Here is a 230,686-nt window from a genome sequence, read left to right on the forward strand (position 1 = left end):
AATGCCACCGGCTCCATCGCCAACACCCTGGCCGGCATCGCCATCACCGCCGATGCCGCCACGCCCGACCAGGGAACCTGGCGCTACTCCACCGATGGCGGAAAAAGCTGGACCACCCTGCCGTCCGACCTGTCCCCCACCAACGCCCTGGTGCTGCCGCAGAGCGCCCAGCTCCAGTTCGTCCCGGCCCCCAACTATAACGGCCAGCCCGGCGGCCTGACCGCCACCCTGATCGACAGTTCAACCGACGTCCCGGTCTACACCGACGCCACCGGCACGCCGGTGACCGGCGCCCAGATCGCCACCGCCACCACCGCCCGGAGCGGCGTCGACGTCTCCCACCCCGGCGGCACCACCGCCCTCAGCGTCAATTCCGTACCGCTGACCACCATCGTCGCACCCGTCAACGATGCACCGACGATGACCGGCGCGCCGACCATGCCGTCCGAGCCGGAAGATACGACGTCGGCCGCACCGGGCAGCACGGTCGCTTCGCTGCTGGGGCCCGTTTTCGCCGATACGGCCGACCAGCAGAAATCGGCCGGCAACGCCACGGGCTCGACCGCCAATACGCTGGCCGGCATGGCCATCACCGGCGACGCCGCCGATCCGGCGACCCAGGGCGCCTGGCGCTATTCCACCGACGGCGGCCAGACCTGGACCGCCCTGCCCGCCAACCTCTCCTCCACCAACGCCCTGGTTCTGTCGGGCAACGCACAGCTCGACTTCGTGCCGGTGGCGAACTTCAACGGCCAGCCCGGCGGCCTGACAACCCAGGTCATCGACAGCAGCAATGCGGCACAGGGCGCGGCACCGCTCTATACCGATCCCACCACCGGCAACCCGGTCTATGGCGCCGACCTCGCCAACGCCACGAACCCGATCGCGCAGACGGGTGTCGATGTCAGCCATGCCGGCGGCACATCCTCCATCAGCGCGACCACCGAGCCCCTGACCATCCAGGTCACCCCGGTCAACGACGCCCCCATCGCGTCCGGCTCCGCCACCCTGGCCGCCGGCACCGAGGACGCCACCGGCCCGGCGCGCACGGTCGGCAGCCTGTTCGGCGGCAATTTCTCCGACACCGCCGACCAGCAGAAATCGGCCGGCAATGCCACCGGCTCCATCGCCAACACCCTGGCCGGCATCGCCATCACCGCCGATGCCGCCACGCCCGACCAGGGAACCTGGCGCTACTCCACCGATGGCGGAAAAAGCTGGCAGCCCATTGATCCAGCAACGCTTTCACCGAATTCGGCCATCATATTGCCTGACAACGCCCAACTGAGCTTCCAGCCGGCGTCCAATTTCAATGGCAGCCCCGGAAAACTGACGGTAGCATTGATCGAAACCGGCTCGACGCTGATCAATGGAACGGACGCTTCGAGGGCAGATGTCAGCGCCCTGATGAACGATCCCACCAGCGCGGTTTCCAATGGAACCGTCACCTTGGGCACGACGGTCATCAACACCCGACCGCAGGGTTCCTCGAACCTGTCGAGCGCGACCGGTAGCGATGGGCTGAGCAGCGCGTCGATGGTGGTGTCATCGGTGGACGACGCGTTCAACACCGCCTTCGACCGTGGCATCGCAGCCGCACATCAAACCTGGATACGCGGCTCGGTCACGAATAGCTTCATCACCGTCGACCAGGCATCCAACATACCCGTGCCCATGGGCGCGTTCATGACCGAAAACGGGACCGAAGCCCAACTCCAGCTCACCGCGTCCCAGGCGGATGGCAGTCCGTTGCCTGACTGGCTGTCCTTCAACGCCCAGAGCCGTCTCTTCAACGGAACGGCTCCGGACAATGCCTTCGGTTCGCTCGACCTCAAGGTCGTTGGCCGCGATGCCTTCGGACATGAGGCCCAGGTCGATATTCATATCGTCATCGGTCATCAGCACCAGCTTATGGACATGATCGACCTGCAAGCGACCCCGCGTACCATCCAGCAGGCGTTCGACGTCATCCAGAATGATATCAACAGGCTGTTCCTCGATTCGCACATCACCCCCATCGACCGTCAGCCCGCCGGGCATGGAAAACCGTCGCTCCGCAGCCAGTTGCGGCATCTGGGCGCCAAGGCGCACCAGCGTGATGCCCGTGCACTGCTCGATAGGCGGGCACTCCACAATGCGGAACCGTGAGACACGAACAGAACATACGCTCAGGCGGCCCTTCGGGGCCGCCTTCCAGCCTATCCGACGCCGGTCTCGGCACGCCTCGGACCGACGCCTGGGAACAGGTCCTCAGCCCAAATGCAGTTTCCGACGCATCGCTTCCGCCACCGCGATCGTGTCGTCCAGCGGCGTCACCGGCCACGCCTCCATCCGCCCTGCGAAGCGGCGGATGCGCCCGGCAGCAGCCAGTTCGCGCAGGAACAGCCCAATCCGCCGCGAACGTCCCGGCAGATCCACCACCATCACAGGCGCCCTGCCCGCCACGGCCTCGGACACCATGGAGACACTGTCCTGCGTCACCACGACGGCGTCGGCACAGGCCAGCAATCCCAGATAGGGATTGTCACCCTGCATGTCCCACACCCACCCGCCCAGAGGCGATAGCGCCTCACGGACGATCCGGCACACATCGTCCCCCGTCCGCCGCGACGGCGTCACCGCCACCCCGACCCCATCCGCGCGCATCATGTCCGCCAGTTGCCTCGCCAGACGCGCCGCCACAGCCTCGTCCAGCCGGAACCGGCCGTTCGACCCGCCCAGCAGCACGGCCACCAGCGGGCGCGGCAAATGCGCCAGACGCGGCTGCCATTCCGCCCGCGCCGCCGCCAGTCGCTCGGGCGAGATGCCATGCAGCGCGGTACGCGACAGCAACACATTGGGGCCGCTGATTTCATCATGCCGATTGGCGACTACCAGATCGAAGCGATCCAGCCGCATGCGCGGATTCTGAATCTGCACCACCCGCCGCGCGCGGTCCCGCAACGCAGCGCCCACCGCTCCTCCGGTTCCACCGACGCTGAAGACCAGCCCCGCCGCCCCGGCATCGAGCGGCTCAATGGCACGCAACGGCGCCGGCCACCACGCGGCGGGCACCCGGCCCCACAGCCCCCGCGCCCGCACCGGGCAGAAGAACGGGTCCAGCCCCGCACGTGCCGCCAGCCCGAAAGCCTGCGACCGCATCCCAGCCAGATCTTCCGCTACGACCGCCACCGCGCGATCTCCATGAGGTAGAACAGATGGGGTATCACGCATGCTCATCGCGCCATCTGCCGTCCATCCCCGCCGACCGTCAATGCCACCGCCCGGCTGCCGAACATTCGCTTTCTTCCCCCAGGCCGCCACACACGGTATCCCTTCATACGATGACCAACGTTGCCCCCCCTGCCGACACGCCCAGTCCTGACGCCCCCTCTTTCGCGCAGTTGGGTCTGCAGCCGCATATCCTGGCCAATGTCGCCCGCGCCGGCTACGCCATCCCCTCGCCGATCCAGGTCCTGGCGATCCCGCCGATCCTGGCCGGAAAGGACGTAGAGGCCCTGTCCCGCACCGGCAGCGGCAAGACCGCCGCCTTCGCCCTGCCGCTGGTCCAGAGGCTGCTCGCTGCCCCCTGCCCCGCGACGGCCGACCAAAAGGCACCGCAGGAAGGGGTACCGGGCGTGGTGCGAACGCTGATCCTCTCGCCCACGCGCGAACTGGCCAGCCAGACTGCGAATGCCATCCGCATCTGCGCCCATGGCTGCCAGTTGATGATCGGGCTGGCAATCGGCGGCGTGCCCAAGGACCGTCAGACCCGTGCCCTGCGCGGAGGTGCCGACATTCTGGTCGCCACCCCCGGCCGCCTGCTGGATCACCTGGCCGACGGCACGATCGCCCTGGACGAAACCACCTGCCTGGTCCTGGACGAGGCGGACAGGATGCTGGAACTGGGCTTCGTCGAGGATATCCAGGCCATCGCCGAGCGCCTGCCGATCCGGCACCAGACCCTGCTGTTTTCCGCCACCATGCCGCCCGCCGTCACCACCCTGGCCCGCCGGCTGCTGCACCGGCCGCTGCACGTCGCCCCGCCGGAGGCCACATCCCCGCCACCCCGCATCCGCCAGCAGGTCGCCTTCGTCGCGGCCGCACGCAAGAACGCCACCCTGATCGCGCTGCTGAAGCGCGACACGCCGGACAGGGTCATGGTATTCACCCGCACCAGACAGGCCAGCGACAGCGTGGCCCGCGCGCTGGAATCCGCCGGCCTGTCGGCGGCGGCCCTGCATGGCGACCACAGCCAGGCCCGGCGCGACCGCACGCTCGCCACCTTCCGGCGCGGCACGCTGCGGGTGCTGGTCGCGACAGACGTGATGGCGCGCGGCATCGATATCGAAGATGTGACGCTGGTGGTGAATTTCGACATTCCCGAGCAACCCGAGACCTATATCCACCGGATCGGCCGCACGGCCCGCGCCGGCCGGCGCGGCACCGCCCTGTCGCTGTGTGCGCCGGAGGAACGGCAGTTGCTGCGCGAAATCGAACGGCAGACCAGCGCCAGGATTACGGCTATCGATCCCTCCTGAGCGCCCCACGGCATTGCAGGTCCGACGCGACGCTATAAAATCGCTTTCATGACCTGTCCGACCGCTCCCATGGTGCATGACGATGGCCCGTCCGGCACTCTTACGCCGGAGGCGCGATGCGTGTCGGCGCCGCGCGGAGGCTGATGGGATGAGCTGCGGCACAGGCTCCCGTCCGGGCTCTTCGCCCCGCGTGCGCGCGCGCCCGAAATTTCTCGAGACCCTGCCGCCGCCACCCCAGGCCCTGCCCACTTTCGCGCAGGAAATCGCCCCACCCGACCTGTCGCCATGGCTGACCGATCATTGCGGCATTCCCGGCGTGGTGCATCACGAGGCCACCCGCCCCGGCCCCCATGTCGTGCTGACGGCGCTGGTCCACGGCAACGAGTTCGCGGGCGCCATCGTGCTGGACCGGCTGCTGCGCGAGCAGGTCCGGCCGGCATGCGGCCGCCTGTCCCTGGTCTTCGCGAACCTGGAAGCCTTCGCCCGCTTCACGCCCGACAACCCGGTCGCCTCGCGCTTCGTCGAGGAGGACATGAACCGGGTCTGGAACCGGCAGATCCTCTCCAGCCCGCGCCATTCGGTGGAACTGGACCGCGCACGCGCGATCCTGCCGGTGATCGAAACCGCCGATATCCTGATGGACCTGCATTCGATGCTCTGGCCCGGCGCACCGCTGATCCTGGCCGGCGCAACCGAAAGCGGCCGCCGCCTGTCGACAATGATCGGCGACCCGCCCCTGGTGGTCTCGGACCATGGCCACCAGGCCGGCCCGCGCCTGATCGACTATGAACGTTTTTCCGACCCCGCCAGCCCGTACGCCGCCTGCCTGCTGGAAGCCGGCGCCCACTGGGCGACCCACACGGTCGAGACGACGGACAGCGCGGTGCGCGCGCTGCTGCGGCATTGCGGATTGCTGATCGCCGAGGCCGAACCGCCGGCCACCCCCAGCCACCAACTCGTCGTGACCGACATCGTGACGGCCCAGACACCTTGCTTCCGCTTCGTCAGGCCCTTCCAGGGGGGCGAGGTGATTCGTCGTCGGGGCACCCTGCTGGCCCAGGACGGCCCGGACGAGATCCGTACTCCCTACCCCGACTGCATGCTGGTCATGCCCAACCTGCGCCCCGGCCGCGGCCAAACCGCCGTCCGGCTGGCCCGCACGCTTCCCTCACGCTCCCCATGATGGACAGACCGCCACCAATTGTCCCGTCCCTGGCGGTGCGTCTGGGCTGCAGCCACATACCATCACAAGCAAGGGGCCGTGATGTCGGACCGAGGACCGGTATTGCAAATGTATCATTTGCCACAAGGACCCGCCGAACCTGTATAGCGGCCGCATGACGCAGGCGACGCAGGACTATGCTTAACGGGATCCCAAGGCTTTTTTTGCCGGCGGCGGGGGTGGGCACAATTGTCCTCGGCGCTGCCCTGCTGGGAATTTTTTCCCGCCCTTTCCAATCCTTTGCAGAAAGCTGGCCGGCCAACGCCATTCTTCTCGGGCTTCTGATCGTGTATCCATCCCTGAGCCGCGCCAGCGTCTGGGTGGCAGCATTCACGGCCTTCCTGCTGGCAGGTTATGTGACGGGCGACGACACGCTGACGAATGTCTGGTTGACTGCCGCCAACATGGCCGGCGTCGGGACGGGATATGTCCTCTACCAATGCGTGGATGCCGAGCAACGGCGCATGGACCACCCGCTGGCCATTCTCTATCTGCTGGCGATCTGCGGCGGAGCGGCAATGGCGGCGGCGCTGGTCGGGTCAGGACTGTCGACGCTGTTTTTTGGCCGGTCGATATGGATCCGTTTCTGGGTCTGGTTCACATCCGAACTCAACCGCTATGTCATCCTCCTGCCGGTCTGCTTCGCCCTGCAGGATTGGGCGAAGGACCGACGGGCAGCGGCATGGTGGCGCTGGCCGTCGGCGCGGACCTGGCGCAAGCTGCCGCCGCTGGCCAGCCTGGGAGTATCCGTCATCCTGTCCATCCTGGTCGGGGGACCAGGGGCCATCGCCTTTCCGGTGCCGGCGCTGCTGTGGTGCGCCCTGACCTATTCGATCCTGCCGATGAGCCTGATGATCCTGTTGCTCAACCAGACGATGATCGGACTCATGATGAGCGGCCTGATCGTCATCCCATCGGCCTATAATTATATAGACAGCACAATGTCCTTCCGCCTGGGGCTGACGCTGCTGGTCCTGGGCCCGTTGACGGTGACGACGATCATGGCGCGGCAGCGATCCCTGATCGCTCAACTGAATCACGCATTGTCCCGGGACAGCCTGACCAATACCCTGGCGCGTCGAGCCTATCTGGATCAGACCGAAATCCTGCTACGCCGTTCGATGCCCGGACCGTTCGCCGGTGTTGCCCTCCTGATGCTTGATCTGGACCGGTTCAAGCAGATCAATGACCGATGCGGTCATTTTGCCGGGGATATGGCGCTGGTCGCGGCGGCGAAAGCCATTACAGGTACGTTGCGGGAGACGGACCTGATAGGTCGTTTGGGGGGTGAGGAGTTCGCCATAACCCTGTTCGACATCACGCCGCATGAAGCAGGGTTGCTGGCCGAACGCCTGCGGCTGGCGGTCGAGGAGTCGGAAATTGTCACGGACGAGGGAACCATCCTGCGGGCCACGATCAGCATCGGGCTGGTGCACGGATATGACCTGAAGGGGCAGGCACTGCGGCGGCTGTTGGCTGCGGCGGATGCCGCTCTATACATGGCGAAAGCCCAAGGCCGTAACCGCGTCGTCCGCTTCGATGCCACCATGGAAGGGGCCGGAGATGGGGCGGAGGCAACCGCCCGGCCCGGTCGGCTCTGATGGCGCGGAGCACATCGCGCCATCGGATGCCCGGTCCCGGGTCGCAAGACGGCAACGCGCGCCGGATTGTCACCAGCGCGCGTTTACGGCCACAAGCTCAGCGATAGATCGGGAAGCGGGCACAGAGTGCCTTCACCTTCTCATGCACCGCCTGCTCGGTCGCGGGGCATCCCTCCTCGCCCTTCTCGGCCACGGCGGTCAGAACCTCGTCGATCATCACGCCGATCGCGCGGAACTCCTCGACACCGAATCCGCGTGCGGTGGCGGCCGGGCTGCCGAGACGAATGCCAGACGTCACCGCCGGCTTCTCCGGGTCGAACGGCACCGCGTTCTTGTTCGCCGTGATCCCGGCGCGCTCCAGGGCGCGCTCGGCGGCGCGGCCGGTCACCTTCTTGGGACGCAGATCGACCAGCAGCAGATGGCTGTCGGTCCCACCGGTCACGATGTCGAAGCCGCGCGCCAGCAGCGTCTCGGCCAGCACGTTGGCATTCGCCGCCACCGCTTCCTGATAGGTGCGGAACTCCGGCTGCAGGGCCTCGCCGAACGCCACCGCCTTGGCCGCGATGACATGCATCAGCGGTCCGCCCTGCAGGCCGGGGAACACCGCCGAATTGATCTTCTTCGCCAGGTCGGCATCGTTGGTCAGGATCAGCCCGCCGCGCGGACCGCGCAGTGTCTTGTGCGTGGTGCTGGTCACGACATGGGCGTGCGGCACCGGCGACGGATACAGCCCGGCAGCCACCAGCCCCGCGAAATGGGCCATGTCGACCATCAGGAAGGCGCCGACCTCGTCCGCGATGGCACGGAAGCGCGCGAAATCGATCACACGCGGATAGGCCGACCCCCCCGCCACGATCAGCTTCGGCCGCTCGGCGCGGGCCAGGCGCTCCATTTCCTCATAATCCAGCAGGCCATCCTCCTGCCGGACGCCGTACTGCACGGCATTGAACCACTTGCCGGAATAGTTCGGCGCCGCCCCGTGCGTCAGATGGCCACCGGCCGCCAGGCTCATGCCCAGGATGGTGTCGCCGGGGCTGACCAGCGCCATGAAGGCGGCCTGGTTGGCATTGGCGCCGGAATGCGGCTGCACATTGGCGAATCCGGCCCCGAACAGCGTCTTCACCCGCTCGATCGCCAGGGACTCGACCTTGTCCACCTCGGCACAGCCGCCATAATAGCGGCGGCCCGGATAACCCTCGGCATATTTGTTGGTCAGGACGCTGCCCTGGGCGTCCAGCACAGCCTGCGAGACCATGTTCTCGCTGGCGATCAGCTCGATCCCGTCACGCTGCCGCTCCAGCTCACCCGTGATCATTCCGGCCACTGCCGGGTCGCGTTCGGAAAGGGGGGCACGGAAATAGGACTGCAACCCGCTCTGGCTCATCTGGTCCGGCATCGTTATAATCTCCAAAACTTTCATGCAACGCGTCAGCCCGTCCCCCAGAAGAGTTCCAGTGGCCCCTGTCCGCACGTCCTTGATCCGCGCGTCATTGCAATTTTGCGCATTCTAGCGTCTCCACGCCGGAGAGGCCACACGCCGAATAGCCGATATCCGCCTGCCGGTCGCGCCGCGACCCGGTTTGTTCCCGTCCGACATTCCCTTATCAGGAGACGCCCTGCATGGCGCAGCCGCCCGTCACCCGTTCCAGCTCGAGCCTGCTACGCCGCAAACGAATCGAAATCCCGTCCGATACGCAGGGCCTGCGGCGGGTCCTCGGCCCGGCCAGCCTGATCGCGCTGGGAATCGGCTGCACCATCGGTGCCGGCCTGTTCTCGCTCACCGGCATCGCCGCGTCGGAGAATGCGGGCCCCGCCGTGGTGCTGTCCTATATCGTCGCCGCCATCGCCTGCGGCTTCGCCGGGCTGTGCTACAGCGAACTGGCCAGCATGATCCCCATCGCCGGCAGCGCCTACAGCTATGCCTACATGGCGCTGGGCGAGGTCGTGGCCTGGATCATCGGCTGGGACCTGGTGCTGGAATATGCCGTCGGTGCCGCCGCCGTGTCGGTCAGTTGGTCACGCTACGTCGCGTCGTTGTTGGGCAGTTGGGGGATTTCGCTCCCCCCCAGGCTGCTCGCCTCCCCCTTCGAGACGGTCGCACTGCCCGACGGCAGCCATGTGGCGGGGCTGATGAACCTGCCGGCGGCCTTCATCATCTGCGTCGTCTCGGCGCTGCTGATCCGGGGCGTGTCCGAATCGGCGCGGGTCAATGCCGCCATGGTGGTGGTGAAGCTGGCGATCATCATCGCCGTCGTCGCCTTCGGCGTCCCCTATATCAAGACCGCGAACTACATCCCCTTCATTCCGGACAATACCGGCACGTTCGGCCATTTCGGCTTCTCGGGCATCATGCGCGCGGCCGGCACCATCTTCTTCGCCTATGTCGGCTTCGACGCCGTGTCCACCGCGGCGCAGGAAGCCCGCAATCCGGGGCGCGACATGCCGATCGGCATCCTGGGCAGCCTGCTGGTCTGCACCGTCGCCTATGTCCTGTTCTCGCTCGTGCTGACGGGCCTGGTGAACTACAAGGACATGCTGGGTGACGCCGCGCCGGTCGCCACCGCGATCGACCAGACCCCTTTCGCCTGGCTGAAGCTGGCGGTGAAGTTCGGCATCATCTGCGGCTTCACCTCGGTCCTGCTGGTCCTGCTGCTGGGACAGAGCCGCGTCTTCTATGCCATGTCGCGTGACGGGCTGCTGCCGCGCCTGTTCGCCTCCATCCACCCCACATGGCGCACGCCGTGGTATTCCAACCTGCTGTTCATGGTCCTGACCGGCGCGCTGGCTGCGTTCCTGCCCATCGACCAGCTCGCCCACATGACCTCGATCGGCACCCTGCTGGCCTTCGTCATCGTCTGTATCGGCGTCATGTTCCTGCGCCACAGCGCCCCGGACATGGAGCGCCGCTTCCGTGTGCCCGGCGGCCCGACCATCCCCATCCTCGGCATCGTCTGCTGTATGGCGGTCATGCTGTCGCTGGACGGGCTGACCTGGGTCCGGCTGGCGGTCTGGCTGGTCATCGGCATGGTGATCTATTTCGGCTATAGCCGGCGCAACAGCCACCTGGCCCAGGATAGCTGACCGGCGGCGGGGCGGGGGCATATCGGCTTCCACCCCGCGCGTCTGGCCACGCTGGTGAAGGCGTTCCATAATGTGCCGGTCATTTCCGGAGACCGCATCATGACGCTCGGCCAGTTTCCCACCACCCGCCTGCGCCGCAACCGCCAGGACCCGTTTACCCGCCGCCTGGTCGCCGAGACGAAACTGACGGTCGACAATCTGATCTGGCCGATCTTCGTCATGGAAGGCACCGACAGCCAGACCGACGTGGCATCGATGCCCGGCGTGCGCCGCGTGACGCTGGACCGGCTGGCCGCCCATGTCGAACCGGCGGCGAAGCTGGACATTCCGGCCCTCGCCCTGTTCCCCATCACCCCCACCAGCCAGCGCGACGAAAAAGGGTCCGAGGCCATCAATCCGGACAATCTGATGTGCCGCGCCGCCCGCCTGCTGAAGCGCGAATTCCCCGAGATGGGCCTGATCGGCGACGTGGCGCTGGACCCCTATACCGACCACGGCCATGACGGGCTGATCCGCGACGGCTACGTCATCAACGACGAATCCGTCGATGTGCTGTCGCGGCAGGCGGTCAACCAGGCGGCGGCGGGCATCGACATCATCGCCCCCTCCGACATGATGGACGGCCGCATCGGCGCCATCCGGCGCGACCTGGACGCCCAGGGGCTGGTCGGCACGCGGATCATGTCCTACGCCGCCAAATATGCCAGCGCCTTCTACGGCCCGTTCCGCGACGCCCTGGGCTCGGGCGGCCTGCTGAAAGGCGACAAGAAGACCTACCAGATGGACCCGGCCAACAGCGACGAGGCCCTGCGCGAAGTGGCGCTGGACCTGGCCGAAGGCGCGGACATGGTGATGGTCAAGCCGGGCATGCCCTATCTGGACGTCATCCGCCGCGTCCACGACCGCTTCGCCGTGCCCACCTTCGCCTATCAGGTGTCGGGCGAATACGCGATGCTGACCGCCGCCATGGAAAATGGCTGGCTGGACCCGGAACGCACGATGCTGGAAAGCCTGCTGGCCTTCCGCCGCGCGGGCGCCAGCGGCGTGCTGACCTATTTCGCGGTCGAGGCCGCCCGCCGCCTGCGCGACGGCTGATCCGCCGGGGCCGCCAGCAGGCCCCGTCATGCCCACGTCACAAATCGTCATCCTCATGGCGGTTTGTGATGCAAGCCGGTTCCTTTGCCGTTACCATCGGTCCGGACCGCTGCCTCGCGACGCTTCAGGTTATGTACGGGGCGCGTTGTCATCCCCGGCCCGTATGGGGCGCTGAAGCCAGTCGAGGAGGCGTATGACCTATACATCGCCGCGTCGTCCGCAGCTTTTCTACACGACCGCTCCCATGCCATGCCCCTATGTTTCCGGTCGCATGGAACGCAAGGTCGTGACCGATATCGGCGGCCCGGACGCCGAACGGCTGCACAACCGCCTGTCCCGCGCCGGGTTCCGGCGCAGCCACACCATCGCCTATGCCCCGGTCTGCCCGTCGTGCAATGCCTGCGTACCCATCCGGGTCCCGGTCGCCACGTTCAGCCCCGACCGGACGCAACGCCGCACCCTGCGCCGCAACGCGACGATCGAAGGGTTCGAAGTCCCGGCCCATGCTACGACCGAGCAGTTCGTGCTGTTCCAGCGCTACCAGTTCGCCCGCCATGCGGAAGGCGACATGGCGGCGATGAATTTCTACGATTACCGCGCGATGATCGAGGACACGCCCGTCGATACGGCGATGGTCGAATTCCGCACCCCGGAAGACCAGCTCGTCTGCGTCAGCCTGATCGACCGGCTGGATGACGGGCTGTCGGCGGTCTACAGTTTCTACGACCCCGGCATGGAAGAGCATTCACTGGGATCATACGCCATCATGCACCTGATCACGCATGCCGGGCGCCTGGGCCTGCCCTATCTCTATCTGGGCTACTGGATTCGCGACAGCGCCAAGATGGCCTATAAATCCCGCTTCCGCCCGGCGGAAATCCTGCATCACGGCAGTTGGACGGCGCTCGACCCCGCCAACCTGCCCGCCAATGGCGGCAGCACGACCCGCTTCCCGATCGGCCTGCCGGAATAGCGGGACGCCTCCCCCCCCCGACCCTATGACTTCGGACGGGGCTTACGCGTCGCCCAGGCGGGCGCCGCGCGCCCGACATCGGCCCGCTTGCCCAGATAATCGCGGAAATCGGCAAAGGCCCGCACCCGTGCCGGATCGGGCCACGCCACGCCATCGGTCGATGACAGGATGCACGCATCCTGCAGCCCGCCATCCTTGTATTTCTGCAGCGCCACGCCCAGGCCGCGCGCCATTTCCGGCAATTGCGCCACCGGGAAGACCAGCATGCGGTGATTCTGGCCCAGCACCACCACATGGTCGCCCTCGACCGGCAGGCAGATGCGCGCGCTCTCGTCGTCCTTCAGGTTCAACACCTGCCGCCCGGTGCGCTTTTCCGCCACCATGTCCTCGTCGCGGACCACAAGGCCGCGCCCGGCGCTGGACGCCAGCAGATGCCGCCCGCCCTCGCGCACCGGGAACACCGCGATCACGTCCTCGTCGTTCGACAGATCGGCCAGCAGGCGGATCGGCTGGCCGTCGCCCCGCCCACGCGGCAGGTCGGCGGCCCGCACCGTAAAGGCCCGGCCATCGGTGGCGAAGAAGCACAACCGGTCGGTGGACTGGCACTCCACCGCCAGGCGGAACTTGTCCCCCTCCTTGAATTTCTGCGCTGCCGGATCGACTGCATGGCCCTTGACGGTCTTGACCCATCCGTTGGCCGACATGATCAGGGTCAGCGGCTCGCGCTCCACGGCTTCGACCACCGACACGTCGATGGCGCGCGGCGGGGCCGCCAGCTCGGTGCGCCGCACGCCCAGCTTGCCACTGCCGAACGCCTTGCGGATCTCCTTGATTTCCCCGGCAATCGTCTTCCAGCGCAGGGTCTCGCTCTCCAGCAGGGCATTCAGGCCCGCACGCTCGGCAGTCAGGTCGGCATGTTCCTTGCGGATCTCGATCTCTTCCAGCCGGCGCAGGCTGCGCAGCCGCATGTTCAGGATCGAATCCGCCTGCAATTCGGTCAGCGAAAACGTCGCCATCAGCCCGGCCTTCGCGTCATCCTCCTCGCGGATGATGCGAATTACCTCGTCGAGGTTCAGATAGACCGCCAGGAACCCGTCCAGGATCTCCAGCCGGCGATCCACCGCCTGCAACCGGTGGCGGCTGCGCCGCTGCAACACTTCGTGCCGATGGTCCAGCCACGCCTGCAGCACCTCGCGCAGATCGCGCACGCCCGGTACCCGGTCGGCCCCCAGCACGTTCATGTTCAGGCCGAACCGGCTTTCCAGCGGCGTGGCGCGGAACAGCGTCTCCATCAGCACTTCGGGTTCGACGCCGCGCGATTTCGGCTCCAGCACCAGGCGGATGTCGGTAGTGCTCTCGTCGCGGATATCGCCCAGAAGCGGTAGTTTCTTCTGTTCCATCAGGTCGGCGATCAGCTCGATCAGGCGCGATTTCTGCACCTGGTACGGAATTTCCGTCACCACGATCTGCCAGGTGCCGAACCGCCCCTGCTCCACCGCCCAGCGGGCACGGATGCGGATGCTGCCGCGCCCGGTCTCATAGGCCTGCAACAGCGTCGCCCGATCCTCGACGATGACACCGCCGGTCGGGAAATCGGGGCCCGGCATCAATTCCATCAGGTCGGCCACGCTGGAATCGGGCTTGCGGACCAGCAGCATCGCCGCGTCGCAGATCTCGCCGACATTATGGGGCGGAATATTGGTGGCCATGCCCACCGCGATTCCCGCCGCGCCATTGGCCAGCAGGTTCGGAAAGGCCGCCGGCATGACGACCGGTTCCTCTTCCTCACCATCATAGGTCGGGCGGAAATCGACCGAATCCTCGTCGATTCCCTGCAGCAGCGCGCGGGCGACCTCGGTCATCCGGGCCTCGGTGTACCGCATGGCCGCCGCGTTATCGCCGTCGATCGAGCCGAAATTCCCCTGCCCTTCGACCAGCGGGTAGCGCACGGCAAAATCCTGCGCCAGCCGCACCAGCGCCTCATAGACCGAGGCATCGCCATGCGGATGGTATTTACCGATCACGTCGCCGACGACGCGGGCGCATTTCTTGAACCCGGCGGTCGGGTCCAGCCGCAATTGCCGCATCGCGTAGATCATCCGCCGATGCACCGGCTTCAGCCCGTCGCGCACGTCGGGCAGCGACCGCGACATGATGGTGGACATCGCATAGGCCAGGTAGCGCTCGCTCAACGCTTCCGCGAGGGGGGTTTCCTCGATATGGCCACTGGTTTCCACTGACATGCGCACTCCTCCTGTCCGGAGGAACAGATAGAGAAAACGCAGGATTTGTCCATCGCGCGGATGGACGGCAAATGGACGCTCAGCCCGGCGTCGCCATCGCCCCGATCATGTCCGCCAGCCGCAGCCGCGCGGCAGGCAGCGGCCGGTGATGCTGGCCGAAGGCATCGCGCGCCAGGAAATGCCCCGTCAGCCGCAGCCCATCCTGCCAGTCGGTGCTGGTGCCGGGATCGGCCTCGTCCAGAAACAGAGGCGGCAGGCGCAGCAGCCGTGGCCGCCACGTCCCGGCGCCCGCGTCGCTGACGGCCCGCCCGGTGCGGGGCGACACCCAGGCCAGCCCCTCCGTCGCCCCCGTCACCGCGCAGGCCGACAGATCGAGCCCATAGCCCAGATCGCCCAGCAGGCAGGCCTCCCACCGCAGCAGCGCGGCCATGCCGTTCCACCCCGCCATCTCGGCATCCAGGCTGATCAGGGCGAAGAAACGGGTCAGCAGATGGAAGATGCGCGGATGCGGCTCGCGCTCCGGCAGGCTGCCATCGGCCACCGCGCAGACCGAGGCCAGCATGGCCAGCGCCAGCGGGTCGGACATCACCCGGGCCGCCGACCCATGCACCAGTTCGCCGGAGAGATTGCCCAACTGCTCGGGCAGACGGCCGCGCCACACGGCCCGGACCAGATTGCCGGGCTGCCACAAGGCCCGCCCGGCGCGCGCGGCACCGCCGCGCGACAGACCGTGGAACAGTCCATGCTCCTCGGTCAGCAGATGAACGATGGCGCTGCTCTCGCCATAAGGGGCGGCAGACAGCACAAGGGCGGGCGCCTCCCATTCCATCAGGAAGGCCCCGCCCCGTTCATGCCGTCAGCCGGGCGCCGATCAGGCGCCGGCGGCCTTCGCGACTTCGGCCGCGAAGTCGTTCTCTTCCTTCTCGATGCCCTCGCCGAGTTGGAAGCGCTCGAAGCCGTTCAGCTTCGCCCCGGCCTTCTCGACGACCTTGCGCACGCGGCTTTCGCCGTCATGCACCCACACCTGCTCCAGAAGAACGACTTCCTCATAGAACTTGCGGATACGGCCATCGACCATCTTCTCGATGATCGCCTCGGGCTTGCCCGACGCACGCGCCTGCTCGACCAGCACCGCACGCTCGCGCTCCAGCGACGCCGGATCGACACTGTCGATATCCAGCGCGGCCGGACGGGTCGCGGCCACATGCATGCCGATCTGACGGCCCAGAATCTCCAGCGCCTCGCTCTCCGACGGCGCCTCGATGGCGGCCAGGACGCCGATCTTGCCCAGGCCCGGACGAACGGCCGAGTGGATGTAGCTGGCCACGACGCCCGACGGCACGCTCAGCACGCGGGCGCGGCGGATCGACATGTTCTCGCCGATGGTCGCGATCAGGTGCGTCAGTTCCTCGGCAACCGTGCGGCCGCTCTCGAGCACGACTTCCTTGATCTTCTCCAGATCCTCGCCAGCCGTCAGCGCGGCCTTGGCCACGGCCTCGGCAAAGCCCTGGAAGCTCTCGTTGCGGGCAACGAAATCGGTCTCGGCATTCACTTCGACGATGGCGGCACGGTTCGGGGCCGAGGCCACGGCAACCAGGCCCTCGGCCGTAACGCGGCCGGACTTCTTCGCCGCGGCGGCCAGACCCTTCTTGCGCAGCCAGTCGATGGCCGCTTCGATCTCGCCAGCGGCCTCGTTCAGGGCCTTCTTGCAATCCATCATGCCGGCGCCGGTCTTCTCACGAAGTTCCTTCACCAGGGCCGCGGTAATCTCCGCCATATCCGTCTCTCCTCAAGGCAGGGGCGCGTCCTGCCTTCCGGCCGGACGCGCCCGCGCTTTCATCATCATCAAGACCCCGTCCCGTGAATGGGCCAGGGTCCCTTCAACCGGTCCGCCGGGATCAGACCGCCGGGGCGGTCTCGGCTTCCGCTGCCGCCACTTCGGCGGCGGTGTCGATCGGCAGTTCCTCGGCGGCGCCGAAATCCTCGCCCGACGCGCCCAGTTCGGCGGAAATGCCGTCCAGCACCGCGCCCGACACCAGCTCGCAATACAGCGCGATGGCGCGGATGGCGTCGTCATTGCCCGGGATCGGGAAGGTCACGCCGCGCGGGTCGGAATTGCTGTCCAGGATCGCCACGACCGGAATGCCCAGCTTGTTGGCTTCCTCGACCGCCAGCTTTTCCTTGTTCGTGTCGATCACGAACAGGATGTCCGGCAGGCCGCCCATTTCCTTGATGCCACCCAGCGAACGCTCCAGCTTCTCGCGGTTGCGGGTGATGTCCAGGATTTCCTTCTTCGTCAGGCCGTGCGTGTCGCCGGCCAGCATGTCGTCGATCTGGCGCAGGCGCTTGATCGAACCGGTGATGGTCTTCCAGTTCGTCAGCATGCCGCCCAGCCAGCGATGGTTGACGTAATACTGGCCCGAGCGCTTCGCGGCTTCGGCGATCTGGTCGGCGGCGGCGCGCTTGGTGCCGACGAACAGGACGCGGCCGCCACCGGCGACGGTGTCACGGATCGCCTTCAGGGCGCGGTCCAGCATCGGAACCGTCTGCTGCAGGTCGATGATATGGACCTGGTTGCGCACGCCGAACAGGAACGGCGCCATGCGCGGGTTCCAGCGACGGGTATGGTGTCCGAAATGGACGCCGGCTTCCAGCAGTTGGCGCATGGTGAAATCGGGCATAGCCATGGCGGCTGAATCCTTGATCTTCTGGTTGTTCCTCCGCGAGGCCCCGGTCCCACGGGGGGACACCAGAGGAATTGCCTCGCGTGCGAATTGCCGGTGTTGCCACCGACGGCCGTCCTATGGCCATTTTTGCCGCGGAATGCAAGCCGCGCGTGGCGGAGAGCCGCCGTCAGGCCGCCAGCAGCGGCCTTTTGAAACCCTTAGCCCTGCTCCACGCGCGCGACCCCCGCCACCGCCCGGATCGCCTGGGCCATGCGCGGCGTCACGCGATAGGCGCCCCGCAACGTCACCTCGACATCCCGCGTCTCGGCCACCGACGGCAGCAGCACCACCTTGCCGCGCCCGCCCCTGCTGTCGGACAGGATGTCATGGATCGGCGGTACCGCCTCCTCGCGGTCGAACCAGATGCGCAATTCCGCCGCCGCATCGGCCGCCGCCTGTTCCAGCGAGACCACATCGCTGGCGGTGATTCGCAGCGCCTCGCCATCCAGCCGCAGATCCGCCGTCACCAGGATGGCGCTGCCGGCGGTCAGGATCTCGCGCGTGCGCGACAGAACCTCGGAAAACAGCGTGACCTCGCATCCGCCGCTGGAATCGGACAGGCGGACCCACGCCATCTTGCTGCCGGTGCGCGTCGGCCGCTCCTTGCGGTCGACCACGCACCCCGCGATCTTCACGCGGGCCAGCCCGGCCTGGGCAGCCGCCTCCAGCCCCGTGGCCCGCACCGCCCCCAGCCGGCGCAGCAACGGCCCGTAGGAATCCAGCGGATGCGCCGTCAGATGAAAGCCGATGGCCTCCGCCTCCATCCCCAGCCGCTCGAATTCCGGCCAGTCGGTCACATCGGGCAGGCGCAGCGGCTCGGGCGCCGCCGCAGCCCCCCCGCCGCCGAACAGGCCGATCTGCCCGCTGGCCGCTTCCTCCGCCTGCGCGTTCGCGCGGCGCAGCACGGTTTCCGCCGCCGCCGCGACCAGATGCCGGTTAGGGGTGATGGTATCGAAGGCCCCGGCCTTGGCCAGGTTTTCGATCTGCATCTTGTTCAACTGCCGCGGATCGACCCGCGCCGCCATGTCGGCCAGATCGGCGAACGGGCGCCCGCCACGCGACGCCACCAGCGCCTCCATCGCCGAAAACCCGACCTTCTTCACCGCCGCCAGGGCATAGCGAATGCCCAGCCGCCCATCGGCCAGGCGCTCGACGGTAAAATCCGGGCCCGAGGCGTTGATGTCGGGCGGCAGTACCGGAATGCCCAGCCGCTCGGCCTCCTGGCGCAGGGCCGCCAGCTTGTCGGTCTTTTCCCGCGCCAGCGACATGCAGGCCGCCAGGAAGGGCACCGGATGGTTCGCCTTCATCCACGCCGTCTGGTACGACACCAGGGCATAGGCGGCGGCATGGGATTTGTTGAATCCGTAATCCGCGAACTTGGCCATCAGGTCGAAGACCTCGACCGCCTTGTCATGGTCGATGCCGCGCCCCACCGCGCCCTCGGTGAAGATCTCGCGCTGCGTGTCCATCTCGGCGCGGATCTTCTTGCCCATCGCGCGGCGCAGCAGGTCGGCGCCGCCCAGGCTGTAGCCCGCCATCTTCTGGGCGATCTGCATCACCTGTTCCTGGTAGACCATGATGCCGTAGGTCTCTTCCAGGATCGAGCGGATCTCCTCGTGCGGCGGCTCCCACGCCTCTCCGTGCTTGCGGCGGCAATAGTCCGGGATATTGGCCATCGGCCCCGGCCGATACAGCGCCACCGCCGCGATCAGATCCTCCAGCCGCGTCGGGCGCATCTGCTTCAGGACGTCGCGCATGCCGGCACCTTCGAACTGGAATACGCCGCCGGTATCGCCGCGTGCCAGCATCTCGTAGGTCAGCGCATCGTCCAGCGGCAGGGCGGACAGTTCCACCGTCTCCCCCAGCCCCTTGAGGAACTGCACGGCGCGCTGAAGAATCGTCAGCGTGGTCAGGCCCAGGAAGTCGAACTTCACCAGCCCCGCCTGCTCGACGAACTTCATGTTGTACTGCGTCACCAGCATGTCGCTCTTCGGATCGCGATAGAGCGGCACCAGTTCGACAAGCTGGCGGTCGCCGATCACCACGCCGGCGGCATGGGTGCTGGCATGACGATACAGGCCCTCAAGTTGCTGGCCGATCTCCAGCAGTCGACGGATCGCCTCGTCGTCGTCGCGCATTTCCTGCAACCGGGGCTCGCCCTCGATCGCCTGTTTCAGGGTCACGGGCTTGGCCGGATTGTTCGGAATCAGCTCCGCAACCTTGTTGACCATGCCGAACGGCAGGCCCAGCACGCGACCCACATCGCGCACCGCCGCCCGCGCCTGCAATTTTCCGAAGGTGATGATCTGCGCCACCCGGTCGGGACCATATTCCCCCCGCACGTAACGGATCACCTCGTCCCGCCGATCCTGGCAGAAATCGATATCGAAATCGGGCATCGACACGCGTTCCGGGTTCAGGAACCGCTCGAACAGCAGGTTGAAGGGAATCGGATCGATATCCGTGATCGTCAGTGCCCAGGCGGCCAGCGACCCCGCGCCCGATCCACGCCCCGGCCCCACCGGAATGTCATGCGCCTTCGCCCACTGGATGAAGTCGGCAACGATCATGAAATAGCCGGGGAATCCCATCTTCGCGATGATGTCGAGTTCGAAGGTCAGCCGGTCGCGATAAACCTGCCTGGTCTCGTCATCCAGACTCATGCGCGCCAGACGGTTTTCCAGCCCTTCCGCCGCCATCGCCCGCAGCGTCTCCTCCTCGGTCGATCCGGGCTGTACCTTGGGACAGATCGGCAGCAGCGGCTTGCGCGTTTCCACCCGCACCGCACAGCGCCGGGCGATGGCCAGCGTATTGTCGCAGGCTTCCGGCAGGTCGGCGAACAGTTCGCGCATCATCTCGGGCGGCTTGAACCAATGTTCCGGCGTCACCCGCCAGCGGTCGCGCTCGGCCATCGTGCGCCCCTGTGCGATGCACAGCAGCGCATCATGCGCCTCGTACATCCCCGGATTGGGGAAAAAACACTCGTTGGTCGCCACCAGCGGCAGGCCCAGCCGGTCGGCCAGCGCGATCATGCCCGGCTCCACCGCCTGCTCGACCGGCAATCCATGGCGATGCAACTCCACCGCCAGCCGATCGCCGAACGCCTCGCGCAGCGTCTCCAGCAACCGGGCCGCCTCGTCCTGCTGCCCATCGGCCAGCAGGCGGAACAGCGGCCCCCGGGTGCCCCCGGTCAGCAGGATCAACCCTTCGGCACGCGCGCACAGCGTGTCCAGCTTCACGGTCGGCTCGGCCGTATCGCCCTGCAGAAACCCCTGCGAGGACAGATATTGCAGGTTCATCAGCCCGACATCGTCCTGCGCCAGCAGCACCACCGGCTCCGCCGGCAGGCCCGGCTTGTCCCCGCGCGGCGGCAGGCCGATCTGGCAGCCGATGATCGGCTGCACGCCCTTCCCCGAGCAATATTGCGAGAACTCAAGCGCCCCGAACAGATTGCCCGTATCGGTGATCGCCACCGCCGGCATCCGCATCTCCTGCGCCAGCCCGGCGATATCCGGCACCCGGATCGCCCCCTGGCTGAGCGAATAGGCGGAATGAACACGAAGATGGACGAAATCGGCGTAGGACATGCCCGGAATTCTATCACAGGGTCCTTCGTTCTTTTTTGAAAAAAAGAACCAAAAAACGTCTGATCCGTTCAGCAGCTTTGCGCCTGCACGTTACGGTGACCTGAACGAATCAAACGTCTTTTTGCTTCTTTTTCTTCAGAAAAAGAAGCTTTTCCCACCTACAGGCTCACCAGTTGCCCGTCGCGCAAAGTGACAACGCGATCCATCCGCGCCGCCAGTTCCTCGTTATGCGTGGCAATCAACGCCGCCACCCCCTGCCCCCGGACCATGTGCAGCAATTCATCGAACACGGCCTCGGACGTCTTCACGTCCAGATTCCCCGTCGGCTCATCGGCCAGCAGGATTCCCGGCTGATTGGCCAGGGCCCGGGCAATCGCCACACGCTGCTTTTCCCCCCCCGACAGGCGCCCGGGCAGATGGTCCAGCCGATGCGCCAGCCCGAACGAGCCGAGCAGCGCATCCGCGCGTGCCCGCGCATCGGCCCGGCTCACGCCCGCGATCAGTTGCGGCAGCACCACATTCTCACGCGCCGTGAATTCCGGCAGCAGATGATGCGCCTGATAGACAAAGCCGATCATCCGGCGGCGGATCGCCGTCCGTTCCAGGTCCCCCAGCCGCCCGGCATCCTGCCCACCGACGATGACCTCGCCCGCATCGGGCGATTCCAGCAGCCCCGCCAGATGCAGCAGCGTCGATTTGCCCGTGCCGGATGGCGCAACCAGCGCCACGATCTCGCCCGCCCGCAGGCTCAGATCCACACCCCGCAGCACGTCCAGCCGTTCGTCGCCACTGCGAAAGGTACGGCGCACATCGCGCAGCACCAGCGGCATATCGGATACATCATTCATGGCGCAGGGCCTCCACCGGATCGGTCCGCGCCGCCCGCCAGGACGGATAGAGCGTCGCCAGCAGCGACAGCACCAGCGCCATGCCGATCACCTCGAACACCTGCGGCCAGACCAGCTTCGCCGGCAGGCGCTCCAGATAGTAGATTTCCGGATTGAACAGGTTAGTCCCGGTCAGCGATTGCAGGAACTGGCGGATACGCTCGATATTCAGGCAGAACACGATCCCGATCACCGTGCCGATCGCCGTCCCCGTCACGCCGACCGAGGCCCCGCACATCAGGAAGATGCGCATGATCGCCCCGCGCGTGGCGCCGATGGTGCGCAGTACCGCAATGTCCCCGGTCTTGTCCTTCACCATCATGATCAGCGACGAGATCACGTTGAACGCCGCCACCAGCACGATCAGCGTCAGGATCAGGAACAGCACATTCTGTTCCACCTGCACGGCGCCGAAGAACGCATTGTTGCTCTGCGTCCAATCCAGCACCCGCACGCGCGGATCGGCAACCACCGCCTGCTCGATCGCCTGACGTACGGGCCGCACATTCGTCGGGTCCCGCGTCATCACCTGGATCTGCGTCACCTGCGCGGGCATCTCGAAATAGACCTGCGCCGCCGCCAGCGGCAGGAACACATAGCCGGCATTATAATCGTTCATGCCGGCATCGAAGATGCCCACTACATGATAGGCGCGGATGCGCGGCATGGTGCCGAACGGCGTCGCCGCCCCGTTGGGCGAGATCAGCGTGATCTTCGACCCTACCGACAGGCCCGCCCGCTCCGCCAGCGTCACGCCGATGATGATCGCGTCATTGCCGACGAACTTGTCCAGCGACCCGGCCACCAGCGAATCGCTGACCTCATGCAGGTCCCGCAACCCCTGCATGGTCATGCCCCGCACCATGCCGCCTGCATTGTACGAGCCCGAGTTGAGCAGCGCCTGCCCCTCGATCAGCGGCGTCGCGTTCACCACGCCGGGTACCTGGCGCACGGTCGCCGCCAGATCGTCGTAATCACTGATGGTCCGGCTCACCCCGAACAGGCTCAGATCACCGTTCAGGCCCAGGATACGCCCCATCAGGTCGGCCTTGAACCCGTTCATCACCGACATGACGATGATCAGCGTGGCCACGCCCAGCGCGATGCCGACCAGCGAGAAGATGGCGATGACCGATACGAACCGCTCGCCCTTGCGGGCGCGCAGGTACCGGCCAGCAACCGCCCGTTCGAACGGACCGAACATGGGTCAGCCCCCGAGGATACGCGTCAGGGCTTCGTCCACCGGCAGCTCGGCGCGCGTGCCGTCGGCGCGGCGCTTCAGTTCCACCACGCCGTCCTTGGCGCCGCGCGGGCCGACGATGACCTGCCAGGGATGGCCCATCAGGTCGGCATCGGCAAACTTCACGCCCGCGCGCTCGCCCCGGTCGTCGTAGAGGAAATTCTCCGGCGAGGCCGCATAGATCTTCTCGCAGATCGCATCGCAGGTCGCGTCGCCCGATTTCAGGTTCAGGATCGCGGCGCGGAACGGCGCCACGCTGTCGGGCCAGATGATGCCGTTCTCGTCATGGCTGGCCTCGATGATCGCGGCCACCAGGCGCGAGACGCCGATCCCGTACGACCCCATTTCCGGATAGAGCGGCGCCCCGTCCGGCCCGCTGACGGTGATCCCCATCGATTCGGTATATTTGCGGCCGAAATGGAAGATATGACCGACCTCGATGCCCCGCCCCTCGCGCCGGCGCTCGTCGGGCACGCCCGCCCAGGCAGCCTCGTCATGCTTCTCGTCCGTCGCGGCATAGAACGAGGTCATGCGGGTGAAGAACGCGTCCAGCGACTCCCGATCGTCGATATCCACCGGCTCCGACAGCCAGTCCTGCGCCTCGAACGCACTGTCGAAGAAGACACCGCTTTCGCCGGTCGGCGCCAGGATCAGAAATTCATGGCTCAGCTCGCCGCCGATCGGCCCGGTATCGGCCACCATCGGAATCGCCTTGACGCCCAGCCGTTGGAAGGTGCGCAGATAAGCCAGCATCATCCGCCGGTAGGAATCGACCGCCGAGGCATAATCGACGTCGAAACTGTAGGCATCCTTCATCAGGAACTCGCGTCCGCGCATCACGCCGAAGCGGGGCCGCACCTCGTCGCGGAACTTCCACTGGATATGGTACAGCGCCTGCGGCAGTTCGCGGTACGATTTGACCACCTGCCCGAACAGGTCGGTGATCATCTCCTCGTTGGTCGGCCCGTACAGCAGCTCGCGCTCATGCCGGTCCTGGATACGCAGCATTTCCGGTCCGTAGGCGTCGTAGCGGCCCGACCGCTTCCACAATTCGGCGGACTGGACGGTCGGCATCAGCAGTTCCTGTGCCCCGATCGCATCCTGCTCCTCGCGCACGATGCGTGAAATGTTCTGCAGCACGCGCCAACCCGCCGGCAACCAGGCATAGATCCCCGCCGCCGTCTGGCGGATCAACCCGGCCCGCAACATCAGCCGGTGGGAAATGACCTGCGCCTCGGCAGGATTCTCCTTGAGAGTGGGCAGGAAGCCGCGCGACAGACGCATACCGTTATCAACCTCGAAAGACCGGCGCAGCGCCGGATGGTTCGTAATTCAGGACAAGACGAATACGCCAGAATCCGCGCCGCCGCCATGTCCGGCAGCACGGCCCGCGTCAGGATGGACAACACCCAACTGTGAAGGGCCGGAGCCGCCCCAATCCGTGACATGCCGGGTCAGGGCTCATAAAGTGCGGCCACCCAATCCGGAGAGACGCCGGGTTTAGGGAAAAAACGTCCGGGGCCGGCAGGAAGGACGACGCACCTTTCTGCCGCAACCCTCCCCCGGTCTCCCCTCCTGGGGGCGCCTCTTCCGAAGAGGCCTAGACCCGCAGCAGATGGACATCGACCAGCGGCCGCTTCTGCAGTTTCCGCCCCAGCGCACGACGCAGCGCCGTCTTCGCCGCCTCGCGGAACGTATTGTCGTCCCGGCGCAGTTCGTCGGGGATCTCATCCAGCGCATTGCCGAATTCTTCGGTCAGGCGGGAGGTCTCGGGGTCTTCGGGGTCCAGCAGTCCGGGCGCGCTCACCTTCGGATCGCCGATCAGATAGCCCTCGTCATCCACCGCGAAGCTACCCATCACGATGCCGTTGAACAGCATGCGCCGGCGCGCCGCGAGCACACCGCCATTCATCGGCAGCAGCCGTCCCCCATCCAGCACCAGCCGGCCGGTCGGGGCGGTATCCACCACCTCGACCGCGCCCGGCGCCAGGTTCAGGATATCGCCATCCTCCAGCAGGATCGGCAGCACGCCCTTTTCGCGCGCGATGGCGGCATTGGCCGTCAGGTGGCGCCATTCGCCATGCACCGGCACCGCAAAGCGCGGCCGCACCAGGTCGAACAGCCGCCGCACATCGCCGCCCGTGGCATGGCCGGACACATGCACCAGATGGTCACGATCGGTCAGCACCCGCACGCCACGCCGGGTCAGATTGTCCTGCACCTGCATGACCGCCTGCTCGTTGCCCGGGATCATGCGGCTGCTGTAGATGACCGTATCCCCCTCGCCCAGCGAAATGTTGGGGTGGCTGTCGCTGGCAATGCGCGACAGGGCCGAACGCGGCTCGCCCTGGCTGCCGGTGATGATCATCACCACCTCGTCGTCGGGCAGCGAATTGGCTTCCTGCTCGGACAAAAAGGGCGGCACATCGGCCAGATAGCCGCATTCCCGCGCCGACACGTCCAGATTGCGCAGCGAACGGCCGACGATCACCACCGACCGGCCGGCCGCCTGCGCCGCCTTGGCGATGGTCTCGATGCGGGCCACGTTGCTGGCAAAGCAGGTCACGGCAATGCGCCCGCTCAGCGAACCGATCAGGTCGGTCATGCTCCGCCGCACGTCGAATTCCGACGCCGACGGCCCCTGGGTCATCACATTGGTGCTGTCGCAGACCATGGCCAGCACACCCTCGTCGCCCAGGGCTTCGAACGCCGCGACATCGGTGGGCGGCCCCACCATCGGCTGCGGGTCGAACTTCCAGTCGCCGGTATGCACGATAATGCCGTGGGGCGTGCGCAGCACCACCGCCTGCGCCTCGGGCACCGAATGCGTTACCGGGATGAAGCGCAGGTCGAACGGCCCGACATTGAAGGCGCCGCCGGGCGCGATGACATGGATCTTCACCTGCTGGGTCAGATGCGCCTCGCCCAGCTTGCGACGCAGCACCGAGGCCGCGAAAGGCGTGGCATAGATCGGGCAGCCCAGGCGCGGCCACAGATGGGCGACCGCGCCCAGATGGTCTTCATGCGCATGGGTGATGACCAGCCCTGCCAGATCGGCCTTGCGCTCGACGATGAAGACCGGGTCCGGCATCAGGATCTCGGCTTCCGGCGTGTCGTTGCCGGAAAACCCGATACCGCAATCAATGGCCAGCCAGGTGGACCCCAACCGGTAGAGATTCAGATTCATGCCGATCTCGCCCGTTCCGCCCAGGGGCAGAAAGGCCAGACCATCATTGGTGTCGCTCATAACCTATCCTTTTGTACCAACACGAATCATGACGGGAAAACAGTCCCTTCATGGGAATATGCATATCGGGATGGTCCGCATGGCCTGCGATGGGCCTGCCGACATCTCTCCCTTTGCGGACAGCAATCCTGTCCATCTGACTCCAACGCCCCACCTGGGGGCAATCCCGCCGCATCCGGCCGCGCGGTCCCGTGGGATCGGAGCCGGGAACAAGCCTCCCGCTCGACGATCATCGGACCCGTGCGACCCTAAAACCCAGACCGGCTGTCAGGTTCCCGTGCCGCCCGACGCCCCGGCGGCGTCGCGGTCCAGCAGCAGGATCTCGCCGGTCGAAATCCGTTTCAGCCCGTCGGCGCAGTGCAGCAGGAGCATCCCCTGCTCGTCCAAGCCGACGAACGAACCTTCTACCTGCCCGCTTTCGCCGCGCACCACAAGTCTGGTGCCCGGCGGATGGGCGCGTTCCAGCCATGCCGCACGCAGCGAAGCGAAGCCCTCGGCGCGCCACACCGCCTGCCAGCGGTCCAGCTCGGCGCAGATCGCACGGGCCACGATCTCGGGGTCCGGAGCCGTTCCATAGGCGGCGACGCAGGCCAGGCTCCGTCCGGTAATCGACGGCACGGCCCGCAGATTGGCCCCGAACCCGATGACCAGCCAGCGTCCCGTGGCATCGCTCCCACGCTCGATCAGGATGCCGGCGGTCTTGCAGCCCGCCAGCAGCAGGTCGTTGGGCCATTTCAGCCGCAACTGCGCCGGATCGTGAATCCACGGCAGGATCGCCCCGTAAAAGGCCAGACTGGCCACGAACGGCCACAGCCCCACCGCGCCATCCGCCTCCGCGGGGCGCAGCAGGACCGAGAATGCCAGATTGCCACCCGGGTCCTGCCAGTCGCGGCCCCGGCTGCCCCGGCCACGGGTCTGGCGACGGGCCATGACCGCCAGTCCCGCCTCCACCCCCTCGCCCGCCCGCGCGATACAATGATCGGAGGTCGAGCCCAGCTCGTCATGGACCTCGAGGCGCCAGGCGGTCGCCCCCGGCGCCAACGCCACCGTCACCTGAACAGGGCCTGTGCCGCAGCCTGGGCCGCGGTCGAAACCGGACCCAGCACGACCAGGAACCCGGCCGTCGCAACTCCCATCCCGATCGAGACGAAGGACAGCGACAGCGGCCGCCGGTCGAGAGGCGCCGCCGCCCCATCGAAGAACATCACCTTGATGATACGCACATAATAATAGGCACCGATCACGCTGCTGATGACACCAACCGCCGCCAGCCCGAACAGATGAGCATTGATCGCGGCATAGAACACCATCAGCTTGCCGAAGAACCCGGCCAGCGGCGGCGCTCCCGCCATGCTGAACATGAAGATCGCCATCGCGGTGGCCAGCCCCGGATCGGTACGGCCCAGCCCGGCCAGGTCGGCGATCCCGGTCACCGCGCGCCCCTTGCGGCGCATGGCGATGATCACGGCAAAAGCCCCGACATTCATCAGCAGATAGGTGGTCAGATAGACCAGCGTGCCGCGCATGCCCTCTACGGTCCCCGCCGACAGGCCCATCAGCGCATAGCCCATATGGCCGATCGAGGAATAGGCCATCAGCCGCTTGATATCGGTCTGCGGAATGGCGGCCAGCGACCCGAACAGCATCGAGACGATCGCAATGGCCTCGACCAGGATCTGCCATTGCGGCGCGACGTGGCCGAACGGCCCCGCCATCACCCGCAGCAGCAGCGCGAAGGCCGCGATCTTCGGCGCACCGGCCATGAAGGCCGTCACTGGGGTCGGCGCGCCCTGGTACACATCAGGCGTCCACATATGGAACGGCACCGCCGACAGCTTGAAGGTCAGCCCCGCCAGCATGAACACGATGCCGATCATCAGCCCCATCGGCACGGCGGAGGTGGCGCTGAGCGCCGTCTGGATGGCGCCATATTCCATTGTGCCGGCAAAGCCATAGACCAGCGCCGAACCATAGAGCAGCAGGCCCGAGGCCAGCGACCCGAGCACGAAATATTTCAGCCCCGCCTCGGCCCCCCGCACATCGTCCCGCGCAAAGGCGCAGAGGATGTAGATGGCCAGCGACGACAGTTCCAGCCCGATGAACAGCGTCATCAGATTACCCGACGACGCCATCATCATGGTACCCAGCGTCGAGAACAGCAGCAGGACCGGGAATTCGAACCGCTCCACCTTCAGGTCCCGCGCGTAGCCCACGGTCAGCATCGTCGCCAGCGCCCCGCCTGCCAGGCTGAGCAGCTTCATGAAGCGGGCAAAGCTGTCATTGATGAAGATATGGTTGTAGCCGGTCCCGTCCGGCGACATCACGACCAGGAACGCGGTCAGGACGAAGGCGCCGATCGTCAGCATGGAGCAGGCGAGGAACGGCTGCCCCTTCTTCTGCACCACCCCGAAGACGAGGATCGCGAGGCCGCACAGTGCCAGGACGATTTCCGGCAGAGCAAGTGTCCAGTTCATCGGTTCAAACCCGTTCCCGGAGATCAACGGAAGACCAGCAGGGTGGAGACGAGCACCACCAGGCCGATCAGCATCGTGAAGGCATAGATCGCGATCGAACCGGTCTGGGTCCGCACCGCCTGGGCGGCGGTACCCGCCGTCATCCGGGCCAGACCGTGGGGAATCCCCTCGATCACCTCTTCGTCCACGCCTTTCCACAGCAGGTTGGCAAGCGCCCGATACGGCCGGACGAACAGATGGTCATACAGCTCGTCGAAATACCATTTGTTCAGCAGGAACAGGTAGATCGGCCGCAGGCTGGTCGCCAGCGACACCGGAATGGCAGGGCTGGCCACGTAACACAGATAAGCGACCAGAATACCCAGCACACCCGCAAAGGTCGGCACCAGCGCGATCAGTTCCGGCGTCTGTTCCAGCGTCGCGATGATGGTATTGCCCGGCGCATTCACGATCGCCCCGTTCCAGAAGGCGGCCTGGCCCGCGCCGACATAGTACGGCGCCAGCAGCAGCCCGGCCAGCACCGCGCCCATCCCCAGCAGGACCAGCGGCAGCGTCATCCAGGCCGGGCTTTCATGCGCGCCCTCATGCAGGTGCGCATCGCGCGGCGCGCCGTGGAAGACCAGGAAGATCAGGCGCCAGCTATAGAGCGCGGTGATGAAGGCGGTAACGCAGCCCAGCGTCCAGCCATAGAAGCCGAGGCTGCTATGGGCCATCCACGTCGCTTCGAGGATCGCGTCCTTCGACCAGTAGCCGGCGAAGGGGAAGATGCCGGCCAGGGCCAGGCTGCCCACCCACATCGCGCCGTACGTCAGCGGGATCTTCTTCCACAGTCCGCCCATGCGGAACATGTTCTGCTCGTCATGCACGGCATGGATCACCGAGCCCGCGCCCAGGAACAGCAGCGCCTTGAAGAAGGCATGCGTCGTCAGATGGAACATCGACGCCTGATAGGCCCCGGCCCCGACGGCCATGAACATGTAGCCAAGCTGCGAACAGGTCGAATAGGCGATCGTGCGCTTGATATCCGGCTGCACCAGCCCGACCGTGGCGGCAAAGAAGCAGGTCGTCGCCCCGATGAAGAGGATGAAGCCCTTGGTGTCGGGCGCGAATTCCACCAGCGGCGACATACGCGCCATCAGGAACACGCCGGCGGTCACCATGGTCGCGGCATGGATCAGGGCCGAAACCGGCGTCGGGCCTTCCATCGCATCCGGCAGCCAGGTGTGCAGGAAAAGCTGCGCCGACTTGCCCATCGCACCGATGAACAGCAGCAGGCAGATCGTCTCGTAGATCCGGTGCGTGCCGAACAGCGTATAGGTGTCGTCGCCATGCGCCGGTACCAGCGCGAAGATATTGTCATAGGTGACCGAGCCGAACTCGACGAACAGCAGCGCGATACCGACCATGAAGAACAGGTCGGCCACACGATTGACCACAAAGGCCTTGATCGCGGCGGCACAGGCGCTCGGGCGGTCGTACCAGTAGCCGATCAGCAGATAGCTCGCGAGGCCCACGCCCTCCCACCCGAAGAAGAGCTGGATCAGGTCGTTCGACGTCACCAGCATCAGCATGGCGAAGGTGAAGAGCGAGAGATACGAGAAGAACCGATAGGTCGGGGTCGTCTCATGCCCCATGTAACCGATGCTGTAGATATGCACGAGGGCCGAAACCGCGGTCACCATGGCGACCATCGACAGCGACAGCGTATCCAGCCGCAGCGTCCAGGCGGCATGGAAGCTGCCGGCGCGGATCCAGTCCGCCAGTTGCACCACGACCGGCATGCCGCCGGCATGCATCGCGGTGAGCAGCGCCCCGCTGCCGCACAGGGCCGCGATCACCATGACGGACGTGGTCAGCGCCTTGGCCGGCCCGTCGCCCATCATCCGCCCGAACAGGCCCGCCACCATGCAGGCGAACAGGGGTCCGAGGACCGCGATCTCGAAAAGGGTAGATGCCGTTTGCATGGCCCGCTCAGCCCTTCATCATGGTGATGTCTTCGACCTCGATCGAACCGCGATTGCGGAAATAGACCGTCACGATCGCCAGCCCGATGGCGGATTCAGCCGCCGCGATGGTCAGGACGAACAGGGTAAAGACCTGCCCGGACAGATCGCCGAGCGCGGAAGAAAACGCGACGAAATTCAAATTCGCCGACAGCAGGATCAGTTCGATCGACATCAGGATGATGATGACGTTCTTGCGGTTCAGGAAAATGCCGAACACACCCAGAACCAGCAGGATGGCACTGACCGTCAGATAGGGTCCGATGCCGATGCTTCCCAATCCGCCGGTCATTGCGCCAGCCCTCCATGATTCTCGGTGCCGTGCCCGCCCCGCCGGGTCTCATCGACCGGTCTGCCCTGGGGCACGGGCTCTTCCGTCACCCCGTACGACCCCGGAACCGACGCGATGTAGTAGGAATGTTCCGGCCGGCGGAAACCGCCATTGGCCGCCACGCCCTGCCCCAGGGGCACGGTCATCATGGCCAGCGTATCCGCCGCCGTGCGTTCGTGCTGCCGGTCGATATTCTGCCGCCGCCCCATCGGCCGTTCGCGCAGCGTCAGCACGATGGCGCCGATCATCGCAACCAGCAGCACCAGGCCGCACGCCTCGAACAGGAAGACGTAATGCGTGTACAGCACGTCACCCAGCGCCGCGGTATTGGTCCGCCCCGGCGCCGCCACCACATGCGGCACGGACCCGATATCCTCCGCCACCTGCCAGTGGCTGAAGGCCAGCGCCAGTTCGGCCAGCAGCACCAGCCCCACCGCCGCCCCGAAGGGCGCGTAACGCTGCAATCCTTCCCGCATCTGCGCGAAGCGGACATCGAGCATCATCACGACGAACAGGAACAGCACCGCAACGGCGCCGACATAGACGATGACCAGGATCATCGCGAGGAATTCGGCCCCCGCGACCAGGAACAGGCCCGCGGCGTTGAAAAAGGCCAGGATCAGGAACAGCACGGAGTGAACGGGATTGCGCGCGCTGACCACCATTCCGGCCGACAGGACCAGTACCGTCGCGAACACGTAGAAGACGATTTGGGTCATCATCGGTGACCTTCCTGCCGCATGGCTCTTTTCTCCCGCTGCCGCACTGTCCCGGCCTCTCCCTCAACGATAGGGCGCATCGAGTTCCAGCCGCCGTGCCAGGACACTTTCCCAGCGGTCGCCGTTGGCGAGCAGCTTGTCCTTGTTGTACATGAGTTCCTCGCGCGTCTCGGTCGCGAACTCGTAGTTCGGCCCCTCGACGATCGCATCGACCGGGCAGGCTTCCTCGCACAGGCCGCAATAGATGCACTTCGTCATGTCGATGTCGTAGCGCGTGGTGCGCCGCGACCCGTCGTCGCGCGGTTCGGATTCGATCGTGATCGCCTCGGCCGGGCAGGTCGCCTCGCACAGCTTGCAGGCAATGCAGCGTTCCTCGCCGTTCGGATAGCGGCGCAGCGCATGTTCGCCACGGAAGCGCGGCGAGAGCGGCCCCTTTTCGTATGGATAGTTGATCGTCACCTTGGGTTTGAAGAAGGCCCGCAGCGTCGCTCCCATGCCGGCCACCAGTTCGGCCAGCAGGAAGGAACGGACCGTCCGGTCAAGATACCCCATCAGCTCGCTCCTCCCTGGGGCAGCAGCCCGGTGGCCAGCAGGAAGCCCGCCGTCAGCACCATCCACACCAGCGAGAGCGGGAGGAACACTTTCCATCCCAGCCGCATCAACTGGTCGTATCGGTAGCGCGGGAATGTCGCGCGCACCCAGATGAAGACGAACAGGCAGAACAGGATTTTGGCGATCAGCCACAGCGGCCCCGGTATCCAGGTAAAGGGCGCGATCCCGATCGGCGGCAGCCAGCCACCGAGGAACAGGATGCTGACCATCCCCGACATCAGGAACATGTTGGCATATTCGCCAAGGAAGAAGAGGCCGAAGGCCAGCGCCGAATATTCGACGAAAAAGCCGGCCACCAGTTCACTCTCGCCCTCGGGCAGGTCGAACGGCGCGCGGTTGGTTTCCGCCAGCGCCGAGATGAAGAAGATGATGAACATCGGAAACATCGGCAGGCAGAACCAGACATGGCGCTGCGCCAGCACGATATCGTTCAGGTTCAGGCTGCCCACCGCCAGCAGCACCGACACGATCACCAGGCCGATCGACACCTCATACGACACCATCTGCGCCGCCGCGCGGAGGCCGCCGAGGAAGGCATATTTCGAATTCGACGCCCACCCCGCGATCAGCACGCCGTAGACACCCAGCGAGGAGATGGCGAGCAGGTAGAGAACCCCGACATTGATATTGGCCACCGCCCAGCCGTCATTGGTGGGAATGACCGCCCAGGCGGTCATGGCCAGCGAAAAGGTTAGGAACGGCGCGAACAGGAACAGGAACCGGTTGGCCCCGGACGGAATCACGGTTTCCTTGGTGATCATCTTGATCGCGTCGGCGAAGGCCTGCAGCACGCCGAATGGGCCGTTGACGTTCGGCCCCTTGCGCAGTTGCATCGCCGCCATGACCTTGCGTTCGGCCAGCGTCAGGTAGGCCACGCCCAGCAGAAGCGGCACCAGAACGGCCAGCGCCTCGAGAACCGTCAGGATCACCTGGCCGATCAGTGTGTGCAGAAAGAAATGCGCCACGTCGCCTTACTCCGCCGCCACGGTCCGGGGATGGACATAGATCCGCGAACACTCACCCATCGTCGGGCTGGCCCGGCAGATCGGGTCCGTCTGATAATAATCGTCGAAGACCGGGCGAAACGGCGCCGACGACACCGCACCGCCACCCGTCGGCCCCGGCAGCGCCGACGCGTCCACCGCATCCAGCCCGCCAATCACCCGGAAGACCGGATTGACCGTCGCCAGCCGCTCCCGCAGCATCTCCACCGTGTCATAGGGCAGCGTGTGGCCCACGACCTCGGAAAACGCGCGCAGGATGCGCCAGTCCTCGCGCGCCTCGCCAGGCGGCATGACCGCCCGGAACGACCGCTGGACCCGCCCCTCGGTATTCACATAGGTGCCGGACTTCTCGGCATAGGTCGCACCGGGCAGGATCACATCCGCCCGCGCCGCCGCCGCATCGCCATGATGGCCCTGATAGATGACGAACGTGTCCGGCCCGATCTGCGCGGTATGGAACTCGTCCGCCCCCAGCAGCCACAGCACGTCGACGCCGCCGCTCATCATTCCGGCGGCGCTGCGCCCGCCCTTGCCCGGCACCAGCCCCATATCCAGCCCGGCGACGCGGCTGGCCGCGCGATGCAGGACATTGAAGCCGTTCCACCCAGCCCCGATCGCCCCCGTCTCGGCCGCCAGCGCCCAGGCCGAAGCCAGGATCGCCCGCGCATCCGGCCGCGTCAGCGCGCCATGCCCGACGATGATCATCGGCTTCTTCGCCGCCTTCAACACCTCGGCGAAAGGATGCATGCCATCCCGCAGGGCTGCCAGCACCTCAGGCCCCTCGCCCAGCAATTCCGCCTTGTAGGTCGGGTCCGCCGTCGGCGCGCCGATCAGCCCGATCGGGAACCCACCCCGGCCCGCCGCAAGGAAACGCTTGCGGATACGCGCATTCAGCACCGGCGCCTCCTGGCGCGGGATCGACCCCACGATCAGCAGCGCATCGGCATCCTCGATCCCGGCAATGGTGGTGCCGAACGTGTAATAGGCCCGGTGCGACAAATCGTAATCCGCGCCATCCTGGCGGCAGTCGATATTGGGCGAACCCAGCGCCGTCATCAGGTCCTTCAGCGCCAGCATGCTCTCGGCATCGCACAGATCGCCGGCAATGGCGCCGATCCGATCCCCCGGCACGCCGTCCAGCCGGCGACCGATGGCCACGAACGCGTCCTGCCACGAAACCGCCTGCAACTTGCCGTGGACCCGCACCCAGGGCCGGTCCAGCCGGCGATGCTTCAGCCCATCGACCGAGAACCGCCCCTTGTCCGCCAGCCATTCCTCGTTCACCGCGTCATTGACGCGGGGCACGGCCCGCAACACGGCGCTGCCGCGCACATGCAGGCTGATATTGGTGCCCACCGCATCGCTGACATCGATCGAGTCCGTCCGCTTCAGCTCCCACGGCCGGGCGGTGAAGGCATAGGGCTTGGAGGTCAGGGCTCCCACCGGGCAGATGTCGATCAGATTGCCCGACAGTTCGGAGGTCAGCGCCTTCTCGACGTAATTGGTGACTTCCATGTTCTCGCCGCGCGAGACCGCGCCCAGCTCGGGCACGCCCGCGATCTCGGTCGCGAAACGGATGCAGCGCGTGCACTGGATGCAGCGCGTCATCACGGTCTTGACCAGCGGGCCGAGATATTTGTCCTTCACCGCGCGCTTGGCTTCCTGATAGCGCGAGTGATCGGCGCCATAGCCGAACGCCTGGTCCTGCAGATCGCATTCGCCACCCTGATCGCAGATCGGGCAATCCAGCGGATGGTTGATCAGCAGGAATTCCATCACCGCCCGCCGCGCCTTGCGCACGATCTCGGTGTCGGTCAGGATTTCCATCCCTTCCGCCACCGGAAAGCCGCAGGACGCCACCGGCTTGGGCGCCCGCACCACCTGCACCAGGCACATGCGGCAATTGCCCGCGACCGACAGACGTTCATGGAAACAGAAGCGCGGAATTTCCTTGCCGGCCGCCTCGCACGCCTGCAGCGCGCTGGACCCGTTGGGAACGTCGACCACGATCCCGTCGACGGTTACCTTCACCATCGCCCTTACTCCGCCGCCACAGGAATACCGAGCGGCACCTGCGTGATCCGCCCACCGCCATGGGCCGCCTTGTAGGCCATGATCCGCTCTTCCATCACCGGGCGGAAATGCCGGATCAGCCCCTGGATCGGCCACGCGGCCGCGTCACCCAGGGCGCAGATCGTGTGCCCCTCGACCTGGCGCGTCACCTGTTCGAGCATGTCGATTTCCTCGATCTCCGCCCGCCCCTCGACCATCCGGTTCATCACCCGCATCATCCAGCCGGTGCCTTCGCGGCACGGCGTGCACTGGCCGCAGCTCTCATGCTTGAAGAATTGCGAAAACCGGGCGATCGCCTTGATGATGTCGGTGGATTTGTCCATCACGATCATGCAGGCGGTGCCCAGGCCCGACCGCTCGGCGCGCAGGCTGTCGTAATCCATCAGCACCGTCTCGCAGACCGACGCCGGCAGTACCGGCACCGAACACCCGCCGGGGATCACCGCCAGCAGATTGTCCCAGCCGCCGCGCACCCCGCCGCCATGCTTCTCGATGATCTCCTTCAGCGGCACGCCCAGCTCTTCCTCGAACACGCAGGGCGTGTTCACATGGCCCGAAATGGCCATCAGCTTGGTGCCCGCATTGTTCGGCCGCCCCAGCGCCGAGAACCACGACGCCCCGCGCCGCAGGATGGTGGACGACACCGCAATGCTCTCGACATTGTTGACCGTCGTCGGGCAGCCATACAGGCCCATCGCCGCCGGAAAGGGCGGCTTCATGCGCGGCTGCCCCTTCTTGCCTTCCAGGCTTTCCAGCAGCGCGGTCTCCTCGCCGCAGATATAGGCGCCGGCACCGCGATGAATGTAGAAATCGAAATCCCAGCCCGACCCGGCGGCATTCCTGCCGATCAGCCCGGCCGCATAGGCCTCGTCGATCGCGATCTGCAGATGGCGCGCCTCATTGAAGAACTCGCCGCGGATATAGATATAAGCCGCATGCGCCCCCATCGCGAACGACGCGATCAGTGCGCTCTCGATCAGCTTGTGCGGCTCATGCCGCAGGATCTCGCGATCCTTGCAGGTCCCCGGCTCGGACTCGTCGCCATTGATGACCAGGTAATGTGGGCGTCCGTCCGAATTCTTCGGCATGAACGACCATTTGACACCCGTCGGAAAGCCCGCCCCGCCCCGGCCACGCAGGCCGGAGCCCTTCATCTCGTTGACGATGGCGTCCCGGCCACGCGCCAGGATCTCGGCGGTGCCATCCCAGTCGCCGCGCTGGCGCGCGCCAGCCAGTCGCCAGTCATCCTGACCGTACAGGTTGGTGAAGATCCGGTCCTTATCCTGCAACATGCCGTCTCTCCCCCTCAGCCCTGCTTCGCCGGACTGTCCGTCAGCGTCCTGCGCCCACCTTCCGGTGCCGAATTCATCCGGTCGATCGTCGGCCCGGGCGTCGGGCGCTCGCCACGACGCAACGCCTCGATCAGCTCGATCGTGCGCGGCCCGTCCAGATCCTCGTAGAAATCATCATCAACCTGCAGGATCGGCGCGTTGGCGCAGGCGCCCAGGCACTCCACCTCGGTCAGGGTAAACAGCCCGTCGGCGCTCGACTGGCCGAACCCCGAAATCCCGGTCGCCTTCTTGCAGGCCGCGACCACATCGTCAGAGCCACGCAGCCAGCACGAAGTCGTGGTGCAGACCTGAAGATGATACCGCCCGATCGGCCTGGTATTGAACATCAGGTAGAAGGTCGCCACCTCATAGACACGGATCGGCGCAACCTCCAGCCGGCGCGCGATCTCGTCCATCGCCACGCGCGGCACCCAGGCGCTGCCCGTCTGCCGGCTCATCTGCTTCTGTACGACATACAGAAGCGGGAGCGTGCCGCTGGCCTTACGCTCGGGCGGATATTTGGCCAGGATCGCCGCAATCTGCTCTTCGCTCTCGGCATCGAAAGCAAAGCTGGCGGGTTGTTCGATCTGATCGATGGGGGAATGAGCGGACATCTCTGTCACCTGTCTATCTCGCCGAACACCAGGTCCAGCGACCCGATGATCGCGACCGCGTCGGCCAGCATGTGGCGGCGCGACATCTCGTCGATCGCCTGCAGATGGGCAAAGCCCGTGGGCCGGATCTTGCACCGGTAGGGCCGGTTGCTGCCGTCCGCGACCAGATAGACCCCGAATTCGCCCTTGGGGCTTTCGACCGCAGTATAGGTCGCGCCCGGCGGCACGTGGTACCCTTCGGTGAACAGCTTGAAATGATGGATCAAAGCTTCCATCGACCGCTTCATCTCCCGGCGCGGCGGCGGGGTGATCTTGTGGTCCTGGATCTTGACCGGCCCCGGCCTGATCTGCGCCAGGCACTGTTCGACGATCTTCACGCTCTCGCGCATCTCCGCCACGCGCACCAGATAGCGGTCGTAACAGTCGCCCTGGCGCGTGACGGGGATGTTGAACGTCACCTTGTCGTAATTGTCATACGGCTGCGCACGGCGCAGATCCCACGGCACGCCCGATGCGCGCAGGCAGGGGCCGCTGAACCCCCAGGCCAGCGCCTGCTCGGTGGTGAACACGCCGATCCCGACCGTCCGCTGCTTCCAGATCCGGTTGTTGGTCAGCAGCGTTTCCAGATCGTCGATCCAGCGCGGGAACTGCCGCGCCCATTCCGCGATCCGCTCTTCCAGCCCCGCCGGCAGGTCGCGTGCCACGCCGCCCGGACGGAAATAATTGGCATGGAAGCGCGCACCCGACGCCGCCTCGTAGAACTCGATCAGCTTCTCGCGCTCTTCATACCCCCACAGCGCCGGGGTCAGCGCGCCGCAATCGAGCCCGAACGAGGTCAGGTTCAGGATATGGTTCAGGATGCGCGTCATTTCGGCGAACATCACGCGAATCCATTTCGCGCGGTCGGGGATCTCGATCCCCAGCAGCTTCTCCGTCGCCAGCGCGAAAGCCTGCTCCTCGCACATCGGCGAGACGTAATCGAGCCGGTCGAAATACGGCAGCGCCTTGGGATAGGTCTTGTATTCGATCAGCTTCTCGGTGCCGCGATGCAGCAGGCCGATATGCGGAATGGCGCGGGCGACGACTTCGCCTTCCATCTCCAGCACCAGCCGCAGCACACCATGGGCCGACGGATGCTGCGGGCCGAAATTCAGGGCGTGGGAATCGATCTCCACGGTCCGGATTTCCGCCTTGGCGGCCGCGTCAGCCGACAGCAGCTCTTCCGGAATATCCTCGTGAAGGACAATGTCGCTCATCGTCCGCTCTCCCTCACCTTGCGCGCCCTCGCCATATGCCTGGATGGTCCCGTCATCGCGGCAACTTCAGTCCCTGGCGGGATTCATGCGCCTTCTCGTCGCCCGGCAGGGTCAGGATGCCCTCCCACGGCGATTCGAAATCGAAATTGCGGAAATCCTGCGTCAGCTTCACCGGCTCGTAGACCACCTGACGGCGATCCTCGTCGTACCGCATCTCGACATAGCCGGTCAGCGGGAAGTCCTTGCGCAGCGGATGCCCCTCGAACCCGTAATCGGTCAGGATGCGGCGCAGATCCGGCTGGCCCGAGAACAGGACCCCGAACAAATCGTAGCACTCGCGCTCCCACCACGTGGCACAGGGCCACAAATGATGCACCGACGGCACCGGATTCGTCTCATCCGTGGTCACGATGACGCGAATCCGGTGGTTACGCGTCACCGACAGCAGGTTGTAGACAACCTCGAATCGCTCCGCCCGCGCCGGATAATCGACACCGCACAGATCCATCATCTGTTCGCAGGCATAGCGCGGATCGTCGCGCAGCAACCCCATCAATGCCAGCAACCGGTCGCGGCTGGTCCGCACGACCAGTTCGCCATCCTCGATCGCGGCGGAATGGATGCCCGGCACGCTCGTCGACAGCGCGAAGGCCAGGGACCCCAGCGCGCCACGTGACTGGGCCTGCTGGGTCGTCAGTTCGGTGCCCGGTTCAGCCACGGAGAATCGTCCCTGTCCTGCGGATTTTCTTCTGCAATTGCAGGATACCGTAGATCAGCGCCTCGGCCGTCGGCGGGCAGCCGGGAACGTACACGTCCACCGGCACGATCCGGTCGCATCCGCGCACCACGGAATAGGAATAATGGTAATAGCCGCCGCCATTGGCGCAGGACCCCATCGAGATCACCCAGCGCGGTTCGGCCATCTGGTCATAGACGCGGCGCAGGGCCGGTGCCATCTTGTTGGTCAGGGTCCCGGCCACGATCATCACGTCCGACTGGCGCGGCGACCCGCGCGGAATGATGCCCATCCGGTCCAGGTCATAGCGCGGCATGTAGGCGTGGATCATTTCCACCGCACAGCAGGCCAGCCCGAAGGACATCGGCCACAGGCTGCCGGTGCGGCCCCAATTGACCAGCTTGTCGAGGTTGGCGACGACGAACCCCTTCTCGGTGATCTCGCCGGTAATCCCCTTGATGACGGCATCCTGCTCCGGCCCCGGGGGCAGCATGTCCCGGTTCCAGGCGATCGCGCCCTGTCCGTCACCTGTCGCATCAGCGATACTCATGCCTCGTCTCCTCCCCTTGCGCGATCCCAGCGCCGCTCAATCCCAGTCCAGGGCGCCCTTGCACCATTCATAGATGAACCCCACCGTCAGAATGCCCAGGAACCCCATCATCGACAGAAAGCCGAACAGGCCGATCCGCGACAGGCTGACCGCCCAGGGGAAAAGAAAGGCGACTTCGAGGTCGAAGATGATGAACAGGATCGCCACCAGATAGAACCGGACATCGAAACGATGCCGCGCATCGTCGAACGCCTCGAACCCGCATTCATAGGCCGAGACCTTCTCGGCATAGGGCTTCTGATGACCGAAGAGCAGGGAGCTTCCCAGCATCGCGCCGGCGATCACCACCGCCAGAACACCGAAAACCAGAACTGGAAAATAATCCGCAAGAACGGAATTCATGGCGCATCTCCCTGACTGATGGCCCGCTTGCCGCGGGCGTCATGACGAACAGGGCGTCGTCATGGTCAGGAGGTTAGACCCATCGTCCGGATGCGACCAGACCGCGACGCGCCATCGGGGGATGAACATTCCCGTGATGATGAATATGCTACGCGGATATGCGCGTTAGGGACGACCTGTCTTTTCCCGGGCTAAAATATTGGAAGCCGGGCCAGCCCCGATTATTGGGAAGATGCACCTTTAACAGGTGCCATGCGGTCGATCATTACTAATGATGAAACGACCATGGCGCGAGTGACGGGGCTCGAACCCGCGACCTCCGGCGTGACAGGCCGGCGCTCTAACCAACTGAGCTACACCCGCGAAGGCGTGAGGCGGTGTTTAACCATGCAGCCGGGACGCGTCAACCAGACGATTGTCATTTTGTCCGGTATCCCGACGAAGCAGGACAGTCATCCGGCACCGGGCCGGCATCATGGTGGGCGATGACGGGATCGAACCGCCGACCCTCTCGGTGTAAACGAGACGCTCTACCGCTGAGCTAATCGCCCCAAGACAAGGCTGGCCCGCCAGGGCCAGCCGGGGAACAGGCGGACAAGCCCCCCGCTCCGATCATATCAGCGCGTGATCAGCTCACGGCTTCCTTCAGGTTCTTGCCCGGCTTGAAGCGAACCGAGGTCGAAGCCGGAATGTCGATTTCCTCGCCGGTGCGGGGATTGCGGCCCTTGGCTGCCTTGCGGGTCGCCGTCACGAAGGTCCCGAAGCCCACCAGACGGACTTCCTGCTTCTTCGACAGGGCCTTCTCGATCGCGCTGAACACGGCGTCGACCACTTCGCCGGCCTTCGCCTTGGGCAGATCGGCATCATCGGCCACAGCGGCGACGAGTTCCTGCTTGTTAAGTGGCTTCTCCATTTTACGCCTTTCTTTCTCTGTGCACGCGCCGGAACCGAGCTCCCGCCAACGCCGCATTGGCCCGCACTATGCAGCCGTTTTTTGCCGCGTCAACCGAGCACACCGCCCGGATCAGCCGAAAATCCGGCCAAACCGGGGGGTTGGTGCCATTTTGACACAATCAATGCGGTGTCAATGCGGCAGGGACGCAGCAGCCATTCCCGTTGCAGGGGCCGGGCTGGCCACCGCATCTTCCGACTCCTGGCTCCATTCGATCGGCTCGGGGCGCCGGGCCAGGGCCTGGCCGATGACGTCGTCGACATGGGAGACGGGAATGACGCGCAGCCCCTTCTTCACCGTGTCGGGAATATCGACCAGGTCCTTCTCGTTGTCCTTGGGGATGAAGACCGTCTTGATGCCCGCCCGGTGGGCGGCCAGCAGCTTCTCCTTCAGCCCGCCGATGGCCAGCACGCGGCCGCGCAGCGTGATCTCACCCGTCATCGCCACGTCGCGCCGCACCGGAATGCCGGTCAGCACGCTGACCAGCGACGTCGCCATCGCAATGCCGGCCGACGGCCCGTCCTTCGGAGTCGCCCCCTCGGGCACATGCACATGCAGGTCCCGCTTCTCGAACAGGGTCGGCTTGATGCCGAAGGTCACGGCCCGGCTACGGACATAGGACAGGGCCGCCGCAACGCTCTCCTGCATCACGTCGCCCAGCTTGCCCGTCTGCTTGATCGCCCCCTTGCCCGGCACCATCACGCTCTCGATGGTCAGGATCTCGCCCCCGACCTCGGTCCAGGCCAGGCCGGTCACGACGCCGACCATGTCCTCGGCCTCGGTCTCGCCGTAGCGGAACCGCTTCACGCCCGCGTATTTTTCCAGGTTCTTGCGGGTGATCGCCACCTTCTTGGCCTTGCCGGTCACGATCTCGCGCACCGCCTTGCGGGCCAGGGTCGCGATCTCGCGCTCCAGGTTCCGCACGCCGGCCTCACGCGTGTAGCTCCGCACCAGCTCGCGCAGCGCATCATCGCTCACCGACCATTCGTCCGCCTTCAGGCTGTGGGCCTCGCCCTGCTTGCCCAGCAGGTGACGCTTGGCGATCTCGACCTTCTCGTCCTCGGTGTAGCCGGACAGGCGGATGATCTCCATGCGGTCCAGCAGCGGCTGGGGCATGTTCAGGCTGTTGGCGGTGGTGACGAACATCACATCCGACAGGTCGTAATCGACCTCGAGATAATGGTCCGCGAAGGTCCCGTTCTGCTCCGGGTCCAGCACCTCCAGCAGCGCCGAAGACGGATCACCGCGCCAGTCGGCCCCCAGCTTGTCGATCTCGTCCAGCAGGAAGAGCGGGTTGGAGGCCTTCGCCTTCTTCATCCCCTGGATGATCTTGCCGGGCATCGAGCCGATATAGGTCCGCCGATGGCCGCGAATCTCGGCCTCGTCACGCACGCCACCCAGCGACATGCGCACATAATGGCGCCCCGTCGCCTTGGCGATCGACCGCGCGAGCGAGGTCTTGCCCACGCCAGGCGGCCCCACCAGGCACAGAATCGGCCCCTTGACCTTCTGCGCCCGGCTCTGGACCGCCAGATATTCCAGGATACGCTCCTTGACCTTCTCCAACCCGTAATGGTCCGTATCGAGCACCTTCTCGGCCTCGGTCAGGTCGCGGCGCACCTTGGACCGCTTCTTCCACGGCAGGCTCAGGATCCAGTCCAGATAGTTGCGCACCACCGTCGACTCGGCCGACATCGGGCTCATGGCGCGCAGCTTCTTCAGCTCCCCCATCGCCTTGTCGCGGGCTTCCTTGGGCAGGCGGGCCTTGGCGATCTTTTCCTCAAGCTCGGCGGTCTCGTCCCGACCTTCCTCGCCCTCACCCAGTTCCTTCTGGATCGCCTTCAACTGCTCGTTCAGATAGTACTCGCGCTGCGTCTTCTCCATCTGCCGCTTGACGCGGTTGCGGATGCGCTTTTCCACCTGCAGGACGCCGATCTCGGCCTCCATATGCGCGAACACACGCTCCAGCCGGGCATTGACGCCCGGGATCTCCAGGATCTCCTGCTTTTCGGCGATCTTCAGGTTCAGATGGCTGGCGATCGTGTCCGCCAGCTTCGACAGATCCTCGATCTGGTTCAGCGAAACCAGGACCTCGGGCGCGATCTTCTTGTTCAGCTTGATATATTGCTCGAACTGCGAGACCACGGTGCGCCCCAGCGCCTCGCCCTCGTTATCGGCCGCGGGCTCCTCGGTCACCGGCGTGATCTCGGCCTCGAAATGCCCGTCGATATCGTGCAGCGCGGTAATCCGCGCCCGGCGCACCCCCTCGACCAGCACCTTCACCGTGCCGTCGGGCAGCTTGAGCAACTGCAGGATCGTCGAAACCGTGCCGTAGCGATAGATATCGTCCGCCGCCGGATCGTCCTGCGACGCGTTCTTCTGCGCGACCAGCAGGATCTGCTTGTCATGCTTGGTCACCGCCTCCAGCGCCCGGACCGATTTCTCGCGCCCGACGAACAGCGGCACGATCATGTGCGGAAAGACGACGATATCGCGCAGCGGCAGCACCGCCATCGTCTCGGAATCGGCAATCCCCACCCCTTCCACATCGGAGTCGGCGGCGGTCAGGGGCAGATCCTGGTTCTCGTCCGCGGCGGAGGGGCCGCTCTCGGGACGATCAGAATCGGGTCGGATGGATTTGGGCATATCGTGTGACCTCCTGAAGGACGATCGCGGGCGGGCGCCCATTCGCGGCACGCCCCGCCCAGTGTGTCGCTGACGCGATCACGGACAACATCATGTCGTCATTCGGGGCCGCCACGGCAAGCCCCCGGACGATGGAGACGCGTCGCCCGCACGGGGCCACCGCCCCCGATGCGGGACGGCAGTCCCGGAGAAAAGGCCAGGGCGAACAGTCGGTCAGGCCGACTGTTCAGCGGGCTTTTCCTTGCCATAGACATAGACCGGGCTGGTCTTGTTCTCGGCGACCTCCTTGTTGATCACCACTTCCTCCACATTCTCCAGCCCGGGCAGGTCGAACATGGTGGATAGCAGGATACTCTCCATGATCGCGCGCAGGCCGCGCGCGCCGGTGCGCCGGGCGATCGCCCGCAACGCCACCTGCTTCAGCGCATCCTCGGTGAAGGTCAGCTTGACCCCTTCCATCTGGAACAGGCGGGCATACTGCTTCACCAGCGCGTTCTTCGGCTTGGTCAGGATCTCGATCAGCGCCGCCTCGTCCAGATCCTCCAGCGTCGCCACCACCGGCAGACGGCCGATGAACTCCGGGATCAGGCCGAATTTCAGCAGATCCTCAGGCTCGACATCGCGCAGGATCGCACCCGTGCGCCGCTCGTCGGGCGACTGGACATCCGCGCCGAAGCCGATGCCCGAGCCCTTGCCGCGCGCACCGATGATCTTGTCCAGCCCGGCAAAGGCACCACCGCAGATGAACAGCATGTTGGTGGTGTCCACCTGCAGGAATTCCTGCTGCGGATGCTTGCGCCCGCCCTGCGGCGGGACGGAAGCCACCGTCCCTTCCATGATCTTCAGCAGCGCCTGCTGCACGCCCTCGCCGCTGACGTCGCGCGTGATCGACGGATTGTCGGACTTGCGCGAGATCTTGTCGATTTCGTCGATATAGACGATGCCCCGCTGCGCCCGCTCGACATTATAGTCGGCAGCCTGGAGCAGCTTGAGGATGATGTTCTCGACATCCTCGCCGACATAGCCCGCCTCGGTCAGCGTGGTCGCATCGGCCATGGTGAAGGGCACGTCGAGAATCCGCGCCAGCGTCTGCGCCAGCAGCGTCTTGCCCGATCCGGTCGGCCCGACCAGCAGGATGTTCGACTTCGCGATCTCGACGTCGTTGTTCTTCTGGCTGTGGGCCAGGCGCTTGTAATGGTTATGGACCGCGACCGACAGCACCTTCTTCGCGTGGAACTGCCCGATCACGTAATCGTCCAGAACCTTGCAGATCTCCTTGGGAGTCGGCACGCCATCGCGCGACTTCACCAGATGCGTCTTGTGCTCCTCACGGATGATATCCATGCAGAGTTCGACGCATTCGTCACAGATGAAGACAGTCGGACCAGCGATCAGCTTCCGGACCTCATGCTGCGACTTGCCGCAGAACGAGCAATACAAGGTGTTCTTGGAATCGCTGGACTTGTTATTCATAACCGCTCCTACCCCCGGAATGCCAGGCCGCGTGCCGCCCGAACCGGGGTCGAAAATCTTGACTCAGGACAGGCCTTCCATCAAGCCCGCCCAAGCCGGCGGGTTGCGCCGAACAGAAAAAAGCGCCCCCACCCCTCATGCCCCCGATCTGAAGCCCGAAGATTTCAGGTCAAAAACATTAAATAAATCAATATATCGCCGTCCGGTCTCAGCTTTTGGCCGCAACCGTCGTCGCATGATTGCGCACCACCTCGTCCACGATGCCAAAGGCCAGGGCCTCGTCAGCCGACATGTAGCTGTCGCGCTCCAGCTTGCGTTCGATCTCCTCGAGCGTCTGGCCGGTATGGGTTTCGTAGATCTCGTTCAGCCGCTGGCGGATCGTCAGGATCTCCCGCGCCTGGATCTCGATGTCGCTGGCCTGCCCCTGTGCCCCGCCCGAAGGCTGATGCACCATGACCCGCGCGTTCGGCAGGGCGAAGCGCCGCCCTTTCTCGCCACCCGCCAGCAGCAGCGACCCCATCGAGGCCGCCTGGCCGATGCACACCGTGCTCACCGGGCTGCGGATGTACTGCATGGTGTCATAGATGGCCAGGCCGGCCGACACCACGCCACCCGGGCTGTTGATGTAGAACGAGATCTCCTTGGTCGGATTCACGCTCTCCAGATACAGGAGCTGCGCCGACACCAGGGCAGCCACCTGATCGTAGACCGGTCCGGTCAGGAAGATGATCCGTTCCTGCAACAGGCGGGAATAGATATCGAAAGCCCGCTCCCCGCGCGAGGTCTGCTCGACCACCATGGGTACTAGGGCGTTGCTGAAGATCTCCACGGGATCCCGATCCCTCATAGTCTCATTCCCGTTCCTGAAAACGCGAAGACCCGACTCACCATCCCCGGCGGCGCCTGAGCGTCCATCGGGGAAGGTGGCCGGGTCGTTCCCCGGTTACCTCACACAAGATAGAGATAAACCGGGCGGATACCACCCCACCGCCATCATTTCGCGGCGATAGCGGCGATAAAAGCGATGGGGTACCGATGGCGGGATGCCGGACCGATCAGAGATCGGCGGGCGGAATCTCGGCCAGTTCCTCGGGCGTCACGTCCTTGTCGGTCACGGTGGCCAGCTCGATCACATAATCGACGACCTTGTTTTCAAAGATCGGGCCACGCAGGCTTTCGGCCGCCTGCGGGTTCTTGCGGAAGAAGTCGAACACCGCCTGTTCCTGGCCCTGATAGCGCATGGCCTCGGCCCGGATCGCCTGCAGCATCTCGTCCTGCGAGACCGTGATGGCGTTCGCACGACCGATCTCGGCCAGCAGCAGGCCCAGCTTCACCCGGCGCTCGGCGATCTTGCGATAGTCGGCCCGCAGGGTTTCCTCGTCCTTGCCCTCGTCTTCCTCGTCGAGCTGCCCTTCCTTGCGGTCGGCCTCGACGCGCTGCCAGATCTGGCCGAACTCGGCATCGACCATGCCCTGCGGCGCCTCGAAATCGGTCTTCCCGGCCAGGGCATCCAGCAGTTCGCGCTTGATGCGCAGGCGCGACAGCTGCTCGTATTCCTGCTCGACCTGCTTCGTGATCAGCTCGCGGACCTTCTCCAGCCCCTCGAAGCCCATCTTCTTGGCCAGCTCGTCGTCGATCTCGACATCGACCGGGCGCTTCAGCCCCTTGGCCTTGATGTCGAAGGTCGCTTCCTTGCCCGCCAGGTTCTCAGCCGAATAATCGGCCGGGAAGGTGACGGTGATCACCTTCTCCTCGCCCGGCGACATGCCCTCGATCTGCTCGGCGAAACCGGGGATGAAGCCCGCGCCGCCGATCTCGACATTCACGTCGTCGGCGGTGCCGCCTTCGAACGGCACGCCGTCCAGCTTGCCCACGAAATCGACGACCACGATATCGCCCTGCGCGGCCGGACGGATCTCTTCGACCGTCTCGAAATTGCGCTGGCGGCTCGCAATGTCCTTCAGGGCCTTGTCGACCGTCTCGGCATCCGCCGTCGCCTTCAGGCGCGTCAGCGTCAGGTCCGACAGGTCGGGCTGCGCGATCTCGGGCAGCACTTCCATCTCGACCTTGAATTCCAGGTCCGTCTTCCCGTCCGGCTCGGCGCCGGAAACCAGATCGACTCGCGGCTGCAGCGCCGGGCGCAGGTTGCGTTCCTCCAGCAGCGCACGGGTGGCGTCGCTGACGGCCTGCTCCAGCACTTCACCCTGCACGGCGGCGCCATAGCGCTGCTTGATCAGGCTCATGGGCACCTTGCCGGGACGGAAACCCGGCAGATTCATGGACTGCCCCACTTCCTTCAGGCGGGCAGTCCGCTTGCTCTCCAGTTCGCCGGCGGGCACCGTGACGGTGAAGCCGCGCTTCAGGCCGTCGGAAAGCGTTTCAGTAACCTGCATCTGCCAGGCCATCCTCTCGGTCAGAACTTCCAAAGAACGCACGAGTCCACCCGGGACGGCGACATCCGCACGCAAAAAGCAGCCGGCGCGGGCGGCAGCCGCACGCGCGCCACCCCCGCACCGAATTCAATCAGTGCCTCGTACCCCGCTGATCCGAAAAATTCCCGCAAGAACCTCTCGGGCAGGACACAGGCCGGGCTGGTGCGGGCGGAGGGACTTGAACCCCCACGACTTGCGCCACCAGAACCTAAATCTGGCGTGTCTGCCAATTCCACCACGCCCGCATCGGCACCCGGCCTCCAAGCGCGCGGCTTTAGCGCACGGCGCCTGATCCGGCAAGCCGACAATGGCGCGTGTCCGCGCTCCGGAGCGCCCGCGCGCCCAAAGCTGCGGCCTCGGCCCGTGCCGCGCCCAGATGCCGGTCGAATTGTTCGGCCACCGGCCAGGGTCCCGCCCGCATTCCGGCCTCGCCGTGGATCCACACGCCGGCGCAAGCCGCATGCCACGGCTCCATCCCCGCCGCCAGCAGGGCGGCAATGATCCCAGTCAGCGTATCGCCCGAACCGGCGGTGGCCAGCGCCGGCGTGGCATGGGCGTTGATGGCCGCCCGCCCGTCGGGCGACGCGATCACGGTATCCGGCCCCTTCAGCACCACCACGGCCCCGATCCGGCGCGCGGCGGCCCGGGCCGCATCCAGCCGCCCGGCCACGGGCACGCCGAAGACCCGGGCGAACTCCCCCTCATGCGGCGTGATGACGCCCACCCCGGCCAGACGCTCCGGCTGCCCGGCGGCCCAGGCGAACGCGCCGGCATCGGCCAGCACCGTCCGCCCCGCCCCCGGCAGTGCGGGCAGCACCCGGCCCACCTCCTCTTCCGTCAATCCCGGCCCGCACACCCACACCGTCCGGCGCCGATCCTCCAGCAGGCTGGACAGATCGCCGCCATCCACCACCAGCCCAGGCTCGGCCATTCTGTAAAGGCCCGCCGCCGAACCGGCCGCCAGCCGTACCAGCCCCGCCCCCGCCGCGCGCGCCGCCCCGGCGGCCAGCCGCGCCGCGCCCGGCATCGTGCCGCCCCCGCAGATGCTGACCACGCCGCGCGCATATTTGTGACTGTCCACCGCCTGGTCCGGCACCTGCCACAATCCCGGCTCGTTGCGCCACGTGCGAACCGGCACCGCATCCCACACCGTCTCGGGCATGCCGATATCGGCCACGACAAGCCGCCCCAGCTTCTCGCGCCCCGGCAGCAGCAGATGGCCGGGCTTGGCCCGCACGAAGGTCACGGTCATTTCCGCCGAAGGCGCATAGCCAAGGACCAGCCCGGTCGCGCCGTCGATGCCGCTGGGCATATCCACCGCCACCACCCGCCGGGCCGCCGCCAGCACCGATGCCAGTTCCGGGTCGATCGCCCGGCTCAGCCCCGCACCGAACACCGCATCGATCACCAGATCGGCCCGCGCAACCTCTTCCGCCGTAAAAGCCACGCGCGGCCCACACCACTCGGCTGCCGCACGCGCCGCATCGCCACCCGCCCGAGGCGGCGCCAGGCGCGCCACGGCAACCGGCCAGCCGGCCTGCGCCAGGCGCCGCGCCGCGACATAGCCATCCCCGCCATTATTCCCCGGCCCGCACAGCACCAGTACCCGGCATGGCGCGACATGGCGCATCACGGCACGCGCCACCGCCCGGCCGGCATGCTCCATCAGGTCGCGCACCGGCACCGTCCGGCTGCCCGCCTTGTCGATCAGGGCCATCTCGGCCGGGTCCGGCAACAGCAGCGCGTTCGACGCCTGAAGCTGGGGCTGGTCCATCGGACAATCTCCTCCGGTCAAGGGCGGCCTCTCGCGGGCGCGGCCCGCGCACCGCCGTCTTGCGCGCCGGGGCGGAATTGGCGATCAAGCATACCATCGACGTCCGCGTCCCGTCACGCGGGCCATCCTTTACCCCTGGCCGGGAGCTGACATGACCTCCTCGATCCTCTGGAGCCTCGTGCTCGCGATCCACCTGCTCGGCATGACCGCCTGGGTCGGCGGCATGGTCTACGCCGTGTTCGTCCTGCGCCCCAGCCTGGGACTGCTGGATGCCACCCAGCGCGCGTCGGTCCACCTGCAGACCCTCACCCGCTTCTTCCGCCTCGTCTGGCACACGATGCCCACCGTCCTGGTCACCGGCTGGCTGATGATCCTGCACGAAGGCGGCTTCGCGGCCATTCCCTGGCAGGTGAACGCGATGCAACTCCTGGGCCTGGCCATGGCGGCCGTCTTCGCCCGCATCTATTTCGGCCCGTTCCAGAAGGCCCGCCGCGCCATCCGCCCGCAGCCCGCGCTGTTCGACACTATCCGCTCGCTGGTGACGATCAATATCGGCCTGGGCATCCTCACCATTCTATCCGCCGCCATGGCCCGCGGCCTGTAGGCCGGCGCGGCAGCGCCGCTTCTGGCGATCCGATCCGACGCGCGCTTCCTGCGCGTCGGGGCTCACTTCCATCAGGGCCGCTCTCGCTCAGGATCGACGCCGCCGCACCAGCCTATTTCTCAGGCACTCCTACAAGACAGGCAACGGCGCCGCGCCCATGGTGGTGATGCGCCCTGCGTTGAGGATCGCGGCCGAGTTGATCAGCGACAGGTGCGAGAACGCCTGCGGGAAATTCCCCACCTGCCGCCCTGTGGTGGCGTCATATTCCTCCGCCAGCAGCCCCAGATCGCTGCACAGCGCCAGCAGCCGGTTGAACAGGGCATGGGCTTCTTCCATCCGCCCCTGGGCAACATAAGCATTCACCAGCCAGAACGAGCAGGCAATGAACGCCCCCTCGTCCCCGGCCACCCCCTCGATCACCAGATCAGGCAGATAGCGGCGGACGAATCCATGCTCGTCCAGCAATTCGCGCTCGATCGCCGCAATGGTGCCACTCACGCGCGGATCATCGGCAGGCAGAAAGCCCACGACCGGGATCAGCAGCAATCCCGCATCCAGTCCCGTGCCGCCGAAATACTGGACGAAGCAGTTCTTGTCCGCGTTGAACCCCTCACGGCACACCGTGTCATGGATGTCCTGCCGCAGGGCCTTCCACTCCTCCAGCGGCGCCTCCAGCCCGTATTTCTCGACATCGCGAATCGCCCGGTCGAATGCCAGCCAGCACGAGATCTTGGACACCGTGAACTGGCGCCGTCCTCCCCGAACCTCCCACATGCCCTCGTCCGGCTCCTTCCAGATCGTCGCCAGATGCTCAAGCAGCCCCACCTGCAGCCGCCAACCGTCGGTAATCGCGCACAGGCGCGTCTGGCGGGCCACATGCAGCGCCGCAATGGCCTCGCCATACACGTCGAGCTGAAGCTGACCGGCCGCCGCATTGCCCACCCGCACCGGCTTCGACGCCTCATAGCCCGGCAGCCAACCGGCCTCCCATTCGTTCAGCAGCCGCTCGCCGGCGATCCCGTACATGATCTGCACCTGGTCGGGGCTGCCGGCGACGGCCGCCTGCAGCCAGTCACGCCAGGCCATCGCCTCATCGTAATAACCACCGGCCATGATCGCGATCAGCGTCAGCGAGGCATCACGCAGCCAGCAATAGCGATAATCCCAGTTGCGCCCGCCTCCCAGTTCCTCGGGCAGCGAGGTGGTCGGCGCCGCGACGATTCCCCCCGTGGGCTGGTAGATCAGCGCCTTGAGCGTCAGCAGCGAACGCCGCACCATGGCCGCATGCTCCCCCTGATAGGTGCAGCGCCCGATCCAGTCCGACCAGAACTGCTCCGTCCGGTGCAACGCCGCCAGCGCGTCGATCGGCTGGGACAGCGCGCCGTGCGAATCCATATAGGTCAGCACGAAGGGCACCTGATCGCCCTCGGACACGATGAAGCGCGATACGGTATGGCGATCTTCGCCATGCAGCGCGACCGGGCAGCGCAGCACGCAGCGCGACGGCCCGGCGATGGCGCTGATGCCCATATTGTCCGGCAGGCGCGTGACCCACGGCACCGACAGCCCGTAATCGAAGCGCATCACCAGCCAGTTGAGGATCGGGACGGCCCCGCGCCGCCCCTCGACGATCCGGATCAGGGTCGGCTCGGCAGCGCCGATGGCCATGAAATCGAGGATCGCGACCACACCGGTATGGGTCTCGAACACCGTTTCCAGCACCATGCCATGGTTGCGATACGACCGCGTCACCGTAATCGGCGCACCGCCCCGCTCCTCGTCCGGCGCCAACTGCCAATGTCCGTTCTCGCCGTCGCCCAGCAAGGCGGCAAAACAGGCCGGACTGTCGAAGCGCGGCCAACAGAGCCAGTCGATCGACCCGTTCCGCCCCACCAGGGCGCAGCTGCGCCCGTCGCCGATCAGGCCATAATCCTCGATTTTCAACGGCGTGACTTTGACCACGGTTCCTCCAGAGACAAGACGCCAGAGACATGACACCCAACACAACACGGCGCCGGAAAGCGGCCCCGCCCTCCCCGATGCTCCGCGCTTGATTTTCGTCCCATTTCTCGATACGGACAGTCACGCGGAATCGGAGGATTCGCCTTCATTTTCGCAAGGCCCTGCTTCGTCGCAGGAAAACAGGCCGAAAAAAGCCTGCCGAACCACATCGTGGCGGAATGGACGGGACCACACCACTGACACGTTCGAGAGAATTTTGAGCCCCAAGACGAATGCCTCCGCTTCGGCCGAACATGACGCCGAAGTCCATCCCGTCTCCATTGTTCCGCCTGACACGGACGCCGGTTCCCCCGGTGAGGAGCCGTCTGCTTTCGATGCCGTGGATCTCCCGGCCGGGCAGGCCGACGCGGCGCCGCAGCCCCTCTTTTCCGACCTTGGCCTGTCCGAGCCGATCCAGCGCGCCATCGACGAAGCCGGCTACCGCCATCCCACGCCGATCCAGGCCCAGGCCATCCCGTATGTGCTGATGGGCCGCGACGTGCTGGGCGTGGCGCAGACCGGCACCGGCAAGACCGCCTCCTTCACGCTGCCGATGCTCGAGATCCTCTCGGGTTCCCGGGCGCGGGCCCGCATGCCCCGCTCGCTGATCCTGGAACCGACGCGCGAACTGGCGCTGCAGGTGGCCGAGAATTTCGTCAAATACGGCAAATACCTCAAGCTGAACCACGCGCTGCTGATCGGCGGCGAAAGCATGGCCGAACAGAAGGACGTGCTGAACCGCGGCGTCGACGTGCTGATCGCGACGCCGGGCCGGCTGATCGACCTGTTCGAGCGCGGCGGCCTGCTGCTGACGCAGACCCGCCTGCTGGTGATCGACGAGGCCGACCGCATGCTCGACATGGGGTTCATCCCCGATATCGAGAAAATCGTCGGCATGCTGTCCCCCCTGCGGCAGACGCTGTTCTTCTCGGCCACCATGGCGCCGGAAATCCGGCGCCTGGCGGACATGTTCCTGCAGAACCCCAAGGAAATCACCGTCAGCCGTCCGTCCTCGGTCGCCACGACCATCGAGGCCGGCCTGGTCGTGGTCGACGAGGACGACAAGCGGCGCGTCCTGCGCCAGATGCTGCGGGACGACGCGGTGCAGAACGCCATCGTCTTCTGCAACCGCAAGCGCGATGTCGACGTGCTGTGCAAATCGCTGGTCAAGCACGGTTTCTCGGCCGGCGCGCTGCATGGCGACCTGCCGCAATCGGTCCGCTTCTCGACCCTCGAGCGCTTCAAGGCCGGCGATCTCAGGATTCTGGTCTGCTCCGACGTCGCGGCACGCGGCATCGATATCGGCGGCCTGTCGCATGTCTTCAATTTCGACCTGCCCTTCCATGCCGAGGATTACGTGCATCGGATCGGCCGCACCGGCCGCGCCGGCCGCACCGGCCACGCTTACAGCCTGGCCTCCCCGCATGACCGGGGCCTGGCCGAAGCGATCGAAACACTGGTCGGCCACCCGATTCCCCGCCTGGCGGTCGAAGGCGTGACCCAGCTCGAATGGTCCGAGGAAGAACGTCCCCGTGGGGGCAAGGGTCGCGGACGCGGCCGGGAGAAGGACGACCGTCGCGGCGGCAAGCCCGCCCGTCCGGCCGCCCCCGCTGCCGCCACGCCGGTCGAGCCTCCCCCCGCGCGCGAAGCCACGGCCGCGCCGCCGCCGCCCGCGCGCAAGCCCCCCCCGCATCGCCACCCGCGGGAGCGCGAGCAGGAAGACACCGCGCTGGCGAACGGCAACGCTGTTCTGGGCTTCGGCGCGGAAATCCCCGCCTTCATGCTGCTGCCGCGCCGCCAGTTCACCATCACGCCCTCGGCCGACGACGAGAGCACGCATACGGCCGACGAACTGGCCTGACAGCCTGGCCGGGCATGCGCGTCGATGACGATCCGACATGCGTGCCCGGCCGCTCCCGCCCGCCAGCCCACAATCAGGCTCCAGGCCCTCGGCGTCCTGGCGGGCGCACGCCGGTCGGGACCGCGTGGATAGAACACCGATGAACACCGAAATCGATATCAGCGCGCTCGGCGTGGACGGGGATGGCATTGCCCGCATGCCGGACGGCGAGCGCCTGTTCGTCCCCGGCGCCCTGGCCGGCGAGCACGTCAGCGTCCAGCCGGTCGATGCCCGCTCGGCCCATCTCCTGTCCGTGCTGCGCCCCAGCCCTGACCGGGTTGCACCGCCCTGCCCCCTGTTCGGCCAATGCGGCGGCTGTGCCATCCAGCATTTGTCCCTCCCCGCCGCCCTGGACTGGAAGACCGAAACGGTCGTCCATGCCCTGGAGCGCGCTGGCTTTGCCGACCCAATCGTCACCGCACGGTTCCAGAGCCCGCCCGCCTCGCGCCGGCGCGTCGATCTGGCGATCCGCCGCCGTCCAGATGGCGTGGCGATCGGCCTGCACGCAAGGCGTGGCGATGTGGTCGACCTGACGACCTGTCCGGTTCTCGCCCCCGCATTGTTCGCCCTGCTGCCCGCGCTGCGTGAGGTCACGCGCTCGCTGGGCGCGCTGCGGCAGAACGGCGATGTGCTGATCAACCAGCTCGATTCGGGACCGGACCTGCTGCTGGCAACCGACGGACCGCTGGAGCCGAGCGACCGCGCCAAGCTGGCGGAATTCGCGCGCAGCCAGCGCATTCCCCGCATCGCCTGGCGCCGCGCCGGCACCACCGACACGCCGGAAACCGCCGCCCAGACCGGCCCGGTGCGCCACCTCTTCTCGGGCATCGCCGTCGCCCCGCCGCCCGGCGCCTTCCTCCAGCCCAGCAGCGCGGGCGAAGCCGCGATCATCGCGGCCGTCCTGGCCGCACTGCCGCGCAAGCTGAACCGCCGCGACGCGATCATCGAACTCTATGCGGGCTGCGGCACCCTCTCCTTCGCACTCAGCGAGAAGGCCCGGGTCCTGGCCTTCGAAGGCCACCCCGACGCCGTCGCGTCCCTGCGCCGCGCCACCAGCGGCACCCGTGTCGTGGCCGAGCAACGCGACCTGAACCGCCAGCCGGTCATGGCCCGCCAGATCGCCGAGGCCGGCGCCATCGTCCTCGACCCGCCCTACATGGGCGCCGGCGCCCAGATGGCGCAGATCGTCGAAGGCCGGCCGCAGCGGGTCGTCTATGTCAGTTGCAACCCGCAGGCCCTGAGCCGCGACGCCGCCGGGCTGAAGGCTGCAGGATACACGCTGGACGGCGTGACGATCATCGACCAGTTCCTGTGGTCGACCGAGGTCGAGGCCGTCTGTGTCTTCAGCACCCCACCTGCGCCGCGCCGCCGGATGCGCTAAATCCGCGCCCTGATAATCCGAAGAAGCCGCTAAAAAAACCGCCCCAACCGACGAATTTCCGAGGTGCTCGGAAATGCCGAACCCGTCGGGGGCGGAACGAACCCAGTCAGGGGGATGACCGATTCCAGAAGCATGTATCCATGCACACGCTGGAACGCGTCCCCACCCGCGCGGCGGCACAATAGGCCGTCAACAGAACGATACCGAAGAACAATACCGATAGCCGGCATTGTCGTCAGGACGAAATCCAGGGCGAGGGCGGGTCCCGTTCAAACGAGATCGTTTGAACGGGTGAAGAAATCCCATACGGCCGGCCTGGCGGCGAGGTTTCGGCCGCTCCTGTCCCCGGCCGGCCACCCCGTCACCAGATCTTCACGCGGTCTTCCGGCTTCAGATACAGCCTCTCTCCCGCCACGACACCCCATGCGTCGTACCATGCATCGATATTATGCATCGGCATGTTGACGCGCGCGACCGGCGGCGAATGCGGATCGACCACGATCTGCTGGCGCAGGGCGTCGTCGCGCACCTTCTCGCGCCACACCTGCGCCCAGCCCAGGAACACGCGCTGGTCGCCCGTCAGCCCGTCGATCACCGGGGCCGGCTTGCCGTGCAGCGAGGCATGATAAGCGTCCAGCGCCAGCGTCAGCCCGCCCAGATCGGCGATGTTCTCGCCCATCGTCAGCTTCCCGTTCACATGCACGCCCGGCAGAACGACGAATGCGTTGAACTGCGCCCCCAGCCGGTCGGCAAGTTTCTGGAACCGCGCCGCGTCCGCCTTGGTCCACCAGTCGCGCAGCCGCCCATGCTCGTCGAACTTGCGCCCTTCATCGTCGAAGGAATGGGTCATCTCATGCCCGATCACGCCGCCGATCGCGCCGTAATTGATCGCCGGGTCCGCCGTGGGGTTGAAGAAGGGCGGCTGAAGGATCGCGGCAGGAAACACGACCTCGTCGAATACGGGCATATTGTAGGCATTCACGGTCTGCGGCGTCATGTCCCACTCGTCGCGATCGACCGGCTTGCCCAGATGCCCCAGCCAGTACCGCCATTCGAAGGCGACGGCGCGCGTGGCATTGCCATACACGTCGCCCTTGCGGATCGTCAGCGCGCCATAATCGCGCCACTTGGTGGGATAGCCGATCTGGATGGTGAAACTCTCCAGCTTGCGCAACGCGGCGGCACGGGTCGCCGGCTCCATCCAGCTATTATGCTGGAGACGGACATGAAAGGCGGCCTTCAACGCATCCGTCAGATGCCCCATCTCCACCTTGCTGTCCGGCGGGAAATAGCGCGCAACATAAACCCGGCCGATCGCCCATCCCATCGCGGAACTCGTCGCACCCACCGCGCGCTTCCAGCGCACGGGCAGTTGCGGTTGGCCGGACAGCGTCTTGCCGTTGAACGCGAACCAGGCATCGACGAATGCCTTCGACATGTTGGGCGCCGCATTGTCCGCCAGATGGAAGGCCAGCCACGCGCGCAGCGTCGCGATATCCGTCGCGCCGAGGATCTTCGCCTCCCCCGCGATCGCACCGGGTTCGCCAGCGATCACGACACGCTGCGCGAGACCCGTCGCCGGAATGCCCGCCGCCTGCAACCAGCGCGTCCAGTCGAAGCCGGGCATGTCCTTCCCAAGCTGCTCGACGGTGCGGGGATTGTAGCTCTTTTCCGGATCGCGCATCTCGTCGCGCGCCCAGTGGACCTTCGCGATGGCCGTTTCCAGTGCGACGATGTCGGACGCCGCCTGCTTCGCGTCCGGCCACCCGATCAGGCCGAGCATCGTCTCGACATAGGTCCGATACGCGGTCTTCTTCGCGGCAAAGGATGGTTTGGCGTAATAATCCCGATCCGGCATTCCCAGCCCCGCCTGGTCCAGGTCGAGCGCATATCGCGTAGGGTCCTTCGCATCGGGCTGGATCATGAGCGAGAATGGCGAGGCCTGAAACGTTTCCTGCGCCGCCCCGGCAAGCGCGGCGAAGGACGCGGCATCATGGACGGCACGGATCGCGGCCAGGTCGGCCGCCAGCGGCGCCACACCCGATGCCTCGACGGCCGCCTCGTCCATGAACGCGGCATAGAACGTGCCGAGCTTGCCTTCGATCGTCGTCGGGTTCTCCTGCGCCTGCGACGCCACGTCGTTCAGGATCGCCTGCACCCGCGTACGCGACAGTTCGGCAAGTTCGTTGAACGGCCCCCAGCTCGTCCGATCCGGCGGAATGGCCAGATGGTCGACATAAGTGCCGTTGGCATAGCCAAAGAAATCATTGCCCGGCTTCACCGAGAGGTTGCGTCCGGACAGGTCGAATCCCCAGGCCCCCTGGGGCGCGACCGGCGCGTCCGGCGTCGCGGGAACCGCCACGGTGGCGGCCGCCGCACCGCCGACGGCCAGCATCCCGGCCAGGCAGGCCGTGCCCAGCAGCAGCGCGATCCCGCCACGATGCTGTGCGAGGCTACATTTTTTCGTAAGGATCAAATCGATTTCCTCCTGGCGCGCCGCGACGCGCCGAATTGTATGGAATGGTCGTTCCGACGCGGGACGCGTATGCCCGCGCTCAGAAATTCGCCTGGACCGTCAGCATGAACGAGCGCCCGATGATGCCGTCGAAATAGCGCGAGGTCGAACCGGTATAGGGATATTGCGGCTTCGCATCGAACACATTGTTGATATTCAGGTTCGTCACATAATGCTTGAGAAACGTATAGCCGATGGTCGTGTTGAACGTGAAATATTGCTTGAAATCGTTGATGGAGTAGGTGTTCGGGGCGACGTTCAGCTTGTAGCGGCTCTTGCCGTAATAGATCATCTGCCATTGCAGCATGAGCGGACCGCGGAAATAATTGATATTGGTCGTGAAGCTGTCCCGCGGGTTGGCAGTGTCGCCGACCTGCGCATAGGTCTGGCTCAGCAGCGTCTGGTTGTTGAAGACGTAATGCATGTAATTGACGGTCATCTCGACCGCGCCGGATTTCGGACCCAGCCCGATATCGTCCAGCGTCAGGAAGTAATCCAGCTTGGACTGCACGCCGCGCACGTGCTGGTTCGCGATATTGTAATATCCCTCGTGGAAATTCGTGATCTGTCCGGACGAATCCCGCGTGAAGGCCGAGCAGTAGGCATTCGGAAAGTTCGGTGAATCGTAGCACGCGTCCATGATCTGGGTGATATCGAGCGACTGGATCTCGTTGTGCAGATTGATGTCGATGAAATCGGAATTGATGGTCAACCCGCGCACCCAGCGCGGCCGCAGGGTGACGCCGCCGGTAAAGCTGTCCGCCGTTTCGTTTTGCAGATGGCGGTTGCCGCCCGAACTGCCGAGTACGGTATAATTGTTGATGTTCGAAGAAAAGTTGCTCGGCACGCCCGCCCTGGCGCAATTCGCGTGCCGGACACCCGGATTCGGCCCGGACGTGATGAACTGGGGCGAGCACGGATCGTTCCCGCTGCCGTAGACCGAGCCATCGGGCGCGAACAGTTCCGTAATCGACGGCGCGCGGAGCGACCGGGTATAATTGCCGTGGAACACCACATCGCGCGTCGGCGCATAGGTCCCCCCGGCGGTCCAGGTCCAGAAGCCTCCGGTTATGGAATTGTTGACATAACGCGCCGCCGCATCGCCCGAGAATTCATAGACGCCGGGGACATGCATCTTCGGCGAAACCAGCGGAACCTCCAGTTCCGCGAAGGCTTCATGCGTATGATAGCTGCCCGCAACAGGCGAGACCGGAATAAACGCGCCATATTGCTGATAGGTGCCGTCCGGCATGGGCTCCCCGCGGAAGAAGGCTCCCGGATTGAAGCTCGTAGCCTCGCGCCGGTGCTCGTAGCCCAGGTCCCAGCGCACGTCGCCCGCCGGCAGCTTGACGACGGTGCTCTTCACTTCGGCCACGATGTCGAACTGGCTGTTGGTCTGCGAGGTCTTGCTCATGGCGGTAACATAATCGATCGCCGCCTGGCTCGCGGTGCCCACGCCGAAAGGGTTGAGCGCCGCGCAGGTCGCACTCTCGGTGGGCAGAGGCGAACTGACATAGCCCGGCGCGCAGCCGATCGACCCGTCAGGCAGCCCCACGGCATTCAGCGCGTTGACGAAGTTCTGCGCCACGATCATGGGCTGATAGGTCTGCGACATCGAGCGTCCATAGGTGCCGGTAATGTCCCAGTCGAAATGACGGCCGGCGAATTCGAAATCCCCGTTCAGACCACCGACGAACCGAAATGTCTGCGTGTTCGTGGTAAAGGCGCCGGTCCCATAATCGGTATTGGCACGCGCCAGATAGAACTGGTCGGTCGGCACTCCCTGGGCGGCAAGGTTCGAGACGATGGTGGCGCGTTCCGCTTGCGTCAGGAACGGATTACCGGTGCTCAGCACCAGGTTGCCGCTCTGCGTCCCGTCGGCGGCGCCCGTCATCGCGCTGGCGAACAGGGCGGTATTGTAGTTCGGCTGGGCAGACGTGTTGAAGGCGCTCGCATCCTGGTACCAGCCTTCGAACTTCGCCTTCAGATGGTCGGTGATGTCGTAATGGGCCAGCGTGGTCAGGTTCAGCCGCGTCTGGCCGACGATCAGGTTATTGTAGTTGCCGATATTGAAGCCATTCCCGCCTGAGCCCGAAATCTGGTCGCCATTGACCGAATTGTAGGTCAGCGGCACCAGCGCGGTGCCCGTAGGGTTGAAGATCAGCGTCTGTCCCGCGGCATTCGTCACACCCCCCAGATTCTGGCCCGAGAGCGTGGGATAGGTATCGGAGGTGACGGGAATGCCCGAATTGGTGAACTCCAGATAGCGCTGCCCGTGTTGCAGCACATATTTGTACGGGCTGCTCGGATCGTTGCTCTGTCCGAAATAATTGCTGTCTCCGCCGCCAAATTGCGGCCGCGCCGCGCGGGTCAGCGGAAGCTGGTCGTTATATTCCACATCGAAGACGACGCCGCCCCGATCATGGTCGAAATGCCGGCCGGCCAGAAACGCGATCTTGGCCGACCCGTCATCGAGCTTCTGGGAAAAGCCGCCCTGCGCGGTAAACTCCACGCCCTGGAAATCATTTTTTAGGATGAAGTTCTGCACGCCGGCGATCGCGTCCGACCCATAGGCGGGCGCGCCACCGACGCTCACCGTCTCGACTTTCTTGATCAGCGACGAGGGAATGATGGACAGATCGACCGGCGACCCCGCAACCGCGCCGAAGATCGAGGAAGACGCGTCGGAGACGAAGCGCATGCCGTTCACCAGCGTCAGCGTGCGTTGCGAGCCGAGGTTGAACATGTTGGCGAAGAACTGGCCGGCACCGTATGAGCCCTGGGCCCCCATGTTGGAATTGTCCGGTGCGCCATAGGCCGGGTTTTCGCGCAACAGCGCGGTACCGACATTGGTATAGCCGCGCCGCGCCAGTTGCTCGGCATCCAGCGTCGTGGTCGGCATGATGTCGGTCAGCGCGGAATGGGCGAGGCGCGATCCCGTAACGACGATGGCTTCCACGTTAGACGCCGCGTCCGTCCGATCCGGAGCGGCGGGGACGGCGGCATTCGTGGCCTTGATGGCGCCCCCATGCGGCGTGGAGGAAGGCGCGGGCGGCAAGGTCGTGACGATCTTCAGCCCGCCGGAAGGCGTCGCGACCACGGCCAGCGCGGTCCCGCGCAAGGCAAGGCCGACCGCCGCCATCCCGGTCATCTGGCCGCCGATCGCAACCACCTGCCTGCCCGCCACCTGATCGGGAGAAAATGCGATGGGGGTCCCGGTCTGGGCCGATATGCGCAACAGGGTTCGTGCCAGCGGCGCCGGCGGCAGGGCGAAGGCGAAGGATTTCGCCTGACTGACGGAGGCATCGGCGGCTCGGCCTGACGAGACTCCCGCAAGGCACGAGCCCGCGAGCAGAAAAAAGGTGGATATACCGAGTAGCCGCTGTTTTCTCTTCATCTCTTCCTCATCGTTACGGACCGTTACGGTATGGTCGTTACAAAGGATGAGGATCGAGCCGGCCAAAGTGATACCGACGGAGAAACTTTTTTTACACGATGATCGTCACGATATGGAATTGATCGCCACGACCCCGAAAGGCAGATGCCGGATGGAGACCGGAAAGGTCTCTTCAAGCTGCGTGAGCGAACGGCCGGTATCGTTCAGCGAAAATACGCCGCTCGCCCGGATGCGCGCCGCGCGCGGCGTGATGTAAAGCGACCCTCGCCAATAGGGCGCCAACCCCGCGATCACATCGCCAAGCGTCCCGTTTTCCACGATCAGCATGCCATTGCGCCAGGAGGTCGCAAGTCCCCAGTCTATGGCCCGTTCGTCCGGCCCACCCGGCTCCAGATCCATGGCATGGCCGGCCGCCAGGGTCAGGCGCGGCCCACGCGCGGGCAGAATGGCCAGCATGTCGTCATGGGCGGTCACGATGGTCCGGCCATCATCGCGACGGACCATGAAATCGCCGGCCGACGCACGGACCAGGCCCGCGCGGGTGGCAACCTGGATAAACGGCGATGCCGCGTCGGGACGGCTTTCCACAAGAACCATTCCATGCAGGAGCGTGAATGCGTTCCGCGCACCGCCGGTGGCGAACGCGATGGCGCTGCACGGCGCAAGCGTCGCGGTGGATCGTGCACCAAGGGCCAGTTGCTGCGTCTCGCCATGGCGGGTGCGGATATCGGCGCGCAGATCGCCCGACAGCAATGCCGGTCCGGCCAGCAGCCCCGCGACGCATGTCGCGCCGGCGGCAGCTCCCAGCCCTCGGCGCAGCAGTGCGCGGCGTTTCACCCGACGTAGATAGATGTCGCCCAGAGACTGGCCACCCAGCGCCGCGCTCAGCCGCGCAAGCTGCATGTCCACGGGGTTGGACCGCCCGTTTTCGCCCTGCGGCGCATCCGTGGACCGTGTTGGATCGGAAGCCATGATGCTTTCTATTACGAACAGGAATTCAGGAACTCAAGGCCGATCCAGCACACCCGCGCAGGCACGCTCGGCGGTGTCGATATATTTCCGCACCATGCTGACCGATACGTTGAGCCGTTCGGCGATATCCTGGTGGCGCAGATGGTCGATCCGGTAGAAGAAGAACGCCGCACGTGCCTTGGGCGACACGCCGTGCAGCGCATGGTCCATGCGTTGGAGCAATTGCAGGAACGCGTTATGTTCCTCGGGGCTCGGCGCCGTCTCCGCCGAAACGGCCCGTAGCGCATCCAGATAGCTTGCCTCCAGCACGCTGCGCCTTCTCAGTTCGGCGATCAGGCGCCGTGCCACGACCAGCAGAAAGGCGCGCGGTTCCCGCAGGTTCTCCGCCTGCCGGGACGCGGCAAGACGGACAAACACCTCGGAGGCGATTTCCTCCCCCTTGCTGCGGGAGCCGAGTTGACGTGCCATGCGGCTGACCAACCAGCCGAAATGAGACTGGAACAATCCCGTTAATGGGTCGGGAAACCGCGAATGCGTCAAGGGCTGTTTGGTCATCTCATACCCACTCGCCCGAAGACCGGCACACGTCCGGCTTCGTGAGTCGATTTTGATGATCCGTTCCGGATCGTCGATGACCCTGTTCCATGCGATCCTGTAAACATCGACGATATCGTCGTAGCTGCCCCCGAGGGTTGCGTAGAGCTTGTTCCGGCGCAGAAAGCCCCAAAAACTCCCCATCCGATAGGGAATTCCAAACAGAGTCGCTCTCTTCCCGGATTGGTATTGCGATCACGAGGCAATGGCCGGCGCCACAATCACCAAACCCGTTCGTTCGAATTCTGAATTACGTACATAAAACGTATAATAATCAAACCTGTCCGATATATTGACGATTCTCAAGGGGTTTCTTATTCACGTATCATTGATATCGCTTATGCATCTCATTAACAGATTGTCATATACCGCGTTTCCCATTGAACATCATGCACCGACCTCTACTGAAAATCATAACGGGAGTGCAATAGGGAACCGAATCTGCTGATGGCGACCAACGGGCCAAAACACGGCCGGCCAGGTCGCCCCCACACGTCACCCATGCCGCCAGATGCGATCAATCCGTGGAAGCGGGCGGAATAAACGCCCATCCAGCCCCCCGGAACGGCGCGAACGGGGCGTATGCGCCACTCGACCTGGCCAGCCGGCCGCACGCGGGCACGATGCTGACGGTCATGGCGGTGACGATGCGGACCTGCGGGCATCTGGCAGGCCGGTTGAAGTCCGGGCAGATCTGACGATCGGGGGCCCGCTCCCCCGATCGCCGCGATCCCCTCCGCAGGATTTTACGGCGCGAGAAGCCTCCGCACCGCCGGCTCGACCGCGATCATCAGCCCGGCAGGCGGCAGGGCCGCGCCGGCGGACGTGCCGGACACATCGGCGGAACCATTGATGGCGGCGTCTTCCTGATCGAAAATCGCCTTCTCCGGCGCAGAGAGTGTCCGCCTGCCATCCAGCGCCTTCAATCCCGCCCGGGCGATGACCGCGAGGTGACTGGACGTCACCAGGGCCTCGGACAGGCCACGCACATGCGCCACCGGGGCGAAGGCCGCATCATTGTCGCACCAGACCGCAAGCTGCCGCCGAAGGGCCGGCACCACACTGTGGTCTCCCGCCACATAGCGCGCCACCAGTATCGAAAACCGCTGCGCCTGTGCCGGATCGGGCGACGCGACTTCCCCGATTTCATCCAGCCTGTGGCCGTGGCGCCCCACATAGCGATTCATGTTGTAGTTGCGCAGCGGAACCGTGGCACTCGCCAGCACCATCACCGGATCGACCGTACCGGGCGAAAGCCGTGCCGCCATGCGCCACCTGTTCGCCTCGCCCTGCAATCCCGTGATCTGGAGTTCGGAATTCACCACGGCAAGGCGCCGATACATGTCGTCGACATCCCGCACGGCGGCTGGCGACCAGAACCGTTCGGCGATTGCGGCCGCACGCGGCCAGATCCGCGCATCGAGCATCTCGTCGGTTACAAGTTCCGCCCATAACGGCGCCTCGCCGCCAAGCACGTAGGATTTCTGCTGCTCGGTCAGGGGCGGCGGCGCGGGTTCCTTCAGGAAGGCGGCAACCAGGTCCGGCCGCGCGCCCTTCTGCAACATCCTGTCGGCCTGGGCACGGGTAATGCCGTTCGCGGCCGGATCGTACGGGTCGACCAGATAATGCTGGCCGGCCGGCTGGAGCAGATCGAGGTAATACCCGGCGGACACGATGACGGGATGACGGCCTTCGGTGGCGGAGGCAATGAATTTCGAACTGCGCCAGACATCGACCACCACGTCGGACGGAATGGCCGCCTCGCTGACCTCATCCCACCCGACCATGATCTTTCCCTGACCGGCCAGGATCTTCTGCACCTGCGCGGTAAAGGCCGCCTGCAACGCCTGCGGCGTCGCATAGCCATGGTCCTTCATCCAGGCCGCGATCTTCGGATTCTTCATCCATTCGCCGGGATCGACCTCGTCACCGCCGGAATGGAAATAGGCATCGGGAAACAGCCGGCCCATTTCGCCGTAGAGCCGGCGCACAAGGCGCAGCGTCGCCGGCAGGGTCGGGTCGAGCGCGGCCGTATTCTTGTTCTTCGGCTCCGGATCGACCGGACTTTGCGCCGCCAGTTCGGGATGGGCCAGCAGCAGGGCCAGCGCATGGCCCGGCACGTCGAATTCGGGCACGACCCGGATACCCCGATCCGCCGCATAAGCCACCAGGTCCCGGATCTGGCGCTGGGTGTAGTACTGGCCGTGCGATCCCTTCGCGGTCAGTTCGGGCAACACGCGGCTCTCCACCCGAAAGCCGGTTCCATCGCTGAGATGCAGGTGCAGGACGTTGAGTTTCAGCATCTCCATCGCGTCGATCTGGCGCTTGATGGTCTCGACCGTCACGAAATGGCGCGACGTGTCGATCATGATCCCGCGCCAGGCGAAACGGGGATGATCGGCGATGGTCGCAAAATCGATCTTCGGCCCGTTTTCATCCCGCCCGATCAGTTGCGCGAGCGTCGCCAGGCCATGGACCACCCCATCGGGGCCGTCAGCCGTCAGCGTGACGCCGCCGGGGCCGACCTCCAGCCGGTAATCCTCCTTCGCCCGCGTCGTCAGCCAGCCCGCATCCTGTCCCGCCTCGATCCTCAGCGGAACCGGCGCCGAAGCCGGGTCGGCGGGCCGATCGGCCACGGGCATCACCCGTCCGGCCAGCGCATCGGCACGGCCCAGGAAGCGCCCCGCCGCCGCTCGCAGCATCGCGGAAGGCGGACGGCTCCACGACACGACGAAGCCGCCGGACAGCGGAAGCGCCCCGCCGGGGAAGGCAACCGAAGACGGAATCGGCATCAGCGCGGGCGCGGGAGCAGGCGCCACGGGCCCTGCCGCCGTCGGCAGCTCTCCCGGTTGCGTCGCGCAGGCCGAAAGCGCCATCGTCGCGGCAAGCAGCGAAGACCCGGCAAGAGCCGCGCGCGCGGTCGAAAACATCATGCTCATTTTCTCCTGGAACAATCCCCGGACGTCGGGGCAACGCGGCCTGCACTGTCCAGCACACGGCGTATCGCCCTGACCGTCGCGGCATCGGTCGGCACCGGATTGTCGCCGAAACCGGCATGCCGCGCACCCTGCCCCCGTGGCGGATCACCACTGCGACAGGAGCCGTGAATCTCTTTGACCCCGGTGGCCGCGACAAGTGCCGCGGCCGAAAGCGGCGAGACGCCGCCACCGGCCATGACGGAAATGCGTCCACCGGCCCGATCGGCCAGACGGCGCAGCCTCTCGCGCCCCTCCCATGCGGTGGTCCCCCCACCCGAGGTCAGGATGCGTTCGAACCCCAGCCCCACCGCGACTTCCAGCGCCGCGTCCGGATCGACCGCCTGGTCGAAGGCGCGATGCAGCGTGGCACGGGACAGGCCGCAGGCGCGGGCATGGTCCAGCAGCCGGCGCAGCATGGCCTCGTCAAGCCGCCCATCCGCCAGGCAAGCGCCCAATACGATACCGGACAGGCCGGCCCGCGCCACGGCGGCAATATCGCCGCGCATGACCTCTTCCTCGGCCGAAGAAAATACGAAATCCCCCGGACGGGGCCGGATCATCGCAAGGACAGGGCACGACACACGGGCGGCGATCGCCATCAGCCCCGCCGAAGGCGTCAGTCCGCCCAGCGCCAGCGCGGCACAAAGCTCGACCCGGTCGGCACCGCCCGCCACGGCGGCCTCCAGGCCCTCGGCCCCATCGACGCAGACTTCCAGCAGGATGGGGCGCGCGTGCATCACGGCCCCGCCGATCGCGCCGGCTGAATCGCGACGAGTTCCGGGTCATGCCGCATCTGCCATTCGATCGCATCGCGCTGGGCCAGGCCCGAAGCCGCCGCCGCATCGAGCAGGACAAGGCAGTCCGGGTGGAATTGCAGGGCGGACCCCGGCACCGCCGCGCTGACCGGCCCCTCGATCGCACGCGCCGCGATCGCGGCCTTGCGCGCACCGGTCACGACCATCAGCGTCCTGCGGGCCTCCAGGATCGTGCCCGTTCCCATCGTGATGGCCCGCGTCGGCACACGCGACGGGTCGCCGCCGAACATCCCGGCATTCTGCGCCAGGGTCGCCTGCGCCAGGGTGACGACACGGGTACGGCTGGCAAGCGCCGACAATGGCTCATTGAAACCGATATGACCGTTTTCGCCCAGGCCGAGGAGTTGCAGATCGATCCCGCCGGCCTGCGCGATGCGCGCCTCGTATCCGGCGGCTTCCGCATCGGCATCAGGCGCGGCGCCATCGGGAACATGGGTCCGCTCCGGAGCAAGGTCGACATGCGCGAACAGGTGCGCGTGCATATAGTGGCGATAGGATTGGGCATGGCCGCCCGGCAGGCCGACATATTCGTCGAGATTGAAGGTGGTGACGGCACCGAAATCGACACCATCCGCACGGGCCGTCCCGACCAGCCGGCGGTAGATCGCTTCCATGGTCCGCCCCGTCGCCAGCCCCAGGACGGACTCCGGCCTGCCGCGCACCTGATCGGCCAGCAGCCGCGCCGCCAGTACGGCAACATGGGCAGGATCGGGGCAGATGATGATCTTCACGGCGCTTCGCTCCTTCCCGTGGCCAGGGCCGGCCGTCGCGTCCCCGCGCGCAGCGCGACGATCCATCCGCCGATGAAGACATAGGATGGAACGGCCAGCGCCATGAAGGAAGGCGTGGTGCCCAGCACCGGGACAAGATGCACGAAAACCTGCGGCAGCACCGCCCCGCCGGAATAGGCCATGACCAGGAACGACGTCGTCCGTCCCCCCTCCGGGCCACCCTCCGCAAGCACGATGGGAAAAAGCGCCGGCAGGATCATCGCATTGGCAAACCCCAGCAGCGCCACGCAGAAGACCGGCACCACGCCCGGAGCCACCATCGCCAGCAGGCACAGCAGAATCCCGCCGACACAGGACAGCAGCATATAGCGTTCCTGGTCGACGACACGCGGCACGAGGACCATGCCGGCCAGATAGCCGGCCATCATCGCGGCAAGGGTCAGTGCCGTCAGATATTTCGTCACGTCCAGCGACAGGCCGAAGGAACGGCCATAGAGCCCGATGGCGTCCCCGGCCATGACCTCCACCCCGACATACAGGAACATGGCAAGGGCCCCGGTCATCAGCCATCCCGGCTGGGCCGCCACCTCACGATCGCGGGCGCGCGGCGCGGCACGCTCCATGGCGATATCGGGCAGCCTGGCGCGCGCGGTAAAGACCGCCAGCAGCAGCAGCAAGCCAGCCATTGCCGAATAGGGGGCATGCACGGCGTGGGTAAAGGCCGCCAGCGTCGCCTCGCGGGCGGGGCCGGGCGGCGTGCGCGCGATATCGGCCGCCACACCCCCGACATTCGGCATGACGATGACCGCGAACAGCGCGGGTGCCACGATCCCGGCGAATTTGTTGGCGACCCCCATGATGGCGATGCGCTGGGCGGCACGATCATGCCCCCCCAGCAGGCTGACATACGGATTGATCGTAATCTGCAGCAGCGACAGCCCGGCCCCGATCACCGTCAGGCCGCCCAGCGCACCGGCATACCATCGCGCGTTGACGCATTCCCCGAACAGCGCGGTCCCCGCCGCCATCACCACCAGCGCGATGGACAGGCCCCGCCGCAGACCGACCCGCCGCGTCAGCGCAGTCGCCGGCAGCGGAAAGACGAAATAGGCCAGATAGAAGCAGACGGGCACCAGGAACGCCGAGATATCGTCCAGATTGAAGGCCACCTGGACGAACGTGATCAGCGGGCCGTTCAGCCAGGTCACAAAGCCGATGCTGAAGAACAGGGTGGCCATGATCAGGATGGGGCGCCAGCCATAGGCCCCGGCGGGGCTGCGCGCCGCAAGGCCGGCCAGCCACGACCGTCCATTGAATCCCCCGGCCGGTGAAGGCACCGGCCGGGGCGAACGATCGGGCCCGTCCTGCACCATCAGAACCCGGTGGACAGCGAAACCACGGCGGCAAACACGCCGCCGACATAATAGACCGGCCCGCCGCCCGTGGCGATGTGGCCGGTCGAGGTGGCGTGCGGAAGGGCGTTCGCGGTGTAGCTGGAGCCGGAGACATAGTGATTGTCGCCGAGATTGGTCAGGTTGAGCTGGATCTGCGGATGCTTCATCGGTCCCAGCGCCTTCATCCGATAACCCAGCGCCAGGTTCGACGTGATGTAGGACGGCATTTTCTCGTCATTCATGAAGGTCGTGTACTGGGTATCGACATAGCGCAGGTCGAAATTGCCGAAGAAGGTGCCGTCATCGTAATTCAGGCCGATGGCACCGGTGAATTTCGGCGCCGCCACCGCGACCTTGCCGGCCGTCGGCAGCGCACCCATCCCGGTGTTGAAATCATTGTCGAAGGTCGAATGCAGGAATTGGCCCGAGACATACGGGCTGAAATGATGCCAGCGCGCCAGCCCCAGTTCCGCCTGGATGCCGCGCGAGGTCTGGCCGCCGATATTGATCGGGGATGCGACCATCTGGTTGGTGCCGGGAATATAGCCCGTCGAGGTCACCTGATGGTTGGTCATGTTGATGTTGAACAGCGACATCGAGAAATTATAGAGACCGCCCTGATGACGATAACCGATTTCCTCGCTGATCGAATATTCGGGCTTGAGGCTCTGCGGCTGCATCACCGCGTGTGACGAATTCGGGTCGAAGATCTGCGAATAGGCCTCGACCGAGGCCGGAGCCCGGAATGCCGTCGTCCCGTTGATGAAGATCTGGTCGTGGGGCGTAATTTTGTAACTTGCCGAGAATTGCGGCAACGGTTCGAAGTAATTGCCCTGCATCTTGTACGGGTCCGCCCCGGGGATCAGGTTCGTTCCCTGGCGCGAGACCATGGCGACGCGAAAGCCCGCGCTGAGGGTCAGCCTGTCGTTCAGCAGGCGCTGCGTATCGGCGACGAACAGCGTGTTGACCTGCTGCATGAAATTCAGGTCGTACCCGGACAGGATATGCCCGTTCACGCGGATCGGCGTGCCCGACCAGCCGCTGCCATCGGCATTGACCGGCAGGAAATCCGACAGTTCCTCATGGGTGGTATAGGCATACCACCAGCCGAAGGAGAATGTGTTGCTCTTGCTGATCCGCCAGTCGGCCGACATGTTCAGCCCGCCCGTCTTCTGGTTCCACGGATCGCGGCCTACGGTCAGGATGCTGCCATTGACGACGGTTCCGCCCGAAAGCTGGCCATATTGCTGCGTTCCGTAATACCCGCCGACCGCCGGAATGTTCTCGCCGCCCAGGGACGGACCGAACTGATGGACGTAGTAAGGCGTCACATGCAGCTTCAGCCGGTCCGTCAGCGTGAAGTTCATCGGCACCACGATAAGCTGCTGGTTCAGGTTCTGGTTCGCCAGCTTGTAATACCCCGCGTCGCCCGGAGTGAAATTCGGATCGTAGGAGAATCCGACGCCATATTGTTTCCATTGCGCCATGGTGGGCGCCCGCCACGAGGTCGCTTCCTGACGGTTGTAGGAGAATATGGCGGAGATATTGTTGCCGTCCCCCCACTCCTTCACGAATTTGGTGTCGAGATGATAGCGCATGAAGCCACCGGGACCGCGCGCGCCATTATCGTAGCCGGTATGGGAGAAGGACAGGAACCCGCGCACGCCGGAATTGCCGATGTCACCCGTATCGAACCGCAGGAATTCCTTGTTGAAACTGTAGGAACCGCCGGCAAGATCGGCAAATCCGCCCATATGGTGCGACGGGTTGATCGCCGTCGCCGTGATCTGTCCGCCCACGGCGTTGTAGAACGGCGCGTTCAGGTCCGGCGCCCCCTGGGAAATCGTGACGGAACCAAGATTCTCGGTATCGACCAGCGTTGCCGTATAGGGCGCGTAATTGATCGGGTCCGCCAGCGGCGCGCCTTCGAACAGATAGCCGAACTGGGTTTCGTTCAGGCCACGAACCTGGAGATGGTCCCCGGTGGTGCCGAACGGGTCCTGGCTGCTCACCGTCACGCCGGGAAGATCGGCGATCAGGGACGTGATGTTGGATGACGGCGACTGTTTGGCGATGAAATCGCGCGTGATGCCGCTCTGCGAACGCGGCGCGGATTGCGGCGGCATCAGCCCGCCGCCCGGCGTGCGATTGGTAATGCCCGTCGCCGCCACGGCATGGTTGGTGACCGAGACCTCCTCCGACGATCGGGTGAACTGCCCGAGGACGGACGAACTGAGGTCATCGCCGCCGGATGACCCGTTCCGGACCGCCGGCGCGCTCGCCATGGCCTTCTGGCCATGGCCGGTAGCCGTCTTTTTTGTCTGCGCATGCGCGGCTGCCGCGGCAAGACCGGTCAGCGCAACGCAGGAAAGGGAAAGCTGGCGGAACGAGATGCGCATGGTGACAACTCCACGACCCGACTGACGGTGAACAGTCTCTGTCATTGCTCTTCAGAAACAAGCTCGCAAACGGGTTTTTAATGCGCAATAGGAATTTAATCCGGCTACTTAATTCCAACTTAAAACAAAGTGTTTTCGCTCTCCATGCGCAAAACTGTTGCCAGAATGACACGATCTCACCGGTTCCACAGGCTTTCAGACACCGTCCGGGCCGAAAATGAAGTAGCGGGCCGCAAGGCTCGCGGCGCCGCAGGCAAAGCTGTCGGGCTCGAAATCCCGGAAATCGATCATGCTCCGCGAGGCCGGGCGCCGCAGGATGTGGGATTCGGTCTCGCGGAGCAGGGCATGGCCATAGATCCCGTCGCGCAGGTTCGGGTCCAGCATCACCACGACATGGCTCGGATCGATCAATTGGATCAGATGGGCGGTGGCAAGTCCCATCGAGGCACCGGCATGATGCAGGATCGACAGCGCCTCGGGGTGCGCGCCGGCCGCCAGCCGGGCCAGTTCGGCGATGTCGCCGGGCAGCCCCGCCCGGCGGGCGGCATTGCCGATTGCCAGAAGCGAGGCCACGGTTTCCAGGCAGCCGCGGTTGCCGCAGCGGCATGGCAGGGCATGGGCCATGTCCGTCACGATCGGCGCGTGCGACATTTCTCCCGCCCCGCCGGCATAACCGCGCAGAAGCCGCCCATTGACGATGTTCGCGCAGCCGATGCCGTTGCTGATGAAGATCACGCTGAAATCCGGGCTGCCGCGCAGGGCCCCGAACAGTTGCTCGCCCAGGATCAGGGCATTCGCATCGTTCTCGATCCAGGTCGGCAGGCCGGTCCGCTTCGACAGCACCCCGCCGATATCGACATCCCGCCACCCCAGGGCGGCACAGGCCAGGCAGGTCTGGCGATCGTTGGCCACAAAGCCCGGAAGGGCCATGCCGACGCCCGAAACCTTGGCCGAACGAGGCCCCCTCCGCAGGTACGTGATCGCCTCGCACAACGACGACACGCATGTTTCCAGATCGGCATGACGCGGCAGCTCCATACGGTCGTGCACGGTCCCATGCAGGTCGGTCAGCACCACGATCGCCGGATCGTCCTGCAGGGAAATGCCGATGAACCACGCCGCTTCCGCCCGCACGGCAAGCGGCACCGAAGGCCGCCCGCTGCCGTGGACCGGCGCCTGCTCGCACAGGATTTCCTGCTTCAGCAGATCGCGCACCAGGCTGGACACGGCCGCCTTGCTCATGCCCAGGCGCAGCGCGAGTTCGCTCCGGCTTTCCGGTCCATTGCGGCTGAGACTGCTCAGAATCAGATAATGTCCCGTGGAAAGCATGATGAAGGCCCTTGGAGAAATCGCCGGTCAATATTTCATATCATGAACTATATTGACGGAATAAGGAAATGTCTGTTTACAAAAAGGGCCGATAAATAGGGTCGGGGTAGACGGGCCTGCCTGTCGTCCGGGCGGGCAATCTCAGTGTGGAACCCTTCATGATTCTTTGCGCAGATATTGGTGGATCGTTCATCGATTTCGCGGTGGTTCACCCCGATGGACGGACCGAACACCGCCGTTCCGTTCCGACACCGCTCGATAACGCCCCCGCCTTCATCGGCGCACTTGTCGCGCTCTGCGCCCCCTGGCCCGACATGCCGCTGCACATCGCCATAGCGGGCGTGGAATGTCCCGATACCGGCATCATCCGCGCGGCGAACATTCCCTGCCTGCAAGCCCTTCCGCTTTCCGCCCATCTGCGCCGCGAAACCGGACGCATCGTCCGGATCGCCAATGACGCGGATTGCTTCGCGCTGGCCGAGGCCCATTTCGGCGTGGCAAAGGGACATCGCAATGTTTTCGGCGTGATTCTCGGCACGGGAATCGGTGGAGGATTTATCCTCGATGGCCGGATCGTGCCGGGCCTGGGCGGCGTGACGGGCGAATGGGGCCACGCCCCGCTCGTCATCCCCCCCCCTGCCTCCCATGATCAGGAGTCAGCCCAGGCCCTGGTTCCGCTCTTTCGCTGCGGCTGCGGCATCTCGGGCTGCCTCGACACGATCGCGGGCGCCCGCGCGCTGGAACGGCTGCATCTCTGGGCGGGCGGCACGCCGCAGACCAGCCGGACGATCCTCGAAGCCTGGCAGACAGGCGATCGCCAGGCCGGCAGGACGCTCGATATCTGGCTGTCCTATATGGGCGCCGGCCTGGCCCATGTGATCAACGTCACCGGCAGCACCATCGTCCCGGTCGCCGGCGGCCTGAGCAACGCCCACGCCCTGGTCGACGCCCTGGACGAGGCCGTCCGCGCCCGCATCCTGACCACCACGTCCGGCCCGCTTCTCAGGCGCGCGGCACTAGGGGCCGATGCCGGCCTGCTCGGCGCGGCCTGCCTCGGACTGGATATCCGCGCACAGAATTAAAAACCGGCGCGAACCCATGGAAATTCCAGAAGGAACGGATCGAGCGATCAGACGTGAAAGCTCTCGCCGCAGCCGCAGCGGCCCTTCTCGTTCGGATTATTGAAGGTGAAGCCGGATTCGAGCTGCTTGACCTCATAATCCATCGTCGTGCCGATCAGGAACAGCGTCGCCTTGCGATCGACCAGCACGGTCACGCCCTTGTCGGTCACGATCTCATCGCCCGGCCCCGCCGCCTCGACGAAGCTCATATCGTAGGCGTGGCCGGAACACCCCTTGGTCGAGACCGCAATCCGCAGCAACTGCCCGGCATGGGCCGTGGCATATAACGCCCGCAGCCGGTCGGCCGCACGATCGGACAGCGCCATCAGCGGCGGCAGCGCCCGCCGGGCCGGAGCGGACGTTGCGGTCGTCGCGTTGCTGGAAACACTCATCGGCAATCTCCCAATCCCGGCGGGCATCGCATCCCGCCGCGCGGTGTCAGAACATGTTCAGGCTCAGACGGGCATCGTCGCTCATGCGCGACATGTCCCATGGCGGGTCCCAGACGATCTCGACCGTGGCATCGGTCACGCCAGGGACGGCGCGAACCGCTTCCTGCACCTGCGCCGGCAATTCCTGCGCGCTGGGACAGTTGGGCGCCGTCAGCGTCATTTCAATGCGCACCGTGCCGTCACGATGCAGGTCGATGGCGTAGATCAGGCCCAGCTCATAGATATTCACCGGAATTTCCGGATCGTAGACCGAGGCGATGGCCGCGATCACGGCCTCTTCGTCGGGCACCGCCGCCGCACCGTCCGCCGCCGGCTCGCCATCAGGCGTCCAGCCTTCCACCGCAGGGCTGTCCCCAGCCGCAGGTGCCTCGAACGAGAAAGCCTGCCCCTCCGCGCCGTTTCCGGTCTCTTCCATCGCGGCCATCCTGTCGGTCTGAACCATCATTCCCGCCTCATCCGTCCTTCGTCTCACCCGCTGGCGTTCCCGCAGGCGCCTCGACCAATGCCGCCTCCAGCGCCGACCATGCCAGGGTCGCGCAGCGGATGCGCGACCGGTGCCGGTGCAGGGGCGCGAAGACCCTCAATTCCGGGCAGGACTCGCCGCCCTGCCCGCTTTGCAGCAGGGCGGTAAAATCCCGCCCCATGGTCGCGGCCCCGATCCTGTCCTGCCCCGCCACCAGCCCGGCCATCATGTCGGCCGAGGCCAGGCAGATCGCACATCCTCGCGTCTGGTGACGAACCGTCCCGATCCGCCCGTCCGCATCCAGCCAGACCCCGATCCGCACCCGGTCGCCGCACATCGGGTTCGTGCCCTCGCCTCGGCCGGTGGCGCCTTCCAGCGGGCCGGCATGGACGGGCGCACGCGCCCGTTCGATCACCTGCCGCTGATAAAGCCCGTCCTGATCCATCGGCCCGCGCCCGCTCCCGTCTCAGACGAAGAAGCTGCGGATCTGCGTCAGCGTCGATGCCAGCGCATCCACCTCCTCGCGCGTCGTATAGAGCGCGAAGCTGGCACGGGCAGTGGCGGACAGGCCCAGGCGCCGCATCAGCGGCTCCGCGCAATGATGGCCGGCCCGCACCGCAATGCCATTGCGATCCAGCAGGGTCGCGATGTCATGCGGATGCACATCGTCCATCGTGAATGAAATCACACCCCCGCGCTCCGCCGGGGCCCCGATCACGCGCAGGCCCGGCACCTCGGCCAGGCGCGGCAGCGCATAATCCACCAGCGCCGTCTCATGCGCCGCGATGGCATCATATCCGATCGCTTCGATATAGCTGATGGCCGCCCCCAGCCCGATCGTCTCGATGATCGCGGGCGTGCCGGCCTCGAATTTATGCGGCACGGTGGCCCAGGTGGAGCGCTCGAAACTGACCGAGGAAATCATGTCCCCGCCACCCAGGAACGGCGGCATCGCCTCCAGCAGCTCCCGCCGCCCCCACAGCACGCCGATCCCGGTGGGACCATACAGCTTGTGGCCGGTAAAGGTGTAGAAATCGGCGTCGATCGCCTGCACATCCACCCGCCGATGCACGACGAACTGGCTGCCGTCGAACAGCACGCGCGCCCCCGCCGCATGGGCGATATCGGCAATCCGCCGCGCCGGCGTCACGGTACCCAGCACGTTCGACATGTGGGTAACGGCCACCAGCGCCACCTTGCCGTCCGCCACCAGCCGCTCCAGCGCGTCCAGTGCGATGTCGCCCTCATCGGTGATCGGCGCCACGCGCAGTTCGATACCCGTCCGGTCCCGCAGCATCTGCCACGGCACCAGATTGGCATGGTGCTCCATCTCCGAGATCACCACCGCCTGCCCCGGCCGCATCAGGCTGCCGAAGGAATGGGCGACCAGATTGATCGCCTCGGTACTGTTGCGGGTAAAGATCACCTCTTCCCGCGCCGAGGCACCGATCAGCCCGGCCACCTGGTCACGCACCGCCTCGTAGGCATCGGTAGTGCGCTCGCTCATCCAGTGCAGCCCGCGATGGATGTTGGCGTATTGCGTGCGCATGGTATCGGCCATCGCATCGATCACCTGGACCGGCTTCTGCGCCGAGGCGGCACTGTCCAGAAAGACCAGCGGGCGCCCATGCACCCTCTCGCCCAGGATCGGGAAATCGGCACGCCGGTCGCGCAGCGCGTCGATCGGGTCGGTCATCACGGAAGGCGAGACATCCATGTTACGCGTCCTTTCGGGTCCACCAGGTCTCGACCGCGCGGTTCAACACCGCCCGCAGGGCCTCGTCCCCCATCAGTTCCACCGCGTCGTGCAGGAATGCCTTGACCAGAATGGCCCGGGCCTCTTCCCCCGCCACGCCACGGCTGCGCAGATAAAACAGTTGGTCGGCATCCAGCGCCCCCACGGTCGCACCGTGGCTGCACCGCACGTCGTCGGCATAGATTTCCAGTTCCGGCTTCGCATCGATCTCGGCATGGTCCGACAGCAGCAGGGCCTGGTTCATCTGGTAGCCATCGGTCTTCTGCGCAACACGCTCCACCAGGATCTTCCCCTGGAAGACCCCCCTGGCATGGCCCGTCAGCACGTTCTTCACCGTCTGGCGCGAATTGCACGACGGCGCGGCATGCGTGATCACGCTGGTCAGGTCGGCAATCTGCCGCCCGTCCAGCAACTGCGCGCCGTTGACATGCACGATGCCACCCTCGGCCTTCAGCCGCGCATGGACCTCATGCCGCGCCAGGGCCGCGCCCAGCGTCAGGGTGAAACTGTCATAGGACGCATCGGCCCCGACCTCGGCATGAACCACCGCCAGATGCCGGGCAGCCGGGTCCTCGGTCTGCAGCTTCGCATGGATCAGATGCCCGCCTTCGGCCACCAACACATCCAGCACCGGATTGTTCAGATAATCGCCGCGCCCGACCGACAGATCCAGCACCGACAGCCGCGCCCCGGCCCCCAGCACGATGCGGTGCCTCGGATGAACCGACAGCGCCACGCCATCGGGCGCAACCACGACCGACAGCAGCATCATCCGCCCGGCATCGACGCCGGGTGCCACCGTCAGCGTCAGCCCGTCTTCGGCCAGCAGGGCATTCAGCGCGCTGGCAACATCGCCATGCGCCGTCAGGTCCGCGCCGGCGGCAAACCGCGTGACCGACAGCCCATCCGGCAGGCGCGACAGGTCCGGCGCAAAACGCCCATTGACCAGGACGGCACGCGGCAGGTCGGCATCCAGATCATAAGCCCGCACGGCATCGGCCAGCAGCGCCTCGACCGCCACCCCGTCCGCCTGCGCCGGCGCCCCGGCAAAGGGAATATCCGCCAGCGTCCGCAGCGAGGTATATTTCCACGCCTCGACACCCGTGCGCGGCAGGCCCGCCCGGCGCAGCAGGTCGGCCGCCTGCGCACGCGTGGCGTTCCCGTCCCCGCCCGTGTAGCGGTCCAGGAACGCGGCGGCGCTGACGCCGGCGGGAGCGATCGCGTTCACGCGGCCTCCGCCAGGAAACGGGCATAGCCCTGGGCCTCAAGCTGCTTGGCCAGTTCCGGCCCGCCGCTATGGATGATGCGCCCGCGCGCCATCACATGGATGCGGTCCGGCACGATGTAATCCAGCAGCCGCTGATGATGGGTAATGACCAGCGCCGAGAAATCCGGCGCGCGCAGCGAATTCACGCCCTCGGCCACGATGCGCAGCGCATCGATGTCCAGCCCGCTATCGGTCTCGTCCAGAATGGCGAAGGACGGGTTCAGCATGCGCATCTGCAGCACTTCGTTGCGCTTCTTCTCGCCACCCGAAAAGCCGACATTCACATTGCGCTTCAGCATGTCGTCGGACATCGACAGATGCTTCGTCTCCTGCCGCACCGCCTTCAGGAAGGCCACCGCGTCCAGTTCGTCCTGCCCGCGGGCGCGGCGCACCGCGTTCACGGCCGTGCGCAGGAAATTCGCATTATTGACGCCCGGCAATTCGACCGGCGCCTGAAAAGCCAGGAACAGCCCCAGCGCCGCGCGCTCTTCCGGCTCCAGCGCCAGCAGGTCCCGCCCCTTGAAGGTCGCGCTGCCCGCCGTCACCTCGTAATCCTCGCGCCCGGCCAGCACATAGGAGAGGGTAGACTTGCCCGACCCGTTCGGGCCCATGATGGCATGGACCTCGCCGGCCGGGATCTCCAGATCGACGCCGCGCAGGATCTCCTTGTCCGCGCCGTTATCCGAAATCTTGGCGCACAGGCCGGCAATCCGCAAAAACTCGTTGCTCACGTCACTCATCTCCGTTCAGCCGACGCTGCCTTCAAGGCTGATCTGCAGCAATTTCTGGGCCTCGACCGCGAATTCCATCGGCAGTTCCTTCAGCACGTCCTTGCAGAAGCCGTTCACGATCAGCCCGACCGCATCTTCCTCGGACAGGCCGCGCTGGCGGCAATAGAACAGTTGGTCTTCCGAAATCTTCGAGGTCGTCGCCTCATGCTCGATCTTGGCCGACAGGTTGCGGCTTTCGATATAGGGCACGGTATGCGCACCGCACTGGTCGCCGATCAGCAGGCTGTCGCACTGCGTGAAGTTCCGCGCGCCGGCCGCCTTGGGCATCATCCGCACCAGCCCGCGATAGGTGCTGTCGGAATGGCCGGCGCTGATGGTCTTGGCGATGATCGTCGAGCGCGTATTGCGCCCCAGATGGATCATCTTGGTCCCGGTATCGGCCTGCTGGTGGTTGTTCGTCACCGCGACCGAATAGAACTCGCCCACCGCGCCGTCGCCCTGCAGGATGCAGGACGGATATTTCCAGGTAATGGCCGACCCGGTCTCAACCTGCGTCCACGAGATCTTGGACCGGTCGCCCCGGCACGCGCCGCGCTTGGTCACGAAATTATAGATCCCGCCGCGCCCGTGCTCGTCGCCCGGATACCAGTTCTGCACCGTCGAGTATTTGATCGACGCATCATCCATCGCCACCAGTTCGACCACCGCCGCATGCAACTGGTTCTCGTCGCGCATCGGCGCGGTGCAGCCTTCCAGGTACGAGACCGACGCCCCGTCCTCGACCACGATCAGCGTGCGCTCGAACTGTCCGGTATTGCGCGCATTGATGCGGAAATAGGTCGACAGCTCCATCGGGCAGCGCACGCCCTTGGGCACATACACAAACGACCCGTCGGTGAAGACGGCCGAATTCAGCGCCGCATAGAAATTGTCGGCTACCGGCACCACGCTGCCCAGATAACGGCGCACCAGTTCGGGATGCTCGCGCACCGCCTCGGAAATCGGGCAGAAGATCACGCCCGCCTTGGCCAGCGTCTCGCGGAAGGTGGTCACCACCGACACGCTGTCGAATACCGCATCCACCGCGACCGGCGGCCGCGCAACCTCGCCTTCGGGCAGCTCGACGCCAGCCAGCAGCGCCTGTTCATGCAGCGGAATGCCCAGCTTCTCGTAAGTGCGCAGCAGTTCCGGATCGACCTCTTCCAGCGATTTCGGGCCCGCCTTCTTCTTCGGCGCGGCATAGTAATGCGCGTCCTGGAAATCGATCGGCGGATGGCTGACCTTGGCCCATGTCGGCTCGGTCATGGCCTGCCAGGCCTGGAACGCCTTCAGCCGCCATTCCAGCAGCCATTCCGGCTCCTGCTTGCGGTGCGAGATCAGGCGGATCGTCTCCTCGGTCAGGCCCTTGGGGGCCATGTCCATCTCGATCTCGGTCTCGAAGCCCCATTTGTAGGTGGACTGGCCCAGGCTCTCGACCGCATCGCGGGTTTCGGCAATCGCTGGCATGTCTTCCTGCTCCCTCAGACTGCGACGGCCGGGCCGGCAGCGGATATGTCATGGGCCGCGCACGCAGCCCCCGGTCCCCGCGCGGCCTGCCCGCGGGTCTGCATGTCGGCCAGCGTGATCGAGGACAAGGCCCCCCGGATCGCGTCATTGACCGCATCCCATTGCCCGCACAGGCCGCACAGGGTGCGTGCATCGCACTCCCCCCCATCGACGCACGCCGTCAGCGAGATCGGCCCGTCCACGGCGGTAATGACCCGCGCCACCGAAATTTCGTTCAGCGGCAGCGCCAGACGATATCCCCCACGCGCGCCGCGCAGGGAAATCACCAGTTCGTCGGCCGCCAGGATCTTCAGCACCTTGGCCACGGTGGGTTCGGGAATACCCGTGGCCTGCGACAGCGCCGGCGATGTCATCACCTCGTCCTGCTGCGCCAGGCGCACCAGGGCAACGACGGCATAGTCGGTCAGCTTCGACAGTCTCAGCACCCGCACCCTCCTTTTCGTCCCTGGATCGCGGTCCGCCGCATAGCGGACCAATTCAGTACTGATTTACGATCCAGATGATGCCCCACGGCGCCAGCGTCAAGTGCAAACCGCGCACGCCGGGCCGTCACGGCCGCATGGCACCGGCCGTTCATCCCACCTGCGCTCCGAAAACCAGGTACAACGCCAGCGACAGCACCGCCCCGGCCAGGAAGCCGACCAGCGTGCCGTTCAGCCGCACGAACTGCAGGTCCTTGCCCACCCGCAATTCCAGCCGCGAGACCAGCATGTCGGTATCCCAGCCCGCCACCACTCCGGCAATGAAGCGCGACAGACGCTCGCGCACGAAGGGCAGGCTGCCCAGGATCATGCGCCGCGCCCACCCGACCACGCGCTCACGCAGGGCCTGGTCGGTGCGCATCTGGTCCGCCAGCCGCTGCAGCGTGTCCCGCACGATCGACGCGGCCCAGCCGTCGGGACAGGCCATGTCGGCCTCGATCATCTGCCGCATCCGGCGCCAGACATCCCCGCCCCAGTCGCGGATGCTGTCATGGGTCATCACGCCCGCGATCGCCCCGGTGATCTCGCGGCGCCGCTCGGGGTCGGTCTCGATCCGGTCGATCTCGCCCCGCACCCAGGTCGTGAATCCCTCGCGCAGCTCCGAATTCTGCGGATCGATCCGGTCCAGTTCCTGATTGACCGCGATCAGCACCTTGGTCGCGATCGACCCCCCGATGGCCCAGCCCAGAATCCGCCCGCCCTGCTCGCGCACACGGTCCTCGATCATGGCGCGCAGCGAATCTTCCTTGGCCTTCAGCCCATCCTTCATCCGCGCCAGCAGAAACGACAGGACTTCCTGATGCCGATTCCCCTCCACCAGGGCCCGCAGGGTCCGCGCCACCACAGGCGCCACCTCCTCGCCCCCCAGGATCAGCGGCAGCATCCGCGCCACGGCCGACCCGGCCCGCCCGTCCTCCAGGCGCGCCATCACCGCGGGCGCGGCGCCGGCCAGCGTGCGGCACACGGTCTGGGCGGTCGCCGGGTCCTCCAGCAGCCCGGCCACGATTCCCGGCAGGTCGATCCGCTCCAGTGCCGCGGCCACATCGGCCTCGGTAAAGACATGCGTCGCCACGAAGCGGCCCAGCGCCTCGCCCAGGCGCGCCTTCTGCGCGGGCAGGATGGCGGTATGGGGAATCGGCAGGCCCATCGGCCGCCGGAACAGGGCGGTCACCGCGAACCAGTCCGCCAGTCCGCCCACCACCCCTGCCTTGGCGCCCGCCCGCAGCACGTCGAGCCACAGCGCATCGGCAACCAGGCCGGCGGCCGGCGCGGCGTAGGCCGCCACGGTCACCGCCCCCATGCCGGCCAGCAGGCCACCGGCCGCGCGGCGATATCGGCGCAATGTCCGCCAGGCGGCCCGATCCGCGTCGAACCTGGCATTTTCCGCATCGGGGCTCGTCTTCATCCCCCGCTCGATACCACTCCGCACGCGCCGACCCAAGCGCCGCCCGCACGATCCGCCGTCCCGCCTGCGGCACGCCGACCGAAATTCGGCGTGATCCGCCCCGCGAGACATTGCGATGGGAACGCGAACATGAAACCCTGCCGGGGCGTGACGCACGGATGATTACGGAAAAGACAGGCCAGCAATGACCGACACCTCCATCAGCGATGCGGCGGAAATGCTGCTCGACCTCGCACGGCAATCGGTCACGGGGGCCGAAGACCTGTCCGCGGGCAATCCCATCATCACCCTGGCCCGCCGAATCGGCCGGCGCCTGACCGACGGCACGCTGACCACCGACATGCTCGACGGCGTGGTGCGTCATCTGCGCGACAATGCCTTTCGCAGCCGGGCCGCACGCCTGGGCAGCTATGTCGACGGCACCGACGATTCGCGGATCGCGACCCGCCTGCGCGACGTCGCCCGCACGGTGGCCGGCGCACCGGGGCCGGACGGCACGCCGCCCACCTTCGGCGCCTTCCGCAAGACCGTGGAACGCTGCCGCTTCGCGGCCGTCTTCACCGCCCACCCGACCTTCGCCCTGGCCAATCCGGTCTACGACCTGCTGGCGACGATGGCCTCTTCCGACGCCACGCCCCCCGTCGCCCTGCCGGAGCTTGAAACCCATCGCCGCGCCGCCCCGCCGACCCTGGAGGAGGAATTCGCCCTCGCCTCGGCCGCGATCCTGCGCGGCCGCGACGCGGTGGACCGGCTGACCGGCGCCCTGCTGGCCGAGGCCCGCGCCCGCTGGCCGCATGAATGGTCGGTCCTCAGCCCCCGCCCGGTGATCCTGACCAGTTGGGTCGGCTACGACACGGACGGGCGCACCGATATCGGCTGGTGGGACACGATCCGCCTGCGGCTGCGCATGAAGAAGCTGCAGCTGGAACGGCTGCACGCGCAGATCGCCCCCCTGCTGCCGCCGGCCCAGGACCTGCATGCGCGGGTCGAACGCGCGCTGGACGCCGTGACCGCGCAGATCGAAGCCTGCCCGGTCGGCACCAGTGTGCAGCCCGAAGCCGTGGCCGCCTTCGCCGCCGTGCTGATCGGCCGCAGTGACGAGGCGATCCCGGCCGCCAGCCATCTGGCCGCCTTGTTCCAGGAAGCCATCGATGCCGCCCCGCCCGACGACCGGATGGCCCTGTCCGTCGCCCGGGCCGGATTGCTGGCCCACGGCATGGGTGCCGCCCACACCCATGTGCGGCTGAATTCGACCCAGATCCACAACGTCGCCCGCCAGCGGCTGGGGATCGAGGACAACCCGGAAAACCCGTCACAGCGCCGCGCGCTGCTGACGCACATCAACGACGCGCTGGAACGGGCCCAGCCGGTCGAGATCGATTTCGGCTCGCTGCTGGTCGAGCAGGCCACCGCCGCCCGCCTGATGATGACGGTGCGCCAGATCGTCCGCCATATCGACCATGAGAGCCCGGTCCGTTTCCTGATCGCCGAGACCGAGAGCGGCTACACGCTGCTGGCCGCCCTCTGGCTGGCCCGCACCTTCGGCATCGCCGATCATGTCGAAATCTCGCCGCTGTTCGAAACGCAGGAGGCACTGGAAAACGGCGCCCATATCGTCGAGGAAGCCCTGCGCTCGCCCCACTGGCGCGACTATCTGCGCCGCACCGGGCGGATGAGCCTGCAATTCGGCTATTCGGATTCCGGCCGCTATGTCGGGCAGCTCGCCGCCACCTACCTGATCGAGCGCCTGCGGCTGAAGATCTGCGACCTGCTGCGGCGCTGGGACCTCACGGATGTCGAGGTCATCCTGTTCGACACCCATGGCGAGAGCATCGGCCGCGGCGCCCACCCGTTCCGTCTGGCCGACCGGCTCGACTATCTGTCGCCGCCGCAGGCACGCGCCATCTTCGCCGATGCCGGGCTGCATATCCGCGAGGAAACCGCCTTCCAGGGCGGCGACGGCTACCTGCTGTTCGGCACAAGCGCACTGGCCGACGCCACGGTCAGCATCATCGCCGAACACGCCTTCGCCCACCCCCCCCGTGACCGCGACCCGGTCTATGACGAGCCCGATTTTTCCGCCGATTTCTTCTCGACCATCGGCGCGGGCATGGCGGCCCTGGTCGAAGACCCCGGCTACGCCGCCCTGCTGGGCGCCTTCGGTCCGTCGCTGATCGACAAGACCGGCTCCCGCCCGGCCGCCCGACAGAGTGACGCCGGCGCCGCCACCGCCCGCATCAGCCATCCCAGCCAGTTGCGCGCCATCCCCAACAACGCGATCCTCCAACAGCTCGGCTGGTGCGCCAACACCATCCAGGGGCTGGGCACCGCCGCCGCCCGCCATCCCGAAACGTTCGAGGAATTTCTCGACCGCAGCCCGCGTTTTCGCCGCGCGCTGGATTTCGCGGCCCATGCCCTGGCCCATTCCGACGACATGGTGCTGCGCGCCGTGATCTACATGCTGGACCCGGATATGTGGCTGAACCGCGCAACGGCCGAGACCGACCCGGCCCGGCGCGACGCCTATCTGGCGCTGATGCAGGGGCTGGAGCGGCTGAATTTCTGGGCCAGCACCCAGGCCATGTTCCGCCGCATCCAGTCCGACCACCTGGCCCTGCGCCGCGCCTGGGCACAGGCCCCCACCATGGGCACCGAAGAGAAGCTGCTGCACGCCATCCGCATCGCCATGATCGAGCAGCTCTGGCTGCTGTCGACGCGCATCCCCTATTTCTCGCCGCGCAACGCCTTCTCGCGGGAAGCATTGACGACGCGCGTGCTGTGCCTGGAAATCCCCGCCGCCCTGCGCGAGTTGGACCACGTCTTCCCCTCGGTCACGCGCAGCGGGCTGGAACTGGATTATCACGAGCAACACAGTCCCCGCTCCGAAGGGGCCTATGTCCGCGAACATGCCGAAATCTTCGCGCCCATGCTGCGCCTGTTCAACCTGCTGCGCGAAACCAGCGTCGCGGTGATGCATCATGTCGGAGCCTTCGGCTGAGTATTTCGCGCGACTCCCGCCCACGCCCCTCCTGGCAGGTCCGCGAACCGCCGCCGCCCACGGGCCGCCCCCTGAAGGCGGCGGCGCACCTGCCGGGGCTGCGGCGCGTCGTCGCCCCCAATCCCGGCCCCATGACCGGGCATGGCACCAATAGCTGGCTGGTCGACCACCCCGGCGGCACGGCCATCATCGACCCGGGCTCGGACCATCCTGCCCATCTCGAAGCCCTCCTCGCAGCGGCCGGCGGGCGGATCACCCATATCCTGCTGACCCACACCCATCGCGACCATCTGACCGGCGCCCGTCCGCTGGGCCAGATGGCGGGCGCGCCGGTCTGCGGCTTCCGCCACAGCGCGGTTCCCTCCTTCACCCCCGACATCGCGCTCGATGACGGGTCGGTCGTGGCGGGGCTGACGGTCCTGCACACACCGGGCCATGCGACCGACCATCTGTGCTTCCTGACGGCGGACGGCATCCTCTTCACCGGCGATCACATCATGGGCTGGTCGACGACCATGGTCCCGCCCGCGCCCGATGGATCGGTGCGCCAGTTCCTCGACGGCCTGGCCCGCATCGATGCCCTGGCACCGTCCCTGCTGCTGCCGGCCCACGGGCCGCCGATTCCGGCCCCCGAATCCTGCATCCGGGCCCTGATCGCGCATCGCCTGTCGCGCGAGGAAAGAATCCTCGCCGCCCTGCACCAGGGTCCCGCGACGCTCGATGAGATGATGCGGCGCGTCTACCGCGCCATACCGCCCACGCTGCGCCGGGCGGCGGAACTGAATCTGCTGGCGCACCTGGAAAAATTACGTGATGACGGTCGCGCCATTCACGATCGCGATGGCTGGCGCGCCACCACCGCCCACGGAGAGCCCCCGCCTTCCCAGGCCCCGGGCCGCCCGTACCCCTGACGAACCGGAGGAACCGTTGACCACACGCCTGTCCCTGCTGCTGTCCGCGTCGCTCATCTGCCTGGGCCTGTCGCCGGCCCGCGCCGCCATCGACCATCCCGACACGGCCCATGCCGACACCGCGCGCGCCGCCCACCCTGCACAGCCCATCGAACGGACCAGCAGCGGCACGATCACGATCGACGGCAAATCCATCGCCTACCAGGCCGTGGCCGGCACATTGGTGGTCCATCCGCATGGATGGGACGATTCCGACGAGACCGTCCAGCACCAGACCCCGGGCAGCGACGCCCATGCCATCGACGGCAATCCCGACGCCACGGCGTCGATGTTCTATGTCGCCTATTTCCGCAAGGACAGCCGGGCGGAATCCCGCCCCGTCACCTTCATCTATAACGGCGGACCGGGCTCGTCCTCGGTGTGGCTGCATATGGGCGCCTTCGGCCCGCGCCGCGTGGTGACGAACGACGACACCCACACCCCCGCCAGCCCCTACCGGCTGATCGACAACCCGCAGAGCCTGCTGGACGTCACCGACCTGGTGTTCGTCGACGCGCCGGGCACAGGCTTCGGCCGCATCAACGGCAAGGACAAGGAAAAGCTGTTCTGGGGCGTGGATGCCGACGGCCAGGCCTTTACCAGCTTCGTCACCCGCTTCCTGGCGAAATATGGCCGCTACAACTCGCCGAAATACCTGTTCGGCGAAAGCTACGGCACCATGCGCTCGGCCGTCCTGGTCAACGACCTGCAAAATCAGGAAAACATCGATTTCAACGGCGTGATCCTCCTGTCGCAGATCCTCAGCTACGACAACAGCGTGGACGAACCGGCGCTGAATCCCGGCATGGACGAACCGTTCGTGCTGGCCCTGCCGACCTATGCCGCGACGGCATGGTATCATCACAAGCTGCCGCAGCAGCCCGCGGACCTGAAGACCTTCCTGGCCGAGGTCGAGCATTTCGCCAGCACCGACTACCTGGCAGCCCTGCAACAGGGCGCGGCTCTGCCCGACGCCGACCGGGCGCGGATCGTCGAGCGCCTGCATGCCTATACCGGCCTGCCCGCCGACTATATCCGCCGCGCCGACCTGCGCATCGACGGCGGCGAATTCTCCAAGACCCTGCAATCGGACGACGGCATGACGACCGGCCGGCTGGATACCCGCTTCTCCGGCCCCGCGCTGGACCCGCTGAGCGAGGAAGCCGGATACGACCCGCAATCGACCGCCATCAGTTCGGCCTATGTGTCACTGTTCAACGACTATGTGCGCAAGACGCTGAATTACGGCGACGGCCTGACCTACCGTCCGGAAATCGACATCCAGCACTGGAACTTCCACCACGCAGCCGGCGGTCCCGACGCGACGGAATCCGACGGCCCCGCCAACGTGATGCCCGACCTCGCCCAGGCGATGAAGACCAACCCGACGCTGAAGATCATGCTCAACGCCGGCTATTTCGACCTGGCGACCCCGTATTACGAGGGGATCTACGAAATGCGCCACCTGCCGATCCCGGCCGCCTTGCAGAAGAATATCGAATTCCACCAGTACCGGTCAGGCCACATGGTCTACGCCAACATCCCGGCCCTGACCGAACTGCACGACAATATCGCCGACTTCATCCGCCGCACCGACAACCAGCCGGCGGCCGTAGCCAGCGCACCGTAAAACGGATTTTTTTCATTGACGCCTGCCGGCCACGTCGTAAATTCGTGGCCGGTTCGACGCGACCCGCCGCCTGCGGCCCCCGGCCACGGTGAACGCGTCTTCGCTCCGCCCCCTCCTGTCCCGGGCGAGCCCGTCAGCAATGCAGGCCCTGATCCCGACGGTTCGCCCTGACAGACGAGGTTGGGCATGCGTACTTTCAGACACGCCAAGCTCATGGCATCGACCCTCCGCGCGGATCTCGCGGAACGGGGCACAGCAATCGGTCACTCCGAAAGCCTGGAGATCGTGGCACGACAATTCGGTTTCAGGAACTGGAACGTCCTGGCCGCCCGGATCGCCGCCGCCGAACAGCAGGCCGCACCGGCCCGGCTGCCGGCGGGATGGTTCGCCGCCGGCACCGCCCCGGAAAACTACCGGATCGGCGTGGAACCGGATCATGGCGACGCCCCGACGCGCACGGCCGGCATCACCTGCCTGTTCACCCCCGACGACCCCGATGCGGCGCGGATCGAAAAGGGTTTCGCCACCTTGATGCAGGCGGTCGATGCCCATTCGTTCATCGGGCAGCGGCTGCGTTTCTCGGCCCGGCTGAAAACCCGCGACGTCACCGGCCAGGCCACGATCTGGATGCGGGTCGACGATGACAAACCGACCACGATTCTCTTCGACAATCTGACGAACCGGCAGCACGACGCCGCCCTGACGGGCACATCGGACTGGACGCCACGCCACATCGTCTTCCAGATCCCCGACGATGCCGACAGTCTCCATTACGGCTTCCTGCTGACCGGCATGGGAGCGGTCCAGGTGCGGGATGTCCGCCTCGAAACGGTCGACATGGAAGAAGCCGTTTCCACCACGCGACAACTGTACCAGGATCAGCGCCGCAAACGCCGCGTGGCCGAAGGCGGGCCGAGAAACCTCGACTTTTCCAGTCTCGCCTAGCCTCTCGCCGGTCATCCGCCTCGAACGTCAAGGGCCGGATGGCCGGCAGATGCGCTCTCAGCTCACGACCTGCGCGGCCATCATCTACAATCCGGAATCGGCCCGACAGGCATTTCCAATCAAATGCCTGATGCGCGGACACATGATCGGGCTCCCGTCATGGACCGACCGTCGGATCTCCCGGGGGCTTGCCCCCGGGAACCGGCATCAGTGGGCGCGAACCGCGACGACCTCGATTTCCACCAGCCAGCCGGGATTGGCCAGATGGGCAACTTCGAATGCCGAGCGGGTCGGCAGCTTCGGCTGGGCCGGCGTGCCGTAGAACTCGGTATAGGCCTTCATCATCCCCGGAAAGTCGATCTTGCCCAGCTTGGGGTCGGCAACCATGTAGATGTGCATGTTGACGACATCGCCCATGGTCAGCTTCAGCTTGGCCAGTTCGCCCTGGATGCGGGTCAGCGCGCCGCGCACCTGGGTTTCGGTGTCGCCATAGGCGGCCAGCGTCTTCGGATCGGCCGTCTTGTCGACCGGCGGCGCCCCCATGCCGCTCAGATAGATGGTCGAGGCTCCCGGCGGCACCTCGATGGCGCTGGAAATCGGGAAATGGCTGCCCGGCTCGCTATGCCGGACCACATCCGCCGCCCGGGCGGAAACCATGCCGCCAGCCAGGACGGAAGCCAGCGCGGCGATGCCGAAAGTCTTGAAAATCGTCATATCCCTGTCAATCCTCTTCGGAGCTGATGGTCGGATGCTGGGCCGCGACATCCGACGGCTTCACCATGTCGGTGTAATGATTGCCGAAATGGGTACGAATATAATTCACCACGTCCGCGACCTGCTGGTCGGTCAGCATGCCGGAAAACCACGGCATGCCGCCGAAACCGTTCAGCACGACATAGACAGGGTAGTCCGCGCTGGCCAGCTTGGCATTCCCGGCCAGCGCCGGGAAACGGGCGCCGGCCCCTTCGGCGCCCTTGGCATCGGGCATGTGGCAGCTCTGGCAGACATGCTTGTAGACATCAGCGCCGTCTTTCAACGGCTGCATCTTGCCCACGACGGCACTGGCACTGTCGGCCCGCGCCTGCGGGGCAAGAAACGCGCCGGCCGCCAGGCCGGCCAGAAGCAGAAATACGGACCGCATCAGGCAGCTCCCTGCGCGTGTTTGTGCAGACGGGTGATGGCATCCAGCGACGACAGGATGGCGCCTTCCTGCCAGCAGCCGACATGCGACGCATGCTCGCCGGCCAGCACGATCCGGTTGTCGATGTCGCACAGGGCCTTGTAATGGGCCTTGCGCGCCTGTTCCGACCACATGGAACAGCAGCCGAGGGTCCAGGGCATGCGGCTCCAGGCCATCGACACGCCGGTACGGAACTCCTTGCGGTAGTTGGCATGAATGACCTGGCCCTGCGCCAGGCCGTGCTCCAGCCGCTCGGCCGGGGTCATGCCGGCGAAATCATACGCCGCAGGCCCGAACATGTAGCCGCCCAGCAGCACCGCCGGCCCGTCCGAGAAATAGCCGTGGCTGGGGTAGGAGATCTGGCTGATCGGCTGGTCGGTGAAGCTGATGCCGCCATAGATCTGGTCGTCCTGCTCCCAGAACCGGCGCTTGAATTCCAGCCCCAGCTTGACCGACGACGCATAGGGCACCGCCGCGATTGCCGCCTTCATCGGGCCGCTGACCTGCACGTCCAGCTGCGACAGCACCGGCAGCGGAATCGTGCAGACGCAATAATCCGCCTCGGCCTGCCGCACAGCGCCGCCATGGGACATGTCGTTGTAGGTGACCGTCACATGGCGATCGTCCTGGTGAATCGCCGTCACCTTGCAGTTCAGCGTGATCAGGTCGTGCACCTGGCGGTTGAAGCCCTTGCCGATCTGGTCCATGCCGCCCACCGGCTGGAACATCGTCGTCTGCATGTCCAGCCGCTCGTGGAACGCCATCCACTGCCACAGGCCCGACCGCATGACGTCTTCCCGCGCGAACAGGTCGGACGGCACGGGCGCGCCATCCAGCCCGCCGCCCTGCGGCTTGGCGAAGCCCCGGCGCAGCGAGCTGATCGCCCCCTTGCGATAGGCTCCATCGGCCGTCAGCCCACCCCAGCCGCGCATTGCCGAGACGACATGCGCGCGCTCGTCGGCCGAGACCACTTCATCCAGCTTGTGCTGGTCGATCGCCTTGGCCAGCAGCTCCGCAGTGAAGCCGGTGAAATCCGCCGCGTAATCGCGGTAGCGGACAGGCTTGCCGTCGAACGCCTGGCTGGAATGCAACCAGGAATTGTGATTCAGCTCGACAAACGGCTCCAGCTCGACGCCGAAGGTCTTGCAGTAATGCAGCAGGCCCTGGTGATGATACGGAATCCGCCACGGGCCGGGATTGATGTAATTTCCCGGCGCGAACTGCACCTTCTGCACCGCGCCGCCCAGTTCGGTCAGCGTGTCGCCGCCGCGCAGCGAGATGTTGCGGCCGCCGGCACGGTTCTGGAACTCCAGGATCTGGACCTGATACCCGGCCTTGCGCAGCTCATAAGCGGCCAGCATGCCCGCCAGGCCGGCACCCAGCACCAGGACCTTCGTGCCTGGCTTGCCGCCCGTCAGCGCGGGCGGTCCCTTGAAATCCGTGCCCGCGGCATGCCCCAGGCTCGTCATGGCCTGGTACAGGGCAGCACTCCCCCCCAGGATACCGATTCGTGTCAGCATCTGGCGGCGGGTGGCCACCGGACGCCGAAAAGCATTTGTCATCAAGTTTCCCCAGCAGACAGGACAGAAAACCTTACCATTCAAGAACGTTCCCCGGGCGGCCCGGCCGTCCGGGGGACAGAAACATCAAGCCAGTTATAGGGGTCTGCTCCATATGGGCAATGACATGATCCCCCTGTCGTAACGATTTGTTAAGCACCCTCCATACCCTTGCGGCGAAAAATCATTTGTTTCCCAGACCTTTCCGGCCTCGAAAAAAAATCGTCCGCGGCAGGGCGCGATTTGAATACAACTTTGAAACAAAAAAAATCGTTACAATATGTCCATGAAACCAGATGGGTCAGGAATCCTGCCGCATAATCGGCGGCATGAGGTCCGGCGGCATCGGGCTGACATAGGGGCGTTCGGCCAGCCGCGCGGCGTGGTCCCGCCGGGCCCGCGCCAGCAACTCGGGGTCGGACAGCACATCCACCGCCGTCGCCGCCATCACCTTGGCAACATGGACCATGCCCTTGTGGGCGACCGACGATTTGCCCTGCGCCGTCATCTGCCACGAATGCAGCGCCGTGCCGATGGCACAGGTCGCGCCGAACGCCTGGACGGTCGGCACCGTCCAGCTGACATCCCCCACATCGGTCGACCCCAGCAGAATCGGCCCGACCGGCGACGGATAGGGCAGGACGACATCGCATAGCGGCCTGTCGGCCGCGGGCGGCAGCCCCACCAGGCGGAATGCCGCCACAATGTCCTCCTGCGTGAAGGTCTTCTGCATCTCCCGGCCGAAGGCACGATCCGCCGCGTCGAACGGCGGCGGCCCCAGCCGTTCCAGATTGGCCTGCATCGCCGCTTCCAGCGGCGGATTGGGCAGCAGATTCGCCATGCCGCTGACCACTTCGCATTCGACCCGGGTTTCGGTCATCATCGCGGCCCCCTCGGCCACGCGGCGCACACGCTCGGCCAGCGCCAGCATGTCGTCCAGTTCCGCCGCGCGGACGGTATAGCGGATGACCACCCGCGACTGGACCACATTGGGCGCGGCACCCCCTGCGTCCTGATAGGCGTAATGGATGCGCGAACTCGGCAGCATATGCTCGCGCAGGTAGTTCACCCCGATATTCATCAATTCCGCAGCATCCAGCGCCGAGCGGCCCAGATGGGGCGCCGCCGCCGCATGGGCGGAGCGCCCGATGAAGGTGAAATCCAGGCGCATGTTGGCCAGCGCCGCTGGCGGAAAGACCGTGGCGAAGGCAAAGGGATGCCATGAAATCGCGACATCCACGTCGTCGAACACGCCGGCCCGCACCATGAAGCCCTTGCCGGCTCCCCCCTCCTCGGCCGGGCAGCCATAATAGCGCACCCGGCCCGGCATCCCGGTCTCGGCCAGCCAGTCCTTCAGCGCCGCCGCCGCCAGAAGCGACGCCGAACCCAGCAGATTATGCCCGCAGGCATGCCCGTTGCCGTCGCCGTCCAGGGGCTGGTGAACCATCGCCCCCGCCTGCTGGCTCAGGCCCGGCAGCGCGTCATATTCGCCCAGAAAGGCAATCACCGGCCCGCCTTCCCCGGCCTCGCCCATGATCGCGGTCGGCAGCCCCGCCACATCGCGGGTCACGCGAAAGCCTTCCTGCTCCAGGGCCGCGTCATGCAGCGCGACCGAGCGGAATTCACCGAAATTCAGCTCCGGCACCGCCCATACCGCATCGCTCAATGCGATCAGCGGCGCCTTGCGCGCCTCGACGCATTCCCAGATCCGCGCGCTGTTTCGCATCGCCCGTTCCCAACCCATCCATCCGTGATGGAGGAGTCATAGCCCATAACGACACCACCCCACCATGGTCCCGTCAGGGCACGGCGCGCTCAATCCCGCAGATCGAGCACCTTGCGTCCATGCACGTTACCGGTCTCGAGATCGGCGAAGATCTGGTTGATGTTCTCCAGCCGGTCGGGCTCGATGACCGTCTTGACCTTGCCGTCGGCGAAGAAGGACAAGGCTTCGATCATGTCCAGCCGCGTGCCGACGATCGAACCGCGCACCGTGGTCCCGGCCATCACCATGTCGAAGATGGAAATCGGGAATTCCCCCGGCGGCAGGCCATTCAGCACGATCGTCCCACCCCGCCGGGCAAAGCCCATCGCCTGCGCGAAGGCCGAGCGCGAGACCGCCGTGACCAGCGTGCCATGCGCGCCGCCCACCTGCGACTGGATATAGGGCGCGGGATCGACCGAGCGCGCATTCACGGTCAGCGCCGCCCCCAGCACCTTGGCCGTCTGCAGCTTCTCGTCGTCGATATCGATGGCAATGACGTTCAGGCCCATGGCGACGCCATACTGCACCGCCATCTGGCCCAGCCCGCCAACCCCCGACACCGCGACCCACTGGCCGGCCCTCGTGTCGGTCATCTTCAGGCCCTTGTAGACCGTCAGCCCGGCGCACAGCACCGGCGCGACCTGCAACGGGTCGATGGTCTTCGGCAGGTGGGCCACGTAATTGGGGTCGGCCACCACATATTCGGCGAAGCACCCGTTGACGGTATAACCCGTATCGTCCTGCGTCGGGCACAGCGTCTCCCACCCGCCCAGGCAGTGCTCGCAATGGCCGCAGGCCGAATACAGCCACGGCACGCCGACCATGTCGCCTTTCTTCACCCATTTGACGGCATCGCCCACGGCCACCACATGCCCGACGCCCTCATGCCCCGGCACGAAGGGCGGCTTCGGCTTCACGGGCCAGTCGCCACGGGCAGCATGCAGGTCGGTGTGACACACACCGCACGCATCCAGCCGGACCAGGATCTGGTCCGGGCGGATGGTCGGAATATCCAGTTCCTCGATCGTCAGCGGTTTGCCGAATTCACGGACGACGGCAGCCTTCATCTTTCCGGTCATGCTCGTTCCTCGCATTGCATGGGGCGGCGCGCGAGGCGCCTTGTCCGCCATGCTAACCCACCCGCGGCCGGAGGGACGTGATCTACGTCAACACCAATGCTTCGGCCTGGGCCCGCACTGTCGTCAGGAATTCACGCTCTTCCGCTTCCGTTCCATTCTGGCCAATGACCGGACGACGCCTTATAGAACGAAGGCCGACCGCCGGGGCCGCCGCCGGACGGCAATGGCGCGGGGGAAGATCGTCCCGCACGATCGGTTCGCCCCATGCTCCGGCCACCAAACCGACATCAGCAGGATACGCGCCCGGTATGATTCACCCCCATCCTGTCCGCCTCGCCAGCGCCATGGTGGCCCTGCTGGCCACCATGCCCGCCATGGCCGCCCCAATGCAGAGCGCACCGGCGACAGAGACAGCGACACCGATCAGGCATCTGATCGTCGTGTATGACGAGAACGTCTCGTTCGACCATTACTTCGCCACCTATCCGCAGGCCGCCAACCCGCCCGGCGAGCCCGCCTTCACGGCACGGCCCGACACGCCGGCGGCCAATACGCTGATCACGGCGGGGCTGCTGACCGGCAATCCCAATGCCGGCCCCGCCAACGGCCCCGGCGCCAGCCTGCCCTTCCGCCTGGACCGCACCCAGGCCGCCACCGCCGACCAGAACCACGCCTACACCGCCGAACAGATGGCCTATCATGGCGGCAAGGCCGACCTGTTCCCTCTCCATACCGGGCGCGGCACGCCCGGCGGCGTCGGTGCCTTCGCCACGCGCGGCCAGGTGATGGGCTATTTCGACGGCAACACCGTCACCGCCCTGTGGCAATATGCCCAGCATTTCGCGATGAGCGACGCCACCTATACCGACACGTACGGCCCCTCCACCCCCGGCGCGCTGGAAGTGGTCTCCGGCCAGACCGGCGGCATGCAGATCGTCAGGACCACGCAGAAACCGGCCACCAGGCACGCCGCCACCCCTTATATCGCCGACGGCCAGGGCGGCTGGACGATGATCAACGATATCGATCCCGCCTATGATGTCTGCTCGGTGCCCGGCAACCAGGTCACGATGCGCGGACGCAATATCGGCGACCTGCTGAACCAGGCCGGCATCACCTGGGGCGGCTTCATGGGCGGCTTCGACCTGGGCACGCGCAACCCGAACGGCACGAGCGGATGCGCGCGCTCCACCCCCTCCCCCGTGGTGGGCGAGACGATCACCGACTACATCCCCCACCATAACTGGTTCCAGTACTATCCCAGCACCGCCAACCCGACCCACGCCCGCCCCGGTTCGGTCGCCGCCATCGGCCACACCTTCGCGGCCGACGGAGTCACGCGCGATCCGGCCAATCATGAATATGATCTGCACGACTTCACCGCCGCCCTGCGCGCCGGCTACCTGCCTGCCGTCTCGTTCCTCAAGCTTCCAGCCTACCAGGATGGTCATGCCGGCTATTCCGACCCGCTGGACGAACAGCAGGGCCTGGTCCAGATCGTCAATATGGTGCAGCAGCGGCCGGAATGGCGCGACACCGCCATCATCATCGCCTGGGACGATTCCGATGGCTGGTACGACCACGCCTTCGTCCCCCCCACCCATTCCTCAAGCGACCCGGAGGCCGACCAGTTGGACGGCCCGGGCCGCTGCGGCAGCGCCCCCCGCCCGATGGGCGTCGATGGCCGCCCCGTCAACGGCCGCTGCGGCCCCGGCACCCGCATCCCGCTGCTGGTCGTCTCGCCCTGGGCAAGGACCAACCATGTCAGCCACGTCCTGCTGACCCAAAGCTCGGTCGCCCGCTTCATCGAGGATAACTGGCTGCACGGCGCGCGCCTCGGCGGCGGCTCCTTCGACGCCGACGCCGCCGACCTGCGCGACCTGTTCGATTTCACCCAGCCGCCCCGGACCGGCCGCCTGCTGCTGAATCCTCGGACCGGCGAGCCGGTTGCGCATTAGGAACGTGGGTTATGCAGGGCTCTGCCCTGCACCCGGAAGGGGACAGTCGTCCCCTTCACCCCTTGGGGTTATGGACATCGCTAATTTCGAGAAATCTCTCGATATTGACAAATGATTTTTAAGATATTCGTATTCCTGTCGCTTCTGGCCACACCGGCTCTCGCCGCCGGAACGCCATCGGCCGCCTGCCTGCCGACGCCCAACGGCAGCAACCCCTGCCCCGTCACGCTGCATCGCCCGCCCGCCGCCCCGCTCTCGGCCATGGCGCAAGTGGGGCGCAGCCTGTTCCACGATCCCGCCCTGTCCGGATCGGGGCGACAATCCTGCGCCTCCTGCCACGACCCCGCCCACCATTACGCGCCCGCCGGCTCCGCCGCCGTGGCGCTGGGCGGCACCAGCCTGACACGCGACGGACTGCGCGCGGTCCCCACCCTGACCTACCTCGAAACCCGCCCCGGCTTCAGCATCGGCCCCGATGACGCCGAAACCGAATCCGCCGCCACGCCGTCGACCACCGCCATCGGCCCCCACGGCGCCAAGACCGCGCGGAACACCACCGCCTCCGCCACCAATCTGGTCCCGCAGGGCGGCCTGTTCTGGGACGGCCGCGCCGACACCCTGCAACAGCAGGCCGACGGCCCCCTCTTCAATCCCGACGAAATGGCCTCCAGCCGCGCCATCGTCCTAGCCCGCCTGACAGGGGGCCTCTACGCCCCCATACTGCGCCGCCTGGGCGGCCCCGCCGTCGCCAGCTCGGACGATCTGCTGCTCTCCGAAGCCCTGTTCGCCATCGCGCGCTATCAGATCGAGGACCCGTCCTTCCACCCCTATGCCAGCCCGTTCGACGACTGGCTGGAAGGCCGCCGCCGCATGACGCCCGCGCAGCGCCGGGGCTATCTGCTGTTCAACGACCCGGCAAAGGGCAATTGCGCGGCCTGCCACCCCGACCGTCCAGGCCCCGACGGCACGCCCCCGCTCCTGACCGACCATCAGTTCGAGGCCCTGGGCGTGCCGCGCAACCGCGCCCTGTCCGCCAACCGCGACCCTTCATTCCACGATCTGGGCCTCTGCGGGCCGGTCCGCACCGACATGGCGACCCGCGCCGATCTGTGCGGCCTGTTCATCACACCGACCTTGCGCAACAGCGCCACCAGACATGCCTTTTTCCATAATGGCGTCTATCGCACGCTGGACCAGGTTCTGGATTTCTACATACTGCGCGACATCACTCCCGACCGGATCTACCCCAGGGATAGCGACGGCCAGGTCCTGCGATATGACGACCTGCCGCTCCCCTACCACGCCAATCTCGACGTCACGGATGCACCCTTCGACCGCCACCCGGGCGACGCACCAGCCCTGACCCCGCGCGAACGGCAGGACATCATCGCCTTCCTCCACATGCTGACCGATCGGCCGGCACGCTGAGGGGCCAGCCCTGTCACGGGCGCGTGAGTTATTCTATCGTCCGTTCCATCGACCCGCGAACAGAGAGACCGGCCATGAATCCGATTACCCGCCTGCAACCCGAAACCCGCCTGTGCGGTGCAACGATCCATAACGGGCTGGTCTATCTGGCCGGACAGGTCGCCGATGATCCGTCGCAGGATGTCGCAGGGCAGATGACCGATATCCTGCATCAGGTCGATGCCCTGCTGGCCGAAGCCGGCACGGACAAGAGCCGCCTGCTGTCGGTCCAGATCTTCCTGGCCGACATGGACGATCTGGCGGACATGAACCGCGCCTGGGACAAATGGCTGGACCACGGCAACAAACCGGCCCGCGCGACCGTCGAGGCCCGTCTGGCCGACCCGGCCTGGCGCGTCGAGTTGACCGGCATCGCGGCATTGCCCTGAGCCGTGCGGGCTCCAAGGGGCTTCGCCCCTTGACCCCGGCAGGGCGGGGCTGAAAACCCCGCCCCTAATGTCAGTCAGTCGACGCGCTGAACCCAGCCATAGGGGTCCGGGCGCTGACCGCGCTGAATGCCGATCAGCGCATCGCGCAGCCCTTCCGTCACCGGATCGGCCCCATTGCCGGCACCGATCACGATCTCCCCGCGCTGTCCGCGGAAACGGCCGATCGAGGTCACCACCGCCGCCGTGCCGCAGGCAAAAGCCTCCACCAGGCGTCCGCTGGCCGCGTCCTCATAGCATTGCTCGATGCTGTATCGTTCCTCGCGCACCGTCAGGCCCTTGTCGCGCGCCAGCGTCAGCAGCGCATCGCGGGTGATGCCGGGCAGGATCGTGCCGCCCAGCGGCGGCGTGACCAGCGTGCCGTCCTTCATGACGAAGAAGATGTTCATGCCGCCCATCTCCTCGATCCACCGATGCTCGGCGGCATCCAGGAACAGCACCTGGTCGCAGTTCTGCGCCTTCGCCTCGCGCTGGGCCAGCAGGCTGGCGGCATAATTGCCGCCGCACTTGGCCGCCCCCGTGCCGCCGGGGGCCGCGCGCGTATAATCCTCGGACACCCACACCGACACCGCACCGCCGCTGAAATACGCGCCAACGGGCGAGGCGATGACGATGAACAGATATTCCGCCGAGGGCTTCACGCCCAGAAAGGCCTCGTTCGCGATCATGAAGGGGCGCAGATACAGGCTGGCGCTCTCCCCCGACGGAATCCAGTCGCGATCGACCTTCACCAGTTCGCGCACCGCCTCCAGGAACAGTGCGTCGGGCAGCGGCGCCATGGCCATCCGCTCGGCCGACTGGTGGAAGCGACGGGCATTGGCATCGGGACGGAACATCACCACGCCGCCATCGGCGGCGCGATAGGCCTTCATGCCCTCGAAGATCTCCTGCGCGTAATGCAGCACCGCCGCGGCGGGATCGAGCGCGATCGGAGCCCGCGCCTCGATCGTCGGATTATGCCAGCCCTGCCCTTCCTTGTAGCGGATCACCGCCATGTGGTCGGTAAAGACGCGACCGAACCCCGGATTGGCCAGCAGTTCCGCACGCTGTGCGACCGATACCGGCGCGGGGTGCGGAATATGCGTGAAACGGAATTGATCGGCGCTATCCATGATCCTGCTCTCTCACGACGAAATGCTCCGTGCCGCATGCACGACGCAACAGGCACGCGCCCCACGGCACGCCCAGACCGGCCAGAGTCCCCAGATCACGCGGCGCGTCAAGTCCGCGCCCCACGCATCAGGTCCGCGCGCGCTTACGACAGGCTCGCCGCCACATGCCGGCCAATCTCGGCAAAGACGGTGGCGAACTGCGCATCGGTCGGAGAACCGCCGCGCGTATAGACGACCACGATCACCGGCCCGCCCGTTCCGGGCCACCCGATGGCGATATCGCCGGCAATATCCCTGCCGTTATTCCCCGTCTTGTCCCCCACGACCCAATTGCCGGGCAGGCCCGCGCGCAGCCGGTTCTTTCCGGTCTGGCAATTGACCAGCCAGCTCTTCAGCATGGCGCGCGACCCGTCCGACAGCACGTCGCCCAGGACGAGCCGCCGCGCGATCCCGGCCATCGCCAGGGGTGTCGTCGTGTTGCGCACACCCCCCAGCGGGGTGCGGTTGAGATAGGGCTCGATATCGTCAAGGCGCGTCACGTCGTCGCCGATCGCCCGCCAGAAACGCGTCAACGCAGCCGGGCCGCCAACACGCGCCAGCAGCTTGTTGGCGCAGACATTGTCGCTGAATTCGACCGCCCCGGCGCACATCTCGCGCACCGACAGGGTCCCCCGGCCCAGATTCGCCTTCGCGACCGGGGCATACATCGTCCCCATGTCCGCGGCCGTAAAGGCGATGACCTCATCCAGATCCGCCTTGCCCTGGTCGGCACGCGCCAGCACGCACGCAGCCAGCGACGCCTTGAACGTGCTGCACATGACGAACCGTTCGCTCTGCCGCCAGCCAAATGTCTTTCCGTTGGAGACATTTTCGGCAAAAACGCCAACCCGGCCGCCCGTCGCCTGCTCGTAATCGGCAATTGGACCGGGCGCCGGCGTCCGCGCGGACGCCGGAGAGATGAACAGGGCCGGAGCGGATTGAAGAAAAGCGCGGCGTTGCATACGTGTCACCCCATCAGGTCCAGCCGGACCCTCTATCGCAGCGCAAATCCCAGCGCATCCAGCGCCTCACGCAGCCGGTCGCGTCCGCTCAGCGATTGCGGGCCGGCCACGCGGCGCAGCATGACGTCCGACCACGCACGGGGCGCCAGCCCCTGCTCGCGCTGAAAGGCCTCGTCAGCCCCATCATACCGGCCGATCGCCTCCTCCTCGCCTGCGCAATCGTAGCGTTCGCGATGCAGCACGACCGATTGCGGCAGGCGCGGCTTGATCGCGGCGGGCCGGTCCGGGTCCGGATGGCCGACGCACATGCCAAAGACCGCCATGCAGCGATCCGGCAGCCCCAGCTCGCGCGCCACCTGTTCGGGATGGTTGCGCAGCCCCCCGATATAGACGATCCCCAGCCCCTGGGCCTCCAGAAAGGCGGCGGCATTCTGCGCCGCCAGCGTCGCATCGACGACGCCGACAAGGAAGGTTTCCAGATAATCCAGCCCGTCGGTGGCATGGGCCCGGGCTTCACCCATCCGCGCCAGCCGCGACAGGTCGACCAGCCACGCCAGAAACAGCGGGGCCTGCCGAATATGCGCCTGCCCACCCGCCAGGTCCGCCAGCCGCCCGCGCCGCGCGGCATCCTCGACCGCCACCACGCTCCATACCTGGAGGTTCGATGAGGTCGAAGCCGACTGGGCAGCCGCCACCGCCCCATTCAGCACGCTCTGCGGAACCGGATCGGGCCGATAGGCCCGCACCGAGCGATGCGCCATCAGGTGGCGGAGCATCGCCTCGTCCGGCAGCCCACCCGGCGCCATTCCCACGCGGTAACGCGCCGCCCACAGCGCCGCCAGACCAGCAGCGCCAGACCCGGCAGCGTCAGACAGCATAGTCGCGGATCGTCACGAAGCGGGTGTCCAGATAGGCATCCAGCGCCTCGCTGCCGCCTTCCGAACCATAGCCGGAATCGCCAATCCCGCCGAACGGCACTTCCGGCAGCGCCAGCCCCAGATGATTGACCGTCAGCATCCCGGCCCGCACCTCGTCGCGCAGGCGGGCCGCCGTGGGGGCCGCGCCGGTAAAGGCATAGGCCGCCAGCCCGTATGGCAGGCGATTGGCCTCGGCCAGCGCCTCGTCCAGCGTATCGAACGGGTTCATCAGCGCCACCGGGCCGAACGGCTCCTCGTTCATGATGCGCATGTCGGTGCTCAGTTCGGTCAGCACCGTCGGCGCGAAGAAATAGCCGGCATTGCCGATCCGCTGCCCGCCGGTCACGATCTTCGCCCCCTTGGCCGTCGCATCGCCGATCAGGCTTTCCATCGCATCCACCCGCCGGACATTGGCCAGCGGACCCATTTTGGTGTCGGGCTGCAACCCGTCGCCCACCCGAATCTCCCCGGCCACGGCCGCGAACCGCTCCACGAACCGCCCGAAGACCGGCCGTTCCACCAGAAAACGGGTGGGCGAGACGCAGACCTGCCCCGCATTGCGGAACTTCGCCGCCGCCAGCGTCGCCGCCGCATGATCGATATCGGCATCGGCGCAGATAATGGCCGGCCCATGGCCACCCAGTTCCATCGTCGCGCGTTTCATGTGCGACCCCGCCAGCGCGGCCAGCATCTTGCCCACGACGGTCGAACCCGTGAACGTCACCTTGCGGATCGCCGGATGGGCGATCAGCGTCTCCGAGATCTCCGACGGCGTGCCATAGACCAGCCCGATCACCCCCGCCGGCACCCCGGCATCGGCAAAGGCCCGGATCAGCGCGGCCGGCGAGGCCGGCGTTTCCTCGGCAGCCTTGACGATGATCGAACAGCCGGTCGCCAGCGCCGCGCCGACCTTGCGCACCACCTGGTTGACCGGGAAATTCCAGGGCGAGAACGCCGCCACCGGCCCGACCGGGCTGCGGATCACCGCCTGGCTCACCCCCACCGCCCGCGACGGGATCAGCCGCCCATAGGCCCGGCGCCCTTCCTCGGCCAGCCAGTCGATCGTATCCGCGGCCCCCAGCAATTCCGTCCGCGCCTCGGCCAGCGGCTTGCCCTGTTCCTGGGTCAGGATCGGCGCGATCTCGTCGACGCGCCCCCGCAGCAGCGTCGCCGCCTGACGCATGATCCGATAGCGATCGAACACCGACATGCGGCTCCAGAGTGCGAAACCGCGTTCGGCAGCCGCCACGGCGGCAGCCAGGTCGGGCTGCCCGGCATGGGCCACGCGCCCGATCACCTGCTCGGTCGCGGGATTGACGACATCGAGAAACCGCCCGTCCCGCGCCGCGGTCCACTGACCGTCGATAAACAGCAAGGTATCCGGATAAGACGACATGTCAGGGGGCCCTCCAACAACTGGGACGCATTGGAGCGGGAGCTTGCAGCATCCGCCCCCGCCGGTCAAAGAGCCTGCACCGGACACCCCGCCGGCAACCTACCGTCCGGCCCACGCCTCGCGGATGGCGGCCCGCCCCCGCCCCGGCGGCAGGGCCAACGCCCAGTCCAGCGCCTGTTCCGCCTGCACGCTGTTGCGGCGGATATAATCGCGATTGTCGGGAAACAGCACGCTGCGCCATTCGGTCAGCAATACGCGCAGGGCCAGCCGCGCCACGACCAGATCGAACAGCAAGTCGATTTCCGCCGGCTCCGGCACCACCACCGTCGCAAACCCCGCCAGCATCGCCGTCACTCCGGCCAACGGATCGTGACCGCTCCCCAACTGGTACGATGCGGCAACCGCCAGGTCATTGATGCGCGGGGCGAACACCGCATCGCCGAAATCGACAATTCCCACCACCCGCTCGGCATCGTCACCGGCCACCAGCAGGTTCGATCCGTTCAGGTCATTATGGATCGGCTGCCGGGGCAACGCATCCACCAGCGGGCGCACCCGCCCCCGAAACATGTCGAGAAACCCCGCCATCGCCCGCCGGCGCGCCGGCTGCGGCACATGGAGCAGCAATCCGCCCAGAGCATCCACCTGAAGCGAATCCCACAGGACGGCCCGCGCCTGCCCGGGCGGGGCCATGCCCTGCAACGCCCGCGCCATCAGCCCGACCGACCGCCCCGTACCATGCGCCAGACGGAGCGAGCCGGCACGCCCGCCCATCGGCACACCATCCACCCATCCGACCATACGCGCCATCAACCCTTCCGCGCCCGGCATCGTCAGGACGGCGATGCCATCCCCGCCCAGGGCAGGGACGATCCCGGCCAGTCCGATCTCGGTCACCGCTCCGGCCAGACGCTCCATGACGCGCGAGACGAACGCCGCATCCTCGACCGTCTCGCTCGCGTTCATGATTTTCAGCACCGTCCGGCAGCCACTCCCGTCGCACAGCAGGAAATTGGCATCGCGCTCCCCCGGCAGGGCCGTCGCGGACACCTCCATGCCATAGACGCTCCGCGCGATATCGCGCGCCTGCTCCACGCCGACGTCAGGGCGGGCACGGCAGAACTGGGCAAAAGCCCCCTCCAGGCCGGCCGGCACCTCATCCGTCCCTGCCATCAGGTTTTCAGACATGCTGGCCGCCATTGATGTGTATCTCGGCCCCGTTGATGTAGGACGAAGCCGAGGAACACAGGAAATAGATCGTCTCGGCAACCTCGCGCGGCGCCCCCAGCCGTTTCATCGGCACGTCCGATGCCACAAGCTGGTCCGTCCCCGGCGACAGGATCGCGGTCGAGATCTCGCCGGGCGCGATCGCGTTCACCCGTACGTTCCGCTGCCCCAGTTCATGCGCCATTTCCCGGGTCAGCGCCGCCAGTCCCGCCTTGGACACCGCATAGGCCGCGCCGGCAAAGGGATGAACGCGCGATCCCACGATCGAGGTCACATTGACGACCGATCCGGCAGCGGCCTCCAGTTCCGGCGCCAGCGCCCGCACCAGCAGCGCGATCGAGACCAGATTGACATTCAGCACGCTGCTCCACACCGACAGGTCGCTGTCCAGCACGCCCAGCCGCCCCCCATCCGGTCCCTTGGGCGAAATGCCGGCATTATTGACCAGCGCATGCAGCCGGCCGTCCGGCAGGCGGGCCCGCACATCCTCCGCCAGCCGCGCGATGCCCGACAGGTCGCTCAGGTCGGCGGTAATATGGCTCATGCGCGCGGCAGGCCATGCGCAGGCCGGGTCGAATGGCTGCCGGGATACGGTCAGGATGCGCCACCCCCGTTCCTGGAACAGCTTGACCGTCGCATGGCCGATCCCCCGGCTGGCACCGGTCAAAAGCATGATCGGCTGATGATCCGCCACCTTCGTTCCCTCCGCTGATCGCGGAAGGATCATGGGCCGTCTCCATCCCCCCGGACAAGGGCCATGGCATGCGGATCGGCACAGGCGTGACCGGGGAGCCGGTCAGCCCCTCTCAGGAGGCCGCGATTTCCAGCGCCCGACGGGCCATGGCCAGCGCCCCCTCGCGACTGGCCGCACCGCAGATAAAGCGTGCCGGGTGGGCGAAGACCGTGTCGGCAATCCCCGAGACCTCGGCCAGCGCCCGGCCTTCCAGCCCGCCCCAGGCCTCCGGCAGCGGCACGCGCTGCCCGAACTCACCGCGCGCCGGCGGCACGGCCTTGACGTTCCACTGCCCCCCACCGGCCGGCGAGACGACATAGACGACCGGCAGATCACGCTCGAAGATCACCTTCTCGGCCGGCATGCCGGTCTCCAGCACCAGAATGCGCTTGTCTTCGGCCTGCTCGTAGGCCCCCAGCACGCGATCCGTGGCCTTCAGGCTGGCCCGCGCCCGATCGACGACGCCGACCAGGTACCGGCCGACGATCGCAGCCGCGTCCGCGAAGGCCGACATCTCGCGCTTTCCGGCCTCTTCAACGCCATAACGCTCGGCGGTGTCCCACGGCGCGCCGCAGGTCGACACGATTTCCGCCAGCGACAGTCGGCCCATCTTCGCCACGCCATTATCGTCCTGGTCGACGGGGATGATCAGCGCCTTGTCGACGGCCTGCCAGATGGCGGCTTCCATCCCCTCCTCCACGGGCTCATCCAGGATGTTGCGGATCGCCGCCAGGCCGTAATCCTTCCACAGCAGCCCCGCCGCGCTGTACGGCGTGCCATCCTCGCGCAGCGGCTTCTTCTTCATGTGGTGGTCGTACCGCCCCGCGGCCGGATCGTACACGCCACCGACATCGAACACGATATCCGCGGCCTGGATCTGCCCCGGCACGCGCGAGCGCACGAATGTCAGCCGGTCATCCGGCTGCGCGCCCAGAACCCGCGCCCGCAGGTCGCCCCGCGGCGCAAGCGCATAATGAAGGATGACGTAACCCAGCGTCTCGTCAGCATGAAAATTGCCCGAATGGGTCAGCGCCCTGACGGGCGCCGCCTCATGACCGAGACCGATGGGTGTATGTTCCGTCATATTCTTAAGGACCTGCCGACATTCAGGGGGATCGTTTCAAGCGCCCCTCATGCCGTACCGGCCGACGCGACACAACACGCCTTCGGCGCGCACCAGGCCGGGGACGCCTTGATTGACAGAGATACCCGCTTAAACAACTATGCTGGCAAGATGCGGGAAACCAACAAGGATATTCAGCCCGGCCCTGGCGATACCGCATCTGGCGACCTGCGCTACGGGCTCCCTGGCATGCTCACACGATCGAATCAGGCCCTGGCCGCGCGCGCTGGCTACCAGAATAATATCCAGCATTACCGCGCATTACTTGCGATCGAACAGCGCGAAGAAGCGGCCGAACGGTTCCGGGCGGCATTGGCGGACAAGCCGGCCTGCGCGGAGACGGCACGCAACCTGGTCCAGGTCCTGGTCGAACTCGATCGGATCGAGGACGCGATCGCCTGCTATCGCTCCGTTCTGGCACAGGACCCGAGCCTGTACGCCGTCCATGCCGGAACAGGAACGCTGCTACGGAAAGCCGGGCGCCATGTCGAGGCGCTGTACCATCTGGAAATGGCCTGCACGTTGCGGCCCGACGAAGCGCCGGTTCATGCCGTTCTGGCCCAGATCCTTCAGGAACTCGGACGGATCGATGCCGCGCACGCTCACATGCGCCAGGCAATCGCCCTGGCACCGGATGAACCGAATTATTATCTGGGCCTGACACGCCTGACGAAGCTGACGCCCGGCGACCCCGTCCTGCCGGCCATGCTGGCGCTTGTCGAGCGTGAAGCCTCATTCGACGAGACCAGGAGAACGAGCCTTCATTTCGCGCTCGGCAAGGCTCTGGCCGATATCGGCCAACATCGTGCGTCGTTCGACCATCTTCTGAAGGCAAACGCCATCCGGCGCCGCGCCGTTCCCTATGACGAAAAACGGATTGCCACGGCCGCAAAGGCAATACGCGCATGCTTTACGCCCGAAGCCATGGCAGCGACCGCCGGAACCGGGCACCCCTCCTCCCGCCCGGTCTTCATCGTCGGCATGCCGCGATCGGGATCGACACTGGTCGAACAGATACTGGCGAGCCATCCCGACGTTTATGGTGCCGGTGAGGTCAGCACATTGGCCGACACGCTGCAGGACGCGGCCAGACGCTTTCCGGCCTGGGCGCTGGGTACCTCCCTGGCCTGCCTCAGCGAGCAGGACCGACGCGCCATCGCCGAGGACTATCTGCATCGGCTGGACGGGCTGGCGGCCGACTGGACGGGCGCCCGTCCCCCCGCCCGCATTACGAACAAGATGCTGGATAATTTCTTCCATATCGGAATCATTCGGCAATTATGGCCCAATGCGCGCATCATCCACACATTTCGCGATCCGATCGATACGTGCCTGTCCTGTTTCTCGATAGCCTTCGACAATCTGGATTTCACGTTCGATCTGGGCGAACTCGGCCGCTATCACCGCCAATATCAGGAACAGATGGCGCATTGGCGGCAGGTCCTGCCGCCCGGCGCGATACTGGACGTCCGCTACGAGGACGTCGTCGCGGATTTCGAGGCCAGCGCACGCCGTATCATCGCCCATTGCGGCCTGCCATGGAACGATGCCTGCCTGCGCTTTCACGAAACCCGACGCCTGGTAAAGACATCGAGCGCGGCACAGGTCCGCAAACCGCTCTATCGCAATGCCGTGGGGCGCTGGCGCCCCGATGACGAAACATTGCGGCCCCTTCTGGATGGTCTTGAAGGTCGCCTCTGAAAGGCCGGCGGGAAGCGGAACGCGCTTCCCGACAGACCATGAAAAATCAGTGAAATTCCCGACCTGGGAAAATCCAGCCTCCCTCTTCGCGCTCCGCGACGGCAACATGACCGTCCGCACGGCACAGAAGCGGCCCAAGATCGAAACGCGAAAAATCCTGGATGGCAATCTCGATTGTCGAACGGTGTCCGTGGCAGATCGCGATAACCGCAATCGTCGCCACGACCACGCCGCGGACCGCCTGCACGGGGATGGCGGACGGCGGCCCGGCAAGGCGGCGGAACAGACAGACCATCCCCACACCCAACCCACCGCCCAGCAGCACCTCGGTGATTGTATGGACGCCGAGCGCAACCCGCGACCATCCCAGCACGCAGGCGATCACGACGGCCGCCCCGACCACGATCGACGTCCGGACCCGCAGCATGGCCAGAAGACAGCCATAGACCATCGTGCCGGCCATCGTGTGCCCGCTGGGACTGTACAGCATCCGGTCCGGTGCCGGGCCGCAGGCCTCCAATCCCAGTTTCAGGACCAGGGTCAGCGCCGCCCCGCCGGCCATCACCACCGCCCAGGCCCATGCCCGGCGCCAGAGACGCAGCGACAGAAGGGCGACGAACACCAGCGCCTCGACCGGAAGAAGGACATCCTGGTCGGCAAGATCGGTCAGGAAACGCGTCAGCATTGCGTCGCCACGCCCCTGCGCGCATCCCGAGCCCGATAGAGATGATAAGACAGCAGCGTCTTGGCATCGCTACGCCCGATGCGCGGAATGGCATCCAGATCGACCACATGCAGCCGGATCGATTCATGCTCGGCCGCATTTCCGGTCCGCCGTCCGTCCAGCGCCCGCATCGCCGCCTCGTCGATCTCCAGGTCCACGGCATAGAGCGTGATCGCTTCGTCGCAGCCGCCGGGCGACAGCCATACCGTCGTCAGCTCCACCATCTGGTCGGCGGATACGGCCAGGTCGGTACCGACTTCCTCGGCCAGTTCGCGCAAAGCGGTGCTGACCAGCCTCCCGCCCTCCAGCATCCCGGCCGGCAGCGCCAGCAGGTCGGGACAGGCCACGGGCAGGCGCGGCTCGCGGGTCAGGATGGTCCGCGCCGCGTGGCCGGGGCAATGCAGCACCACCAGGACCGAGACCGAGTCCCCACGCAACAGCGCGGCACCCGGCACTTTCCGCCCGTCATGCCACGCATCGGCATCGACCAGGATAAACCCCACCCGCGCCCCGAAAAAGACCACATCCCGCACCACGACGCGGCGCAGGTCGAAGCGCGCGGTGGCCTGCTCCAGCCAGCGGCGGAAATGCGGGGCCGCCCGCACGTCGGGCCACCGATCCTCCGGCACACCGGCCGAGAATGCGATCGGGATGTGATCGACCGGCACCATGCGGCTGCCTCCTCCGGAACGGGTCGCGACGTTGCGTGCGCCAGCCTGCCGGAATCCGATTCGTCCGACCGTCTTCCCCGGCTTCGCCCACAGGATTGTCCCCATTTCTGTGGATAAATCCAGTGAGCGGTCCGGGTCGCGGGCTACTCGCACGCCGGTCGGTGTTCGACCTCGCGCCAGAGATGCACATAGCGCTGCGTATCGAAGCGGGGCTTGATGAACATGCGCCTGACCGCGTCGATGCCGGTGGACGTGAAATAGGCGCGCGGCGGCTCCTCGCCGGCTGCCACCCGCAACAGGCCGCGCGCGATCAGATCGCGGATCGACGCCGGAATGCGCGGCTGGCCCACCTGCGGCCCGCTTTTCCATGTCGGCAGGATGATGCCCTCCGACAGCGAGGGATTGCTGCCGGAATAGGTCCCGAAAGACCAGCGAATGAACCGTTCCTCGGAACGGGTCAGGCCTGTATCGACCATTGGGATGCACTCGCGTTCTTGTTTTTTTATGCTTGCACCGGCCGCCTTTTTGGCGGGCCGAACCCCAGTTTCGAGGTCTATATGACCCAAACGCAAGACATTCTTTTCCAAATGATGCGCAGACGCGGCTCTTGACAAAGCATATGGAACGCGGGCCGTCTGCCCGCCCCATCAATGCCCCAGCGAACCAAGTCCCGTCATGCCCGTATCCCCTGCCCCGTCCCGCACGACCAGCCTGACATGGAAGGACCTGCGCACGCTCGCACTTGCCGCGCTGGGCGGAGCACTGGAATTCTATGATTTCGTCATCTTCGCCTATTTCGCGAAGATCATCGCCCAGCATTTCTTCCCCGCCAGCCAGCCCGACTGGCTGCGCCAGACCGAGACCTTCGGCCTGTTCGGGGCCGGCTACCTGGCCCGCCCGCTGGGCGGCGTGATCATGGCCCATTTCGGCGACCTGCACGGGCGCAAGAAAATGTTCGCCTTCAGCGTGCTGCTGATGGCCGCCCCCACGCTGCTGATGGGCCTGCTGCCCGGTTTCGACATGCTCGGGGTCGGCGCACCGCTGGCGCTGCTGCTGCTGCGCATGGCCCAGGGGGCCGCCATCGGCGGCGAGGCACCGGGCGGCTGGGTCTTCGTCGCGGAACATGCCAACGCCCGGCATACCGGCCTGGCCTGCGGCCTGCTGACCGGCGGGCTGACGGCCGGCATGCTGATCGGCTCGCTGGTCGCACTGGGGCTGAATGCGGCCCTCTCCCCCACAGCGATCGCGGATTGGGGGTGGCGGCTGCCGTTCATCCTGGGCGGCGTGTTCGGGCTGATCGCCATGCGCCTGCGCCGCTGGCTGCACGAAACTCCGGTCTTCGCCGAAATGCAGGCCAGCGACGCGCTGGCGCGGCAGGCCCCGCTGCTGGCCGTGCTGCGCGCCAGCCGCCGCGCCATCATTCTGTCGGTGATCGGCACCTGGACGCTGACCGCCGCCATCGTCGTCCTGCTGCTGATGATGCCCGCCCTGCTGCAAAGCCTGCACGGATTTTCCGCCACCAGCACCATGCAGGCCAGCCTGATCGCCACGCTGAGCATCACCATCGCCGCGGTGACGATCGGGGCGGCGACCGACCGCTGGGGCCTGCGCGGCGTCATCCCGCCAGTCATCGCCCTGCTGATCGCCGGCGCCTGGGGGCTGTACGCGGTGGCCCCGGCCCATCCGTCATGGTTCCCGGCACTGGCCGCCCTGGCCGGGATCGGCGCCGGCTATGTCAGCCTGGTGCCGATCGCGATGGTGCGGGCCTTCCCCCCGGCAATCCGCTTTTCCGGCCTCTCCTTCTCCTACAACCTCTCCTACGCGGTCTTCGGCGGCCTGACGCCGGCCTGCGTCTCGGCGTTGGTGGGGCATGATCCGCGCGCCCCGGCCCTGTATGTGATCGGCACCGCCCTGGCGGGCGGCGCCGCATTATGGGCCATGCCCGACGTCACGACCCCGCGCCCGTCACCCGCCCCCGCCCTTCCGCTCGCCGGGCGGGATGCCACACGGATATAATGGACGACCTCGCCTGTCCGTGCTTAAGAACGACATGGCAAGCATCTCTCCCGACCTGATCGCCCGTCGCATTCGCCAGGGCAGCGGCCAGGAACCACCGGATCTGGTCGTCCGCGACGTCCGGCTGTTCGATCTGGTGACCGGCGCGCTGATCGACACCGACATCGCGCTCTGCGGCGACACCATCGTCGGCACGCTGGACCGGTACGACGGCCCCAATGTGCTCGACGGGCGCGGCCGCATCGTCGTCCCCGGCTTCATCGACACCCATCTGCATGTCGAATCCTCGCTGGTCACGCCCTTCGAATTCGAACGCTGCGTGCTCCCGCACGGCGTCACGACCGCGATCTGCGATCCGCACGAAATGGCAAACGTGCTGGGCGTCCCCGCACTGCGCTATTTCCTCGACGCCGCCAGCCGCATGGTGATGGACCTGCGGGTCAATCTGTCGAGCTGCGTCCCCTCCTCGCCGGTCGAAACCTCGGGCGCCGTCCTGATGGCGGACGACCTGACGCCACTGATGAACCACCCCAAGGTCATCGGCCTGGCGGAATTCATGAACATGCCCGGCGTGCTGTCCGGCGCGCCCGACTGCATGGACAAGCTGGCCGCCTTCGCCGGCCGCCATATCGACGGCCACGCACCGCTGATGCGCGGCAGGAAGCTGAACGGCTACCTGTCGGGCGGCATCTCGACCGATCACGAGGCCACCCGCGCCGACGAGGCCCTGGAGAAGATCCGCAAGGGCATGACGGTGCTGATCCGCGAAGGCTCGGTCTGCAAGGACCTGGCGGCGCTGGCCCCGCTGCTGACGGTCGAAACCTCGCCGTTCCTCGCCTTCTGCACCGACGACCGCAACCCGCTGGAAATCGCGCATGAAGGCCATATCGACTTCCTGATCCGCAGCGCCATCGCGCGCGGCGTGCCTCCATTGGCCGCCTACCGCGCCGCCAGCCTGACGGCGGCGCGCGCCTTCGGGCTGACCGATCGCGGCATGCTGGCACCGGGCAAACGCGCCGACATCGTCTTCCTCGACGATCTGGACCGCTGCACGGTCTCGGACGTGCTGGCCGGCGGCCGGCCGATCGCACCGGCGCTGGACCAGCGCCAGCCCATCGCCGCGCCCGGGCGCAACAGCGTCATCCTGAACCGGCCGGCAACAGCGGATGATTTCACGGTGCCCGGCAGCGGCACCGGCCGCCCGGTCATGGGCATCATCCCCGGCCAGATCATCACCGAGTTCCTGACCCTCGACCTGCCAGAGGCCAACGGCCAGACCCTCCCCGACATCCCCCGCGACATCGCCAAGGTCGCGGTCGTGGCGCGGCATGGGCTGAACGGCAATATCGGCCGTGGCTTCGTGCGCGGCTTCGGGCTGCGCGGCGGGGCACTGGCGTCCTCGGTCGGGCATGACGCGCACAATATCTGCGTCGTCGGCGTCGATGATGCGGACATGGCAATGGCGGTCAACCGCCTGGCCGAAATCGGCGGCGGCTTCGTGATCGTCGAGAACCGCGCAATCCGCGCCGAACTGCCCCTGCCGATCGCCGGCCTGATGAGCGACGCCCCCTTCGAGACCGTACGCGCGCAACTGGAAATCCTGCGCGCCGCAACGCGGGACATGGGCGTGACGCTGGAAGAACCGTTCCTGCAACTGGCCTTCCTGCCCCTGCCGGTGGTGCCGCACCTGAAAATCACCGATCACGGGCTGGTCGATGTCGGCCGTATGGCAGTCATCGGCTGAATCCAAAGCAGGCCCGGCTACCCCACCATCGGCGGCTCGCGCGAAATTGACGCCGCCCGGCAGTCCCCGTTTTCGGGGGACTGCCGAGACCAGCCTAGCCATCCGGCTGCCCCCAGCCCCGAAAAACGCGCACAGGGCTTGCCAGCACCGCCATTTTTCAAACAGCCTCCGACGACCATGTTCTGACCCCTCGATCGGACGCCCCCATGCCCCTTGCTCCGACGGATGCCGGCACGTTCATCACCCGCGCCAGCCCGGCCTATCGGCGCGCCGGACTGGCCCTGTTCCTGGCGGGTTTCGCCACCTTCTCGCTGCTCTATTGCGTGCAGCCGCTGCTGCCGGCCTTCTCCAGCCAGTTCGCCATCGGCGCCGCCAGCAGTTCGCTCGCCCTCTCGCTCTCCACCAGCGCGCTCGCCATCGCCATCCTGCTGGCCGCCGCCCTGTCCGAGCGCATCGGCCGGCGCGAGATCATGACCCTGTCCATGATCCTGTCGGCGCTGCTGAACATCGTCGCCGCCTGCGCACCGGTCTGGCCGGCCCTGCTGGCGGCCCGCATGGCCGAGGGCTTCGTGCTGGGCGGCGTGCCGGCAGTGGCAATGACCTACCTGGCCGAGGAGATCCATCCCGGCGAACTGGGCCTGGCCATGGGCCTGTATGTCGCCGGCACCGCCTTTGGCGGCATGATCGGCCGGGTCGGCACCGGCATCCTGACCGACGCGCTGTCCTGGCGCGCCGCCATGGCCATCATCGGCGTGGCCGGACTGCTCGCCGCACTCGGCTTCCTGGCGCTGCTGCCGCCCTCGCGCAATTTCGCCCCCCGGCCGGGGCTGAGCGCCCGCCACCATGCCGAGGCCTGGACACGTCACCTGCGGGACCCGGCGCTGCCGGCACTGTACGCCATCGGCTTCACGGTGATGGGCACGTTCGTCACCATCTTCAATTATGCCGGCTACCGGCTGATGGCCCCACCCTACAATCTGGACCAGACCAGGCTGGGCCTGATCTTTTCGGTCTATGTGTTCGGCATCGCGTCCTCGTCGGTCGCGGGCGCGCTGTCCGACCGCATGGGCCGCGGGCGCGTGCTCACGGCCGGCATCCTCATCATGGCCGCCGGCATCGTGCTGACCCTGGCGCACGCCCTGCCGGTCATCTTCCTCGGCATCGTGTGCCTCACGATCGGCTTCTTCACCGCCCACGCCATCGCCAGCGGCTGGGTGGGCCGCCTGGCGCGCACCGACCGCGGGCATGCGACCTCGCTCTATCTGCTGGCCTATTATCTGGGCTCCAGCATCGCCGGGTCGGTCGGCGGCTGGTGGTGGTCCGGCCTGGGGTGGAACGGGGTCGCCAGCTTCACGCTCCTGCTGCTGGGCGCGGCACTGGCCGCCGCCGCATGGCTGCGCCGGATAGCCCGGTCCTGACGAGGGGAAACCAATGACGGCCTATATTGCCCTGCTGCGGGCGGTCAATGTCGGCGGCACCGGAAAACTGCCGATGACCACCCTGGCCGAACTCTGTACGGCGGCCGGGCTCGCACGCGTGCAAACCTATATCGCCAGCGGCAACGTCGTCTTCCACAGCGACGGGCCCGAAGAACATGTGCGGACAGCACTCGAGGACCGGCTACAGGATTATTGCGGCAAGCGCGTGGGCGTAATCGTCCGAACCGCGTCCGAGATCGCGGCTATCGTGGCACGCAACCCGTTCCGCGCCATGCCGGGCAATCGCGTCATGGCCCTGTTCGTCGACACCCCCCTGCCGGCCGATCCCATGGAGGGTGTCACGGGCATGAAAGACGAACAGATCCACCTGGGACCACGCGCATTGTTCGTCTTCTACCCCAACGGCATGGCAACAACCCGCCTGCGCATCCCCAGCGAAAAGACCGGAACCGCACGCAACATGAACACGGTCGCCAGACTGGCGGAGATGGCGGCCGCCCTCGGATAAAGGCCGCGCGCCAGTCCTTACGTGGACTGGGCGTTCCGCACCCTCAGGGCAAACAGCGCCACCAGATAAACCAGCAGCCCGCCCACCGACAGCAGGGCTCCCCCCATGCCAAGCGCGCCATAGCCGAATTGGCGGGCCAGCAGCACGCTGCCCAGCACCGCGCCGAGCGCGTTCGCGATATTGAACGCGGAATGGTTGAGCGAGGCGGCCAGGGTCTGCGCGTTGCCGGCAAAATCCATCAACCGCGTCTGCAATGCCGGCCCCAGCGCATTGAAGAAGGTCGGCACCAGAAAGACATCGGCCATCAGGCCGATGCGGCTGTGCAGGACGAACGGCAGGACCAGCATGGTCGCGATACTGCCGACCAGCGCGACCAGCACGGCCGCATTCAGGTTGCGGTCGACAATCCAGGCCCCGACATTCGCACCCGCCAGCATGCCCGCGCCCCAGACCACCATATAGACCATGACCATCCATTCCGGGACCTGCGTCACATTATGCAGGATGCTGGTCAGGAAGGTGTAGAGCGTGAACATGCCGCCAAAGCCGATGGCCGCCGTCAGCAGCGTCAGCAGCACCTGCGCATTGGCCAGCCCCTGCAATTCCCCCAGCGGCGTCACGGCACGATCGGGCTTGTCCGCCGGAATATACCGCCACACCCCCAGCAGGGTCACGGCACCGGCCAGCCCGATCACGGCATAGGCCACCCGCCAGCCAAGATGATCGGCGGCGAAGGTCGAGAACGGCGCGCCGATCAGCGTGGCGATCGCAATGCCCGACAGCACCCGGCCAACCGCCCAGCCCCGCCGCGAGCGATCGACCATCGAGGCGCCGATCAGCGCCGAAATCCCGAACAACGCGCCATGCGGCAAGCCGGCGATAAAGCGTGCGCCATCGACCAGCAGCGGGGTCGGCATCAGGATGCACAGAAAATTCCCGCCGCAGAAAAAGGCAAACAGCGCCAGCAGAAGCTCCCGGCGTGACAGGCGGGCACCGAGAATGGTGAAGAGCGGCGCGCCGACCACCACCCCCAGCGCATAGGCCGTAATGGCATAGCCGGCCTGGGATTCCGACACATGGAGCGACGAGGCGAACTGGGGCAGCATCCCCATGATCGCAAACTCGCCTGTCCCGACAACGAATGTGCCGAATGTCAGCGTCAGGAAGGCCAGGGTCGTTCCATGCGGCGGCGGGATACGGGCAACACCGTGCCCATCCGGAATCATCTCTGTCGACATCGGATCAGTCCAGGATTCTGGTCTATTTTACGAAACGGCAGCCAGGACGAAATCCGCGCTGTCCATATGGAACAGCGCGGCGGTCCTGGCCTTCCTGTTGCACACGTCGATGCAGCCGGGCGCGCGCCCATCCATGCGCAGGTAGGCGACCGGATACGCCGCCGCGTCCACAATGGACACGCACACAACGACGCCCTGCACGCATTCAGTGCCCGATATCCGGCAGCCCGTCATCCGCTTCATCCATCAGCAACAGGTCCGGCGTGGCCACGGCGCTGCGCACCCCCCACACGCAGAACAGCAGCGAGACCCCCGCCACCACGATCAGGTCCCAGCCATAGGGAATCCACCCATGGCCGCCGAATTGCGGGCTGCCGGCATAGGACAGCGCCGCGATCGTCGGCAGATAGGCCATGAACCAGATGGCATGCCGCGCCGCCGCGCGATGCTGCGCCCAGCTATCCTGGCGACGGCACCACAGATAAAGCGGCAGGAGCAGCAGCATCAGCAGGATGATATCCCCGCTCAGCGGCCAGCGCGCCCAGTACAGCAGCAGCGACGAGAACATGAAGGCCAGCGCCCCGGTCACCCGCATCACCGGCACCCGCACCGGACGCGGCCGATCGGCCAGCGTGCCCCGCAGCGCCAGCGCCGAAATCGGCAGCATCAGGTAGGAAATCACGGTGCAGACCGAAATCACCGCCGCCAAGATACCCCAGCCGCGAAAGCAGAACAGGAAGATATAGGCCGCCCCCAGATTGAACCACAGCGCCGGACGCGGCACCCCATATTCCGGATGGATCGCCCCCAGCAGGTCGGGCAGCGTGCCGTTGCGCTGCATGCCCAGCGTCATGCGCGTGCTGGACGCCAGATGCGTCGCCCCGGCCCCGCTGGGTGCCAGGAACGCATCGAAATACAGCAGCACCGCCACCCAGTTCAGGTTGAAGGCAATGGCCAATTGCGCAAAGGGCGAGGAGAAGGACAGGGCCGCCCATCCCCCCGCACCCGGCCGCACCGCCCCCAGATAGGCGCATTGCAGCAGCAGATAGATCACGGTCGCCGTCGCCACCGACCCGATCACGGCAAACGGAATGCTGCGGCCCGGATTGCGTGCCTCGCCCGCCAGGTTCAGCGGGCTCTGGAACCCGTTGAAGGCGAAGACGATGCCCGAGGTCGCCACCGCCGTCAGCACGCCGGACAGGCCATAGGGCATGAAGCCCCCCGTCTCCGCACCGGTCAGGTTGCCGCCATGGAAGCTGCTGGCCATCAGCAGCACCGCCGTCGTCGCCGGCACGATCAGCTTGAAGACCGTGATGGCGGAATTGAACCGGGCAAAGAACCGCACGCCCCAGAAATTGAGCAGGAAATAGACCACCACCAGCACGGCGGCAGCCGCCAGTCCGCTCGGCGACAGCACCCCGTCATGATACATTCCCCGCGCCCAGGAGAACGGCCAGGAACTCATATACTGCACCGACGCCTCGGCCTCGACCGGCACGACGCTGACGATCGACAGCCAGTTCGCCCCGGCGGCCATGAAGCCGACCAGCGGCCCGTGCGTCAGGTTGGCGTAACGGACCATGCCGCCCGCCACCGGAAACATGCTCCCCAGTTCGGTCGCCATGGCGGCGATGACCAGCGCGATGAAGGCCCCCAGCAGCCAGGCCAGGATGGCGGCCGGGCCGGCGGTGGAGGCCGCCCGCTCGGCCCCGAACAGCCACCCCGACCCGATCATGGCGCTCAGCCCGGTGAACATCAGTTGCCAGGGTCCAAGGGCACGATTCAGGCGGGACGACACGTTGGGCAAACTCCGGAACGAAGGGATGGGCGAGCGAATCGCGCGCGAAGCGCCCAACCAACCTCGTTCCGTGCCCCGATGCAACAGGCTCCGTTCAACCCGCGCGCATCGCCCGCGCCGCCGCGACCATGCTGGCGATCGCCGGCCAGACCTCGGGCCATTTGCGGGTCTTCAGCCCGCAATCCGGATTCACCCAGATCTGCCGCGCGTCCAGCCGCCGGGCTGCGGCCTTCAGCAGCGCCACCATCTCGTCCACCGAGGGTTCCCGCGGCGAATGGATGTCATACACACCCGGCCCGATCTCCGCCGGATAGCGATGGCCGACAAAGGCATCCAGCAGTTCCATCTTCGACCGCGCGGTCTCGATCGAAATCACATCGGCATCCATCGCCGCAATGGCGGCGATGATGTCATTGAATTCCGAATAGCACATATGGGTATGGATCTGCGTCACATCGGCCACGCCGGACGAGGCGATGCGGAAGCAGGCGACCGCCCAGTCCAGATAGGCCTGCCAGTCGCGCCGCCGCAGCGGCAGCCCCTCGCGCAGCGCGGCCTCGTCGATCTGGATGATCGCGGCCCCAGCCCGCTCCAGATCCACCACCTCGTCACGAATGGCATAGGCGATCTGGCGGCAGGTGGTCTCGCGCGGCTGGTCGTCGCGCACGAACGACCAGTTCAGGATCGTGACCGGTCCCGTCAGCATGCCCTTCATCGGCCGCGCCGTCAGCGACTGGGCATATTCCCACCACCCGACGGTCATCGGCTCGGGCCGCGCAACGTCGCCATAGATGATCGGCGGCCGCACGCAGCGCGAACCATAGGACTGGACCCACCCATGCCTGGTGAACACGAAGCCCGACAGATGCTCGCCGAAATACTGCACCATGTCGTTGCGTTCGAACTCGCCATGCACCAGCACGTCCAGCCCCACCTCCTCCTGCCAGCGGACGGCAGCGGCGATCTCCTCCTTCAGGAAGGCCTCATACGCGTCATCGGCCAGCGCGCCCCGGGCCTGCGCCGCACGCGCCTGACGCACTTCCGGCGTCTGCGGGAACGAACCGATCGTCGTGGTCGGGAAAGGCGGCAGGTCCAGCATCGCGCGCTGCGCGGCCTGCCGCGCGGGAAACGGCGTCGGGCGGCCCTCCTGCCCGCTTCCTCCGGCGACGCGCGCCTGGACAGCCGGGCTGTTGATACGCGGCGAGGTCCGGCGCGACGCAACGGCGGCCGCGGCGGCATCCAGTTCCCCGCGCACCGACTCCACACCCGTGTTCAGCGCCCGGGCCAGAATCGCCAGTTCCCCGATCTTCTGCACCGCAAAGGCCAGCCAGGAGCGCACGTCTTCGTCCAGCGCGGTCTCGCGGTCCAGATCCAGCGGGCTGTGCAGCAGCGAGCAGGACGGCGCAAGCTGGAGCGTCCGGCCCGAGCGCACAGCCGGCGCAATCCTCGCCAGGATCGCATGCAGGTCGGCCCGCCACACATTCCGCCCGTCGATCACGCCCAGCGACAGCACCAGGTCGGGCCGCGCCCCATCCAGCACCGGCTGCAACTGCCCGGGCGCCCGCACCAGGTCGATATGCAGCCCGTCGACCGGCAGCGCCAGCGCGGTCGCCAGATTGTCGCCCAGATCGCCGAAATAGGTCGTCAGCATCAGGCGCGTACCGTCCAGCGCCGCATGAAGCTGGGCATAGGCCTGCGCATAGGCGGCACGCGCCGCGTCGTTCAGGTCCAGCACCAGACAGGGCTCGTCGATCTGCACCCAGCCGGCGCCGGCATCGGCCAGGGCGCGCAGCACGGCGACATAGACCGGCAGCAGGCGCGGCAGCAGCGTCAGCGGATCGAAATCGCCACCACGCGCCTTGCCCAGCAACAGGTAGCTGACCGGTCCCAGCAGCACCGGCCGGGTCTCGATCCCCTGGGCGCGGGCCTCGTTATACTCATCGACCGGCTTGGTCGAGGACAGGCGGAACACCTGGTCGGCGGAAAATTCGGGCACCAGATAATGGTAGTTGGTGTCGAACCATTTCGTCATTTCCGCCGCCGGCACACCGCCCGCCGCATGCGCGGCATGGCCATGGGCACAGGCGGCCTCGCCCTGCGTGCCGCGCGCCATGGCGAAATAGGTCGCACTGTCGACCGGCCCGCCGGTCCAGCCATAGACGGGCGGAATCGCCCCCACCATCACGCTGGTATCCAGCACATGGTCGTAGAGCGAGAAATCGTTGGACGGGATCACATCCGCGCCCCGGTCGCGCTGCCAGGCCCAGTTGCCGGCACGCAGACGGGCCGCGACGGCCAGCAGCGACGCGGCATCGCTCCGCCCGGCCCAATGCTGCTCCAGTTCGGTCTTCAGTTCGCGGCGGGGGCCGATGCGGGGGAACCCCAGGGTAGCGACGGTAACGCTCATGACTGTCTCGTCTGGTTGGGCGGTGCCGTCGGGACAGGTGCGCACGCGCGCTCACACCGGCTCAGGGACCGGCGCGGCATCATCCACGCCCCATCCGGACACCCCGCCGGAGGATCTTCGTGGCCATGGCAGGTCTCCTGGCTCGCGGGTCCGCGCATCGCCGGTCCGGCCTTCCCAGGGCGCAAACCCCAGTGACGCGAATGGACCGATGCTCGCCGCTTACAGTTGCGGGGGCAGCGCCGGCATCGCACCGGCTTCCCTCTTCGCCACGCCCCAACGGGGACGCGGAACCATGACGTGCCGGATTAAGGCACCCGCTCGCATGGTAGTCAACATAATTTGCACATATAAGGATATCGTTATATGTTATTGCCGCGCCGACGCATGACCGGGACCTTACAAAATGTCAGGGATGGTCCCGCCGTCGGCGCGGCTCGCGATGCGAAAACGCACTCAATCGCGTGAAGACGCTCTTCAAGGCAGGACGGGAGAGCATGCCGCACCTCGTCGGGCGCGCCACGCCACCTTCTCTCGCTCTGCAAATCTCCAAAAGGCGCCGGCAGATTTCAGAGCCGGGATATCAGCCTGGAGTCGAGGCCGATATCCCCATCGCTGGGCGAAACGCCCCGCTGCGAACAATAACGGAGAGAACTTATTTGAGAGCCTGCAGAGCCGTCGTGACAGCTTCCTTGGCCAGATTGGCATCGGTCTCGCCCTCGCCGCCGCTCAGGCCCAGCGCACCGATCATCCTGTTGCCGATGGTGATCGGATATCCGCCGCCGGCAGGCAGCGTATCGGGCAGGGTGCCGATCATGTAATTGCCGCCATTCAGGGCATGTTCCATGTCCGCCGACGGGCGCGCATAGTTCACGGAGGTCTTGGCCTTCATGATCGCCAGCTTCATGCTGCCGAGTTGCGTGCCGTCCATTTTCTCGAGTGCGACCAGATTGCCGCCCTCATCGACGATCGCAATGGCGACATGCGCATGGATGGCATCGGCGGCCTGCTTCGCACGCTCGATGAAGGCAAGCGAGGTCTTGAGATCCATGGTGCGTTCATGCGCCAGCGCCGCACGCGGAAACACCGCCCCGGCCACCAGCAAGCAGGACGCGGCCACCGCGCAGCGCATCGCCGCACGCCGCACGCGCCCTCCTTCGGTCGAGGAGAAGGACAGGCCGGAGAATAAAATCATGATATCGTCACCTTTGCATGGATCGTCTCGGAACGATCAAGGAAGGACCACCTGTTTTCCATAACGGTCCAGGCGTGGCCCATTGTGGGCCACGCCTGCGGAGCGTCAAGGGACGATCAGAAGTTCGTCGTGAACTGACCGCCCAGGATCGCAATATCCTTGAACGTCGTCGTGGCGCCCGGATGCTGCATATACTGGAAATCGGCCATCAGGTTGGTCGCCGGCGCCAGATTGATGCTGTAGAAGGCCTCGTAGGCATTTTCCCAGTTCTGGATACCGTAGACCGGGCCCCACTGGTTCGACATGAACGGAAGACCGAGCGCCAGGGACGATTCCTGCTGGAGGCTGACGGTACGGCTCATGTCGTAATGCTGGAACATGATGCCCATCGCATCGTTCGGACGATGCCACGGCGTGCCGCTTTCCACGAAGCCGACCCATTCGCGATCGCGCATCGCAACCAGGTTGCCCTGCGCATAGCCCGCGCCGCCTTCGATGATCAGGCCGTTGGTCAGGCCCTCTCCGTTGCGGACCAGCATCTGGTTGAACATGAACCATGCGACGCTCATGCCGGCTTCATAGCGGCGCGGCTGACCGGTCGCCTGAAAGGAGTTGCCGTGAATATCCTCATACAGGTTCGGATAGCGCGAATTGTCGTACCAATAGCCGATCTTGTAGTTGCCGCGCAGCTTGTGCTTGCCGAACTCGGGCATCCAGCCGATTTCGACCTGCGAGGTGACCTTGTCCATGCCGTCCTGCGCGATCGCCCATCCCGAAATACCGCCATTATAGGCATGCGGGCTGACAAGGAACACGCCGCCCTCGATGTAGGTCTGCTGTGTCGGCCGGATCTTCAGCACGCCGCCCACATTCCCCGACGGCCAGTCGCGGCCGCCGGGATTGTATTTCCCCGGCGCCCAGTTGCTGCACACCGAGACATTCATGAAAAAGCATGCCGTATAGTCATACGAGAAGAAACTGCCGGTCGGAATGTCACCCACCGACACGATGACGCGCTTGTTGAAGAAGGTCTTGTCCGCATACATCTCGACAAGATGGGCCACGACGTTGCCGCGCGCGCCGTAGATCTGTTCCGGATTCGTCACCGAATCGCCGGAATTGAGGCTGAAGCTGCGGCCATGCCCGTTGATGACCAGCATATGGGTCCACAGCCCCTCCACGCCGGCCAGGCGCTGCCAGTCGATATCCAGCTCTCCCGCGACCTGCCCCGCCAGCACGTTCGACCGGGTCTTGCCCCCGGTGATATTGCCGACATATTCCTCGTTCAGGGCCAGGTTCAGAAAAACGCCGTGCTTGAGCAGCCACGGCTGAATGCCGTACCAGTCACCAAACAGATGCGGCGCTCCCGCAAGGGTCGGAATGACGGGGCCGATCGTGAACCCGCCCACATCATCCAGCGGATACGCCGTCGGCTGGTAAGCCTTGGACGAGACCGCGCCGTATTCGACCGCCTCGCCCTTGCTGGTCGCCGACAGGGGATTATTGCTGCTTGACGATTGGGCATGACCGTCGCCGGCATGAAGGCCGCATACCAGAATAAAAAACGCTACAAACCGTCCAACACTTTTCACAAAGTGGCGCGACCGGTGACATTCACAGTGTCCGATCATCGGAGTCCTATTGGGAATATGGCGAAACTTTTTCTCTATGAAACGCTTCGTCTCGTTTATGGCCGGGAAAGGGGCATCGGGTCATCTTTCATTTTTGAAAAGGCCTATGATTATAAAGAAATAAAACGCAATCGGCCATGATTGCTCTTTAATCATCATATGCCCGCGCGGGCCCTGCGATGGCCGTCATGGGTCCAGGCCGAACCTGCCCCAAACCCACACAGATCCATATTTCCAAAACAGCCTTGCGTAAAGTTTTTTTCACAAAGCGGCGCGCGAATGCCATCCGTGGATACAAATTAGAAAACGTTTTCCTATTAAAAAAAATTTTAGTTTTCAGGTAAAATCGCGACACAAACAAAACACCAGCCTATTTTTTGATCAATTTCCGAAATTTTTTAGTAACCATTAAAACAAACTACACAAATATACTGATTTATATGAATTTCATTGGAATTTTTAGAAACTTATTATAATAATATTCTAAAAATTAAAGAATGAAACTATTTATTATTTTCCTCCAAAAACACGGCAACCCATTCCCATCATGTTATAACATTTTTATTTTCGTCTTTGATTGTTAATTTTCTGAAAGTCGGAAATCTATTTGAAATTACTCTCGCGTTCAAAAAAACGTTATCTCTTCTTGCTCTTCCACTCACCCTATCAATCCATTGCGTTCTGATATTCCGGCGATTATGGATTGCCATCCGTCAGTGACGCTTCAGATCTCAAGGACATCGGAAACATAGTTCGTACGCCTTGATGTTTGCATAATCCATACCTTGAACTCGTCTGGGAAAAACATGGGAAATTCCGATAAAGCGCGGGGGGAGCCCATGCGCGGCCATATGTCCCGCCGCCATATGCTGATGGTATCCGCCGCGTCGGCATTCGGCCTGCTCCTGCCGTCCTTCCAACCCGGCACAGCCGAGGCCGCGACCGGCGCCACTGTAGACGAAGCCGCTGATTTCATCAGCTTTTCCCGTTTCGCGACCGGACACAGCACGCTGGACCCTCTGGTCGGCCAGTCGCTGCTGGGTGCCCTGCGCGCACAGAGCGCGCTCTTTCCGGGTCAACTCGCGGCACTGGTCAAGATGGTCGCCGACAATAAGCCGGCCGATGTCGAGGCGCTTGAGGAATCCCTGCGCGGCACGCCGCTGCACGACACGCTGCTGCACATCATCCGGGCCTGGTATTCCGGCGTGATCGAGGACGGCACCAACGCCCGCGTCTATGCTTTTGAAAATGCCCTGATGTATCAGCCTGCGCGCGATGTCGTGGTCATCCCGACCTATGCGCATAACGGACCGAACTACTGGGTCGCCGAACCGGCTCCCGTTGAGCAAATGCCGCAATTCTGACCGGGGCGTATCATGAAAAATTCCGTATCGAAATCCCGGAGACTCCTCCGCAGCCTCTGGCTGGCCGCCCCGCTGGTCCTGACGGGGCATGCGATCGCGCATGCCGACACGTCCATGAGCCGTGGCCATTATCTTGCCATCGCCGCCGACTGCGCCGCCTGCCACACCAACGGCCACGAGGGCGCGGAACTGGCCGGCGGCTATGCCATCGCCTCGCCGATGGGTGCGATCTATTCGACGAACATCACGCCGTCCAAGACCTATGGCATCGGCAATTACACGCTCGAGCAATTCTCGCGCGCGATCCGCCACGGCGTGCGCGCCGACGGCGCCGAACTCTATCCGGCCATGCCCTATGGATCGTACAGCCAGCTGACGGACGAAGACGTCGCGGCGCTGTACGATTACCTGATGCATGAGGTCAAGCCGGTCGACCAGCCCGCGCCGAAGACCAACCTTCCCTTCCCCTTCTCGATCCGTGCCTCGCTGTGGGGCTGGAAGCTGCTGAGCGGCGTCGAGGGCAAGCCATTCGTGCCCGATTCCACGCACGATGCGGCATGGAACCGCGGCAGATATCTGGTGGATACGCTGGCGCATTGCGGCGAATGCCACACACCGCGCAACATCATGATGGCGCCGAAATCCTCGGCCTATCTCGCCGGCGGCGATCTCGGCTCCTGGCGGGCGCCCAACGTCACCAGCGACAAGGTCGCGGGTATCGGCGGCTGGTCCGATCAGGAATTGCAGGACTATCTGCGGACGGGCAAATCCGCGCATGCGCGCGCCGCCGGCCCGATGGCCGAAGCGGTGGAACATAGCTTCCAGTATCTGACGCCGACCGACCTGGCCGCGATGGTCGCCTATCTCAAGACCGTGCCGGCGATTGCCGAGCCCGGCCAGGCCACCGCGAACTTCGCCCATGACGGCAAGGCGGCGCCCTTCGATTACGCCGCCGCCAATGCGCGCCGCAACAATAGCTCCCTCAAGGGCATGACCGAAGGGAACGTGCTGTATGAGGACGTCTGCGCAAGCTGCCACCAGTCGAACGGTAAGGGATCGGCCGACGGATACTACCCCTCCCTGATCGGCAACACGACGACGGGCCAGCGCAACCCGGCCGACCTGGTCGCCAGCATCCTGTTCGGCGTCGACCGCACGGTCGAGGGCCATCAGGTCCTGATGCCCGGCTTCGGTGCCCAGTCCCTGGTGCAGCGCCTCGACGACCAGCAGGTCGCGGCAATCGCCAATTACGTGACCGGTCATTTCGGCAGCGGGCAGGCAACCGTCACCGCCGACACCGTCGCCACCATTCGCGCCGGCGGTCCCAAGCCCGCCATCGCCCAGCTTTCCGAGCCGCGCGTGCTCGCGGTCCTCGCCATTGTCGGCCTGGTCATTCTGGGCGCTCTCGCCCTGGCGCTTCGTTTTATCCTCAAGTCCAGACGCGCCGCGTAAGCCGCCGGAAAACAGGAGAGATTCACTCATGGCTCAAGAAACGCTGACGGCGGACGTCGTCATCGCCGGTGCCGGCATCTGCGGCTCCATGCTGGCGCACAAGCTCGCGCGCAACGGCGTGTCCGTCATCCTGCTCGATGCCGGCCCCTATCGCGACCGCGACCAGATCGTCGAGAACTGGCGGAACATGCCGCCGAACAACAAGTCGGAATATGATTACGCGACGCCCTACCCGTCGGTTCCATGGGCGCCGCACACCAATTATTTCCCCGATAACGGCTACCTGATCGTCAAGGGCCCCGATGCCAGCGCCTATCGCCAGGGCATCATCAAGGGCGTCGGCGGCACCACCTGGCACTGGGCGGCATCGAGCTGGCGCTACCTGCCCAACGATTTCCGCCTGAAATCGGCCTACGGCGTCGGCCGCGACTACGCGCTCAGCTATGATGAGCTCGAGGCCTATTACTACGCCGCGGAATGCGAAATGGGCGTCAAGGGCCCCAACGGGCAGGAGATCATCCCCTCCGCGCCGCGAAAGACCCCGTGGCCGATGGACTCCATGCCGTACGGGCCGGGCGACCGCGTCTTCACGGACATCGTCAAGCCGCTCGGCTATGACAACACGCCGGTGCCCCAGGCGCGCAACAGCCGTCCCTATGACGACCGTCCCCAGTGCTGCGGCAACAATAACTGCATGCCCATCTGCCCGATCGGTGCCATGTATCACGGCGTTTATTCGGCGCTGAAGGCCGAACGGCACGGCGCGCGGATCATCCCCAACGCCGTCGTCTATTCGATCGAAACCGACGCGAAGAACAAGATCGTCGCGATGAACTATTACGATCCGGACAAGGGATCGCATCGCGTCGTCGCCAAGACCTTCGTCATCGCGGCCAATGGCATCGAAACGCCGAAACTGCTGCTGCTCGCCGCCAACGATCGCAACCCGAACGGCATCGCCAACTCGTCCGACCAGGTCGGCCGCAACATGATGGACCATCCGGGCATCGGCATGAGCTTCCAGTCGGCCGAGCCCGTCTGGGCCGGCGGCGGCTCGGTACAAATGAGTTCGATCACCAATTTCCGCGACGGTCCGTTCCGTTCGGACTATGCCGCCATCCAGATCGGCTACAACAACACCGCCCAGAATTCCCGCGCCGGGATGAAGGCGCTGTCCATGGGCCTGGTCGGCCGGAAACTGGACGAGGAAATCCGTCGCCGCACGGCGCATGGCGTGGATATCTATGCCAACCATGAAGTCCTGCCGAACCCGGACAATCGCCTGGTCCTGTCCAAGGACCGTCGTGACGCGCTGGGCATTCCGCATCCGGAAGTCACCTACGATGTCGGCGAATATGTCCGCAAATCCGCCGTCCTCTCGCGCCAGCACCTGACCAGGATCGCCCAGGCGATGGGCGGCACGGAAATCGAGATGTCGTCGTTCTTCACGCCGAACAACCACATCACCGGCGGCACGATCATGGGGCATGACCCCCGGGATTCCGTCGTCGATAGCTGGCTGCGCACCCACGACCATCCCAACCTGTTCCTGGCGACAGGTGCGACGATGGCGGCTTCCGGCACGGTCAACTCCACCCTGACCATGGCCGCGCTGTCGCTGCGTGCCGGCGACGCGATCCTCGCCGATCTCAAGCACGGCTGAGTCTGTTCAACATCCCGACATGATGAGGGTGCCCTCACCTCATCATGCCCCACGGCTCCAGACACGCGGCCGCCGGACACATTGTCCGGCGGCCGCGTCGCTATTGGGGGTCACGAACGGTCAAGCCCATAGAGCGATATAATTTGCATATATAAGGATATCGTTATATTGAGCCTTCATGACCAGCCCCCTCACCCTGTTCCAGGCCCTGGCCGACCCGACGCGCCTGCGTATCCTGGCGCTGCTGCGCGCCATGGAACTCTCGATCGGCGAAATCGCGCAGGTGCTGGGCCAGAGCCAGCCCCGCGTCTCGCGCCATGTAAAGATCCTGGTCAGCGCCGGGCTGGCCGACCGCCGCAAGGAAGGAAGCTGGGTCTTCCTGACCCTCGGCGCGCCCGGCATCGTGGCCCCGGCGCTGAAGACGATCGATTGCTGGTGCCCCCAGGGTGATGCCGAACAGCAGGCCGACCTCGCCCGGCTGAAGGCGGTGCGCGCCGTCCGCGCCACGGCCGCCGAGGATTATTTCGAAACCCATGCCGCCAACTGGGACGCGCTGCGCTCGCTCCACGTGGCCGAACGCGATGTCGAGGCCGCGATCGAACGCCTGCTGGCGCCCGAACCGATCGGGCGCATGGTCGATATCGGCACCGGCACCGGCCGGATGATGGAATTGCTGGGCCGGCAGGCCGCCAGCGCCATCGGCTTCGACCGCAGCCCGGCCATGCTGCGCCTGGCACGCACCAAGCTGGCACAACCGGGATCGGATCACGCCGAACTGCGGCAGGGCGACATGTATGCCCTGCCCCTGCCCGATGGCGCGGCCGATTTCGCGATCATGCACCAGGTCCTGCATTACGCGCAGCATCCCGCCGCCGCGATCGCCGAGGCCGCGCGCGTGCTGGCACCGGGCGGCCGCCTGCTGATCGTGGATTTCGCACCGCACGACCGAGAGGATCTGCGCGAGCGCGACGCCCATGTCCGCCTCGGCTTTACGGACCGGCAGATGGCGGACTGGTTCACCGCCGCCGGCCTGGCCAGCGCGCCGCCGGTCCATCTGGATGGCGAACTCACCGTCAAATTGTGGCTGGGCCGCCGCACGGCCACCCCATCCGCCTGACCCGCTTCTTTCCTTTTTCCGCTTCCAAGGAACCGGCCATATGTCCCTGCCCCAGCCCCCCGGCCCCGGGCTCTCGTTCGAATTCTTCCCGCCCAAGACGCCCAAGATGGCCGAGGCGCTGCGGCAGACCGCATCGGTCCTGGCTCCGCTCGGCCCGCGCTTCATCTCCGTCACCTACGGCGCCGGCGGCTCGACCCGCGACCGCACGCTGCAAACGGTCGCCGAACTGGTGCGCGAAACCGGCGTGCCGGTCGCAGGCCACCTGACCTGCGTCGACGCCACCCGCGCCGAGGTCGATGCCGTCGCCCGCGCCTATTGGGACGCAGGCGTGCGGCATATCGTGGCCCTGCGGGGCGACCCGTCCGAACCCGGCGCCCCCTTCGTCGCCCATCCCGACGGTTATGCCGGGGCGGTGGAACTGGTCGCCGGACTGCGCCGCATCGCGCCGTTCGAAATCTCGGTCGCCGCCTATCCGGAAACTCACCCCGCCGCCATCAGCCCGGCCGCCGACCTGGATCATCTGAAGGCCAAGATCGACGCCGGCGCCACCCGCGCCCTCACCCAGTTCTTCTTCGAGGCCGAAACCTTCCTGCGCTTCCGCGACCGCGCCACGGCCGCCGGCATCACGACCGAGATCGTGCCGGGCATCCTGCCAGTCGCCAACATCGCCCAGGCCTACCGCTTCGCCGAGATGTGCGGCGCCCACGTGCCCGACTGGATGCGCCGCCTGTTCGACGGGCTGGACGACCACCCCGGCGCGCGCGCGATGGTCACCACCGCCGTCACGGCGGAACTATGCCGCCAACTGCGCGATCATGGCGTGACCGACCTGCATGTCTACACGCTGAACCGCCCCGACGCCGCACTGGCCCTGCACCGCCTGCTACACTCGGGCGGCACGCCCTGACAGGCGGCGCGCATCTTGCTCCCTACTTATTTTATGATATCATAAATATATAAAATAAGTAGGGAGCCGCGCGCATGGGAACGCAGGAAATCAAGGCCCGGGCCATCTCGGGTTTCGCAGGAATCGGCATCGCCATGCTGCTGGTCCTGGCGGGATTGCTCGCCGTGCTGTCCGCCGGACTTGTCTCCGACGACATGACGAAGGCGTCGTGCGGCGTCACCGCGGGCCTGTGCGGCCTCGCGGCCATGATCCTGCTGCGCGGCCTCATCACCCTGCAACCCAACGAATCCGTGGTGCTGACATTCCTCGGGAAATATGCGGGCACGTTGAGCCAGGACGGTTTCTGGCTCGTGAACCCCTTTGCCGCCCGCAGGCGCCTCACCCGGCGGCTGGTCACGCAGGAAATCGGCCCGCTGAAGGTCAATGACGCGGCGGGCAACCCGGTCGAGATCGGCATGGTCCTGACATGGCGCGTGGCCGAAGCCGCACGCGCGGTCTTCGATGTCGAGAATTACCAGGCCTATGTCACCGCCCAGGGCGAAACCGCCCTGCGCAGCCTGGCCAGCCGCCACCCCTATGACGAAGAGGAATACCGGCAGGCGCTGGCCACGCAGCAGGCCGGGGAAACGCTCCGCCAGGATGGCGGCGTACTGTCCCTGCGCGACTGCGGAGACAGGCTGACCGCCACCCTCGCCGCCGACCTTCGGGAACGGATGGAACTGGCCGGCCTGGTGGTGAAGGAGGCCCGCCTGTCGCACCTGGCCTATGCGCCCGAAATCGCGGCGACCATGTTGCGCAAACAGGCGGCCAGCGCCGTCATCGCCGCCCGGCGCACCATCACCTCGGGCGCCGTTTCCATCGTCGAACAGGCCCTGAACGAACTCGAAGACCGCCTGGGCGGCGTCCTGGACGCCGAACGCAAGGCGGCAATGATTTCCAACCTGCTGGTGGTACTGGTCGGCGATCGCGACGTCACGCCGGTGGTCAACACGGGCACGCTCTATTCGTGACCCACGAGAGAAGCAGGGGAAGGCCGCGCGGACCGGACAAGGCAGCCTTCGCCCTCCGCCTCGACCCGGCCCTGCTGGCAGCCATCAGACGTAGCGCGGACGCCGAACTGCGCAGCACAAACGCACAGATCGAAATCCTGCTGCGCGAGGCCCTGGCCCGGCGCGGCATCCGCGTGAACGAAGACCGGCAGGACGACCCGACCTGACCCGCGATGGCTTTCCGGGTCGCGTAACCGCCGAACATCAGGGGAAAAATTACAGCCGACCGGCAACCGGACCGAAGGCCGCGCGATTGAGTACCTCGCCACCTCGCTCCTCCTGCAAGGCGTCTTCCATGACCGACGTTCCATTGCCGCGCCACCCGCTCCGCCTTTCCGCCGCCCTGTGCCTGATCCTTCTCCCCCTGGCCGCATGCAGTTCGGCCAGCGGCGACGGCGACGACCACCCGCCCCGCGACCGCAATGTCATCGTCGTACCGCGCGGCACGGATGTCGTCTGTCCCGACGGCAATCACCCACCCTGCCCCTGAGAGCCTGACCGAAAATGCACGCTGGCGGCGATCCGGCGCGCGTTTTCGGTCAGGCTCTGAGATCCCTCACGGCGCTGTCTTGCGGCACAGCATCGCCGCCGCACGCGCGCCGCGCGCCATGACCTGGCCGGCAAACACCACACCATCGGCCGAGACCGGCAGCCCGGCCTCCCGCAGCGCCTGCACCACCCATCCGTTGCAGGTATGGAACAGCGTGTAACGGCTGCGCGCCGCATAGAACAGGCTTTCCGGTCCGTGACCGGCCGCAACCAGCCGTGGCCGGCCATCACGCCCCGTCTCCAGGTCGCCCCCGATAAAGTCCGACAGGCGATCCATCCCCTCACGGCTCACCGGCAGTACCACCACGGCATCCGGGTCATAGGCCAGGTCTGGCGTGGTGGTCATGGCAAAGACCTGCACCACCGCCGGACCGGGAAAAGGCCCGATCAGATATTCTTCCAGACTGCTCGCCGGGGCGGTGAAGAACGTCTTCTTGCCATAGCCGAACAGAATGGTCCGCGCGCCGGGAAAGATCTCGCGATAGACCGCCAGTTTCCCCGACAGCGCCGCCACCGGCACCCCGATTTCGGTATGCCACCCCCGATCGACCAGATAGACCGAATTCAGCTCCCCGGGCCGGCAGGCCGACGGCCCGCCCCCGCCGGCACAGCAGGCCAGCAGCCCCCCCATGACGGCCAGCAGCAGACATCGCGACAGCCCTTCCAGCACATTCCTCGCGCGGCAGCACATGCAGAACCTCGTCACAACCGCCACGACCATCGGGCATGTCAGACGATAGGGAAGCTGCCAGCCCTCTTCCAGTCGATCGACGCCCCGGTCGTCAGGGCAGTTCCACCGCGATCGCAATCGCCTCGCCACCGCCGATGCAGGCAGCCGCCACCCCGCGCCGCAATCCCCGCGCGCGCAATGCATGCAGCAGGGTCGTGACCAGCCGCGCCCCCGTCGCCCCGATCGGATGCCCCAGCGCGCATGCGCCCCCGTTCACGTTCAATCTGTCCGACGGAATGTCCAGATCGCGTTGCGCCACCATGGCCGTGACCGCGAAAGCCTCGTTGATCTCGAACAGATCGACATCGCCCACGCGCCACCCCGCCCGATCCAGCAGCGTGCGGATGGCGGGCACCGGCGCCTGCGTGAAATCGCGCGGCGCCTGCGAATGAACCGCCAGCGCCCGGATGGCGGCGAATACCGGCACTCCCTGCCGTTCGGCCCAGGACCGGCGCGCCAGGACCACCGCCGCCGCACCATCGGCAATGCCCGACGAACTGGCCGCCGTGATCGTGCCATCCCTGCCGAAGGCCGGACGCAGCGTCGGGATCTTGTCCGGCTGCGCCTTGAGCGGATTCTCGTCCTGCGTGACCTCCACCTCGCCCTTGCGGGTCCTGACGGAAACGGGCGAAATCTCGGCCGCGAAGGCCCCGCCTTCCACCGCGACACGGGCACGCGCCAGCGTCATCGCGGCATACGCATCCTGCTCCGCCCGGCTGAAACCATAATCGCGCGCGGTCTGTTCCGCGAAATGCCCCATCAATTGCCCGGGTTCGTACGCATCCTCCAGCCCGTCATGGAGCATATGGTCGATCATCTGGCCGTGCCCCAGACGATAGCCCTGCCGCGCCCTGGTCAGCAGGTAGGGCGCGTTCGACATCGACTCCAGGCCGCCGGCCACGACCGCCTGGGCCGATCCCGCCTTCAGCGCATCGTGCCCCATCGCGATCGCCATCATCCCCGATCCGCACAGCTTGTTGACGGTCGCCGTCGCGGCGCCAAACGGCAGCCCCGCGCCATGCGCGGCCTGCCGCGCGGGGTTCTGCCCCAGCCCGGCACTCAACACGCACCCCATCAGCACCGTATCGACGGAATCAGGCGCCAGACCGCTCCGCGCCAGCGCCCCCCGGATCGCCACGGCTCCCAGTTCGGTCGCCGGCACATCCGACAGCACGCCCTGGAACCAGCCGACCGGCGTACGGGCCGCCGAAACAATGACGACAGGATCATCCATGTTCATGATGTCGCACCCTTCATTCGCACGCCGGCCCAAATGTGCCTAACATTTGTTAGTTAACTTTGTATGGCGCGCGCCTACCCCTGTCGAGGCCGAAAACAGCCCCGCCTCATCACACATGATTGAGCGCCACCCCGCCGCCCGCACGCATTTCCGGGACAGACCGCGCATCAGGCCATGGAACATGAACCGGCCATGCATTAAGAATTACCCGGAAGCAGATAGCAGGAGCACAGGACGGCGTGAGCGCGAGGCAAAGACGGAAGACCACCGGTCCCGGCAGGACGCATGACGAGCCCCCGGCCCGCCCGGTCAGGCGTGGCCGCGCACAGGCAGTCTCAGCGGCCGAAGCCGCCCCCAACCTGGAACGCCGCCAGGAAATTCTGGAAATCGCGGCCAAGCTGTTCGCCGAATATGGCTACAAGGCGACCTCGATCCGCGAGATCGCCGAGCGGGCGGGCATGATGGGCGGGTCCCTGTACTACCATATCCGCTCGAAAGAGGCGCTGTTCATCGAGATCCACGACCGGGCGCTGGACGCGGCGGCACGGCGCATACGCGCCGCCATGGCACCATATACCGCGCCATGGGCACGGCTCGAGGCCGCGTGTACCGAGATGCTGGAAATCCAGCTCAATCCCGAATCCCTCACGCTGCCGATCATGAACAATTTCCGCTCGGTGCCCGAGGAGGTGAAAGCCATCCTCGTCAGGAAGCGCGACGAGTTCGAGACCATCTTCCGCACGATCGTCGACGCCCTCCCCCTGCCGCCCGGACTGGACCGCCAGATCTATCGCATCCTGCTGCTGCGCCTGCTCAACACGGCGGATACCTGGTATCACGAAGGCCGCCTCTCTCCGGCCGAGATCGCGACCCAGATCCTCACGATCTTCCGCCACGAAGCCTCCGCCACCAGCGAGAAGAGCGAAAAGAAAAGCGGAACGAAGACCGCCCCCAAGACACAGGCACCCCGCAGGCGCCGCGTGGCGGCATAAACCGGCCGCCCCGGTCAGCCGCCCCCCAGCCGGCACGACAGGTCGGCGGCGGCCTCGACCAGGGCGCCCCCCAGCGTGGCGATCGTATCCGGCGTCGCCTCGCTACGCGTCAGCGACAGCGCCAGCGCGGCCACGGCCTGGCCGGTATGGTCGCTCACCGTCGCCCCCAGGCAGAACAACCCCTCGCGGATCTGCCCGTCATCGAGCGAAAAACCCCGCTGCCGCGTCTCCACAAGCTCCCGCCGCAGATCGGACAGCGAGGCGACGCTGTAGCGCGTCAGCGGCGCCGGAAATCCCTGCCCGAACAGCGCGTCCAGCGCCCCATCGGGTCGGGCGGCCAGCAGCGCCTTGCCCGTGGCGGTAAAGGGCGCAGGCAGACGCATGCCGATACGAAAGGCCACATCCAGCGGCCTATTGGCATCCGAACAGGCGATATAAACGACCTCGCCCCCGTCCAGCACCGTCATCGTCACGGTAAACCGTTCGAATCGCCGCGCCTCGGCGATGGACTGCCGGAAGACCGAAACCAGATCGGTCCGGGCCAGGAAGTCCCCCGCCCAGCGCAACGGATGCGGCCCCGTCCGCAGCGTGCCGTCGGCCGCACGCACCAGCAGCCCCAGTTCCTCCATCGCCTGCACCAGCCCATGCGCCGTGCTCTTGGGCAATCCCAGCGCGCGCGCCAATCCGGAGAGCGTCGGCGCGTCGCAGGAGGCCGAGATATGGTCGAGAATCGCCACCGCCCGCCGCAGCGCCGGCACATGCGCCCCGCCGGACCTGACCCCATCGTGAGCCCGCATTCCCCTCTCCCGCCTTGACCGAAGGAGATCAATGCCCCCACAGTTCATCATAATGACCACGCGTTCAATATACTGAACGATATGGAGCCGGCAATGGTGATGCTCAAAGACCCGACCCTGTTGCGATCGGACTGCCTGATCGACGGAAAATGGGTGACCGCGCCCGAGCGGACATCCCCCGTGACCGACCCCGCGACCGGGCGCGTCGTCGGCCAGGTGCCCGACCTGGGCGCGGCCGGGGCCGAAGCCGCCATCGCCGCGGCCGCCCGCGCACTGCCCGCCTGGTCGGCGCGCACCGCCAAGGATCGCGGCGCCATCCTGCGCCGCTGGTTCGACCTGGTGGTCGCCAACGCCGACGACCTGGCGGCGCTGATGACGGCCGAACAGGGCAAGCCCCTGGCCGAGGCGAAGGGCGAGGTCCTCTATGCCGCCTCCTTCCTCGAATGGTTCGCCGAGGAAGCCAAGCGTATCTACGGCGAGACGATTCCCGCCCCCACCACCGACAAGCGGCTGCTGGTCATCAAGCAGCCGGTCGGCGTGTGCGCCGCGATCACGCCGTGGAACTTCCCCGCCGCCATGATCACCCGCAAGGCCGCCCCCGCGCTGGCCGCCGGCTGCACCATGATCGTCAAACCCGCCGAACAGACGCCGCTGACCGCCCTGGCCCTGGCCGTGCTGGCCGAGCGGGCGGGCGTGCCCGCCGGCGTGCTCCAGGTCATCACCGGCGATGCCCGCGCCATCGGCGGCGTGCTGACGGGGTCGGACGTGGTGCGCAAGCTGTCCTTCACCGGCTCCACCGAGGTCGGGCGCATCCTGATGAGCCAGTGCGCGCCCACCATCAAGAAACTCAGCCTGGAACTGGGCGGCAACGCACCGTTCATCGTCTTCGACGACGCGGATCTGGACGCGGCGATCGAGGGCGCGCTGGCCTCGAAATACCGCAATGCGGGCCAGACCTGCGTCTGCGCCAACCGGCTCTATGTCCAGTCCGGCATCCATGACGCCTTCGCAGCCCGCCTGGCCGAGGCGGTGCGGGCCATGAAACTGGGCCTGGGCACCGAACCCGGCGTGACCATCGGCCCGCTGATCGATTCCGCGGCGGTCGAAAAGGTCGAATCCCACGTCGCCGACGCGCTGGCCCACGGCGCCACCCTGGTCACCGGCGGCAGGCAGCCCCCGGCCGGCGGCAATTTCTACGAACCGACGATCCTGACCGGCGTGACCCGCAAGATGAAAGTAGCACGCGAGGAAACATTCGGCCCCGTCGCCCCCCTGTTCCGCTTCGAAACGGAGGAAGAGGTCATCGCCATGGCCAACGACACCGAATTCGGCCTGGCAGCCTATTTCTACACCGAGAATGTCCGCCGGGTCTGGCGCGTCGCCGAGGCCCTGGAATACGGCATGGTCGGCCACAATACCGGCCTGATCTCCAACGAGGTCGCCCCCTTCGGCGGCATCAAGCAGTCGGGCCTGGGCCGCGAGGGCTCGCGCCACGGCATCGAGGAATATCTGGAAATCAAATATCTCTGTTCGTCCATCGGCTGACCGAACCGGCACGCGCCCGAATATCGCAGCGCAATCGGGCCGGCGTCAGGCCGGCCCGTTCCCCGGAATCGACAGCGCGCCGGATTCGTCCGCCTCCAGCACGCTGACGCACAGCCGCCGCGCATAGGCCGCCGAGCCGACCGTATCGGACACCCGTCCCAGCAGCTTCATCTCGTCCACATATTGCGACACCTGCACCCGCAGGTCGGCGCCCACGGGGCTGATACCCAGGCTCTCATGCCGCAGCATGGCCAGGATCTGGCCCGCATCCATGCCTTCCATCGCCTCGGCCACCAACTCCGCCGCCTGGTCGGGATGCGCGCGAATCCAGTCCGACGCGGCACGCAGCGCCATCACCAGCGACGCCGCCGCCACCGGGTCGGACCGCAACAGGGCGTCGGACAGGCCGAGGGCCAGATTGGTCCGCTCCCTGTAATGGCCGGTCGTGCTGTTCTCCAGTTCGAAGAAGATCGGGTCCGGCAAGTGCAGCCACTGCCATGCCTGCGGATCATGGGCCGCCACGGCATCGATCTCGCCCGCCCGTGCGGCCTGCTCCACCTGTGTCGGCGCCAGCGTCACCCAATGCACCGCGCTTTCCGGGTCGATGCCCTTGCGCCGCATCATGACCGAGAAGAACAGCCGGTCGGCCATGTCCTGGTCGGTCACCGCGATTCGCATCCCGGCGACATTATCCAGCCGCGAGCCCTTGACCCCGCGCCGCACCAGCAGGCGGAAACTGCCCGATTGCAGGCCGCTGACCAGATGGGCCGGAATCGGCCCCAGACGAAAACGGTCCAGCCAGGTCAGAATCGGCGCCGCCGCCCCCGCGGCCCGCCCTTCCACCACATCGGCAATGGTCGTGCGGCCGGTGCGCGGCCCGTCCACCAATGTCACGTCCAGATTGTAGGTGCCGAAAAACCGGGCCCGCGCGACGCCGAACAACAGACGATTCGACGACGGCCAGGACAGGACCAGCCGCCGCGCCCGGCCATCGGGCACAATCTTGTGCCGCACCACCGGATGGGGCCCCCGATTGCGCGTCACAACGGCCCCCACGACCGCCGCCCCACCTGCCACCCCACCGGCGGCAAGCAGCAGGCGCCGCCGCGTCAGGTCACGCATGGATGACCGGCCATCTGATCCATCCGCGTCTTTGGCCCCCTTCAGCCCTTATCCGGCGCGATTCAGCCCATCGCGCATGAGACGTCTTCGCATGGTTGGAGCCTCCTCTCCTAGCCGTCAAAAAAAAACGTATCGAGGGGGTTTACCTCCGTCCCGAACCTCCGCTATACGGTGCCCCGGCGCTGATCCCGAATAGCTCAGTTGGTAGAGCAAGCGACTGTTAATCGCTGGGTCGTAGGTTCGAGTCCTACTTCGGGAGCCAACCTTTCCTTATTTCTTCAAAGACTAAAGAAAGACCGCCCTGCGCCCGCTCCGGGCAACGCAGGCGCACATGGCGCATGCAGAGCGGTTAAAGCCGCGCGCAATATCTGGCACCCACGCCCCAGCGGGTCGAAGCCCCTGCCTTCTCCGCCCCCGCTTCCCCGATCCGACACATGGCCGAGGCCCGGCAGCACACAGACCGCCCCGGCCCGCACGGGCGTTTCTCGTCCGAACATGGACACTCTGGAAATAAAAACAAATTCCATCAAACGCTTATGCGGTTTTTTATCTCAACGGATCACGAAAAACGCGCTATCGCGCTGTTCTGACAGGCGCCTCACCCAAGCAGAGAATTCCATCCGGCCGGAATTCATCCCGGAACCAATACAATCACCCCATCCCAACGCAGGGCCTGAAAATTATTGAATTCCACGATCTTCATAAATGAATACCATTAAAAAAGCACAAAACAAGCAACATAGTCAGATATATTCATTATTTATCCACATAATATCATTGAATGATCCATATTTACTGAAAGACTGACTTCGCTTGTATAGAAGCAACGAAGATGTCAGAGTATCCGCAACTGGTTTTACCTCATGACTTTGCTTCACCTTTCTCCCGGAGTGTCCCTTTGATGGTCGCATCGTCGCATGCGCGCCCCCGCGCATCTCTATCCACAAAGATCATCATGATATGCGGGCTGTCCTTCATCATCATCCAGCTTGTCGCCGTGGCCCTGTCCAGCAGGCTGATGAAGGCCCAGGTCGAAAAGACCATCTATTCCGAGGCGATTTCGAACAGCCAGATCCTGGCACAGAAGATCACCCTGGCCCTGACCGCGCAGAACACCGTCGTCCGCGGCATTCAAGGCACGATTGAAACCGCCCACCGGTCCGGCGTGCTGACCAGGCAGTTCATCGTCGACCTCCTGTATGAAGACATGCAGCGCTTTCCCGACATTTACGGCATGGATTTCAAGGAAGTCCCGCGCGGATTCGACGGCACCCAGGTTCCCGGCGGCCCGGGCACCAACAGTCACGGCATCTTCTTTCCGTATGTCCTGCGCGGCGCCGACGGCAAGGTCACGATCAACACACCGCCCGAACATTACAGCGATGTTTACAGGAACATCATCAAGACCGGCGACCTCGACGGGCTGGAACCCTATATCGACGCGGATACGAAGGTTCCGATGGTGTCCCCCACCTATCCCATCACTTTCGACGGCAAGAGAATCGCCGTCATCGGGGCCGATATCCCGCTCGGCTGGCTGGCGCCGCTGCTGAAGAACGTCAGGATCGCCGAAGGGTCGACCATCTCCCTCCTGTCCAGCCAGGGATTCTGGATCGTCAACCCCGATCCCGCCCTGGTGATGAAGCACTATAACGACACACCCAACACACTCGTCGAAAAAGCCATTGCGGAACACAAGCTTTCCATCATCCGCAATTTCAATAACGGCACGGTGGACCGCATCGTCGTTCCGCTCAAGATCGACAATTTCAATGTGTACTGGACCTTGATCGTCGATGTGCCGTCCGAGGCCATCACCAGGCCGGTCTGGGACAACATCTTCTCCCTCGTCATTCCGGGCGTGACGCTGATCATCCTGTCGGTCGCGCTGATGTGGCTCATCTTCAACAAGCTGCTGAGCACACCGCTGCGCAACCTGCTGCAGTCCGTCTCGGCGCTGGAACATGGCGATTACGACGTCACGGTCTACGGCGTGCAGCGCTCCGACGAACTCGGCGCCACGGCCCGCGGGCTGGAGAATTTCCGCGGCTCCCTTCTCCGGGCCCGACAGGCCGACGCCGAAGCCGAGCAGGAGCGCCGCCGGAACGAGGCGCAGCAGGCCAGGCGCCGCCAGGAGGACGAGCAGAGGCTCAAGGACGTCAACAGGGTCATCGACACGATCGGCACGGCCCTCAACGCCCTGTCGACCGGCGACCTCTCGTCGCAGATCCAGCAGCCCCTGCCGCAGGAATTCGAACCGCTGCGGACCAATTTCAACCGTTCCATCCAGCAGCTCGCCACGGCCATCACCGGCATTTCCAACGCGGTCGATACGATCCGGAAAGGCAGCCAGACCGTCTCCACCGGCGCCGAGGAACTCGCCGACCGAACGGAACAGCAGGCCGCCGCCCTCGAGGAAACGACGGCGGCGATCAATCAGATCACCCGAAACGTCTCGCATGCCGAGGATGTCATCAACAATACGCAGGCCATCGGCGTGCAGGCCTGCGATTCAGCCGAATCGTCTTCCGAAATCATGAGCCGCACCCGCCAGGCCATGCAGCGCATCGAAACCAGCTCGGCACAGGTCGTCGCCATCGTCGAAGTCATCGACGGCGTCGCGTTCCAGACCAACGTGCTGGCCCTGAATGCCAGCATCGAGGCCGCGCGCGCCGGCGACGCCGGAAAAGGCTTCGCCGTCGTGGCCAACGAAGTCCGCGTCCTTGCCCAGCGCTGCACCGACGCCGCCCGCGATATCGGCGACCTCGTGCGCAAGACGGTCGAGGAAATCCACACCGGCGCCACCTGCGTGCGCGATACCGAGAAGGCCCTGCAGACCATTTCCGGACTGGTCTCGACAATGGGGGAAAAGCTGAACGCGATCGTTCATAGCGCGCGCGACCAGGCCACCAGCCTCAAGGAAGTCAGCGCCGCGGTGACCGTCATGGACCAGAGCACCCAGAAGAACGCATCCATCGCCGACACGTCACGCTCCTCGGCCCGCAGCCTGGCCGGAGAAACGCAGAAGCTCACGCAACTCGTCACGCATTTCAGGCTTCCCGGCTCCCGGAACACCGCCAGCCGGGACCTGGCACGGCACGGCAGCTAGCCGCGCCTTCCGGCACACGCCCCCGATCAGACCATCCACCTGGTCGGGGATGCGCCTCCTTCAGGCCCCCCGCTGCTCGGTCAGCATCCGCGCTGCCAGACCGCCGAGCACCGTTGCCATCATCCAGCGCTGGGCCATGGCAAAACGGGGGTTGGATTCAAGGAATTTCGCCATATTGCCGGCGGAAAGCGCAATGACGGCATTCACCAGCACACTGATGACGATCTGCATGGTCCCCAGGATCAGGATCTGCACCAGCACCGACGTGCCCGGCACGGTAAACTGAGGCAGAAGCGACAGATACATCACGGCGATCTTGGGATTCAGCAGATTGGTCATGAAACCCATGAGAAACAGCCGGCGATTGCCATCCGCCGCCAGCTTGCGCACCTGGAACGGCGACCGCCCGCCGGGCCGGATCGCCTGCCATGCGAGATAAAGCAGGTACACCGCCCCACCCAGCCGCAGCGCGTCATAGGCATAGGGCACCGCCATCACCAGCGCGGTAATCCCGAACGCGGCGCACAACATGTAAAAGACGAATCCAAGCGCCACACCGCCAAGCGAGACCAGCCCCGCACGCGGCCCCTGGCAGATGGAACGGGAAATCAGGTAGATCATGTTCGGGCCGGGCGTCAGCGCCATGCCCAGCGCGACCAGCGCAAACGCGGCAAGATGGGTAACGGGCAAGATCATTGTCTGTCTCCTGTGCCCCGACCGGGCACACGCGCCGACGACGATCCGACGCGCTTCCCCGCGCGCCACCGCGCGCCAGTCACATTCCCGGCCAGGCTTTCATGTCATACCACGTTCCGAACGATCTGCAGCCCCGTCCCGCCCCTCTTCCGGCCGCGCGACCAGCGCGGCCAGAAGCGCCGCCACGACTCCATTCAGCACCGCCCGTTCCGGGCGGATACGCGCCAGCACCCGCACCCCCATCAGCACCGCCAGGCAGTGCAGGGCCAGATCCTCGGCCGCCAACGTGCGCGTCATGCTGCCATCGCCCTGCCCCCGCCGGACGCAGTCGAGGAAAAAAGCCTCGATCCGGCCGAACGTCCCGATGATCAGCGGCCGGAACTCCGCGTCCTGCGCCGCGAATTCCAGCGCGGCATTCACCAGCATGCAGCCCTTGTTGGCCGGATCATCCAGCGAACGCGCCACCACGTCGTCCAGATAGCCCCGCACACCATCCAGCGGCGGCGCGGCCTCATACCGCGCGAGGCGCGGGCCGATTCCCCCCGCGATATACCGTTCGAGCGCCAGCCGGAACAGCGACCTCTTGTCGCCGAAGGCATTGTACAGGCTCGCGGCCGTCAACCCGGTCTGCCCGACCAGGTCCCTGATGGACGTCGCATCGAACCCGTGCCGCCAGAAACATGCAACCGCCGCATCCAGCACAGCATCTTCGTCAAATTCTCGCGGCCGGGCCATTCCCTCATCCATGCAGGCATTACGATCCCATCTTGCCACATGAGATACGACGCGTCATTATAGAACGATCATACTAAAACGCACCGCTCCATGCGCCGGAACGAACGGAGGCACCATGATCCGCTTCTACTTCCACCCCACCCCCAATCCCGCGAAGGTGGCCCTCTTCCTCGAGGAAAGCGGCCTGGACTACACGGTCGTTCCCGTCGACACCCGCAAGGGCGAGCAGCATGACCCGGCATTCCGCGCCATCAACCCCAACGCCAAGGTCCCGGCGATCATCGACCTGGACGGGCCAGGCGGCGCGCCGGCGCGCGTTTTCGATTCCACCGCCATCCTGCTCTACCTTGCCGAAAAGACCGGCCGCTTTCTCGGCACCCCGGCCGACCGGCCGGAATTGCTGTCCTGGCTGATGTTCATCGCCACAGGCCTCGGTCCCTATTCGGGCCAGGCGGTCCATTTCCAGTATTTCGCGCCCGAAGATCAGGCCTATGCCATCAACCGCTACCGGCGCGAGGCCGAGCGGCATTACCAGGTACTGAACGATCACCTGGCAGACCGGGAGTATATCGCCGGCGACAGCTACACGATCGCCGACATGTCGGCCTGGGGCTGGATCGATCGCGCGGCCCGGGTGATGAAGGGCACGGAAGATCCGCTGGCTCCCTGGCCGCATCTGAAACGCTTCTTCCACACCATCGACAGCCGCCCCGCCGTGGCGCGCGCCCGCGCCGTCGGGCAGGATCATGCCTTCAAGACCACCACCGACGAGCAGGCCCTCCGCGCGCTGTTCCCCTCGAATTACCCGCCCGCATCCTGATATCGGAGATCCACGATGACCGAACCCACCGACTACACCCCACCTAAGGTCTGGACCTGGAACAAATCGGGCGGCGGCCAGTTCGCCAGCATCAACCGCCCGATCGCAGGCCCGACGCATGACAGGGCCCTCCCCGTCGGCCGCCACCCGCTCCAGCTCTATTCGCTCGGCACGCCCAACGGCGTGAAGGTGACGATCATGCTGGAAGAACTGCTCGCGGCTGGCCATGCCGGGGCCGAATATGATGCATGGCTGATCAATATCGGCGCGGGCGACCAGTTCGGCAGCGGCTTCGTCGCCATCAACCCGAACTCCAAGATCCCCGCCCTGGTCGACCATGGCGGGCCCGCCCCCATCCGGGTGTTCGAATCCGGCTCGATCCTGCTCTACCTGGCCGAGAAATTCGGCGCCTTCCTGCCAGAGGACCTCGCCGGGCGCACGGAATGCCTCAACTGGCTGTTCTGGCAGGTCGGCAGCGCCCCTTATCTGGGCGGCGGGTTCGGGCATTTCTATGCCTACGCACCGCACAAGATCGAATATGCGATCGACCGTTTCGCAATGGAGGCCAAGCGCCAGCTCGACGTGCTGGACCGCCGGCTGGCGGAAAGCCCCTATATCGCGGGCGACACCTACACCATCGCCGACATGGCGATCTTCCCCTGGTATGGCGGACTGGCCAAAGGCTGGCTCTATGGCGGCGCCGAGTTCCTGAGCGTGCAGGACTACAAGCATCTCCAGGCCTGGGCCGACCGCCTGCTGGAACGCCCGGCCGTCCAGCGCGGCCGCATGGTCAACCGCACGTTCGGCGAACCCTCCAGCCAGTTGCGCGAACGCCACGAGGCAAGTGATTTCGAGACGAAGACACAGGACAAGCTCGGTACCGCCGGGTAAGGGCATTGAACAGGTTCGCTCTGGTTTCTGTGCTTTTTTGAAAAAAAAACAGAAACCAGACCTCCCCTCCGCCATCCATCAAACCGCCTCCAGCGTCCGCGCCTCCACGGCATTCTCTGCCCGAATCCGCTGCGCGTCCCGCGCCGGCGGATTCCCGAACATGCGCCGATATTCGCGGCTGAACTGCGACGGGCTGTCATACCCGACCGCGAAACCCACCTCCGCCGCATCGACCGCATTGCTCATCAATTGCCGCCGCGCCTCCTGCAGGCGCAGACGCGTGCGATATTGCAGCGGACTCATCATGGTCGCGGCCCGGAAATGCCGATGGAAGGATGACGGGCTCATCCCCGCCAGCCGGGCGACATCCGCGATGTCGAAGGCCTGGGCATAATGGTCCCTGATCCAGGCGATCGCCCGGTTCAGGTGCGACAGGTTGCTGCCGGCGGTGGCGATCTGGCGCAGGACCCCGCCCTGTGGCCCCTGCAACAGGCGATAGAGCAATTCCCTGACCGCCAGATGGCGCAGAAAGATGATATCCTCGGGCGTATCGAGCAGCCCCACCAGCCGCGTCACCGGATCGAGGATATTTCGCGTCAGCGCGCTGACCGTCAGGCAACGCGGGCACTGGTGGGAAAGATCCTCCGGCCGATCGCGCAGTTCGATCAGCACATCCGCGATATCGGCCGGGTCCAGGGTCAGGCACAGAGCCAGATAGGGCTCCTCAGGGCTGGCATGGGTAATATGGCCGCTCACCGGCAGATCCACCGCCGTCACCAGATATTTGCTGGCATCGTAATCGAAGACCTGGTCACACAGCATGACCTGCTTGCTGCCCTGCACGATCACGCAGAAACGCGGTTCGTACACCACATTCATCGGCGTGGTCGGCGCCTCGGCCCGAAACAGCAGCAGGCCCGGCACGGCGGTTCGCGTGGTGGGCGCGACGCAGTGTCGTTCGATCGTATCGCGCAGGCGGTCGAGCAGATCGCGCATCCAACCCTCCGAAACCACATATCCCATCCCGTTCGGCCAGGATCATCCGGACGGGCAACGATGCTCCAGCTCCCCGCGATCATAGCGCATGTCCGATCCGATCACACCGTCCTTGCAATCAGTTCAGGAGGATCGTGCAATCATTTGATCGGATCATGCCATCACCCCATCGCGAGAAGAGAAAATTCCGAAAAAGTTCCATATTATACATGATGATATGGTGATCCCTCTCGCCATCACGCCCCCTGAAAACGACTGGCAAGCGCGAATCATGCAAGAACGAGAGCGGATCGCTCTACCACGCCCACCGGCACAGGTTGCATGATCCGACCATAACAGCGCCTCAACGAAGCTGTTCGGTTTGTCTCCGGCATGAACGGACATCTTCGGCAGGCCGCCCTCGCCATTGCCTCCGGAGCGCCAGCGCGCCCGGTCCATCCTTCACATAGAGAGACCCATGGGTATCGTCGCATTCGCGCTCCGACGGCCATACACGTTCCTCGTCACGGGCGTCCTGATCCTGCTCATGGGGATCACGGCACTCTTTCGCACGCCCACAGATGTCTTTCCCGCCATCGATATCCCGGTGGTGACGGTCGTCTGGTACTATGACGGGCTGGACGCGGCCGAGACGGAAAAACGCCTCAGCACCTATACCGAATTTTCCGAAAGCTTCTTCGTCAACAATCTGCGCACCATCGAAAGCCAGACCACGCCCGGCCTGGTGCTGCAGAAGCTCTATTTCCAGCCCGGCGTGAATGTCGACCTGGCGGTGGCCCAAACCGTCTCGGCCACGAACTCGATCCGCGCCTTCCTGCCGCCAGGCGTGCAGCCGCCGATCATCATGCAGTACAGCGCGTCGTCCGTACCCGTGCTGCAATTGTCGCTGTCGTCCGACAGGCTGACCGAGAGCGAGCTGTACGATTACGGCGTCTATCGCGTGCGCCAGCAATTGGCGCCCATCCCCGGCACCATGCTGCCGCCCCCCTATGGCGGCAAGATCCGACAGGTCATGGTGGATATCGACAGCACGAGGCTGGCCGGCCTGGGCCTGACGCCCCTGGACGTGTCCAACGCCATCAACGTGCAGAACCTGACCCTGCCCGCCGGCACGACGAAGTTCGGCCCGACCCAATACGACCTGCGCATGAACGGCATGCCCGACATCGCAGCCCAGTTGAACCAGGTCCCCCTGAAGCGCGACCCGAAGACCGGCGCCATCGTACGGATCGCCGACGTGGCGCAGGTGCGCGACGGCACGGCGGTCCAGCAGAATGTCGTGCGGCGCGAAGGGCGGCGCTCGGTCCTGCTATCGATCATGAAGGCCGGCAACGCCTCGACGCTCGACGTGGTGAACGCCATCCGCGACAAGGTGCTGCCGGTCACCCGCGCCGCCGCCCCGCCGGGCATGAAGATCGACGAGTTGTTCGACCAGTCCGTCTTCGTCAAGGCCGCCATTTCCGGCGTGGCGTCGGAAGCCGTCATCGCCGGCCTGCTGACGGCGGCCATGATCCTGGCCTTCCTGGCAAGCTGGCGCTCGACGCTCATCGTCGCGGCCTCGATCCCGCTGGCCATCCTGTCCTCGATCGCCATCCTGTCGATGACGGGCCAGACGCTGAACCTGATGACATTGGGCGGCCTGGCGCTGGCGGTCGGCATCCTGGTCGATGACGCCACGGTCACGATCGAGAACATCCACCGCCTCCGCCACGACGGCGCCGACCTGCGCCTTGCCGTGCTGGACGGCGCCGCCGGCATCGCACTGCCGACCCTGGTCTCCACGCTGGCGATTTCCTGCGTGTTCGTCTCCGTGGAATTCCTGACCGGCCCGTCACGCTTCCTGTTCACGCCGATGGCGCTGGCCGTGGTCTATGCCATGCTGGCCTCCTACGCCATCAGCCGCACCCTGGTGCCGATCCTGGCCGCCCTGCTGCTGGGCGCCGAGGAAGAGCAGGCCCGGCGACGCCGGGACGCCGGGCTGCCGCCAGGCCCCATCGCCCGCTTCGGGCTGCGTTTCGACCATCATTTCGAACGGCTGCGCGCCCGCTATGTCGCCCTGCTGGGCCGGCTGATCGCCAGTGCGTGGAAAGTGCCCGCGCTGGCAGGCGTCATGCTGGTCGCCGCCGGACTCGTCGCCACCCAGGTCGGCCAGGATTTCTTCCCCGCCATCGATGCCGGCGAATTCCGCCTGCATGTCCGCGCCCCCGCCGGCACCAGGATCGAAAGCACGGAGAAAATCTTCGACCGCGTCGAGGACACGATCCGGCAGGTCGTGCCGGACAGCGAGCGCGACCTGGTGCTGGACAATATCGGCATCCCGTTCCGCTACTCCATGCCGTTCGACGACGGCACCACGATCGGCCCCAATGACGGGCAGATCATGGTGGCGCTCAAGGAACATCACCACCCGACCGCCGATTATATCCGCACGCTGCGTACCGAACTGGCCCGGCGCTTCCCCGACTGCGTGTTCTATTTCCAGCCGGCGGACATCGTCACCCAGATCCTGAATTTCGGCATTCCCGCCCAGGTCGATATCCGCATCGCCGGCTACGACCAGCCCAACAACCGCAAGGTGATGCGCGACATCCTGCGCGAGGCCGCGCAGATTCCCGGACTGGTCGACGTGCATCTGCACCAGCAGATCGCGGCCCCCGAACTGCTGATCGCCATCGACCGGGTTCGCGCCCAGGATCTGGGCCTGACGCTGAACGACGTCGCGCGCAACGTCATGGTGTCGATGGCTTCGTCCAATACCGTCACGCCCAATTTCTGGGTCGATCCCCTCACCGGCATCCAGTACCCGCTGGCGGTGCAGACGCCGCAATACCGCGTCAACACGATGGGCGACCTGCTGGATACGGTCATCTCGCCGGCCAACGGCGCAACCGGCACGCCCTCATTGCTCAGCAACGTGGCCACGATCAGGCGCGGCATGGCGCAGAACGTGATCTCCCACAGCAACATCCAGCCGGTCCTGGATATCGACGCCAGCGTCGAAGGGCTCGACCTGGGCGGCATCGCCCGCGCCATCGACCGGATCGTCGCCCGCCACCGCGGCCAGCTATCGCCAGGCAACACCATCACGGTGCAGGGCCAGATCGACAGCATGCGCTCGGCCTTCACCCGGCTGGGTATCGGCCTGATGGTCGCCGCACTGGCCGTCTACCTGCTGATGGTCGTGAACTTCCAGTCCTTCATGGACCCGTTCGTGGTGGTACTGGGCCTGCCGGGGGCCATGTGCGGCATCGTGTTCATGCTGTTCGTCACGGGCACGACCTTTTCCGTCCCGTCGCTGATGGGCGCGATCATGAGCGTCGGCGTCGCCAGCGCCAATTCGATCCTGCTCGTCACCTTCGCCAAGGAACGCCGCGCCGACGGCCACTCGGCGGCCGAGGCCGCCATCGCCGCCGGGCAGGCGCGCCTGCGCCCGATCCTGATGACGTCGCTGGCCATGGTGATCGGCATGCTGCCGATGTCGCTGGGCCTGGGCGACGGCGGCGAACAGAACGCGCCGCTGGGCCGCGCCGTGATCGGCGGCCTGATGGTGGGAACCTGCGCCACGCTGTTCGTGGTGCCCTGGCTCTACAGCCGCCTGCGGCGGCGCGAGAGCCGCCTTCTCGAGGATTATCGCGATGTCTGACCTCTCTTCCCCGCCCGCTCCATCCTCACGCGGCGGCCGCGCCACCGGCGCCGCGATCGGCCTGGGCCTGGTGGCCCTGCTGGGCTACGGCGCGGTAACGCATGTCGAACGCGCCCGCGCCGTCCGCGCCCTGGCCGATACCCGCCGCGACCAGGTGCCCGACGTGCTCACGACGGTCGTCCACGCGGACACGGCACCGATCGCGCTGGACCTGCCGGGCGAAACCGCCCCGCTGGAAACGGCGGCAATCGGCGCAAGGGCGTCGGGCTATATCGAAAAGCGGTTCGTCGATATCGGCACTCCGGTCAAGGCCGGGCAGGTTCTCGCGATGATCCGCGCCCCGGAACTGGACCGGCAGGTCGCCCGCGCCCAGGCCGCCCTGGCCCAGGCCCAGGCCGACCTCGACCTGGCGCGCGTCACGGCGCGGCGCTCGGCGGGACTCGTCGGCGGCGGCGCCGTCAGCCGGCAGAATTTCGACGTCGACCGCATCACCCAGCAGGCAAGACTGGCCGAACAGGACGCCGCCCGCGCCGCCCTGGCCGACATCGCCCAGCGCCAGGCCTATACGACCATCGCCGCGCCCTTCGACGGCGTCGTGACCGCCCGCACGGTCGAGGCCGGCGACCTGGTCAGCGCCGACAACATCCAGGCGGCCCCCTTGTTCGTGGTCGCGCGCACCGACCGGCTGCGCGTACGGGTCCATGTGCCGCAGGACCAGGCCGCCGGACTCGCCGTCGGCACGCAGGCCACCCTCTCGCTGCCCGCACGGCCGGACGTGCATGTCAGCGGCACCGTCACCCGCACCGGCCACGCGCTGGAACGCGACAGCCGCATGCTGCCGGTGGAAATCGAGCTGGATAACAAGGATGGCAGGCTGGCGGCCGGACTCTATGCCACCATCCATTTCGACCTGCCGCGCGCGGGCGGCGCCACGCTCATCCCGGCGGAGGCCCTGAACTACGAAGCCGACGGGTTGTCGGTCGATACGGTCTCGCCCGACCGCCACGTCACGATCCGGCACGTCACGGTGGGGCGCGACTATGGCGACCGGATCGAAATCCTCGGCGGCCTGCCGGACGGCAGCCAGTTGATCGTCCACCCACCCTCCGCCCTGCATGACGGCAGCCCCGTCGCGCCCCACCCCGATTCCGAGACGAAGGGAGCCTGACGGTGCGGCCCACCAGACCATCCGTCCCCCTTGCCGCCGGCCTCGCCCTGCTGCTGTCCGGCTGCACCATGATCCCGGCCTGGCACCGCCCGGCCCCCGCCGTCGCCACGGCGTGGCCCGGCGGCAAGGAGGCCACCGTCCCCCTGCCCGACTGGCGGCATTTCTACCGCGATCCGGTCATGCAACGCCTGATCGAACTGGCACTGGCGAACAACCAGGACCTGCGGATCGCCCAGCATCAGGTCGAGGCCGCCAGCGCCCAGTTCGACATCGAAAACGCCTCGCTGTTCCCCACCCTGAACGGCGGCGCCATGGCGAACGTCCAGAAGGAATATGCCAGGATCTGGAGCCTGTCGCAGACGAACGGCCCGTTCTACATGCGCCAGTATGCCGTGGGCTTCGGCGTCTCGGCCTACGAGGTCGATCTGTGGGGCCGTATCCGCAGCGCCTCGCAGGCCGCCTTCGACCGCTACATGGCCGACGCGCTGAACCGCGAGAACATGCAACTCAGCCTGATCGCCAGCGTGGCATCGGGCATGCTGACCTGGGTGGCGGACAATCAGGCGGTGCTGGTGACGCAGCAGGTGCTGGACAGCCGCCAGCACACCTACGACCTGGTCCGGCAGGCAAACCGGACCGGCACGGTCACGGCGCTGGACGTGGCCCAGGCGGAATCCGCCCTGCACGATGCCGAAACCAGCCTGCAAATCTATACGCGCCAGCGCGCCCAGGCCCTGGACCAGTTGACGCTCCTGGTCGGCACGCCACTGGACGACGCCACCATGCGGGCATTGCATGGCATCACGTCCCTTGATTCCGTCACCGGTTTTCCCGACGTCCCCGCCGGCCTGCCGTCGGACATGATCGCCCGCCGCCCGGATATCCTGTCGGCCGAAGACGTGCTGCGCGCGGCCAACGACGATATCGGCGCCGCCCGCGCCGAATTCTTCCCCAAGATCCAGATCACGGCGGCCAACGGCACCGCCAGCAACAACATCACCCGCCTGTTCCAGAGCGGCATGGGCGCCTGGAACGTCGCCCCCCAGATTACGGTGCCGCTCTTCGACGCCGGCCGCCTGACGGCCCAGCTTCGGGTCGCGAAAGCCCGCAGGAAGGAAGAAATCGCCCGCTACGAAAAGACGATTCAGACCGCCTTCCGCGAAGTCGCCGACGCCCTGGCCGGACGCGACACCTATCTCAAGCAGCGTCACGCGCAGGACGCCCTGATCGCGTCGAACGACCGGCAATACCATCTGGCGATCGCACGCTTCCAGGCCGGCTACGATCCCTACCTGACCACCCTGGTCGCCCAGCGCGACCTGTACACGGCCCGTCTCGGCGGCATCACGACGCAACTCCAGACCATGGCCAACAGCGTGACCCTCTACAAGGCGCTCGGCGGCGGATGGACCAGCACCGTGCCCCCACGCCCGACCGCCTCCCCTGGCGGCCATATCCTGTAGGGGCCGCTTGCAAGGCCGCAAGGCGGAAACGGAGACGCGCCCCCTCGCGCCTATCCCCGATCCCCCGACACCCCGACGCGGGCGAACACCGCGCGGGGCGGGCGTCCGGGTTGCGCAGTGGCGGGCGGGCCGCGGGGCCCCTCCAGCACGCCAGGCAGCATCCCCGCGCCCGCCCGGCCTCTCCGTCGCCATCGTCGAGCCCTCCCCGACCCATTTCTACCAGCCGGGCGGGCCCCGGCCGCCTACGTGATCAGGCGCAGCCTCCGACGCGCCTACCTTCATGCTCGGGCCGCGCCGCCGACAAACGCCCCGCGCCTGAAAACATCGGCCAGGATCCGCGTTCCCCTATCCGCCTCCTGCTCCGACAGTCCCGAAAACCCGAGCATCAATCGCGACGTATCGCGAGAGGCGACATTCATCCGCGAAAGCGGCATGACAACGACGCCACGCTTCAACGCGGCTTCCGAAACGGCGCTATCGCTGCTCCAGGTCCCGGTGCTGCGTACAGTCAGATTGATGCCCTGATCCGGCAGGATGACCGCGAGATGCTCCGCGACACGCGCCCTCAGCATGGCCGCGAGCAGATCGCGCGACACGCGCAGACGCTCCCTGAGGCGGCGCAGATGCGCCGGAAAATATCCCTCATTGAGAAAATCGGCGATAACACGCTGCTGAAACGTGGGCGGGCAGCGATCGAGCGCGGGACGAACGGCCCTGAACACAGGCACGAGATCGGCCGGAACCACGAGATAACCGATGCGCAGGCTGGGCAGCAGCGCCTTGCTGAACGTCCCCGTATAGAGGACGCGCCCCGCCTGATCGAGCCCCTGGAGCGATGCGATCGGGTGCCCGTCATAGCGGAATTCGCTGTCATAATCGTCCTCGACGATCCAGCAGCCATGGTCCCTTGCATAGGACAGCAATTCCAGCCGCCGCGGCAGGGACAGGACGGAACCGACCGGATATTGATTGGACGGCGTGACATAGATGAAGGCCGGCGGCCGCAGCGCGCCATCCGCCAGCCTCTCCGTCATGATCCCCTCCCGATCCACCGGCAGACCGACGATCGTCGCGCCGTTGAGCGCCAGGCACTGCCTGGCAGGCGGATAGCACGGGTCTTCGACGATCACGGTATCACCAGGGGACGCCAGGATACGAAACGCCAGATCGAGCGCCTGCTGCGTACCGGCGGTGATCAGGATCTGGTCGGCCGTACACCGCACCCCGCGCGAAACCGCCAGATGGGCGGCGATCGCGGAGCGCAATCCGGGTTCTCCCTGAATATCGCCATAGCCTTCGAAAGCGTAGTTCATGTGCCGCCCGGCGATGCGGTTCAGCAGCCCCGCCGTCCGCTCGTCATGGGCCATCCGCCCCGTCACGAACGGCAGTGCCTTTTGCGGCTCCAGACTGGGCCCGGAGGAGCAAACCCGCCGCGCCGCGTCCGAAAGCGCGCGGCTGGCCACAGGGGCCGCCGCCTGCCCGCCATCCCCCTTCGGAGGGCTCTCCGGCACATCCGACGTGATGTAGGTGCCAGACCCGTGGCGGGCGACCGCATAGCCTTCCGCGATCAGGATGTCATAGGCCTCGGCAACCGTCCCGCGGGACAGCGTCCATTCCGTCGCGGCCAGACGTGTGGAAGGCAGCCTCTGCCCCGCCTTCAGCCGGCCATCGGCAACCGCCTCGCGCAGCGCGACATAGAGTTGCCGCGCCAGAGACGCTGGCCGGGAGGGATCGATCTCGGGCCGAAAGGCCGCCGACGGCGTTTCCCGCCGCCGCTTCAGATTCATCCCTCCGTCATCAAAGTGGCTCACAACCCGGCCTCAAAGTGGATCTTTCAATTGAATCGATCCTGTCTTTTTAATGATCCACTTTCAATAGGCCATCGCGGGATGGCGGTCGTTTTCAGAACATTCTTCCAACACCAGTCTCAGGAGATGCCATGCCCGTCCCCTCAACCAGATTGCGGATCGCCGTACTGTTCGGCGGCCGCTCCACCGAGCACGAGGTCTCCGTGCTGTCGGCCACCAACGTCCTGAAGGCCCTGGAGCCCGCGAAATACGACGCGGTCCCGATTTTCGTCACGCGCGACGGGCGATGGCTGATGAGCCGGTTCGCAGACGGCACACTCTCCACTCCCGAGACCGGTACGGAACTCTGCCTCGTCCCCGGCGGTCGCGGGCACATGATCGCGATCGGCACTGACGGCCGCGCCGCCGAGGCCGGAAAGATCGACATCCTGTTCCCGGTGCTGCACGGCCTCCATGGCGAGGACGGTTCCGTGCAGGGGCTGGCGGACGTGGCGCGGGTACCGCTCGCGGGCTGCGGCATCCTCGGCTCCGCAACCGCGCTGGACAAGGTAATCGCCAAGCAGCTCCTCCGCGCGAGCGGCCTTCCGGTCGCCCGCGCGGTCACCATCGGCGAGGACGCGGTTCCCGATCTTGCAATGCTGGAAAACGCAATCGGGCTCCCGTTTTTCGTCAAGCCGGCCCGCCAGGGCTCATCCGTCGGCGTGCGAAAGATCTCCGGCAGCCAGGAATTCCTGCCGGCAGTCACCGAGGGCTTTCGGCACGACCGCCGCCTGCTGGCCGAAGAATTCATTCAGGGGCGCGAGATCGAATTCAGCGTCCTGGAAGACAGCACGGGCGACGTGTTCGTCTCCCGACCCGGCGAGATCACCCCCTCCGCCAGCCACGGCTTCTACAGCTACGACGCGAAATATATCGACCAGCATGGCGCGACATTGAAGGTCCCCGCCGAATTGCCGCCGGACGTCGAAGCCGAAATGCGCAAGATGGCCGCCGAAGCCTTCAGGGCCCTCGGCTGCGACGGCATGGCGCGCGTCGATTTCTTCCTGACGGCGGACATGACGATCATCGTGAACGAGGTGAACACAATCCCCGGCTTCACCGATATCAGCATGTATTCCAGGGCCATGGCGGCCAGCGGCGTAAGCTACGCGGACATCATCGAACGCCTGATCGCTCACGGCCTGGGGCGGGCCACTCACCCGAGCCACACCGACGCACCCTAACCTGGCTCCTGCCCTGCACCCCGATTATTTTGTCAAAGGGTCCCTCCACCCAGGGCCACCGCCAGCCTGATCGTCGCCATGGCCCGCCCGTCCTCCGACCGCACCCCCGCATCCTCGATCGCAACGGCATCCAGCCGCGCCTGCAACGCATCCAGCAACGTCGATCGCCCACCGTCGAACAGGCCCAGCCGATCCTCGGCCGCGCGCCGCGCCACCGCCAGCGCGGCCGACAGGCCCTGCCCCTGTACATCCAGGGCCGCACGGCTTTCATAGGCGCTCTCGACCTCGGACAACGCCGTCAGCAACGCCTGGTCATACAGCGTGACGGCTTCGTCCAGCCGCGCATCGGCGACATCGATTCGCGCGTGAATCCGCCCGGCCGTGAAGATCGGCAGATAAGTCGTCAGCGCCATCAGCCCGCCACTGCCCGACAGGCCGGGCAATCCGTCAAAACGCAACCGCCCGTTGCCCCCGAAGAATTCCAGGCCGAAACGCGGCAGCAGATCGGTCCGCGCGCTACGCAACCGCTCCAGCGCGGCCTGAACCAGATCCCGCCGCGCCCGGATATCGGGCCGCCGATCCATCACCCCAACGGGTACAATGCCGACAGGCACGGGCGGGATCACGAACAAAGCCGGCTGGGGGATGGCGGGCGCCTGCTCCGGCAGCCGGCCCGACAGCACGGCCATCCGCCGCCGCCGCGTATCCACATCGGCCACCAGCAACGGCCGCGCCGCCAGCACCGTCCGGCGGCGCGCACGGATGGCGTCGATATCGGCCCGCGTCGCCTGCCCCGCCGCCATCCGCGCGCCGGCATAGGCTTCCATGCGATCCAGCACCGCCGCCGCACGATCGATCAGCGCCACGCGGCGCAGATCGTCCACCGACGCGACATAATTTTCCACCATATCGGCGGCCACCAGCATGCGCGTGCCGCGAAGCTGCTCCTCCACCGACTGGGCGACGGCCCGCGCGGCCCGCAGATCGGCGGCGCGCCCCCCAAAGATATCGGGCTCCCACGCCGCCGCCAGCCCGGCCAGATGCCCATCCGTCGCCGGATCGCCCAGATTGGGCGCCAGCGCCGCCGGCACGGCCGGGTTGCTCCAACCCAGCCCGCCACCGGCGATATCGCCGGTCGCCCCCACCGTCGGGTACAGCGTCGAACGCGCCACCGCCACATAGCCGCGCGCCTGGCGGACATGATCGCGCGCCACGGCCAGGTCCGGATTGGCCGCCAGCGCGTCGTCGACCAGTCGATCCAGCACCGGATCGTGCCATTGCGTCCACCAGCGGCCCAGATCCGCATGCATCCCATCCGTGACCGGGGCCTCGGCAAACCGTGCGGGCAGTACAACCCGCGATGGCGGCGCGGCACTGTCCTTTACGGTACAGCCGCCGGCAAGAACCACACCCAGCGCCAGGATCGCCGGCCACAGGCGGACGGGTCGAAATCGTGTCACGCCAACTCTCCTCACCCCTGCCGGGCCAGCATGGACCGGAACCGAACCAGCGCGACCAGCAGGAACAAAGCGGCCGATATCAGGATCACCAGCAGCGGCAGCCACACCGTTTCCAGCCCCGCACCCCGATACAGGATCGATTGCGTCAGGCTGACGAACTGCGTCGTCGGCAGCACGCTGATGGCCTTCTGCAACAGGGTGGGCATGTTCGCCACCGGCGTCGCGGCGCCCGACAGCAGATACGCCACGGCGTAAACCGGCACCGCCAGCAGCCCGAACTGCGGCATCGCCGGCGCGATGGTGGCCAGCATCATCCCCAGCGCCGAAACCGCGATCACGTAGGCGAACAGGCACACGGCGAACAGGCCGGGCGATCCGGCCAGCGGCACCCCCAGCCAGACATGCACCACCAGCAGCAGGGACAGCAGGGCGGCCACGAAGATCACCAGCGCATTGGCAATGATCTTGGCCACCGCGATCTCTCCGGCCGATACCGGCAGCACCAGCAGATGTTCGATCGTGCCATGCTCCCGCTCGCGGATCACGGCCGCGCCGACCAGGATGATCGACAGCACGGTCACATCGGTCACGATCTGCATGACCGATGTGAACCACGCGGATTCCGAATTCGGGTTGAAGCGGATGCGCGGCACCAGATGAAAGGGCGGCGCGGGCCCCGCAACCGGGCGCGGCATCGCATCGGCAATCCGGTGCAGGAAGATATCCTGCAGATAGACCACCCCCAGCCCCGCCTGGGTCATGGCGGTGGCATCGACCTGGATATCCAGCGACGGCACCCGCCCGGCCAGCAGATCGGCCTCGAAACGCGGCGGCACATCGACGACGAAGATCAGCGTCCCCCGGTCCAGCCGCTCCCGCGCCGTCCTGCGGTCCACCAGGACCGGCGCCTGGAAATAAGGTTCCTGCACCCCCTCGCGCAATTGGCGCGAGAGCGTGGACCCATCCTCGTCGATGAAGGCGATGGTGGCGTGCGACACTTCCGCCTTCACCCCATAGGCAACGATCAGGATCGCGGCGGTAAAGGCAAAGACGATCAGCCCCAGCAGCACGCCATCGCGGCGCAGGCTCAGCGCCTCCTTGCGGCACAGCAGCCAGACGGTGATCCCCCAGCGCCTCATGGCTCCTGCTTCCGGATCAGCAGCCGCGCGCCCAGCATGCAGCCCATCGCCGACGCCGCCAGCACCAGACCGGCGGTGGTGAACGTCGCGGCCCCCACCCCCTTGGTGAAACTGCCCAGGCTGATGATCTGAAACCACCCGGCGGGAAAGACCATGCCGATCCCATAACCCAGGCCCGACAGGGTCGAGACCGGATAGAGCAGGCCCGAGAAATTGACGCCGGGAATCAGGCAGATCAGCGCGGCCCCGAAGATCGCCGCCACCTGCGAGGTCGTAAAGGCCGAAACCAGCAGCCCCAGCCCCGTCGCCGCGAACAGATACAGCAATGCCCCCATCGACAGCGCGAGCAGCGACCCCTTCAGCGGCACGCCCAGGCACGTCACCGACAGCAGCACCAGCGCCGCATAGGCCACCAGCGCCACCAGCACATAGGGCATCTGCTTGCCCAGCAGATACTGCCCCACCGTGGCCGGCGAGGCGTAGAGATTCATGATCGAGCCGATTTCCTTCTCCCGCACCACGCCCAGCGCCGTCAGCATGGTCGGAATCAGGATCAGCGCCAGCATGATGATTCCGGGCGTTATGGCGTAAACACTGCGGAATTCCTGATTATAGACAAAGCGCGGCAGTATCTGGACCGGCGACGGGTCCAGCCGGATCACCCCCTTCTCGCGCATCATGGCCTGCTCGTACTGCATGACCACCCCTTCGGCGTACGCGCGGATATTCGCGCCCAGGAACGGCACCGCCCCGTCGATCGCAAGCCCCACCGCCGGGTCCCGCCCGGCCGCCACATCGCGGCCGAAGGCGGCGGGAATATCGATCCCGATATCCGCCTCCCCACGCCGCAGCCGCGCCTCCAGCGCGTCGCGATCCGGCGACGAAGCCTGCTGCACGAAATAGGGTGATCCCTGGAACTGCTCCACCAGCTCCCGGCTGGCCTGCGTATGGTCATGATCACAGACCGTGAAACGGATCGTGTTCACGTCGAACGAAATGCTGAAGGCCGCAATCAGCAGAAGCACGACCGGTCCACCCACGGCAAACAGCAGGCGCAGCCGGTCGCGCAGCAATTCCACCGCCTCGCGCCGCGCGAATGCATAGGCCCGCGCCACCCAGCCCCCGATCCCCGTCGCCGGCACGTGCCGCCCGGCCGCGGCCATGACGGGGGCGGATGCCTCGCCCACCGGCACGCTGTCCTTGTCCCCTGCCATGGCCTCTTCCAGGCAGGCGACAAAGGCATCCTCCAGCGTCGCCGCATGCCGCGCCTGCACCAGCGCCTCCGGCGCGCCCACCGCCAGCACCCGGCCACGATGCATGAACGAGATCCGGTCGCAGCGCGCGGCCTCGTTCATGAAATGGGTGGAGACAAAGATCGTCACCCGCTTCCCGCGCGACAGCGCGACCAGATGTTTCCAGAACATCTCCCGCGCGGCCGGATCGACGCCCGATGTCGGCTCGTCCAGAATCAGGATCGAGGGGTCGTTGATGCACGCCGCCGCCAGTTGCAGGCGCTGGCGAATGCCCAGCGGCAATCCCCCCGGCCGCAGGTCGGCCACCCCCTCCAGCGCGAAATCCGCCAGCGCCGCCAGCACCCGCCGCTCCGCCTCACCGGCCGAAAAACGAAAAAGCCGCGCCTGCAGCAGCAGATTCTGCCGAACCGTCAACTCCTCGTATAGCGAAAAGGCCTGCGACATGTAGCCGATGCGCATCCGGCTCTCCAGATCGCCCGCCCGCACCGGCCGGCCGAAGACCCTGGCGCTGCCCTCGCTCACATCCAGCAGGCCGGTCAGCATCTTCATCGTGGTCGATTTGCCGCAGCCATTGGAGCCGAGAAACCCGAAGATCTCGCCCCGCCCGATATGAAAACTGACATGATCGACGGCGACGAAGCGCCCGAACCGCTTGGTCAGCCCATCCGCCTCGATCGCCGGCCCCCCGCCGGGGTCGCGATAGGGCGGGATCGACAGGGCGGACGCTCCCGCCCGCTCGGCCTCCGGCAGCAGCGACACATAGGCCTCTTCCAGCGTGGCGCGGCCGGTACGACGCAGGATGGCCTGGGTCCGGTCGCAGGCCAGCACCCTTCCATCCTTCATCGCCACCAGCCAGTCGAACCGCTCCGCCTCCTCCATATAGGCCGTGGAGACGATCACGCTCATGCCCGGCCGCCGGGCGCGCAACTGGTCCACCAGCGTCCAGAACTGGCGGCGCGACAGCGGATCGACGCCGGTCGTCGGCTCGTCCAGGATCAGCAGGTCCGGGTCATGCACCAGCGCGCAGCACAGGCTGACCTTCTGCTTCATCCCGCCCGAAAGCTGCGCCGCCGGACGATCCGGAAAGGGCGCGAGCCCGGTCGCGTCCAGGAGCTGCGCAATCCGCGCCTGCCGCGTCACCGCATCCAGCCCGAACAGGCGGGCGAAGAAATCGATATTCTCCCGCACCGACAGCGTCGGATAGAGATTCTTCCCCAATCCCTGCGGCATGAAGGCGACACGGCCCAGAAAAGCCTCCCGCGCCCGCCGATCGGCCATGTCGCATCCCAGCGTCACCACCCGCCCCGCCTGCAGGCGCCGCACCCCGGCGATCAACCCCAGCAGCGTGGATTTGCCGACCCCGTCCGGCCCGATGACGCCGATGGTCGCGCCCGCCGGCAGGTCGATCGACACGTCGTGCAGCGCCTCGGCCCGCCCATAGCGATGCCGGACACCGGCAACCCATATCCCCGCCTCGTACGGCGCGGCAGGCGGCACGCCGGTCGTGGGCGGAGCGTCGCTCACGGCGCGGCCCGATGCGCTCCGGCGGGAGACGCCGGCCAGGGCGCCATGGCCTCGGTCCGCACATAACCCTCCCCCGTCATGCCGGCCTTCAGCACCGCGCCCAGCGCCTTCTGGGCCGCCCGCTCCACCCGCAGCCGCACGCGATAGACCAGTTGCTCGCGCTCGGTCGCCGTCTCCACATATTTCGGCGTGAACTGCGCCTCGGGCGAGACATAGGAAATCCGGGCCGCGACCGGCCCGGTATCCAGATCATCGAACACGATCCGCGCCTCATCCCCCACGCGGAGCTGCCGGGCCACCCGCGCCGGGAAGAAGACCGTCAGATACGGATCGAGCGGGTCCAGCAGCGAATAGAGCCGCCCGCCCGCCGGCAGCACACTGCCAGCCTCGACCACACGATATTCGATCCGCCCCGCGACCGGGGCACGGATCGCCATATCCTCCACTACGACCCGCGCCTGCGCCACCATCGCCGCCGCCGCGTCCACCGCCCGCCCGGCTTCCCGCACCGCCTGCGCCGCGCCGTCACGCGCGCGCTCGGCGATGTCGAACGCGGTCTGCCGCTGCGTCACTTCCATGTCCGAGACCAGCATCTGGCGCCGCATGGTCCGGGTATGGGCCAGTTCGTCGCCCGCCAGCAGGGCAGCCCGGGTCCGCGCCGCCAGTTCCGCCTGTGTCCGGCCAGTCGCCGCCTCGGCCTGCCCCTGCCGGGCCATGGCCGCCGCAAGCTGGGCCCGCGCCTCTTCGTCGTCCTCGCGGGCCAGCACCTGCCCCCGGGCAACCATGTCCCCTTCCTGCGCGTCCAGAGTACCGACCCGCCCCGGATATTTCACCGCAACGTCGATCCGCGTCAGCTCAAGCCGCCCGTTGGAATGATACAGACCCGGCACGGACCGGTCCGCATGCGCAACCCACAGCCACCCGATGGCACCGGCGACGATCACCAGACCGGCCACACCGGCGGCAATGAGGATTCTCCGTGCCATCTCCGCCCGATCCCTGTTCATCCCGATGCGTCACACTATCCCGTCCGCCGGCCAACGCTACCCCGCCCGCACCGCCGCCCCGGTCTCCCGGAGGAACAGGGCCACCACGCCGGCCAGCACGATCCCCGCCACGCCGACCGAAAATCCCTCGCGAAAGACCGTCTCCGTCAGTCCCCCGGCGCCGGCCAGCCTCTGCAGGAACCATCCGAACAGCGGCGACGCCACCGCACTCATGACGAACACCAGGAAATTGATCGCCCCCGTGGCGCTGCCCTTCACACTGTCGGGATTGACCTCCTTGATGACGCTATAGGGGATCATCGCCGCACCCGACGCAAAGCCGAGGATGAAGGCCAGGATGTAAGGCGGGAAAAATCCGGGCGGCGGATAGATGATCGCGGCCGAGGACAGCAGCATCGCCACGATCCCGCCGAACAGCACCGGCTTCCGGCGCCCCAGATGATCGGCCAGATACCCCAAAATAGGGCAGCCGAAGACCCAGCCGATCGGCACCATCGCCGCCCGGCTGACGGCCTCGTGGTAGCTCATGTGCCACCCATGCGTCATGAAGGACACGCCCCACGTCATGCTGCCCACCGTGGTCGGCAGGAACAGCAGGCCCGAACACAGGCCGCACAGCCAGGATTGCGGGTTGCCCAGCACGATCCTGTAGGGCGCCAGCATCGACCCCTGTCCGCCCGACGCGCTTTTTTCCGGACGCGGCGTGCCCAGGAAGATGGCCACCGCCACAATCGCCGTCGCCACCCCGGCATAGACCCAGAACGACCGCCAGGTCACGATGCCATGGATCAGCCATGCCACGGTGGACTGCCCCATCGCCCCGCCGAGCATGCCCACGCACTGGGTCACGCCGATCGCGGTCGCCAGATAACGCGCCGGAAAACCGTGCGAGGCCAGATAGACCGCGCCCACGAAGGCAAAGGCCGCCCCGGCGCCCTGCAACAGGCGCCCCAGCTCCGCCATCCAGACCGGCCCGGCACCGAACATGGCGATACCGATGGCCAGCACCAGCGTGCCGACCGGGATCGCCAGCTTGGCACCCCACCGGTCCATCGACGCGCCAGAGATCAGCGAGCAGGCCGAATAGGTATAGTAATACAGCCCCAGCAACGACCCCAGACCCGCCGTCGTCAGCCCCATGGTGGCGGTCAGCTCGTCCATCATGACGCTGGGTGCCGAGCGGACGGAATATTGCAGGAAATAGAACAGCAGGCAGAACGCCCAGGCGAGGATATAGCCGGGCTGAAAGCCCCCTTTCGCCTGCACGCCGCCCGATGGCGGCGCGGATGGCGGCAACGTGGAAACCATGTTCATCGGCGTATCCTCCCCTCGCCAGGCGATGGCGGGTTTTTTGTTATTGTACCGAATCGAAAAAGACATCCTCCACGCAGGGAGGCCGGCATCACGTCATGCCATGGGCCATGATCAGGGCGATGGCGCAGGAGGTCAGCCGGGCCTGCTCGGAATCCGCGCGGCTGGTCAGGATCACCGGCACCTTCGCGCCCAGCACCACGCCTGCGGCATCCGCACCGGCCAGGAAGGACAATTCCTTGGCCAGCATGTTCCCCGCCTCCAGGGTCGGGACGATCACGATATCCGCCTGCCCGGCCACCGGAGATTCGATATGCTTGATCCTGGCGGCATTCAGGTTCACCGCATTGTCGAAGGCCAGCGGGCCATCGACGATCCCGCCGGTAATCTGCTTGCGGTCCGCCATCTTCGACAGCACGGCCGCATCCAACGTCGACTGGATCGCCGGGTTGACGGTCTCCACCGCCGACAGGATGGCCACGCGCGGTTCCGCCAGCCCCAGCACATGCGCGAAATCGATCACGTTCTGCACGATGTCATGCTTGGCCCGCACATCGGGCGCGATGTTCACGACCGCATCGCTGATCATCAGCAGCCGGTCGTAGAACGGCACATCCATGACAAAGACATGGCTCAGCCGCCGCTCGCCGCACAGGCCGGTCGGGCGCGCCACGACCTCATGCAGCAGCACGTCGGTATGCACCGCCCCCTTCATCAGCATCCGTGCCCGACCCGACCGCACCAGCGCGACGGCCTGGGCCGAGGCCGTATGCGGGTCCTCGGCCTCGACGATCTCCAGCCCCTCGATCGACAGGCCGGATTCCTTGGCGACGGACTCGATCAGCGCCTTCGGCCCGACCAGGATCGGCTGTCCCAGGCACCGCTTGGCGGCATCGCAGGCCGAGCGCAGCGACAGGTCGTCGCACGGATAGGCCACCGCGATCGGCAGGACCGGCAACTGGGCCGCCTTCTCGCACAGGGCGCGAAAGCGGCGATGGGTGACGATATGCTCGAACGACGAACAGGCCATCACCACCGATTGCGGCGCCTCGGGCGCCACGATCTGCATCGTGCCCCGCGCAACCTCGCCCCCATCCTGCCGTACGCAGACGAAGGACAGGTCGAGCAGCGCATCCGCCTCGTGCTTCGCCATCACCTGGCAGGTGACGACAACCTGGTCGCCGACCGACAATCCGCCTGTCAACGTCAGCGCATAGCTGCGCATCACGCTGCCGACCCCCGGAAAGCGGGTGCTGACCAGCCGCATGACCAGGATACCGATCCACACGCTCGCCACCGACTGGCTGACCGAAGCCGTCTCCACCCCGGCCCCATCGGGCTGCCATCCGCCCAGCAGGTCCGCATTGTCGCGCGTCAGGATCTCGGTCAGATCGGATTTCTCGCCGACCGCGATATCCTTGAACAACCGGTTGGTCACAAGTTCCTGGGTCTCATCCACCAGCTTTATTCCTTTGGACAGAAGGGCCGAACGATCAATTTCCCGTCATGATACCGGTGAACGGACGGGCCGCGTTGATCCCGGTCAAGTCGATCCCGCCCATCCCGGTTTTATAATTGAGACACCGCCTGCGCGTCATAGCTGGTCAGGATGGTCCGGTACCGGGCACGCAGGAACTGCGCCGCCTCGTCAGGCTGCCCTCCGGCCGCAAGCTGCCCCTTGAAGGACGCGACCGACTCATGCCCCCGGCGCTCCATCCAGCCCCGCAGCGCACCCAGCAGCGTGGCCAGATGCCCCGGCCCATGGCGCAGCAGCGCGGAAGTGGTCATGACGGCATCCGCGCCCGCCAGCAGGTATTTCACCACGTCCCCACCGCTCCAGACCCCGGTCGAAGCCGCGATCGATGTCGGAATGCGCCGCGCCAGCAGCCCGACCCACATCAGCGGCAGGCGGATGTCGTACGGATTGCTCAGATGCAGGTCATCACGCGCCGTCAGCGCCGCCAGATCGACGTCGGGACCATAGAACCGGTTGAACAGCACCAGCCCGTCCGCACCTTCTTCGGCAAATTGCGCCGCCATATGGCCAGGCGCGCTGAAGAAGGGCGCCATCTTCACGCTCACCGGCACATCCACCGCCGCCTTCACCCGGCGCAGGACCTCCAGCGCCGCCGCCTCGACCGAGGGGCCGCTTTCCATCGGGTCGGCCGGCACGCGATAGATATTCAGCTCGATCGCCGACGCCCCCGCCTGTTCCAGCTTGCGGGCGAAATCGACCCACCCGCTGGCCGAACAGCCATTCAGGCTGGCAATGATCGGCACCCCCGCCCGTTCGGCGGCCCGCCGCAGCGTCTCCAACCGTCCGTCCAGCACATTGCCGCCAGGGGCCGGCGGCAGATAGCCCGCCGCTTCCGGCTGGCAATCGGTGCCCAGATCCATCATGGCCGCCTCGGCCAGTTCCTCGGCGACGATCTGCTCCTCGAAGATCGACGACAGGACAATCGCCGCCGCCCCCGCATCCGCCAGCCGCAAAATGCCATCCAGCTCGGCACTGAGCGGCGACGCCGAAGCGACAATCGGATGCTTCAGCTCAAGACCGAGATAAGTCGTGCTCAAATCCATGTCTTTAACTCTCTCCGCTAGCGGATTCCAAAAAATCGCCCTGAGAAAATCGAAGTTTCTGCCCGGAAACGTGGGCTGGTGAGCGAGAGCGGCCCACCGGGCCGCGTCCGTCGTGTGTTTCCGAGCACCGAAGCGGAGCGGCCTTGATGGCCGTGAGCATCGGAGCACAGGAAACGCGCGCCGGATCGCCACCAGCGCGCGTTTCCGGGCAGAAACTCAGGGAACGTCTTCCCAGTGGGGCAGAAACCGGCTGCCGTCACGGGCGGCCATATCCTCATAGATGCGATAACGCTCCTGCGCCGCCGCCTCGGCCTGCTGCAGCAGATGCCCGGCCGATTCCGGATGCGTGCGCAGCAGGGTCTTGTACCGCAGTTCGCGATAGGCATATTCCTTCAGCGGAATCCGCGGACGCGGCGAATCCAGCCGGAACGGGTTCAACCCGCTCCTGCGCATCGTCGGGTCGAAGCGGAACAGCGGCCAGTATCCCGACGCCACCGCCCGCGCCTGCTGCTTCATGCCGGTGCGCATGTCGATCCCATGCGCGATACACTGCGAATAGGCCAGGATCAGCGACGGCCCGTCATAAGCCTCGGCCTCGCGCATCGCGATCAGCGCCTGTTCCGAATTCGCCCCCAGCGCGATCTGCGCCACATAGACGGTGCCATAGGAAATGGCCTGCAACGCCAGATCCTTGCGCGGCACCCGCTTGCCGGCCGCCGCGAACTTGGCGCTCGCCCCCAGCGGCGTCGCCTTCGAGGACTGGCCACCGGTGTTGGAATAAACCTCGGTATCCAGCACCAGTACGTTCACGTTGCGACCCTGCGCCAGCACGTGGTCCAGCCCGCCATAGTCGATATCATAGGCCCAGCCATCGCCACCGACGATCCAGATCGAACGACGGACCAGGAAATCCGCCAGGATCAGCAGGTTTTTCGCATCCGCCCCCTCGATCGGCGCCAGGCGCTGCTTCAGGGCCGCCACGCGCTCGCGCTGCTCGGCATAATCGCGCTCGCTATGCTGCGTCTTCGCCAGGATCTCATCCGCCAGATCCTGCCCCACCTTCGGCGCCAGCCGGGCCAGCAGGTCGCGCGCCAGCCCGGTCTGCTTATCCACCGCCAGGCGGAAACCCAGCCCGAATTCGGCATTATCCTCGAACAGCGAATTCGCCCACGCCACCCCGCGCCCTTCGGCATTCGCCTTCCACGCATGGGCCGGCATATTGCCGGCATAGATCGCCGAACAGCCGGTAGCATTGGCAATCTGCAACCGGTCGCCGAAAAGCTGCGAGATCAGCTTCAGGTACGGCGTCTCGCCACAGCCCGCGCAGGCCCCGCTGAACTCGAACAGCGGCTCCAGCAACTGCACACCCCGGACATTGGCCTGGTTCACGAAGGTCCGGTCCGGCGTCGGCAGGGTTTCGAAGAAGCTGATATTCTTCCGCTCCTGCTCCAGGATCGGCAGCTTCTCGCCCATATTGATCGCCCGATGCACGCCATCCTCGGCAATGGCGGGGCAGTTTTCCACGCACACGCCGCAGCCGGTGCAATCCTCGACATAGAATTGCAGCGAGAAACGGGAATCCGGATAGCCACGCGCATTGACCGGCGCCGAGCGGAAATGCTCCGGCGCCCCCTCCAGCGCATCCTCGTCATAGATCTTGGCGCGGATCACGCTATGCGGGCAGACGATGCTGCACTGGCCGCACTGGATGCACGCATCCTGGTCCCAGATCGGCACCTCGACCGCGATATTGCGCTTTTCATACTGCGTGGTGCCACCGGGAAACGTCCCATCGGCCGGGATCTTGCTGACCGGAATCGCCTCGCCCCGGCTGGCCATGATCTCACCCGTGACCTCGCGCACGAACAGCGGCGCGGTCGCCGGCACGATCGGCGGCATGGCCACGGTGCCGGCTGCCACCTGCGGCACACTCACCTCGTGCAGCGCCGCCACCGCCGCGTCCACGGCGGCAAAATTCAACTTCACCACCGCGTCGCCCTTGGCGCCATAGCTCTTGGTGATGAAATGCTTGATCTGCGCCACCGCCTCCTCGGGCGGCAGCACCCTGGACAGATGGAAGAAGCAGGTCTGCAACACCGTGTTCACACGCGGTCCCAGCCCGATCTTCATGGCCACGTCGGAGGCATCGATCACGAAGAAACGCAGCTTCTTGGCCACGATCTGGTCCTGCACCCGGCGCGGCAACCTGTCCCACACCGCGTCCGGCCCATAGGGGCTGTTCAGCAGGAACGTCGCACCATCGATGGCCGGCCCGAGGATGTCGCGCCTGAACAGGAATTCGAACTTGTGACAGGCCACGAAATCCGCATGCCGGATCAGATAGGGTGCCGCGATCTGCGCCGTGCCGAACCGCAGGTGCGAAATCGTCTCGCCGCCCGATTTGTGCGAATCATAGTCGAAATAGGCCTGCGCGAACCGTCCCGGCTGTTCGCTGAGGATCTTCACGCTGTTCTTGTTCGCGCCCACCGTGCCGTCGGCACCCAGCCCGTAGAACAGGCAGCGCACGGTATCCTTCGGCTCGATATCCAGATTCTGGTCATAGTCCAGATTGGTATGCGTCACGTCGTCATCGATGCCGAGCGTGAAATTGTTCTTCGGCGCCGCCTTCGCCAGTTCGTCGAAGACCGCCTTGACCATGCCCGGATTGAAATCGCGCGACGACAACCCGTAGCGGCCGCCGATCACGCGCGGCATCGCACCGATCCGCCCGGTGCCGAACGCCTGCGCCAGCACCCCCAGCACGTCGGCATAAAGCGGCTCCATCGGCGCGCCCGGCTCCTTGGTGCGGTCGAGCACCGCGATCGCCTTCACGCCCGGCGGCAGGGCTGCCAGGAAATGCTCGGCCGAGAACGGGCGATAGAGCAGCACCTGCAACGCCCCCACCTTCTCGCCGGGCCGGTTCGCTCCCTGGCGGTTCATCCACAGCGCGGTTTCCCGCACCACTTCCGCGCCCGATCCCATGCTGATGATCACACGCTCGGCATCCGCCGGCCCGTCATAGCGGAACAGGCGATAGTCACGGCCGGTCAGGCCGGCAAACCTGTCCATCACCTCCTGCACGATACCCGGCACCTTCGCATAGTACGGGTTCACCGCCTCGCGCGTCTGGAAATAGGTATCGGGATTCTGCCAGGTGCCACGAATGAACGGATTGTTCGGCGTCAGCGCGCGCCCGCGATGGGCATGCACCAGATCGTCATCGATCATGGCCCGGATCACGCTGTCGGGCATGATCTTCAGCATGTTGTATTCGTGCGACGTGCGGAACCCGTCGGTAAAATGGATAAACGGCACCCGCGCCGCCAGCGTCGCCGCCTGCGCGATCAGCGCCAGGTCATGCCCTTCCTGCACCGAGGCCGCACCCAGGATCGCGAAACCCGTCGGCCGCGCCGCCATGATATCCTGATGGTCGCCGAAGATCGACGACCCGCCCGCCGCCAGCGCCCGCGCCGCGACATGGAAGACCGTGGCCGTCAACTCGCCCGCGATCTTGTACATGTTGGGCAGCATCAGCATCAGCCCCTGCGACGCCGTAAAGGTCGTCGTCAGCGCGCCGCTCTGCAACGACCCATGCACGCAGCCCGCGGCCCCGCCCTCGGCCTGCATTTCCTGCACTTCGGGGATATTGCCCCAGATGTTGCGCAGCCCCTGGTCCGACCAGGCATCGGCCAGTTCCGCCATCGGCGAGGACGGCGTGATGGGATAGATGGCGCAGATTTCGTTGACCCGATAGGCCACATGCGCGACGGCCGTATTGCCGTCCATCGTGGCGGTCTGTTCGGTCATGCCGACCTTCTCCGTTCCTGTCATGTCGCTCATGCCCGCACCTTGAATCCCGACGGCGCCAGGGCGGAATCCTGGCCGGCCGTCTCCGGCTCCATTTCGATCGCATGGCAGGGACATTGCTCGAAACAGGTGGCACAGCCGGTGCACAGATCCATCGACACTGCATAGCCCTGTCCCGGTCCCAACCGGGTAATCGCCTGTTCAGGACAGGCGGCATAGCAATTGTCGCATTCGAAGCAATTGCCGCACGAAAGGCAGCGCTGCGCCTCATAGCGGGCATGGCGCGCGTCCAGCCCGGCATCCACCTCGTCGAAGCCCATGCGCTCGGCCACCGGTCGCTCGGCCTGCACGCTGCGCGGCGCATCGCGATAATCCGGCAGATGCAGCATGTCGAAACGGACCAGCGGATGCGCCGCCGGATGGTCATACGTCCCGCCGCCCAGCCACGCATCGATCGCCCGCGCCGCCAGCTTGCCATGCCCCGTCGCCGTGGTCATGGTCCGCGCACCGCCAATACAGTCGCCACCGGCAAAGATGCCCGCCTGCCCGGTCATCAGCTCGGCATCCACGGCGACGGTGCCGTCCTTCCGCACCGTCACCCCCACGGCATCGGCCAGCAGGCCGAGGTCGCTATGCTGCCCCACCGCCAGCACCACCGCATCGGCCGCCAGCCGCTCCGTCTCGCCGGTCGGCGTCACGCTGCCGTCGGGGTTCATGGTCACCTTCTCGACCACCAGCCCATCGGCGCCGAAATGATCGACCACGCTCAGCCAGCGCACCTTCGCCCCCTCGGCGACGGCCTCGGCCGCCTCGGCCGGCAGGGCTTCCATATGCTGCTGGTCATAGCGGAAGATGATGACCGTATCGGTGGCACCCAGCCGCCGCGCGGTACGCGCGGCATCCATCGCCACATTGCCGCCGCCGACCACCGCCACCACGCGCCCCAGCGCCGGCCGCCCGCCACGGCTGACATCGCCCAGCAGGCCGATCGCATCGGTCATCTTCCGGCCGTCCATGGCCGGGATGTTCAGCCGGTTGGCCAGTTGCGCGCCAACCCCCACGAACACGGCGTCGAACCCGCCCTCCCGCTTCGCGCGCGCCACGTCGTCCACCCGCTGCCCGCAGCGCAGCGTCACGCCCGGCAGGCCGGTGATGCGCGCAATGTCCTTATTCATCGGGTCCCGCGGCAGGCGATAGGCCGGGATGCCGTACATCATCATCCCACCCGGCTGCTCGGCCGCGTCCCGGATTTCCACCTGATGCCCCATCCGGGCCAGATGCCACGCACAGGACAGACCGGCCGGCCCCGCGCCCACGACCAGAATTTTCTTGCCGGTGGCGGGCGCCACCGAGACCTGCCAGCCCTTCTCGGCCGCCAGGTCGCCCAGAAACCGCTCGACCGCATGGATGGCAACCGGCGAATCCAGCTCGCCCCGATTGCATCCGCCTTCGCACGGATGATAGCAGGCCCGGCCATGGATGGCGGGCATCGGGTTGTTGGCCACCAGCGCCCGCCAGGCCTTTTCGTATTCGCCCGCCTGGGCCAGGGCCAGCCAGCCCTGAATGTCCTCGCCGGCCGGGCAGGCATGGTTACAGGGCGGCAGGAAATGCCTGTAGACGGGCTTCTGCCAGCGTCGGCTGCCGACCCCGCGCCGCGTCGTCTCCTGCAGCACCTGCGTCATGTCATCGCGTTTCAAAGCCATTCCCACCCCCAGCCCGTCGGGACCGCCCGCGCATTATGAGCGCGTGACAGGCCTCCTGCCGCACGACCGATATCACGAGATCATCGTTTCGATATCGATCCAGATAAACCCTCGCCCCAGGATCGGACCCGCTCAAGGATTCGCTGGATTTGTCATAACATCGAACAGGCCGGGAGCCGTTTGACCGAGGTCAAACGTCACAAATTTCTTTTATCTGTCATCAGGATGGCCATGGCGGACGCGTGCCCTCAGCGCCCCGGCACGGCCCGCGGGCCGCCGCCAGGAAGGTCCAGCGCCGCCTCGGCCTCAGTACGGCCTGTAGGGCAGGAACTTGCCGGAAATCGTGACCCGAACCCGATCGCCCGCCGGATCGGCCTCGCGCCCGACCTGCATGCGAAAATCGATCGCACTCATGATTCCGTCGCCGAATTCCTCGTGGATCAGTTCCTTCAGCGCCGGCCCGTAGACGCTGAGCATCTCATACCAGCGATACAGGAGAGGATCGCCGGGCGCCCCACCGTCGAAGCTCCCCTTGTACGGCACCGCGCACAGCCAGGGCAGCGCCGTCTGGTCCAGGTCGAACAGGCCGATCACCGTCCGCGCCTCATCCTCCGAAAACACCATCTGCCCCAGGCAGGCACAGGTCGTCCATTCCTTGCTGCGCCCGACCTGCCGGGCGATATCAGCCCAGTTCAGGCCCTTGCGAACCCGGGCGATCACGATCGCCTCGGTAACGTCTTCGCGGCTGGTATACATGCGCCTCTCCCCTTGTCAGACGGTCTCGGAAACCGGCCCCGCGACACGCTTCCGGCGTTCCATCCACCAGATCGCGCCCGCGACCAGCAGATTGGCCACCAGCCCGACCATTCCGGTATTGAGCCCCGCCGGCTGCAAGCCCGCAAGCGCACCGCCCATGGCCACGACATCGCCGACGACCAGCCCGGCACCCAGCGCCCGGGCCGAGAGCGGCCAGCGCCAGATGATCGCGGCAATGCCGGGAATGAATTGCGACACGCCCAGGTAATAGAAGCTGGTCAGCGTGACCATCAGCCCGGACAGATGCCCCGCCGCCAGGATCGAGAACAGCAGATAGAACGCGATCACCGCCTGCGCCCCCCGCCGCTGCCCGGCATCGGAAAGCCCATGCAGCAGGTTGCGCGACACCAGCGGGCCGATGGCCAGGCAGGTACCGGCCAGGATCACCAGTCCCGACAGCGCGCAGGCACCGGCGGCCAGCCCCACCATCCAATCAGGCAGCAGCGCCCCGGCCGCCACCATGAACACCGCATTGGGCGAGGGCACCGGCAGCCCCGCCGAGCGCGCATACAGCGCCACCAGATAGAGGAACGGAAACATCACCATATAGAGCGGCATGACGATCTGGTTGCGGCGCACCGTCCGCGCCGAGCGCGCGGTGAACACGAAGGCGACCGTCTGCGGCGCCACACAGAACGCCACGGCCTGGAGCGGAATGGTGGACAGCGCATAGACCTGGTCCCGCAGCGCCACCGGCGGCCCGCTCCACTCCACGGGCGGCAGGTGCGCCATGCCGCCCGCGCGCAACGCGGCCAGCCCCACCACCGTCACCGTGATCAGCACCAGACTGTCCTTGATCACCGAGACATAGGCCGGCGCACGAATGCCCGAGAGCATGATCCAGGCAAAGGTCAGCCCGGCGGCGGCGGTGGTCGTCCATTGCTCGGGCAACGCCCAGTGGAACTGGTCGATGACGCGCAGCAGGCCGACGATCTGCAATTCGCCCATCGGCAGCAGGCACAGGATCGCCGTCAGCACCACCAGCCGTTCCAGCCCGACGCTGCCGAAACGGGCACGGAACAGATCGGCCATCGTCAGGGCCTGATAATCCCGCCCCGCCCGCCAGATCAGCGGATTGATGAAATAACCGACCGGATAGGCCAGCACGATATAGCCCAGGAACCAGATGATGAAGGACGTGCCGGTGCTGTAGGCCGCCGACGGAAACCCCATGATGCTGCCGATACTGTAGGTTTCCCCCACCGCCAGCATGAAGACCAGGATGCCGCCGAACTGCCCCGACGCCACGAAGAAATCGCGGCTGTCCTGGTGGCCATGGCCACGCCGCGAGAACAGCGCCACCAGGATCGACAGCAGAATGACCAGGAAGAAGACGATGCTAGCCATCATCCCCTCCGCGATCGAACGCCAGCCAGACGACGGCCATGCACAGCGACGTCAGGAAGAACCAGCCGAACAGCCAGCACACCACCAGCGGCACCCCGAAGACCAGCAGGCGGCTTGAACTCAGGATGGGCAGCAACAGCACGATCGCGCCGAACGGCACGCCGACCCCCAGGCCGACACGCCACACATCTCTCATGCGTCCCTCTCTCATGCGTCCCTCTGTCGATCGCGGCTTCAGTGCGCTGCCCTCCCATGCGGAATTGTGCCGGACGAAGACCCGGCCGCCATGCCGGTCCGTGCCGTTCCCGTTCGGATTGCGGCTGCATCGTGCGGGTTCATGCCCGATGCCGCAGCCCGGCCCTATCGGGCCCGCCCCCACCGGTCGGGTCGGAGACACCCATAGTCTGCCAGCATGCATCCGGGCCGCCCACCCCCTTCTCACGCCGGCGCATATGCTCCAGCAGGGCCGTATTGAGGGCACGCGCGGCATAGGTCAGGGCGCGGTCGGGATGGCGGCATACGTCCAGGCTGGTGCCGATGCGGTCCTCGCCCAGCAGGGGCACGCTCCTGAGCGACCCGGCTTCGATCTCGCGGCGAAAACATTCCGGCGGCAGGATCAGCACCGCCCGCCCCTGCAGGGCGAGTTCCTTCTGCACGATCAACGATCCGGTGACGAAAACGGGGTCGATGCTCAGGCCGTTGCTCCGGGCCACCCGCTCCATCTCCTGCCGCACCGAATAGGATGCATCGGGCACTGCCAGCGGATGGCGCACGACATCGCGCAGGGTAACGCCCCGCATCGTCGCCAGCGGATGGTCCGCCCCCACGATCGCGGCATGCTCCAGCGGCGTGCTCGCCTGCACATAGGGCCTGGCGCTCTCGGGCGAGAAAATGGCCACGCCCAGATCCGCCTCGCCATGGCGCAGGGCCTCGAACAGCTCCTTGGTGCGCCCCTCGCTCACCCGGAAACGCAGGCCGGGATAGCGGTCATGGATCTCGGTCAGGATCGGCACCAGAAGTTCGGAAACCAGCGCGCCGCCCGCATAGATGCACACGCTGCCGCGCCGCAGGCCGCGCAGATCGTCGATCAGTTGGCGCGTGGCATCCATGTCGCCCAGGGTCAGGCGCGCGCGCTCGGCCAGCAATGCGCCCGCTTCGGTCAGGGCCATGCCGCTGGGCGAGCGGTCGAGCAACGGGGCCCGAAAATGATATTCCAGATGATCCAGCTTGCGCGCCACGGCAGCCGGCGACATGCCCAGAAGCTGTGCTGCCTGCCGCAACGAGCCTGTCCGCGAAACCTCGATGAAAACACGCAGGGCTTTCAGATCCATGACAGCCACCCGGAAACGGCCTGACGCGTGGCGCGCCACATATCATTATGATTCAACAACAATGTGAAGCAGGCCGCCCGCCGAGGCAACCGTTATTGCACCCCGCCCCGCATCCCGTCATATACGCCACCGCCGGCACGCCAGACCATACACCACCCCACGTCGCCAGGGTGTTACGGAAACCGTTCTACTCTGCTCCGCTTTTCGAACTCACGCATTTTATTTCGACCATGCAACTATGCCCCATCGCCTCACCCATATGCTGACATGGGTCAGCCCGGAGACACCGCGCATGCCTCCCGTGAACCCGATCGCACGTCGTAACGCCCGGCCGCCCCGCACGATCCGCCTGCCGCTGCGCGCCGCCCTGTCCACCATCCTCTGCATGGGCGCGACCGGCGTGGCCGCCGCCGCCGCGCCGGATACCGGAACCGCCTCGTCCCGGCCGGCCCCTCCCGTCAAGGCGCGGCCGAACGCCGCCGCCCGCCCACCGGCGGCGCCCTCTCCCAGCCCCGCAGAAAGCACCAGCCGGCTGGAAGCCATCACCGTCACCGCCGATCGCCGCAGCCAGAACGCCCAGAACGTGCCAAGCTCCATCGCCGTCATCACCGGCAGGGACCTGGCGGCCCGCAACGTCAACACGGTGTTCGACCTGCAATATCTCACGCCGTCCCTGCAGGTGACGCCCCAGTTCGGCAGTGGCCAGCCGGCCTTCACCATTCGCGGCGTGGGCTTCAACGATTATGCCAGCAACAACGCGCCGACCGTGGGCATCTATCTCGACGAAGTCGCCAATCCGGTGCCCTTCGCCAGCAACGGCATGATGTTCGACATCAGCCGGGTCGAGGTGCTGCGCGGCCCGCAGGGCACGCTCTACGGCCGCAACACCACGGGCGGCGCCATCAACTATATCCTCAACCACCCGACCGACAGTTTCCACGCCGGGCTCAGCGGCCAGTACGGCCGGTTCGATGCCGGCAAGGTCGAGGGCTATCTCTCAGGCCCGCTGGGGCGTTACATCAAGGTCCGCCTGTCGGGGCAGACCCAGCAGGGCGGCGCCTGGCAGCATGACGACCAGGGCGGCCATCTGGGCAATGTGGATCGCGGCGCCGCCCGCCTGCTCGTCGAGGCCACCCCGACCGACAGCATGAAGGTGACGCTGAACATCCATGGCAGCCGCGACCGCTCGGATGCCAACGGCCTGCATCTCTATTCGCCGCTCCGGTCGCTCAACATCCTGTATGGCAGCGCCTATCCCATCTATCCGGCGGATACCGACCGCGACATCGCGCATTGGGGCACCTCCCCGCAATTCGCGCGCGAGATCGGCATCAGCCCCAGCGCCAAGCCGTTCTCGCATATCGACACTGGCGGCCTGTCCCTGCGCATCGACCAGGATTTCGTCGCCTTCCGCCTGACCGAGCTGGCCAGCTACGATGCCGCCGCCCGCCAGGAATACGATAATTACGATGCCTCGTCGCTCGCCATCGCCGACGTCTATTACCAGTCCCGCGCCAACGTGTTCTCCAACGAGCTGCGCCTCACCTCGCGCGGCCCGTCCCGCCTGTCCTGGGTGGGCGGCATCTATTATTCCAACCAGTACCTGTCCGATCAGTACCATTCCGGCTTCATGGATTCCTACCATTTCGACCGCGTGGTGAAATATTCGCAGATGGTCAACACCATCAGCGGCTTCGGCCAGGCCACCTACAGGCTGCTGGACAGGCTCTCCATCACCGGCGGCCTGCGGATCGAGCACGAGGCCCGCAGCCTCTATGGTTTCCAGTCCTACATGCTCTCCGGGTCCGACCCCGGCAACGCGCCGTTCGGCCCGCGCCAGCATTACGACTACACCAAGCCCTCGGCGAAGTTCGCGATCCAGTATAATCCCATCCGCAACGACATGCTCTATGCCTCCTACAGCCACGGCATCAAGTCGGGCGGCTTCACCACCTACAACACCGCCGCACCGCAGATTTCCACCAAGCCCTTCAAGGCCGAGACCATCGATGCGTGGGAACTGGGCAACAAGCTCGACCTGCCGCGGCAGAACCTGCGGCTGAACCTCTCCTCCTTCTATTACGATTATCACGGCCAGCAGATTCAGTCCGCCGTGGTCAACCCGCAGACCGGCCTGGTGGGCTCCATCGTCAACGCCCCCCACTCCCATCTCTACGGGCTGGAGTTCGAGGCCGAGTGGTCGCCGCTGCCGGGCCTGACCCTCACCCAGTCCGGCGGCTGGGCCATCGGCCAGTTCGACGATTTCTACTCCGTCCTGCGCGCCGACCGCATCAACGGCACCTATGTCGGCGTCTATGCCAGCCGCAGGGGCGACAGCCTGCCGGCCCCCAAGCTCACGCTCAACGGTTCGGCCGCCTATCGCTGGTCCATGGGCGATTATACGCTGACCACGAGCATGAACTATTCGCTGCGCTCCACCTACCGCTCGCTGTTCGGGCCGCTCTACAATGTGGCAGGCTACACGCTCTGGGGGGCCAACCTCTCCTTCGGGCCGAAGAACAACCGCTGGACGGTCGCGGCTTTCGGCAACAATATCTTCAACAAACGCTACGACGTGGAGCGCAATTATTTCGTCAACGGCGACACGGTGGCCCTTGCGGGCATGCCCGCGACCTGGGGCGTCCGCGCCGCCATTTCCTATTGATGCAGGCAGGGCACCAGTCATGACGAAACCCCTCTTCGCGCTCGACGCGACGGAAATGCTCGCCGGCTATGCCACGGGCGCGTTCACGCCCACCGAGGTCATGCGCGCGCTCAACGCCCATATCGCCCGTTGGGAACCGACGCTCGGCGCGCTCTATCTCTGGCGGCCCGAACAGGCCGAGGCCCAGGCCGCCGCCGCCACCGCGCGCTGGCGGCAGGGCCAGCCCATGGGCGTGCTGGACGGCGTGCCCGTCACGGTCAAGGAACTGATCGCCACGGCCGGCGACCCCGTACCCCTGGGCACGGCGGCGGTGGACCTCTCCCCCGCCCCGGCCGACGCCCCCTGCGCCGCCCGCCTGCGCGAGGCCGGGGCCATCATCTTCGCCAAGACGACCATCCCCGATTACGGCATGCTCTCCTCCGGCCTCTCCAGCTTCCATACGCTGGCGCGCAACCCGTGGAACCTCGCCACCAATCCCGGCGGCTCGTCCGCCGGCGCCTCGGCGGCGGCGGCTTCCTGCTACGGGCCCATCCATGTCGGCACCGATATCGGCGGCTCGGTACGCCTGCCCGCCGCATGGTGCGGCACGGTGGGCTTCAAGCCCACGCTGGGCCGCATCCCCATCGACCCGTACTATACCGGCCGCTGCGCCGGCCCCATGACACGCGGCATGGCAGACGCCGCCCTGGCCATGGGGCCGCTCACCCTGCCCGACTCGCGCGATGCCACCTCCCTGCCCTACGAGGCCATCGCCTGGTCGGCCGCCCCCCTTTCGCCGGCCGGGCTGCGCGTGGGCGTGATGCTGGATGCCGGCTGCGGCCTCGCGGTCGACGCGGAAATCGCCGCCGCCATCGAAAACGCCGCCAGCCTGTTCGCGCGCGCGGGCGCCACCATAGTCGCGGCGCCGCCCGTCCTCACGCGGGACATCCTCGACGGCATCGACCTGTTCTGGCGCGCCAAGTTCTGGGACGAGGTCAGCCGGCTGCCACAGGCGCGGCGCGCGCGCATCCTGCCCTATATCCTGGAATGGGTCAGCGCGGGCGCACATGTCACGGGCGTGGAGGCCGCACGCGGCTTCGGCGGCACCTTCGCCCTGCGCCAGGCATGCGCCGCCCTGTTCGACACGGTGGATGTGGTCCTGTCCCCCACCACACCCAACCTCTCCTTCCCGGCCGACTGGGCCTCGCCCACCAACGATCCGGCCCTCCCGTTCGAACATTGCGCCTTCACCCTGCCGTGGAACATGTCCGAGCAGCCGGCCCTCACCCTCAATTGCGGCTTCTCGCACGCCGGCACGCCCATCGGGTTGCAGATCGTCACCAGGCGTTTCGCCGACCTGCAGGCCATCCGCCTGGGCCGGTGGTTCGAACGTGAATACGGACGCGTGCCCCACTGGCCGGGCGAATCCCCCCAGCCCCCGCCCTTCCCCTGAACGCCCTCCCCCGAACGCTCCGTCGCACAAGGTCCGCTTTCCCGATGAAAACCCAATGAAAAGACGTATGCTTCTCGGCCTCACGGCCGCCCTGCCGATGCTGGCGGCCCGCGCGACGCAGCCCCGCGCGGCAGGGGCCGACCCGCTGCATCCCGGCCCCGGCCATGCGGGCCCCACCAACCTCATCACCGATGTCGCGGGCCTCGCGGTCGGCGAGGCGCATGACCCAAAGGCCCGCACCGGGGTCACGGTCATCCTGCCCGACCAGCGGGTGGCCTGCGCGGTCGATGTGCGCGGCGGCGGCCCCGGCACGCGCGAGACCGATGCCCTCACGGCCGGCAATCTCGTGCGCAGCGTGGACGCCATCGTACTGTCCGGCGGCTCGGTGTACGGGCTGGGCTCGGCCGACGGCGTCGCCGCGTGGCTGGGCGCGCGCGGGCGCGGCTTTTCCATGACGAAGCAGCCCGGCGTCCCGCCCTCGCCCATCGTGCCCACCGCGATCCTGTTCGACCTGGCCAATGGCGGCGACAAGAACTGGGGCCTCAACCCGCCCTATCGCGACCTGGCATTGCGGGCCATGGACCGTCCCTCCCGCACTGTCGATCTCGGCACGGCGGGCGCGGGCTACGGGGCCCAGGCCGGCGCCCTCAAGGGCGGTCTCGGCTCGGCCTCCTTCGTCACGGCCGACGGGCTGACCGTCGGCGCGCTGGTGGCGGTCAACAGCCTCGGCTCGGTGGTCGTGCCCGGCACGCGCCATTTCTGGGCCGGCCAATTCGAAATGGGCCGCGAATTCGGCGGGCTGGGCGCCAGCGCCGCCCATGTCGATCCCGAGGATTGGGGCCGGGCGAAATTCAACCCGGCGGCCCGCGCCAACACCACCATCGCCTGCATCGCCACCGATGCCGATATCGACGCCGACGACCTCAAGCGCGTGGCCATGATGGCGCAGGACGGGCTTGCCCGCGCCATTCGCCCGGTTCACTCGCCCTTCGACGGAGACGTCATCTTCGCCCTGTCCACGGGGCGGCGCCCCCCGCCCCCCGGCCCGCGTCCGCTTTATGTCGCACGGCTGGGGGCCTTGGCGGCCGACGTGCTGGCCCGCGCCGTGGCGCGCGGCGTCTACGAGGCAACCCTCCCTCCAGGCATGGGCGGCCCGACCTGGAAGAGCCTGCCGGGGTGACCAGCCTACCGACGCACGAACCGCCGAAGCATGCGAGAGGTCACCTGCCCGAACCGGCCGGACAGGCCGGGGGGAACATGCACGCTGGCATGTCCACCGACATCCAGGTCGAAGGCGCCGACATCTCCACGCTTCCGCCAGACATGGACACCCACCCCGCCTTCCTCCAGCCAGTCGTGGAATGCCCATAAGGCGGGCGCGCGGCGCCGTCCGACCGCATGGATGCGCCACGGATCGACCAGGGGCGCAAAGAACGGATTGCCCCGTTCGTACGCCCAGATTTCCACCCGGATACCAGGCTGCTCGCTGACCCCGCGCGCATGAAAGCCGCCGGTGTCGGCGACGATCAGCGTATTGGCGGGCACGGCAACGGCGCGCGGCGCCGGATAGCCCATGGCGGCAAGCGCCTCCTCGTCGACACGGAAGGACCCGCGTCCGCTCAGACGATCGGCGGAACCGGCCGCCTCCAGGCTCATCCGCTTTTCCCATGCCTGCCGTGCCGGATTCAGCCTGTGCGAACCGGGAACGTACACGAACGGCCCGCTATTCTCCGCCGTCTCGGTCAGCGTGAACCAGGCCTTGACGGTCGGATGAAACGTATCGGCATGAAGCTGAAGCTGCGGATCGGGAACGCCGGTGACGGCGTGCGGCAGGATCGTCTGGATATAATAGAGCGGTTCGCAGTCGCGGCTGCCGGCCAGCCGGATCAGCCGGCCCAGAAGAGGCACGTCCAGCAACGTCCGGACACCGGGCATGCGGGCCAGAACCCGGGGCTCCAGCGCGATACGGCGTGTCACCGTATCGCCCTGAATGGTCTCGCGCGCCTCTCCCCGATATTGCCGGACATCATCGAGAAGCCGGCTGAACGTCGCGGCCGGCAGAAAGTCGCGGATGACGACAAACCCGTCACGGTCGAACTCGGTCACGAGATGCGGCGGAATCGCACGTTTCAGCCGCCGCCGCCGCCAGGATGCGGCCCGATGGGCCACGCTCTGGCGCAGGACATGCAGCCCCGTCTCATTCAGCCGGCGGCTGCCGATCAGCGGATTGTCGCGAAAGGATTTCACCCCGGTGAAAAGCTGAAGCGTCCAGACAGGATAGGTCAGAATAGTCTTGATTGTCTTATGCATCACATCCGATCGGCCATAGCGGCATGGGAACGCCTCCCCCACCGTGCGGTTGCAGCCCCGCCTGTCGCGAGCAGGCAGGGAACACGCCATAGCATCATAAGAAAATGTTGCAAAATCGCGCGACAAGGCAATCAAATCATGAAAGAAAATTCCCTCTGAACCGTGGAGGGGACACATTCCGCCGGCCCATGGTGCCCATCCTGCGCATCAGGCACAGGCCAGCAGACTCGGCAGAATATCTTCCACCGGCCGGGGCCGGGCGAACAGATAGCCCTGGACCTCGTCGCACCCCATCCTGACGAGCAGCCGGTACTGCTCGTCCGTTTCCACACCTTCGGCCGTAACGGACAGATCCAGGGAATGCGCGAGGCTGAGAATGGTCCGCGCGATCTTGCCGACCTTCTCCTGAGACATCGCCTGCACGAACCCGCAATCGATCTTGATCTTGCTGAACGGAAAGGACCACAGATATTTCAGCGAGGAATATCCGGTTCCAAAATCATCCAGCACCAGCCGGCAACCGATCTCGGCCAGCTTGCGCAGCGCCGCATGGTTCGCTTTCTCGTTTTTCAGAAACGATGTTTCCGTAATCTCGATTTCCAGCCTGTGTGCCGGCAGGCCGGTCTGCCGGAGGATTCTCCCGACCATATCGGGAAAGGCCGCATCGCCGAGCTGGATCGAGGATACATTCACCGCCACCCTGATCGCGTCCGGCCATGACAGCGCTTCCCGGCACGCGGCACGCATCACCCACTGCCCCAGCGTGTGGATCAGCCCGCTCTGTTCGGCAAGCGCGATGAACTGGTCAGGCAGGACGGTGCCGCGCGCCGGATGGCACCAGCGCACCAGGGCCTCGCAACTCCTGACCTGCTGGCCATCACGTTCATAGATCGGCTGGAAATGCAGGGTCAGGGTCTCGCTCGCCAGCGCATCGCGCAGTTCCTCGGTCAGGATCGCGGCACTCCTGACCTCCTCGCTCAGCGCGGCCTGGAACTGCTGGAAACGATTCCGTCCCTGGGTCTTCGCGCGATACATCGCCATGTCCGCGTGCTGCAGCAGGGTCTCCGCACTGTCGGCATCTTCGGGGAAACGGGCGGACCCGATGCTGGCCCCGATCACGATCCGCTTGCCATCCACCAGATAGGGCGCGCTCAGCGACGCCAGAAGCGGCGTCATCCGCAGCTCGATTTCCGACGGCAAGGCGGTATTGGGCCATAGAATGGCGAATTCATCCCCCCCGAGGCGGGCGATCAGGTCGCCAGGCCGCCCGTGCTCGCGCAGGCGTTCCGCGACAAGGCGCAGCAGGGCGTCCCCCGCCGGATGACCATGGACGTCATTCACCATCTTGAAATAGTCAAGGTCGATATAGAACAGCACAGCCGGCCTGTTCCCGCCGCACAATGCTTCCAGCCGCATGCTGAACAGGCGGCGATTGGCCAGATCGGTCACCTTGTCGAAATGGGCCAGCCGCTCGATCTGCCGCTCATTCTCCCGATAGACCGTCACGTCATCGAAAACGTACAGGTCCCACAGCGGCATTCCCGACCGGTCGGCAATCATCAGCCGGTTGAGGATCAGGTCCCGCCGCTTTCCCTCCGGGTCCTCGAGCGAAAACTCCATGCTCGCCTGCCCGTCATCCGCCGGCGCCGCATCCGTCATGCGGGACGTCATATGAGACGTCCTTTCAGAGAGGGCGGAATCGCCGAACCGCCTGGCCGCGCGATTCATCAGAATGACCTCTCCATTGCCGACGGACCGGACGATCAGCGGCGACGGCACATTCTGGACGATGCGATCGATGAACAGCTTGTCGCGCAGGATCTTCTCATTCGCCTCATGGAGCCTCTCCGTCGCCGTGCGCAGTTCCGACAGCGCCGTCTTCTTGGCGGCATGCGCGTGACGGACCAGGTCGATGGCCGAGCCGACCCCCAGGCAGATCCCGTGTTCGACGACGATGAAGCCCAGCAGCAGTTCCGACGGGTTCGCACCCAGGGCCTGCGGCAGGAAGTCCGCCACCAGTACGGCGGCTTCCACGATGGTCGGGCGCGGGTCCATCAGCAGCGTGACGGGACGCCGGTGATAGACCGAATATCCATACTGGCCGGCCATGCGCACATGAAACGTATGGCGGTCGACCAGGCCCAGCGGGTGCCCTTCCCGATCGACGATGACGACGTACAGCAGGTGGGGATCATTCTCGAAATGCTGCTGGACATCGCCGCCGACGGCCGTTTCCGGCAGGATGGGCACAACGGCCGCGATATCGCGCATCGTCTGCGCGGCCGCCGTGCCATTCTCCAGCATCGTCATTGCGGAACCTTCAACTGCATGCTCAATGAATTACGACCATCTCGCACATCGAGAAACAAGAATACATAGAATTCACGCAGTCGGCCAGGTACATCCGATCTGAACAAGAATTTTTTATTTCGGACATCATACCGGGATCATCAGATCCACAAAACCATCCGGACGATTAAAGAACATCGTATTCCATATCGCCGGACGATTTTATCGTCCACTCTTTTGCTCCCGATAGAAGCCGGCGCGCGCCACCTGGTGACGACCGTATCCACGCCAGATGCATGGCCAGGCTCCGGGCCTGCTGCCGGCTCTCGGGGATCGCCGTCGTCTCGAACAAGGTTCCGGCCCGCATGGGCCCGATCGCGTACAATACCGGCGCACCGGCACCGGATGCCCCTCAGGCGCCCCGTTGGCATCGGTCGCCAGCGTCACGCCCCAATCCCCGGCGACCGCATGTCCGTCCAGGAAGAGCGTCCTCAGCAACGGGGATTGGACCTTCCGATAGTCGGTGACCGGCCCGGTGCAGTTGATGACGCATGATGCGGAGGCTTTCCGTTCCCCCTGACGTCACGATCGTCAGATATCCAATCCCGGCCGACATCGCCAGATCGCGCACATGCCCGCGGCGGATGGCCAGAAGCCCCGCTCGCCGCTGCCGCTCCACCTGTTCCGCGATGCACGGCGCTCCGAAACGCCGCCAGATAGGCGCCGGCGGAAGGCACCGTCGAATCCGGCACAGCGGGCCCCGCACCCGGCACACATGGTCCAGGCTCGGCAGGCCGTGCCTGGACACCATGGTGACCGGCCCGCGATGCCCCTTTTCCCGCAGGCGCAGCAGCATGTCCACCACCGTCAGCCCCGTCCCGACCAGAACGACCGGCGACTCGCGATCGGAAGGCAGCAGGGCCTCCTCCAGAAAACGCTTCTGCTTCAGCAGGATCAGCGTGCCGAATTTCTGCTGGCCGATCCTGACGGCCGTGACCGCGGCATGCGCGGCCGGTACCCGCAGGGGCAACGCCAGCCCGGCGAAACCCAGGGCAAGGGTCGAACGTCCGGACAGGGTCATCGGTCCGGTCATTTCCGCCCTGCACCGCGATCGACGATATCGCGGCCGCCGTCACGTTCGCGCGGGCACGCCCGCACCGGCCCACCCGCGAGATATGATCATCGAACGATCCGCAATGCGACGGATGATGGAGTTCCACATCCGACGGGTGAAGCTCCAGGTTCATGGTGCCGCCATGTTCCCTTCACGGGCCGGACGGGAACTATGGACTTGCCCGCATCGTTTCTCGCATATCCGCCGGACGCCAGAATCACCATGACGATGCCCTTCAGGCAGAGATCAGGTAAAAATAAACCTGCCACATTTCAGACCGATTCGGAGCATAGTATTCATTCGAATACATTTATTTTAACGTAAAATTTACTATTTTTAGCGCAAACGGTGCCGTTTGATATTGGCATTTCATCGGAACCGGCACGAATTTGCCGTAAATTCGTCATAAAATTAAATTTGACTCTTGTAACCAAAAAGTGATCTTCTCTTCCCTGCCCCGAAGGCGAAAGACATAAGTCGTTGTAAATCAACATTTTGTCGACGAATACCACGGTCATGAGGCAGCTCCTCGACCAGGAGTGCGTCATACGGAAGGAGGGTAATATGGCAAACATACGCCGGAAAAAACCAATATTCACAATGGCAGTGGCCGGATCGTTGATCGCCGCCACGGCTGCCCAGACAGCATTCGCGCAGACGCAGAATGCCCGGCAGGAGGCGCTCCGTGTCGCCCCCCATCCCGGCATGATGCCCCACGCGGGCCGGATGTTCCCGGGGACTTCGCTGACCGGCGTGCCTGGCTTCCCCCTGCCCACGATCCATACCCAACAGGCCTATGCGCCCGACGGGGACTTTACGGCCCGCTGGACGCGCGCCGACGCGCTGCAGATCAAGGCGCATTCGAACCCATCGGTCTCGGCGGGGCAGAACTCATTGCCTTCCCAACTGATCATGCCCGGTATTCCTGCAGATTTCCCGACCATCAATCCGGATGTCTGGGTATGGGACACCTGGACCCTGATCGACAAGCATGCCGATCAGTTCAGCTATAACGGCTGGGAAGTCATCTTCTGCCTGACGGCGGACAAGAATGCCGGATACGGCTTCGACGATCGCCATACCCACGCCCGCATCGGCTTCTTCTATCGCCGCGCCGGGATTCGGGCCGACCAGCGCCCCGCGAATGGCGGCTGGATCTATGGTGGCCACCTGATCCCGGAAGGCGCGCAGGAACAGGTCTTCAAGGGGACGGCCTACACGATCACGGCGGAATGGTCGGGCTCGATGCGCCTGCTGGACCCGCGCGACAACAAGGTATCGCTGTTCTACACCGACATGGCGTTCAACCGCGACGCGTCCGGGCAGGATATCACCCCCGCCCAGGCGGTGATCACCCAGAGCCTGGGCCAGATCCATGCCGATTTCAACCATGTCTGGTTCACCGGCTTCACCACCCACACACCGCTGCTGCGTCCTGACGGCGTGCTTTACCAGAACGGGGCGCAGAACCCGTACTATAACTTCCGCGATCCGTTCACCTTCGAGGACCCGAACCATCCCGGCGTGAACTACATGGTGTTCGAGGGCAATACCGCCGGCCAGCGCGGTGTCGCGAACTGCACCGCCGAGGATCTGGGCTACCGCCCCAACGATCCGCACGCCGAAACCGTTCAGCAGGTCCTCGATAGCGGCGCCTATTATCAGAAGGCGGCGATCGGCCTCGCGGTGGCCGAGGATTCATCGCTGTCGAAATGGAAGTTCCTGACGCCCCTGATCTCGGCCAACTGCGTCAACGATCAGACCGAACGTCCCCAGATGTATATCAAGAACGGAAAATACTACATCTTCACCATCAGCCACCGCACGACCTACGCGGCGGGTGTGGATGGTCCGGACGGCGTGTATGGCTTCGTCGGCAACGGCATCCGCAGCGACTTCCAGCCCATGAACTACGGCAGCGGCCTCGTGCTGGGCAATCCCACGGACCTCAACCAGGCGGCAGGCACCGACTATGATGCCAATCCGCTGCAGAACCCCAGGGCATTCCAGTCCTACTCCCACTATGTGATGCCGGGCGGCCTGGTCGAATCCTTCATCGACACGGTCGAAAACCGTCGCGGCGGCACGCTGTCTCCGACGGTCAAGCTGGGCATCCGCGCCGATGCCTCGGCGGTCGACCTGCGCTACGGCAATGGCGGCCTGGGCGGCTATGGCGACATCCCGGCCAACCGCGCAGACATCAACGTCTCGGCCTTCATCCAGGACCTGATCAGCCAGAATGTTTCGATCGGGCCCAATACCACCGGCCAGGTCAACGCTTTCGTCAACACGAACAAATAATACAAGGCCAGACCGGCCCTTTCCGGGACCATCCCGGAAGGGGCCGGTTTTCCGATTCGCGGGAACCATGCCCAGGAAGATGAAAAGATCCGTTCATACGGCCCGGTTCGACATCGTCCTTCGCTGCCGCGCGCTCGCCGTGGCATGCCTGTTTCTGATGCCGCCGCCTCACCTGCGGGCGCAGGAGGCACCGACACCCCAATGGCGGCCGGCCCTGCATTTCTCACCCGCCGAACATTGGGTGAACGACCCGAACGGTCCATTTCTTCTCGACGGCACCTATCATCTTTTCTACCAGTACAATCCGGCCGGCATGGTCTGGGGCCCCATGTCATGGGGGCACGCCACCAGCACCGACCTGCTGCACTGGCAGGAGCAGGACATCGCCATTCCCGCCACCCCGCAAGAGGATATCTTCTCCGGTACCGTCATCTATGACAGCCAGAACCGCTCCGGGCTGGGCAGCGCCTCCGCACCGCCGCTGCTGGCATTTCATACCTCGGTCTTCCACGGCAATCCCGCGCACCCCGATGGCACGCAGGCCCAATCCCTGTCCTACAGTCTGGATCGCGGCGCGCACTGGCAGGCCTACGATCGCAATCCGATCCTGACCCTGCAGCCGGATTCAAGACAATTCCGCGACCCGTCGATTATCTGGTACCCGCAGGGCCAGTGCTGGATCATGACCACGGTCGTCGCCGATGCGCAGTTGGTCAAGCTGTACCGGTCGACCGACCTGCTGCACTGGTCCTTCCTCAGCGATTTCCAGCCGTCCGGCTACCGCAAGCCCGGCATGTTGTGGGAAATGCCCTTGCTGATACCGCTTGCGCTGGACGGCAATCCGCATGACACACGCTGGGCGATGATCGTCAGCGTCAATCCCTGGAGCATCGCCGGCGGATCGGGCGTTCAATATTTCATCGGGCGCTTCGACGGCACCCGTTTCACGCCCGACAGCCTGCCGCCGGAAGGGTCCGATCCATCGGCCTATCATTGGCTGGATCACGGCGCCGACCAGTATGCGGCGATCCGCTTCGCCAATACCGGCTCCGCTGCGCCGCTGCTGATCGGGTGGATGAGCAACTGGGATTACGCGGACGCCCTCCCGACATCCCCCTGGCGCGGACAGATGACGCTGCCCGTCCGGCTTGGGCTGAAGACGGTCGATGGACAACCCGTCCTGATCCAGGCACCAGCCGCGACGTACGAGGATCTGGTGCATCGGCAGGGCGTCTCCGCCTTTTCCGACCGGCAACTGGGTCCGGGCCAGAGCTGGCATGCCCCGCTGGGCGGAGACGTGCTGGATATCCGCGTGACCCTGCGGCGGGGCGACGCGCCACGCGCCGGCATCGTCGTGCGGCAGGCGCCGGACGGCCGGACAGGAACCGTGATCAGCTACGATTTCACATCGGGAAATCTCACGCTCGATCGCAGCCATTCCGGCCAGGTCGGGTTCTCGCCCCGTTTCAGCCTGGCGCATGTCGCCCACCTGTCCGCACCGGGCGGGGTGGTGTCGCTGCATCTGGCGGTCGATCGCAATTCGGTCGAACTCTTCGCCAATGGCGGCGTGCTGCGCATGACCGACCTGGTGTTCCCACCCGCGGGCAGCAACGGTGTATCGCTGTTTTCCGATGGCGGCCGCACGCAATTCACCGGCCTCCGCATCTCGGCGCCCGCCCGATGATCGCACGCCCCATCTATGGCAGGGTCGGCTGGAACAGGCGCCGCGCCCAGGCCAGCACCAGCGCCTGGTAGGATTGGTTCAGAAGGACGGTATGAGAATGATAGTTGCCGACCGCCCGCATCAGGTCGCCGCGCGTTTCATTCAGATACACACGCATGATCGCGCCCGCCGCGCTGATATTATAGCAAGGCTGGTCCAGCAGGTTGCGATAGACGACCTGCGGCGCGACATGGGTGAAACGGGCGATCGGATCGATCCAGAGCGTATTGACCTGCATGACGCCCAGATCGTCCGTGCCGTTCGCATTATGATGCACCAGCCCGTTCCGCCCGTTCTCCACCGCCTGGATCGACGGCAGGATGCGCGGAGGCAGATGGTAGAGCGACGCCGCGAACACCATGCAGCCGACATACGCAATCGCCATGGCGGGGTCCTGCCCTTCCATCCTGAATGCCGGCCCTGATGCGGCGGCCTCGTTTCCTATCACAGCAAAGCGGGTTCAAGATGCCGAAATCTTCTCACGCCTTTTCCTCCGCGCGGCAGGGCCGCGACGGCGGCTTCACCCTTCTGGAACTGCTGGTCGTGATCGCCATCCTCGGCCTGCTGATCGGCCTCGTGGCCCCGGCCGCGCTGCGCCAGTTGGGCGGCGCCCGCAATTCGGTGGCCCGGCAGTCGATCCAGCGGCTGGGCGAGGTGCTGGATCTGTACCGGCTGGACATGGGCAGCTATCCCGGCACCGAAGACGGGCTCCACGCCCTGGTCGCCCGACCGGCCGGCGCCGAGAGCTGGAACGGCCCCTACGTCAAGGACGGCACCGACCCGCTCGATCCGTGGCACCATCCCTATATCTATCGCAATCCCTCCGAGCGGCCGGGGCATGAGTACGATCTGTGCTCGGCCGGCTCCAGCGGCAATGCCGCCGATCGGGCAACCATGATCTGCAACCCCTGAACGCCCCGGCGATGCAGCTTCCTCCCCCTCTGCCGTCCCCCTGGCTGCCTCTCTTCCTGGCCCCCTTCATCGGGTCGTTCCTGGGGGTGCTGGCCTGGCGCCTGCCCCGTACCGACCCCGTGGTCCTGGCCCGCTCGGCCTGTCCCCGCTGCCGGACGATCCTGACGCCATGGGAGCTGGTGCCGCTGCTCAGCTACCTGGCGCAGAAGGGGCGCTGCCGCACCTGCCACGCCCCGATCGACCCTTCCCATCCCGTCATGGAAATCCTGGCCCTGGCCGTCGCGGCCCTGGCCATGCTGGCAGCCTTCGCAGGTGGCGCCACCGGCCCGCTCGCAGCGGCGGCGACCTGGCGCGGCTGCCTGTTCGGGTGGTGGCTGCTGGTCCTGGCCGCGATCGACCTCAAGACCTTCCGCCTGCCGGACATCCTCACCCTGCCGCTGACGGCGGCGGGGCTGATACTGGCCGCAACGGACGGATGGACCACGTTCCTGGCGCACGGCACGGCGGCCCTGCTCGGCTATACCCTGTTTACCGGACTCGCGCTGGCGTACCGCCGGCTGCGGGGCCATGACGGGCTGGGGCTGGGCGACGCGAAACTGCTGGCGGCCGGCGGGGCATGGCTGGGGCCGGCCGCGCTGCCCATGGTGGTGTTCGCGGCAGCACTCCTGACCCTCGGCTTCATTCTCGTCATCACACGCGGCAGGATCGGCCGCGACATGGCCATTCCCTTCGGCCCCGGCCTCGCCGCGTCGATGTGGGGAACCTGGCTATGGCAGACGGCTTGCCCGCTTCATGGATAAGGCCATCCCCCCGGTCGAGGACCTGGCCGAATTGCTGGTCGCGCACGGCCGCTGCGACCCACGGTCCGTCGAACGCGCACGCCGCGCGGCAGAGCAAAGCGGCGGCCGGCTCGACCAGATCCTGCTGCAACTGGGCCTGGTGTCGGAACGGGACATGGCGCAGAGCTATGCCGACCTGCTGCACATCCCGCTGGTAGCGCCCGAACATTATCCCGATGACCCCGTGCTGGCGGATACGCTCGGCGCCCGTTTCCTGCGCGACGCGCACGCGGTGCCGCTGGCCGTGCGCGACAATATCCTGACACTGGCCCTGCGCGACCCGCTGGACGGGTTCACGCCGGCATCGATCGCAGCCGCCGCCGGCCTGCGCGTGGCCTGCCAGGTCGGCGTGCCGATCGAGCTGGAAGCCGCGCTCGACCGCCTCTATCCACGCACCGAGGCCGAATCGTCCCCGCCCGAGGATCACGAGGCCCCGCTGGAGGACGATGCGGAGCGGCTGAAGGACCTGGCCTCCGAGGCGCCGGTGATCCGCCTGGTCAACCAGATCATCGGCCGCGCGGTGGAGAGCCACGCATCCGACATCCATATCGAGCCGTTCGAAGACAGGCTGCGCGTGCGCTACCGCCATGACGGCGTATTGCACGAGGTCGAGAGCCCGCCGGCCCAACTGATCCCCGCCATCATCTCGCGCATCAAGATCATGGCCCGGCTGGACATCGCCGAACGCCGCCTGCCGCAGGACGGGCGGATCAAGCTGGCCGTGCGCGGGCACGAGATCGATTTCCGCGTCTCCACCATCCCGTCGCTATATGGCGAGACGGTGGTGCTGCGCGTGCTGGACCGCTCCAGCGTCCGCTTCGACTATGCCACGCTGGGGCTGGCACCCGACATCGTCACCCGCATGCGCGCCCTGCTGGCGCAACCGAACGGCATCGTGCTGGTGACGGGCCCCACCGGCTCGGGCAAGACCACGACACTCTATACCGGCCTCGCGGACCTCAACGCCACCACACGCAAGGTCGTGACGATCGAAGACCCGATCGAATACCAGCTCGACGGCATCAACCAGGTCCAGGTCCGGCCGCAGATCGGCCTGACCTTCGCCACCCTGCTGCGCTCCATCCTGCGCCAGGACCCCGACGTGATCATGGTGGGCGAAATCCGCGACATCGAAACCGCGCAGATCGCGGTGCAGGCGGCGCTGACCGGGCATCTGGTCCTGTCCACCCTGCACACCAATTCGGCCGCCGCCGCCATCATCCGCCTGCGCGACATGGGGGTCGAGGACTACCTGCTGACGGCCGTGCTGCGCGGGGTGCTGGCGCAACGGCTGGTCCGCCGACTGTGCGACGCCTGCAAGACGCCCTACACCCCATCGCACGAACTGGTGGACCGGCTCGACCTGCGCCGCCTGTCCGGCGGCGCGCCGGTGACCCTGTTCCATGCCGTCGGCTGCCCCCGCTGCCGCCAGACCGGCTATAGCGGCCGCCAGGCGATCGCCGAACTGCTGGAACCGGACGAGGCGATCGAGCACCTGATCTTCTCGCGCAGCGACCACATGGCGATCGAGCGCGCGGCCATCGCCGCCGGCATGGTGCCGATGTTCACCGCCGGCCTGGCGGCCGCCCTGCGCGGCGAGACGACGATCGAGGATGTCACGCGCAGCGTCCGCGCCGGCACCTGACGGGGAGGCAATCACATGGCTGAATTCGCCTACACCGCCGTCGATGCCCAGGGCACGCTGATCCGCGGCACATTGGAGGCCGAGACCGAAGATGCGGTCCTGACGGCGCTGCGCCGCCAGGGCCATATCCCGATGCGGATCGGCGCGCCGCCGCCCTTCGCCCCGACACGGGCGCTCGGCGGCCTGGCGGGCACGCTGCGCCGCCCTGGCCTGCGCCGCGCCGAACTGGCCGCCATCACGCGTGAACTGGCGGTCATGCTGGGGGCCGGGCAGGATATCGACCGCGCCCTGCGCTTCCTGGCCGAGACCACGCCCCGCGCGCGGGTGCGCGCCGTGCTGGACGGCGTCCGCACGATGGTGCGCGACGGCCGCGCGCTGCACGTGGCCATGGGGCGTTATCCCGGCAGTTTCCCGCGCCTGTATCTCGGCATGGTCCGCGCGGCGGAAGCCACCGGCGACCTCGCACCGACCATGGACCGGCTGGCGGTGCTGCTGGAACGCGAACGGGCCCTGACCGCGACGGTGCAGTCGGCGATGATCTATCCCGCCATCCTGACGCTGGCAGCCATCGGGTCGATCGCCCTGCTGCTCACCACGGTCCTGCCCCAGTTCACGCCCCTGTTCGCCCAGAACGGGGTCGCATTGCCGGCCTCGACCCAATTCCTGATCGGGGCCGGCGCCTGGCTGGGCCATTATGGGCTGGCCGTGCCGCTGGTCCTGCTGGCGCTGGTTCTGCTGGGCCGCGCCCTGCTGCGCCGTCCCCCCATCCGGCTGATGGTGGATCGCCGGCTGCTGGCCCTGCCGGTCGTGGGCGCGCTGATCGGCGAAATCCTCGCCGCCCGCTTCGCCCGCATCCTGGGCACGCTGCTGGAAAACGGCGTACCGATCCTGACGGCACTGGCGATCGTGCGCGAGGCGACCACCAATCGCGCCGCCATCGCCGCGATCGACGCGGCGACACAGAGCGCCAAGGCCGGCTACGGGCTGGCCGCGACGCTGGACGGCGCGTCGGTCTTCCCGCGCCGCATGATCCACCTGCTGCGGCTGGGCGAGGAAACGGCACAGCTCGGGCCGATGGCCCTGCGCGCCGCCGACATTCACGAGGACCAGGCCCGCATCGCCATCCAACGCCTGGTGGCGCTGCTGGTGCCGGCGATCACCATCATCATGGGGCTGCTGGTCGCCGGGATCGTTTCCTCGCTGCTGCTGGCGATGCTGAGCCTGAACGACCTTGCACAATAGACGCCCCGCCCGGCCCGGCGAGGGCGGCTTCACCCTGATCGAAATGATCGTGGTCGTCCTGATCCTGAGCCTGGTCGGCGCGATCATGGTCGGACGCGGGCCGTTTCATTCCGTCACGCTGAATCTGCACGGCGCGGCGCGTCAGGTCGCGTCGGCAATGCGCGAAGCCCGGATGCAGGCCATCTATTCCGGCACCACGCTGCCCTTCACGCTCGACGCGGCGCACCGGGATTACGGGCAGCAACCCGGTCTCCGCCACAGCCTGCCGGCCGGCGTGTCGATCGCCGGGCCGGCGCGCTTCCTCTTCTATCCCGACGGCAGCGCGGCCGGCCCCACAGCCGCGCTGGCCGAAGGCGGGCGGCATGTCATCCTGCGCGTCAACTGGCTGACCGGCGCCGTCGGCGTGGAGGGTCCATGATCCCACCACGCCCATCCACCCCACAGGACGGCTTTACCCTGATCGAAGTCCTGGTCGCCTTCGTCATCGTGATCCTGGCGCTGACGGTCGCCTATCGCGGCATGCTGGACGGCGTCGCCGCCACGCAACTCTCCAACCGCACGCAGGATGCCCTCTCCCGCGCCCAATCGCATCTGGCTGCCGTCGGCCATGGCATGCGCATCGGTCCGCTGGAACAGGATGGCGACGACGGCAGCGCCCTGCACTGGCACGTCCGGATCGTGCCCGCAGAGGCGGCTGCCGGCATCTCATCCGGCCTCGTGCTGTACCGGGTACAGGTCACCGAATCCTGGCCCGATCCGTCCGCCGCATCAGGCCGGCGGTCGGTGGAACTGCGCACCCTCCGCCTGGGCACGCGCGAGGCATCTCCATGACCGGCAAACGTCACGGGCAGGCAGGCTTCACCCTGCTGGAAATCCTGATCGCACTGGTGGTGTTCTCGCTGGTGCTTCTGGTCCTGCAACAGGGATTCCAGACGGCGACGATGCTGTTCGAACGCCAGCACGGCATGCTGGCCGCGCAGGCCGAACTGGGCGCCGTCGATCGCCTGCTGCGCGGATTGATCACCCGCGCCGATCCCGGAGCGGGCCGGGAAGGCCCCCTCTTCGTGGGGCAGGCGCACGGGCTGGTGCTGCGCGGCACGCTGCCAATGGCACTGGGCAACCAGCCGGACGCCCAGGCGGACATCCGCCTGTCGGTCGATACAAGGCACCGCCTGCTGCTGATCTGGATTCCATACCGGCACGTCATCGAATCCGCGGCAGGCGAACGGCAGCAAACGCTGCTGACAAACGTTACGGACCTGGACTGCTCCTATTTCTCGAACGGACACTGGAATACGACATGGGACGGCGACCACCTGCCGGCGCTGGTGCGCATCCGCATCCGCTTCCCCGACGGCGATCCCCGGCACTGGCCGGACATCGTCGCTTCCCCCCTGCTGGACCCTATGCCGTGACAGGAGCCAACATCATGAAGCGCACCTCATGATTGCCAGGCTCCTGTTCGCCTGGTGGTGGCGACAGATCCGCAGCCTGATCCCGGAACGGGTGCGGCTGGCACGGCTCCAATCGCCTCCCCGGCTGGTCGCCGCATGGAACGGGCAATCGCTTTCCCTGTCGCTGGAACGGCAAGGCCGTTCCACGCCATTGGGCACGCTCGGCCTGTCCGAGGCCGCCGATGCCGAAACACAGGCCACCTGCCGCGCCATTCAGGCAGGCCGGTACCATCCGACCGAAACGATCCTGCTCCTGCCACCCAGCATGGTGATGCAGCGCGAGGTGACCTTGCCCGCCGCGACCGAGACCGACCTGGATGGAACCCTGGCCTATGAGATGGACCGGCTGACTCCCTTTTCCGCCGATGCGCTCTTCTACAGCCACACCATCATCCGGCGGGATGCCGCGTTGAATCAGGTGCGCATCCTGCTGTCGCTCGTACTCCGGGCATCCGTCTCTACCCCCCTGGGGATGCTCGCCTCGCTCGGCATCCAGCCGGACCGGCTGGACGACGCCACCCGGTCGGTTCCCATCCCGCTGAAGACGGACCGGTCGCCCTGGCGCAGCCTGAAGGACACCCGCATCCTGGTGGCGGCCGGTGCCACCCTGCTGCCCGCACTGGTGGTGGCGCTCCTGTTCTGGCGCCAGGCCACCGAACAGGCGGCGCTGTCGGCGCGGATCGCGGCGCTGCGCCCGGCCGCCCTGCAGGCGGCCATGCTGCGCCGCGAGGCCGAAGATCGCCAGGCCGGCGAGACCGTCATCGCCGCGACGCGCCGGCAATGGGGCGACCCGATGGCGGTACTGGCGGCAACCACGCAGATGCTGCCCGACAACAGTTTTCTGACCGATCTGAGCCTCCGCCAGGGACAATTGATCATCAGCGGCCAGTCGCCCGAGGCGACGGGGCTGATCCAGGTGCTGAGCCGGACGCCGCTTTTCCGCAATCCCGCCTTCGTCGCCCCGGTCACGCGCGTGACGGGGCAGAATGCCAGCGTGTTTTCCATTCGCGTCGATGTCGGCCACTGAGCGGAAAAAACATGAATCACGGGACAACATCCTTGCTGACATGGGTACGCACCCTCCCCGAAGGGCGGCGGGGGCAGGCACTGGCATTGGGCATGCTGGCGGTCGCGCTGGGGCTGGCATGGCTTCTGGTGCTGGGACCGGTCTGGAACCTCCATGCCGACCGCGCACAGGGGCTGGAACTGCAACGCGCCACCCTCGCCCGCATGGAACGGCTGGCCACCGCCCTGCCGGCACTGCGCCAGGCGGCCACCACCTCAGCGCCCGGCCCGTCGCAATTGATCGACGGCACCACCGACGCCGTCGCAAGCGCCAATTTGCAGGACATCCTGCAAAAGCTCGCCAGCACGACGGGGACCGAGATCACGAGTGCCGAAAACGTGGCCCCGGCAATCGCCGGGCGCTACCGGCGGATCGGGCTGCATGTCGTGGTCACCGCGCCGTTTCCGACCCTCATCCAGTTGCTTGCCCGGCTGGAGCAATCCACCCCCGCGATCGTGATCGACGGGCTGCATCTGCATGGCGCCGATGCGGACGGCGGCTCGGCCGCCGCCATGGATTGCGACATGGTGGTTCATGCGTTCCGGCGCACGGACGGCACGCCGGCGCGGAAGGACGCACCATGATCCGCACCGCATCCCGACCGCGCCGAGCCCCCGCCGCCTGCCTGGCGGCGCTGATGCTCGGCGCCTGCGCGGCACGGGCCCTCGCCGCCCCGCCTCCGCAGAAGGCACAGACCCCCCCGGATACCACGCAGATCGACTCATGGCGGCAGACGATCCTGGCGCGCCCCCTGTTCAACCCGGCCCGCCGCCCGGCCGAAACCCAGGCGACGGAAGACAGCCTCCCCCGCCTGGCGGGCATCGTCGTCAGCCATGGCAGGCGGCACGCCATCTTCATGATCCCGGGACAGGCGCGCGGCCGGATCGCCGATGTCGGCGACGTTGTCGGCCCATGGCGGGTCCTCGCGATCGAGAACGGTACGATCCGGGTTCGCGGCGCGACGGGCGAACAGGCCATGCGCCCGGACCGCGATCGCCGCACCGACAGCGGGACGCACGGCACCGCGTCCACATCCAGCCCACCCCACAGCCCTGAAGACCAATGACAAGGCCCTACACGATGAATATTCTGCTCCGCTCCCTGGCAGGCATGACAACGCGTCGCCGCCTGCCCGAGGGCACGATGCCTCGTCATGCCCCTTCCCTCTGCACCGGCCTGGCCCTCTGCCTGTCAGTAGCGGGGTGCGACAACGGGCCGCCACGGGTCAAACTCCTCTCCGGCGCGCTGCCACTGGCCTCTCCGGCTCCCGAGGGCGCCCAGGGGCGGATCGGCACGACCGATGCGTCCGCGCAGGTGCAGTACAGCTACGGCCGCAACACCCTGCCGTCCCTGCGCTCCTCGGGCATCGCGGCCGGCGAGGGGCAGGTTTCCCTCAACTTCGCCGATACCGACATACGCGATGCCGTGGCGCAGATCCTGACCGATATCCTGCACGTAAACTACGCGATCGACCCGGCGGTACATGGAACGGTGACGCTGCATACCTCCGCCCCGCTGACGAACGCGCAGGTGCTGCCGGCCTTGCAGATGCTCCTCGCCCAGGTCCAGGCCGTACTGCTGCACAGCGACGGGCTGTACCGCATCGTCCCCGCCCAGGGCCAGACCGGCGGTTCCCAGGGCGGCGGCTCCCCGGCCGGCATGGCCGGAATGGCCGACAATCCCGCGCTGGGCGGCAACATGATGGTCCCGCTGCGCTACGCCGAGGCTGCCAGCCTGACACGCGCCCTTCAGCCCTTCGTGCAGTCCGGCGCGCACCTCACGCCGGTCGACAGCGGCAACGCGGTAATCGTCAGCGGCGACCCGGCGGCACGCAACGCCCTGGTCGAGGTGATCCACGCATTCGACGTCGACTGGCTCAGCAGCCAGTCCTATGCGCTCCTTCCGGTCGATTCCGGCAATGCCAAGGACATGGCATCGGCCTTGCAGACGGCATTGCACGGCAGCGGCGGGTCCCTGGCGCAAATCGTGCAGGTCCTGCCCCTCACCCGCGTCAATGCCGTGCTGATCGTGGCACGCAATACGCGCTACATCGACGACGCACGCCGCCTGTTCGCGCTGATCGAACGCAACCGCCGCGCCACGGTCCGGTCCTGGCACATTTTCTACGTGCAGAATTCCAACGTGAACGACGTCACCTACACGCTGCAACAGGCCTTCACCCCGGACAATGTGACGGCCCTGCCGCCCGGCACCACACAGGGCACGACCTCGCAACTCGCCCAGACCGGCTTCACCGGCGGCCTGGGCAACGCCATGGGCAATATGGGCGGTGGCGCCATGGGCGGCACCACCGGCGGGCTGGGCGGATTGGGTGGCAATGCAGGCACGACCGGCGGCCTGGGCACCAACAGTGCGACCGGCACCCAGACAGGAGCCCCGGCAGGAACCCAGGGGGCGACAGGCACGGGCCAGCAGCAGGCCGCTTCCTTCAACAATCCCCTGCTGGGCGGGCTGGACAGTTCCGCAAGCGGCGAATCCTCCCGCCCCCAGGGCATGCGGATCATCTCCAACGGCCAGCACAACGCGATCCTCGTCTACGCCACCGACCAGGAGAGCGACAATGTGGAACTGATGCTGAACCGCATCGACGTCATGCCGCTCCAGGTCCGCATCGACGCCGTGGTCGCCGAGGTCCAGCTCAACGACGCGCTGCAATACGGCACGCAGTTCTTCTTCAAGTCCGGCGGCATCAACGGCGTGCTCAGCACCAACAGCCAGACGATCACCACCGGCACGCTGGCGACCGCCGCATTCAGCCACACCCTGCCAGGTTTCATCATCGGTGGCGCCAGCGGCGGCGGCGCACCATTCGCCATCGACGCGCTGCAGAACGTCACCACCGTGCATGTCCTGTCCTCGCCGCAGCTGATGGTCCAGGACAATCACCCGGCCCGGTTGCAGGTCGGGCAATTGGTACCGGTCCAGATCGGATCGCAATCCAGCACCATCGGCACGTCGATCTACAACCAGTTCACCTACCAGCCGACCGGCGTGATCATGGAAGTCACGCCCCATGTCAGCCATGCCGGCCTGGTCACGCTCGACATCGCGCAGGAGGTCAGCTCGGTCAGCAGCACCTCGGCGGTCACGACCGCCAGTACCACCACCAACCCCACCTTCAACGACCGCTCGGTCAGTTCGCGCGTCGTAGTGCAGGACGGGCAGACGGTGGGGCTGGCCGGGCTGATCACCGAGAATTCCAGCCGCGCCAACAGCGGCATCCCCTGGCTGAAGAACATCCCCGTTCTGGGCTTCCTGGCCGGCAACCAGAACAACAACCGCCAGCGTACCGAACTGCTGATCCTGATCACGCCCCACGTCATCCATGACGAGCGCGATGCGGTCAGCCTGATGGAAGATCTGCGCGACACCCATCCGAATGCCGCAAACGTGCCCGATGAACTGACGCCCATGCACACGACCGGCAGTGCCGACCCCCTGCGGCCGCTGCGACGGGGGGTGGGGCTGGACCGGTGACATGCAGCACCCCGACCTCGGCCACGCGCGACCGCCAGGGCGGCTTCGCCCTGCTGATCGTGCTGTGGACGCTGGTGGGGCTGTCTCTGCTCGTCTCCATCGTCATCGCCACAGCCGACACCGAATTGCGCGGAATCCGGGCGCTGCGTAGCGCAACCCAGATGCAGGAGGAAGCGGACGGCGCGGTCTGGCAGGCAATTTTTCACGCCCTGGACCGATCCCCGGCGCGTTGGGCGATGGACGGCCGTGCCTACGTCACGCACCTGAACGGCCTGACCCTGACCACGCGACTACGCAGCGAAGCCGGCCTGATCAACCCCAATAGCGCACCCCGCGCCCTGCTGGCCGCCCTGATGGAACAATGCGGCGCGACCGCCAGCCAGGCGGCCTCGGTCGCGGCCAACATGGTGGAATGGCGCAGCAGCGCACAGGGCAATGTCGCAGCCATGCGCGCCCGCTATCTGGCGGCAGGGCTGACCTATCATCCGCCGCAGGGCTCCTTCCAGACAGTCGGCGAGATCGGACTGGTCCTGGGCATGAATCCAGCCCTGCTGCGCGCCATGGCGCCGCATCTCTCCGTCATCCAGCCCAACGATCCGGATATCACGCAAGCCGACGCCACGGTGCGACAAGCCTTGCGGAAGGCAGGTGACGCCGTGCCCCCTCCGCCCTCCCGCAACGAGAACAGACCCATCAGCTTCAGGGCCGAGATCATCGTCCAGGACGGCCAGGGCGGTCGCACGACGCGTCAGGCCACGATCCTGCTCACCCCGACGCAACGCCCCGGCACCCCCCTGGCCGATATCGTGCATATCGTCCAATTGCAGTCAGGATCGTGAGCCGGAAAAACCGCCGGGCCCTCAGATTTCATACTCGATGGCCGGCAGGCTCTGATCCATGGTCAGCGATGGCAGGCCCCTGTGCGGCGCACCGACGACCCGCGCCGGATTGCCCACGACGGTCGTGAACGGGGCAACGGGCTTGAGCACGATCGACCCGGCGCCGACCTTCGCCCCCTCGCCGATCTCGATATTGCCCAGCACCTTGGCCCCGGTTCCGATCAGCGCCCCCCGCCGCACCTTGGGATGCCGGTCGCCGGCCTCCTTGCCGGTCCCACCCAGCGTGACGTTCTGCAACAGGGCGACATCATCCTCGATCACCGCGGTTTCGCCCACCACGATGCCGGTTCCGTGGTCGAACATGACCCGCTGCCCCAGTTGCGCGGCGGGATGAATATCCACGGCGAACATTTCCGACGCCCTGCCCTGGATATAGTGCGCCAGCGGACGACGGTTTTCCTGCCACAGCCAATGCGCGACCCGATAGGACTGGATCGCATGGAAGCCCTTGAAGAACAGGAACGGGACCAGCAGCCCGCTGGCAGCCGGATCACGCTCGCGGATCGACGCCAGATCGGCAACGGCCATATCGACCGCCTGCGGATGACCGATCTGGAAATCCCTGATCAATGCGAAGACACTTGCCTTGCGCATCAGATCGTTGCTGAGCTTGCGCGACAGCAGATAGGCCAGCGCGGTCGCGAAATCCGGCTGATCGAGAATGCTCGGCCGGGTCAGGTCCCGTAGAACCGGGTCACGGTGCGCCCGGGCTTCGCCCCGAATCAATTCCCACAGCCCGGCGGGCGAGATCGAAGGGGCGACGGCACTGACCGCCGCCGCATCCACTCCGCCCCGTTCGAAATAGGCACGCAGGCTGGTGACGTCCGCGTCCATCCTCTGTTCCAGTCCCGTCCCCGAAGACGAAAGGGATCGCGTCCGCCCGAGCGGACGAACGCGATCTTCCGTTTTCGTCAATATCCCAGGTCCGCGCCCTGCGGTGCAGTGCCGGGTGTTTTCGCCTCGGCCTTTTCTGTCACCAGGGCCCCGGTTGTGATCAGCAGGCTGCCACCCGCGAATTTGACGTCTTTCGTAGCCATGATGCTCTCCGAATGTCAGCGCGTGCCGACGATAGTGCCGAACAGGACACGATCGCCTTCATGGACGCCCGGTCCCACCGCAACAACGATGGCCTCTACCGGCTTTTCCTGCGCCGAATAGTGATACGCGGCAGGGCCACCCGGTCATGCAGAGGGCGAAATCCCCTCATTGCCTCAAACCTTCCGACGATTTTCGAATTGCCGCGTTCGGATCACCGCGCCTGTGTCAGGCTGTCGGCGTGGGCGCGGCGGAACTGCCACACGACCTGTCGCGTCAGTTCGTCCGGCTCGGCCAGGACACGGTTATGGAGAAGGCGCACGCTCTCATGCGCTGCGTAGAAGCGCCGCGTCTTGCGGTCAGCCTCCACAATCAGCGCCCCCAGAAACGTGCCGTCGATTTCGACGATCCGTGATTCAAACATTGCCTGCTGCCTTGTCGTTCCGCTTGCGCGGGTCCGCCGGCAGCATTCACCGCCGGCGCGTTATCGGGCGGGCGGCGGCCCCATGTGGCCGGACCATCCCACGCTACATCGATTGTTGCGACACATTCGCGCACTCATGAGGGTCATCGGACTCCATACCCCGGATGATCACGCCATCATGCGATGGCGACAGACGGAACGATACAGGCTCTCCGGCATGCGTCAAGATTAAAACATCATATGATCGTATTATGAATCATATTACGATCATTAACGTTATTAGCGCACAGATCGTAACGTAAATCCATTCATATAATTGTTTTTATTATTTTTTTTATAGAATCCCCCTAAAAGGTACGGCGCGTTGCCTTACGGGTCAGGCCGGGATGCCTGCGCCAGGCGCATCACGAACGCCGTCCATAATACCGATTATCACGTTGAATATTCCATATAACGATATAAGATCGTTATCGAGCGCCCCAGTAGACCGGGGCCTGGTTGGAAGGGTACCAACATCATGAGCATTCATCTCGGCGACGTCGCGCCCGATTTCGAGCAGGAGACGACCATCGGTCGCATCCGCTTCCATGAATGGCTGGGGGATTCATGGGGCATCCTGTTCAGCCATCCCAAGGATTTCACCCCTGTCTGCACCACCGAACTGGGGGCCGTCGCAAAACTCGCCCCGGAATGGGCGAAGCGCAACACAAAGGTCATCGGCCTGTCCGTCGATCCGGTCGGCAGTCATACCGAATGGGCGGCCGATATCGCCGACACCCAGGGGGCTACGGTCAATTTTCCGATCATCGCCGACGCCGACGGAAAAGTCGCGGCGCTCTACGACATGATCCACCCGGCAGCGGACCCCAAGGTCACCGTCCGGACGGTCTTCATCATCGACCCGGCAAAGAAGGTCCGGCTGACTTTGACCTACCCGCCCTCGGCCGGCCGCAATTTCAATGAGATCCTGCGCGTGCTGGACAGCCTGCAGCTGACAGACCACCACAAGGTGACAACGCCCGCCAACTGGCAGGAAGGCGACGACGTGATCATCGCCCCCTCGGTCAGCGACGAGCAGGCCCGCGCCCTCTTCCCCAATGGCTGGAAGACGCTGCGCCCCTATCTGCGCCTGGTTGCCCAGCCACGCTGAAAGGGAGAATTCACGATGGCGCTGTTCCCAGGATGGCAGGCCCCTGATTTCGCGGCGGAGACGAATGCGGGCCCGATTCATTTCCATACATGGCTGCAAGGAAGCTGGGGCATCGTCATCACGCATCCGGCCGATTACGATCTGGATAGCCTGCGCCGCGCCGTCGCATGGGCACTTGGGCGCACACAGCCCGTGCGGCTGCTCGGCCTGTCGCCCCGGCGCGACAATGACAGCCCACATGGCCCGGGCTTCACGATGGTCACCGCACAGGATGCAAACCGCGTCGCCAGGGTCTGGCAGGGCGTTATGCAGGATATCGGCGATATCGTTCCGGCAACGCCAATGGCGGAACGTACGGTTTATGTGGTCGATCCCGATCTGACAATCCGCACCACGTTGTCCCACCCACCGGCACGCGGCAGGCATTTTACCGATATCATTCAAGCGACCGAAGCCCTCGGGCTTGAAGACATCCCCCTCCGCCCGATCAGGGCGGCCTGACAAGCCGTTTCAAAAGCCCCGTTGGCGGCGGCCTGCCGGTGATTTCCTGCGCTTCGCGGCGGGGCGGCCTACGAGGCCGCTCCGATACTCAAAAATCACCGGCAGACGCGCGGCTGATGCCGCGCCTCACTCACCATCAGAGCTTTTGGAACAGCCTCTGGGAACCTGCCCCCGCAACGCGGGGGCATGATGCAGCCTCAGATGCTCAGAACTCCGCGCGGATTGATCCAAAGAACTGGCGCGGCGCGCCAAGCAGAAACGACTGGTAATCGCCCGAAAGCGGGAACCCGTTTTCTCCCATCGTCGCGACATAGAACTGATTGGTCAGGTTGTAGACGTTGAAATCCAGTTGCAGGTTCTGCATAAAGCCGAGCGAATGGGCATATTTTCCCATATTGCCGAACTTGTAGCCCATCCTGAAATTCGCAAGCCAGTAGGACGGAACCTTCGCGTCGCCCGTATAGCTCAGATTGCGCTGCGACATGTAGGAGGCGTCGATACTCGCATCGAATCCCCGATAGGCGTAGCTCAGGCTGGACTTGTACATCAGGCGGGGATAGGCGACAACCTGTGATCCCTTGGTGTAATAGGTGATGCCCTGTGCCGTCACATTGTCGTCGTAGGTCGCATGGTTCCAACTGATGCTGTTATAGAGCGAGAGGCCGCGCGCCAGCCGCATGGTCAGGCCGGCATCGACGCCATTCATCGTAATATTGCCGACATTCAGCACCGTGGAGATCGGGTTCACGATGTTGCCGGACGTGATCTGCTGAAGACGATTGAAGAAATTCGTATGATAGGCGTGCAGCGTCGCATCCATGAAATGGTCGGAATAGCGATAGCCGACCGCATAGGCCCAATCGCTTTCAGGCTTCAGGCTCGGGCGGGCGTAATCGAAGGCCGCCTGCGTCACCGCGAAGGGCGATGAAACGGTCTTGAACTGCCCCTGCGGATAGGCATGCACATTCTCCGCAACATCGAAGTAAAGCTCGTGATGCTTCAGGAAATGCCAGTCGCCGCTGATATGAGGCAGAAAGGCACGTGCGGTCGTCAGCGTACCCGCCGCCGAAGCACCCGGGCCATAATAGGCCGTATTGTAATAGCCGTCGCCGGCGCGCGACGTATTGAGCAGCGACTTGAACCCGAAATGCAGGGCAACGTTCGGCAGCGGATTATAGGTATCCTGGACGAAGGCGGTAAAGGTGTTCGTGTTCGTGATCTGGCCAAAAAGCTGCATGAAGGGCGTCTTGTTCGAGAAATTGCCCAGCGGATTGATCGGCCTGCCCAGGATGACGCCATCGACCACGTTCGGCTGTGAATAGCCAAACATCGTCGAATTGAACTGGTTGTTCTCGTACCAGACGCCACCTTCGATATGGTTGTGGGCGACCTCGTACTGCACCGAGGACAGAGCGCCGAAACGCCGGATGCTCGGTTCCTTCACCTGCTCGAACATCGGCGCACCCGAAGGCGACGGATAGAACGGATTGGTCCAGTCATTATGCTGGTGTTCGCCGTGCCCATAGAATGTGGTCTTCCAGCGCACTCTGTCCGTCAGGCGAAAATCACCCGTCAGGCCGCCAAAGAAATCGGTCGAGGCCGAGGTGCTGTCATAATAGGCGGCATCCGCTTTGTCGCTGATGCCGTTGAGGCGCGACGGATAATTGCCCCGCGCGGCCTCGATGGCGGCGATATAGCCACTCGCCTTGCCGTTATAATAATTGTCGATATAGTTTCCGCCGTTCTTCCAGATATCGAGCGAGTAATCCTGGTAGTTGAACTGGGCATACTGGCTGAAATCGAAAAAGGCGGAAATCTTGCTGTCGTCCCTGATCGGCTGGACGAATTTCGCATTCACCTGCTGGAAGAACTGGTTACCACCCGCCTTCCATTTATCCGTGTCGTTACGCATATACGACACATAGAATTTTGTGCCCGTGCGGTTCAACTCGCCGCTGTCCAGGCGCACGAAGGTATGGAACAGCGCATTGCTGCCAAAGGTCTGGGCAACCGTGCCACCCGCCCTCTTCTTCGGGTCGGAGGAATGGTACTCGATCGACCCGCCAAGATTGTTCGTACTGGCCACGGATTCGGCACCCGCGCCGGTCGAGACGTCCAGCCGGCCGACATTTTCCGAACTGATGGCCTGTATGGGGTTCAGGCCGTTATAGTTGCGATAGGCCAGTTCACCCAGCGGAATATCGTCCAGCGTCGTGCTGATCTGGTTCTGCAGGAATCCATGCATATAGATCTGGGTCGACCATGTATCGACACCCTGCGGATCATCCGCCTGGAACATGACACCGGGCTGCTGCGCCAGAACCTTCAGCGGATTGGTGCCCGGCACCGCCCGCGCGATAGCGGCGGACCCAACGCTGATCATCGTGCCATGGGCGCGGCGCTGCGCAGAAATGGCGATATCCTCGCCCTGCGACGGCACCTGAAGCGCAGCCCGCGTCGCAGCAGCATGGGCCGTCCCGCCGGCCTGTGCGACGGAAGGCACGGCAGGTGCCCTATTCGCCGGGGCCGGCATTGCAGCCTTTGCGGCCTTGACCGTCTTCTTGTGATGCGGATCATGGGCCGACGCGGCCTGTACCCCGTAACCGACCGTCAGAACAGACACCATGACAGTCGAAGAAAAAAGCATCGAGGCAAGGCGTGCACTGTTGTTTTTTGAAAGTCGTCGCATCCTGCTGAGGACTCCATGATCGATGTTCGTGACGCAGATCAGTTACGGACCAGAATAATGGTGCGTTTTATAAATATTATGCCAGAGTGCAATATAAAAACGATAAGAACCGCAACGACCATCTCAATATTCCGTTTATATTGATTTAATCGTCAGATACCCTATTCCCCACATTGAGCACGAAATACCTTTTGAGCGGCGCAAATTCATTTCATTGCCACGCCAACATTATGAAACCGGAATGGCTCTGATTCGTACCGTTACCAATGTCAGGTTAAGGGACCGGATGGCGCCATTCATGAACGGAAGCGACGCCACTTATTTCGAATACGACATGACATGCCATATGCAATGCAACGGGCAGCGAGCGACGGCACGTTCCTCTCCCGCTTCGATCCGGCCTGAACGGGCTGGTCCCTTGCCTGATCACGCAATTGACGCCGGGTTGATCTCGACGGGGCGGCCGCCCCTCCTTACCGCGCTCGGCCCGCCGGAAAAGGGACCAGATCGTCGGCCGCGGGCTCCCTGAAGAGCGTATATCCATCGCGACCGGCCGCCTTGGTCGCATAAAGGGCTGTGTCGGCCCGGTGAATCAGTTCATCGGCAGTAATGCGATCCATACCGGTCATCACCGCACCGATACTGGCCGTCACCGATCGCGTGACTCCCGCAAAGCAATAGGGTGCGCGTAGCGCGCTGGAAATCATGACACACAGCGCATCGAACTCCTCCGGCGAAAACCTGCCCGGAACGAACGCCGCAAATTCGTCGCCACCAAAACGGCCGACACAACCGCCGCGCCACGTCACCAGTCCTCGCAGCCGGACGCTGAACGCCTTCAGGAATGCATCTCCCGCCTGATGCCCCAGACTGTCATTGACCCCCTTGAAATCGTCGATATCGATGAAGAGAACCACCCCCGGCTGTTGCCATCCGACTATCGACTTCAAAATCGCCTCGAATTTCTGGCGATTCATGGTCGAGGTCAGCATGTCATGTGTCGCGGCATGTTCCAGATTGGCCTTCATCATCATCAGCCGGCGTGTGTCGCGCCGTTTTTCACCCACCGCATTGTTGATCGGCAGCACGACCAGCAGCAGCGAAAACAGGTAAGGCTGCATCATGCCTTCGCGCATCAGCGTGCCGTCCGGCGATAATCGGGCGATCGGCCCCAGTCCATGCGCCGTCAGCGCCGAGGCAAAGGCAGAGACGAAGAAGACGGCCGTCAGGCTCCATGCGGGCCTGGCATGAAAGGCCAGCATCGCGAGGGCCGGGTAGAGGAACAGGAACAATGGTGAGCGCGTCCAGGCGAAGCTGAGGATCGTCAGCACGACACAGGACAGGAGCAGGGCCAGGTTCTCTTTCTCGACCCGCCAGATGATCTGCCCCGGACGCGAGTAGCGGAGCAGATTCAGCACAGCGGGCGTGGCCAGCAGCAGCCCCAGCGCGTCGCAGAGAACCCATTGCATCCATTCGCGGAATGGCGGCGCGGCGTCTCCCAGCAACCAATATTCGATCGCAACGCCGATCGCCGCCTCGATGGCCGCCGATACCAGCGCGATAACGGTAAACGCCGCGAAACGGCGCGAGCGCGTCAGATCGATCTTCGCCCCACAGAAGCGGCGTGTCGCCGGGGCGGCCAGAAGCACCTGCAGCACATTCAGACCGCACGCCAGAAGACTCTCGGGCGGCGACAGCGCACCGGCGAACCTGTTGATTTCGAAATTGATGGCCAGACAGGCGGCCAGAACCCCCGTTGCCAGGCGGGGCCGCAAGGTCAGCAGCGCGACCAGCATCGCAGCGTTTGGCGGCCAGAAGGAGGAATAGCCGAGTTCGTCCGTAAAGAAGAAACGAGAAATCAGGCAACTCGCACCAAAGACCGCAACAAGCATCGCGGCCGGTCCGGTGCCTCGTCTGGTTTCTGCTGAACGATAAGGTCTCCAGCCCAACCCTGCCCCCTCGCGCAGCGCATCCAGTACAACCAGCACCCTGATGACCGCGAGAAATAAATGCCATTCAACACGGACAGCATGCAGCCTATCAACCGCCCCCTGTATGGCCGAAGAGGCTGGCACTCTTTTGTACCAAAATCAAAATATAAAGCGCACACCGTCCCCTCCCCCGCCGGATGCGCCGCCGGATGTGAGGCAGGCTCGACATCTTTCAGAGCCTGACCGAAAATGTGGGCTGGCGAGCGAGAGCGGCCCAAGGGGCCGCGCCCGGCGTGCGTTTCCGAGCATCGGAGCGGAGTGGTCTTGATGGCCATGAGCACCGAAGCGCAGGCAACACGCGCTGGATCGCCGCCAGCGCGCATTTTCGGTCGGGCTCTCAGAAGAACATCGGACGTTTGTTCATTACCTTCCACCGGGACACGAACACCCCCAATCCATAAATATCACGGCATTTCTTTTGTTATATAAATTTTCAATACCAGTCCAGACGGCAGATATTCCGGCCGGACACTGACGAGCTGAATGGAAATATGGTCCGATACACAAAAAAGACCCGTGAAGATCACGTAAGGCATGTATTTTTGCGTACCGGCGTCCGCCAACGCACACAGAATCGTCATCAGGGCGCGTTGGCAATGCGGCTGTCAGACGGGCAGACCGGCCATGCTGCCGATGGCAGGGTCGGTGCGGCTGGGCCGCCCGGTCTCGCGATGACCGGCAAGCCGGATAACGCGCTGGTTTCCCTGGTCCAGTTCAACCGTCAGGTCGTACCAATGGTCGCTCCGGCCGATCTCGATCGTGACATCGACCGATCCCCACGGTGGCACCGTAGCCTCCCATCGCCTATCCCCATAGGCATCCACAACGACAACCCTGCGCGCGGCGCCAGTATCCTGGCCCAACCGCAGCACGACCGCGTCCAAAGAGGTCCCCGCCCGCAAGGCCACCGAAATGCCGGCACAGGCCGTAAAACCCCGATAGAAGCCGTTGGGTCCCTGCACCGTCACCACCCCGTCGACCGCGACGGCATGTCCGCCCCCGGCCCCAACCGTATAATGGCGCACGCCATGCCCGTCGCGCACCCGAAACACGGCCCCCTGCGTGCCGGCGCAGCCCAGCAGGAGCGTACCCCCCGCGTCCAGATCGGCATGCAGGTCATAAGGAAGGGGCCGGGCCGGCCGTTGCCCGTCTTCCTGACGGGGAAGAGACTGCCGGTCGGGGATCACCGGCGGCGGCAGACGGCACGAGGCCTGAGTCCGAACCCAATAGCCTGAGGTATCCGGCAGGGCCGCCGGCCACAATGCATCCTTGCGCGTGAAGTCGAAGGCCGAGGTCAGGTCCCCGCAGATCGTGCGGCGCCACGGGGTGATGTTCGGCACCTCCACACCGAACCGCGCCTCAAGAAAGCGCAGAACCGAGGTATGATCGAAAATCTGCGAGTTGACCCAGCCGCCCGTGCTCCAGGGCGATATCAGGAGGGCCGGCACCCGTGGACCGAGCCCGACCGGCACACCCTCATACACCTCGCCCGTCACCGGAACGGTGCCGCCTCCTTGAGCCTCCTCCAGGGCGGGAACGGGGGGCGGCACATGGTCGAAGAATCCGTCATTTTCGTCGTAGTTCAGGATGAAGACCGTCTTCGCCCAGATATCGGGATAGCGCACGAAAACATCCATCAGGCGCGAGATCAGGAATTCGCCATAACCCGGCGGCGCGTCGGGATGCTCCGACAGGGCGGTGGGCGGCACGATCCACGATACCTGCGGCAGGCGACCGCTCGCCACATCCCGCTCGAACGCCTCGACCAGATACCGGCCGTCCGAATTCTTCATGTTCGCGCGGCTGGACCCCGGAACAACGCGCCGCGCGCGCTGATATCGCCATGATCGCCGCTCCAGTTTCCGGAAAGCGGCGAATGATGCCAGCGGATTGTCACCGAAATTATCATATTCCTGATAGACCCGCCACGAGACCCCGGCAGCCTGCAACCGTTCGGGATAGGTCGTCCAACGGAATGGCGCGAACGATGCACGGTCATGCGCCATGTCGGCGGTCCAGTTGCCGTCATCGACATTCTCGATGGCCTGCCGACCCAGATTGCCCACCGCCAGGCCATTGGTGCCCGTGAAGAAATAAAGCCGGTTCGGATTGGTGGGCCCGAAGATCGAGGCATGATAGGCGTCGCAGATCGTAAACGCGTCGGCCAGCGCGTAATAATAAGGGATCTCCGTTCGGGTGAAATGGCCCATCGTCATGGCCGTCTTGCGCGGCACCCAGTTATTCCAGTCATCCCATGCCGCCTGCGTTCCCTTCCAGCTATGATCGAGGCTGGCCAGACAGGCGCTGGAAGTATGGGCGGTATCGAGGCGAAACGGCAGCACCCGCCCGCCCTTTCCATCCGGCTGGGCGAAGACGGAACTCCCGTCCGGCAGGCGTTCGGCCCTGGGGTCGCCATAGCCGCGCACGCCGTTCAGACAGCCGAAATAATGATCGAACGACCGGTTCTCCTGCATCAGGATCACCACATGCGCCACATCCGCGATCGTGCCGGTCACACGATGCGGGGGAACGGCCAGGGCCCGGCGCAGATTGTCGGGCAACACACCCCCGGCCGCCAGCCCCGCGCTCCATTGCAGGAAGCGCCGGCGTCCGGGGGCATTACGCATCGGGCCGGTCAGAAATGCTTGCGCAGCGTGAAGAACACCATGCGCGGTGCCCCTGCCTGCAGCGTGGCAAAGGTGTGCGTCGGGTCCGAGAACACGAACCCGTTGGTGCCGACCGACGCGACGTAACGCTTGTCGAACAGGTTGCTCACGTTCACCTGGGCGTCCACGCCACGCAGCAACCAGTTGCTGCTATGGAAGCGATAGCCCACATTCAGGTTGAACACGTCGTTCGCCGGCACCCATGCATCATTCAGGTAGGTATAAGAGCGCTTGTCCTGGAACTGCATGTTGATATTGCCCCAGATCGACCCGTCATCATAGCCGATCTGCACATTTGCCAGGTTGCGCGGCATGCCCACCACATCCTTGCCCCGGACGGCATAGATGGTCCCGCCACTATTGACGTTGTCGTCATATTTCGAGTCGTTGAAGGCATACGACGCATAGATCGACCAATTGGGGGCGAACTGGTAGTTGAAGGCGAGATCGACGCCGCGCGCCGTAACGCCACCGACATTGGCCAGCGCCGACGCATTGCCCTGCACGCCCGTTCCCTGCGTGATGGTCAGCAGCCGGTTCTCGAACTCGACATAGTAGCCGGTGATCGAGGCCTGGATATTATGGTCGTGATAGCGGTAGCCGATCTCCTCGGAATAGGACATTTCCGGCTTGAGCTTGTTCCTGATCGCTTCATAGCCCGCGATCGTCGTGGCGAACGGGCTGGTCGCCCCGGTGTTCGAATTGTCGAACGCCGCCATGTTGCGCGCGAAATCGGCAAACACTTCATTATGCGCATTGACGCGGTAATTGGCCCCCACCTGCGGCAGGAAGCCGTTGCTCGCCTCGATCGAACCCGACGGATAGCCGTCAGGCCCCTTCACACCTAGGATATTGCTGCCGATCTGACGCGCATTATTGTCCGCAATCAGCGACCGGAAGCCATAATTCAGCTTCAGGGCCGGAGTGATCTGCCACGTATCCTGCAGATGAACCTGATAGGTCCTGGTATTGAACGCGCCCTGCCACTGGGTGGCAAACCAGTTGTTCTTGTACCAGTAGGTGCTGCTCGGCGTTCCGTTCAGACCCAGCGGATAGAAGCGCCGCGCCTGCTCGAAATCGTTGTTCTCGAACCAGAACCCGCCTTCGATCGTGTGGCGGCCCGCCTTGTAAGTCAGGCCGCCGAGAAAGCCTTCGCGATGGATGTCATACTCGGTCGTCCGGACCGACAGCGGTGAGCCACCCAGCGCCGCCGGCGTCGCCTGATACGGCGTGGCCCACACGCCCTCGCCACTATTGGTATGGCCGTAGACCGTCGCGAACCCCTTGAGGCGGTCGGTCAGGTCGAAATCCAGCCGTCCGTAGCCCATCGCGTCCTGGCGCAAGCCGGCCGCGTTGTAATAGACGAAATCCGGATAGCTGCCGTAATTGGTGTTGCCGATCCCGGCCGGATAGGCCGTGCCGTTCTGGTAGGCATAACCGATCTGCTTGGCCAGATTGTAATTGCCCGTAATATTGTCGACCCGGTATCCGTATCTCGCGATCGTTGCCAGAGACAGATCCTGATAGTCGTTCTCCTGCCGCAGCGACCAGTCGCCGAACAGGGTCAGTTTCACATGCTCGCCCAGCGGCTGGACGAACTTGGCATTGGCCTGCTGCTGGCGCTGGATGCCATCACCCTTCCACTTGTTGGCGTCCTGGTAATCGTAAGAGACATAAAACTTCCCGCCGCCCGGCAGCACCCCGCTATTGACCCGCATGAAGGTGCGCCAGGTGCCGGCCGAACCGACCGTTCCCGCCACGTCCACGCCGAATGTGCTGGTCGGGTCGATCGAGGTAAACTCCAGCGCACCACCCAGATTGTTCGACGCGGCCACACCCACCGACCCCGCACCCTGGGTCAACGTCGCGCGCCCGTTATTCTCGGTCTGGAGCGCCCGGCCAATCGACAGCCCGTTATCGTTGCCATAGGCCAGATTGCCCAGCGGCACCCCATCCATCGTGAACCCCAGCCGGCTCTGGTCGAACCCGCGGATGATGATCTGCTGCGACCATTCGTAGGACCCGAGCGGGTCAGACGAGGTGAACATGACACCCGGCAGTTTCGAAAGCGCCTTGAAGGGGCTGGTGCCCGGCACATATTGCTGGATCGCCAGATGCGACACGGTCTGCGTCTCGCGCGCGGCCCCCGCGCCCAGCACGACGATCGCCTCGTTCCCGCTCGCAACATGCGCCGCCGGCACGACGGCGGGATGCGCCACCGCAACCGGCATGGCGACGGCCGGTGCTCCCTGCGCCGGCACGGGAGCCGCCTGCGACGAAGACTTGCGAACCTTGTGCTTGTGGCTTGCAGCCGCAGCAATTGCCCCGTGATGGATCATGGCAGCGGCAAGACAGGTGGTCACGAAAAGGGCCGTGCTCTTGTTCATATCGCTTCGTCCTGCTGGCTGTGCGTCGCCATGACGCCATTCCGGGCCTATGGCCGCCTTCATATGATTGGCGCCCGATCAGGTCTCGTTATGATTTTATGACAGTCGCTTCTTCCTTCCGCCAATTTATTTCTTTATCGTTACATTTTCATCCAATAACATCTTCCTGCCAAGAGAATCAAAGCCATTTGAGAAGAGATGACGAAACGAAACAATATTTTGACGGATTCATTCCACGATTCGGCTGAAGCGCGGCCATGCCGGTCGTCCGACCGATTTGTTGACTTCGTCAGGAAATCGGAGCAGCCGCATAGGCCGGCTTTAACGCGTCCGAAAGCATCCTGATGTCCGAGCTTGTAAAACGGTCGGATGGCCATCCTCTCGACCGGCCCGTCTGGCACGCCCTCACAGGCCGCCAGCACGATTTCGCCGTCGCGAGAGGCCACGCCGTGCGATTCGACCCAGCCTATGGCCCGTTCGCGGCCGCCATCGACGATTCCGGACCGGCACTCCATGATCTGGCCATGCTGGCGGCGAAAGACGAAATCTGGCTGCTGGAAAGAAATCCGCCTCGGCGCATACCCGGCCTGATCATGCTCAAGCAGGCGGATTGCGTGCAGATGGTCGCCCATACGGTCACGACCGCCCCTATCCGCTTCGATATCGTGGAACTGGGTGCCGATGACGCGGTGGAGATGCTGGCGCTGGCAACATTGACACAGCCCGGCCCCTTTCGCGCCCATACCCGTGCGCTGGGCCATTTCATCGGTATCCGGGACCAGGGCCGTCTGGTCGCCATGGCCGGCGAGCGTATGCAACCCGATGCGTATGTCGAGGTCAGCGGCGTCTGCACCCATCCCGACCATCGCGGACGCGGCTATGCCGGCTTGCTGATGCGGGAGGTGGCAGCACGCATTCTGGGGCGGGGAGGCATTCCCTTCCTGCATTGCTACGCAACCAACACCGGTGCGATCGCACTTTACGGGTCGTTGGGATTCACCCCGTTCCAGACCGTCACCGCCGCCGCCTTCTCCGCCGCCTGACCGGGCCGGCCGGGACGCCGCCCCGGCCGGGAACGGTGCCTATCCGGCCGCGCCCTCCAGCGCCCGGCGCACGCCTTCCGCCCACGCCGGATCGGCCTTGGCGAAATGCGCCAGTTGGCGTTCGACGATTTCACCGGGGACCCCCTGCATGGCAGCCGCGATATTCCCGAAGAAACGCTGCCTCTGCCCCTCATCGAACAGGCGGAACAGGGCGGCGGGCTGACTGTAATCGTCATTGTCCACGCGATGGTCGTAATATCCCGCCTCGCCTTCCAGCCGCAGCGGCGGCTCCTTCGCGCCCGGGTCTTCCACCGGGCCGCCGAAGGAGTTCGGCTCGTAATACGCATCCGTGCCCTGCGGCGCGTCGAAGCGCATGGCCCCGTCGGCATGATATGTGCGCACCGGACATTTCGGCCGGTTGACCGGCAGGCTTTCATAATGCGTGCCGACGCGATAGCGATGGGCGTCGGCATAGGCGAACAGCCGCGCCTGCAGGACCTTGTCGGGCGAATAGCCGATTCCGGGCACGATATTCGACGGCGAGAACGACGCCTGCTCGATTTCCGCGAAATAATGCGCCGGGTTGCGGTTCAGTTCCAGCACGCCCACCTCGATCAGCGGAAAATCCCCGTGCGGCCAGACCTTGGTCAGATCGAACGGGTCGAAGGATTGCCGCGCGGCATCCGCCTCCGGCATGATCTGCACCGACAGCGTCCAGCGCGGGAAATCACCGGCCTCGATGGCGTCATACAGGTCGCGCTGCGAACTCTCCCTGTCCTGCCCGACAATGTCCGCGGCTTCCCCGTTGGTCCAGTGGCGATGCCCCTGATGGGTCTTGAAGTGGAACTTGACCCAGAACCGCTCGCCCGCGTCGTTCCAGAACGAATAGGTATGGCTGCCGAACCCATCCATGAAGCGGAACCCGCGCGGCAATCCGCGATCCGAGAACAGGATCGCAACCTGATGCAGGCTTTCCGGACTCAATGACCAGAAATCCCACATGGCGGTCGCCGAACGCATGTTGGTGCGCGGGTGGCGCTTCTGCGTGTGAATGAAATCGGGAAATTTCATCGGGTCACGGATGAAGAAGACCGGCGTATTGTTGCCCACCAGGTCCCAGTTGCCTTCGCCGGTATAGAATTTCAGCGCGAAGCCCCGCACGTCCCGCTCGGCATCCGCCGCTCCGCGCTCGCCCGCGACGGTCGAAAAACGGGCCAGGACCTCCGTCGTCCTGCCGATTTCGCCAAAAATCGCGGCGCGCGTATAGCGCGCGACATCCCCCGTAACGGTAAAGGTGCCGTATGCGCCCGAACCTTTCGCATGGACCACCCGCTCGGGAATGCGCTCGCGGTTCTGGTGCGCCAGCTTTTCCAGCAACTGGTAATTCTCCAGCAGCAGCGGCCCGCGACGACCGGCGCTCTTGCTGTTCTGGTTGTCAGGCACGGGCGTACCCGCGCTGGTCGTCAGGGCGGGGCGGACAATCTGGTCGGACATGGCGTTTCCCTTTCCGGAAATGATGCAGGACCGTGCGTACCAGCCTCCGATAGATAGATAAAATCGATTCTTTTTATCCTGCCGATAGGACATACTTATCGTATGACGCCTCCTCCTCTCCACTCTCTCGCCGGCCTCACTTTGCGCGATCTGGATTATGTCCTGGCGGTCGGCCGCACCGGCCATTTCGGCCGGGCCGCGCAGATCTGCGGCGTCAGCCAGCCGGGCCTGAGCGAGCAGATCCGCAAGGTCGAGGCCCTGCTGGGCTGCACGCTCTTCGAACGCGGGCGCCGGGGCACACGCCCGACCGCGCGCGGCGCGGCCCTGATCCCCCTCATCGCACGCATCGTCCGCGACGCGCATGTCCTGATGGAACAGGCACACGGCACCGGACACGACCTGACCGGCACCCTGGCGCTGGGCATCATCCCCACGCTGGCCCCCTATTACATGCCCACCCTGCTGCGGCGGCTTCGCACATCCCACCCGGACATCGCACTGCGCCTGACCGAGGACCGGACCGCCGAACTGGGCCGGCGATTGCTCGATTACACGCTGGATATCGCCATCGCGGCATTGCCCGTGCCGGAGGCCGGCATCACCTCCGCCCCCCTCTTCTTCGAACCGTTTCGCGTCCTGGCCCCCCGGACCCACCCGCTGGCCGCGAAAGCCGCGCTGTCTTCCACCGACCTCGACCATGCCGACCTGATCCTGCTCGATCCAGGTCATTGCCTGCGCGACCAGACCGTGTCGCTCTGCAGCCCGGCTCCGCCCCAGGCCGATCTGGACGGCCCGATCGCGACCAGCGTGGAGATGCTGCGCTACATGGTCGACGCCGGCGAGGGAATCGCCGTCATGCCGGCACTGGCGGTCGATACAGCCACCGACGCACGCGGCTTCTCCCGCGCCATCCCGTTCGCATCGCCCGACATCGGCCGGACCATCGGGCTGTGGTGGCGCGCCACCGACCCGCGCACGCCATTGTTCGAAAAACTGGCTCAGGCGCTCAGCACGAACACGAAAAAGGCGGGGCGATGAATTCGCCCCGCCTTTTCCTGTTTGACCCGTGCCGGATAGCGACCGGTTGCTGATGCCCGGTCCTTGCTAATGGCCAGCCGGGACCGGCGCCGTCCCGATTCCGGGTGCCGCGGCCGATCCGGCCAGATTGTCGAACGGTCCCTCGTCCCGCACGCTGTCGATCCCCCCCGCCGGATCGGGATGATGCAGCCCGTCATATTGCAGGACCGAGAACGTCATCGTCTGGTCAGGCGTCGGCAGCAGCTTGTCGCTCCACCCGCCGCCCAGCGAACGGATCAGCCCGATTTCCGCCTGGAAATAGCGGGTTTCAACCTGCACCTGCGAAATCTGGGCTTCCAGCGCGGCTTCCTGGGCGACGATCGCGTCCAGATAAGGCGACACCCCCCCCTTGTACAGGGTCATGGTCATGTTCTGCATGTCCAGTGCAGCCGATGTCGCCGCTTTCAGCCGGCCATTTTCGGCCCACAGACGGTCGGTACGCGACAATCCGTCCTCCACCTCGCGGAACGCCCTCAGCACCGAAGACCGGTAGCGATCGCGCGTTTCCCGATAGCTGGCCCAGGATGCCTGCAACGCCGCACGACGCAACCCGCCTTCGAAGATCGGCATCGAGGCCGACGCGCCATAGGACCACATGCTGTTCGCCAGATTGGCCAGGTCGAAGCCATTGGCATCGAACCCACCATTGGCATTGAGCGAGACATGCGGATAGAACGCCGCCCGCGACACCCCGATGGCCCGGTTGGCCTGCGCCATCTCGCGTTCCGCCGATGCCACGTCCGGCCGCCGCTGCAACAGGTCCGACGGCACGCCGACCGGAATGGCCGCCCGCACGAACGCCAGCCGGTCGGTTGGCGCGATATGGAAACCGGACGGCGCGCTGTTGGTCAGTACCGCGATCGCATGCTCGGTCACTTCACGCTCGGCCTGGATGTCCAGTTCGGCCGCCTGGGTCACATACAGGCGGTTCTGCGCCCGGGCCAGGTCCAGGCGCGGCGCGGCCTGGTTGGCAAGCTGCGTCTGGGTGACCTTCAACGCCTGTTCGTAATAGGCGATGGATTTGCGATAGATCGCATCCTGCGCGTCATACCCGCGCAGGGCGACATAATCGCTGGCCAGCTCCGCCTGCAAGCTCAACCGCGCACCGGCATAATCCGCCGCCTTCTCCTGGGCGGAAAACTTCGCCATGCGCACCTGGTTGCGGATCTCCGACCAGAAATCCGGCTCCCACGATGCCAGGCCGCCATAGAATTCGTCGGTCTGGGTCAGCGCCCCCTTGTAGCGGAACAGCCGGTCGGCCGACTGCTTGTTGTCCGACGCGCCGAAGGCCAGGCCGAAATGCGGCAGCAGGTCAGCCCGCGCGCTCATGACCATCGCCCTTGCCTGAACGAAACGCTCGGCCGCCGCCTGCAGATCCGCATTCGCCGCAACCGCCCTGTCTTCCAGCGCGTCGAGCTGCGGATCGTGCAGCAGCGTCCACCAGCGCGACGGCAGTTGCGTATCCGCCGGCGTCGCGGTGGCGAATACCCCCTGCCCATGCCAGCTTGCGGGCACGATGTAGGTCGGAGGATGATAGGCGGGCGCCAGATCGCAGGCGGATAGCGCCGCCAGCGACAGCATCGCCCCGCCGGACATCATGGTCCGGCGCAATGATCGCATGATCATCCCTCGATTTCCTCGTTTTCCTGATCATACCCCTTCGCCGGCTGGACCACATGCACCTTCTGCCCTTCCAGCAGGTCAGCCGGCGGGTTGTTGATGATCCGGTCGGTGGGCGAAACCCCAGACGTCACATCGGTCTCGGCATCTGCCATGCGCCCCACTTCGATGTCGTGATAATGCACCACATCATTGGCATCCAGCACCGCGACCTGCATGCCCTTCTCCTCGAACACCAGGGCAGCGGTCGGGATCTGGAACACACCCGGCGTCGACGGCGCCGTCATCTTCACCGACGCGAACGTGCCAGGCCACAGCTCATGCTTGTCGTTGTCGATGGTGAATTCCGTGATCGCCGTGCGGGTGTTGGGGTCATATCCCCGCGCGATGGTCAGGAAGTCTGCCTTGAAGGTCCGGTTCGCGAACTGCGGCACGCTGACTTCCGCCGTCATGCCGGGCTTGAGAATATACGAGAATGTTTCAGGCACCGACACGAACAGGCGCATCTTATGCATGTCCGATACGGTGAAAAGCTGGCTGGCGTCGCCATTGCTGCCATGCTCCCCCGCCCCGCTGCTCACATAGTCGCCCACATTGATGTCACGCGACGTCACCACGCCGTCGAACGGCGCCACGATGGTCTTGAAACGCTCCAGCGCCGTGAACTGATCCACCTTGTGCTCGGCCGCCTGCATCTGCGCCAGCCCGGCCTTCTCGTTCGCATCGGCGACCGAGACCGACTGGCCCGACACCGCCTGCGACTTGCCCATGGCCCGCCAGCGATTGGCGCTGACCACGGCCAGGTTGTACTTGGCCTGCGCCTCCGCCAGATCGGCCTTGGCCTGGGCGTATTGCGCGTCCAGGCTGGGGGCGTTGATCTCGGCCAGCACGTCGCCGGCCTTCACCTCGGCACCGTAATCCTTGTACCACATCTTCACGTAGCCCGAGGCCTGCGGGAAGAGCGGCGCCTGGTACCAGGCATCGATATTCCCCGGCAGGGTCAGGGTCACGGTCTTCGGCGAAGGCTTCGCCTGGATCACCGCGACGTCGGGCAGCGCGTTGCGCAGCGTTTCCGCACGCAGCTCGCTTACCGCGTGAACGCGGGTCACCACCTGATAGCCGACCAGCGCGACCAGGACACATGCCCCCGTCGCCAGAAGGGTATTGCGTGACAGGGAAGCCATCAGACGGTCTCCTTCCGGCTCGACGAGCGGTTGTAGATAATTGCGTAGACACAAGGGACGAACAGAAGCGTGGAAATGGTGGCCACGATCAGCCCGCCGATCACCGCCTTGCCCAGCGGCGCATTCTGCGAGTTGCTGATCGACATCGGCACCATGCCCACGATCATGGCTGCGGCCGTCATCAGCACGGGGCGGATACGTCCATATCCGGCCTCCAGCGCCGCCTTCAGCGCATCGCCATGGACTTCCAGCCGCTCACGGGCATAGGACACGACCAGGATCGAGTTCGCGGTCGCGGTGCCCATGCACATGATGGCACCGGTCAGGGCAGGCACCGACAGGTGCGTATGCGTCAGGAACAGGCTCCAGGCGATGCCCGCCAACGCCCCCGGCAGGGCCGAGATGATGATGAACGGATCAAGCCACGACTGGAAGTTGACGACGATCAGCAGGTAGATCAGCACGATCGAGACCGCCAGCCCGCCGACAAGCTGCACATAGGCGCTGCGCATCGTCGTCGCCTGGCCTTCCACATCCACGGCGGCGCCACGCGGCACGTCACCCGCCGTCTGGGCAATCACCTTGTTCACGCCAGCGAGCACGGTTCCCAGATCGGTACCTTCGGCCGACACGTAGATGTCGAATGCCGGCATCGAATTATAGTGCGACACCTGCCCCGGCGTCCCTTTTGCCGAGATCGTGCTGATCGCGCCCAACAGCTGCATCCCCTTGCCCGACGGATCGCCATCCCCCTTGTCGACCGGAATCGACAGCAGGTCGTTGAAGTGCGTCAGTTGGTTCTGCGTCACATAGGTATTCAGCAGGAAGGTCACCCCCCAGACCGGATCGTACCAATATTGCGGATCGACGGTCGAACTGCCCGACAGCGTCATCAGTTCATTGTCGGCCAGATCGGCGGCGTCGACGCCGGTAGCCTGGCTGAAGGTCCGGTCCCCCTTCACGAACAGGGTCGGCGTCTTCATGGTCTGCTGTAGCGATACGTCGCTGGCACCAGGCACAAGCCGCAGCTTATTCACCAGTTCCAGGGCGTACTGATAGCTTTTGCCAAGTTCCGGACCAGCGATCTTGATATCGATCGGCGCGGGCGAGCCGAAATTGAGAATGCGGGCCGTCAGGTCGGCCGGCTGGAAGGTAAAGACCGTGCCGGGAAAGCTCGCCGACAGTCCCTTGCGCAGCACGGCGCGATAATCCCACACCGGTGCTTCCGCCTCGGTCAGCGTGATCGTCAGGTCGCAATCCTGCGTTCCGATCGTCGGTGTGGGGATGAACGCCTGGTTGTGCGGGCCTTCCGGCAGGCCGCAATTGCTTACCACGTCATCCACCTTGCCGGGCAGTAGCTGATGGATCCGGTCGCTGACCAGCGTCGCGATCCGGCCGGCCACTTCGATACGCGTACCCAGCGGCGCGCGCATATGCATCTGCAACTGGTCGGACTTGATTTCCGGGAAGAAGTCGCGCCCGGCGACCGCATACAATCCCATCGAGAGCAGCGACCCCCCGAGGAAAATCAGCACGAAGCGCCCACGTCGCGCGATCGAGCGTTCCAGGAACCGGCCATATGCCTCGCGGAAGGCGGTAAACCGGCGTTCGAACCCGCGCTGAAAGCGCGAAAAGACATTTCCCCCCTTCAACTGGTCCTCATGCGTGTCATGCCCATGCGCGCCATGGGTCTGCCCCGCCAGCAGAAACTTCGCCATGGTCGGCACCAGGGTGCGCGACAGGATGAAGGAAGCGATCATCGCGAAGATGATGGCTTCGGCCATCGGCATGAACAGCCAGCCCGCAACGCCGCCCAGTTCGAACAGCGGCAGCCAGACGATGCAGATGCAGGTGGTGGACACGAAGGTCGCGATCACGATCTGGTTGGCCGCGTCGATGATCGCGACCTCCAGTTCCTTGCCCATTTCCAGATGCGTATCGATATTTTCGATCATCACGGTGGCATCGTCGACCAGGATACCGACCGCCAGCGCCAGCCCGCCCAGGGTCATGACGTTGATCGTCTGCCCGGCCCAACCCAGCCCGATGACCGCGCACAGGATCGCCAGCGGGATCGAGGTGGCGATGATGATCGTGGAGCGCCAGGAGCCCAGGAACAGCAGCACCACCAGGCCGGTCAGGAACGCGGCGGTGATCATCTCGCGCAGCACGTCCACGATCGAATCCTTCACGAAGCCGGAGGCATCGTTCAGGACCGAGATATGGGCCGTGGACGGAATGACCTTCTGCAGGCGCGGCATCAGTGCCTTCACGCCGGACACGACATCCAGAGTCGAGGCCTCGCCGCTCTTCATCACCACCATGATGACCGCCTGCCGCCCCTTGACCAGCACGAGGTTGGTCTGAGGATGGCCGCCACGGTACACCTGGCCGAGATCATGCATGTAGATGACGGAATTGCCGACGCGCTTGATCGGGATATTCGCCAGTTCTTCCATCGATCGCGGCTGCGCATTGGTCGCGACCATCCAGTCGGTCGCGCCGATCTTCTGGTCGCCGGCCGGTCGCACGATGTTCTGCTTGTCCAGGACGTTCTGCACGTCCATCGCCGACAGATGGTGCGCCTGTAGCTGCTTCTGGTCGAGCGCGAACATCACGAAGGCATCCATGCCGCCATAGGGATGCGGCACGATCGCGCCCGGCACCGTCACCAGCAGCGTCCGAACGCGGATCTGCGCCAGCTTGAACAGGTCGGACGGCGTCATGGTGTCGGACGTCAGTTCCAGCGTGATGACGGGAACCGACGATGCTTCCAGCTTCATGATCATCGGTGCCGGAATCTTCTCCGGCAACTGCATCAGCACCGTCTGCGAGATCGCGGTCACGTCCGCCTCGGCCGATCCGATATCCGTGCCGGGCTGGAAGAAGATCTTCACGATACCCCGGCCGTAATAGGAATCGGACTCCATGTGCTCGATTCCCTCGACCGTCGAGGTCACGCCCTGCTCGTAATTGTACATGACGCGGGCGGCGAATTCGTCGGGCAGCAGACCACCATAGGTCCACACCACGGCGATCGCCGGAATCTTGATATTGGGAAAGACGTCTGTCGGCGTCTTGAGGGCGGACATGACGCCGAACAAGACGATCAGGATCGACAGAACGACAAATGTGTACGGCCGTCGCAGGGCCGTCACGACGATTGCATTCATAGGTGACTTTTTCCCCGTCCAGGGCTTTTACCGGCATCAGGAGGAAACAGGCCGTACAACCGCGTCCGGAAGACAGGTACGCCAAATCATTTCCTATTCGGAATGAATATCGACGCCCTTCCGCCAACCGGGGCCGGGTCCGGCCTCGTCACCGCGCATGGCGCGGGACTATTCCTGTTCGGATCAGGGATTATGCGGCGTGATGGTCATCTCTGGCTCCCCGTGCGCGCGTGCCCGCAAGAGCGACGCTGTCTCTCAACAGCCTATACATAGATATATTTCAAAGTATGTATGAAAAGATGTCCATGTTCCGAAAACAAATTTCATGAAGCCCGCGTCACCACCGGGAAAGGGCGATTCTATGCCCAACTCTTCATCACTGTCCGATAAATTATTGCGCAACGTAACATAAAATAGACATCGTTACGCTATAAATACGAGCCGGCGCCCGGGTTTCCCCGGCACGCCGCTCTCGTCACCCGTATCAGCCGCGGCGGCGAAGCTGCCCGACATCGCGCACCGCGCCCCGCGCGGCGCTGGTGGTCAGGGCCGCATAGGCCTGCAACGCGACCGACACGGTGCGCGTCCGGTCGGGCTGCCAGGCGGCATCGCCCGTCTCTTCCATCTGGAGCCGGCGCGCCGACAGCTCGGCGTCGGGCAGGTCGACGCGCAGAATCCGTCCGGGGATGTCGATCTCGATCAAATCGCCATCGCGCAGCAGGCCGATCGCACCGCCCTCCGCCGCCTCGGGCGAGATATGGCCGATCGACAGGCCCGAACTGCCGCCCGAAAACCGGCCGTCGGTGATCAGCGCGCACGACTCGGCCAGCCCCTTGGATTTCAGGTAGCTGGTCGGATACAGCATCTCCTGCATGCCGGGGCCGCCCTTGGGCCCCTCATAGCGGATCACCACCACGTCGCCCGCCACGATCCGGTTGCCCAGAATGGCCGACACGGCATCGTCCTGGCTTTCGAAGATCCGTGCCGGCCCCTTGAAGCGCAGCAGGCCGGCCGCGACACCCGCCGTCTTCACGATCGCACCGTCCTCGGCGATGTTGCCGTACAGCACCGCCAGCCCGCCATCCTGGCTGAAGGCATGCGCGCCATCGCGGATCGCCCCCTCTGCCCGATCCAGATCCAGCGCGTGATACCGGCTGGCCTGCGAGAATGCCTGCGTGGTCCGCACGCCGCCGGGGGCGGCGCGAAACAGGGTCTTCGCCCCCTCGGGCACATCCGGCACCGTGACGTCCCACTGCTCCAGCGCCTGCGCCAGCGACGGCGCATGCACCATCGACACCTCGCGATGCAGCAATCCCAACCGGTTCAACTCGCCCATGATGGCGAAGATGCCACCCGCGTGATGCACGTCCTCCATATGCACGTCGGCCTTCGACGGCGCGACCTTGCACAGATGCGGCACCCGGCGCGACAGGCGGTCGATATCGGCCATGGTGAACGGCACCTCCCCCTCATGGGCGGCGGCCAGAAGATGCAGCACGGTGTTGGTCGACCCGCCCATGGCGATATCGACCGTCATCGCATTCTCGAACGCCTCCATGGTGGCGATGCCGCGCGGCAGCACGCTGGCATCGTCCTGCTCGTACCAGCGGCGGGCCAGCCCGACGATCCGCCGCCCGGCCTCCAGGAACAACTCGCGCCGATCGGCATGGGTCGCCACCAGGCTGCCATTGCCCGGCAGGGCCAGGCCCAGCGCCTCGGTCAGGCAGTTCATCGAATTGGCGGTGAACATGCCCGAGCACGATCCGCAGGTCGGACAGGCCGACCGTTCGATCGATTCGGACTCGGCATCGCTGACGCGCGGATCGGCGGCCGAGACCATCGACGTCACCAGGTCCACATGGCGCTCGATGCCGCCTTCCGTCACCCGACCGGCCTCCATCGGGCCGCCCGAGACGAAGATGACGGGGATGTTCAGCCGCATCGCGGCCATCAGCATGCCCGGCGTGATCTTGTCGCAATTGCTGATGCACACCAGCGCGTCGGCGCAATGTGCGTTGCACATATATTCCACCGCATCGGCGATCAGCTCGCGCGAGGGCAGGCTGTACAGCATGCCGCCATGCCCCATGGCGATGCCGTCATCGACCGCGATCGTATTGAATTCACGCCCGATTCCGCCCGCCTCGGCCACCGCGCCCGCCACGAGCTGGCCCAGATCCTTCAGATGCACATGCCCCGGCACGAACTGGGTGAAGGAATTGGCGATGGCGATGATCGGCTTGCCGAAATCGGATTCCTGCATGCCCGTGGCGCGCCACAGGCTGCGGGCCCCGGCCATGTTGCGGCCATGCGTCGTGGTGCGGGAACGATAGGCGGGCATGATACGTAAAGCCTTTCCGGACAGGGCAGGTCGGGGCGAGGCCGCTTGGCCCCGATGCGCCGCGTCCCGGCGCGCCTCCCTTATATGAGACGTTTCCCCCCGCCGTGAAGCACCACACCCCGTGCGTCCGCGCTTTCACGTCGTCATGACCAGCCGGGACATTGTTCGGGCGCCAGAAAACCCCATGTCACCACACAGCAACCACGCCACTCATGAAGCGTGGACGCCAAAGGGAGGAACACCCCATGAGCATCCCCGTTCTGCATATCCTCAACGACAAGGGCCCCGCCGTCATCACCGTCGGCGAGCATGAGCCCGTCACGGCAATTGCCCGCCTGCTGGTCGAACGCCGCATCGGAGCGGTACCGGTCGTCGACCCGGCCGGCCATCTCGCCGGCATGGTCTCGGAACGCTCGATCGTCGATGCCCTGGCGCATCACGGCGCGCATATCGAACGCCTGAACGCGCGGGACATCATGACGCGCGAGGTCCCGACCGCCACCCGCTCCGAGGACATCCAGTCGGTCGCTCGCAAGATGACCCGCCGCCACAGCCGCCATGTGCCGATCCTCGACGGTAGCGGCCATCTGGTCGGCCTGGTCAGTATCGGCGACATCGTGAGGATGCGGCTGGAGGAGGCCGAGACCCTGGCGCGCGAGATGCGTGCCTACGTCATGCAGGACGGTGGCTACGCCGCGGTGCCCCCGCGCCCCGTCGCGTCCTGAAAAGCCCGGCCGGACATGCGCGCTGGCGGCGACCCGGCGCGCGTTTCCTGTATTCCGATGGGTTCTGGCCGACCCGGAAATGGCGTTCCACCGCCCGGCCATGATATGCACCCTCCCCCGCAGAGAGGAAGGATGCTCCCTTGGCCGATCCCCGGCACGGGCCTGCCCCGGCCCGCTCCCCCCAGGGCTTTTCCGGCCAGTTGGCCGAAGTCGATCTGCGCCTGCTGCGCGTGTTCCGCACCGTGGCGACGCGCGGCGGGTTCGCCGCCGCCGAACTGGCGCTGGGCAAGAGCAAATCGTCGATCAGCATCGACATCTCGTCCCTCGAACAGCGCCTGCGCATCCGCCTGTGCCGCCGGGGGCGCGGCGGTTTCGCCCTGACGCCGGAAGGCCGAGCGGTCCTGGACGCGACCGACGACCTGCTGCGCGACATCGACCGCTTCCGGGACCGGATCAATATCGCCAGCGGCGTGCTGTCCGGCCGCTTCGCGCTCTACGTCATCGACAACATGCTGGTCTATGGCGAAACCGGCATCATCCGGGCCCTGGAGATCTTCGCCCGCCAGCATCCCCAGGTCTTCATCAGCATGACGTCCGCCGCCGCTGCCGATATCGAACACGCGCTGCTGGACGGACGGGCGACGGCGGCGCTGACATTGATGCCAAACGCCCAGCCGGCCCTCAGCGCCAGCATCCTGGTCTCGGAAACGCTGCACCTGTATTGCGGCCGGCGGCACGCGCTGTTCGACCATGAGGGACCATTGACGCTGGCAATGCTGGAGGCGCAGCGCCTGATCGACGTCTCCGACGCCGCCACGGCATCCCAATGGCCCGCCATCCGCCGCCGCCTGACCTTTTCCGCTTCGGCCGAAACGATCGATTCCCGGGCGATGCTGATCCTGACGGGCGTCTATCTCGGCTTCCTGCCCGACGCCTTCGCCGCCCCGATGGTCCGCGACGGACAGTTGCGCCAGCTATCATGCGCCGACCTGCCCCCGCTGGCGACCCAATTGCATTTCGTCGTCAAGAAGGACGCCGAAAACAGCCTGATGACCGATGCATTCCGCGCGGCCCTGAACACCGCATCCAACGAAAACGCCTGAACTGCGGTTGAAAAACGTGCCTTGGTCGCGCGGCGGAAGAAAAGACGCCGCAAAAACAAAGGGCGCACGGACCGAAATCCGCACGCCCTTTGCAGCAACCGCAGGGTCAGGAGGACATGCGCACGCCGGTGCACATGTCCTTCCGGTCGCTTTTCAGAACGTCGCCTGCACGCGGGCCTCGACCGAGTCACCGGTGCGGCCGAGCGTATTCGTCGCCTGCTGGCTACGCGACACGATGAAGTGGCTGTAATCCGCCTTGATCGCGAAATGGCGGTTCGGGTACCAGTTCAGCCCACCCTGCCAGACCGTCTGCTGGCCACCATTCACGCCATAATAATTATACATCTTGCTGGAGGCGAGCGCCGACGGATCATGCGCGTTGTCGTTCAGGTCGATCACGCTGTAATGACCGACGACCTCCAGGGCGCCCCACTGGTTGTGGGCCGGATCGAATTCTTCGGTCGCCTTGACGCCCGGCGCGCCCCACGCACCTTCCTTGTAGTTATACATGCGCGGCGTACCGAAGATCGTGTAGGCAGCCGCACCGTACCAACCCTGGAAGTTCAGCGTCGGCAGGGTCGCCTGCGAACGCTCGATCCCGACGTGATAATACTCGCCCTTCACGAGCAGGCGGCGCCAACGCAGGCCCAGTTCGGGACCGGCTGCCCAGACATGCGAGACGAACGGAATGGTACCGGTGGCAGACATGCTGCCTTCACCGATATCGAATTCCGGACGCTGACCGAACGACGTCGTGCGGTTGTGGCTACCCGTGCCCTGGACCTTGAATGCCGACATCGCCGACACACCCATGTGCAGGTCCCAGTCCTTCGTCGCGATCGGCCGGCCGGCGAAGCGGAACACCCCGCCGGTCTGGCTGTCGACGACCGATCCGCTGCCACCGCCATAATAGGTGGCACCGTTGTCGGACGGGTTACGATGACCCCACTCCTGACCGGTGAAGTAACCGGCAATCCACCAGCGCTTCTCGTAATGCATGCCACCGACGCTGAAGCGCGCATCGCCGGCTGCGATGTTACGCACCATATCGGTAATGCTCGGACGCTCGAGCGTCATGAAGTCGTTGGAGCTTTCCGCATCCTCTTCGGTCACGCGCGGCTGGAAGTAACCAACCGTCAGCACCGTGTTGCGCAGGCCGGTATAGTTCAGGTTGCCTTCATACAGGCCGACATAACCGTCGTTATGGTTGGCGCCGAAATCGGGCGTAACGGCCGCGACCCAGTTCTTGTAACGGAACATGAAGGGAATACGCAGGCGGCGCTGGTTGGTCGTGAAGGCGTTGAATGCCCCCTTCGCCTCGTTGCCACGCGGATTGTTGGTGATGAAGCCGCCAAAATCCTCATGGAAGGCGAGACCGATTGACAGCGCATATTCACCGTCTTTCGACTGGACCGTGAAACGCCCGTTGGGGAAACCGATCTTCATGCCACCGACGGCAACTTCTTCGTCGCTCTTCGTAGCAGCCTGAAAATCCCTCCAGGACTCGACCACGGCGCGATCCGACGGCGGCGTTCCGGCGCCATTCGAATTCAGCACGCCAACGCTCGGACGAATGGGCTCGCCGATATTGATGTCATGCGCCATGCGATTGGACATTTCGGAACGATGCGCCGCTGCGGCCACCCGGGCGGTCCGGGTGTTCGTGTCGGGCTCGTTCAGGCGAGATTTCAGAGCCTTGATCTGGTTCCGCATCTCCAGCATTTCCCGGCGCAGTTCACGCAGTTGCGCATCCTGCGAGTCTGCTGCCGACGCTGGGTGGATCATGGAGACGGTGCCCAGCAATGCCGTGGTGCAGAACAAGGCAGAAAGAGAAGATCGCAGACGCATATCATCCGTTCCGAAGGAGAAGATGACAGCTTCGTAAACTGCGCTGACTTTTTTCGGTGTGATGATTTTATAACTGTTGTATGACAAAACGATGACAAAATACTGCAACTCATTGAAATAGATGAAGTTACACGCTGTTGCATACACACCACAGTGGAGATGAAACAAGAAATACCAAATGGGCCCGGTCAAATATGACAGAATTATTTACGACCCGACGACAGAAAACTGGATAAAAGATAATATTTTCAACGCCGAACAAATAAAAAAGGCGGAGACCGAGGTCCCCGCCTTTTCCGCACCGATGGAGCGCGCCTGTTACCAGGCGGCGCGCACCGCCGCCTTCACCGAAGCCGGCAGAACGACATAATCCAGGCGGCTGGCAGCCGAATCGCCATTGTCGAAAGCCCAGCCGAAGAATTTCCGCACCGCAGCACCCTTGTCCGCATCCTTCGGCGGCTTCGGCACCAGCACATAGGTCGCGGAGACGATCGGCCACGCGCCCTGGCCCGGCGTGTCCAGCAGGTCGACCGCGAAATTGGTCGCACCCTTCCAGTCGGCAGCGCTGGCGGCCTTGGCAAAGCTGTCCAGGTTGGCGGTGACGAAATCGCCGGCCTTGCCCTTCAGTTGCACCGTCGTCATGTGGTTGCGATTGGCATAGGCATATTCGACATAGCCAATACCGCCTTCGGTGTTGCGGACCGAGGCCGCGACGCCGTCATTGCCGCGGGCGCCCACGCCACCCGGCCAGGCAATCGAGCTGCCGGCGCCGACCGAATCGTGCCACGACTGCGATTCACGCGACAGGTACGAGGTGAACACGAAGGTCGTGCCCGAACCGTCCGCGCGATGAACCGTCGCGATGGGCAGGTCCGGCAGCTTCAGGCCCGGGTTCAGCGCCGTGATCTTCGGGTCGTTCCACGAGGAAATGGTACCCGCATAGATGTCGGCCAGCACGTCGCCCGTCAGGCGCAGCGCGTTGGCGTTCACACCCGGAACATTCACCACCGGCACGATGCCGCCCATCACGGTCGGGAACTGGAACAGCGAACCTTTTTCCAGCTTGGCCGCATCCATCGGGGCATCGGACGCACCGAAATCGACCGTGCCGGCCAGGATCTGGTTCTGGCCCGCGCTGGAGCCAACGCTCTGGTAGTTCACGGCGACGCCGGTGGCGCGCTTGGCGGCGGCACCCCAGGCTTCGTAGATCGGGGCGGCAAAGCTGGAGCCGGCTCCGGTGATGTCGGCGGCGTGCGCGACGGAGAGGGCAGCCGGACCAGCCGCAAACATAAGCGCGGCAAGGAATTTGACAGGACGACGCATCGGGTTCCGTTCCTGGACGAGCATGACAGACAACCTGGGCAACGGCGACCAAGCGATATGGCACACCTGTCCCGGGTGCCCCCTCCTAGCCCGGATCAGCCGGCTGAGGGCATGATGTGTCTATGACAGTTTCATGACGTTTCAAAGACACGACCTCCCCGAACGGGAACCACACGGTAAAGGCCGTCCCCTTCCCCACCCGGCTTTCGACCGTCAGTCGCCCGTCATGCCGGTCGATGATATGCTTGACGATCGCCAGCCCCAGACCGGTCCCGGTCCGCCGGGCAGAACTTCCCTCGACGCGGTAGAAGCGCTCCGTCAGGCGCGGCAGGTGACGCGCCTCGATCCCCGGCCCGTTATCGGTCACGGTAAAGGCGATCCCCTGCCGGACACCCCCCTCCATTCCTGGTCCATGGATTTTGCCCGCGCCCACCACGCCCATCAGCGCGGCCGGCACCGTCTGGCGCACACGCAGGCCGATCGTCACCGCGCGATCGCGCTCGTCCGATCCGTATTTGATCGCGTTCTCGATCAGGTTCAGCAGCACCTGGACCACCTGGTCGGCATCGCCGGCAAAATCCGACAAGCCGGCGGGCAGGTCGACAGCCAGGCTGGCCGGCCCGCCTTCCAGCAGGGGCATGGCCTCGTCACGCACGCGCGAGACGATGGCGGCGGGGCTGACCGTGCCGCGCGGCTTGCGGTGCTCGATCATCTGCACCCGCGACAGCATCAGCAACCGGTCCAGCAGGCGCTGCATCCGGCCCGCCTGCCCAGCCATGACTTCAAGAAAGCGCTGCTGCGCCGACGGATCGTCGGCAGCCGGCCCACGCAGCGTCTCGATAAAACCCGTCAGCGCCGCCAGCGGCGTGCGCAGCTCATGGCTGGCATAGGCCACGAAATCGGTCCGCATGCGCTCCAGCGCGTCGCGCTCACTCCCATCCTGCAGGGTGGCCAGCACCACCGACTGCCCCGGCCCGATGCTGATCCTGCGGAACTGCCCACGCACCGCACGGCGAATCGGCACATCCAGCATCATATCCACTTCGGCCCGGTCGCCGTCCCGCAACCCCAGCACGGCGGACAGCGATGCCGGATGCCGCACGATCGCACCCAGGCTGTCGCCGAACAGTTCCCATGCGCCAGGCCCGGCATGCAGGATACGCCCCCCGGCATCCAGCACCAGAACGGCCGCCGGCACCAGGTCCAGCGTCTCGATCATGCGCGACAAGGCATCGGCCGAGGGCGGAGCCGCATGGACGGAATCCCCTCCGGCCACGGACATTGTGGCGGCGCGCCGGCTGGCGATCATGCGCCACCCCATCGCCCCCGCCCCCAGCACCCCCAGGGCCGCCACGATATTCTCGGCCGCTATTGCGGACATGATTCAACTCCCGGCCCGGCATGCGCGCAGGCCCCGCAATCAGGGGCGCGGGTCATCCAGCGCATAGCCGGCGGCCCGGACGGTCCGGACGATGTCGCCCTCCCCCGGCCCGTTCAGGATCAGGCGCAGACGCCTGATATGCACGTCGACCGTTCGCAGTTCCACATGCACCCCGCGTTCCCACACCCGCTGCAACAGATCCTCGCGTGAGAACACCTGGCGCGGATTGCGCAGGAAAAACTCCAGGATCCTGTATTCCGTGGGGCCCAGCGCCAACGCGCGCCCGTTGCGTTCGGCCCGATGGGCCACCGTGTCCATCGTGACATCGGCAAAACGCAGAACCTGCTCCATCGGCGGTGCCCGGCGCAGCAGGGCACGGATACGCGCCTGTAACGCCTCGATGCTGACGGGTTTGACCACATAATCGTCGGCACCGACATCCAGCCCGCGAATATTGTCCACCTCACCGGCCCGGGCAGTCAGCATCAGGATCGGCAGCGCGCGGGTCGCCTCCTGCTCGCGCAGGCGCCGACACACATCCAGCCCCGAGAGGCCGGGCAGCATCCAGTCCAGGATCATCAGGTCGGGCCGGCGCTCCGCGACACGCGCCAGCGCCTGGTTGCCGTCCTCGGCCACGCCGACCTCGTATCCCAGTTTTTCCAGATTGTACCGCACCAGCATCAGCAGCGCGTCGTCATCCTCGACCACCAGAACATATGCCCGGCGCGCGCCGCCTGCTGCCTCAGCCGTATCCGTCATCGTACCCGACATCACTTCGATTCCGTTATACCACCGGCAAGCCACGCGGCCTTACGACCGGCAGTTGCTCACCCGTGGCGGCAAAATAAACACGTTCGGCGATATTGGTGGCGTGATCGCCGATCCGCTCCAGGTTCTTGGCGATGAACAGCAGATGGGTGCAGGAGCGGATCGTACGCGGGTCCTCCATCATGTAGGTCACCAGCTCGCGGAACATGGCGGTATACAGCTCGTCCACCGCCGCGTCCGACTGCCAGACCTCGACCGCACGCTCGCTGTCCTGCTGGCTCATGGCGTCGATCGCCCGGCGCAGATTCTCCTGCACCAGCCGGCCCATGGTGCGCAACCCACCCGGCGACAGGCGCGCGTCCCCGGCATCCAGCCGCAAGGTGCGGCGCGCGATGCTGGCGGCGC

The 230,686-nt window shown here is 65.7% G+C and carries 178 protein-coding genes, 4 tRNA genes and 1 riboswitch (1 of these 183 cut by a window edge); of the genes, 64 read left to right on the forward strand and 118 right to left on the reverse strand.

The features are described 5' to 3' along the window. A partial coding sequence (locus tag HLH36_RS10135; RefSeq protein ID WP_338030428.1) for a putative Ig domain-containing protein occupies positions 1-2,148 on the forward strand: 2,148 nt, incomplete at its 5' end. A gap of 102 nt (positions 2,149-2,250) precedes the next feature. Here the strand turns inward: HLH36_RS10135 and HLH36_RS10140 are convergent. After that, positions 2,251-3,213 (reverse strand): mitochondrial fission ELM1 family protein, encoded by a 963-nt coding sequence (locus HLH36_RS10140; RefSeq protein WP_408871876.1) that lies wholly within the window; start codon positions 3,211-3,213, stop codon positions 2,251-2,253. A 110-nt stretch (positions 3,214-3,323) separates the two neighbouring features. Between HLH36_RS10140 and HLH36_RS10145 the strand changes: the two genes are divergently transcribed. The 3 genes from HLH36_RS10145 to HLH36_RS20185 all read left to right on the forward strand — a co-directional run bounded on the left by HLH36_RS10145 (position 3,324) and on the right by HLH36_RS20185 (position 7,343). Further along, on the forward strand, positions 3,324-4,520 hold the full coding sequence (locus HLH36_RS10145) for a DEAD/DEAH box helicase (protein WP_182986280.1): 1,197 nt from the start codon (positions 3,324-3,326) through the stop codon (positions 4,518-4,520). A gap of 148 nt (positions 4,521-4,668) precedes the next feature. Then, positions 4,669-5,703, forward strand: coding sequence for a M14 family metallopeptidase (locus HLH36_RS10150; RefSeq protein ID WP_182986281.1), 1,035 nt, complete (start codon positions 4,669-4,671; stop codon positions 5,701-5,703). 326 nt (positions 5,704-6,029) lie between these two features. Further along, positions 6,030-7,343: a GGDEF domain-containing protein gene (locus HLH36_RS20185; protein ID WP_220792788.1), complete on the forward strand. Its 1,314-nt coding sequence runs from the start codon at positions 6,030-6,032 to the stop codon at positions 7,341-7,343. 97 nt (positions 7,344-7,440) lie between these two features. Here the strand turns inward: HLH36_RS20185 and glyA are convergent, their stop codons facing one another. Next, on the reverse strand, positions 7,441-8,739 hold the full coding sequence (glyA, locus tag HLH36_RS10160) for a serine hydroxymethyltransferase (RefSeq protein WP_408871877.1): 1,299 nt from the start codon (positions 8,737-8,739) through the stop codon (positions 7,441-7,443). A gap of 224 nt (positions 8,740-8,963) precedes the next feature. On the opposite strand from glyA, the gene HLH36_RS10165 reads away from it, so the two are divergent. The 3 genes from HLH36_RS10165 to HLH36_RS10175 all read left to right on the forward strand — a co-directional run bounded on the left by HLH36_RS10165 (position 8,964) and on the right by HLH36_RS10175 (position 12,492). Further along, on the forward strand, positions 8,964-10,424 hold the full coding sequence (locus tag HLH36_RS10165; RefSeq protein WP_182986283.1) for an APC family permease: 1,461 nt from the start codon (positions 8,964-8,966) through the stop codon (positions 10,422-10,424). A 99-nt stretch (positions 10,425-10,523) separates the two neighbouring features. After that, on the forward strand, positions 10,524-11,519 hold the full coding sequence (gene hemB / locus HLH36_RS10170) for a porphobilinogen synthase (protein ID WP_182986284.1): 996 nt from the start codon (positions 10,524-10,526) through the stop codon (positions 11,517-11,519). 193 nt (positions 11,520-11,712) lie between these two features. Next, positions 11,713-12,492 carry an arginyltransferase gene (locus tag HLH36_RS10175; protein ID WP_182986285.1) on the forward strand — a complete coding sequence of 260 codons (780 nt, stop codon included), beginning with the start codon at positions 11,713-11,715 and terminating at the stop codon, positions 12,490-12,492. Positions 12,493-12,515: 23 nt separating this feature from the next. On the opposite strand, the gene parC is transcribed toward HLH36_RS10175, so the two are convergent. The 32 genes from parC to HLH36_RS10335 form a co-directional block, all read right to left on the reverse strand. Continuing rightward, positions 12,516-14,735 (reverse strand): DNA topoisomerase IV subunit A, encoded by a 2,220-nt coding sequence (gene parC, locus HLH36_RS10180; protein WP_182986286.1) that lies wholly within the window; start codon positions 14,733-14,735, stop codon positions 12,516-12,518. 79 nt (positions 14,736-14,814) lie between these two features. After that, on the reverse strand, positions 14,815-15,564 hold the full coding sequence (gene recO, locus HLH36_RS10185) for a DNA repair protein RecO (protein ID WP_182986287.1): 750 nt from the start codon (positions 15,562-15,564) through the stop codon (positions 14,815-14,817). A 42-nt stretch (positions 15,565-15,606) separates the two neighbouring features. Then, a complete protein-coding gene (gene tsf / locus HLH36_RS10190) occupies positions 15,607-16,512 on the reverse strand; it encodes a translation elongation factor Ts (RefSeq protein ID WP_182986288.1) in 906 nt (301 codons plus the stop codon). Between the two features lie 121 nt (positions 16,513-16,633). Then, complete coding sequence (gene rpsB, locus HLH36_RS10195) at positions 16,634-17,422, reverse strand: 30S ribosomal protein S2 (protein WP_182986289.1); 789 nt, start codon at positions 17,420-17,422, stop codon at positions 16,634-16,636. 197 nt (positions 17,423-17,619) lie between these two features. Beyond that, the gene (dnaE, locus tag HLH36_RS10200) at positions 17,620-21,048 is read right to left on the reverse strand and encodes a DNA polymerase III subunit alpha (protein WP_182986290.1); all 3,429 of its coding nucleotides are present in this window, start codon (positions 21,046-21,048) and stop codon (positions 17,620-17,622) included. A gap of 158 nt (positions 21,049-21,206) precedes the next feature. Continuing rightward, positions 21,207-21,896, reverse strand: coding sequence for an ABC transporter ATP-binding protein (locus HLH36_RS10205; RefSeq protein WP_182986291.1), 690 nt, complete (start codon positions 21,894-21,896; stop codon positions 21,207-21,209). Then, a complete protein-coding gene (locus HLH36_RS10210; RefSeq protein WP_182986292.1) occupies positions 21,889-23,139 on the reverse strand; it encodes a lipoprotein-releasing ABC transporter permease subunit in 1,251 nt (416 codons plus the stop codon). Before HLH36_RS10210 ends, HLH36_RS10205 begins: the two co-directional genes overlap by 8 nt. 3 nt (positions 23,140-23,142) lie before the next feature. Then, the gene (proS, locus tag HLH36_RS10215) at positions 23,143-24,459 is read right to left on the reverse strand and encodes a proline--tRNA ligase (RefSeq protein ID WP_182986293.1); all 1,317 of its coding nucleotides are present in this window, start codon (positions 24,457-24,459) and stop codon (positions 23,143-23,145) included. Positions 24,460-24,775: 316 nt separating this feature from the next. Beyond that, a complete protein-coding gene (locus HLH36_RS10220; protein ID WP_182986294.1) occupies positions 24,776-26,422 on the reverse strand; it encodes a ribonuclease J in 1,647 nt (548 codons plus the stop codon). A 267-nt stretch (positions 26,423-26,689) separates the two neighbouring features. Continuing rightward, positions 26,690-27,475, reverse strand: a complete 786-nt coding sequence (locus HLH36_RS10225; RefSeq protein WP_338030429.1) for a biotin--[acetyl-CoA-carboxylase] ligase — start codon at positions 27,473-27,475, stop codon at positions 26,690-26,692. Then, the gene (gene nuoN, locus HLH36_RS10230; protein WP_182986295.1) at positions 27,472-28,896 is read right to left on the reverse strand and encodes an NADH-quinone oxidoreductase subunit NuoN; all 1,425 of its coding nucleotides are present in this window, start codon (positions 28,894-28,896) and stop codon (positions 27,472-27,474) included. Before nuoN ends, HLH36_RS10225 begins: the two co-directional genes overlap by 4 nt. 23 nt (positions 28,897-28,919) lie before the next feature. Continuing rightward, on the reverse strand, positions 28,920-30,860 hold the full coding sequence (nuoL, locus tag HLH36_RS10235; RefSeq protein WP_182986296.1) for an NADH-quinone oxidoreductase subunit L: 1,941 nt from the start codon (positions 30,858-30,860) through the stop codon (positions 28,920-28,922). A 7-nt stretch (positions 30,861-30,867) separates the two neighbouring features. Further along, on the reverse strand, positions 30,868-31,191 hold the full coding sequence (nuoK, locus tag HLH36_RS10240) for an NADH-quinone oxidoreductase subunit NuoK (RefSeq protein WP_012227311.1): 324 nt from the start codon (positions 31,189-31,191) through the stop codon (positions 30,868-30,870). Next, the gene (locus HLH36_RS10245; protein ID WP_182986297.1) at positions 31,188-31,952 is read right to left on the reverse strand and encodes an NADH-quinone oxidoreductase subunit J; all 765 of its coding nucleotides are present in this window, start codon (positions 31,950-31,952) and stop codon (positions 31,188-31,190) included. Before HLH36_RS10245 ends, nuoK begins: the two co-directional genes overlap by 4 nt. Before the next feature lie 60 nt (positions 31,953-32,012). Next, positions 32,013-32,501, reverse strand: coding sequence for an NADH-quinone oxidoreductase subunit NuoI (nuoI, locus tag HLH36_RS10250; RefSeq protein WP_114727207.1), 489 nt, complete (start codon positions 32,499-32,501; stop codon positions 32,013-32,015). After that, positions 32,501-33,526, reverse strand: a complete 1,026-nt coding sequence (gene nuoH, locus HLH36_RS10255; protein ID WP_182964068.1) for an NADH-quinone oxidoreductase subunit NuoH — start codon at positions 33,524-33,526, stop codon at positions 32,501-32,503. Before nuoH ends, nuoI begins: the two co-directional genes overlap by 1 nt. 6 nt (positions 33,527-33,532) lie before the next feature. Then, the gene (nuoG, locus tag HLH36_RS10260) at positions 33,533-35,599 is read right to left on the reverse strand and encodes an NADH-quinone oxidoreductase subunit NuoG (protein ID WP_182986298.1); all 2,067 of its coding nucleotides are present in this window, start codon (positions 35,597-35,599) and stop codon (positions 33,533-33,535) included. Between the two features lie 5 nt (positions 35,600-35,604). Continuing rightward, positions 35,605-36,930 (reverse strand): NADH-quinone oxidoreductase subunit NuoF, encoded by a 1,326-nt coding sequence (gene nuoF / locus HLH36_RS10265; RefSeq protein WP_182986299.1) that lies wholly within the window; start codon positions 36,928-36,930, stop codon positions 35,605-35,607. Positions 36,931-36,944: 14 nt separating this feature from the next. Continuing rightward, positions 36,945-37,583 (reverse strand): complex I 24 kDa subunit family protein, encoded by a 639-nt coding sequence (locus tag HLH36_RS10270; RefSeq protein WP_182986300.1) that lies wholly within the window; start codon positions 37,581-37,583, stop codon positions 36,945-36,947. A gap of 5 nt (positions 37,584-37,588) precedes the next feature. Beyond that, the gene (locus HLH36_RS10275; protein WP_182986301.1) at positions 37,589-38,839 is read right to left on the reverse strand and encodes an NADH-quinone oxidoreductase subunit D; all 1,251 of its coding nucleotides are present in this window, start codon (positions 38,837-38,839) and stop codon (positions 37,589-37,591) included. Between the two features lie 52 nt (positions 38,840-38,891). Next, positions 38,892-39,503: an NADH-quinone oxidoreductase subunit C gene (locus HLH36_RS10280; protein WP_408871879.1), complete on the reverse strand. Its 612-nt coding sequence runs from the start codon at positions 39,501-39,503 to the stop codon at positions 38,892-38,894. Positions 39,504-39,549: 46 nt separating this feature from the next. Continuing rightward, positions 39,550-40,125: a NuoB/complex I 20 kDa subunit family protein gene (locus HLH36_RS10285; RefSeq protein ID WP_182964074.1), complete on the reverse strand. Its 576-nt coding sequence runs from the start codon at positions 40,123-40,125 to the stop codon at positions 39,550-39,552. 36 nt (positions 40,126-40,161) lie between these two features. Further along, the gene (locus HLH36_RS10290) at positions 40,162-40,527 is read right to left on the reverse strand and encodes an NADH-quinone oxidoreductase subunit A (protein WP_182964075.1); all 366 of its coding nucleotides are present in this window, start codon (positions 40,525-40,527) and stop codon (positions 40,162-40,164) included. Between the two features lie 286 nt (positions 40,528-40,813). Continuing rightward, a tRNA-Asp gene (locus tag HLH36_RS10295) sits at positions 40,814-40,890 on the reverse strand. A gap of 113 nt (positions 40,891-41,003) precedes the next feature. Continuing rightward, a tRNA-Val gene (locus tag HLH36_RS10300) sits at positions 41,004-41,078 on the reverse strand. 77 nt (positions 41,079-41,155) lie between these two features. After that, positions 41,156-41,440 (reverse strand): HU family DNA-binding protein, encoded by a 285-nt coding sequence (locus tag HLH36_RS10305; RefSeq protein WP_012227333.1) that lies wholly within the window; start codon positions 41,438-41,440, stop codon positions 41,156-41,158. Positions 41,441-41,611: 171 nt separating this feature from the next. Continuing rightward, positions 41,612-43,993 carry an endopeptidase La gene (lon, locus tag HLH36_RS10310; RefSeq protein ID WP_246376723.1) on the reverse strand — a complete coding sequence of 794 codons (2,382 nt, stop codon included), beginning with the start codon at positions 43,991-43,993 and terminating at the stop codon, positions 41,612-41,614. Between the two features lie 345 nt (positions 43,994-44,338). Continuing rightward, positions 44,339-45,598, reverse strand: coding sequence for an ATP-dependent Clp protease ATP-binding subunit ClpX (gene clpX, locus HLH36_RS10315; RefSeq protein WP_114727217.1), 1,260 nt, complete (start codon positions 45,596-45,598; stop codon positions 44,339-44,341). Positions 45,599-45,806: 208 nt separating this feature from the next. Further along, positions 45,807-46,445, reverse strand: coding sequence for an ATP-dependent Clp protease proteolytic subunit (locus HLH36_RS10320; RefSeq protein ID WP_182964078.1), 639 nt, complete (start codon positions 46,443-46,445; stop codon positions 45,807-45,809). A gap of 208 nt (positions 46,446-46,653) precedes the next feature. After that, positions 46,654-47,991: a trigger factor gene (gene tig / locus HLH36_RS10325; RefSeq protein ID WP_182986304.1), complete on the reverse strand. Its 1,338-nt coding sequence runs from the start codon at positions 47,989-47,991 to the stop codon at positions 46,654-46,656. 199 nt (positions 47,992-48,190) lie between these two features. Beyond that, a tRNA-Leu gene (locus HLH36_RS10330) sits at positions 48,191-48,275 on the reverse strand. A 29-nt stretch (positions 48,276-48,304) separates the two neighbouring features. After that, a complete protein-coding gene (locus tag HLH36_RS10335) occupies positions 48,305-49,804 on the reverse strand; it encodes an NAD(P)H-hydrate dehydratase (protein WP_182986305.1) in 1,500 nt (499 codons plus the stop codon). Between the two features lie 151 nt (positions 49,805-49,955). On the opposite strand from HLH36_RS10335, the gene HLH36_RS10340 reads away from it, so the two are divergent. Then, positions 49,956-50,408 carry a CopD family protein gene (locus HLH36_RS10340; RefSeq protein WP_182964081.1) on the forward strand — a complete coding sequence of 151 codons (453 nt, stop codon included), beginning with the start codon at positions 49,956-49,958 and terminating at the stop codon, positions 50,406-50,408. 129 nt (positions 50,409-50,537) lie between these two features. On the opposite strand, the gene HLH36_RS10345 is transcribed toward HLH36_RS10340, so the two are convergent. Next, entirely contained in the window at positions 50,538-52,370 is a 1,833-nt protein-coding gene (locus HLH36_RS10345) for a glycoside hydrolase family 15 protein (protein WP_182986306.1), read from the reverse strand. A 319-nt stretch (positions 52,371-52,689) separates the two neighbouring features. Between HLH36_RS10345 and HLH36_RS10350 the strand changes: the two genes are divergently transcribed. Continuing rightward, positions 52,690-54,270: a DEAD/DEAH box helicase gene (locus HLH36_RS10350; RefSeq protein ID WP_408871880.1), complete on the forward strand. Its 1,581-nt coding sequence runs from the start codon at positions 52,690-52,692 to the stop codon at positions 54,268-54,270. 139 nt (positions 54,271-54,409) lie between these two features. Then, positions 54,410-55,690: a class I SAM-dependent RNA methyltransferase gene (locus HLH36_RS10355; RefSeq protein ID WP_182986308.1), complete on the forward strand. Its 1,281-nt coding sequence runs from the start codon at positions 54,410-54,412 to the stop codon at positions 55,688-55,690. Positions 55,691-56,051: 361 nt separating this feature from the next. On the opposite strand, the gene HLH36_RS10360 is transcribed toward HLH36_RS10355, so the two are convergent. From HLH36_RS10360 to HLH36_RS10405, 10 genes are all read right to left on the reverse strand, one after another. Next, positions 56,052-58,085, reverse strand: a complete 2,034-nt coding sequence (locus HLH36_RS10360) for a M13 family metallopeptidase (protein ID WP_182986419.1) — start codon at positions 58,083-58,085, stop codon at positions 56,052-56,054. A 160-nt stretch (positions 58,086-58,245) separates the two neighbouring features. Next, positions 58,246-61,602 (reverse strand): TonB-dependent receptor domain-containing protein, encoded by a 3,357-nt coding sequence (locus HLH36_RS10365; protein WP_220792789.1) that lies wholly within the window; start codon positions 61,600-61,602, stop codon positions 58,246-58,248. Between the two features lie 105 nt (positions 61,603-61,707). After that, positions 61,708-62,574 carry a FecR family protein gene (locus HLH36_RS10370; protein WP_182986309.1) on the reverse strand — a complete coding sequence of 289 codons (867 nt, stop codon included), beginning with the start codon at positions 62,572-62,574 and terminating at the stop codon, positions 61,708-61,710. Positions 62,575-62,607: 33 nt separating this feature from the next. After that, a complete protein-coding gene (locus HLH36_RS10375) occupies positions 62,608-63,312 on the reverse strand; it encodes a sigma-70 family RNA polymerase sigma factor (protein WP_338030431.1) in 705 nt (234 codons plus the stop codon). A 602-nt stretch (positions 63,313-63,914) separates the two neighbouring features. Then, on the reverse strand, positions 63,915-66,101 hold the full coding sequence (locus HLH36_RS10380) for a beta-N-acetylhexosaminidase (protein WP_246376692.1): 2,187 nt from the start codon (positions 66,099-66,101) through the stop codon (positions 63,915-63,917). 2 nt (positions 66,102-66,103) lie between these two features. Beyond that, a complete protein-coding gene (locus HLH36_RS10385) occupies positions 66,104-66,883 on the reverse strand; it encodes a copper homeostasis protein CutC (RefSeq protein ID WP_182986311.1) in 780 nt (259 codons plus the stop codon). Continuing rightward, positions 66,883-67,692, reverse strand: coding sequence for a glucosamine-6-phosphate deaminase (gene nagB / locus HLH36_RS10390; RefSeq protein ID WP_182986312.1), 810 nt, complete (start codon positions 67,690-67,692; stop codon positions 66,883-66,885). The genes HLH36_RS10385 and nagB overlap by 1 nt, the downstream gene beginning before the upstream one ends. Continuing rightward, entirely contained in the window at positions 67,689-69,065 is a 1,377-nt protein-coding gene (gene gluP / locus HLH36_RS10395) for a glucose/galactose MFS transporter (protein ID WP_182986313.1), read from the reverse strand. Before gluP ends, nagB begins: the two co-directional genes overlap by 4 nt. Next, entirely contained in the window at positions 69,065-71,485 is a 2,421-nt protein-coding gene (locus HLH36_RS10400; protein ID WP_182986314.1) for a TonB-dependent receptor, read from the reverse strand. Before HLH36_RS10400 ends, gluP begins: the two co-directional genes overlap by 1 nt. A gap of 195 nt (positions 71,486-71,680) precedes the next feature. After that, on the reverse strand, positions 71,681-72,814 hold the full coding sequence (locus HLH36_RS10405) for an ROK family transcriptional regulator (RefSeq protein WP_182986315.1): 1,134 nt from the start codon (positions 72,812-72,814) through the stop codon (positions 71,681-71,683). A 158-nt stretch (positions 72,815-72,972) separates the two neighbouring features. Between HLH36_RS10405 and HLH36_RS10410 the strand changes: the two genes are divergently transcribed. Further along, positions 72,973-73,896 (forward strand): ROK family protein, encoded by a 924-nt coding sequence (locus HLH36_RS10410; RefSeq protein WP_182986316.1) that lies wholly within the window; start codon positions 72,973-72,975, stop codon positions 73,894-73,896. A gap of 47 nt (positions 73,897-73,943) precedes the next feature. On the opposite strand, the gene HLH36_RS10415 is transcribed toward HLH36_RS10410, so the two are convergent. From HLH36_RS10415 to HLH36_RS10455, 9 genes are all read right to left on the reverse strand, one after another. Then, entirely contained in the window at positions 73,944-74,327 is a 384-nt protein-coding gene (locus HLH36_RS10415; protein ID WP_182986317.1) for a HesB/IscA family protein, read from the reverse strand. Between the two features lie 46 nt (positions 74,328-74,373). Continuing rightward, entirely contained in the window at positions 74,374-74,811 is a 438-nt protein-coding gene (locus HLH36_RS10420) for an SUF system Fe-S cluster assembly protein (protein ID WP_408871881.1), read from the reverse strand. 28 nt (positions 74,812-74,839) lie between these two features. Next, positions 74,840-75,295 carry a Fe-S cluster assembly sulfur transfer protein SufU gene (gene sufU, locus HLH36_RS10425; RefSeq protein WP_182986319.1) on the reverse strand — a complete coding sequence of 152 codons (456 nt, stop codon included), beginning with the start codon at positions 75,293-75,295 and terminating at the stop codon, positions 74,840-74,842. A gap of 21 nt (positions 75,296-75,316) precedes the next feature. Then, positions 75,317-76,567 carry a cysteine desulfurase gene (locus HLH36_RS10430; protein WP_182986320.1) on the reverse strand — a complete coding sequence of 417 codons (1,251 nt, stop codon included), beginning with the start codon at positions 76,565-76,567 and terminating at the stop codon, positions 75,317-75,319. A gap of 1 nt (position 76,568) precedes the next feature. Further along, positions 76,569-77,834, reverse strand: coding sequence for a Fe-S cluster assembly protein SufD (sufD, locus tag HLH36_RS10435; RefSeq protein WP_182986321.1), 1,266 nt, complete (start codon positions 77,832-77,834; stop codon positions 76,569-76,571). Next, positions 77,831-78,604 (reverse strand): Fe-S cluster assembly ATPase SufC, encoded by a 774-nt coding sequence (gene sufC, locus HLH36_RS10440; RefSeq protein ID WP_456305455.1) that lies wholly within the window; start codon positions 78,602-78,604, stop codon positions 77,831-77,833. The genes sufD and sufC overlap by 4 nt, the downstream gene beginning before the upstream one ends. 15 nt (positions 78,605-78,619) lie before the next feature. Next, positions 78,620-80,110 (reverse strand): Fe-S cluster assembly protein SufB, encoded by a 1,491-nt coding sequence (gene sufB, locus HLH36_RS10445; RefSeq protein WP_182986323.1) that lies wholly within the window; start codon positions 80,108-80,110, stop codon positions 78,620-78,622. Between the two features lie 14 nt (positions 80,111-80,124). Continuing rightward, a complete protein-coding gene (locus HLH36_RS10450) occupies positions 80,125-80,595 on the reverse strand; it encodes an SUF system Fe-S cluster assembly regulator (RefSeq protein ID WP_182986324.1) in 471 nt (156 codons plus the stop codon). Positions 80,596-80,743: 148 nt separating this feature from the next. Beyond that, on the reverse strand, positions 80,744-82,057 hold the full coding sequence (locus HLH36_RS10455; RefSeq protein ID WP_182986325.1) for a DUF445 domain-containing protein: 1,314 nt from the start codon (positions 82,055-82,057) through the stop codon (positions 80,744-80,746). Between the two features lie 184 nt (positions 82,058-82,241). Here HLH36_RS10455 and HLH36_RS10460 point away from each other — a divergent pair, with 184 nt between their 5' ends. The 4 genes from HLH36_RS10460 (at position 82,242) to HLH36_RS10475 (ending at position 88,580) form a co-directional block, all read left to right on the forward strand. Next, complete coding sequence (locus HLH36_RS10460) at positions 82,242-85,055, forward strand: phosphoenolpyruvate carboxylase (RefSeq protein ID WP_182986326.1); 2,814 nt, start codon at positions 82,242-82,244, stop codon at positions 85,053-85,055. Beyond that, positions 85,052-85,966, forward strand: coding sequence for an MBL fold metallo-hydrolase (locus HLH36_RS10465; protein ID WP_220792798.1), 915 nt, complete (start codon positions 85,052-85,054; stop codon positions 85,964-85,966). The genes HLH36_RS10460 and HLH36_RS10465 overlap by 4 nt, the downstream gene beginning before the upstream one ends. 16 nt (positions 85,967-85,982) lie before the next feature. Then, positions 85,983-87,635 carry a S10 family peptidase gene (locus HLH36_RS10470; protein ID WP_182986327.1) on the forward strand — a complete coding sequence of 551 codons (1,653 nt, stop codon included), beginning with the start codon at positions 85,983-85,985 and terminating at the stop codon, positions 87,633-87,635. Between the two features lie 186 nt (positions 87,636-87,821). Then, positions 87,822-88,580, forward strand: coding sequence for a glyoxalase superfamily protein (locus tag HLH36_RS10475; protein ID WP_182986328.1), 759 nt, complete (start codon positions 87,822-87,824; stop codon positions 88,578-88,580). Between the two features lie 207 nt (positions 88,581-88,787). On the opposite strand, the gene HLH36_RS10480 is transcribed toward HLH36_RS10475, so the two are convergent. From HLH36_RS10480 to adhP, 5 genes are all read right to left on the reverse strand, one after another. Then, positions 88,788-89,294, reverse strand: a complete 507-nt coding sequence (locus tag HLH36_RS10480) for a RidA family protein (protein WP_182986329.1) — start codon at positions 89,292-89,294, stop codon at positions 88,788-88,790. A 7-nt stretch (positions 89,295-89,301) separates the two neighbouring features. After that, positions 89,302-89,721 carry a c-type cytochrome gene (locus HLH36_RS10485; protein WP_182978778.1) on the reverse strand — a complete coding sequence of 140 codons (420 nt, stop codon included), beginning with the start codon at positions 89,719-89,721 and terminating at the stop codon, positions 89,302-89,304. Then, entirely contained in the window at positions 89,721-91,322 is a 1,602-nt protein-coding gene (locus HLH36_RS10490) for a flavin monoamine oxidase family protein (RefSeq protein WP_182986330.1), read from the reverse strand. Before HLH36_RS10490 ends, HLH36_RS10485 begins: the two co-directional genes overlap by 1 nt. Positions 91,323-91,620: 298 nt before the next feature. Then, positions 91,621-93,045 (reverse strand): M20 family metallopeptidase, encoded by a 1,425-nt coding sequence (locus HLH36_RS10495; protein WP_182986331.1) that lies wholly within the window; start codon positions 93,043-93,045, stop codon positions 91,621-91,623. Between the two features lie 89 nt (positions 93,046-93,134). Next, positions 93,135-94,163 (reverse strand): alcohol dehydrogenase AdhP, encoded by a 1,029-nt coding sequence (gene adhP, locus HLH36_RS10500; protein ID WP_182986332.1) that lies wholly within the window; start codon positions 94,161-94,163, stop codon positions 93,135-93,137. A 308-nt stretch (positions 94,164-94,471) separates the two neighbouring features. Between adhP and HLH36_RS10505 the strand changes: the two genes are divergently transcribed. From HLH36_RS10505 to HLH36_RS10515, 3 genes are all read left to right on the forward strand, one after another. Beyond that, complete coding sequence (locus HLH36_RS10505) at positions 94,472-96,121, forward strand: phospholipase C (RefSeq protein ID WP_182986333.1); 1,650 nt, start codon at positions 94,472-94,474, stop codon at positions 96,119-96,121. A 111-nt stretch (positions 96,122-96,232) separates the two neighbouring features. Next, entirely contained in the window at positions 96,233-97,549 is a 1,317-nt protein-coding gene (locus tag HLH36_RS10510; protein WP_182986334.1) for a cytochrome c peroxidase, read from the forward strand. A 74-nt stretch (positions 97,550-97,623) separates the two neighbouring features. Further along, the gene (locus HLH36_RS10515; protein WP_182986335.1) at positions 97,624-97,977 is read left to right on the forward strand and encodes a RidA family protein; all 354 of its coding nucleotides are present in this window, start codon (positions 97,624-97,626) and stop codon (positions 97,975-97,977) included. A 74-nt stretch (positions 97,978-98,051) separates the two neighbouring features. Here HLH36_RS10515 and HLH36_RS10520 read toward each other — a convergent pair whose 3' ends face one another. The 7 genes from HLH36_RS10520 to HLH36_RS10550 form a co-directional block, all read right to left on the reverse strand. Next, positions 98,052-99,146 (reverse strand): branched-chain amino acid aminotransferase, encoded by a 1,095-nt coding sequence (locus tag HLH36_RS10520; protein ID WP_182964122.1) that lies wholly within the window; start codon positions 99,144-99,146, stop codon positions 98,052-98,054. Positions 99,147-99,289: 143 nt separating this feature from the next. After that, a complete protein-coding gene (gene bla, locus HLH36_RS10525; protein ID WP_182986423.1) occupies positions 99,290-100,147 on the reverse strand; it encodes a class A beta-lactamase in 858 nt (285 codons plus the stop codon). Positions 100,148-100,179: 32 nt separating this feature from the next. Beyond that, positions 100,180-101,025: a nitroreductase family protein gene (locus HLH36_RS10530; RefSeq protein ID WP_220792791.1), complete on the reverse strand. Its 846-nt coding sequence runs from the start codon at positions 101,023-101,025 to the stop codon at positions 100,180-100,182. Beyond that, entirely contained in the window at positions 101,015-102,460 is a 1,446-nt protein-coding gene (locus HLH36_RS10535) for an NAD-dependent succinate-semialdehyde dehydrogenase (protein ID WP_182986336.1), read from the reverse strand. The genes HLH36_RS10530 and HLH36_RS10535 overlap by 11 nt, the downstream gene beginning before the upstream one ends. A gap of 99 nt (positions 102,461-102,559) precedes the next feature. Then, positions 102,560-103,648, reverse strand: coding sequence for a phosphotransferase (locus tag HLH36_RS10540; protein ID WP_182986337.1), 1,089 nt, complete (start codon positions 103,646-103,648; stop codon positions 102,560-102,562). Further along, positions 103,641-104,414 (reverse strand): SDR family NAD(P)-dependent oxidoreductase, encoded by a 774-nt coding sequence (locus HLH36_RS10545; protein ID WP_220792792.1) that lies wholly within the window; start codon positions 104,412-104,414, stop codon positions 103,641-103,643. Before HLH36_RS10545 ends, HLH36_RS10540 begins: the two co-directional genes overlap by 8 nt. Before the next feature lie 79 nt (positions 104,415-104,493). Further along, positions 104,494-105,504 (reverse strand): MYG1 family protein, encoded by a 1,011-nt coding sequence (locus tag HLH36_RS10550; protein WP_182986338.1) that lies wholly within the window; start codon positions 105,502-105,504, stop codon positions 104,494-104,496. 228 nt (positions 105,505-105,732) lie between these two features. Here HLH36_RS10550 and HLH36_RS10555 point away from each other — a divergent pair, with 228 nt between their 5' ends. Next, positions 105,733-107,244, forward strand: a complete 1,512-nt coding sequence (locus HLH36_RS10555) for a tetratricopeptide repeat-containing sulfotransferase family protein (RefSeq protein WP_182986339.1) — start codon at positions 105,733-105,735, stop codon at positions 107,242-107,244. A 46-nt stretch (positions 107,245-107,290) separates the two neighbouring features. Here HLH36_RS10555 and HLH36_RS10560 read toward each other — a convergent pair whose 3' ends face one another. The 3 genes from HLH36_RS10560 to HLH36_RS10570 all read right to left on the reverse strand — a co-directional run bounded on the left by HLH36_RS10560 (position 107,291) and on the right by HLH36_RS10570 (position 109,115). Then, complete coding sequence (locus HLH36_RS10560) at positions 107,291-107,929, reverse strand: phosphatase PAP2 family protein (protein ID WP_182986340.1); 639 nt, start codon at positions 107,927-107,929, stop codon at positions 107,291-107,293. Beyond that, positions 107,923-108,639, reverse strand: a complete 717-nt coding sequence (locus HLH36_RS10565; RefSeq protein WP_182986341.1) for an NUDIX domain-containing protein — start codon at positions 108,637-108,639, stop codon at positions 107,923-107,925. Before HLH36_RS10565 ends, HLH36_RS10560 begins: the two co-directional genes overlap by 7 nt. Positions 108,640-108,782: 143 nt before the next feature. Next, positions 108,783-109,115, reverse strand: a complete 333-nt coding sequence (locus HLH36_RS10570) for a hypothetical protein (protein WP_182986342.1) — start codon at positions 109,113-109,115, stop codon at positions 108,783-108,785. Between the two features lie 199 nt (positions 109,116-109,314). On the opposite strand from HLH36_RS10570, the gene HLH36_RS10575 reads away from it, so the two are divergent. From HLH36_RS10575 to HLH36_RS10590, 4 genes are all read left to right on the forward strand, one after another. Then, the gene (locus HLH36_RS10575; protein WP_182986343.1) at positions 109,315-110,655 is read left to right on the forward strand and encodes an MFS transporter; all 1,341 of its coding nucleotides are present in this window, start codon (positions 109,315-109,317) and stop codon (positions 110,653-110,655) included. 34 nt (positions 110,656-110,689) lie between these two features. After that, the gene (gene ade, locus HLH36_RS10580; RefSeq protein ID WP_182986344.1) at positions 110,690-112,399 is read left to right on the forward strand and encodes an adenine deaminase; all 1,710 of its coding nucleotides are present in this window, start codon (positions 110,690-110,692) and stop codon (positions 112,397-112,399) included. Between the two features lie 206 nt (positions 112,400-112,605). Beyond that, positions 112,606-113,817 (forward strand): MFS transporter, encoded by a 1,212-nt coding sequence (locus HLH36_RS10585; protein WP_182986345.1) that lies wholly within the window; start codon positions 112,606-112,608, stop codon positions 113,815-113,817. Positions 113,818-113,830: 13 nt separating this feature from the next. Further along, positions 113,831-114,346 (forward strand): DUF1697 domain-containing protein, encoded by a 516-nt coding sequence (locus tag HLH36_RS10590; RefSeq protein ID WP_182986346.1) that lies wholly within the window; start codon positions 113,831-113,833, stop codon positions 114,344-114,346. Between the two features lie 17 nt (positions 114,347-114,363). Here HLH36_RS10590 and HLH36_RS10595 read toward each other — a convergent pair whose 3' ends face one another. The 6 genes from HLH36_RS10595 to HLH36_RS10620 all read right to left on the reverse strand — a co-directional run bounded on the left by HLH36_RS10595 (position 114,364) and on the right by HLH36_RS10620 (position 122,399). Next, the gene (locus HLH36_RS10595) at positions 114,364-115,584 is read right to left on the reverse strand and encodes an MFS transporter (RefSeq protein WP_182986347.1); all 1,221 of its coding nucleotides are present in this window, start codon (positions 115,582-115,584) and stop codon (positions 114,364-114,366) included. Positions 115,585-115,611: 27 nt separating this feature from the next. After that, positions 115,612-115,827 (reverse strand): heme-binding protein, encoded by a 216-nt coding sequence (locus HLH36_RS10600; protein ID WP_182986348.1) that lies wholly within the window; start codon positions 115,825-115,827, stop codon positions 115,612-115,614. Then, positions 115,790-117,382: an amino acid permease gene (locus HLH36_RS10605; protein WP_182986349.1), complete on the reverse strand. Its 1,593-nt coding sequence runs from the start codon at positions 117,380-117,382 to the stop codon at positions 115,790-115,792. Before HLH36_RS10605 ends, HLH36_RS10600 begins: the two co-directional genes overlap by 38 nt. 94 nt (positions 117,383-117,476) lie before the next feature. Next, entirely contained in the window at positions 117,477-119,789 is a 2,313-nt protein-coding gene (gene metE, locus HLH36_RS10610; RefSeq protein ID WP_182986350.1) for a 5-methyltetrahydropteroyltriglutamate--homocysteine S-methyltransferase, read from the reverse strand. A gap of 110 nt (positions 119,790-119,899) precedes the next feature. Continuing rightward, positions 119,900-120,099, reverse strand: a riboswitch (cobalamin riboswitch). A 342-nt stretch (positions 120,100-120,441) separates the two neighbouring features. After that, positions 120,442-120,981 carry a GlcG/HbpS family heme-binding protein gene (locus tag HLH36_RS10615; protein WP_246376696.1) on the reverse strand — a complete coding sequence of 180 codons (540 nt, stop codon included), beginning with the start codon at positions 120,979-120,981 and terminating at the stop codon, positions 120,442-120,444. A gap of 116 nt (positions 120,982-121,097) precedes the next feature. Further along, positions 121,098-122,399, reverse strand: coding sequence for a carbohydrate porin (locus HLH36_RS10620; RefSeq protein ID WP_246376732.1), 1,302 nt, complete (start codon positions 122,397-122,399; stop codon positions 121,098-121,100). A 1,064-nt stretch (positions 122,400-123,463) separates the two neighbouring features. Between HLH36_RS10620 and HLH36_RS10625 the strand changes: the two genes are divergently transcribed. From HLH36_RS10625 to HLH36_RS10660, 8 genes are all read left to right on the forward strand, one after another. Further along, positions 123,464-123,976: a sorbitol dehydrogenase family protein gene (locus HLH36_RS10625; RefSeq protein WP_182986352.1), complete on the forward strand. Its 513-nt coding sequence runs from the start codon at positions 123,464-123,466 to the stop codon at positions 123,974-123,976. 12 nt (positions 123,977-123,988) lie between these two features. After that, positions 123,989-125,428, forward strand: a complete 1,440-nt coding sequence (locus HLH36_RS10630) for a cytochrome c (protein WP_182986353.1) — start codon at positions 123,989-123,991, stop codon at positions 125,426-125,428. A gap of 28 nt (positions 125,429-125,456) precedes the next feature. After that, a complete protein-coding gene (locus HLH36_RS10635) occupies positions 125,457-127,091 on the forward strand; it encodes a GMC family oxidoreductase (protein WP_182986354.1) in 1,635 nt (544 codons plus the stop codon). Positions 127,092-127,269: 178 nt separating this feature from the next. Beyond that, positions 127,270-128,208, forward strand: a complete 939-nt coding sequence (locus HLH36_RS10640; RefSeq protein WP_182986355.1) for an ArsR/SmtB family transcription factor — start codon at positions 127,270-127,272, stop codon at positions 128,206-128,208. Positions 128,209-128,248: 40 nt separating this feature from the next. Further along, a complete protein-coding gene (metF, locus tag HLH36_RS10645; protein ID WP_182986356.1) occupies positions 128,249-129,115 on the forward strand; it encodes a methylenetetrahydrofolate reductase [NAD(P)H] in 867 nt (288 codons plus the stop codon). A gap of 74 nt (positions 129,116-129,189) precedes the next feature. Next, entirely contained in the window at positions 129,190-130,125 is a 936-nt protein-coding gene (locus tag HLH36_RS10650) for an SPFH domain-containing protein (RefSeq protein WP_182986357.1), read from the forward strand. Next, on the forward strand, positions 130,122-130,331 hold the full coding sequence (locus HLH36_RS10655; RefSeq protein WP_182986358.1) for a toxin-antitoxin system HicB family antitoxin: 210 nt from the start codon (positions 130,122-130,124) through the stop codon (positions 130,329-130,331). The genes HLH36_RS10650 and HLH36_RS10655 overlap by 4 nt, the downstream gene beginning before the upstream one ends. A 128-nt stretch (positions 130,332-130,459) precedes the next feature. Beyond that, positions 130,460-130,654: a hypothetical protein gene (locus HLH36_RS10660; RefSeq protein ID WP_182986443.1), complete on the forward strand. Its 195-nt coding sequence runs from the start codon at positions 130,460-130,462 to the stop codon at positions 130,652-130,654. A gap of 66 nt (positions 130,655-130,720) precedes the next feature. Here the strand turns inward: HLH36_RS10660 and HLH36_RS10665 are convergent, their stop codons facing one another. Both HLH36_RS10665 and HLH36_RS10670 read right to left on the reverse strand, forming a co-directional pair. Continuing rightward, positions 130,721-131,404: a DUF2459 domain-containing protein gene (locus tag HLH36_RS10665; protein WP_246376698.1), complete on the reverse strand. Its 684-nt coding sequence runs from the start codon at positions 131,402-131,404 to the stop codon at positions 130,721-130,723. 91 nt (positions 131,405-131,495) lie between these two features. After that, complete coding sequence (locus tag HLH36_RS10670; RefSeq protein ID WP_182986359.1) at positions 131,496-132,683, reverse strand: thiolase family protein; 1,188 nt, start codon at positions 132,681-132,683, stop codon at positions 131,496-131,498. A 239-nt stretch (positions 132,684-132,922) separates the two neighbouring features. Here HLH36_RS10670 and HLH36_RS10675 point away from each other — a divergent pair, with 239 nt between their 5' ends. After that, on the forward strand, positions 132,923-133,675 hold the full coding sequence (locus HLH36_RS10675) for a TetR/AcrR family transcriptional regulator (RefSeq protein WP_338030432.1): 753 nt from the start codon (positions 132,923-132,925) through the stop codon (positions 133,673-133,675). 14 nt (positions 133,676-133,689) lie between these two features. Here the strand turns inward: HLH36_RS10675 and HLH36_RS10680 are convergent, their stop codons facing one another. Then, positions 133,690-134,472, reverse strand: coding sequence for an IclR family transcriptional regulator (locus HLH36_RS10680; RefSeq protein ID WP_182986360.1), 783 nt, complete (start codon positions 134,470-134,472; stop codon positions 133,690-133,692). A 93-nt stretch (positions 134,473-134,565) separates the two neighbouring features. On the opposite strand from HLH36_RS10680, the gene HLH36_RS10685 reads away from it, so the two are divergent. Beyond that, positions 134,566-136,017, forward strand: a complete 1,452-nt coding sequence (locus HLH36_RS10685; protein WP_182986361.1) for an NAD-dependent succinate-semialdehyde dehydrogenase — start codon at positions 134,566-134,568, stop codon at positions 136,015-136,017. A 45-nt stretch (positions 136,018-136,062) separates the two neighbouring features. Here HLH36_RS10685 and HLH36_RS10690 read toward each other — a convergent pair whose 3' ends face one another. Next, positions 136,063-137,139: an ABC transporter substrate-binding protein gene (locus HLH36_RS10690; RefSeq protein WP_182986362.1), complete on the reverse strand. Its 1,077-nt coding sequence runs from the start codon at positions 137,137-137,139 to the stop codon at positions 136,063-136,065. Positions 137,140-137,325: 186 nt separating this feature from the next. On the opposite strand from HLH36_RS10690, the gene HLH36_RS10695 reads away from it, so the two are divergent. Both HLH36_RS10695 and HLH36_RS10705 read left to right on the forward strand, forming a co-directional pair. Beyond that, positions 137,326-137,401: transfer RNA gene (locus HLH36_RS10695), tRNA-Asn, on the forward strand. A 693-nt stretch (positions 137,402-138,094) separates the two neighbouring features. Further along, positions 138,095-140,248, forward strand: a complete 2,154-nt coding sequence (locus HLH36_RS10705; RefSeq protein WP_246376700.1) for a methyl-accepting chemotaxis protein — start codon at positions 138,095-138,097, stop codon at positions 140,246-140,248. A 60-nt stretch (positions 140,249-140,308) separates the two neighbouring features. Here HLH36_RS10705 and HLH36_RS10710 read toward each other — a convergent pair whose 3' ends face one another. Both HLH36_RS10710 and HLH36_RS10715 read right to left on the reverse strand, forming a co-directional pair. Then, on the reverse strand, positions 140,309-140,944 hold the full coding sequence (locus HLH36_RS10710; RefSeq protein ID WP_182986365.1) for a LysE family translocator: 636 nt from the start codon (positions 140,942-140,944) through the stop codon (positions 140,309-140,311). 99 nt (positions 140,945-141,043) lie between these two features. Further along, a complete protein-coding gene (locus HLH36_RS10715; RefSeq protein ID WP_182986366.1) occupies positions 141,044-141,679 on the reverse strand; it encodes a TetR/AcrR family transcriptional regulator in 636 nt (211 codons plus the stop codon). A gap of 115 nt (positions 141,680-141,794) precedes the next feature. On the opposite strand from HLH36_RS10715, the gene HLH36_RS10720 reads away from it, so the two are divergent. Both HLH36_RS10720 and yghU read left to right on the forward strand, forming a co-directional pair. Then, on the forward strand, positions 141,795-142,499 hold the full coding sequence (locus HLH36_RS10720) for a glutathione S-transferase family protein (RefSeq protein WP_182986367.1): 705 nt from the start codon (positions 141,795-141,797) through the stop codon (positions 142,497-142,499). Positions 142,500-142,514: 15 nt separating this feature from the next. Beyond that, positions 142,515-143,390 (forward strand): glutathione-dependent disulfide-bond oxidoreductase, encoded by an 876-nt coding sequence (gene yghU, locus HLH36_RS10725; protein WP_182986368.1) that lies wholly within the window; start codon positions 142,515-142,517, stop codon positions 143,388-143,390. Positions 143,391-143,468: 78 nt separating this feature from the next. Here the strand turns inward: yghU and HLH36_RS10730 are convergent, their stop codons facing one another. Further along, entirely contained in the window at positions 143,469-144,386 is a 918-nt protein-coding gene (locus tag HLH36_RS10730; RefSeq protein WP_182986369.1) for an AraC family transcriptional regulator, read from the reverse strand. Positions 144,387-144,843: 457 nt separating this feature from the next. Between HLH36_RS10730 and HLH36_RS10735 the strand changes: the two genes are divergently transcribed. From HLH36_RS10735 to HLH36_RS10745, 3 genes are read left to right on the forward strand one after another with little or no spacing between them, the layout of a single operon-like run. Then, on the forward strand, positions 144,844-148,029 hold the full coding sequence (locus HLH36_RS10735; RefSeq protein WP_182986370.1) for an efflux RND transporter permease subunit: 3,186 nt from the start codon (positions 144,844-144,846) through the stop codon (positions 148,027-148,029). After that, on the forward strand, positions 148,022-149,197 hold the full coding sequence (locus tag HLH36_RS10740; RefSeq protein WP_182986371.1) for an efflux RND transporter periplasmic adaptor subunit: 1,176 nt from the start codon (positions 148,022-148,024) through the stop codon (positions 149,195-149,197). The genes HLH36_RS10735 and HLH36_RS10740 overlap by 8 nt, the downstream gene beginning before the upstream one ends. 2 nt (positions 149,198-149,199) lie before the next feature. Beyond that, positions 149,200-150,660, forward strand: a complete 1,461-nt coding sequence (locus tag HLH36_RS10745) for an efflux transporter outer membrane subunit (RefSeq protein WP_338030433.1) — start codon at positions 149,200-149,202, stop codon at positions 150,658-150,660. Between the two features lie 278 nt (positions 150,661-150,938). On the opposite strand, the gene pdxR is transcribed toward HLH36_RS10745, so the two are convergent. After that, positions 150,939-152,447 carry a MocR-like pyridoxine biosynthesis transcription factor PdxR gene (gene pdxR, locus HLH36_RS10750; protein ID WP_182986372.1) on the reverse strand — a complete coding sequence of 503 codons (1,509 nt, stop codon included), beginning with the start codon at positions 152,445-152,447 and terminating at the stop codon, positions 150,939-150,941. A gap of 152 nt (positions 152,448-152,599) precedes the next feature. On the opposite strand from pdxR, the gene HLH36_RS10755 reads away from it, so the two are divergent. After that, a complete protein-coding gene (locus HLH36_RS10755; protein WP_182986373.1) occupies positions 152,600-153,691 on the forward strand; it encodes a D-alanine--D-alanine ligase family protein in 1,092 nt (363 codons plus the stop codon). A 32-nt stretch (positions 153,692-153,723) separates the two neighbouring features. Here the strand turns inward: HLH36_RS10755 and HLH36_RS10760 are convergent, their stop codons facing one another. From HLH36_RS10760 to HLH36_RS10820, 13 genes are all read right to left on the reverse strand, one after another. Continuing rightward, a complete protein-coding gene (locus HLH36_RS10760; protein ID WP_338030434.1) occupies positions 153,724-155,151 on the reverse strand; it encodes a TolC family protein in 1,428 nt (475 codons plus the stop codon). 11 nt (positions 155,152-155,162) lie between these two features. Further along, a complete protein-coding gene (locus tag HLH36_RS10765) occupies positions 155,163-156,290 on the reverse strand; it encodes an ABC transporter permease (RefSeq protein WP_182986374.1) in 1,128 nt (375 codons plus the stop codon). Then, a complete protein-coding gene (rbbA, locus tag HLH36_RS10770; protein ID WP_408871878.1) occupies positions 156,287-159,067 on the reverse strand; it encodes a ribosome-associated ATPase/putative transporter RbbA in 2,781 nt (926 codons plus the stop codon). The genes HLH36_RS10765 and rbbA overlap by 4 nt, the downstream gene beginning before the upstream one ends. Continuing rightward, complete coding sequence (locus HLH36_RS10775; RefSeq protein WP_182986375.1) at positions 159,064-160,053, reverse strand: HlyD family secretion protein; 990 nt, start codon at positions 160,051-160,053, stop codon at positions 159,064-159,066. Before HLH36_RS10775 ends, rbbA begins: the two co-directional genes overlap by 4 nt. Before the next feature lie 57 nt (positions 160,054-160,110). Beyond that, positions 160,111-161,388, reverse strand: coding sequence for an MFS transporter (locus HLH36_RS10780; protein ID WP_246376702.1), 1,278 nt, complete (start codon positions 161,386-161,388; stop codon positions 160,111-160,113). An 88-nt stretch (positions 161,389-161,476) separates the two neighbouring features. Continuing rightward, complete coding sequence (locus tag HLH36_RS10785; RefSeq protein WP_182986377.1) at positions 161,477-162,844, reverse strand: bifunctional enoyl-CoA hydratase/phosphate acetyltransferase; 1,368 nt, start codon at positions 162,842-162,844, stop codon at positions 161,477-161,479. 110 nt (positions 162,845-162,954) lie between these two features. Continuing rightward, positions 162,955-163,965: a dihydroorotate dehydrogenase-like protein gene (locus HLH36_RS10790; protein WP_182986378.1), complete on the reverse strand. Its 1,011-nt coding sequence runs from the start codon at positions 163,963-163,965 to the stop codon at positions 162,955-162,957. A gap of 216 nt (positions 163,966-164,181) precedes the next feature. Further along, a complete protein-coding gene (gene nifJ, locus HLH36_RS10795; RefSeq protein WP_246376703.1) occupies positions 164,182-167,805 on the reverse strand; it encodes a pyruvate:ferredoxin (flavodoxin) oxidoreductase in 3,624 nt (1,207 codons plus the stop codon). Continuing rightward, on the reverse strand, positions 167,802-169,475 hold the full coding sequence (locus HLH36_RS10800) for an NAD(P)-binding protein (RefSeq protein ID WP_182986379.1): 1,674 nt from the start codon (positions 169,473-169,475) through the stop codon (positions 167,802-167,804). Before HLH36_RS10800 ends, nifJ begins: the two co-directional genes overlap by 4 nt. A gap of 306 nt (positions 169,476-169,781) precedes the next feature. Next, positions 169,782-170,231, reverse strand: a complete 450-nt coding sequence (gene cynS / locus HLH36_RS10805; protein ID WP_182986380.1) for a cyanase — start codon at positions 170,229-170,231, stop codon at positions 169,782-169,784. 15 nt (positions 170,232-170,246) lie between these two features. Continuing rightward, a complete protein-coding gene (locus tag HLH36_RS10810; protein ID WP_246376705.1) occupies positions 170,247-171,641 on the reverse strand; it encodes a sodium:solute symporter family protein in 1,395 nt (464 codons plus the stop codon). Next, entirely contained in the window at positions 171,631-171,834 is a 204-nt protein-coding gene (locus tag HLH36_RS10815; RefSeq protein ID WP_246376707.1) for a DUF3311 domain-containing protein, read from the reverse strand. The genes HLH36_RS10810 and HLH36_RS10815 overlap by 11 nt, the downstream gene beginning before the upstream one ends. A gap of 139 nt (positions 171,835-171,973) precedes the next feature. Then, entirely contained in the window at positions 171,974-172,969 is a 996-nt protein-coding gene (locus tag HLH36_RS10820) for a LysR family transcriptional regulator (protein WP_182986381.1), read from the reverse strand. Positions 172,970-173,261: 292 nt separating this feature from the next. Between HLH36_RS10820 and HLH36_RS10825 the strand changes: the two genes are divergently transcribed. The 3 genes from HLH36_RS10825 to HLH36_RS10835 all read left to right on the forward strand — a co-directional run bounded on the left by HLH36_RS10825 (position 173,262) and on the right by HLH36_RS10835 (position 178,246). Then, the gene (locus tag HLH36_RS10825) at positions 173,262-175,634 is read left to right on the forward strand and encodes a TonB-dependent receptor (RefSeq protein ID WP_246376709.1); all 2,373 of its coding nucleotides are present in this window, start codon (positions 173,262-173,264) and stop codon (positions 175,632-175,634) included. Positions 175,635-175,653: 19 nt separating this feature from the next. Next, positions 175,654-177,066, forward strand: a complete 1,413-nt coding sequence (locus tag HLH36_RS10830) for an amidase (protein ID WP_182986382.1) — start codon at positions 175,654-175,656, stop codon at positions 177,064-177,066. A gap of 67 nt (positions 177,067-177,133) precedes the next feature. Further along, on the forward strand, positions 177,134-178,246 hold the full coding sequence (locus tag HLH36_RS10835; RefSeq protein ID WP_182986383.1) for a P1 family peptidase: 1,113 nt from the start codon (positions 177,134-177,136) through the stop codon (positions 178,244-178,246). Between the two features lie 5 nt (positions 178,247-178,251). On the opposite strand, the gene HLH36_RS10840 is transcribed toward HLH36_RS10835, so the two are convergent. The 4 genes from HLH36_RS10840 to HLH36_RS10855 all read right to left on the reverse strand — a co-directional run bounded on the left by HLH36_RS10840 (position 178,252) and on the right by HLH36_RS10855 (position 183,297). Then, positions 178,252-179,376 (reverse strand): phytanoyl-CoA dioxygenase family protein, encoded by a 1,125-nt coding sequence (locus HLH36_RS10840; RefSeq protein ID WP_182986384.1) that lies wholly within the window; start codon positions 179,374-179,376, stop codon positions 178,252-178,254. Between the two features lie 207 nt (positions 179,377-179,583). Further along, the gene (locus HLH36_RS10845; RefSeq protein ID WP_246376711.1) at positions 179,584-181,686 is read right to left on the reverse strand and encodes a putative bifunctional diguanylate cyclase/phosphodiesterase; all 2,103 of its coding nucleotides are present in this window, start codon (positions 181,684-181,686) and stop codon (positions 179,584-179,586) included. Positions 181,687-182,077: 391 nt separating this feature from the next. Then, positions 182,078-182,746, reverse strand: coding sequence for a hypothetical protein (locus tag HLH36_RS10850; RefSeq protein ID WP_182986385.1), 669 nt, complete (start codon positions 182,744-182,746; stop codon positions 182,078-182,080). A 329-nt stretch (positions 182,747-183,075) separates the two neighbouring features. Next, entirely contained in the window at positions 183,076-183,297 is a 222-nt protein-coding gene (locus tag HLH36_RS10855) for a hypothetical protein (protein WP_182986386.1), read from the reverse strand. 46 nt (positions 183,298-183,343) lie between these two features. On the opposite strand from HLH36_RS10855, the gene HLH36_RS10860 reads away from it, so the two are divergent. Further along, positions 183,344-185,080, forward strand: coding sequence for a glycoside hydrolase family 68 protein (locus tag HLH36_RS10860; protein ID WP_182986387.1), 1,737 nt, complete (start codon positions 183,344-183,346; stop codon positions 185,078-185,080). A gap of 79 nt (positions 185,081-185,159) precedes the next feature. Further along, positions 185,160-186,764, forward strand: coding sequence for a glycoside hydrolase family 32 protein (locus HLH36_RS10865; RefSeq protein WP_182986388.1), 1,605 nt, complete (start codon positions 185,160-185,162; stop codon positions 186,762-186,764). A gap of 13 nt (positions 186,765-186,777) precedes the next feature. On the opposite strand, the gene HLH36_RS10870 is transcribed toward HLH36_RS10865, so the two are convergent. Continuing rightward, positions 186,778-187,188, reverse strand: a complete 411-nt coding sequence (locus HLH36_RS10870; RefSeq protein ID WP_182986389.1) for a lytic transglycosylase domain-containing protein — start codon at positions 187,186-187,188, stop codon at positions 186,778-186,780. Positions 187,189-187,268: 80 nt separating this feature from the next. On the opposite strand from HLH36_RS10870, the gene gspG reads away from it, so the two are divergent. The 12 genes from gspG to HLH36_RS10930 are packed head-to-tail and all read left to right on the forward strand — an operon-like array spanning position 187,269 to position 198,298. After that, positions 187,269-187,715, forward strand: coding sequence for a type II secretion system major pseudopilin GspG (gene gspG, locus HLH36_RS10875; protein ID WP_182986390.1), 447 nt, complete (start codon positions 187,269-187,271; stop codon positions 187,713-187,715). An 11-nt stretch (positions 187,716-187,726) separates the two neighbouring features. Beyond that, positions 187,727-188,515, forward strand: a complete 789-nt coding sequence (locus HLH36_RS10880; RefSeq protein ID WP_182986391.1) for a prepilin peptidase — start codon at positions 187,727-187,729, stop codon at positions 188,513-188,515. Continuing rightward, positions 188,508-190,199: a GspE/PulE family protein gene (locus HLH36_RS10885; RefSeq protein ID WP_182986392.1), complete on the forward strand. Its 1,692-nt coding sequence runs from the start codon at positions 188,508-188,510 to the stop codon at positions 190,197-190,199. Before HLH36_RS10880 ends, HLH36_RS10885 begins: the two co-directional genes overlap by 8 nt. Positions 190,200-190,214: 15 nt before the next feature. Continuing rightward, positions 190,215-191,441 carry a type II secretion system F family protein gene (locus HLH36_RS10890; RefSeq protein WP_182986393.1) on the forward strand — a complete coding sequence of 409 codons (1,227 nt, stop codon included), beginning with the start codon at positions 190,215-190,217 and terminating at the stop codon, positions 191,439-191,441. Continuing rightward, positions 191,431-191,859 (forward strand): GspH/FimT family pseudopilin, encoded by a 429-nt coding sequence (locus tag HLH36_RS10895; protein WP_246376713.1) that lies wholly within the window; start codon positions 191,431-191,433, stop codon positions 191,857-191,859. The genes HLH36_RS10890 and HLH36_RS10895 overlap by 11 nt, the downstream gene beginning before the upstream one ends. Then, positions 191,856-192,272, forward strand: coding sequence for a type IV pilus modification PilV family protein (locus HLH36_RS10900; RefSeq protein WP_220792793.1), 417 nt, complete (start codon positions 191,856-191,858; stop codon positions 192,270-192,272). The genes HLH36_RS10895 and HLH36_RS10900 overlap by 4 nt, the downstream gene beginning before the upstream one ends. Continuing rightward, a complete protein-coding gene (locus tag HLH36_RS10905) occupies positions 192,269-192,856 on the forward strand; it encodes a prepilin-type N-terminal cleavage/methylation domain-containing protein (protein WP_182986394.1) in 588 nt (195 codons plus the stop codon). Before HLH36_RS10900 ends, HLH36_RS10905 begins: the two co-directional genes overlap by 4 nt. A 28-nt stretch (positions 192,857-192,884) precedes the next feature. After that, the gene (locus tag HLH36_RS10910; protein ID WP_182986395.1) at positions 192,885-193,922 is read left to right on the forward strand and encodes a PilN domain-containing protein; all 1,038 of its coding nucleotides are present in this window, start codon (positions 192,885-192,887) and stop codon (positions 193,920-193,922) included. 11 nt (positions 193,923-193,933) lie between these two features. Next, entirely contained in the window at positions 193,934-194,545 is a 612-nt protein-coding gene (gspM, locus tag HLH36_RS10915; protein ID WP_182986396.1) for a type II secretion system protein GspM, read from the forward strand. Then, positions 194,542-195,027, forward strand: a complete 486-nt coding sequence (locus tag HLH36_RS10920; protein WP_182986397.1) for a general secretion pathway protein GspN — start codon at positions 194,542-194,544, stop codon at positions 195,025-195,027. The genes gspM and HLH36_RS10920 overlap by 4 nt, the downstream gene beginning before the upstream one ends. Before the next feature lie 14 nt (positions 195,028-195,041). Then, entirely contained in the window at positions 195,042-197,459 is a 2,418-nt protein-coding gene (gene gspD, locus HLH36_RS10925; RefSeq protein ID WP_246376715.1) for a type II secretion system secretin GspD, read from the forward strand. Next, on the forward strand, positions 197,456-198,298 hold the full coding sequence (locus HLH36_RS10930) for a type II secretion system protein GspK (RefSeq protein ID WP_182986398.1): 843 nt from the start codon (positions 197,456-197,458) through the stop codon (positions 198,296-198,298). The genes gspD and HLH36_RS10930 overlap by 4 nt, the downstream gene beginning before the upstream one ends. Before the next feature lie 21 nt (positions 198,299-198,319). Here HLH36_RS10930 and cysE read toward each other — a convergent pair whose 3' ends face one another. The 3 genes from cysE to HLH36_RS10940 all read right to left on the reverse strand — a co-directional run bounded on the left by cysE (position 198,320) and on the right by HLH36_RS10940 (position 199,817). Next, entirely contained in the window at positions 198,320-199,192 is an 873-nt protein-coding gene (cysE, locus tag HLH36_RS10935) for a serine O-acetyltransferase (RefSeq protein WP_182979967.1), read from the reverse strand. Between the two features lie 77 nt (positions 199,193-199,269). Beyond that, positions 199,270-199,395 (reverse strand): hypothetical protein, encoded by a 126-nt coding sequence (locus tag HLH36_RS20065; protein ID WP_275943788.1) that lies wholly within the window; start codon positions 199,393-199,395, stop codon positions 199,270-199,272. 212 nt (positions 199,396-199,607) lie between these two features. Beyond that, on the reverse strand, positions 199,608-199,817 hold the full coding sequence (locus HLH36_RS10940) for a hypothetical protein (RefSeq protein ID WP_182986399.1): 210 nt from the start codon (positions 199,815-199,817) through the stop codon (positions 199,608-199,610). 517 nt (positions 199,818-200,334) lie between these two features. Between HLH36_RS10940 and HLH36_RS10945 the strand changes: the two genes are divergently transcribed. Together HLH36_RS10945 and HLH36_RS10950 are read left to right on the forward strand one after the other, a co-directional pair. Beyond that, the gene (locus HLH36_RS10945) at positions 200,335-200,967 is read left to right on the forward strand and encodes a peroxiredoxin (RefSeq protein ID WP_182986400.1); all 633 of its coding nucleotides are present in this window, start codon (positions 200,335-200,337) and stop codon (positions 200,965-200,967) included. Positions 200,968-200,982: 15 nt separating this feature from the next. Continuing rightward, a complete protein-coding gene (locus tag HLH36_RS10950; RefSeq protein ID WP_182986401.1) occupies positions 200,983-201,468 on the forward strand; it encodes a thioredoxin domain-containing protein in 486 nt (161 codons plus the stop codon). 205 nt (positions 201,469-201,673) lie between these two features. On the opposite strand, the gene HLH36_RS10955 is transcribed toward HLH36_RS10950, so the two are convergent. The 4 genes from HLH36_RS10955 to HLH36_RS10970 all read right to left on the reverse strand — a co-directional run bounded on the left by HLH36_RS10955 (position 201,674) and on the right by HLH36_RS10970 (position 211,201). Beyond that, complete coding sequence (locus HLH36_RS10955; RefSeq protein ID WP_246376717.1) at positions 201,674-204,094, reverse strand: TonB-dependent receptor; 2,421 nt, start codon at positions 204,092-204,094, stop codon at positions 201,674-201,676. Between the two features lie 536 nt (positions 204,095-204,630). Continuing rightward, positions 204,631-206,049 carry a diguanylate cyclase domain-containing protein gene (locus tag HLH36_RS10960; RefSeq protein ID WP_182986402.1) on the reverse strand — a complete coding sequence of 473 codons (1,419 nt, stop codon included), beginning with the start codon at positions 206,047-206,049 and terminating at the stop codon, positions 204,631-204,633. Positions 206,050-206,753: 704 nt separating this feature from the next. Then, positions 206,754-208,775 (reverse strand): phosphocholine-specific phospholipase C, encoded by a 2,022-nt coding sequence (locus HLH36_RS10965; protein ID WP_182986403.1) that lies wholly within the window; start codon positions 208,773-208,775, stop codon positions 206,754-206,756. Between the two features lie 8 nt (positions 208,776-208,783). Continuing rightward, positions 208,784-211,201 carry a TonB-dependent receptor gene (locus tag HLH36_RS10970; RefSeq protein WP_182986404.1) on the reverse strand — a complete coding sequence of 806 codons (2,418 nt, stop codon included), beginning with the start codon at positions 211,199-211,201 and terminating at the stop codon, positions 208,784-208,786. Between the two features lie 344 nt (positions 211,202-211,545). Here HLH36_RS10970 and HLH36_RS10975 point away from each other — a divergent pair, with 344 nt between their 5' ends. Then, complete coding sequence (locus HLH36_RS10975) at positions 211,546-212,244, forward strand: GNAT family N-acetyltransferase (RefSeq protein WP_182986405.1); 699 nt, start codon at positions 211,546-211,548, stop codon at positions 212,242-212,244. A gap of 39 nt (positions 212,245-212,283) precedes the next feature. Here the strand turns inward: HLH36_RS10975 and HLH36_RS10980 are convergent, their stop codons facing one another. Then, entirely contained in the window at positions 212,284-213,738 is a 1,455-nt protein-coding gene (locus HLH36_RS10980; RefSeq protein WP_182986406.1) for a catalase, read from the reverse strand. 102 nt (positions 213,739-213,840) lie between these two features. Here HLH36_RS10980 and HLH36_RS10985 point away from each other — a divergent pair, with 102 nt between their 5' ends. Continuing rightward, the gene (locus HLH36_RS10985; protein WP_182986407.1) at positions 213,841-214,776 is read left to right on the forward strand and encodes a hydrogen peroxide-inducible genes activator; all 936 of its coding nucleotides are present in this window, start codon (positions 213,841-213,843) and stop codon (positions 214,774-214,776) included. A gap of 66 nt (positions 214,777-214,842) precedes the next feature. Here HLH36_RS10985 and HLH36_RS10990 read toward each other — a convergent pair whose 3' ends face one another. The 4 genes from HLH36_RS10990 to ilvD form a co-directional block, all read right to left on the reverse strand. Beyond that, positions 214,843-216,441, reverse strand: coding sequence for an efflux transporter outer membrane subunit (locus HLH36_RS10990; RefSeq protein WP_182986408.1), 1,599 nt, complete (start codon positions 216,439-216,441; stop codon positions 214,843-214,845). Beyond that, entirely contained in the window at positions 216,438-217,619 is a 1,182-nt protein-coding gene (locus HLH36_RS10995; protein WP_182986409.1) for an efflux RND transporter periplasmic adaptor subunit, read from the reverse strand. Before HLH36_RS10995 ends, HLH36_RS10990 begins: the two co-directional genes overlap by 4 nt. Beyond that, on the reverse strand, positions 217,619-220,792 hold the full coding sequence (locus HLH36_RS11000; protein WP_182986410.1) for an efflux RND transporter permease subunit: 3,174 nt from the start codon (positions 220,790-220,792) through the stop codon (positions 217,619-217,621). Before HLH36_RS11000 ends, HLH36_RS10995 begins: the two co-directional genes overlap by 1 nt. Before the next feature lie 484 nt (positions 220,793-221,276). After that, a complete protein-coding gene (gene ilvD / locus HLH36_RS11005) occupies positions 221,277-223,133 on the reverse strand; it encodes a dihydroxy-acid dehydratase (protein ID WP_182986411.1) in 1,857 nt (618 codons plus the stop codon). A gap of 245 nt (positions 223,134-223,378) precedes the next feature. Between ilvD and HLH36_RS11010 the strand changes: the two genes are divergently transcribed. Together HLH36_RS11010 and HLH36_RS11015 are read left to right on the forward strand one after the other, a co-directional pair. Beyond that, positions 223,379-223,858, forward strand: a complete 480-nt coding sequence (locus HLH36_RS11010) for a CBS domain-containing protein (protein WP_182986412.1) — start codon at positions 223,379-223,381, stop codon at positions 223,856-223,858. A gap of 140 nt (positions 223,859-223,998) precedes the next feature. After that, positions 223,999-224,961: a LysR family transcriptional regulator gene (locus HLH36_RS11015; protein WP_182986413.1), complete on the forward strand. Its 963-nt coding sequence runs from the start codon at positions 223,999-224,001 to the stop codon at positions 224,959-224,961. A gap of 153 nt (positions 224,962-225,114) precedes the next feature. Here HLH36_RS11015 and HLH36_RS11020 read toward each other — a convergent pair whose 3' ends face one another. The 5 genes from HLH36_RS11020 to phoU form a co-directional block, all read right to left on the reverse strand. Next, complete coding sequence (locus tag HLH36_RS11020) at positions 225,115-226,809, reverse strand: OprO/OprP family phosphate-selective porin (RefSeq protein WP_182986441.1); 1,695 nt, start codon at positions 226,807-226,809, stop codon at positions 225,115-225,117. Positions 226,810-227,127: 318 nt separating this feature from the next. Continuing rightward, positions 227,128-228,132 carry a phosphate ABC transporter substrate-binding protein PstS gene (gene pstS, locus HLH36_RS11025; protein ID WP_182986414.1) on the reverse strand — a complete coding sequence of 335 codons (1,005 nt, stop codon included), beginning with the start codon at positions 228,130-228,132 and terminating at the stop codon, positions 227,128-227,130. An 85-nt stretch (positions 228,133-228,217) separates the two neighbouring features. Further along, positions 228,218-229,513, reverse strand: a complete 1,296-nt coding sequence (locus tag HLH36_RS11030; RefSeq protein WP_182986415.1) for an ATP-binding protein — start codon at positions 229,511-229,513, stop codon at positions 228,218-228,220. Between the two features lie 39 nt (positions 229,514-229,552). Further along, positions 229,553-230,284 carry a phosphate regulon transcriptional regulator PhoB gene (gene phoB, locus HLH36_RS11035; protein WP_246376719.1) on the reverse strand — a complete coding sequence of 244 codons (732 nt, stop codon included), beginning with the start codon at positions 230,282-230,284 and terminating at the stop codon, positions 229,553-229,555. Between the two features lie 13 nt (positions 230,285-230,297). Beyond that, positions 230,298-230,686 carry the 3' portion of a phosphate signaling complex protein PhoU gene (gene phoU, locus HLH36_RS11040; protein WP_182968881.1) on the reverse strand. Its footprint extends 307 nt past the window's final position, so 389 of the gene's 696 nt are visible here — the last part of the coding sequence; its start codon lies beyond the right edge, outside the window — the gene reads right to left on this strand; the stop codon is at positions 230,298-230,300.

Source organism: Gluconacetobacter aggeris, from assembly GCF_014174395.1.
GTDB lineage: Bacteria > Pseudomonadota > Alphaproteobacteria > Acetobacterales > Acetobacteraceae > Gluconacetobacter > Gluconacetobacter aggeris.

Excerpts from the sequence above, each read along its gene's own strand:
- HLH36_RS10140 (WP_408871876.1), bottom strand. The coding sequence starts at position 3,213 with ATGCGTGATACCCCATCTGTTCTACCTCATGGAGATCGCGCGGTGGCG.
- HLH36_RS10145 (WP_182986280.1), top strand. The coding sequence starts at position 3,324 with ATGACCAACGTTGCCCCCCCTGCCGACACGCCCAGTCCTGACGCCCCC.
- HLH36_RS10150 (WP_182986281.1), top strand. The coding sequence starts at position 4,669 with ATGAGCTGCGGCACAGGCTCCCGTCCGGGCTCTTCGCCCCGCGTGCGC.
- glyA (WP_408871877.1), bottom strand. The coding sequence starts at position 8,739 with ATGCCGGACCAGATGAGCCAGAGCGGGTTGCAGTCCTATTTCCGTGCC.
- HLH36_RS10165 (WP_182986283.1), top strand. The coding sequence starts at position 8,964 with ATGGCGCAGCCGCCCGTCACCCGTTCCAGCTCGAGCCTGCTACGCCGC.
- hemB (WP_182986284.1), top strand. The coding sequence starts at position 10,524 with ATGACGCTCGGCCAGTTTCCCACCACCCGCCTGCGCCGCAACCGCCAG.
- HLH36_RS10175 (WP_182986285.1), top strand. The coding sequence starts at position 11,713 with ATGACCTATACATCGCCGCGTCGTCCGCAGCTTTTCTACACGACCGCT.
- parC (WP_182986286.1), bottom strand. The coding sequence starts at position 14,735 with ATGTCAGTGGAAACCAGTGGCCATATCGAGGAAACCCCCCTCGCGGAA.
- recO (WP_182986287.1), bottom strand. The coding sequence starts at position 15,564 with ATGGAATGGGAGGCGCCCGCCCTTGTGCTGTCTGCCGCCCCTTATGGC.
- tsf (WP_182986288.1), bottom strand. The coding sequence starts at position 16,512 with ATGGCGGAGATTACCGCGGCCCTGGTGAAGGAACTTCGTGAGAAGACC.
- rpsB (WP_182986289.1), bottom strand. The coding sequence starts at position 17,422 with ATGGCTATGCCCGATTTCACCATGCGCCAACTGCTGGAAGCCGGCGTC.
- dnaE (WP_182986290.1), bottom strand. The coding sequence starts at position 21,048 with ATGTCCTACGCCGATTTCGTCCATCTTCGTGTTCATTCCGCCTATTCG.
- HLH36_RS10205 (WP_182986291.1), bottom strand. The coding sequence starts at position 21,896 with ATGAATGATGTATCCGATATGCCGCTGGTGCTGCGCGATGTGCGCCGT.
- HLH36_RS10210 (WP_182986292.1), bottom strand. The coding sequence starts at position 23,139 with ATGTTCGGTCCGTTCGAACGGGCGGTTGCTGGCCGGTACCTGCGCGCC.
- proS (WP_182986293.1), bottom strand. The coding sequence starts at position 24,459 with ATGCGTCTGTCGCGCGGCTTCCTGCCCACTCTCAAGGAGAATCCTGCC.
- HLH36_RS10220 (WP_182986294.1), bottom strand. The coding sequence starts at position 26,422 with ATGAGCGACACCAATGATGGTCTGGCCTTTCTGCCCCTGGGCGGAACG.
- nuoN (WP_182986295.1), bottom strand. The coding sequence starts at position 28,896 with ATGAACTGGACACTTGCTCTGCCGGAAATCGTCCTGGCACTGTGCGGC.
- nuoL (WP_182986296.1), bottom strand. The coding sequence starts at position 30,860 with ATGCAAACGGCATCTACCCTTTTCGAGATCGCGGTCCTCGGACCCCTG.
- nuoK (WP_012227311.1), bottom strand. The coding sequence starts at position 31,191 with ATGACCGGCGGATTGGGAAGCATCGGCATCGGACCCTATCTGACGGTC.
- HLH36_RS10245 (WP_182986297.1), bottom strand. The coding sequence starts at position 31,952 with ATGATGACCCAAATCGTCTTCTACGTGTTCGCGACGGTACTGGTCCTG.
- nuoI (WP_114727207.1), bottom strand. The coding sequence starts at position 32,501 with ATGGGGTATCTTGACCGGACGGTCCGTTCCTTCCTGCTGGCCGAACTG.
- nuoG (WP_182986298.1), bottom strand. The coding sequence starts at position 35,599 with ATGGTGAAGGTAACCGTCGACGGGATCGTGGTCGACGTTCCCAACGGG.
- nuoF (WP_182986299.1), bottom strand. The coding sequence starts at position 36,930 with ATGTTGCAGGATAAGGACCGGATCTTCACCAACCTGTACGGTCAGGAT.
- HLH36_RS10270 (WP_182986300.1), bottom strand. The coding sequence starts at position 37,583 with ATGTCCGCTCATTCCCCCATCGATCAGATCGAACAACCCGCCAGCTTT.
- HLH36_RS10275 (WP_182986301.1), bottom strand. The coding sequence starts at position 38,839 with ATGAGCGACATTGTCCTTCACGAGGATATTCCGGAAGAGCTGCTGTCG.
- HLH36_RS10285 (WP_182964074.1), bottom strand. The coding sequence starts at position 40,125 with ATGAGTATCGCTGATGCGACAGGTGACGGACAGGGCGCGATCGCCTGG.
- HLH36_RS10290 (WP_182964075.1), bottom strand. The coding sequence starts at position 40,527 with ATGAATTCCGTTCTTGCGGATTATTTTCCAGTTCTGGTTTTCGGTGTT.
- HLH36_RS10305 (WP_012227333.1), bottom strand. The coding sequence starts at position 41,440 with ATGGAGAAGCCACTTAACAAGCAGGAACTCGTCGCCGCTGTGGCCGAT.
- lon (WP_246376723.1), bottom strand. The coding sequence starts at position 43,993 with ATGGCGGTGCTGCCGCTGCGCGATATCGTCGTCTTTCCGCACATGATC.
- clpX (WP_114727217.1), bottom strand. The coding sequence starts at position 45,598 with ATGAATAACAAGTCCAGCGATTCCAAGAACACCTTGTATTGCTCGTTC.
- HLH36_RS10320 (WP_182964078.1), bottom strand. The coding sequence starts at position 46,445 with ATGAGGGATCGGGATCCCGTGGAGATCTTCAGCAACGCCCTAGTACCC.
- tig (WP_182986304.1), bottom strand. The coding sequence starts at position 47,991 with ATGCAGGTTACTGAAACGCTTTCCGACGGCCTGAAGCGCGGCTTCACC.
- HLH36_RS10335 (WP_182986305.1), bottom strand. The coding sequence starts at position 49,804 with ATGGACCAGCCCCAGCTTCAGGCGTCGAACGCGCTGCTGTTGCCGGAC.
- HLH36_RS10340 (WP_182964081.1), top strand. The coding sequence starts at position 49,956 with ATGACCTCCTCGATCCTCTGGAGCCTCGTGCTCGCGATCCACCTGCTC.
- HLH36_RS10355 (WP_182986308.1), top strand. The coding sequence starts at position 54,410 with ATGAACACCGAAATCGATATCAGCGCGCTCGGCGTGGACGGGGATGGC.
- HLH36_RS10360 (WP_182986419.1), bottom strand. The coding sequence starts at position 58,085 with ATGCTGGCCGTCGGCGGTGCGGCGGCCGCCACCGTGGCGGTTCCCGCG.
- HLH36_RS10365 (WP_220792789.1), bottom strand. The coding sequence starts at position 61,602 with ATGAAGAGAAAACAGCGGCTACTCGGTATATCCACCTTTTTTCTGCTC.
- HLH36_RS10370 (WP_182986309.1), bottom strand. The coding sequence starts at position 62,574 with ATGGCTTCCGATCCAACACGGTCCACGGATGCGCCGCAGGGCGAAAAC.
- HLH36_RS10375 (WP_338030431.1), bottom strand. The coding sequence starts at position 63,312 with ATGGGGAGTTTTTGGGGCTTTCTGCGCCGGAACAAGCTCTACGCAACC.
- HLH36_RS10380 (WP_246376692.1), bottom strand. The coding sequence starts at position 66,101 with ATGATGTTTTCGACCGCGCGCGCGGCTCTTGCCGGGTCTTCGCTGCTT.
- HLH36_RS10385 (WP_182986311.1), bottom strand. The coding sequence starts at position 66,883 with ATGCACGCGCGCCCCATCCTGCTGGAAGTCTGCGTCGATGGGGCCGAG.
- gluP (WP_182986313.1), bottom strand. The coding sequence starts at position 69,065 with ATGGTGCAGGACGGGCCCGATCGTTCGCCCCGGCCGGTGCCTTCACCG.
- HLH36_RS10400 (WP_182986314.1), bottom strand. The coding sequence starts at position 71,485 with ATGCGCATCTCGTTCCGCCAGCTTTCCCTTTCCTGCGTTGCGCTGACC.
- HLH36_RS10405 (WP_182986315.1), bottom strand. The coding sequence starts at position 72,814 with ATGCTTTCCACGGGACATTATCTGATTCTGAGCAGTCTCAGCCGCAAT.
- HLH36_RS10410 (WP_182986316.1), top strand. The coding sequence starts at position 72,973 with ATGATTCTTTGCGCAGATATTGGTGGATCGTTCATCGATTTCGCGGTG.
- HLH36_RS10415 (WP_182986317.1), bottom strand. The coding sequence starts at position 74,327 with ATGAGTGTTTCCAGCAACGCGACGACCGCAACGTCCGCTCCGGCCCGG.
- HLH36_RS10420 (WP_408871881.1), bottom strand. The coding sequence starts at position 74,811 with ATGGCCGCGATGGAAGAGACCGGAAACGGCGCGGAGGGGCAGGCTTTC.
- sufU (WP_182986319.1), bottom strand. The coding sequence starts at position 75,295 with ATGGATCAGGACGGGCTTTATCAGCGGCAGGTGATCGAACGGGCGCGT.
- HLH36_RS10430 (WP_182986320.1), bottom strand. The coding sequence starts at position 76,567 with ATGGATGTCTCGCCTTCCGTGATGACCGACCCGATCGACGCGCTGCGC.
- sufB (WP_182986323.1), bottom strand. The coding sequence starts at position 80,110 with ATGCCAGCGATTGCCGAAACCCGCGATGCGGTCGAGAGCCTGGGCCAG.
- HLH36_RS10455 (WP_182986325.1), bottom strand. The coding sequence starts at position 82,057 with ATGAAGACGAGCCCCGATGCGGAAAATGCCAGGTTCGACGCGGATCGG.
- HLH36_RS10460 (WP_182986326.1), top strand. The coding sequence starts at position 82,242 with ATGACCGACACCTCCATCAGCGATGCGGCGGAAATGCTGCTCGACCTC.
- HLH36_RS10475 (WP_182986328.1), top strand. The coding sequence starts at position 87,822 with ATGCGTACTTTCAGACACGCCAAGCTCATGGCATCGACCCTCCGCGCG.
- HLH36_RS10480 (WP_182986329.1), bottom strand. The coding sequence starts at position 89,294 with ATGACGATTTTCAAGACTTTCGGCATCGCCGCGCTGGCTTCCGTCCTG.
- HLH36_RS10485 (WP_182978778.1), bottom strand. The coding sequence starts at position 89,721 with ATGCGGTCCGTATTTCTGCTTCTGGCCGGCCTGGCGGCCGGCGCGTTT.
- HLH36_RS10490 (WP_182986330.1), bottom strand. The coding sequence starts at position 91,322 with ATGACAAATGCTTTTCGGCGTCCGGTGGCCACCCGCCGCCAGATGCTG.
- HLH36_RS10495 (WP_182986331.1), bottom strand. The coding sequence starts at position 93,045 with ATGCGAAACAGCGCGCGGATCTGGGAATGCGTCGAGGCGCGCAAGGCG.
- adhP (WP_182986332.1), bottom strand. The coding sequence starts at position 94,163 with ATGACCGGAAAGATGAAGGCTGCCGTCGTCCGTGAATTCGGCAAACCG.
- HLH36_RS10505 (WP_182986333.1), top strand. The coding sequence starts at position 94,472 with ATGATTCACCCCCATCCTGTCCGCCTCGCCAGCGCCATGGTGGCCCTG.
- HLH36_RS10510 (WP_182986334.1), top strand. The coding sequence starts at position 96,233 with ATGATTTTTAAGATATTCGTATTCCTGTCGCTTCTGGCCACACCGGCT.
- HLH36_RS10515 (WP_182986335.1), top strand. The coding sequence starts at position 97,624 with ATGAATCCGATTACCCGCCTGCAACCCGAAACCCGCCTGTGCGGTGCA.
- HLH36_RS10520 (WP_182964122.1), bottom strand. The coding sequence starts at position 99,146 with ATGGATAGCGCCGATCAATTCCGTTTCACGCATATTCCGCACCCCGCG.
- bla (WP_182986423.1), bottom strand. The coding sequence starts at position 100,147 with ATGCAACGCCGCGCTTTTCTTCAATCCGCTCCGGCCCTGTTCATCTCT.
- HLH36_RS10530 (WP_220792791.1), bottom strand. The coding sequence starts at position 101,025 with ATGCTGTCTGACGCTGCCGGGTCTGGCGCTGCTGGTCTGGCGGCGCTG.
- HLH36_RS10535 (WP_182986336.1), bottom strand. The coding sequence starts at position 102,460 with ATGTCGTCTTATCCGGATACCTTGCTGTTTATCGACGGTCAGTGGACC.
- HLH36_RS10540 (WP_182986337.1), bottom strand. The coding sequence starts at position 103,648 with ATGTCTGAAAACCTGATGGCAGGGACGGATGAGGTGCCGGCCGGCCTG.
- HLH36_RS10545 (WP_220792792.1), bottom strand. The coding sequence starts at position 104,414 with ATGATCCTTCCGCGATCAGCGGAGGGAACGAAGGTGGCGGATCATCAG.
- HLH36_RS10550 (WP_182986338.1), bottom strand. The coding sequence starts at position 105,504 with ATGACGGAACATACACCCATCGGTCTCGGTCATGAGGCGGCGCCCGTC.
- HLH36_RS10555 (WP_182986339.1), top strand. The coding sequence starts at position 105,733 with ATGCTCACACGATCGAATCAGGCCCTGGCCGCGCGCGCTGGCTACCAG.
- HLH36_RS10560 (WP_182986340.1), bottom strand. The coding sequence starts at position 107,929 with ATGCTGACGCGTTTCCTGACCGATCTTGCCGACCAGGATGTCCTTCTT.
- HLH36_RS10565 (WP_182986341.1), bottom strand. The coding sequence starts at position 108,639 with ATGGTGCCGGTCGATCACATCCCGATCGCATTCTCGGCCGGTGTGCCG.
- HLH36_RS10570 (WP_182986342.1), bottom strand. The coding sequence starts at position 109,115 with ATGGTCGATACAGGCCTGACCCGTTCCGAGGAACGGTTCATTCGCTGG.
- HLH36_RS10575 (WP_182986343.1), top strand. The coding sequence starts at position 109,315 with ATGCCCGTATCCCCTGCCCCGTCCCGCACGACCAGCCTGACATGGAAG.
- ade (WP_182986344.1), top strand. The coding sequence starts at position 110,690 with ATGGCAAGCATCTCTCCCGACCTGATCGCCCGTCGCATTCGCCAGGGC.
- HLH36_RS10585 (WP_182986345.1), top strand. The coding sequence starts at position 112,606 with ATGCCCCTTGCTCCGACGGATGCCGGCACGTTCATCACCCGCGCCAGC.
- HLH36_RS10590 (WP_182986346.1), top strand. The coding sequence starts at position 113,831 with ATGACGGCCTATATTGCCCTGCTGCGGGCGGTCAATGTCGGCGGCACC.
- HLH36_RS10595 (WP_182986347.1), bottom strand. The coding sequence starts at position 115,584 with ATGTCGACAGAGATGATTCCGGATGGGCACGGTGTTGCCCGTATCCCG.
- HLH36_RS10600 (WP_182986348.1), bottom strand. The coding sequence starts at position 115,827 with ATGAAGCGGATGACGGGCTGCCGGATATCGGGCACTGAATGCGTGCAG.
- metE (WP_182986350.1), bottom strand. The coding sequence starts at position 119,789 with ATGAGCGTTACCGTCGCTACCCTGGGGTTCCCCCGCATCGGCCCCCGC.
- HLH36_RS10615 (WP_246376696.1), bottom strand. The coding sequence starts at position 120,981 with ATGATTTTATTCTCCGGCCTGTCCTTCTCCTCGACCGAAGGAGGGCGC.
- HLH36_RS10625 (WP_182986352.1), top strand. The coding sequence starts at position 123,464 with ATGTCCCGCCGCCATATGCTGATGGTATCCGCCGCGTCGGCATTCGGC.
- HLH36_RS10630 (WP_182986353.1), top strand. The coding sequence starts at position 123,989 with ATGAAAAATTCCGTATCGAAATCCCGGAGACTCCTCCGCAGCCTCTGG.
- HLH36_RS10635 (WP_182986354.1), top strand. The coding sequence starts at position 125,457 with ATGGCTCAAGAAACGCTGACGGCGGACGTCGTCATCGCCGGTGCCGGC.
- HLH36_RS10640 (WP_182986355.1), top strand. The coding sequence starts at position 127,270 with ATGACCAGCCCCCTCACCCTGTTCCAGGCCCTGGCCGACCCGACGCGC.
- metF (WP_182986356.1), top strand. The coding sequence starts at position 128,249 with ATGTCCCTGCCCCAGCCCCCCGGCCCCGGGCTCTCGTTCGAATTCTTC.
- HLH36_RS10650 (WP_182986357.1), top strand. The coding sequence starts at position 129,190 with ATGGGAACGCAGGAAATCAAGGCCCGGGCCATCTCGGGTTTCGCAGGA.
- HLH36_RS10660 (WP_182986443.1), top strand. The coding sequence starts at position 130,460 with ATGACCGACGTTCCATTGCCGCGCCACCCGCTCCGCCTTTCCGCCGCC.
- HLH36_RS10665 (WP_246376698.1), bottom strand. The coding sequence starts at position 131,404 with ATGTGCTGCCGCGCGAGGAATGTGCTGGAAGGGCTGTCGCGATGTCTG.
- HLH36_RS10670 (WP_182986359.1), bottom strand. The coding sequence starts at position 132,683 with ATGAACATGGATGATCCTGTCGTCATTGTTTCGGCGGCCCGTACGCCG.
- HLH36_RS10680 (WP_182986360.1), bottom strand. The coding sequence starts at position 134,472 with ATGCGGGCTCACGATGGGGTCAGGTCCGGCGGGGCGCATGTGCCGGCG.
- HLH36_RS10685 (WP_182986361.1), top strand. The coding sequence starts at position 134,566 with ATGGTGATGCTCAAAGACCCGACCCTGTTGCGATCGGACTGCCTGATC.
- HLH36_RS10690 (WP_182986362.1), bottom strand. The coding sequence starts at position 137,139 with ATGCGTGACCTGACGCGGCGGCGCCTGCTGCTTGCCGCCGGTGGGGTG.
- HLH36_RS10705 (WP_246376700.1), top strand. The coding sequence starts at position 138,095 with ATGATATGCGGGCTGTCCTTCATCATCATCCAGCTTGTCGCCGTGGCC.
- HLH36_RS10710 (WP_182986365.1), bottom strand. The coding sequence starts at position 140,944 with ATGATCTTGCCCGTTACCCATCTTGCCGCGTTTGCGCTGGTCGCGCTG.
- HLH36_RS10715 (WP_182986366.1), bottom strand. The coding sequence starts at position 141,679 with ATGGCCCGGCCGCGAGAATTTGACGAAGATGCTGTGCTGGATGCGGCG.
- HLH36_RS10720 (WP_182986367.1), top strand. The coding sequence starts at position 141,795 with ATGATCCGCTTCTACTTCCACCCCACCCCCAATCCCGCGAAGGTGGCC.
- yghU (WP_182986368.1), top strand. The coding sequence starts at position 142,515 with ATGACCGAACCCACCGACTACACCCCACCTAAGGTCTGGACCTGGAAC.
- HLH36_RS10730 (WP_182986369.1), bottom strand. The coding sequence starts at position 144,386 with ATGCGCGATCTGCTCGACCGCCTGCGCGATACGATCGAACGACACTGC.
- HLH36_RS10735 (WP_182986370.1), top strand. The coding sequence starts at position 144,844 with ATGGGTATCGTCGCATTCGCGCTCCGACGGCCATACACGTTCCTCGTC.
- HLH36_RS10740 (WP_182986371.1), top strand. The coding sequence starts at position 148,022 with ATGTCTGACCTCTCTTCCCCGCCCGCTCCATCCTCACGCGGCGGCCGC.
- pdxR (WP_182986372.1), bottom strand. The coding sequence starts at position 152,447 with ATGAATCTGAAGCGGCGGCGGGAAACGCCGTCGGCGGCCTTTCGGCCC.
- HLH36_RS10755 (WP_182986373.1), top strand. The coding sequence starts at position 152,600 with ATGCCCGTCCCCTCAACCAGATTGCGGATCGCCGTACTGTTCGGCGGC.
- HLH36_RS10765 (WP_182986374.1), bottom strand. The coding sequence starts at position 156,290 with ATGAGGCGCTGGGGGATCACCGTCTGGCTGCTGTGCCGCAAGGAGGCG.
- HLH36_RS10775 (WP_182986375.1), bottom strand. The coding sequence starts at position 160,053 with ATGGCACGGAGAATCCTCATTGCCGCCGGTGTGGCCGGTCTGGTGATC.
- HLH36_RS10780 (WP_246376702.1), bottom strand. The coding sequence starts at position 161,388 with ATGAACATGGTTTCCACGTTGCCGCCATCCGCGCCGCCATCGGGCGGC.
- HLH36_RS10790 (WP_182986378.1), bottom strand. The coding sequence starts at position 163,965 with ATGGATTTGAGCACGACTTATCTCGGTCTTGAGCTGAAGCATCCGATT.
- nifJ (WP_246376703.1), bottom strand. The coding sequence starts at position 167,805 with ATGAGCGACATGACAGGAACGGAGAAGGTCGGCATGACCGAACAGACC.
- HLH36_RS10800 (WP_182986379.1), bottom strand. The coding sequence starts at position 169,475 with ATGGCTTTGAAACGCGATGACATGACGCAGGTGCTGCAGGAGACGACG.
- cynS (WP_182986380.1), bottom strand. The coding sequence starts at position 170,231 with ATGTATACCAGCCGCGAAGACGTTACCGAGGCGATCGTGATCGCCCGG.
- HLH36_RS10810 (WP_246376705.1), bottom strand. The coding sequence starts at position 171,641 with ATGATGGCTAGCATCGTCTTCTTCCTGGTCATTCTGCTGTCGATCCTG.
- HLH36_RS10815 (WP_246376707.1), bottom strand. The coding sequence starts at position 171,834 with ATGAGAGATGTGTGGCGTGTCGGCCTGGGGGTCGGCGTGCCGTTCGGC.
- HLH36_RS10820 (WP_182986381.1), bottom strand. The coding sequence starts at position 172,969 with ATGGATCTGAAAGCCCTGCGTGTTTTCATCGAGGTTTCGCGGACAGGC.
- HLH36_RS10825 (WP_246376709.1), top strand. The coding sequence starts at position 173,262 with ATGCCTCCCGTGAACCCGATCGCACGTCGTAACGCCCGGCCGCCCCGC.
- HLH36_RS10830 (WP_182986382.1), top strand. The coding sequence starts at position 175,654 with ATGACGAAACCCCTCTTCGCGCTCGACGCGACGGAAATGCTCGCCGGC.
- HLH36_RS10835 (WP_182986383.1), top strand. The coding sequence starts at position 177,134 with ATGCTTCTCGGCCTCACGGCCGCCCTGCCGATGCTGGCGGCCCGCGCG.
- HLH36_RS10840 (WP_182986384.1), bottom strand. The coding sequence starts at position 179,376 with ATGCATAAGACAATCAAGACTATTCTGACCTATCCTGTCTGGACGCTT.
- HLH36_RS10845 (WP_246376711.1), bottom strand. The coding sequence starts at position 181,686 with ATGACGATGCTGGAGAATGGCACGGCGGCCGCGCAGACGATGCGCGAT.
- HLH36_RS10850 (WP_182986385.1), bottom strand. The coding sequence starts at position 182,746 with ATGACCCTGTCCGGACGTTCGACCCTTGCCCTGGGTTTCGCCGGGCTG.
- HLH36_RS10855 (WP_182986386.1), bottom strand. The coding sequence starts at position 183,297 with ATGACCGTGGTATTCGTCGACAAAATGTTGATTTACAACGACTTATGT.
- HLH36_RS10860 (WP_182986387.1), top strand. The coding sequence starts at position 183,344 with ATGGCAAACATACGCCGGAAAAAACCAATATTCACAATGGCAGTGGCC.
- HLH36_RS10865 (WP_182986388.1), top strand. The coding sequence starts at position 185,160 with ATGAAAAGATCCGTTCATACGGCCCGGTTCGACATCGTCCTTCGCTGC.
- HLH36_RS10870 (WP_182986389.1), bottom strand. The coding sequence starts at position 187,188 with ATGGCGATTGCGTATGTCGGCTGCATGGTGTTCGCGGCGTCGCTCTAC.
- gspG (WP_182986390.1), top strand. The coding sequence starts at position 187,269 with ATGCCGAAATCTTCTCACGCCTTTTCCTCCGCGCGGCAGGGCCGCGAC.
- HLH36_RS10880 (WP_182986391.1), top strand. The coding sequence starts at position 187,727 with ATGCAGCTTCCTCCCCCTCTGCCGTCCCCCTGGCTGCCTCTCTTCCTG.
- HLH36_RS10885 (WP_182986392.1), top strand. The coding sequence starts at position 188,508 with ATGGATAAGGCCATCCCCCCGGTCGAGGACCTGGCCGAATTGCTGGTC.
- HLH36_RS10890 (WP_182986393.1), top strand. The coding sequence starts at position 190,215 with ATGGCTGAATTCGCCTACACCGCCGTCGATGCCCAGGGCACGCTGATC.
- HLH36_RS10900 (WP_220792793.1), top strand. The coding sequence starts at position 191,856 with ATGATCCCACCACGCCCATCCACCCCACAGGACGGCTTTACCCTGATC.
- HLH36_RS10905 (WP_182986394.1), top strand. The coding sequence starts at position 192,269 with ATGACCGGCAAACGTCACGGGCAGGCAGGCTTCACCCTGCTGGAAATC.
- HLH36_RS10910 (WP_182986395.1), top strand. The coding sequence starts at position 192,885 with ATGATTGCCAGGCTCCTGTTCGCCTGGTGGTGGCGACAGATCCGCAGC.
- gspM (WP_182986396.1), top strand. The coding sequence starts at position 193,934 with ATGAATCACGGGACAACATCCTTGCTGACATGGGTACGCACCCTCCCC.
- HLH36_RS10920 (WP_182986397.1), top strand. The coding sequence starts at position 194,542 with ATGATCCGCACCGCATCCCGACCGCGCCGAGCCCCCGCCGCCTGCCTG.
- gspD (WP_246376715.1), top strand. The coding sequence starts at position 195,042 with ATGAATATTCTGCTCCGCTCCCTGGCAGGCATGACAACGCGTCGCCGC.
- cysE (WP_182979967.1), bottom strand. The coding sequence starts at position 199,192 with ATGGACGCGGACGTCACCAGCCTGCGTGCCTATTTCGAACGGGGCGGA.
- HLH36_RS20065 (WP_275943788.1), bottom strand. The coding sequence starts at position 199,395 with ATGGCTACGAAAGACGTCAAATTCGCGGGTGGCAGCCTGCTGATCACA.
- HLH36_RS10940 (WP_182986399.1), bottom strand. The coding sequence starts at position 199,817 with ATGTTTGAATCACGGATCGTCGAAATCGACGGCACGTTTCTGGGGGCG.
- HLH36_RS10945 (WP_182986400.1), top strand. The coding sequence starts at position 200,335 with ATGAGCATTCATCTCGGCGACGTCGCGCCCGATTTCGAGCAGGAGACG.
- HLH36_RS10950 (WP_182986401.1), top strand. The coding sequence starts at position 200,983 with ATGGCGCTGTTCCCAGGATGGCAGGCCCCTGATTTCGCGGCGGAGACG.
- HLH36_RS10955 (WP_246376717.1), bottom strand. The coding sequence starts at position 204,094 with ATGGTGTCTGTTCTGACGGTCGGTTACGGGGTACAGGCCGCGTCGGCC.
- HLH36_RS10960 (WP_182986402.1), bottom strand. The coding sequence starts at position 206,049 with ATGCTTGTTGCGGTCTTTGGTGCGAGTTGCCTGATTTCTCGTTTCTTC.
- HLH36_RS10965 (WP_182986403.1), bottom strand. The coding sequence starts at position 208,775 with ATGCGTAATGCCCCCGGACGCCGGCGCTTCCTGCAATGGAGCGCGGGG.
- HLH36_RS10970 (WP_182986404.1), bottom strand. The coding sequence starts at position 211,201 with ATGAACAAGAGCACGGCCCTTTTCGTGACCACCTGTCTTGCCGCTGCC.
- HLH36_RS10975 (WP_182986405.1), top strand. The coding sequence starts at position 211,546 with ATGTCCGAGCTTGTAAAACGGTCGGATGGCCATCCTCTCGACCGGCCC.
- HLH36_RS10980 (WP_182986406.1), bottom strand. The coding sequence starts at position 213,738 with ATGTCCGACCAGATTGTCCGCCCCGCCCTGACGACCAGCGCGGGTACG.
- HLH36_RS10985 (WP_182986407.1), top strand. The coding sequence starts at position 213,841 with ATGACGCCTCCTCCTCTCCACTCTCTCGCCGGCCTCACTTTGCGCGAT.
- HLH36_RS10990 (WP_182986408.1), bottom strand. The coding sequence starts at position 216,441 with ATGATCATGCGATCATTGCGCCGGACCATGATGTCCGGCGGGGCGATG.
- HLH36_RS10995 (WP_182986409.1), bottom strand. The coding sequence starts at position 217,619 with ATGGCTTCCCTGTCACGCAATACCCTTCTGGCGACGGGGGCATGTGTC.
- HLH36_RS11000 (WP_182986410.1), bottom strand. The coding sequence starts at position 220,792 with ATGAATGCAATCGTCGTGACGGCCCTGCGACGGCCGTACACATTTGTC.
- ilvD (WP_182986411.1), bottom strand. The coding sequence starts at position 223,133 with ATGCCCGCCTATCGTTCCCGCACCACGACGCATGGCCGCAACATGGCC.
- HLH36_RS11010 (WP_182986412.1), top strand. The coding sequence starts at position 223,379 with ATGAGCATCCCCGTTCTGCATATCCTCAACGACAAGGGCCCCGCCGTC.
- HLH36_RS11020 (WP_182986441.1), bottom strand. The coding sequence starts at position 226,809 with ATGCGTCTGCGATCTTCTCTTTCTGCCTTGTTCTGCACCACGGCATTG.
- pstS (WP_182986414.1), bottom strand. The coding sequence starts at position 228,132 with ATGCGTCGTCCTGTCAAATTCCTTGCCGCGCTTATGTTTGCGGCTGGT.
- HLH36_RS11030 (WP_182986415.1), bottom strand. The coding sequence starts at position 229,513 with ATGTCCGCAATAGCGGCCGAGAATATCGTGGCGGCCCTGGGGGTGCTG.
- phoB (WP_246376719.1), bottom strand. The coding sequence starts at position 230,284 with ATGTCGGGTACGATGACGGATACGGCTGAGGCAGCAGGCGGCGCGCGC.